This window comes from Amylibacter marinus (genome assembly GCF_030160015.1).
Taxonomy (GTDB): domain Bacteria; phylum Pseudomonadota; class Alphaproteobacteria; order Rhodobacterales; family Rhodobacteraceae; genus Amylibacter; species Amylibacter marinus.
In genome coordinates, this window is record NZ_BSNN01000002.1 from 458,109 (window position 1) to 688,794 (window position 230,686).

Consider the following 230,686-nt stretch of genomic DNA (forward strand, 5'->3'; position numbering starts at 1 on the left):
TCGGATATCTTTCTCGTCATCAACAATTAAAATATCGCCCATTTTCTGCTCCTTTAGGCCACTTCTGCGGCTCTTGTTTCGGGTTTCATTTGGATTATTTTTGGCAAATAGATGCGCGCCATAGCGCCCTGCGTGCCGGTCTTGGTGAATTTGGGGGCATCGCTCAGGTCAAGCGTGCCACCATGCTCTTCAATAATCTTCTTTACAATGGACAGCCCTAGCCCCGTCCCATCCTTGCGATGGGTCACATAGGGTTCGAACAGGCGTGATCGCCGCTCGCTCGGTAGGCCAATACCATTGTCTTGGATCAAAATTTCGACCCCCTCGCCAATCACGCTGGCGATAACTCGTAGCTGTGGTCGATAGGATTTAGGGGGATTGCTTGCGCGCTTCGCCTCAATAGCCTCTAGGGCATTTTTCATCAAGTTGTTCAACGCCTGCGAAATCATCGTCTCATCTATCTCGGCGCTGATATCCCCCATGGTGTTTTCCAGCTTTACGATAACATTCGGCGCGGCAGTGCGTTGTAACAGGACCGCGTCGCTGATTAATTTGCTGAGATTAGCAGGCGATTTTTGCGGCTCGGGCATGCGGGCAAATTTTGAAAACTCATCAACAATGCGCCGCAAGTCATTGGTTTGACGAATAATTACATCGGAGTATTGAACCAAAGACTGTTTTTGCTCGCCCACCAGCGGGCCAAACTTACGTTGTAGTCGCTCAGCGGACAGCTGAATTGGCGTCAGAGGGTTTTTGATTTCATGAGCGATACGCCGCGCCACATCGCCCCATGCGGCCATGCGCTGAGCAGAAACTAGATCAGTGACATCGTCAAAGGTAATTACATAGCCCTCATTTTCACCCAGCTCGTTCTGGCGCGTTGATATCCGCACCAGCAACACCTCAGCATTGCCTGCGCGCGTCAGGCTGATTTCCTGCTGAGCAGTGGCGCTATCTTCGGTATCAAGCTTTGCCAGCAGAGGAGCGAATTCCGGAACAGCCAAGGCCAGCTCAGTGCCTTCGCAGCTCTCGTCAAGATTCAAAAGCTTGATCGCCGCGGAATTAACGATGGTGATGCGCCCATCACTTGAAAGACCCAGAACACCCGCGGTCACCCCAGTCAGCACGCTATCAAACAAGCGGCGGCGGCGCTCTGTATAGGCATGGGCATCGCGCAGGTCAGTGTGCTGGCGTTTTACCTGCTTGGTCATCCGGTTGAAGGCCCGCCCCAACATGGCAATTTCGTCATCGCCAGAAATATCAGACACCTGCACATTGAAATCCCCTGCCCCAACGCGCTGTGCAGCACCAGCCAGCTGACCAACGGGGCGCGAAAGGCGCTCTGCGAACAACATGCCCAGCCAAATAGCGGACAGGATCACAAAGCTGGCAAATCCCAGATATAACAACCCATAATAAGACAGGATTTGACCGCGTTGAGTTTCCATCTGGGTGTATGTTTTGGCTGTGGCGGTGGTTTCATCTAGAAGGTTAAGGATATTCCCATCAACACTGCGAGAAATATACAAATAGCGATCGGCAAATCCCCGCAGTCGGATCAGAGCGCGAAACTCATTATTTTCCCAATCCTCGAGGATCACCATTTTGCCATTTGTCGCGCGTTCTAGATCAAGGGGGCTGGGCTGTTCAAAATCAAACAGATAACTGAATTCTCCGCGCGATTGAATTTTACCTGCACCATCAATCAAGTAGGCCTCTTTTAGTCCACGCTGAACTGAGGATTGCAGGCGCGACAGCTGTGCACGGATATCGCCATCGGTTACAAATGTGTTTTGGCGCTTGTACTGTTCTAGATTAAAGGCGATGAAGCTTAGGTCTTCTTCTAGATCGCCACGCTGTTCTTCTTTGTAGGCCGTTGCCGCATTCAAAGATGAACCAACAACCGAACGCACATTTTCGGAAAACCACCCCTCTACCCCAAGGTTCAGTGTAAGAACCGCGAAAACAGCCACCAAAACCGTGGGGATCAGCGCCACAATGGCAAAAACCCCACTTAGGCGCATATGTAACCGCGACCCAGCGGATTTTGCACGTCGCGCCGCCATTATCCGCATCACAGACCACCCGACAAGGGAAACCACGGTCAGCAAATACACGATATCAATAAGCAAGATTCCGCGCAAGATTCCGCCAGAGCGGCCACCAAAGCCGCCAGAGGCCACATAAACCGTGGCCATAACCAGCAAAGGGCCAAGCGCGATCAACAACCACGCAACAGACATCTGTACGCGGCGCGAGCGGCGCCAACGGCTTAGTTTATTGGTAAATTCCAGTATCGGAACCTGTTTCACATTGATGACTGTTCTGTTTCTGCCTCAGTATTGTGACAAGTTTACATCATCTTCTTACTGCGTGTCACCTGAATATCCAGTTCCTTGATCTTTTTGCGCAAAGTATTGCGATTAATTCCAAGGAGTTCCGCGGTTTTTATCTGATTTCCACGCGTTGCCGATAGCGATAATGCAATCAGCGGCAACTCCACTTCTCGTAGGATGCGATTGTACAAACCAGGTGGTGGCAAAACCTCGCCATGCAAATCGAAATAACGCTTGATATGGCTTTCGACAGCGCTGGACAGCTTTCCATTTGCCGCCACCCCGACCTCTGATCGCACCTGTGGGATTTGTTTCAGGTTCTGTGCCACATAGCTTTCGGAGATATCTTCGTCTGGGGACAGTACCACCAATCGATTGATAAAGTTTTCCAACTCGCGCACATTTCCATTCCATGGAACCGCGCGCATCAATTCAATCGCCTTGCTTGAGAGGGTTTTCAGGGGCTGACCATTTGAGGCGGCCATCTGTAGAAAATGTTGCGAGAGCTCCGTAATATCCCCAAGCCGATCGCGCAGAGGGGGCAATGCAATGGGCACAACATTCAATCGATAAAACAGGTCTTCGCGAAACACACCTTCGTTCACGAGACTATCAAGGGTTTGACGGGTTGAAGAGATAAACCGCAGGTTTTTCGATTGAATACCATCAGAACGCAGTAGATCCAGTAAATGCAGCTGTGCATCCGCGCTCATCTCTGCGATCTCATCCAGATAAATGGTGGAGCCGGCTTTCACCGGCTCATATCCACGATTTTCATATCCACCTAACAGCAGGCCTTCGATTTTATCAACACTGGCTGTCGATGCATTGATGGTTACAAAATCATTGGCAGAACGATGGCCCAATTGATGCAAAGTGTTGGCCAGCAGGTTTTTCCCTGTGCCGCTTTCGCCAGTGATCATAACGCTCAGATCGGTATTTAACACGCGGGCCAACAGACGATAGACCTCTTGCATCAAGGGTGCGGAGCCGATCAAGGGCAGATCACTGCGCCCATCCGCATCGGATGACTTGGCAGCGGATACGCCGCCCTGTAGGGATAAGGCCTTGCTGACTTTGGATAATAAATCCTTTAGATCAAATGGTTTAGGCAGGTAATCATAGGCGCCTAGTTCTGATGCGCGAATTGCAGTCATCACTGTATTTTGTGCTGAAATAATCACCACAGGCAATTCGCTGCGCTTGCGTTTGATGGCAGGCAGCAATTCCAACCCATCTCCATCAGGGAAGTTCACATCTGAGACAACCACATCTCCTTCGCCCTCTTCTATCCAGCGCCACAGAGTATTTACGCTACCGGTTGATCGTACCTTACACCCCGCGCGCGTTAGCGCTTGTGTTAGAACCGTTCTGATGGTGCGGTCGTCATCTGCGACCAATATTGTTCCGTCCATGGTATACCTCTAACTACGCTTTGAAATCGGCAGGCGAATAACGAAGCTGGTGCCGTGAGAATTGCTGTTCACTTCGACTAACCCGCCGTGGCTGGTGACAATTTTAGACACCAAAGACAGGCCGAGACCTGATCCGTTTGCTTTACTGGAAACGAAGGGTTCAAATACTTCGGCGATCATGTTTTCGGGAATGCCACGCCCGTTATCGGAAATTTCTACCTGTAAGGGCAGTGTTTCCACCTTGTCGCCGGTGACCGAGAATTTCACGCCTGATTTGTAGGATGATTTAATGCGAATGCTTCCGCGCGATTTATCCACCGCCTCGCAGGCGTTTTTTATCAAGTTCTGAAAAACCTGTAACAATTGATCAGCATCTCCAGATGCGTCTGGTAACGATGGGTCGTACTCTTTTGTAAATTTAACATTTTCTCCGTAGCCGGCCTGAGCAGATCGGATGGCGCGATCAAGAATATCGTGAATATTAAAGGCCAAGCGTCGCGCTGGGCGGCTGTCGGAAAAATGCTCGAAGCGATCGACCAATGTCCCAATGCGTTTACTTTCTTGAGCAATCATATCGGCCAGTTTTTCATCCTCGGCATCCGCATTCATGGCCAATAGCTGAGCCGCACCAGAAATACCCGCCAACGGATTTCGAATTTCATGGGCCAGCATCGAGGCCATTGCCGTAACCGAACGCGCGGCGGTGCGATGGGTGATCGAGCGGCTCATTTTCTGGGCAACGCCCGTTGGTTGGATTATCAGCAGGATAATATTCTGGTCGAAATCAAGGAAATTCACCATCAAATCACAGGTCAGGGTCGCGCGCTCTGCGGTGCTGAGCTCTACCCCATATCGGGTGATGCTGCTGCGGTGTTTTTGCGCCTGATTGATGGTTTCCAGAACCACCGAGTTCTTGCCGTAATACTTGCCCAGCTCTTGACCCATCATTTGCTTTTCTGAGGTCTGGATAATCTGTTCAGCAGCAGAATTTCCGCGCAGCACAGTTGCGTCTTCGGCGATGATGAAAACAGGGAATGGCAGCGTACCCCAGACCGCTTCGAAATTGATATCAACCATCATGCAACCTGTTCTTCGGTGGGAAGGTCCGCGATCATCTTCAAAACAGTGGCAGATGATTTTTCGGTTTGTAGCGCCCGACGCCGCCCCGCATCAGTGTTTAAAACATCCATATACCAACCAAGGTGTTTACGCGCCACACGATTGCCCAGATGATCGCCGTAGAAATCCAACAATGCAATGTAATGGCCTGTTATCATTTGAATAAATTCATTTCCAGTTGGAACCTTTGGCATCTCTGTACCGTATAGGTCAGCAGCAATTTGCGCCAGCAACCATGGACGCCCTTGTGCTCCGCGTCCCACCATTACTCCATCGGCGCCTGATTGCTCCAAGGCCCGTCGTGCGCTGGCGGCATCAACGATATCTCCATTCGCAATTACGGGAATATTCACCGCCTCTTTTACGGCGCGAATAGCCCGCCAATCAGCCGACCCTTTGTAAAATTGACAGCGTGTGCGCCCATGTATGGTCACCATCTGTACACCAGCGCTCTCTGCCGACTTTGCGATATCTGGCGCATTCAACGCCGCATCATCCCACCCAAGACGGGTTTTCAAGGTCACGGGCACATCCACCGCATTCACCACCGCCTCTATCAACTCTAGCGCGAGATCAGGTGTTTTCATCAAAGCACTGCCAGAGGCACCGCTGGTTACACTTTTGGCTGGGCATCCCATGTTGATATCGATGATTTTTGCGCCATTGCCGGCACAGACCTTGGCCGCCTCGGACATCCAATAGGCCTCGCGCCCGGCGATCTGAACAACAGTATTCTCCGCATCAAATCCCAGCTCTGCGCGTGCTTGATACGAGGGGCGCTCTTGTACCATCTCTTGGCTAGCCACCATCTCTGAAACAACCAACCCTGCGCCAAAGGATGACACCAGATTGCGAAACGGCAAATCCGTGATTCCCGCAAGCGGTGAAAGCAAGACGGGCGGCGATATTGCCCTATTTCCAACCATTAATTCGACCATGCCTATTTAGTAGGCAGACAAGCCCATCGATGCAAGCGCATTTTCTAAATCGAGGTGGCAAAAATTAATATTTCCGCGTTGCTCTGCCTACCGAACACCGTATAACCGCCCCATGACACAGATAACTGCCTTGATTGTTGCAGCTGGCCGCGGAACCCGGGCCGGTGGAGCGACCCCAAAACAATACCGCCACCTTGCAGGGCAGAGCATCATTTCACGCAGCATTAATTGCCTTTTGGCGCATCCAGAAATCAGCAAGGTGAAATGCGTGATCAACCCGCTGGATCGTGATTTATACGACAAAGCAACGGAAAACATTACAGATACACGCCTTGGTGCACCTATTGACGGGGGGGCAACGCGCTCTGAAACCGTGCGCCTTGGCCTCTCACATGTGGATACAGAGGTGGTTTTAATTCACGACGGCGCACGCCCATTACTGCCCCTTGACGCGCTAGAGCGCCTGATCACAGCCCAAAATCATCACCGCGCGGCATTTCTGGCCCTGCCGGTAACGGATGCGCTTTGGCGCGTCAAAGACCAGGCAGCTGATGCTGCGATCACGCGCGACAATCTGTGGCGCGCCCAAACGCCACAGGCCTTCAGAACCGCAGATCTACGCAGCGCCTATCACCAAAACAACAGCGCAGCAGATGATGATGTGGCGATCATTCAGCGCGCAGGCCACAGCGCAGTGCCTATTTTAGGGGCAGAGCGGAATATCAAAATCACCCATCCAGAAGATTTTAGCCGCGCAGCAGCATTTATCGGAGACCGAATGGATATTAGAACCGGAATTGGGTATGATGTGCATGCCCTTGGGGAGGGAGATCACGTGATCCTAAATGGCATCTCAATCCCCCATTCACAGGCAATGATCGGGCATTCAGATGCGGATGTGGCCATGCATGCGCTGACGGATGCGCTATTTGGTGCCTTGGCCGAGGGGGATATTGGCCAATGGTTCCCCCCAGCTGACCCACAGTGGAAGGGCGCCTCTTCTGATATTTTCCTACGCAAAGCCATAGAGCGCGTGCATGCGCGCGGATTCCACATTTCAAATATGGATTGCACGATCATCTGCGAGATGCCCAAAATCGGCCCCCATGCCACTGCTATGCGCGAGAACCTTGCAAAAATCACAGGGGTCGATCTTGAACGCATAAGCGTGAAGGCCACCACCAGTGAGAAACTAGGATTTACAGGCCGAGGCGAAGGGATCGCCGCACAGGCCACAACAACATTGGTGAAGATATGACAAAACTAATAGCAACATGGTTTTATGCAGGCCTCATTCGTCCCGCCCCGGGCACGTGGGGTTCGCTTGCCGCCCTGCCCTTTGCGTGGGCAATGCTGTGGTTTGGGTTTGGGGTCTGGTGTTTGCTCTTGGCGAGCGCGCTGATCTTCTTATTAGGATGGTGGGCCACCTATGAGGAAACCAAGGGCAAGGCGGATCATGACCCCAGCGAGATCGTAATAGACGAGGTTGTCGGGCAATGGCTGGCCCTAATCCCCGTATTTGCGGGTGTGCACCTAGGAATGTCACTTTGGTTCAGCTTTGCACTGGGTTTCGGGCTGTTTCGTCTGTTTGACATTACCAAACCCTTTCCCGTTAGCTGGGCCGATCGAATGGATACTGCCCTTGGGGTGATGTTGGATGATGTGATTGCGGGCATTATGGCGGCCCTGTGCCTGTGGGGTGCGGGATTGGTTCTGGTCGGCATCCTAGGTTCTTGACTGGCCATCGATCTCTGCCATATTCACCATCATAATTAAGTGAGGTTGGGTATGACGAAATTTATTGCAACGTGGTTTTACATAGGGTTGCTGCCAAAAATGCCGGGGACGTGGGGGGCAATTGCAGCCCTGCCCTTTGCCTTTGTTATGTTGTGGCTTGGTTTTGGCTGGATTGATCTGTTAATCGTTACGGCCTTGGTGTTTGGCGCTGGTGTCTGGGCCATTGGGCGTGAAACCGTTGGGGTAAAGGATCCTGATCGCCCGATCTATGTGATTGACGAGGTTGCGGGCATGTGGATCGCCCTTTTGCCGATATTCTGGTTGAATTCCTCTGGAATGAGTTTCGCCACCACCCTTGAATCCGGATCGCAATGGGCAGGCATTTACCCATTACAAATATCCGTCGCATTGGGCCTGTTTCGGTTTTTTGATGTATTCAAACCATGGCCTTTGACACTGATCCAGCAACGTCCAACGGCCCTTGGGGTGATGATCGATGATTTCTTGGCAGGGGTTGTTACCGCGGCAACTCTTTTTGCGATGAATTTTGCGCTGTTTTATCTAGGTTTGAGCATTAGCTGATGATGGATTTAACGCCCGAAGAGCTGTTAGAAGCTGCGCGCGGCGCGGGCATACGCATTGCCACCGCCGAGAGCTGTACCGGAGGTATGATCAGCGCCGCGCTGACAGATATTGCTGGCTCATCCGATGTATTTGACGCGGGTTTTGTTACCTATTCAAATGACGCTAAGCACAGAATGCTGGGCGTATCTACCAAGACCCTTGGCCACTATGGCGCGGTATCCGAACAGGTTGCACAGCAAATGGCGATGGGCGCATTAACAAAATCCAATGCCACTATCGCTGTATCCGTCACAGGGATCGCAGGCCCTGGCGGATCTGAGCACAAGCCCGAAGGCCGCGTCTGTTTTGGGCTGGCCCAGATCAGCAAGCCCGTAATCAGCGAGACCGTAGAATTCGGTGCTTTGGGGCGCGCAGGCGTGCGCAGAGCAACGATGACCCATGCTCTAGGGCTGTTGGCATCCGCGATTTCAGCGGAATGAAAATTTGCAGACCGCATAGTAATTAGTCAAAAAAGCGATATTCGCCTATTTTTTCACCAAAAGATTACATCTGCTCATAAAATACACAGCAATTTTCAGGTATGCCCTTTTCCTACTCAATAAATATCGCGCATTTTGTCGAAAAAAAGAGGGATTTCCTATGAATGGTGCAGATACAGCATGGATCATCGTCGCGACGGCGCTGGTTCTCTTTATGACTTTGCCAGGTTTGGCATTATTTTACGGCGGCTTGGTACGTGCGCGCAATGTGCTTAGCGTCTTCATGCAATGTTTCGGCATTGCCTGCTTGATGTCGGTATTATGGTTGGCCTTTGGCTATTCCATCGCTTTTGGTGACGGTGGTCTATATTGGGGCGGCTTGGGCAAGATGTTCTTGTCTGGTGTCACCGCAGATACGCTAAGCGGCACAATCCCCGAGGTTCTGTTCTTTGCCTTCCAGATGACATTTGCGATAATTACGCCCGCCTTGATTGTTGGCGCCTATGTAGAGCGCATCAGCTTTGGCTTCGTTATGGCGTTTTCGGCGCTTTGGATGCTGTTGGTTTATGCACCTGTTACCCATTGGATTTGGGGCGGTGGTATGCTGTCGGGTGCCGAGGGTGCACTGTTTGAAAACGGCGTAAAAGATTTTGCTGGCGGAATCGTTGTGCATGAAACCGCTGGCTTGGCGGCCTTGGTTGTGGCCTGTGTACTTGGCCCGCGCATGAAGAAAAATGTACCCCCTCACAATCCTGGCTATGTGATGCTAGGTGCCGCGATGCTTTGGGTCGGTTGGTTTGGTTTTAATGGCGGATCGCAATTGGCTGCAGATGGTGGCGCGGCTATGGCCCTGACGGTCACCCATATTTCGGCGGCGACGGCATCGCTGACTTGGGCGCTATACGAGCGGATTAAATACGGCAAGGCATCACTGGTGGGTATGGTCACAGGCACGATCGCTGGTTTGGCCTCTATCACGCCAGCCTCTGGCTGGGTTAGCCCAGTAGAGGCGATGATGATCGGTGCCATCGCTGGCATTCTATGTCAGATCCTGTGTGGTGTGGTGAAAAACACCTTTAATATCGACGATACTTTGGATGTTTTCGCCGTGCACGGTGTAGGCGGTATTTTCGGTATCATCATGCTATCTGTATTTGGTTATGCAGGCTGGACAGAACAACTGGGAGCATTGGCTGTTGTTGGCATCTTTACTGTGGTTGTTTCTTATATCTTGGTCAAATTGGTGGCACTGGTCTTCCCAATCCGGGTATCCGAAGAAGACGAAATCAATGGTTTGGATCGCACATCCCACGGCGAACGTGCCTATGATATGGCATCCTAGGCCAAAAGATCATCCGCTTGGGTGATCAAATCTTCAAACACCTTGGTGACAGAGCGCGTTTCTGTCACCAAGCCCACCCCCTGGCCGGCCCATAGGGAAACAGCATCCCCACGCCCCTGATTTGCAGAGACCGCGCGCAGTGGCCCCGTAACAGGGTTCATTAATGGAAACGCCGCCATATCATCTACATCCGCCATATCCCGCGCGAATTGATTGACAATAGTGCGTGCACGGCGCCCAGAAAAGCCTTTGGAATACACGGTGTCATCGCCGCTGGCCGTTAAAATACTTTGCTTGTGTACATCGGGGCTGGCGCATTCTGAACAGGGTAGAAAGGCTGTACCGATCTGAACCCCCGAGGCCCCTAGCATCATCGCCGCTGCAATGCCGCGCCCATCGGCAATACCACCCGCCGCAATAATCGGCACATCCACCGCATCCACCATACGCGGAACCAAGGCCATGGTGCCCGCCACCTCTGCGATACCACGTTCGATGAACCACCCGCTATGGCCGCCGGCCTCGGCGCCTTGGGCGATGATGGCATCCGCGCCGCGCTGCTCTAACCACTGTGCCTCTTTTACTGATGTGGCCGAGGACAAGATGATGATACCCGCGGCCTTCAGGCGTTCGACCAAGTGGCTCTCCGGCAATCCGAAATGAAAACTGACGACATGCGGACGTAATTCAACCAGCATATCACAAGTCTGATCATCAAAGGATGGCTTGGCGATATGGGGTTTTATCTCGGGCCCCGCATCTAGGTTTTGGTACCAGCGCGTGATCACAGCCTGTGCTTCTGGCCCCATATCAAAGGGTTCGATAGGATTCTGATGCACAAAGAAATTGGCATTAAAGGGGCCCGCACCCGCATCAACCATCTGCGCGATATCTCTGCGTGCCGCATCCACCCCTTGTAGTGCAGTGCCCAGCGAACCAAGCCCCCCAGCGCGGGTCGCGGCCAATGCCATTGCAGGTGTGCTGGCGCCTGCCATAGGGGCCTGAATGATCGGGTATTCAATATTCAACAACTGGCTTAGGCGGGTGGTATTCCAAGGCATGGTTATCTCCGTGTGGTTTAGGAGGAATTTAGGACTTACCTTCACCATAGAGCTCTGCGGCACGGGTTTCAAATGCGCTGACAATACGCTGCATCGCCTCATTAAAGACAACACCTATCAAACCCTGTAGGATCTTTGACTTGAACTCAAAATCCACATGAAAATCGACTTCGCACCCGCCGTCAATATCGCTAAATTTCCAGTGATTGTTCAAATAGCGAAACGGCCCATCCAAGTATTCCACATCAATGGTTTGATCCATGGGGTGCAGGGTGACGCGTGATCCAAAACGCTCGCGGAAAACCTTGAATGCGATGACCAAATCCGCATCAAGGATTGTGCTATCGCCCTGATGGCGCTGCCCGCGCATCCGCGCCGCAGCACACCATGGCAAAAAATCAGGATATGAGCGAACATCAGCAATCAGATCAAACATCTGTTGCGCGCTATAGGGCATGTTTCTAATTTCGCTATGTGTCGGCATGTGGGCCTATCTATCAAATCCTACCCAAAGGTCACGCCCCATCTTGCCGCATCTGGATATTTTGTTAGGGTATGCCCATGGATCACAATAGTTATATCGTAGAGCCGATGATTTCGGCCAAATCAATTGCCGCCAGATGCGAAAGTTTGGCCGCGGAGATTTCGGAGTATTTTAAAGATAGTGAACAGCTGATTGTTGTGGGGTTGTTGCGCGGCTCATTTGTCTTTATTGCCGATTTGGCCCGCGAACTTGATCTGCCTGTCGAGGTCGATTTCCTAGAAACCTCGTCTTATGGCGATGGTATGGAAAGCACACGCGAGGTTCGCATCCTAAAAGACCTGCGCGGTGAAATCGCAGGGCGTGATGTTTTGGTGATCGAGGATATCGTCGATACTGGCCATACCCTGCATCACGTGATGAACCTGCTGAAATCCCGAGAGCCCGCGCGCCTAAAGGTCTGTGCATTACTGGATAAACCTTCGCGACGCGAGGTGGATATCTGTGCCGATTGGACGGGCTTTGAAATTCCTGATGAATTTGTAGTGGGATATGGCATTGATTACGGCCAGCGCAACCGCAACCTAGATCATATTGGCAAGGTTGTTTTCACATGAATCTGATGTGGTTGATGCGGATGAAACGCTGGGTGCAAAATCCGCCTTCCAAATCCAAAAAACGCCTAATAATCGGTGTAGTCCTGATCTGCGCCATACTTGTGGCAATAGAGAAAATACTCGGATGGCCCGAGATATTAACCCTCGATTCAAACGGATTTCGCAGAATACCCCGATTATAGCGGGTATTTTTGCCTTTTTTCCCAGTTAGCCCTTGATCAAAGGCCCTGAATGCTAGATGGGGCATGTTTCATAGACCTAGCGCTGATTAGCTTGACCCTTGGGCCACTGCACTAAAACGCGCACAACCCCACAGAAAGCTCTACATCATGCTAACAGGCACAGTAATTTGGTATAATCCCGTCAAAGGCATTGGGTTCATCAACCCAGACCAAGGCGGCGATGATGCCTTTATCCACATGAAATACCTAAAAGAGACCGGCCTTAAACAGGTAAAGGAAGGCGATCGCCTAACCTATGAAATGCGCGAGGATCCTAAAACTGGGAAAAGCGCTGCCGCAAATATGACCGTGTTGAAGGCCGGCGATGCGGCCCTATTAACCGGTGGCAAGCCCAAGATTAAATCCAAAGCTGAAAAACCTGCCAAACGCCCAGAAAAACCAAAGTCTGATGCTTCTGCGTTTGGCAAACTGGGATTAGACCCAGAGATCGTTAAGGCGCTGGGCTTTATGGGCTATAGTGACCCGACCCCTATTCAACAGCAAGCGATCCCGCATGTTCTGAATGGCAAGGATCTGGTTGGCCTTGCTCAAACCGGCACAGGGAAAACCGCGGCCTTTACCCTGCCGCTTATCCAGCAATTGTTGCTAAAGCCAGAAGCGCTGAAAAAACGCTCTGCGCGGGCCTTGATCCTATCACCGACCCGCGAGTTGGCCATGCAAATCCATGACGCCCTGCGCGATTACGGCAAGCGTCTACCATTGAATTTCACCCATGCCATCGGTGGCGCCCCCATTCGCCGCCAAATGCGCGACCTTGAAAAGGGTGTTGATATTCTCGTAGCTACACCTGGTCGTTTGGAGGATTTGGTTGCCCAAAAGGGTTTGCGCCTTGATGAAACCAAGTTCTTGGTGTTGGACGAAGCGGATCAGATGCTGGACATCGGGTTCCTGCCCGCCGTGAAACGCATCATCACCCAGATCAGCAAGGAACGCCAAACATTGCTGTTCTCGGCCACCATGTCCAAGGAAATTCACAAGCTGACAGAGCAATACCTGACCGATCCGGCTCAGGTCTCGGTGACCCCTGAAAACTCTACGGTGGATAAAATCGAGCAAAGCTTGATGCATTTGACCAAACAGAACAAAGGTCTGGCCCTTGAGCGCATTGTAAAGGCCAACCCCAAAAAGCGCATTATCGTCTTTTCACGTACAAAACATGGATCCGACAAAATGGTGAAATGGTTGGGCACCCAGGACATCAAGGCCGATGCTATCCACGGCAATAAATCCCAAGGTCAGCGGCAACGTGCATTGGACGATTTTAAAAAAGGTAAAACCTATGTTCTGATTGCCACGGATATTGCTGCGCGCGGCATCGACATTCCGGGAATCGAGCTGGTTATCAACTATGACCTGCCCAATGTACCAGAAGCCTATGTTCACCGTATCGGCCGTACCGCACGCGCCGGTGCCGAGGGGCGCGCAATTGCATTTTGTGCACCAGATGAACACAAGCAACTGTGGGATATCGAAAAATTGATTGATGGCGATATCCCGATTGCACATATGGATGGATTGACCGAAGAGATGATCCCCACATTTGAAAAACCAGCACCACGGCGCCGTGGTGGGCGCAGCAACCCCAAGCGCGGCTCTGGCCCGCGCATGGGTGGCCCAAAGGGTGGCGCTAAGAAAAAAGGTGGCAACCGCCCCCCAAGACGCAAGTAACGGGCTGTACAGCATCGCAAGTATTGATAGGGTCTCTGTGTAATACACGGGGACCCTATGGCGTTTAAGATCACGAATTCGCAGGCGCGCGCACTTTGGCTATCGACCAATGGATTGGGGGCTGCTCCAACTGGGCCATTAGATGTGGCAAAGATGATCCGTAATTTAGGCTTTGTTCAGCTGGACACCATTCAGGTAGTTTCGCGTGCCCATCACCATATATTGTGGAGCCGTAATCAGAACTACCGAGAGGCGATGTTTGATCCCCTGTATCGTGAACAGCGCGCGATTTTCGAGCATTTCACCCATGATGCCTCGGTTATCCCTATGGATTTCCTGCCAATGTGGCAACGACAGTTCAACCGCAAGCGCATCCAAATAGAGGGCTACAGCAGTTTTAAAAAACGCCCCGATACCGAAGGACGCGCAGACATAAAAGCACGCATTGCTGCCGAGGGCGCTCTCTCCACGCATGCCTTTAGCAGCAAGATTGAGGGCGAGAAAAAGATGTGGGCGCGCCCTCCACACAAACAGGCGTTGGATTACATGTGGTATGCGGGCGAGCTGGCCACCTGCTATCGCGAAAACTTCACCAAATATTATAATCTGGCCGAGCGGGTCTTCCCAAAACATCTGCGCGAGATCGAATTGTCGGATTCGGAACAAATTGATTGGCTGTGTAGGGCCGCATTGGATCGCCTGAGCTTTGCCAACACCGGTGAAATCCAAAGGTTCTGGGACGCGATGAGCGCAATTGAGGCCCGAGCTTGGGCCAAGACCGCATCCTTTACGCCTGTACAGGTACAAGGGGCTGATGGGACTTGGCTGGATGCACTTGGCACGCCTGATATAGAGGCGCGAATTGCCGCCCTGCCCGCGCCCAGCACGCGTCTGCGCATCATCAATCCCTTTGATCCCGCCACGCGTGATCGCAAAAGACTAGAGCGCTTATTTGGGTTTGAATATCGGATTGAGATGTTTGTTCCGGCGGCCAAGCGGCGCTGGGGATATTACGTCTACCCCCTGCTCGAGGGCAATCGTTTCGTTGGGCGGATCGAGGTTAAGGCCGAGCGTGCCAAGGATCATATGATCGTTCTGAACCTTTGGCGTGAGGCAGGAATCAAATGGTCCACCCCCCGCGCAAATAGATTAGAGGCAGAACTGGCCCGCTTTGCGCGCTTGGCAGGGGTATCAAAAATTAAATGGGCCTGTGACAGTACCCCCAAGGTCTAGGAGCCTAGCTTTTCCAATCGTGCAGCGCGAAGCCGCGCGAAATCATCGCCCGCATGATAGCTAGAGCGTGTCAAAGGCGTGGCAGAAACCATCAAGAACCCCTTGTTATAGGCGGTTTTTTCATAGGCTGCGAATTCATCCGGTGTGACAAACCGGTCAACCGCATGGTGTTTTGGGGTGGGTTGCAAATATTGCCCGATGGTCAGAAAATCGATATCAGCAGCACGCATATCTTCCATCACCTGAACCACCGATTGCTTGTTCTCTCCAAGGCCGACCATGATGCCCGATTTGGTAAACATGCTGGGGTCGATCTCTTTGACCCGCTGCAACAGGCGCAACGAGTGGAAATAGCGCGCGCCGGGGCGTACCTCTGGGTATAGGCCGGGTACGGTCTCTAGGTTATGGTTAAACACATCGGGCTTGGCCTCTACCACCATCTCTAGGGCGCTGTCGTCACAGCGGATGAAATCTGGGGTAAGAATTTCAATTGTGGTCTGCGGGCTTTGCTTGCGTACGGCACGAATGGTTTGGGCAAAATGCTCTGCCCCGCCATCGGCGATATCATCGCGATCAACAGAGGTGATCACCACATGATTTAGCCCCAGTTTCTTTACCGCCGCCGCGACGCGGCCCGGCTCAAAAATATCCAAATCTTCGGGTGGCTTTCCCGTCGCAATGTTACAAAAGGTACAGGCACGGGTACAGACCCCCCCCATAATCATCATGGTGGCATGACCCTGCGACCAACACTCGCCCACATTAGGGCACCCAGCCTCTTCACAAACTGTGACCAGATTATTGTCGCGCATGATGTTACGGGTTTTGTTATAGCCCTCGGACACTGGCGCCTTAACACGAATCCAATCTGGCTTCTTGGGCTGTGGATTATCTGGCTTATGCGCCTTTTCGGGGTGGCGTTCTGCCGGAATAGTAATATCGCGCATATTCTGTCCTTACTGCTGGGCTACGGGTCGCGCCTTTGCTGGTTTTATAGCAAGTTCGAAGGCCTGTTTAAAGCCCTGTTCCAAGACTGTGAACCAAGGCGCCTTTATCCCGATTGATCGACGTACCAGACCAATTTTTCGGCTTGGTTGCCGCCCTGAAAAACGCATCACCTGTAAATCAGCTGTTGCCCGCAGCTCGTTTGCCACGGCGATTTCTGGCACCAAGGTAAACCCAAACCCCGCAGAAGCCAACCCACACAGGGTCGTCAGTGAAGAAGCGCGCAAATCGATCGGTGTACTGGGGGCAATACCACAAGCCGCCAAGGCCTGATCGGCCAAGCAATGGCCGTCATCCAGCAACAGCAATTGATCTGGGCGAATTTCCGAGGGCCTCAAGCGGGTTTGGGGCAATTCGGCCAAGGCCTGTGGTCGCCCTGCTAGGAAAAAATGATCGGTAATCAGCGGTGTTTCGATCACGCCATCTACCAGACTGGGCAAGGCGATTACTACCGCATCCAGCTTGCCACGTTCTAACTCTGATAACAAAATATCTGTCTGGGCCTCTCTAATACCCAACTCCATCCCGATATTTTGCGCCCGGATAAGTGGTAGAAAATGCGGCAATACATAGGGCGCAATGGTGGGAATAAGACCGATGCGCAGCTCTGCTGGCATGGTCATGGACAGGCGCGCCACCTGTTCTATATCACGCACCTCTGCCAATACGTTTTTCGCACGCGCTAGAACGTCTCGCCCCGTGGCCGTCAGGGTAATACCACGAGGATTACGTTCTACCAATGTGGCACCTAGCGTGCGTTCAAGCTCTTTGATTTGTTGTGACAGGGCAGATTGCGTTACATGCACAGATTCCGCCGCATGGGCAAAATGGCGGTGCTTTGCCAGTGCCGATAAATATGTCAATTGTCTTAGGGTAATAGCCATAAGTTTTTCTAATTGAAATTCACAATAAATACAATTTCCAATAATCAAAAATTTGCGGATAATCGCCCTAGAAATCTTAACCTGAGGAGACACCCATGTCCGATTCTACCCCTGCAGGCAAATGCCCTGTAATGCACGCCGCTGGTGGCGGCAGATCCAACCGCGATTGGTGGCCAGAGGCGCTAAATTTGAATATTTTGCATCAGAACACCGCCCAAGCAAACCCGATGAGCGACGATTTTGACTATGCAGCAGAATTTGCCAAGTTGGATTTGGATGCCCTTAAAAAAGACCTGACTGATTTGATGACTGACAGCCAGGATTGGTGGCCTGCGGATTATGGCCATTATGGTGGTCTGTTTATACGTTTAGCATGGCATTCAGCCGGTACATATCGTACCGCCGATGGCCGCGGTGGCGCGCGCTCTGGTACCCAGCGCTTCGCCCCCTTGAACAGCTGGCCTGACAATGTGAATTTGGACAAAGGTCGCCGTCTGCTTTGGCCATTAAAACAAAAATACGGCAACAGCATTTCATGGGCTGATTTGATGATCTTGGCCGGGAATGTGGCCCTTGAAAGCATGGGCTTCAAGACATTTGGTTTCGCAGGTGGGCGTGCGGATGTCTACGAACCAGAGCAAGATATTTACTGGGGCACCGAAGAGGGCTGGCTGGAAGACAATCGCTATTCAGGCGAGCGCGATTTGGAAAACCCATTGGCCGCCGTGCAGATGGGCTTGATCTATGTGAACCCAGAGGGGCCGAACGGCAATCCTGATCCGAAACTCTCTGGTCTGGATATCCGCGATACCTTTGGTCGCATGGCAATGAACGACGAGGAAACAGTTGCCTTGGTGGCCGGTGGTCACACATTTGGCAAGGCCCACGGCGCTGGTGATCCATCACTGGTTGGTGCCGATCCAGAGGCGGCCCCTATCGAACAACAGGGCTTTGGTTGGAAAAATGGTCATGGCACCGGCAAAGGTGTGGATACCATCGGCAGCGGCATCGAAGGCGCATGGACAGCCAACCCAACCCAGTGGGATATGGGATATTTTGATGTCTTGTTCGGATACGAATGGGCCCTAACCAAAAGCCCAGCCGGCGCGCAAATCTGGCATGCGGTTGATCTAAAGGACGAAGATCACGCACCAGAGGTGGATGGCTCTGGCAAGAAGGTTCCATTGATGATGACAACGGCTGATATGGCCCTGCGTATGGATCCAGCATACGAGGCGATCGCACGTCGTTTTCATCAAAACCCAGATGAATTTGCCGATGCCTTTGCGCGCGCATGGTTCAAGCTGACCCACCGTGATATGGGGCCAAAAGCTCTGTACCTTGGGTCAGAAGTACCAGCCGAGGACCTGATCTGGCAGGACATTATTCCGCCCTGCGACCATGCGTTGATTGATGAAACCGATGCACAGGCGCTAAAGGCAGAGATTATGGCATCTGATCTGACCGTGTCAGAATTGGTCTCTGCGGCATGGGCCTCGGCCTCTACCTACCGTGGTTCTGATCTACGCGGTGGCGCCAATGGTGCGCGCGTACGTTTGGCGCCACAAAAAGATTGGGCGGCGAATAACCCTGCACAATTGGCCAAGGTTTTGGATGTGCTTGGCGCTATCCAAGCGAGCTTTGCCAAAACCGTGTCTCTGGCCGATTTGATCGTGCTGGCAGGGAATGCCGCAGTTGAGAAGGCCGCCAAGGATGGGGGCCATGAAATCACCCTGCCCTTCACCGCTGGTCGTATGGATGCCACGGCCGAGCAAACCGATGTAGAGAGCTTTGCGGTTATGGAACCACTTAGTGATGGGTTCCGCAACTATGCGGCGCGCTCATTTAACGTAGCCCCCGAGCACCTGTTGGTAGACCGTGCGCAACTGTTGACCCTGAACGCACCTGAAATGTCTGTGTTAGTTGCGGGTCTGCGGGTCTTGGGTGCCAATACGGATGGGTCAGACAACGGTGTATTCACCACACGCAAAGGCACGCTGAGCAATGATTTCTTCGTTAACCTGTTGGATATGGCAACAGAATGGAAACCTGCCAGCAAGACCACATTCGACGGCTTTGATCGCGACAGCGGTCAGAAAAAATGGTCTGCGACGCGCACCGATTTGGTCTTTGGATCGAATTCCCAATTGCGCGCCATTGCAGAGACCTATGCCCAGTCTGATGGCGAGGCCCGCTTTGTGGCTGATTTCGCCAAAGCTTGGGTAAAGGTGATGGAGCTGGATCGCGTCGATATCGCCTAATTCACATAAACATGGGGGCCATCTCTGCAAGGGGTGGCCCTTTTTCTATGCGCTTGCTAGGGTTTTAACACGACAAATAACAACCCTACCCCACAGCCCATCCATTTGCGGAGCGCAGAATGATAACCCCAGTGGCAGATATGGTCGCCGCGGCAAATGCCGAGATCACAACAATCAGCACCACTCAGGCGCAGACATATCTGGCTCAGCCGGATTACCTTTTTATTGATATTCGCGACCCGCGCGAATTGGCCCGCAGCGGCAAGATACCCAACGCCTTTTCCTGCCCTCGCGGGATGCTGGAATTTTGGATCGACCCCGCCAGCCCTTATCACAAAGAGATTTTCGCCCGCGATGCAACCTTTGTTTTCTATTGCGCCAGCGCTTGGCGGTCAGCCCTTGCAACCAAGGCGGCCCAAGATATGGGGTTAAAAAACGTATGCCATATTAAAGGCGGGTTTTCGGCATGGGCCAAAGCAGGCATGCCCATTGCTTCACCATCTTGATCTATCAAAGTAGCCGTGACTACAGTATAAGGGGCTAAAGATACTCTAAATGACTACGCCAAAAGAAAGAAATACAATGAAATTCCTGCCCTCTGCCCTTGTTTGTACCGCATTGCTAAGCGGCTGTGTAACCGTACAATTTGAAACGGAATTTGAAGATGCCGACAATGATGTCACCGCGCAATCCGCAAGTGGTGGTGCCGCGACCTTGGCACAGTTGATCAACAAAAATCGCGCCGCCGCCGGCCTGAATACCCTGTCTCAGATCAAAACGTTGAACAATGCCTCCTTGGCTCATGCAACCGATATGAATAACAACGGGTTTTTCTCACATACCGGCAGTGATGGCTCTAACAGCACAAGCCGTATCGAGGCCTATGGGTTTGATGGCTGTTTCTATGCTGAAAACATCGCCAAAGGCCAAGGCTCGGCAGCACGGGTGATGTCCGATTGGATGGAATCAGCCGGCCACAGGCGCAATGTTCTAGCACCCGAGGCCCGTTATATGGGCACCAGTCTGGTTAACGGCCATTGGGTCGCCACTTTTTCAGCACCCTGTTAGGTGCTGAAAGCTTCTACATATGAATGACCTTGCCATAGGCATCTAGCACGCTTTCATGCATCATTTCAGAGAGGGTCGGATGTGGGAACACTGTGTTCATCAGATCCTCTTCTGTGGTTTCCAGCTGACGCCCAACCACATAGCCTTGAATCAGCTCGGTGACCTCTGCCCCCACCATATGCGCACCCAGCAATTCACCGGTTTTCGCGTCAAAGATGGTTTTGATCATTCCCTCGGCCTCGCCTAATGCAATTGCCTTGCCGTTACCAATAAACGGGAAACGCCCCACCTTAATATCAAAGCCTTTTTCCTTGGCTGCGGCCTCGGTATAGCCCACAGATGCGACCTGAGGATGGCAATAGGTACACCCGGCAATGCTTTCTGGTTTAACGGCATGTGGCTTTTTACCGGCGATCAATTCGGCCACCATGACGCCCTCGTGCGAGGCCTTGTGCGCTAGCCAAGGCGGGGCCGCCAAATCGCCAATGGCAAAAATGCCCTCGACATTGGTGCGACAGTAGGGGTCAGTAACCACATGACTGCGATCCTCTTTGATTTTCAGCGCCTCTAGTCCAAGATTTTCGACATTGCCAACAATCCCAACCGCAGAAATCACAGTGTCGAATTCTTGCTTTTCAATCTTCCCATTGGCCTCGATATGGGCGACTACCTTGTCTGCTTGGCGATCCAGCTTCTTGACCATGGTTTTTTCCATGATATTCATACCTTGCTTTACGAATTGCTTACGCGCAAAGGCGGAAATTTCAGCATCCTCTACAGGCAGAACCCGCTCCATCACCTCGACCACGGTGGTATCCGCCCCAAGCGTGTTATAAAAGCTGGCGAATTCAATACCAATCGCACCTGATCCAATCACCAACAGCTTTTTAGGCATATGCGGCGGATTCAAGGCCTGTTTATAGGTCCATACCCTTTTGCCATCGGCCTCTAGGCCTGGTAATTCGCGCGCGCGCGCACCTGTGGCCAGAACAATATTCTTGCCGCTAAGCTCTTCGCTGCCTTTCTCAGTTTTCACCGAGACCTTATTTTTAGCGATTAATGTTGCCTCACCCATGATCGTGGTGATCTTGTTTTTCTTCAACAGATGCGTCACACCAGAGCTGAGCTGTTTGGCCACCCCACGAGAGCGGTTAACAACCGCATCCAGATCGTAATCGATCCCATCTGCTTTTAGGCCAAATTCTTTGGCGCGCTGCATCAAATGAAACACCTCAGAAGAGCGCAACAGCGCCTTGGTTGGAATGCATCCCCAATTCAAACAGATGCCGCCTACGTGCTCGCGCTCAATCACCGCGACCTTTAGGCCCAATTGCGCGCCACGAATAGCGGCAACATAGCCCCCAGGGCCTGCGCCAATGACGATCATATCATAGTTAGTTGCCATAGCATCCTCGAATTAGTTTAGTATTGAACTATTTCTAATATGCCTGATATTCACAGCTTTGACAAGCACCCTAGCCGGCAGTTTCTGATTGCACCTGTTTGACAATTTGGCCGTAGCCGCCCTCATCCAGAAATTGCTGTTCTTCTGGGGTTGTTTCGCGCCCCATCGCCGCATTTCGAAACGGAAAACGACCAAATTTTGCAATAATCGCGCGGTGCGCACGCGCATGTAGCGCATTGTCCATTGGCTTTGCGCGTTCTAGCGTAAGGGCAATTCCGCGATCTTGGTCATCCAAATCTTCTGAATGCATAAATGGCAGATAGTAAAAGTTCTGGGCATTTTTTGCACAAAGCAGATCATGATCATCTCTAATTGCTGCATTGGCGATATCGCGCGCCAATGCATCGGTGGCGAATGATTTGGCATCTCCGCGGTACATATTTCGCGAGAATTGATCCAGCAATATCAGCAAGGCCAAAGATCCATCCGCCGTATCCGCCCATGTGGAGAGCTCTGCATTTGCCGCACGCTTATGTAGCCCAGCAAAGCGCTCGATAATCTGCGCATCCACCGCATCGCTTTGCACGAACCAATCCTTTTGATCGACCTCTTCAAACCAATAGTCGAGAACCGAGGCGATCTCTTGATCTTGTAATTCCAATGCTGCCTCCTCTTCCAGGGCCATTTCAATAGCATATTCCTGTGCCACCTCTACGGCCACCGGCGAGGCCGTAGGCAAAACCGGCGCATAGGCCGAGGTTTCCTCGATTGGCACCGAAGCACGCTGCGATATCCGATAGGTTGCATAGCCGCCCATCAATATCATATTCGCACCAATAAACCAAAAGAAACTGTTCGCCCCAAGATTCGTCAACATCCACCCAACAATCGTTGGGCCAGAAATCGACCCCAGACCCGTGATAAAGATTAGCCCACCCGAAGCAGAGGCCATGTCATCGTGATCCAGAAAATCATTGGTATAGGCAATAAACAGAGAATACAGCGGGTTAGAAACACCCCCTGTGACGAATGCCACAGCCAACAACCAGAAAAAGTGGTTCGATACACCAATAGACAGCGTAAACATCGCTCCAACCGCGCAAATCAATATGATCAACAACCGCCGATCCATACGATCCGATAGCCAACCAATGGGAAATTGCAACACGATCCCACCGATATATATCGCAGCCACAAACAGCGAGATATCACCAACTGACAGCCCCCTCTCTGTGCCGAAGACTGATGCCATCCCAAACATCGCCGAAAACACCGCCCCAATCAGGAAATGCCCAACCACCCCCAGCGGCGACACCTTCCACAAATGCGCAAAACTCATCCTTTTGGATGTTTGGAATGCTGGCGCGGGGGAAACCGACAACAAAATGGGGGCAAAGGACAGAGAGACAACCACAGAAATCAGAATAAACAGCGTATAACCAGAAGGATCAGCAAAATTCAGCAGAGCCTGCGCCAGAACAATCCCCAGCATCTGTACCACCACATAGATCGACAGGGTCTGACCACGGTTTTCATTGGTTGCCGCATCGTTTAGCCAACTTTCGGCCACAACATAGATCCCGGAAAAGCAAAACCCGACCACAAGGCGCAAGAAGAACCAGAAGAATTCATTTGGCCATGCTGCAAAAAGAATTAAACAGGCCGAAACCAACGATGCAAGGGCTGCAAACACCCGCACATGCCCCACGCGCCGGATCAATTTTGGCGTCATGGTCGAGCCCCCAAGAAACCCAACAAAATACCCCGTCATCACCCAAGACATAGTTTGGGGTGACATGCCCTCAATGGCGCCGCGGATCCCCAGCAACGTCCCCTGCAGGCCATTTCCCAACATCAACAACATCATGCCAAACAGGAGGGCCCAAGAATTTTTTATTACCGAAAACATGTGATTATCCGATCTAAGTTAATACGTGCTTGTAGGATATTGTGGCAAAACCGTTGGCCAATTGACGACACTATAGGGGTCGTTTTTATTCTATGGAATTAACAAAGAGCTATCCCCATACGAAAAGAACCGATAGCCGCGATTGATCGCACTTTGATAGTTTGATCTTAGCTGATCTGTTCCAATCAGCGCCGCAACCAGCATCAACAACGTTGATTTGGGAAGATGGAAATTGGTGATCAATCCAGAAGTGATCTGAAACTCAAATCCTGGGGTGATGAAAATATCCGTATCTCCAACCCAAGGCTTAATCCCCCCCCCTTGGGCGGCGGTTTCGATCAGACGCAGTGCGGTGGTGCCCACCGGAATTATGCGGCCGCCATCTGCCTTGGTCTGGGCGATCTCTGCGGCAGCACTGGCGCTGACCTCGCCCCATTCGGCGTGCATTTTGTGATCCTGAATATCATCAACCTTAACCGGTAGGAACGTCCCTGCCCCCACGTGCAATGTTACCTTGGTCTGTTGAACCCCCATGGCCGCTAAATTATCCAGCAACGGTTGATCAAAATGCAGCGAGGCCGTGGGAGCCGCCACGGCACCTGTGCGGCGCGCAAATACCGTTTGATAATCTTGGGCATCCTGTTGATCCACGGCGCGTTGTGCCGCGATATAAGGCGGCAGGGGCATATTCCCACAGGCCAAAAGGGCCGCATCAAAATCTGCGCCCTGTTGGTTAAATTCCAGAACCAGCCCTTGGGGCGATTTTTCCAGAACCTGCGCGCGTAAATCAGCGCTAAATTCGATGGTCTCGCCCACGTTCACCCGCTTGGCTGGTTTGGCCAATGCTAGCCAATTCCCCTGAGCATTCAGCGACAACAGGTTCACCCCAATTTGCGCACGCGTTTCGCCCATATCAGATTGGCGTATACGCTGACCCGAAAGATGCGAGGGGATCACCTTGGTATCATTTAGCACCAGCCGATCTCCTGGGCGTAGATAATGGGCGATATTGTCAAATTGGTCATGGCTACGCTGCCCAGATTGGCTGACCAATAGGCGCGCGGCCGTGCGCGGCACCGCAGGGCGCAATGCGATCAATTCGTTTGGCAATTCAAAATCAAAATCAGACAGTTTCATACCGGCGCTCATGGGCTTATTGACAGGTAAAATCAAGTAGTCATTCTTTGGCTGGAGCAGGTATTTTTTGTCGGAAAATTTCTCGAAAACCACCAGGCGTTAGGATGGACAATGGATTTACCCGAATTTTCGGATCCGCCACCGGCCCCTTCATGCGATAAACGAAACTAAACAAGCCCTCGCCGCGGTCTCGCCCAAACAACTTGCCCGCGGTGCGCTCGAATATCCCGTTTACCCCATAAATCGGGGTAATAACCCCTTCAAAATTCACCGAGTGGGTTTTGAAGGTATACCACCCCCCAAGGGTCAGACCCATCGAAGGCCCTACAAGGGATACATCGATCAGCTGAACGCCCTCGGGGCGCAGGCGCGCCTGCCCACGCGCAGAGCTAAAGGCGATGCCCTCACCATCTAGTTTTTGCATCAACCCGACCAAGCTGACGGCATCTAACAGCCCCGTAACACCGCTGCTATGTACCATCCGAAAGGTTTTGACCGCGAAATGTATCGCATAGACATCTTTCTCGGTAGTTGGATCAATCGCCAGCGTCATCTGGCCGTTGCGAATATTTTCCAACAGGCCGGCCGCGCGCAGAATTGACCCAGCATCCCCTGCATTAATTTCAATCCGCGTTAGGCCGGTTTTCGCGCGCCTAAATACTTTGCCTGAAATTTTGGAACGCCCGTTAACCTGAGCAGTAAATGTGCCCCTGGGCGAGCCACTGCGGTCTATATCCGCCCGAAATGAAGTAAGTGATAGCGTATCCGTTAGGCGCAGGCGATTTAGCTCGATACGCAATGGCCCTGCGCGCGTGCCCGACGCCCCGCCCAGATCCAGCTGGCGGAAATCGATGCTGCCGCCCGAAATCGTCGTTTTTGCACTTGGGCCTTTGCCTTGGATCTTCACCGAGGTATCGAACCAACGGCCTATTTTCAGCTTGGAAAACTTGGCCGCTTTAAAGGAGCCATCCCTGCCCAATTCTAAGGCGCCCTGCGCACGCAGATCGTTGCCCTCTAGGGCAATGTTATCAATTGTAATTGGTGTGCTTAATGCCCCTGAAACCAGCAGGTTTCCTTTGGATTTTTGTGGCTTTACCCATCCAAGTGATGGAATGCGAAGCCGGGCACCCCGCAAGACGGATGATAATTTGAAGCGCGCAACCTGATTAGGGGTAAGGCTCACCTCTACCATAGCGGGCGTTTCGCCTGAGAAGCTCCCCTTTGGCAGGTCAATATCAAAGGTATCAAGCGCGTGCTGGTCGATATTTAGATCGGCCGTAAGATAGCTTTGGCGGCTGGGATTATCTGTAAATGCCTGAGACCAATCAAAGCGCGCAACCAGCCCATCCAAGGCAGCATCCCCCGATAAGGTCATGCCATTTTGAGTGGCAACCAACGCCACACGCTCTGCATTTAGCTGGCGGTCAACAATCAGCTCCTCACTGTACAAATCTGTGATGTCGCCTTGAATATCGAATTCAACACTGCCCTTTTCGGGTTTGCGCACCAAGGGCAACCGGAACCACCCCGCCACATCTACTTGACCTACTGCTACATCGGGGCTTTTACCGATCTTGTTGATGAACTGGAATTTTTCGGAATCTAAAATTTCCAGCGAAGATTGCAAGCTGCCTTTTGCCATGATGTTGATGGCACCAATTGCTGGGCGGTCTTGAATATTCGGTATATGAAACTGTGTACCATCCAGATCCACGGTTTCACCGCTGGCAGTTTCGATATGGCCTTGATCCAGATCCAGCGTCAGGGTTGATGTCGTTAAATGCCCGCGACCCTGTGCATTAATCAAAGGGGCAACGGTTTGCACCACACTCACCTCGCCATCCTGAATGGCAAATTTGAAATCCAGCTCTGGCTGCCCCCACAGGCGCTGAAAGCGGCCATGAAAATCCACCATCGATCCGCTGTGCAGGTTTTTGTCCAGCCAATTGCGGGTTTTGGGAATGGCCTTTTTCGGCCAGAGGTTTAACAGCTGGCGATGGCTTAGCTGATCAACGCGAATATTCAGTGCGGAATTCCAAGCACCGTCCTTGGCCCACACATCGCCAGAAAACGCCAATGTGCTATTATCTAAATTGGCCACCGCCTGGGTCAGCGACACCCTCAATGGATCGAATTTAACTTCAAGATCCACAGAATTATCCATTAACATCAATGGGTTTTCAAAGGTTTCGGTATCCGAGATGGTGATTTGGTCTAAATCCGCACGCAACCTCATGCCCAGAACCCCGCCAGAGGGCGCACGGCGCAAATCTGCAACGGCCTCGCCCGAAACCTGCCCAAGGCTGGTATCCAAACTTAGCCCCGTAAGCGCCAACTTATCCTCCTTTTGATCATAAGAGAAATAGGTCTTGGCATTTTTGAAACTGGCACCGACATTTTCTGAGGTTTCGCGCAGCTGACCCGCCCCCAAATCCAGCACACCTGACAGAGATGTTAACGCCGTGTCCTCGCCCAGCTCTACCACGATTGATGCCGAGACATCCGCCTGTAGATTGCGCAGCCAATCCAGCGCCGGAATTTGATTGGCCAAGTCGATCGGGTTGGCATCTTCGAATTTAAAGGTCAGATTTGTTAGAGGATCGCCGGTGGTACGCCGCGCAGATACCCGCACCAAGGTTGTTTTATCTTCGTTGGATTTCATTTCGAACCCAGCGCCTACATTCAACTCATGCCCCTCGATTCGGGCCTCTAATGTGCCATTTTCTAGGATATAGTCATTATCCGTTATATCATCGCGATATAACAATCGGGCATCCGTTACGGCGATATTCGTGGCATTTCGGGCAATGGGCAACGCCAATACCTGATCCATTACAACATCAATGGATTGATCAAATCCGCCCCCCTGACCGGCGGAAAACTCTTCGAAGTTAAACTGACCATTAGCATCGCGGTGTAGATAAATCGTTGCACCATCCAGACGTAGTGCACCCTTTTCGCCAATACGCCCCAAGCCCAACAAGAGCGCAAGGTCGCTTCGGATTTCCCCAAGGCGCAACACCGCCTGCCCAGATAGATCCCGCAGCACCACATCCTGTGCCACAAGCTCGGGATTCAGAAATCCGCGCCCCTTGCTAAGACCATGCTGGCCGATTTCAATCTGATGATTGGGCAAATACTCTTGCATTTTTGTCTGTGCAAATTCGAGACTAACAGGCACAGAAAAAACCCGCTTCTCTGGGCCAAAGTGTAAAACAGACGCCAGTAACACAGGTATGGCCAGCACAACCATCACAGACTTCATGAAAAAGGAGATCAACACCTTTGACTTGAGGTTGCCCTTGGGGCGTGGCGCTTTGGGTTCTGCGGACATCTAATCCCTTTTGATTTCGTTTGGCCTGCGTCAATTCTATATTGAGCGCGCCGCCAAAACTCTATAGCCAAAGGATAAATTAAAACGAGGGATTTGGGAAATCATGATCAAAGTTGGTGAAAAAGCGCCCATTTTCAGCCTGCCAGATGCCTCTGGTCAGACGATACAGCCATCGGAAACCGGGCGCGGGTATATATTATTCTTCTATCCGCGTGATAATACAAGCGGCTGTACCAAAGAGGCCATCGGGTTTTCAGAACAGCTACAGACCTTTGCTGATCTTGGCTTTGACATCTATGGAATTTCCAAAGACAGTATCAAAAGCCATGCGCGTTTCGTAGAAAAGCAGGATCTGAGTGTGTCCCTTTTATCCGACGAGCATGACACGCTGTGTGAAACCTTTGGCGTGTGGAAGGAAAAATCTATGTATGGCAAAACATTCATGGGTATCGAGCGCTCTACGTTTTTAATCATGGCCAATGGCACAATTGCAAACATCTGGCGCAAGGTTCGCGTGAAAGACCATGTAGAGGCCGTGCTAGACGCCGCCAAGGCAGTGTAATGGCGACCCTTTGCGAATTGGCCATGGGGGTTTTAACCACCGCAGATGGGCGCGAGAAGGCCGCCAAGTCCCATGCCGCCGCCAAGATGTGGTTTGCATCTATCGAGGCAGGACAGCCCCTAGAAATCGGGGAGGCCAAGCCCCCCTTGCGCCCCGCGCGCCCCGCACAGCCAGAATTGCTAAGCCCACGCGATATGCCAAAGCGCAAGCCAGGGTCACCCAAGGGGCGCAGCGCCCTGTTGCACGCGATCGCCCATATCGAGCTGAACGCCATTGACCTACACTGGGATATCATCCCGCGCTTTGCTCATGTGCCCTTGCCAAGGGGATTTTATGATGATTGGGTCAAGGCCGCAGACGAAGAGTCAAAACATTTCAATTTGCTCTGTGATCGCCTGGAAGCTATGGGAAGTCACTATGGCGCCCTGCCCGCACACGAGGGTCTGTGGCAGGCCGCCATTGATACCGCCAACGATTTTATGGGCCGGCTGGCAATTGTACCAATGGTTCTAGAAGCCCGCGGATTGGATGTAACACCCGCAATGATTGATTTGTTTAAATCAGTTGGCGACGAGGAAACCGTTTCAACCCTAGAGATAATTTATGCAGAAGAAGTGGGCCATGTTGCCTATGGTTCAAAATGGTTCCATTTCATGTGTGGGCGTGAAAATATCGACCCCAAAGAAAATTTTCATGCGCTGGTTGATAAATACTTTACATCCAAACTGCGCCCACCCTTTAATGATGAGAAACGTGCCGAGGCCGGCCTACCGTTGGATTTCTATTGGCCGATTGCCGTAACCTAGCGCCAGAACCCCAGATGAGCGGCAAGGTTTCGCTGGTTTCGGGGATTTTTGGCACACTCACGGGAATATCACAAAAATATGTTGATCGAACTGGAATGCCTGCTTAAAACCTTGCGTAATCGTTAACACGCAATTGCGATTGGGGTTTTACTATATGATTGCATCTCTAAACAGGATGCTGGAACGCCATGTTCCAGAACAACGGATATACATCCGCTCGGAAAAAACCACCCGATACCTTCGGTTTTCACCGTTGGCCCAAACCTTGGTTGGCACCACAGTTGCGGCATCGTTTTCATGGATGGTAGTAGCCTCTGTTTCACTTGCAATCCAATCTATTTCTGAAAATTCCAAAAAAGAACAAGCCGAAGTTTTGCAAAGCGCCTATGAGAGTCGCCTTGCGCAATTGGCCAGTGAACGAGACCAAAGATCCTTAGAGGCCCAAACATCCTTAGAGCGATTTTACATTGCCCTGGATCAGGTTTCGCTTCAGCAATCAGAAATGCTAAAGCTAGAAGAAGAGCGCCGCGAACTGGGGCGTGGGTTAAAAATCATGCAGCGTAAACTGCAAGATGCGATCAAATCGCGCGACGAGGCCCAAGAACGCTCCGATGCCCTGCTAGCTGATCTACAGTCTGTAACCGGCAATCTGAATTCGCAGCTGGGCAGCGCCAACGATACCGAAGAGACGCTGGCCTTTGTCACCAATGCGCTAGAAGATATTGTGATAGAGCGCGATGCCCTAAGCAAGACCAGCACGCGCATGAAAGAACATGTGGCAACGCTGGAACTGGACGCGGCTCTTTTGCAAGAACGAGGCAATCAAATATTTGACCGCCTAGAGGATGCCGTTGATATTGCCCTATCACCAATGTCCAAAGCATTGGATCGAAAGGGCATTAACTCTAACGCATTGATTTCAGAGGTGAAACGGGGCTATTCAGGCACCGGTGGCCCCCTTACTCCATTGGAAATTTCCACCGAGAGTCTGTTGGCTGACGAGATGTCTGCACGCGCCAGTGGGTTGCTGCGCGATCTAGACCGCGTGAATTTGATGAAGCTGGCGATGCGCAAGGTGCCCTTGGGGCATCCCGTTGCTGGCAGCTACCGTTATACCAGCGGATTTGGCTATCGCCGCGACCCCAAAACCGGTGGTCGGCGTCTGCATAAGGGTACGGATATGGCCGGCCCGCTGAATACAAAGATCGTATCTGCCGGCGATGGCGTCGTGACCTTTGCGGGAACCCAGAGCGGTTATGGACGTTTGGTCAAGATCAAACACAGCCAAGGCTTTGAAACATTTTACGCGCATTTGAACAAGATAATGGTCAAGTCTGGACAAAAAGTCTCGCTTGGCGACCAGATAGGTGCTATGGGGAACTCTGGAAGGAGTACTGGGGTGCATCTTCACTATGAGATCCGCTTAGGCGGTCAATCGATCAACGCAAAAAACTACATGGAAGCTGCAAAAAATGTTTTCTAACAAAAAAAACGAAACTCCTCCGGCCACACCAAAGCCAGCAGCGGCTACGCCTGCAAAGCCTGCGCCAACAACAACGCCCTCGTCTTCTACATCCCCTGCCCCAGTGGCCCCAAAGGCAAAGCCACCGGCATCTGCGCTGTCTTCTGATTTGCACATCAAGGGCAACCTAAAGACCACCGGTGATATTCAAGTTCAGGGCACGGTGGATGGTGACATTCGCGCCCACCTGCTAACCGTTGGCGAGGGTTCAACAGTTAAGGGCGAAGTGATCGCCGACGATGTGGTTGTACATGGCCGTGTTATGGGCTGTGTACGTGGATTGAAGGTACGCCTGACATCTACTGCGCGTGTTGAAGGCGATATCATTCACAAGACAATCGCCATTGAAAGCGGGGCGCATTTTGAAGGTTCTGTAACCCGCCAAGATGATCCGCTGAATAAGGTTGGGACCAAGGCTGCAAAAGCCGCCGAGTAAAATCGGCTATAGTATTGCATAAATTGTAAACACTTGTTGAATTAGCCCGCAAAACGCGGGCTTTTTTGCATTTCAAATGCAATTTTTTCTGGCGGGTTTTTTAAAGTTAACGCATACTGCCTCTGGTAGAGTTGTTAACATTCATTATAGCGAGTTTGATATGCCCAAATCTTTTGCAAAATCTCTGTTCTATACTGTTGGTTGTATTGCGGCACTGGCTCAATCGCCTGCCCTTGCCCAAAGCAAGGATAATCAATTAGGGATCGTCACCGGCAGCCAAACTGGCACCTATATCAAATTCGGGAAAGACCTGCGCAAGCTGCTGATCATAAAACGGAAAAAAATCAATCTAAAGGTGCATACTTCGGTTGGCTCTTTGGAAAACGTCTACGATGTTTATAAATCCCCCAAGGCACAGCTGGGGATTGTGCAATCAGATGTTCTGGCCTTTATCGAAACCCGAGATGATGCGGATATGCAGAAAATCGCCAAGAAGGTCCGTTTGGTTCACCCACTATACAATGAAGAAGTTCATATTCTGGCCAATAGTTCTGTTGAGAGCTTTGATGATCTAGATGGGCGGCGCGTGGCCATCGGGCTAGGTGGATCGGGTACCAATCTGACCGCGACCACGCTATTGTCACTGGGCGGCGTTGGGGTAGAGCCTGTGCACACAGGGGGCCAAGATGCATTGGATGCCCTGAAGGCGGGTAAAATTGACGCCATGTTCTATGTGGCCGGTTTGCCAGTGAAATTATTTAGCGATCAGGTCAGCAAGGCCGACGGGTTAAAGTTTCTAAGCATCGAAAACGAAGGTGTAACCAGCGTCTACAACGTGAACTCTACCATTACCAAAGATACCTATGATTTTGTAACTGATGATGTGAATACCGTGGCGGTAAAGGCCGTGTTGGTGACCTATGATTACCAAAAAGGCAATTGCGGATTGGTGGGAGATGTGGGCAATGCAGTGATCGATGAAATCGACTGGTTGCGCAACAATGGCCACCCCAAATGGAAAGAGGTAGATCTGTCCTACCAATTGGCAGGCTGGACTCAATATGAATGCGTGAAAAAGGCCGCCAAGAAAAAGAAGCCCGAGTCTAAAGAATTCGACAAGTTTCTAGAGAAAGTCAAAAAGCAATAAATCTTTTGGCATTTCCGCATTGCACGTATTCGCGCCTATTCCACGGCTGTCGTTGCGGGCTATATCAATCCCCGGCCTGCGCCTCTGCGCGGGTTTTACCCGATACATCCAAGGCCAATGTGGCGGCCATGAAGGCATCTAGATCCCCGTTTAGCACGCCTTGGGTATCTGATGTTTCAACGCTGGTACGCAGATCTTTGACCATCTGATAGGGATGCAGAACATAGGATCTGATCTGGTTGCCCCAGCCGGCATCGCCCTTGTTATCATGGGCTTCTTGGATACCCTCAGTGCGTTTGCGCATTTCAATTTCATAGAGACGCGATTTCAATGCGGCCATACAGGTGGCGCGGTTTTGGTGCTGTGATTTGGCGCTGGCCTGCACAACAATCCCTGTGGGAATATGGGTCATGCGCACGGCAGAATCCGTCTTATTCACGTGCTGACCACCTGCCCCTGATGCACGGAATGTATCCACGCGTAAATCAGATGGGTTGATATCAATCTCGATATTCTCATCAACCACGGGGTATACCCAGACCGAGCTAAACGAGGTGTGTCTCTTGGCATTAGAATCAAAGGGTGAGATGCGCACCAAGCGGTGCACACCGCTTTCTGATTTTAACCATCCATAGGCATTCAGCCCCTTGATCTGGTAGGTCGCAGATTTAATCCCCGCCTCATCGCCTGCGCTTTCGGCCATCAGCTCTACCTTATATCCATGTTGCTCGGCCCAGCGAACATACATGCGCGCCAGCATATTGGCCCAGTCACAGCTCTCGGTTCCCCCTGCACCAGCATTCACCTCTAGGAAGGTGTCATTGGCATCAGCTTCGCCGCTTAGCAGGGCCTCGATCTCTTGCTTGGCGGCCTCTTTCTGAATCTTGCGTAGGGCGTCTTCGGCCTCTGTGATAACCTCTTGGTCATCTTCCATCTCACCCAATTCGATCAGATCAACATTGTCCTGTAGCCCGCCAGACAGCTCCTTGAACCCTGCAATCGCATCGGCCAGCATCTGGCGCTCGCGCATCAGTTTTTGGGCCTTCTCTGGTTCATTCCACAGGTCTGGATTTTCAGACAGCGCGTCGAATTCCTCCATCCGGTATTCGGCGGTTTCCCAATCCATGCGCTGTTTCAACAGCTCTAGGGATTTATTAATTTCGACAACGATGTTTTCTATTTCTGCACGCATTTTCGTCCCAAGGGTCCTGTTTCCCTTGTTCTACAAAGACACCGGCGCAGGGTAAAGGGCTAGTATAGCCCACCGCTGGAAAGGCTCCCAAAACTGGCCTTGCCGATGGCCTTTTTCTCGCCTGTTGCCGTTTCAACCACGACCTCTTCTTGGCCAATGCCTGATCTGTTCAGGAATTCTTGGAAAATTTCGATATCGGCACTGGCGGAAAATCCACCGTCAATAACCGTAAGCAAACCATCCAATAGCGGGTCTTCGCCAATGCGAAATAGCTCGGATACCACATGCGCGCCCTGCTCATCATCAGGCAGCTGCGCACCCGAATAGCGGTCAAACTTGGCAAAATAGGTATTCTCGGGCACCGTGAATTTGCCCGCACCATATTTTTTTACGGCCGCTTGCATAAATTGCTTGAACACTGGCCCGCACATGCCGCCCCCCGAGGCGTTACGCCCCAGAGGTGTGGGCGTATCATAGCCAATATAACACCCCGCCACGATATTGTTGGTAAAGCCTATAAACCACACATCTTTGGCCTCGTTGGTGGTGCCGGTCTTACCGGCGATCGCCACATTGGGCATGCGCACGCGGCGCGCGGTGCCGCGCTCGACCACGCCCTGCATCATTGATGTCAGGCGGTACGCGGTAACAGGATCCATCACCCGCTCGCGGTTGGTCACAATGCGCGGGGAATGCCCAGCCGCTATTTCGGGCACCGAACAATCAAGGCATTGGCGTTGATCATGGCGATAGACGGTCTGCCCAAAACGATCTTGAACACGATCTACCAAGGTAGGTTCGACGCGTTCGCCGCCATTGGCAAACATTGCATAGGAAGACACCATTTTAAACAGAGTCGATTCCTGTGCGCCCAGTGAGGCAGACAGGTTGCGTGTCATATACTCATAAACCCCGAAACGTTCGGCATAGCCGCCCACAACGCTCATCCCCACATCTTGGGCCAAGCGAATGGTCATCAGGTTGCGCGATTGCTCGATTCCGACGCGCAATGGTGCAGGCCCATAAAACTTATTCGATGCGTTTTTCGGGCGCCACAGCCCCTGTGGTGTGTCAATTTCAATCGGGGCATCTACAATGATTGAGGCGGGCGAGTAGCCGCTGTCGAGCGCCGCGGCATAGACAAAGGGCTTAAACGATGAGCCTGGTTGGCGTTTGGCCTGTGTTGCGCGATTGAACACGCTGTGCTGATATGAAAATCCGCCCTGCATAGACAAAACGCGCCCTGTATGCACATCCATGGCCATAAATCCGCCCTGTACCTCTGGAATTTGGCGTAGTGTCCAATTGCTGATGCTGCCGTCATCAGCGCGGGTCGGTTTTACATAGATCACATCGCCCACAGACCACATATCAGTCGCCGCCTTCATCCGCAGGCGCTTGCCATCCTCAAGTGCACGGTTCTTGGCCCATTTGCTCTCGACAGCAAAGGACAGGGTGCTTGTTTCGTTGACAGCAAAACCTTGAATACCGATTTGGGCGGTTTTGGCATCAACCCCCAGAACAACAGCGGGGTGCCAATCATCTATATCCCGTGGGATTGTTAAATCAGACAAGGCGGCGCGCCACACAGACTCTTCATCCAGACGATCTAACTCAATCCGCGCCACCGGCCCGCGCCAGGGGCTGTTCGCGCGGTCATATTTTTCCAGACCATCGCGCAGTGCGTTTTCGGCCTCGATCTGCAATTCTGGATCCATAGTTGCACGCACGGACAACCCGCCCGAGAAAAACTCTTCTTCACCAAAGGATACAGAAAGCTGTCGGCGGATTTCATCGGTGAAATAATTGCGTGGCGGACGTAACGAGCGGGCAGAAGCGATATCGCCTCCCTGCACGGTTACCAATTCCGAACTGCGCGCCCCGCGCGATTGATCCAAGGAAATATAGTCATTCGCATACAGCTGTCCCAGAACGTAGTTTCGCCGGTTTAGCGCACGGGCCCGTTGCTTGATCGGGTGATAATCGCTGGGGGCCTTGGGCAGGCCAGCCAAGTAGGCCACCTCTTGCAGGTTCAAGTCTTCTAGGGGTTTACTGAAATAGGTTTCAGCGGCAGCGGTTACACCATATGAGTTCTGCCCCAGAAAAATCTCGTTTAGATATAGCTCTAGGATTTTATCCTTGCCCAGTGTGCTTTCGATACGAGTGGCAAGAATAATCTCTTTGACCTTGCGCTCTAGCTTACGTGATCCATCCAGCAAGAAGTTCTTGGCAACCTGTTGGGTAATGGTGGAGGCGCCGCGCAGTTCTGCACGTTGCCCCTTAACCTTGGCCAAACCAAATTCAGCCAGCGCCTTGGCAATGCCCACCGGATCATAGCCGGCATGATCATAGAAATTCTTATCTTCGGCCGAAATAAACGCCTGTTTGACCAGATCGGGGATGTCGGGTGCTGGTGTGAACATACGCCGCTCTTGGGCGAACTCATCCATCACACTACCATCAATAGAATAAACGCGGCTGATGGTGGCGGGTTCATAGCTGGCCAACTGTTCGTGATCAGGCAGATCCTTGCCATAAACAAGGAACAGCGCGGCCAACATGGCCACCCCCAGCACAGAACCAAGAGTTCCTAGGGCAAATAGCCCACCCAACATTCGCAATACAAAACGAAGCACAGCAATTCCTTTGATCTTTGGACGAGTATAGGCCCTGCGCGCATCTGCGTCAAAGCCCCGCCCTACCCTATCGGAGGTTTGCCCCTTATTTAGGGGGTTAGACCATAGATTTAAACCTATCTTTTAGGATTGTCCTATTTCCGTAGTAAATCTGCCTGTGCGGCATCCGCTAGCGCCCATTTGTCAAGACTGGCGATAATGCCATTTACCACCTGTTCGCGCCACGCCTCGTTCAGCAAGTTACGCAGATCGCGCTTGCTGGTTATAAAGCCCAGCTCGATTAGAACCGAAGGGATATCCGGAGCCTTTAGCACCGTAAATGCAGCCGAAAGCTTTGGGCGCTTGCGTGATCTATTAACCGATGCTGCGATGCCCTCTACCAATTCCGACGCCAATGCATTGCTCCGCGCCTCGGTTTCTACCCGCACGATATCCATCAACACGGTGGCAATAGTCTCGTCCGTGCCCTCTAGATCCACACCAGCAAGCAAATCAGCGCGATCAAGATGTGCCGCCAATTGCGCCGCAGCCTCAGAAGAGGCCTTGGCAGATAGGGTGTAAACCGTGATCCCACTGGCTGATCCCCGCGCCAAGGCATCCGCATGAAGCGATAAGAACACATCAGCCCCCATGTGGCGCGCTCTCTCGATGCGACCAGTTAACGAAACAAAATCGTCCCCTCCTCGGGTCAGCTCTGCTGAATAGCGACCCGTGCGGATTAACGCTTCTTTCAGTTCCCGCGCAAAGCGTAGAACCAAGTCCTTTTCTTTATAGCCCTGTACGACCGCGCCTGGGTCAACCCCACCATGGCCGGGATCAATTGCCACCATCAACGGGCCGCTTGCGATCGGTGCTGCATCACCTGACTCCGCAAAACTTGTATGAATCTCGGACTGGCTGCTGCTGACCTGAGCGTGAAAGCTTGCCTCGCTAACGCTTCTAAGCTCTACCAATAATTCCGCATTACCGTTGGATTTATCCACACTCATTTGCGCAGTTTCGATCCCCATTGGCGCCAAAAGCGGTAAAACCAAACGTGACCATTCCGGCAAAGCCACACCAAAGCGTGCCGCACCGATTTTTTCTGATGTGGTAATCGCCTGCGCACCCGCGCTGTTCCACTCTAGAGTTTTGAAATCAAGGATCAGTCGCTTTGGCTGATCCGCGATAAATATTCGATAGGGCACGCCTTGGCTTAGGGATAACCTCACGCGCACACCACCAAACAGGCGATCGGTGATAGACGAATTATCGGGATTAATTCGCGCAATTGCCCGCAGCTCTTGCGCATCCGCCCAGTGAATCCCCATAGGCGCAAGGGCGATCACCACACCACAGATCAGGGTTTTAAACAGTCGTTTCATCACGCATATCTTTGTCGTTGTTCAAGCGTCATTCATAACGCAAGAAAAACAGATTGTAATTATGTGATTAGCAAATTATCAATAAGTCACGCGTTGAATATAAAACGCAGTCAGTTTCGTTGGTTGCGCTGCATGCGACAGGCCTAGGGTACACCCCGCCAAAGTCCGCCTCTGCACCATCAACAGGCCATGAGGGCCGCAAAAGAACAGCCTACGTGCGCATCGCGCATGGACAGCCTTAAAGGGTGATCGATAAGATCACCGGAGAAAACCGCGATGAAACGCGTGTGCAGAATCGAAAATACGATACAAGGGGCCATTGCCCTTTGCGAAAACGTGCCTGCCGCGACTGTCGCCCCTACCAATCACTCACAAACAGATTTTCCCCCATGTTCTAGGGGGTGTCGTTTTGCGTGACGAAAGAAAAACATGTCTAAAAAAATGCTTATCGATGCGACACACGCAGAAGAAACTCGCGTTGTTGTTGTAGATGGAAACAAAGTTGACGAATTTGATTTTGAGAGCCTGAATAAACGCCAGCTTGCTGGTAATATCTACCTTGCCAAGGTCACCCGAGTCGAGCCCTCTCTGCAGGCCGCGTTCATTGATTATGGTGGTAATCGTCATGGTTTCTTGGCCTTTGCAGAAATTCATCCAGATTATTACCAAATTCCTGTAGCCGATCGCGAGAAGCTGTTGGAAGAGGAAGAGGCCTATGCCAAGGCTATAGCCGAAGAGGCCGAGAAAGCCGCCAAGGCCAAACCACGTAAATCTCGCAGCCGTCGCCGGAAATCAAATACCGCCGCAGCAGCCGCCGCCGAAGATGCGATTGTTACCTCCGAGGTGATCGAGGTTGCAGAGAGCGATTCTGGTCTGGTGGATGTCCCAGAAGCCAGCGATGTCGATGCCCCTGTTGAAAGTGCCGTATCCAGCGAGGAGCAAAGTGCCCCAGCGGAGGCCGACGCGCCAATCGAGGCAGAAGCAAAGGCGGATACACCCATAGAAGAGAGTGCCCCTGCCGAGGTATCAGAACCAGCCACAACCCAAGAGGTGATTGAGGCTGAAGAGAGCGAAGACGAGGATGATTCTGACGAGGATGCGCAGATCGATGATGGCATCGAATCTGTAGCGGACGAAGACGTCGAAGAAGAAGTCCGCCCGCGCAAACCGCGCCCACGCCGCTATAAAATCCAAGAAGTCATCAAAGTACGCCAAATTCTACTGGTTCAGGTGGTCAAAGAAGAGCGCGGCAACAAAGGTGCCGCACTTACCACATATCTATCGCTTGCGGGCCGCTACTGTGTCTTGATGCCAAACACTGCGCGCGGTGGTGGAATATCGCGTAAAATCACAAATGCCCAAGACCGCAAGAAAATTAAAGATATCACCAGCAAGCTAGAGGTCGCCAAAGGCGCTGGCCTGATCGTACGTACCGCCGGTGCCAAGCGATCCAAAGACGACATCATCCGTGATTATGAGTATCTAACCCGGCAGTGGGAGCAGATCCGCGATCTAACACTAGAAAGCATCGCCCCTGCACAAATCTATGCTGAAGGCGATCTGATTAAACGATCGATTCGCGACCTGTACAATAGCGACATCGACGAAATCATCGTCGAGGGCGAGCGCGGCTTCGAGGCCGCACAAGCCTATATGACCATGCTGATGCCTACGCATCTAAACCGCGTAAAACAATACACAGATCGCATGCCTCTCTATGCGCGTTTTCAGGTTGAAAACTATCTAGGTGGTATGTTCAACCCAACGGTTCAGCTGAAATCTGGTGGCTATATCGTGATCGGCGTTACGGAAGCCTTGGTTGCAATAGACGTGAACTCTGGCAAAGCAACCAAAGAAAGTTCAATTGAGAAAACGGCTCTGAAAACCAATCTTGAGGCAGCGGAAGAAGTGGCCCGCCAATTGCGCCTGCGCGATCTGGCTGGACTGATCGTGATTGATTTCATCGATATGGAAGAGCGCCGTAACAACACCGCCGTTGAAAAACGTATGAAAGACAAGCTCAAGAACGATCGCGCCCGCATTCAAGTTGGCCGCATCTCTGGCTTTGGTCTGATGGAAATGTCACGGCAACGCCTGCGCCCCGGTATGCTAGAGGCCACAACCAAGGAATGCCCGCATTGCTTGGGCACAGGGTTGGTGCGCTCTGACGACAGCCAAGCCCTATCCATCTTGCGCGAAATCGAAGAAGAAGCCGTGCGCAAGCGCACCAAAGAGGTGGCCGTTACGGTGCCCGTGGCGATTGCCAATTATCTACTAAACCACAAGCGCGATAATATCGGCCTGATTGAAACCCAATATGGCCTGTCTATTGTCATCGAGGCCTCGCCAGCAATGATAGGCACCGAATATCAGCTGGAAAAACGCAAAACATCCTCGCGCATTGTGGCCGATCCGATCGAAATCCCCACTGCATTTGTGGTCGAGAGCGATGTCGCGTCTGAACCAAATCCAACACCGACCAACGAGTCAGATGAAGACAAGCCCAAAAAGCGCCGCCGCCGTCGTCGTCGTCGTGGCCGCAAGGATGATGCAAACACCCAGAACCCAGAACAAAGCACGGAACAGGTAGATCAGGCAGATACCCCCCCTGCACCAGAGCAATCAGACACGCCAAACGCAGCAGAAGATACTGTAGTCGAGCCTGTAAAGCCCGCAGATGAAACACCTGAACCCGAGGTGAAGACACCGCGCAAACGCGGCCGCCCCCGCAAGAAGGCCGTAGCCGCTGTCGAAACGGCCACAGATGCAGAGACCCCTCCTGCAGAGGCCAGCACAGAAGAGCCGGCGGCGGTTGAACCAGTGGCAGAGGTTGCGGAAAAACCTGCACCAAAAAAACGTGCCCCGCGCAAGCGCAAGCCAAAGGCAAGTGAAGAGGCCACCGTAGCAGAAGACAACGCGGCGACTGCCACAACTGCCGAGGACCAAGCCCCTGAAGCGGAAGAAAAGCCCAAGCGCAAACGCGGACGTCCGCGCAAGGTGGTGGCCGAAGACGCAGCGGAACCCGCAAGTGAAGAAGCCGCAGCGAAACCTGCAAGTGAAGAAGCCGCAGCGAAACCTGCACCAAAAAAACGCGCCCCACGCAAAAAGGCCGCCGCAAAACCAAAAGTTGAAAAAACAGTCGCCGAGAAACCAACCCCCGAGGTTGCACCAGCAGCAGAGATCACCCCAGAGCCAGTTCCTGAGCCTGTGGTCCCTGCTCCGGCCCAGGCGGAAACGGCGGTTTTGGAACAACCTGCCCCCGAAGAACCTAAGGCCAAGCCCAAGCGGCGTGGCTGGTGGTCTCGCTCCTAATTTTTCAAAGGCCCGCAAATTGCGGGCCTTTTCACATTTAAGCACATTTTTGCGGGTTCAAGATTTGGGGCTGGACGTTGCGCGCCTAAATTAGCACAGTCGCCCCATGAAACATGTTCTTAAATTCGCCGTGCTTACGTGCGCCCTTGCCTTCAATGGGCTGACAGCCCAAGCACAGAGCCTAATCCGCGATGCGGAAATCGAAAGCTCTCTTCGCAAAATTGCCGCCCCTCTGTTAAGCGCCGCCGGGCTTTCACAGAATTCAGTGAATATTTATGTGGTTAACAACAGATCAATGAACGCCTTCGTTGCCGGTGGGCGTAACATTTTCATCCATCACGGGTTGGTCACACGCCTGAAAACAGTCGAGCAATTGCAGGCGGTTCTGGCTCATGAAATTGCCCATATTACCGGTGGTCATTTGGCTCAGAGATCCTCTGATCTGGCCCGCGCGCGCACCGCAGCTGGACTGGGCTTGTTGCTAAGTGGGGCCGCCGCCGCTGCAGGTGCTGGTGAGGCTGCAATCGGATTGGCTGCCGGTAGTCAGAGCGCGGCCACACGTAGTTTTCTAAGTCATACAAGAGCACAAGAGGCCAGTGCAGATCAGGCTGGCGTACGCTATTTATCGGCGGCTGGTATTCCGCCCAAGGCAGCACTAGAGGTTTTAGAGATTTTCCAAGGTCAAGATCTGCTGACCGCCAATCGCCGCGATCCCTATACGCTTACACATCCTTTGAATTCTGCGCGGATTTCTGGCCTACGGGGCTTTGTCGCGGGTAGTACTGTTAAGGCGAAAAAATCGGACAGCGCCTATTGGTACCAACGAATGCGCGCCAAATTCATTGGCTTTACAGGCAGTCCGCGAACCGTTCTACGCAGAGTTTCCAAATCTGATAAATCTGAAATCGCAACCTATACACGCGCCATTGCGTATCACCAAAAACCCGATAAAAAGCGCGCCGCCCAGGAAATTAATCGGCTGATCAGCCAGTACCCCAATGATCCCTATTACCACGAGTTAAACGGGCAGTTCCATTTAGAGAATGGCAATGCCAAATCCGCTGTTACGGCCTATCGCAAGGCGGTATCCCTATCTAAAAACCAGCCCCTGATCCGCGCAGGCCTTGGGCGCGCATTACTGGCCGCCAAAAGCCCCGAGGCATTGGGTGTCTTAAAAAAGGCCTATTCAGCTGATCCGCGCGACAGCAGAATGCTACGCGATCTTGCGTTGGCCTATGCGCAAAACAAACAACCTGGTCTGGCCTCGGCAATCACCGCAGAACGCTATGCGTTGAACGGGAATTTTAAGGTGGCCGCCACCCATGCAAAGCGCGCACAGGGACTATTACCACGGGGGTCTTCTGGCTGGATTAAGGCCGAGGATATTTTGATCCTGTCAAAGCGTACTTCCACAAAAAGCAAGCGGTAAATCCGCCAGTGACCCCTGCAAAGATGCTTTTAACCCACCGTAAAATGGCGTATACGCGAACAAGGCTCTAGGCCTTTGGCATACCACGAGGGAAGCATGAACGAAAAAGATCAAAACTCTGACGTAAAATTCATCGAAGCATTGGCTGCTGTTCTTGAACAGAGCGATTTGGCAGAGGTCCGCGTAAAGCGCGACTATGGCGATGACAAAACACTTGATGTACGCGTAACACGCTCTTTTGCGCCCACAGGAAGCGTGGTCGCAGCACCTGCACCTGTTGCCGCGGCACCGGCGCCAATCGCCGCCGTAGCCAGCGCACCCGAGGCACCAGCGGCCGCATCTGATGACCCGGCTGGCCACCCTGGCGCGGTAACATCGCCAATGGTTGGCACCGCCTATTTACAACCAGAGCCCAGTGCCCCTGCATTTGTTAAGGTTGGTGATTCCATCGAAGAGGGTCAAACAATCCTGATCGTTGAAGCGATGAAAACCATGAACCAAATCCCAGCCCCTAAATCAGGCAAGGTTGCGCGGATCTTGGTGGATGACGGAACGCCAGTAGAATTCGGCACACCACTGATTATTTTAGAATAATCGCGGGGCAACGGGATGTTTTCAAAAGTATTAATCGCGAACCGTGGTGAAATTGCCCTACGGGTTATTCGTGCCTGTAAAGAGCTGGGCATCGCCTCGGTTGCGGTTCATTCGACCGCGGATTCAGATGCCATGCATGTGCGCATGGCCGACGAAAGTGTCTGTATTGGGCCGCCTTCGGGCACCGACAGCTATCTTTCTGTGGCTGCAATTATTGCCGCATGTGAAATCACCGGAGCCGAAGCCGTGCACCCGGGCTATGGGTTTCTATCAGAAAATGCCGCTTTTGTGCAGGTGTTAGAAGATCACGACATCACATTCATTGGGCCAAGTGCAGAGCACATTCGCTTGATGGGTGATAAAATCACAGCCAAGGATACCATGAAAAAACTGGGCGTGCCCTGTGTTCCTGGATCTGCTGGTGGGGTTCCGACAATCGAAGAGGCACATAAGGTCGCCGATGAGATGGGCTTCCCTGTGATTGTAAAGGCCACCGCAGGTGGTGGCGGGCGCGGCATGAAGCTGGCCCAGACCAAGGCAGATTTGGACGAGGCGTTTTCCACGGCCCGCGCCGAGGGCAAAGCCGCCTTTGGCAATGACGAGGTCTATATCGAGAAATACCTGACCCTGCCCCGTCATATTGAGGTACAGGTTTTTGGGGATGGCAAAGGCCGTGCGGTGCATTTGGGCGAGCGTGATTGTTCGCTACAGCGTCGCCACCAGAAGGTTTTTGAAGAGGCCCCCGGCCCCACAATCACCGAAGAATTGCGTACACAGATCGGTGAAACATGTGCCAAGGCTGTAGCTGATATTGGGTATTCCGGTGCTGGTACCATCGAGTTTTTGTATGAGAACGGCGAGTTTTATTTCATTGAAATGAATACCCGCCTTCAGGTGGAACACCCTGTAACGGAAACCATTTACCGAGTTGATCTGGTAAAAGAGCAGCTGCGTGTCGCCGCAGGTGAAGATATGACCTTCGTACAGGATGACCTTGAAATTAAGGGCCATTCGATCGAGGTACGTATCAATGCAGAGAAGTTGCCAAATTTTGCACCCTGCCCTGGCAAGGTAACACAGTTTCACGCCCCGGGTGGGCTGGGGGTTCGTATGGATTCCGCTCTTTATGCCGGATATTCAATCCCACCCTATTACGACAGCTTGATCGGCAAGTTGATCGTATCTGGTACCAACCGCCCAGCAGCACTGGCACGCCTAAAGAGGGCCTTGGGCGAACTGGTGATCGATGGTATCGATACGACCCTACCCCTGTTTGATGCGCTGTTAAACGAAGAGGCCATTCAAACCGGCGATTACGATATTCACTGGTTGGAAAAATGGCTGGACGCACAAGACGTTTTGTAAGGGGGCTGGGGTGAGCGAAGAAATCACCCCACTTCTGTTACTTCAGGCCTATGCCTCTGGCATCTTTCCGATGTCAGAGAGCGCCTCTGACCCAGAAATTTTCTGGGTAAACCCCGAGAATCGCGGGGTATTTGAAATTGGTAAATTTCACATCTCGCGCTCGCTACGTCGTCAAATCCGCCAAGGTAATTTTGAAGTGCGTTTCAACAGCTGTTTTGCGGATGTTGTCCGGGCCTGTGCAGATCGCCCAGAAACATGGATCAATGCTGAAATATTTAACCTATATTGCAAGCTTCACGAGATGGGTTATGCGCACTCGCAAGAAATATTCGTTAACAATCAATTGGTTGGAGGGGTATACGGGGTAACACTGGGCACTGCTTTCTTTGGCGAGAGCATGTTTTCCCGCGCCCCGAATGGATCTAAATTGGCACTCGCCTATTTGATGCAACGCCTAGAGTATGGCGGCTATACCTTGTTTGATACACAATTCATCACTGATCATTTGGCAAGCCTTGGGGCCATAGAAATTCCCCGAGCGGATTACCAAGCGCGTCTGAAACATGCCCTGAAATCCAAGGCCGATATTACAGCGATTGATCCCGGTTTTTCAAAACCCTAGACAGGATACCATTGCGCGCCTTTGTCCCAACGATAAAATGCTTTTTGACCATCTTACGATATTTGTGCACCAATAGAATTTTCTGCCCATTTTGACGTCTGAAACTGAGGTCTAGCATATCCATCTTATGATCTTTAACAAAATTAGATACAGAAACAATCGCGGCATTATCTCCGTTGGGGATCGTTTCCAAGACTTTGCGAACCAAGACCTGCATCTGGCTGATAATTTCTAGAGCGCGTTTATGGGAAATCTTGCCATTTTCAAACCGAATCAATGTTTTGCATTTGAATTGTACACAGGTTCTTGGGCGCTCTTTATCGTATATTTCACACTTGGTTGAGAAATTTTTACACGGCAGCCGAAAACGGGCTTCGCCATTTTTATCGTCTGTCACTTCGATCAAATCTGTATTGTCGGTATCATACAGCTTTGCCGTTTTGAATAATGAGCCATTGCAACATAATCCACACATTAAGCACGGATGACTCTGCGCATTCGTTTCCAATGTTCCTACTCCACAGATGGCGCAGCGATACAGCGCAGAACCCATACATCATAGCGCGGATGTTCCATCGCAGACAATGCAGGGCTAGAGGCAATCATCCAGCCCTCGAACAAGGTTGCCTCGCTAAGGTTTGAAGAAATCAACAGATGCACAAATGCATCCGAATTCAGCGCATTGCTGGGATAGCGGCATTCATTCACCGTCAGGGTGATTTTGGCGTGTTCGATGCTGGAACCGACCGCTACGTCATAGTCCTGAACCTGACCATTTATCCGATCAAGCGTACGCAAAATCGCACCGACACCATCAACTGTCGGCTGATCAATTTGCGCCGGCGCTGCCGTTCCCAACAAAACCAAGACAAGAGAGAGCCACTGCTTCATTTGTTGCCAGACACAAATTTTAACAGCAGTGAAACCAAGCTCACTGATCCCTGTGTATCCAAGAACTCGCCGCCCCGTTCCATCGCGAAATCTGATCCGCCAGGCAGAATTTCTACGAATGACCCACCCAGCAGACCTTCTTGGCTGACGGCCACACCGCTGTCATCTGGAATTTTTAAATCCTGGTACAGCTCTAACACGACCTCAGCGCGGAAGCTTTCCGGATCAAGTGCCAAATCGGTAACGGTACCGATTTTCACCCCGGCCATGCGCACATCGGTCCCAGCACCGATCCCATCAGCAGAGCGAAACGACGCCTTTAGCTCGAACCCTTCGCTACTGGCAACAACGCCAGAACTGTTGACCAAATAGCTGAGAAAGCCGATTGCTGCGATAAGAACCACGGCGCCAACGCCGGTTTCCATTTTTGAATTAGACATGTTTTTGGCCTCTATTCTGGTTGCCAAGCTTCGTAATCATCGCGCGAAACTGGATGTGTTTGGCGCAGGCTGCCCGCCGGCGTATAGGCCGTGGCGGTGCCGGTGCGATTTTCGCTGTGCGAAATTTCCCATGGCTTATGTTTCAGGGGCTTCTTTGAGGGTTTTTCGTCAAAGGTGTGATGCAACCACCCATGCCAATCCGCCGAAACACGCGATGCCTCGGCCTCGCCATTAAAGATAACCCAGCGGCGCTTACCATCACGGGATTCATAATAGGCATTCCCCTGCTCGTCTTCACCCACAGCCACTCCGTGGCGCCACGTATAGAACCGTGTATTCAATGTTTGTGAGTTCCACCACGTGACAAAGCTGAGAATAAATTTCATTAGAGCACCTTCGAGCATATTTCTATTGTTATGCAGGAAACGCAAAGCAAGGTCTAGGGGGATGATTTTGTTTCGGCAAAAGCGAAAACGGCCTCTATGCGAGGCCGTTTCAAATTATTAGGATTTAGCTGGCCGAGGCCGTTTCCTCCACCTGATCCGCATAAACGATCAGCGGCTCACCCTCGCGCGTTACCGCATCTTCGTTGACCACAACCTCTTGTACATTCTCAAGGCTTGGCAATTCAAACATCGTGTCCAGTAGAATATCCTCTAGGATAGAGCGTAATCCACGCGCACCTGTCTTACGCTCGATTGCGCGGCGTGCAATGGCCCGCAAAGCTTCGTCTGTAAAGGTCAGCTGGGCATCTTCTAGCGAGAACAACGTCTGGTACTGTTTAACCAAGGCATTTTTTGGCTCAGACAAAATGGTTACAAGAGCGTCTTCGTCCAGATCAGTCAGTGTGGCCAATACGGGCAAACGACCTACAAATTCAGGAATCAGCCCGAATTTCAATAAATCTTCTGGCTCCATGTCAGTGAATATCTCACCAATACCGCGGGCATCTTCGTCTTTGACATCTGCGCCAAAACCGATGCCAGATCCCTTGCCTCTCTGAGCAATAATACGATCAAGGCCGGCAAATGCACCGCCACAAATAAACAGGATGTTTGTGGTATCAACCTGTAGGAACTCTTGCTGAGGGTGCTTGCGACCGCCCTGTGGTGGCACAGAGGCAACAGTGCCCTCCATGATTTTCAACAGTGCTTGTTGTACCCCCTCGCCCGACACATCGCGGGTGATAGAGGGGTTATCTGACTTGCGAGTAATTTTATCGACTTCGTCGATATACACGATGCCACGTTGCGCGCGTTCTACGTTGTATTCAGAGGCCTGTAGCAATTTCAGGATGATGTTTTCTACATCCTCTCCCACATAACCGGCCTCGGTCAATGTGGTCGCATCCGCCATGGTAAAGGGGACATCCAGAATGCGCGCTAACGTTTGCGCCAGCAATGTTTTACCACAACCAGTTGGGCCAACCAGCATGATATTGGATTTTGACAGTTCGATTTCGCTATCTTTGTCAGCATGATCCAAGCGCTTGTAATGGTTGTGTACAGCAACCGACAGCACCCGTTTTGCCACATCTTGGCCGATCACGTAATCATCTAATACCTGACAGATTTCCGCAGGCGTTGGCATTCCCTCGCCAGATTTTACAACCCCGGCTTTCGCCTCTTCGCGGATGATATCCATACACAATTCAACGCATTCATCACAGATGAAGACTGTTGGGCCCGCAATCAGCTTGCGCACCTCGTGTTGGCTCTTGCCACAGAACGAACAATATAGGGTATTTTTTGCGTCACCATCGCCAGAATTCGCCATTCACTACTCCACTTTGGCCCAAGGCCGAATTTTCTTCCCCGAGATTATGCTAGAAACCATCCGAGGACAATGATTATAAACACCCTGCTATTTGGGTGCTAAAAACACTAGCATTCTACATATGAATAAACCCTTCAATTGGGGGGCTTACTCTTCTTCTACCGCACGCTTTTGTACGATCTCATCAACCAGACCCCAATCCTTGGCCTCTTCTGCGGTCATGAAATTATCGCGATCAAGCGCGGCTTCTACATCTTTCAACTTCTGCCCACAATGGTGAACATAAATCTTGTTCAGGCGATCTTTCAGTTCCAATATCTCTTTGGCGTGCAGTGCGATATCTGACGCCTGCCCCTGGAAACCACCCGAGGGTTGATGCACCATCACGCGCGAATTTGGCAGGGTAAAGCGCATATCTTTCTCGCCTGCGGCCAGTAGCAACGACCCCATTGAGGCCGCCTGACCGATACACAGGGTCGAAACCTTGGGGCGGATATATTGCATGGTGTCATAGATCGATAGACCGGATGAAACCACGCCGCCTGGGCTGTTGATATACATTGCTATGTCTTTGTTGGGGTTTTCTGCCTCTAGGAACAACAGCTGAGCAACGATTAGTGTTGCCATACCGTCGTGTACAGGGCCGGATACGAAAATAATTCGTTCTTTGAGCATCCGAGAAAAGATATCGTAGGAACGTTCCCCGCGAGAGGTTTGTTCCACCACCATCGGGACCAGAGTGCTGTTATATACTTCTAATGGATCGCGCATTTTAACCTGCCTGTTTGAATTCGTTCTAATCACTGTAGTCATTGCCAATGCTGGCTTCAAGTCGTGTTTATACCGATCGAGATTATTAAGCAGTTAATCAGCAACTGGTAAAAGCCCTTGATATCTTTTAACAAGTTATCATTCCGTTACGTCAACGTCACTTAAATAGATTGACCGATCAAAGACCCCTACGCTAGCGTTGGACTAATTCAGGGAGAGAATTTAGGGAGACACCATGAACAAACTTACACTTTCTGCGGCAACCGTCGCATTGGCGACAACCGCCACCGGCGCATTAGCTGGGGGGCTAGATCGCGCAACCTTTAGTTCGGCAATCCTATTTGAGGAAGGAACCCATGCCGAAATTTCTTTTGCAACCACTAGCCCCAAGGTATCACCGCAAACCGATACCGCTTTTGGTGGTGCGGCATTAAATTCCGCATGGCAAGTAACCGAAAGGTTTAATACCGGCATCGTTCGTTTTAAGACCGATCTAAGCGACAAAGTTGCGATCGCCTTTGAGGTGAACAATAACCCCTATGGCGTCGATATCAATTACGGTGCATTTGCCGCGTCTGCCTTTTCTGCAGTTTCAGACCTAGCATCCCTAAGCGCAAATCTCAGTTCATCAGCAATGACCCTAAGTGGGAAATACAAAGTAACCGACCGTTTCTCGGTGATTGGTGCACTAAAGTTGGTGGAAATCGGTGGTAGCGCCAATGTTTCTGTACCTTTGGCTGCGGGCATTGGCGCAGGCGCGGTTACCAGCATTGGCCTAGCGGATATTGGAGCGGGTGCTGGCATTGTTACGCTTGAAGGTGATAGCGCAATTGCCCCTATCATCGGCGTTTCATATGAAATACCTGACATTGCGCTGCGTGTTGCGGCATCCTATGAATTGGGTGTTGAAACCAACCCGATCGTGAACTCGATCAACCCAACCTATTCTGGTGGTGCTGGCTCAATCAAAACACCAGATGTTATGCTGTTGGAATTCCAATCTGGCGTGGCCAAAGATACATTGGTATTTGGCGCAATTCGCCGTGCCAATTGGTCCGATGCACAGGTAACAATGTCTGCCGTCTATGACAATCTTCAGCTGTCTGATTTCGACGACAGCACCACCTATACTATTGGTGTAGGGCGTCGTTTCTCCGACAAGTTTTCTGGCTCTCTAACCCTGACCCACGCGCCATCTGATTGTGATAGTGTCAGCCTATTAGCGCCAACATGTGAAAACAACACATTGTCCATTGGCGGTAAATATAGCGTTGGCAATGGCACCGCCATATCCGCTGGCGTTAGCTTCCGTAAATACAAAACGGCGACCTCAAGTTCGATAAGCCCTGAGAGTGGTTCGATCGTCTTTGATGGTGATACGCTACGAACCGTTGGCGTAAAAGTTTCGCGCAAGTTCTAAAACAGCGATCAATTTAATACTTTAAAGCGCCCTGTTTGGGGCGCTTTTTTATGTGGGTATCATTACGTAAACGAAAAAAGCCGCCCACAAAGGGGCGGCTTTTCCAATTCTAAAAGGCTTGGATTTAGTCTTCCAGAGCTTCTACAGCTTTTTGCAGATCTTCTTTGCTGATCTCTTTATCTGTGATCGCGGCGTTCTCTACGATGTAATCCACAACTTTCTCTTCGAACAAAGGTGCGCGAATTTGTTGCTGTGCTTCTGGGTTTTTCTGAATAAATTCAAAGAACTGCTGAGCATTTGGGCCGTACTGTTGGGCCTGTTGAATGATCGCTTGCTGCATTTCAGCATCTGTTACAGTGATCTCTTGAATTTGACCAACCTCCGCCAACAACAATCCCAATCGCACGCGGCGAGTTGCCAATTTTGTGTGCTCGTCAGTTGTTTCGATTTCCGGGTGATCGTGGCCTTCTACTTCTGGGTTTTCTTCGTGCCACAGCTGATGCGCGATTTGGTTCGCCTCAGCAGTTACCAAACCTTCTGGCAATTCAAAATCAACCAGCTTGTCCAACGCATCCATAAGATCACGTTTCATGATCAAACGTGCCGCACCTTTATACTCTTCTTCTAGGCGCGCCGTGATTTGCTTCTCTAGATCCGCCAGATCTTCTGCGCCAAATTTCTTGGCCAACTCGTCATTCAGTTCTGCGGCAACTGGGCCCTTAACGGCATTTACTGTACATTCAAATACAGCGTCTTTGCCAGCTAGGTTTTCTGCACCATACTCTTCAGGGAAGGTCACCTTAACTTCTACATCGTCGCCAGCCTTTGCGCCAACCAACTGTGCTTCGAACCCAGGGATGAAGCTGTTTGAACCCAAAACCAGCGGATAATCGTCGGCTTGACCACCATCAAAAGCTTCGCCGTCTACCTTGCCCAAGAAGTTGATCACAACCTGATCACCATCTTTGGCTTTGCTGCCTTTTTTCTTATCTTCGAACTCTTGTGCGGTTTCAGCCAAGTTCGCCATCGCCTCTTTCACATCCTCATCAGATGCCTTTACGGTGTTGCGCTCTAGCTTGATCGCAGAGAAATCAGTTTCTGGAACTGTTGGAAGACATTCATAGGCCAAGGATACGTTTACATCGTCCCCTTCTTTCCAGTCTTCGTTGGTCATTTTCACGTCAGGCTGTTGCGCAGGGCGATCGCCAGATGTTTCAAAATGCGCATTCATCGCACCATCAACAGATTCTTGCATCGCTTCGCCCAGAACTTGCTGACCGAATTGCTTCTTCAGCATAGCCAAAGGAACCTTACCCTTGCGGAAACCTTTGATCTCTACGTTTGGCTGAGCCTCTTTCAATTTGGCATCAACGGTTTCAGCCAATTCCTTGGCTGTAATTAGAATATCGTAGCCGCGTTTAAGGCCTTCGTTCAAGGTTTCGGTAACCGACATTTATACGTCCTTTATTTGTGGTGTTTAGGCACAGCTAAACCCCATATCCATGGTAAAACTGACGCCCTTCTAAGGGGCGAACTCTGTTGGTGCAAGGGGATTCCGATACCTAACATCCCGACGCCCAGCCCCTCCGTAGCTGGCAATTTTATCAACGTATAAAATATTTCGACAATCACAGAATGAGAATTCGTTGATCTTTGCATTCTATTAATCAAAACTGTCCAGAACTAGGGTACCAATGAGGATGTGGCGATGGATTCTAAATTATGGATGAATTTAGGTAGCTTGGGATGCATTGTCACTCTGTCAGCCTGTTCTGGGGGCTCTTCTTCGGATTCAGGTGGTGTGGTGCGCCCCGACCCAACTCCAAACAGCTGGGTCAGCACATCGGAGTTTACACGAAATTATGGCCTCGGCCTGATCAATGCTGATGCATACTATACTGATGGCGGCACAGGTGCCGGCATTACTGTAGGCATCATCGATACTGGAATCGATACCACCCATAGCGAATTCAACGGTCGGATCAGCGGCGCCTCAATTGATATTGTAAATATGAGCGCTGTTTCTGATCAAGACGGGCATGGCACCTGGGTTGCAGGTGTTATCGGTGCCGATTACGGATCAGGTAATGTTCAGGGTGTGGCCTACGAGGCAACACTCTTGGCTGTTGATGCCTATACCGAATCTATTGATGGGTTTTACGATATAGATACGGCCGCAGGTATTCGCCATGCGGTAGACAATGGTGCTGATGTCATAAATCTTAGCCTCGGCGGATTTGGCAGCAGCTCAACCATAAACTCGGCCCTTGAATATGCTGCAGAGAATGGCGTGGCTGTGGCCATCGCTACCGGCAACGATTCTGAACGCTCGTTTGGCAATATTGCCGATATCAGCAACCCCGCATATGAGGCCGGGCGTGGAATTTATGATGGGCATATAATCGCTGTTGGCGCCGTAAACAGCGCTGGTGATGTGACCGATTTTTCCAACGCCTGTAATTCTGTCGATATCCGCTATTGCCTAGTGGCACCCGGTCAATCGATCTATACCACGCGCTCTGGTGGCGGCTATAATTACGTCAGCGGCACTTCTTTCGCGGCGCCACATGTGGCAGGTGCCATTGCCGTCTTGCTTAGCGCCTACCCTAACCTTACGGCCAAACAAGCGATTCAGATCCTTTTGGAATCCGCATATGACCGGGGCAGCTCTTCACCTGACTTCCAAGACTACGATACAGAATACGGCAACGGGTTACTGGACCTAGAGGCCGCTATGGCGCCCTCCGGATTTCTGAGCACCGTCGCTGGTGAAGAACTGACCAGCATGGAGAATGCAGACTTCACTGTATCCTCGGCATTTGGCAATGCATTTTCCCAACAAAATACGTTTAGCAATTTGGTGCTCTATGATGCCTATGCACGAGCCTACCAAGCAGACCTTTCGGATCGTATTGCCGATAAGCAATCCAATAGTAATTTGGAATTCTTCACCGATTTTACCTCCACCACAAAGTCCCAAAACGCCAACATTGGTGCGGTGTCAACCAGCTTCACCCTTAGGGATCGGATGGATGAAAACACAGGCGATACAACGCCCACACTTACCCAATTTTACGCAAACGCAGAGATATCTCCCCACAGCACCCTGCACATCGCCCATGGCGATACGGCGCTCGGAGCGTCTACATTAAACTTTATTGATCAGGCGGTTCAAACCCACAGCATCACCGATGCCTCGCTCACCCCGCTATCCTACCTAACCCAAGAAGGCCAAAGTATTGCATTGGGCCGCAAGGTTCAGAACTGGGATGTGAGTTACGGCCTACGCGGCGGCACCTATAATGTGTCGCAAAATATCGCCGCAGATATCCGCGTAGAGCGCAATTGGGCCCAAGGCTTTTATCTTGGTATCTCCGGCTCGTATATTTACGAGGACAACAGCTTTCTGGGCACCACTGGCACGGGCGGCTTTGATGGTGGTTATAGCGCTAAAACCACCTTAGGGACAGTTGGCGTCGGTTATGAAAAACGAAACCTGCGCCTATTTGCTCAGCTTAGCACCAGCTCAACAAAGGTAGATCATGCCAGCACCGCCCTCCTGGCAGATTTCACCACCATAAACGCGCAATCCGCGATGATTGGCGCAACCTATCAAAACTTGTTCAGCGGGGCAGATAGCCTCTCGCTTACGCTCTCTAAACCCTTGTATGTAAAGAGCGGCGCCGCGTCCCTACGCACAAACATTGAAACCACCCAGCCCGTAGCCACACGCATAGGTCTACGCCCAACTGGCTCTCAAACCAATCTCGAACTAGGCTACCTGTCCCAGATTGATCACACCACCAGTTGGGGCTGGGGATTGGCCTATATCCATAACCCAAATCACGATGCACAGGCCAAAGCAGAGATTTCCGCAGGCATTACACTAAAGCGGCGCTTCTAAACAGCAATGTTAACTCTACCCCTTTGGATTGATCTTAGGAGGTAGAGTTGATTGTGTAACGCCCGAAAACAGCATGCCCTAGTACAGCGCATACATCGATGACCGCTGCAAACTCGATATATCAGAAGAAAAGTGGTACGGGTGAAGGGACTTGAACCCCCACGCCTCGCGGCGCCAGAACCTAAATCTGGTGCGTCTACCAATTCCGCCACACCCGCACTCTTATTCAGGTGGTAAACTCCTGAATTCTGCGCCGTTGTAACGCGGTTGAATTGGAGATGCGAGCGGAAAATGAGTATTTTTAAATTTTTTTTACACCCCTAAAAATCACATGGATTTCAGATGCCTTATCCAATCCAAATCCCTATTTCATTGATGAAAACCAAAGCACCAGCTTACAGTCGCGCGAACGCACCAAACGCGAACAGCCCAAAATTTAATCCGTTTGCCCATTTTTTAATCAAAACCTAAGAAATCATTAAAAAGGTATGACCGCAACCTTAGCTCTAATTGCACTTATCGGTTAAAAATGGTGCAGATACCATGCAATGTAATTTGTGTTCTGGAGGACAATTATGAAAAAGATCGAGGCTATTATTAAGCCCTTCAAACTCGACGAAGTAAAAGAAGCACTTCAAGAAGTTGGTGTACAGGGGTTGTCCGTTATCGAAGCCAAAGGTTTTGGCCGTCAAAAAGGACATACCGAGCTGTATCGCGGTGCAGAATACGTGGTTGATTTTCTACCAAAGGTAAAGATCGAGGTCGTCTTAGCTGATGACCAGCTAGATGGCGCTATCGAGGCCATCATCGGTGCCGCCCGCACAGAAAAGATCGGCGACGGCAAAATATTCGTTTCCACCATCGAACAAGCAATTCGCATCCGTACCGGTGAAGCCGGCGCAGAGGCGTTATAATACTCCCCTTAAACTGAGAAGGAACTCAAAAATGAGTGCAAAAGATCTAGTTAAACGGATCAAGGACGAAGACATCCAATACGTCGACATCCGTTTCACCGACCCACGCGGCAAATTGCAACACGTAACCGTTATTAACGATGAGGTCGACGAAGACTTCCTTGATGGCGGCTTTATGTTTGATGGGTCATCCATCGCAGGTTGGAAATCAATCGAAGAATCAGACATGAAACTGATTCCAGATACGAACTCTGCTTATATCGACCCTTTCTATGCTGAAAAAACAATCGCCGTGCATTGTCACGTGGTTGAGCCAGACACAGGTGAAACATACGAGCGTTGCCCACGTTCAACAGCCATGCGTGCCGAAGAGCACCTGATCGCATCAGGCATTGGCGACACCTCTTTCTGGGGCCCAGAGGCAGAATTCTTCTTGTTTGACGATGTTCGTTATTCAAACACCATCAACAAAGTATCCTACGAAGTTGATGCCGCCGATGCGTCTTGGAACACAGATGCCGAGTATGAGATGGGCAACATGGGCCACCGCCCAGGTGTTAAGGGTGGGTATTTCCCTGTGAATCCTACAGATTCTGCACAAGACCTGCGCGGCGAAATGCTGTCTACAATGAAAAACATCGGCATGAAGGTCGACAAGCACCACCACGAGGTTGCCTCTTGTCAACACGAGCTGGGTTTGGTTTTCGGTACATTGACACACCAAGCGGATGAGTTGCAAAAATACAAATACATCATCCACAACGTAGCACACGCCTACGGCAAATCAGCAACCTTTATGCCAAAGCCAATCGCTGGTGATAACGGTACTGGGATGCACGTGAACATGTCTATCTGGAAAGATGGCAAACCATTGTTCGCTGGCGACAAATACGCTGATCTATCAGACGAAGCTTTGTTCTTCATCGGTGGCATCCTGAAGCACGCCAAATCACTGAATGCTTTCACAAACCCATCTACAAACTCATACAAGCGTTTGATCCCGGGTTTCGAAGCACCGGTACTGCGCGCATACTCTGCACGTAATCGTTCTGGTTGTGTACGTATTCCATGGGCTGAATCCCCCAAGGCAAAACGCGTAGAGGCTCGTTTCCCTGATCCCGCTGCAAACCCATACTTGTGCTTCTCTGCACTGTTGATGGCTGGCCTTGACGGTATCAAAAACAAAATCGACCCCGGCGCACCTTCTGACAAAGATCTATACGATCTGCCAGCAGAAGAATTGGCTGGTATCCCGACTGTTTGTGGTTCTTTGCGTGAAGCATTGGAAGAGCTGGAAGCAGATCACGACTACCTACTTGACGGTGGCGTATTCACCAAGTCTCAAATCCAAGGCTATATCGAGCTGAAGGAAGAAGAGAATATTGCATATGAACACACACCTCACCCTGTTGAATTCCAGCTATACTACAGCTGCTAATTTCACAGAATTTGGTTCTAAGGCCTCCGATTTTCGGGGGCCTTTTTTATGCCATCCCCCGGACAACAAAGGTATGGATGCCAAAAACAACCGCGCCGGTGACGGGTAGTTTCATCAAAACCTGGCGTTCACTTCGAATGAAATCGCCACAGTGATCCAAATCGCGCGGCGCATCCTCGCGGCATGGATGAAACAGATCTGGCGCGCGATACAACAGCCGGTTCATACGCCAGACCGGGCGGTCCACTTGGATATTATCCAATATCCGCTGAACGCGCCGCGCCAGATCATTGCTGTACTCTGTAACCGGTAGGTGAATGCGCCGCATTGGCCTGCCAATTTTATCCGCCAAGCACCAACTGGCAGGAAAGCACAGCGCAGCCCCCACCAGCACATGTTCGTCATGGGGCTTTTGCAGGATGCACAGGTCTTGCTGGACCAAGCGGCGCGCCGCAATCAGGGGGTGGCAACCACATATCTCAACCGCCACGCCATCAGGGCGCTGCACCCAACCACTTGGCAATTTTTGGTACCCCTCGGTTCGCAGAACCGATGCGACCACGAGGTCACGCAATTCAGTACAGGCCTCGTTACTTGATGCGAGCGTTTGAAAAACCTCAGCAGTGCGATGGCTCAGCAGATGATCCGCATAGCGCATCTGTGCGGCAAATGCCTCGTCGCGCAATATCCATTTACTGGGTTCCAAGGCAAGTAGCCCCGGCAGACGCGAACGGTTTTGCCCATCCCTCAGCTCTGGGGGCAATTGGGACTGCAAGATAGGCGGGAAATCAGTCATGCCCCACCCTAATCAGAACCACCCACAGGCCGCAATCAGATCCTTAGTGCCCCATAGACAGATCGCCCTGTCCCAGTTCCGGGCTAGGCCCATCAATCACCAGCCCGTTACCCTTGAAACAAGTATATTCAAACCCGCTATCGATACTTTTAACATAGCAATTGGTGAAAGACAGCACAGGTGTACCTGTGATTATGATCGGCTCCCGCCCTGATCTCAGCGCCAGACTATCGGTGGTATTTTGCGCCGAAATACGCAGGTTTCGGCCATATTCCCACTGGATATTCACCACAAAATGACTAAACCCATTGTCCACATCCTGAACACAATTTTCCTGTGCCACCATCTGAGGCTCATGTTTGTCAGTAATTTCCGTGGGGATTGTTTGATGAGCAATGAGACAGACCCCATATTCGTGCCAGCGATCCGCAAAAATAGGCGCGCCCCAAACCACAAATAGCCAAACAGCTAAAAAATACCGCATCACATTCCCCGATAACCCGCCCCTTTGCTAGCATCCGCGCCTTAAAAAACACTCAAGGATACCGCTAAAATCTTACAAAACCCTGCTAATCTGTGCGATATATCACCAATTGTGTTAAATTTTCTGAACAAAACTTGAATTCACAAAATGCCCCCATAGATCCTAGCCAAGGGACAAAGCTATGGGGATTGTTATGAAGCTACACATTTTATGCGCATTAATCATCGGCACAGCCGCACAGGCCAATATCTGGCAAAGCGAAACTCAAGACGGTGTTCTAGCCGCCACCGTGCAATCAGAAAAGGGTGAGATTTCGGTATTTTGTGATGTAGGGATCAACGCACCAATCACATCAATTAACTTCCTAATTCAGGACAGCGCACCAGCGCCTTTGTCCAATGTTGCATTGTTCTTTGACAAAGAGCCGCCCATTTTTGTGCAAACCGATATTGAGGGCGCATTGGGCTCAACCTCGGAAACCGAGGCCCAAAATTTCTCGATGTTGCTGGAACGTATGCGCGGAGCAAATGCGCTAAAGGTGCGCCTGTTCAATGGGATCAGCGAGAAATTCACGCTCAAAGGATCAACCAGTGCGATCTCGAATTGCACCCCAGATTATCAGCGCTTGAGCATGGGGTTAAACTAGCGGCCTAGAAAATGGGGCGATAGTTACTGCTTGTAAAATATTGGCTGATATCTATTTTGAATATTAACCAATACGAGAGCCCAACCGTGCCCCTAGAAAAAATCGATGCAAACGAAGCCTATATGCGCGCATTGCGCAATAAATTTCGCCAATACCCCTCGCGCAAAAAGGGTGTAGAGCGCCTGTTGCCCGTGCCGCGCATCAATGTATCGCCCAGCTTCACCTTCGGGCCGGATTCTCGGGTCTTCACCTCTGGCTCTTGCTTTGCACGCTATATCGAAAAATCATTGGAATTTTCAGGGTTTCCCATCCTTTCATTGCTTACTGACCTGCCGGAACTGCCTGATAACTCGGGATTTTCCCCAAATAAATATTCGATCTTCTCGGTTCTTAATGAATTGCGTTGGGCCGCAAATAAGGACGATGTAGATGTGGACGAGCTGTTACTAGAAAACAAAGATGGCACCTATTTGGATCTTCAGATCAATGCAACCCTCAGCGCCGATCTGGACACCATGCGCACATTGCGCCGTATCTATATGGACTCTTACGCCAAGGCCTTTGAGGCGGATGTGGTGATTATCACCCTTGGATTTAGCCAGGCGTGGTTTGACAAAAAACTGGGCTGTTACCTAAATATCGCCCCCAGCCGCCAAACCCTAAAACAATACCCAGATCGGTTTGAATACCATTCCCTTAGCTATGAGGATATTTACTCGGCCCTAAAAGAAATCCAAAAACTGCTCGCCGAGAATTCAAAAACACCCCCAAGGCTGTTGCTAACCGTATCCCCAGTACCATTGGTTGCTACATTTGATGAAAAGGATGTGCTGGTTGCAAATACCTATTCCAAGGCCGTGCAACGCGCCGCCCTAGAACAGTTCTGTACCGAGTATGATGCGGATTACTTCCCCAGCTACGAAATCGTCACCCTAAGTGATATGAAATACGCATGGATCGACAGCGATTTTCGCCATGTACGACCCGAAACCGTGGATCGAATTATGGCACAGGTTCTTAATGCCTATACCGAAGGCCACTCTTCTGCCAAATTGCTAGAGGCGCGCGGCTGGGTTGAAACCTATTTCGCCGCAGGCCGTTATAAAAAGGTGATCCAACTGGTAGAGGATCTGGAAGAGGATGGCACCCAGGCCCCCGAGGCCCTGAAGCTGCGCCAAGCCCTGTCCTATCGTCGTATGGGCCGCCCGGATCTGGCGCAAATCGCCTTCGCTGCGGTAGCAGAAATGGACGGCAAACATGCAGAAGATGCTGCCAAATCCGCCCAACTGGCCCCGCGCGCGCCCATTGATGCCGATGCCCAATCGCCCGAGGACTATAAACAAGAGGCGCTACAGCGCTTGGATGACCTTGATATCTCTATCGGCCAGAACGCCGATTTGGATTGGCTGCGCAGCTATGTTGAAAACAGCCGCCCTCCAGAATCCGAGGTCACCAGCGACAGCGCCAAGGAGGTGAAATCCATCGTTTCATCGCTTAAGCGTCTGTTAGATATGAAAAAATACCGCAGCGTGGTTGAACAGCTGGATACCTCAATCGAGGAGTGGCCCAACGAACCAGAGCTGCATTGGCACCGTGGCGCCGCCCATCGCAAGCTGAAAAATTTCAGCCATGCCATCGACGATATGATCGTGGTCGCCAATTCCAGCTTCAAGGCGGCAGACAAGGCCCGCATGCTGGCCATCAGCGATTGCGAAAAATATGACATGAGCGAGAAATTGAAACATTTGCAGGGTATGGATGCGTAATTTCTAATTACATCGGTCTTTTTTTGGTTCCAACTATACCCAAATGCCGCGTTCTGCTTTATCTTGGGTAAAACGAGCAAATCAAGGAATCAAGAGCCCCCAATGGCCGAAACCAATCTATTCAATGACGACGCCCCACAGGGCAAATCCTATGACGCCTCTTCTATCCAAGTGTTGGAGGATATGGAGCACGTGCGTTTGCGCCCTGGCATGTATATCGGCGGAACAGACGACCGCGCCCTGCATCACATGGTGGCCGAAATCATCGATAACTCGATGGACGAGGCGGTTGCGGGACATGCCAATTGGATCGAAGTCGAGCTACACGAGAATTTTCATATCACCGTGCGCGATAATGGCCGTGGCATCCCTGTGGACGCGCATCCCAAAGACCCCAGCAAATCTGCGCTAGAGATCATTTTCTGTACACTAAACGCTGGCGGCAAGTTTTCAGGCGAAAACTATGAAACATCTGGCGGTCTACATGGTGTAGGCTCTTCTGTTGTAAACGCCTTGTCGGATCATGTTCGGGTCGAGGTTGCGCGCAACCGCGAGCTGTTCGCCATGGAATTTTCACGAGGCGTTGTCCAAGGCCCGCTACAAAATCTGGGCGCGATCGCCAATAGGCGCGGCACGACGGTTACCTTTCACCCTGACCCTGAAATTTTCGGCGAGACCGCCCGCTTTAAGCCCAAGCGCCTGTATGATATGGCAAAATCCAAGGCATATCTGTTTTCCGGGGTAGAAATCCGTTGGAAATGTGCGGCCTCTTGTCTAAAATCTGGTGACGAAACACCGCTAAAAGATACATTCAAATTTCCAAATGGCTTGGCCGATTATCTGACCGAGCGCCTAGAAGGCTCTAGCACCTATGCGCAAACCCCCTTTGCTGGCAAGGTTAGCTTTGCAGAAAAATTCGGCAATGGCGAGATCGGCAATGTGGAATGGGCCATCAATTGGACGCCCGTGCGCGACAGCTTTATGCAGAGCTATTGTAACACCGTACCAACCCCCGAGGGCGGCACCCACGAGAGCGGATTTTGGTCTGCGGTGCTAAAGGCGATCAAAGCGTACGGTGAATTGGTTGGCAACAAAAAGGCCAGTGCGATCACCCGCGATGATGTGATGGGCGGCGGTTGTGCCTTGGTCTCTGTCTTTATCCAAGAACCCAAATTTGTAGGGCAAACCAAGGATCGCCTTGCCACCGTAGAGGCCCAGAAGTGGGTGGAAAATTCTGTGCGCGATCACTTTGACAACTGGTTGGCATCTAATAATAAATCTGCGGGTGCGATCCTAGATTACATGGTGCTAAAGGCCGAAGAACGCCTGAAGCGCAAGCAAGAAAAGGAAACAGCCCGTAAATCCGCCACCAAAAAGCTACGCCTACCAGGGAAGCTGACCGATTGTTCGCAATCTGTGCGTGAAGGCACTGAATTGTTCATCGTAGAGGGGGATTCTGCGGGTGGTTCGGCTAAGATGGCACGGGATCGCAAAACACAGGCACTGTTGCCTCTGCGTGGTAAAATCCTGAATGTATTGGGCGCTGCCAGCAATAAAATCAGCACCAACAACGAGATTAACGACCTGTGCCAAGCGCTGGGGGTTGGCATGGGCACGAAATTTAATATCGATGACCTGCGCTATGATAAAATTATCATCATGACCGATGCGGATGTGGACGGCGCGCATATCGCCAGTCTGTTGATGACATTTTTCTTCACCCAAATGCGCCCGTTGATCGACAATGGGCATCTGTACATGGCCTGCCCGCCACTGTTCCGCCTGACCCAAGGTGCTAAGCGCGTGTATTGCATGGATGATATCGAGAAAGATCGTCTGCTGGAAAAAGGTATCGGTGGGCGTGGAAAGATCGATATCTCGCGGTTTAAGGGTCTGGGTGAAATGGATGCCAAGGATCTAAAAGAGACCACGATGAACAAGGAAACCCGCCAATTAATCCGGATTTCGATTGATGAGGACGAGCTGGGGGAAACCGACGAATTGGTTGATCGGTTGATGGGGAAAAAACCGGAATTGCGGTTTGAATATATTCAGCAGAACGCGAGATTTGTTGAAGAGTTAGATGTATGATTTTTTGCGCGCAAGCGCAAAAATATCAAGCCGGTAGCCGATTGCGAAGCAATTGGCGATAGGTACCCGTTAGTACAACATGCAGCGATGGAAGTTAGTTACGGGTATACCCATAAATATCTTGCTCGCTTTCTCGCAACCAATCAGGAACCGTAGTATCTAGTCCCGATTCATCAAAACATTCGACGCCCAAATAAATGGTGTGGAGAAGCCAATTGGCGCTTGGGGCCGGCCCTATAATTCTCCAAGATCGATCTGCAGACTTTTCACTCGAGTTCAGGTCATCTCGATTTGCACTGATATGTTCAAATATTTTTCGAATTTTATCAATCACACCCGAAACATAATCACGATTAAAACAATTTGAGGCTAAACCGTCGTTGAATGCATTTACCTCTGCGTGTCCAATTCTCTTGTCTCGATGAAATTTTAACTTTTTCCAGGCTTTTTTCTTGGTCCAAGGAACTTTCTGCGCAAACTCATTGTGTTCTTCCAGCAACTGGGTCTGTAGCAGAGCTAAATTCATAGCCCTGTTTTGTTTAGAATTAGATGTTTCCAGAAGCCTACTTAGCTGCATAACAATATCGTCTTGAAATAGTCTCTGAATTCGCAAAACGGTATTGCCCCCCGCTTTGCGCAGTAATTCATTACGCTTAGGATTATTCTCAAAGAGAATACAGTAATCACGCCATGTAATTTGTAGTTCGACTACGGCCCTTTCTACGTGAAATATTACTTCTCCGAGCTCGGGGCCATATCTATCTTGATAGTCTTTTAAAGTCATATATAATTCCATAAAAAATTTCTAAACCTACAAAATTGTCACGATAGAACGTTTCGAACAGTATCACAAGAACCAGCTATTAGTAGGAGAAGCCGTTTGTGAATGTTGCCAAAAAACCTACGACACAATCACACTCCCTACCCCAATCGCCGCTCTAACATCCCAAACAAATCCCTCGGATCATCGGGGTCGGCCAGCATATCCAGATCATCGAAAAACGCCGTGCCTCGAATATTTTTCAGCACATAGCGCAGGGCCGAGAAATCCTCGATGGCAAAGCCAACGCTGTCAAACAGGGTGATTTGACTGTCGGATTTACGCCCAACCACATCCCCCGTCATCACCTGCCACAGCTCGGTCACCGGATGATCATCGGCCAACTGTTGTATCTCGCCCTCTACCCGCGTTTGTGGTGGGAATTCGACGAAAATATCAGACCGCTTCAGGATATCGCCATGCAATTCGGTTTTACCCGGGCAATCACCACCGATCGCATTGATATGCACCCCTGCGCCAACCATGTTATCCGTTAGAATTGTGGCGCATTGCTTGTCCGCGGTGCAGGTGGTGATGATCTCGGCACCGTTAATGGCCTCTTGGGCTGTGGAACAGGGCACAACGGTTAGACCCTTGTTTGCTAGGTTACGGGCGGCTTTCTTGGTGGCCTCTGCATCAATGTCATACAGGCGCACAGTGTCGATGCCGCAGACCGCCTTAAACGCCAAACATTGGAATTCGGACTGCGCGCCATTGCCGATCATTGCCATGGTCTTGGCACCTTTGGGGGCCAAATATTTCCCCACCAACGCCGAGGTCGCCGCCGTGCGCAGGGCCGTCAACAAAGTCATTTCCGACAGCAACACAGGATAGCCCGATTGTACATCCGCCAATAGGCCAAAGGCCGTAACCGTTTGCAGCCCCTCTTTGGTGTTTTTGGGATGGCCATTTACATATTTGAACCCATACATTTCGCCATCAGATGTGGGCATCAATTCAATCACCCCTACATCCGAATGCGACGCCACGCGCGGGGTTTTATCAAACAAGGGCCAGCGCTTGAAATCAGCCTCGATATCTGCGGCCAAATCCACCAAGACCTTCTCGATACCGATATGGTGAACCAATCCCATCATATTGTCTACGGAAACGAAGGGCACCAAAGCTTTGTCAGAGGGGGTCAGCATTATTTTTCTCCTGCACGGGGGCGCGCGGTTAAGTGAATAGAGGCAATCATACAGCGTGCAGAGCCGCCCGCATGTTCGATGGTGGGCACATCAACCGGTACCAGTGTCGCATGGCGTTCGATGCGCGCCTTTTGATCCGCATTTAGGCTATTCAGCGCGGTGGTTGATAAAACCAAAATATGCCCGTTCGAGCCAGTAAGCTCGATCGCGTTCCCCGCGAAACTGGCGATCTGATCAAAGCTTAGCTCAATCACGTCGCGCCCCGTTTCTTCTAGGCGGCGCACCACCGTGGCGCGGCGATCAGGATCAGAAATCAGCGACAGGCCGATCAGGGCAAAGTTGGTGGCAACACACATCAAAACATTGGTGTGATATATCGCGCGCCCCTCAGGGTCTACTGCATCGAACATTATCGGCTCGTATGAGAAATGCGTCGCAAAGCGTTCCAAAATCAGCGGATCAGCTCGATTGGATTTTGCGGTATAGGCAATGCGCCCAATGTGGTCCAGCACCATAGCACCCGTGCCCTCTAGGAACAGGTCATCCTGTTCCAGACCGGAATAATCTATTATGTTTTCAACACGATAACGCACCTTTAGCATATCCAGAACATCTGCGCGCCGCTCGCGTCGGCGGCTGGGCGCATACATCGGGTAGAGTGCGACCTGCCCGCCAGAGTGGGTGGAAATCCAATTATTAGGAAAGACACTATCCGGCGTCTGCGCGCCGGTATCATCAAAGACATGCACCCGTACACCATGCGCGCGCAAACGTGCAACCGCGCCATCAAATTCCGCCAAGGCGTGCGCGGATGTATTGCCTCGTTTTGGATCTGTTTGAAAGGCATTGTCTGCCGCCGTTTCGGCATTGGGGGTAAATTGGTGCGGGCGCACCATCAATACCGCCCTGGGGGCCTGAAGGCTGTTCAACATTTGGTTCATTCTATCCTCACATAAAAGGGCGTGTATTGCGATCAAAGACACGCCGCCCGAGACCAGATGCCAAAAGATCTACCATCAATTGTGCGGTTCGGCCGCGCTCGTCCAAAAATGGATTCAGCTCCACCAGATCAATCGAGGTCATCAAACCGCTGTCTGACAACAACTCCATCACCAAATGCGCCTCGCGCGTGGTCGCGCCACCCGGCACGGTGGTACCAACCGCGGGAGCGATACTGGGATCCAGAAAATCAACATCCAATGACACATGTAGTAGGCCATTGGCGGCGCCTACACGCTCGAGAAAACGAACCAAGGGGGTTTTGATTCCAAATTCATCGATCAAACGCATATCAGCGATAGAAATTGACAGCGCCTGCAATGCTTGTTTTTCCGCAGGATCTACCGAGCGCAAGCCAATCATCCCGACCTGTTCTGGGGGAACAACTGCACGAAGCGGCGGGTAATCCTCGAAGCCAGCCTGCCCTGTGATATAGGCTACAGGTGTGCCGTGCAGATTGCCACTGCTGCTGGTTTTGGGGGTGTGAAAATCGGAATGCGCATCCAACCACAAAACGAACAACGGGCGATTTTGCGATACCGCATAGCGTGCCACCCCAGATACAGACCCTGCAGAAAGCGCGTGATCCCCCCCCATAAAAATTGGAAACCCCTGCCCCATTTGCTGCTCGGCCACCTCACATAGCCGCCTTGTCCAACCGATGTTTTCACGCAGCATATGGATGCCATCACGCGCTGTGGGGTCAGTGTCATAGATATCTGGGGTCATATTGCCCAGATCAACCACGCTGTGGCCCATCTCACGGATCATCTGCGTAATCCCAGCAGTTCGCAACGCATCAGGGCCCATCAAGCAACCCTTGATATCCTTGCCACTATCCTGTGGCGCGCCGATTAATATGCAATGTTTTGGTTTCATATAGGCAGTTTGCAGTACAAAACGATAAATGATACACCCATCAAATCGATCAAAATAGTCAACAATTAAACAGAATGGATATCAGTTTTGGACACTACGGATATATCTCTGATGAATGCACTAAAGAAAAACGCCCGTGCCAGCCTGTCTGATTTGGCGCTGGATTTACAGATCACCCGTGCCACCGTACGCACCCGCATGAATGCTTTGATGGCCTCGGGTGAAATTGCGGGTTTCACGATCCTGACTAAATCCGACGTTACCCCCCATCCGGTGCGCGGCCACATGATGTTGCAAATCGAGGGAACAGGTGCGCAGAGCATCCGCCAAAGGCTATTGCTGATGCCACAGGTCAGCGCCGTGCACACCACCAACGGCAAGTGGGATATGATCGTAGAGCTGGCAACCCAAACTCTGGAACAATTAGATCAGTGCCTATTTAAAATACGCAAAATCAAAGGGGTAGCAGGATCAGAGACAAATCTTCTGCTCTCGACAAAACATTCCTAATCGCGCTATCCCTGTTCGGCCAACTCTTCTAGGGCCATCCACTCTTCCTCGGCATCGGCCAATGCGCCGTGGCGCTCTACCAATGCATCAGATGCCTTCTGGAACTTGGCTGGATGATCTGTGAACAGGTTCGGATCAGCAAGGAATTCCTCTAGCTTTGCGATTTCCGCCGCGAGGCGCTCCATCACCGCAGGGAGTTCCGCCAACCGATGGGTCTGGGCAAAGGTCAACTTTTCTTGGGGCATAGAAGCAGGCGTGGCCACATCCTTGCTCTTGGGCTTTTTGCCCGTTTTCTTCGCAATCTTCTCGGGCATATCCCGACGCTGGGACTGATAATCAGACCAGCCCCCCGCATAGGCCGTGACCCGCCCGTTGCCTTCGAAGGCCAAGGTGGTGGTGGCCACACGATCTAGAAAATCACGGTCGTGACTAACCAGCAAAACCGTGCCGTCATAGCCATCTAGAATTTCCTGTAAAAGATCCAGCGTTTCCACATCCAAATCATTGGTCGGCTCGTCCATCACCAGCACATTGCTGGCCTTGGCCATGATACGCGACAACAACAGGCGAGCCTTTTCACCACCTGACAACACTGATACCGGCCCACGGGCCTGTGTTTCATCAAACAGAAACTCTTTCAAATAGCCGACCACATGGCGCGGCATTCCGCGTACCATGATCTGATCGTTTTTCCCTGAAACGCCCAACTCCTTGTCTTCGGTCAAGCTTTCCCAAAGGGTGGCGTCATTGTTCAGCTCTGATCGATTTTGATCAAAGATCGCTGTGACCAGACCATGCCCCGTGCGCACAACACCCTGATCTGGGGCCAATTTACCGGTTAGAATATTCAACAGCGTGGTTTTCCCCACCCCATTCGGCCCCACCAATGCAATGCGTTCGCCGCGTGTGACCTTTAGATTAAAATCCGCGACAATTGCCTTGTCCCCAAATCCATGGGTGATATCCGTGGCCTCCACCACCAGCTTTCCAGACTTTGGGCCGCTGGCCAGTTCCATTGCCGCCGTCCCTTGGCGCTTGATCTGGCTAGAGCGCTCGTCCTTTAGCGCATGTAGGCGCCGCACACGACCCTGATTACGCTTGCGCCGTGCTGATATTCCCTCGACAGCCCAACGGGCCTCTGCCTTGATTAGGCGGTTTAATTTGTGGCGCTGTTGATCTTCCTCATCAAAAACCTTATCGCGCCAATCTTCAAAAGCCTCGAATCCTTTTGGGTTATTGCGCACCTTGCCGCGATCCACCCAGAGGGTGCCGCGGGTTAGGCTGCGCAGGAATGCGCGGTCGTGCGAGATAAGAACGAAGGCTGTGTTGGTGCTTTTCAATTCTTGCTCCAACCATTCAATGGCCTCGATATCCAAATGGTTGGTCGGCTCGTCCAACAGCATCAATTCTGGCTCTTCGGCCATAATTTTCACCAATGCCGCGCGCCGCCGCTCGCCGCCCGATGCCATATCACAGGCGGTGTCTAAATTCAGCTTAAGCCCTTCGGCGATGATATCCACCTTATAGGCCAACATTTCATCCAGATTAGACAGGGTGTAATCGCGCAGGGTATCAAAGGCACCTAATTCAGGGTGTTGATCCATATAGCCCACCGCGCAGCCACTGCGCAAAAATCGCGTCCCCTCATCGGGCTCGGTTAAACCTGCGATCACCTTCATAAGAGTGGATTTACCCGATCCGTTACGCCCTACGAGGCACAGGCGCTCTCCCTCTAGGATTGAAACGGAAAGTTTATCGAACAGCGGATTCCCCCCGAAAGACAGGGTTACATCGCTGAGAGTTAAGATCGGTGGTTTAGCCATGGCCGCTTAATGTGGGATTGTCGCGCAATGGTCAAGCGTTTCACCTTGCTTGTGGCAAAGCTTCTGCCTAAAACGTTTTTCAGGAATTTAATGAGGTGACTTATGCTTTCGTCCATGCGTGGTAACAAGAAAAATCAGGTATTTATGTATGGGCTAATGGCCCTGTTAGGATTGGGCTTAATTGGCTTTGGTACTGGTGGGCCCGATGGGGCACGATTGAATTCAATTGGATCGGTGGGGGATGAGCCGGTTTCTGTCGATTCTTATGTAGCAACATTGAATTCCACGCTTAACGCCGCCAACCAGCAATTCGGCCGCGCGCTATCCCAAAATGAAGTTGCCGCGCTACGCCTACAGGAAACCGCATTGCGTAATGTGGTCAGCCTATCCGCCCTAAGTAACGAGGCCGCGCGCCTAGGCATCAGCGTCGGCGACGAGAAAGTTGCCCAAGAAATTCTATCCACCCCATCCTTTACCGGATTAGACGGCAGTTTCGATCGCGAAGCTTATGAATTCTCCCTATCAAGAGCAGGTCTTTCTGTGGATGATTATGAGGAGCAAACCCGCAAATCAGTGGCACGTGATCTGATTGAAAGCTCGGTTGCCTCTGGCCTGCGGTTGAACCCGCGTCAGGCGCTTATTCTATTGGAATACGCCCGTGAACAGCGCAGCTTTGAATGGGCGACATTGGGTGATGATTTACTGCCAGCCCCTGTTGAAATCCCGACGGATGCTCAAGTTCAGGCGCAATACAAGGCCACCCCAGAGGCCTATACTGCGCCGCGTATTCGCGAAATCACCTATGTTAGCCTGACTCCAGAAATGCTAGAGGATCAGGTAGAGGTTTCCGACGAAGACCTAAGGGCCGCTTATGATGCCCAATTTTCGCGGTTTAACCGCCCCGCACGCCGTTCTGTTGACCGGGTGATTTTTGCAGATACCGCCGCCGCCACCGATGCAAAAGCGCGCATTGATGTCAGCATCGTGACCTTTGATGACGTGATCGCAGAACGCGGTCTAGAACCTCTGGATGCTGATTTGGGCGAGGTCGAGCAAGGCAGCCTGAGCGCGGAAATCGATGCGGCCCTATTTGCGAATGGAAATTTAGGCATTGTTGGCCCCGTTGAAACAGACCTTGGGCCTGCGCTCTTTCGCATCAATGCCGTTATGGATGCGCAGATTTTAGAATTTGAAAATGCGAAACCAGAGTTGCGCGCCGAGTTTGTTGGCGAGGAAAGCCGTGCATTGATTTCCGAACGTCTGAACGATCTCGATGATCTGCTGGCCAGCGGTGCCACTTTGGCCGAAATAGCCGAAGAAACCGATATGGAGCTGGGCAAGATTTCGATGGAACCCTCCAGCACCGAAGGATTCGCCGCCTATCTAGAATTCCGCCAAGCGGCCTTTGCTGCACGAGTCGGGGATTTTCCAGAGCTGACCGATCTATCTGATGGCGGCGTTTTTGCATTGCAAGTGGACAAAATAATCGATCCAACCCTGCGCCCCCTAGATGAAGTGCGCAGTACTGTGATTGCCGATTGGCAGGCCAACGAGACCCTAACCCGCCTAGAGGCACTGGTGCCAGATCTAAGTGAAAAGCTTGCAAAAGGGGCTGATTTTGCGGAATTAAACCTTGAGAAAAGCACATCTAAAAACGTAACACGCGGCGAATTCATCGAAGGCTTGGGCGCGGAGCTAACATTAGAAATCTTCGAATCCGAGGCCGGATCCATCCTGTCCGCTCGCGAGGACGGCGCGGTATATATCGCCCGCATCAATGACGTAACCCCGTTTGATGCCGATACCGAGGGCAATCAATCTATGCTATCAGAGGTCACACAACAGCTGTCTAATCAAACCGCAAATGATTTGCTAACCGCCTTTATGGCCGCAATCGAAACACGTGATGGCGTACGCTTGAATCAATCAGCGATCGAGCAATTGAACCTGCAAATCATTGGTGGACAACCAGCCCCAAGCGGACATTTCTAAGAATGAAGATTATACCCTCTGCCAGTGCCTTCGAAACCCAGTACAAGGCCGGGAAAAACGCTCTGGTCTATACCCGCCTGTCAGCGGATCTAGATACGGCTGTTTCTTTGATGTTAAAGCTGACCCAAGCACGCAAGAACAGCTTTATGCTAGAAAGCGTAACGGGGGGGGATGTGCGCGGGCGCTATACCATCATCGGTATGAACCCAGATTTGATCTGGAAGTGTGATGGAACACGCGCAGAGATTAATGCACAGGCTCTGCTGGATGATGATACATTTGCAGTGCAACCGGACGAACCGCTGACCTCTTTGCGCGGATTGATCGAACAGAGCAAAATCGACCTACCAGAGGAGCTGCCGCCCATGGCGGCGGGGCTGTTTGGTTATCTGGGCTATGATATGATCCGCCATGTGGAATATTTGCCGGATGTTAATCCCGATACGATCGGCTTGCCGGATGCGATTATGATGCGCCCCTCGGTTGTTGTGATTGTCGACGGGGTAAAGGATGAGATCACCATTGTCTCGCCCGCATGGTACAACAGCGATCTGTCAGCGAAGGCCGCCTATGCGCAGGCAGGCGAGCGCATCACCGCCGCCCTGCGTGATCTGGATCGCCCTGTGCACCACGCCACCCCCACTGCCCCGCAACCGAAAGTCGGAACACCGGTTTCAAACACCAGCAAAGAGGCCTATTTCGAGCGGGTGAACAAGGCCAAGGATTATATCAAATCTGGCGATATCTTTCAGGTGGTGCCCAGTCAGCGCTGGACGGTTGATTTCCCCTTGGCGCCCTTTTCGCTGTATCGCGCATTGCGCCGCACCAACCCCTCGCCCTATATGTTCTACTTTAATTTCGGGGCCTTTCAGGTGGTGGGGGCAAGCCCCGAAATTCTGGTGCGGGTCAAAGGCAACGAAGTGGCCATTCGCCCCATTGCAGGCACCCGCCCTCGTGGGAAAACCCCAGAAGAAGATCTGGCCCTAGAGCAAGATCTGCTGGCCGATCAGAAAGAGCTGGCCGAGCATCTGATGTTGCTGGATCTAGGGCGCAATGATGTGGGGCGTGTGGCGAAAATAGGTACGGTTAATCCCAACGAACAATTCATCATCGAGCGCTATAGCCATGTGATGCATATTGTGTCCAACGTGCTGGGTGAACTGTCCGACGACCAAGATGCCCTATCCGCCCTTTTGGCCGGCCTGCCTGCGGGTACTGTTTCGGGCGCACCCAAGGTCCGCGCCATGGAAATTATAGATGAATTGGAAACCGAGAAGCGCGGCGTTTACGGCGGCGGTGTTGGGTATTTCTCATCCGGTGGCGATATGGATATCTGCATTGCCCTGCGCACCGCTGTGGTCAAGGACCAAAAGCTCTATATCCAAGCAGGTGGCGGCGTGGTCTATGATAGCGATCCAGAGGCCGAATTCCAAGAAACCGTGAATAAATCCAAGGCATTACAAACCGCAGCCCTTCAGGCGGATCAGTTCACCAATAGCACTGGAAACGGTTAGCCCCCGCTCAAAACACGCATAGAGGCCGAAACCGGCGCTAGGGTTACGCTTAGTGCGCGTGGCGATTGCATCCATTGTTCGATCACCTGAAGCGTGCTGTCGGTGGCGCGCGCAAATAGGATCACAGCGCCGTTTTGATTGGCCTGTAGCGTAGCACGATCAAGCGTGCGTTCTATACTGGCGAAATCTTCGTTGTTTGCGTCCAGCACTCGATCTATCAGCCCAGCAGGCACATTAAGTTTCTGTGCTGATGGTATAGTGGTGTTAATCCCCTGATCATAGGTGATGATCCCATGCCCCGACGCCACCAAACCCGTTAGTGCGGGTAACAAAAGCGCGCGCTCGGTTTGAAGCTTTGCATCCAGATTATCCAATATTGCAATGCTGTGGGGCACCTGTTCAAAATAGTTCTGAAATTGTTGGGCCGCATTATCGGGATCGGCGCGCAACTCTTCGATGCCGGTGACTGGCATCAGGGCTACCACCTCGAAACCCGCATCAAAATATTGTTTTGATACCGCTGGAGCATTGGCATTAAGACCCGTTAGGGCAAAGGCAAAATTGTTATGAAGCTTTAGCAAACGTTCACGTGCCGCACCCCGGCCCCCAAGGTCTTCTAAGATGATAGAAATCAAAGGGTTCCCATCAGAGACAAAAGGCACGCTGTTATCCTCAAACGCATTCTTGGCTGATACCGGCGTTGGGGGCGCAACTGAGGTCTGTTCTTCCGATGCCAGCTTCAAACGAGAGGACTGTCCGGTCGATTTTGAATTGGGCAGACGCGGAGTGAACTCTGATGTGGCGCGCTCTGGCACCTCTGGTTTTATGTCGATCGACGGTACACTGGCCAATTTTGGTGTTCCCTGCGGTGTTTTGGGCAATATTGGAAGGGCCGTCGCAGCTGGCGCTTGCGGTAGGTTTGGTAATTCTAGAGGGGGCGCAAGGGTATTGGTCTCGGGTGTCTCATCAGCTGCTATGATCAAGTTTTCAGGCAGTGTTACGCCGTTTTCTAAACTGTTTGTTTTGGCCTCTTTATCAGGCTCAAGCGTCGCGGCCGCTGCGTTTTCGTTCCGAGGGAATTTGATCTCGGCTTCCGCTAAAGGCGCAGCATCAGCTTCGATTACGTCTTGGGGGGTGGTCTCAGTAACGGTATTAATGGTTTGTTCAGACTTATCGTTCAAATTTTCCACAAGCTCTGGCTCTGGCTCTGGCTCTGGCTCTGGCTCTGGCTCTGGCTCTGGCTCTGGCTCTGGCTCTGGCTCTGGAAACGGTAAAAACACCGTGCCGGGATTTTCCACCGAAATTGACGTCTCTGTGGAATTCTCAACAATGTTGCCATTTTGTTCTTTACTTTTTCGACCAGCGCTGGCAATAGTAACCCTAGAGTTTTCGGCTCCCTTTGCACTAGATTCGAGGATCGGCATTCGAATAGATAAGAGGCTAAACAGGATCGCACAGGCCAAAAAACCAACAATAAAACCTAAAACCATTTTCAAACTAGACATATTCGCGGATCCCTAACCAATTTATTCGAACAGCACTTGACCATTCCACCCGAGTTTGCGCATTTATAGCGTGAAATCAATAGGGATACACCCCTAATAGTCACCCAAGGATGGATCACATGCTGCTTTTGATCGATAACTACGACAGCTTTACCTATAATTTGGTGCATTATCTGGGCGAGTTAGGAACAGATGTTGTGGTCAAACGCAACGATGAGTTGGATGTGCAACAGGCCATGGGCCTTAATCCCAGCGCAATCATGCTGTCCCCTGGCCCCTGTGATCCAGCACAGGCAGGCATTTGCCTAGCTATTACCCAAGCCGCGGCCGAAACCAAAACCCCTTTGATAGGCGTTTGTCTTGGGCATCAAACCATCGGTCAGGCCTTTGGTGGCAAGGTCATCCGCTGTCATGAGATCGTGCATGGTAAAATGGGTTCCATGCACCACACGGGAAAAAGCCTCTTTAAGGGGCTGCCAACCCCCTTTGAGGCCACGCGCTATCATTCCTTGGTTGTTGAACGCGACAGCCTACCTGACTGTTTGGAAATCACCGCAGAACTAGAGGATGGCACCATTATGGGCCTCCAACACAAAGAGCTGCCCATTCATGGCTGTCAGTTTCACCCCGAAAGCATTGCTTCGGAACATGGGCATAAAATGCTGCAAAATTTCCTTGATACAGTAAAGGTTCCCGTATGAGCGACGCGCTAAAACCCTTCATCAATCAGGCGGCCAATGGGCCCCTAACCCGTACCGAGGCCGAGGCCGCGTTTGAAATTATAATGACGGGCGCGGCAACCGCGGCCCAAACTGGTGGTTTTTTGATGGCCCTGCGCACCCGCGGTGAAACCATCGATGAATATGCCGCCGCCGCCGCCGTTATGCGCGCCAAATGTAACCCTGTATCAGCACCCGCTGGAGCCATGGATATCGTTGGTACTGGCGGGGATGGAAAATCAACGCTGAATATTTCTACCGCTACGGCCATTGTAACCGCCGGTGCCGGTGTTGTGGTGGCCAAGCATGGCAATCGCAACCTATCGTCAAAATCTGGCACTGCAGATGCATTAGGGGTTAGTGGCGTGAACGTCATGGTAGGCCCCGAGGTAGTCGAGCGCGCAATCAACGAGGCCGGCATTGGCTTTATGATGGCCCCAATGCATCATCCCGCCGTCAAACACGTGATGCCCGCCCGCACCGAGCTGGGCACACGCACCATTTTTAACATCCTTGGCCCGCTGACAAATCCGGCGGGTGTAAAACGCCAGCTCACGGGTGCATTTTCACGCGATATGATCCTGCCAATGGCGCAAGTTCTTCAGGAACTGGGTTCAGAAAAGGCATGGCTGGTACATGGATCGGATGGGACAGATGAAATTTCCATCGCCGGTATTTCATGGGTTGCAGCCCTAGAAGACGATCAAATCACCCAGCGCGAAATTTCACCCGAAGAAGCGGGCCTGCCGGTCCATCCCTTTGCTGATATCGTTGGTGGTACGCCCGAATACAATGCCGCCGCAATGGCCGCCTTGCTAGAGGGCGAGCGCTCGGCCTATCGCGATGCGGTATTGCTGAACACGGCCGCCGCATTGGTGGTGGCCGATCATGCCGACACTCTTACGGCGGGTGTAGAAATCGCCCGCGACAGCATCGATTCAGGCAAGGCCAAGGCAAAATTGGCCGCACTGGTCGCCTATACATCAGGGGCAAAATAATGGCCGACATTCTAGAAAAAATCAAAAATTACAAACTGTTAGAGATTGAAGCACAGAAAGAGGATCTGCCACTTTCTGATCTAGAGGATCTGGCAAAGACCACCGATGCCCCGCGCGGGTTTGCGCAGGCCCTGCTAGGGGCCTCTGAAAACGGCTATGGGTTGATTGCCGAGATTAAAAAGGCCAGCCCATCCAAAGGCCTGATCCGGCCCGATTTCCACCCATCAGACCTGGCCCGCGCCTATGCCCAGGGTGGGGCCACCTGCCTGTCGGTGCTGACCGATACGCCCAGCTTCCAAGGGGCGCCAGAATTCCTATCTGATGCACGCGCCGCCTGTGACCTGCCGGCTCTGCGTAAGGATTTCATGTATGATACCTATCAGGTTGCACAGGCCCGCGCATGGGGGGCGGATTGTATTTTGATCATTCTGGCATCCGTCAGCGATCAACAGGCGCAAGAGCTAGAGGCATGCGCCTTTGAATGGGGCATGGATGTTCTGCTAGAGGTACATGACCGCGCAGAGCTAGACCGCGCCCTAGACTGCAAATCCCCGCTATTGGGGATCAATAACCGCAATCTAAAAACGTTCGATGTAACCCTTGATACCACGCGTGACCTATCCACCAATGTGCCAGCAGACCGCCACATGGTCACAGAGAGCGGCATTTTCACCCCCCAAGATATGGCCGAGATGGCCGCGGTTGGTGCGCGCAGTTTCCTGATTGGCGAAAGTTTGATGCGCCAAAGCGATGTCGCCAGCGCAACCAAAACCCTGCTGGCCAATCCGGTCGTGGCGACCTGATGGCCGATCTTACGCATTTTAACGCCCAAGGTCAGGCCCATATGGTGGATGTATCCACCAAGGCAGTGACTGCGCGCATCGCCACCGCACGCGGCCGAATTGTTATGCTGCCCGCAACCCTAGATTTGGTACTGCAAGGTACCGCCCAAAAAGGCGATGTTTTGGGTATTGCCCGCATTGCAGGCATCACAGGTGCAAAAAAAACGGCGGATCTAATTCCCCTGTGCCACCCCCTGCCCATTACCAAGGTGTCCATTGATCTAACCCCAATTCCAGAGGATCACGCGATTGAAATCGAGGCAACGGTCAAAACCACTGGCCAAACCGGTGTCGAGATGGAGGCCCTAACGGCTGTTAATATTGCCGCCCTCACCGTCTATGACATGCTAAAGGCTGCGGATAAAACCATGCGTATCACCGATCTGCGCGTCACCCTAAAGGATGGCGGCAAGTCTGGGCGGATCGAGGCCGAATGATCAGCGTTGATCAAGCCCTCGACCAAATATTGAACCTATTAGAGCCGCTAGAGGTGGAAGAGGTGCCCCTTGCACAGGCCAGCGGGCGCATATTGGCGCGCGATGTTTTCGCCCAGCGTGACCAGCCGCCTTTTTCTGCATCTGCAATGGATGGCTATGCGGTGCGCCTTGGGGATATCGACACGGGTAAGCCGCTAGAGGTCATCGGGGAATCCGCCGCTGGCGGGCGTTTTGACGGAACTCTTGGCCCCTACCAAGCGGTACGTATTTTCACAGGTGCACCAGTTCCAGAGGGCGCTGATCATATCCTGATCCAAGAGGATTGTACGCGCGATGGCGCGCAGATTACCCCCCATGACAACCGCGACCATTCTAGCTATATCCGCCCACGAGGCGGGGATTTTAGCCAAGGCACCCCCCTAAAGGCCCCTGTACGTCTTGGCCCTGCCGAGATTTCCTTGCTGGCGTCTATGAATATCGCCACCCTGCCCGTGCGGCGCAGACCTATTGTTGCGCTGATTGCCACAGGGGACGAGCTGGTGGCCGTTGGTGAAACCCCTGATGCAAATCAGATTATTTCGTCAAACAACTACGGCCTAAAGGCGCTGATTGAAGGACTGGGTGCTGTCGCGAGAATTCTGCCCATTGCCCATGACAATGCCGATGATTTAACTGCCGTCTTGAATATGTCCCAACCCTCGGACTTGATCGTAACCTTGGGCGGGGCCTCTGTGGGTGATTATGACCTCGTGCAATCAACAGCTCAAGAAATGGGCCTAGAAACCGCATTTTACAAAGTGGCCATGCGTCCGGGAAAACCCCTGATGGCGGGACGCCTGCGCTCCACACCTATGATCGGCTTGCCCGGCAATCCTGTAAGCGCGATGGTCTGCGGGCATGTGTTTATACGCCCCGCACTCAACGCCCTACTGGGTCTGGGCCGCTCTGCCCTGCCCAGCCAACCCGCAAGCCTAAGCAGAGACATTCCCCCAAATGGCCCCCGCCGGCATTACATGCGCGCAACGCTTGAAAACATCGATGGCAAACTATCCGTACAGCCCCTTTCACGCCAAGACAGCAGCCTGCTATCGGTGCTTCAGCAAGCCAATGCCCTATTGATCAGAGAAGCCAACGCGCCCGCCGCCAAACAGGGGGATTTGATCGAGGTCATTCCCCTATGATGGATCTCCCGCTCAGCTTCTTTGCGGTGGCGGCGATTATGGTCTTCTTAACTGGGGTATCTAAATCAGGACTAGCGGCAGGCTTTGGCGCGCTAAGTGTGCCGATGCTTTCGCTGTTTATTCATCCAGCCATGGCCGCGGGTATCCTGCTGCCGTTATTGGTGGGCATCGATTCAACCAATCTATGGAATTACCGCCACCACGCTCAACGGCGGATTTTGATCATGCTGATCCCTGGGGCGATGGTAGGCATCGCTTTGGGGGCTTTGACCTTTGGGAAAATTGATCCGTCATGGGTGCGTTTATTGGTTGGCTGTATAGCGCTGTGGTTTGCAGGCGCCTATTATCTATCACCGATCCTGCCAAAAATTGGCGGTATTATCCCGTTAAAATACGGGGTGCTTTTTGCCATTGTCTCGGGGTTCACCAGCCACTTGGCCCATGCGGGTGCGCCCCCTGTGCGGGCATTTCTGCTAAATCAAAGGCTACAGAAATCTGAATATGTTGGAACCATGGGGTTCCTGTTTGCATGGATAAACCTGATGAAACTGCCCCCCTACCTCTACTTTGGTCAAATCACATGGCAGACTGGCTATGTTAGCATGCTGTTGGCCCCCATGATCCCTCTGGGGGTATTTATCGGGTTGAAGGTGCATAAATCGCTCCCCCAAGAGCTTTTTATAAAAATTGCATATTTTTTGTTAACCTTCGCTGGTCTAAAGTTGATCTATGATGGGATTACACAGGTGATGTAGCCCATGCTTGTGGATAACATTTGACACAAAGCAAGAACACCTATAGAACCAATGAGAACATAAGGTATACAGACAGGGGTAATTTGATATGCTGACGCGGAAACAACTCGATTTGCTTGAATTCATTCATAAGCGGATGCAGAAGGATGGCGTGCCCCCCAGCTTTGATGAGATGAAGGTCGCTTTGGATCTGCGCTCTAAATCTGGCATTCACCGCCTAATCACCGCGTTAGAAGAACGCGGATTTATCCGCCGCCTAGCGCACCGCGCACGCGCCATAGAAATCCTGCGCCTACCAGAGAGCTTCGAGGGCGGTGGTTTTCAGCCCCGCGTCATCGAAGGATCGCTAACCCCGCCCCCCGCAGAGGCCCTGCCCATCGAGGCCGCCAATGCCATCAACCTGCCCGTTATGGGGCGGATCGCCGCCGGCACACCCATTGAGGCCATACAGCAAGTGGCCAATAATGTCTCGGTTCCCGGTGAAATGCTAAAAAACAATGGTCGCCATTATGCCCTAGAGGTCAAAGGCGATTCCATGATTGATGCGGGTATTAACAATGGCGATATTGTTGTTATCAACGAACAAAACGATGCCGATAATGGCGATATAGTAGTAGCCTTGGTAGAGGATCAAGAGGCGACGCTAAAACGTCTGCGCAAGCGCGGATCAGTCATTGCGCTAGAGGCCGCAAACCCCGCCTACGAAACCCGCGTTTACCGCGATGATCAGGTCAAGGTTCAGGGTAAGCTGGTCGGTCTTATTCGCACCTATTAGTCAAACAACGTATTTTTACGTTGCCGATAGGAATTCCAGAGCCGCGTGCCATTTTCTTGGCGCGCGGTTTCTATTTTCAAGCCCTCAGCCCCATCGATAAACGCAAGCGATCCATCCTGTTTCAGACGTTTTGCGCCCCAAATCTCGCATGTGCCATTAATCCAATCTGTGTATTTAGGCGCGATTACCACCGCATGATCGCGACAATAGCTATGCAGCGTTTGTTCGGAGACATCCTTCTGCCATAGATACAGAATGCTTTGGCCAGAAACCTTTACATCGAAAAAATCATCATCCCCCACAAAGGCCGCCGCAAGGGCTGGTTGGTCAAAAACCCTCCCGTCATTTTCCAGCCATGTGCGCGCAGAGAATCCATTGCCGCGCTTGCGATTCAACACCCGTTGATCATCCTGCATTATTCCAACGATCCGCCCATTTCCTGAAACCAAAACATCAGGACGATCCGCCCCAACCCAAATAGACATTCCAACCAAAACCAGCGCCAACCCCAGCATCTTTTGCCAGCGGTCCAGCAGGATCGCCAACATCCCCCCCACCACCATCACCGCCAGAGCATTGGGGCCGGCTTGCGGGATCATGCTGACCACACCGTCCAGCCCAGACACCCATTGTGCCACCGCAAGTATCCAGCTGATCCCCAGTCCCATCACCCACAGAGGCAGGGCCTGCAGGCCAATGAGCGATAACAGCAATGCCAGCACCGCCGCAGGCATCACCACCATCCCCATAATCGGCAGGCTCATAGCATTGGCCAGCATACCATAGTGTGAAACCTGATTGAAATGATAGGCCGAGAACGGCGCTGTCGCCATCCCCGCCACAAAAGAAGAAGCCAGCAACCCGATCAATGGGTAAACAATGCGCAAGCTCCCCCTCTGCAATGCACGCCACGGCGGGTATTTCCCCAACCATCGAAACACCACCACCAAGGCCGTCGTCGCGGCAAAGGACATCTGAAACCCAGCCGATAACAGGTTTTCGGGCCAGAACGTTAGGATGATCAGCGCAGCAATCGCAACCGCCCGCAATGAAATCGCCGGCCGATCCACGATAATCGCCCCCAGCATCACCGCCACCATGATAAAGGCCCGCTCTGTGGCTACGGCTGCTCCCGATATAATCAGATAACTAAATCCCGCAACCAAGGCCAAGGCCGCCGCCACTTTTTTACCCGAAACCCGCAGTCCCACCCGAGGCCATAGAGCGAGACCAGCACGCAAGAACACAAATACAACGCCCGTTAGTAGCCCCATATGCAGGCCAGAAATCGCCAGCAAATGCGCCAAATTTGATCGCCGCAGATGATCCAGCGAGCCTTGATCCACATGGGCGCGATCCCCCGTTAAGATAGCCGCAGCAAATCCCCCCTCTTTCTCGGGCAAATAGTGACGCAAACTCTGGGATAGGCGCAGGCGCAAATCAAAGACCCGCAATCGCCAGTTTTCCAATTCGGCCTGACGCACCACCTCTACGGGTTTGCGCGTATAGCCCACCGCCCCCAGCGCGCGAAACCACGCATAGCGCTGAAAATCAAACCCATGCGGCTCGGATGGGCCGCTGGGGGGGGAAACGCTGGCAGTGACACGCACCCTCTGCCCGGGCTCTGGCAAAACGCTCTCGTCCATCAGGCTAACACGGATGATTTGCGGCGTTCTAGCCTGCGAAATGGGGGGCATGCTGGGGTTGGCCAATGTGATGCGCGTACGCCCCGTGCTGGATCGATCCATCGCCACCATCTGGCCCTCAATATCACCGTAATAACGCCACCCCAGAACAGGTTGAGCGACGGAATGTGCTCGCACCATTGACAGACAAAACCCCAGCGCCACCAACCCCACACAGGCAAAGGCTACGCCCCAAATCTCGGGTAATATAAAGAAAGCCACAGCACAAATCACACAGCAGGCAATTGCGGCATAAAACAGCGAAGCACTTGGTTCTGTATTGAGCTTAAAGTAGCCCCATATGCCAATCCCAAGCAACATCGGCGCCCATAACAGGCCCCGTTGCCGCTGATCTAATATGCTCAGCTTTACTGCTGTTAAAACAGCGTCTCTTGCCATGGGAACCTCGATTGCCTAAAGCAAGGTCTATGCTATTCAATTCTAGGTTTACACGAGGTTAATTTTCCATGTCATCTCCTCAGGTCGTCACCCGTTTCGCACCCTCTCCCACCGGATATCTACACATCGGTGGCGCACGTACTGCTTTGTTCAATTGGCTCTATGCCCGCGCAAATGGTGGTAAATTTCTATTGCGTATCGAGGATACGGATCGGGCGCGCTCTACCCCAGAGGCCACCGCGGCGCTGATCCAAGGGCTAGAGTGGCTGGGCCTGGACTATGATGGCGAAATCCACAGCCAATTTGCCCGCGCTGATCGCCACCGCGCGGTGGCCAATGACATGCTAAGCACGGGCCATGCCTATAAATGCTTTTCAACCTCTGAAGAGATCGAGGCCTACCGCGCGCAGGCCCGCCAAGACAATAATCCCCTGCCCTTTCAAAGCCCTTGGCGCGATGCAGACGTGGATACGCACCCCGATGCGCCCTTCGTTATTCGCCTTAAATCCCCGCGCGAGGGCGGCGTGGCGATCAAAGACCGCGTACAAAAAAAGGTCAGCTGGGCGGCGACCACATTTGATGATTTGATCATGTTGCGATCCGATGGAACCCCCACCTATATGCTGGCGGTGGTGGTTGACGATCACGACATGGGGGTCACCCATATTATCCGCGGCGATGACCATTTGATTAATGCCGGGCGCCAGTCGCTGATTTACCGCGCTATGGGATGGGATATCCCCGAATTTGCCCATATCCCCCTGATCCACGGCGAAGATGGCAAAAAGCTATCAAAACGCCACGGTGCTACCGGCGTGCATGAATATGCGGCCCTTGGTTATATGCCAGAGGCCATGCGCAACTATCTGGCGCGCTTGGGCTGGAGCCACGGCAATGATGAATTGTTCACAACCCAACAGGCCATCGAATGGTTTGATTTTAAGGGCATGGGCAAATCGCCTTCGCGGCTGGATTTTAAAAAGCTGGATAATGTATCGGCACATCATATCAAAACCGTGGATGATTCTACGCTGTTGCGCGATCTTCAGGCCTATGCCAGCGAAATCAATGCGCCCCTATCCGCCCAACAAATGGATGATCTGGGCCGCGCCCTCTCTATTTGCAAAGAAAAATCTAGAAAACTGGGGGATATTTTGGATAAGGCCCAGTTTATTTTATCGGGCTACCCCTTAGAAATAGACGAAAAATCGGCGGATATGCTCAATTCGGTATCCATTAGTATACTATCGGAATTGACCGCCCGCCTAAATAATGTTACGTGGACGGCAGATGCCATTTTTGAGACGGCAAAAGATCTTGCAGCGGATCAAGGGATCAAGCTGGGAGCAATCGGAATGCCGCTCAAGGCTGCCCTATCTGGGCGGGCAAACAGCCCATCAGGTTTTGGAATGATGGAGGTTTTGGGCCGAGACGAAAGTCTTAAGCGCATCGGTAAGGCAGTGAAAAGCAACGAGGCTTAAAGCTGTTACATTTCTACTCTAGTATCAACTAGAACGTGTTTTGCCGCGCTCTTGCGGCATTGAATATATCGAAGGGACGAGGATGACTGATACAAAGAACGCAACACTGACGATTGATGGTGAAAACTATGATCTGCCAATTCATAGCCCATCTGCTGGGCCAGATGTTTTGGACATTACGAAACTATATGCGCAAGCGGGCGTATTTACGTTTGACCCTGGCTTCACTTCAACTGCATCTTGTGAATCTTCGATCACATTCATCGCCGGCGGCAAAGGTGAATTGCTGTATCGCGGTTACCCTATTGACCAGCTGGCAGAAAAATCCAGCTACCTAGAGGTTTGTTATCTATTGCTGAACGGTGAGCTGCCCACCACCGCTCAACTGGAAGAATTTACACATACCGTTACAAATCACACAATGTTGCACGACCAGATGAATAATCTGTTCCGTGGGTTCCGTCGCGATGCGCACCCAATGGCTATTATGTGCGGTGTGGTTGGTGCGCTCTCTGCATTTTATCACGACAGCGCTGATATTACGGATGAAAAGCAACGTGAAATCGCCTCGATCCGCATGATTGCCAAAATTCCAACAATCGCGGCCTATGCGTTTAAATATTCTGTTGGTCAGCCTTTTGTATATCCGGATAACAATCTTGATTATGCATCCAACTTCTTGCGCATGTGCTTTGCCGTACCTGCAGAGGATTACGTTGTGAACCCGATCCTTTCAAAGGCAATGGATCGCATTTTCACACTGCACGCCGATCACGAGCAAAACGCATCTACCTCGACAGTGCGCTTGGCTGGTTCCTCTGGTGCCAACCCATTTGCCTGTATCGCCGCGGGCATCGCTTGCTTGTGGGGCCCCGCACATGGTGGCGCCAACGAGGCCTGCCTGAACATGTTGCGTGAAATTGGGACTGTGGATCGCATTCCCGAGTACATCGCCCGCGCCAAGGATAAATCTGATCCGTTCCGCCTGATGGGCTTTGGACACCGCGTCTACAAAAACTTTGATCCGCGCGCCACAGTGATGAAAGAAAGCGCCGACGAGGTATTGGATCTGTTAGGTATCGAAGATAACGAAACGCTGAAGGTTGCCAAGGCGCTGGAAAAAATCGCGCTGGAAGACCCCTATTTCGTAGAGAAGAAACTGTATCCAAACGTTGATTTCTATTCTGGTATCATTTTGGATGCCATGGGATTCCCAACATCCATGTTCACACCGATCTTTGCTCTATCGCGTACGGTAGGCTGGATTGCACAGTGGAAGGAAATGATCGGCGATCCGAAATTGAAAATCGGCCGCCCGCGTCAGCTATACACAGGCGCCACAAACCGCGACTACGTGGATATGGCAGAACGCTAATACATACCCAAAAGGCCACCATAATCGGTGGCCTTTTTTAATCGCGCATCAAATCTTTTAGGCGCTGTTGTTCTTCTGGGGTCAGGTCTTGGGCCGGCGCATCCCCACCCGTTTTGATAGTGCGCAGTCCAATATAGCCCCCAAACAACAGCATCAATGGGCCCGCCAACCACAGCAATAGGTTCCCCCAAGAGCGCCGCGGCTGTAGCAAAACATACTCACCATACCGATCCACCACAAAATCGATCACCTGTTCATTGCTGTCGCCGGCCACAATGCGCTCGCGCACCAGTATCCTTAGATCCTTGGCAATACCCGCATTCGAACTATCGATATTCTCATTGCGACAAATCAAACAGCGTAGGTTTTTGGAAATCTCTCGTGCCCGTGCCTCTTGGGCTACATCGCTCAATATCTCGTCTGGTTCGACGGCTTGAACAGGCAAAGCCATCAGCGCGATCAGGATTATGCAAACACGGATCATGCCGCCACCTCGCGACGTCCAGCACGCCGCTTGGCCGCCCCGACACGAAACCGCCGATCACTAAGACTAAGCCCGCCGCCCAATGCCATGACAATAGATCCAATCCAAATCCACACCGCAAAGGGCTTTACATAGCTGCGCAGAACCCAACCATCGCCCTGTTGATCGCCCAAGGCTACATAGAGATCTCGGTGAAGCGCACTGCTGATCCCTGCCTCGGTGGTTGGCATGCGCTGAACTGGGTAGAACCGTTTTTCTGGGTGCAAAACGGCCACAATACGCTCATCTACCCGCACGCTAACTGTGCCAATCGTTGCGGAATAGTTCTTGCCATTGCTGTCTTCGACCTTGTCAAAACTGAACTCGTAGCCACTAAGGGTAAAGCGCTCGCCAATTTGCGCCACCCGAATATCCTCGACCTCCCATGCCGTAATCGCCGAAATGCCAAAGATCGTCAGCCCCAACCCCGCATGGGCCACCGCTTTGCCCCAATCAGCCCTCGGTAGATTTCTAAGCCGGCGCAAAGATGCCCCAAGGTCTATTCTTCCAATTTGGCCGCGCTGTGCCACATCAAACACCGCGCCCAAAACCACCCATGCCGCAAGACCCAGACCAATAGGTGCCAGCATTCGCCCACCTGTTTGCAGGCTCCAAATCAATAGCATCAGCGCCACCGCTAAAACCGCCGCCCCCCATAAGGGGCGTGCTGTTTTAGCCAGCTTGCCCCGCTTCCATGGCAAAAGGGCCGCAACGGGTAAAACCAGCGCAATCCCCACCATAAAGGGCGTAAATGCCAGATTGAAAAACGGCGCTCCTACAGACAGTTTGCGCCCCGTAGTTAGCTCTGCCACCAAGGGCCAGATGGTACCGACAAAGACCACAATCGCCGCCACAACCAGCAGTAGATTGTTAACCACCAGCCCGCTTTCTCGGCTGACCATAGAAAACACCGCCGTTGATTTTAGCGATGCAGCGCGCAGGGCAAATAACGTCAGTGATCCCCCAATAGCCACAACCAGAATCGCCAGAATGAACACCCCCCGCTCTGGATCATTGGCGAATGCATGCACCGATGTAATCACACCAGAACGTACAATAAAGGTGCCGATCAGGGAAAACGAAAACCCAAGGATTGCCAACAGAACCGTCCAAGTCTTTAGGCTTTCGCGCTTTTCCACAACAATTGCGGAATGCAGCAAGGCCACTGCAATCAGCCACGGCATAAAGCTGGCGTTTTCAACCGGATCCCAGAACCACCAGCCCCCCCAACCCAGCTCGTAATAGGCCCACCAAGAGCCCAAGGCGATACCAATGGTCAAGGTAACCCATGCCAGTAACGCCCATGGCCGCACCCAGCGTGCCCATGCCGCATCAACTGATCCCTGCAACAGGGCCGCCACAGCAAAGCTGAATGTCATCGATAGCCCCACATAGCCAAAATACAAAAATGGCGGATGAAAGGCCAAGCCAGGATCTTGAAGCAATGGGTTCAAATCATTGCCATCAACGGGGGGGAGTTCCAGACGCTCGAAGGGATTTGAGGTGAATAGCAAAAAGGCCAAAAACGCCAAAGAAATCATCGATTGAACCGAAAGCACCCGCGCTTTTAACAAGAGCGGCAAGCCCCGCCCAAACACCGCAACCAAGGCCCCATAAAAAACCAAGATCAATATCCACAACAGCATAGAGCCCTCGTGATTCCCCCAAACCCCCGAAAATTTATAGAGCATCGGCTTTAGCGAATGGGAATTGCTGGCAACCAGCTTCACTGAAAAATCCGAGGTCACAAAGGCAATGGTCAGCATCACAAAGGCAAAGCCCACCGCCCCAAACTGTACCAATGCCGCAGGCCCGGCCGTATGCATTAGCCGCGCATCACCTGTCATTCCTCCCCACATCGGCAAAATCGCCTGTACAAATGCCACCACAAAGGCCAGAATAACGGCCATATGACCCAGTTCTGCAATCATCGAATTGTCTCCGTATTTGTGGTGACTATAAACTCTTAGCGTGCAGGCTCAATCCACATTCACGTTAGCGCGACAAACATGCCGCGCTATTTGTCTGGGGCGGATTTACTGGCCAGCCAGTCAGCAATGGCCGCATTATCACTTTGCGGCACAGATGACACCAATGAATGCACCCGTGGTGCACTGCCCCGCGCGCGCGGCACCTGTGTGCGATAATGATGCATCTCGCGCGCACCAAAATAAAACGACACCACCGCCCCCAAAAGCCACCATAGCGGTTCTGGAACTTCAGCTAGCCCCTGCATGCGTTTTGAAAACGCCAATGGATCCGCCATTGAAAAAACAAACAACCCCACCGTTCCCAGCGCCATAACTGGGCGTGGCAGGCGATTCAACCCATCAATAAACTGATCAAACGCACCGCGACGCTGGTGTTGAAACTCTGCGGCGAATTGCCCCTGGGCACCCAACTTTTGCAGATGAGCCTGTTGTGCTGCGGCAGTTTTATTCGGAACAAAAACCTCAACCACGCGTTCAACGACAGGCGCTAGTCCAAATATTTCGCGTATTAACCCCATGCGCTTACCCTTTGCTGATGCTGTTCATTCGTAAAATGGTATTTCGCCGAGATAAATTCCTCGGCACGTTTGATCCAACCACCCTTGCCGCCAGAACGGCTGCGCGCATATTTACGACTGGCACTGCGCCGATCCGCAAGAGCGTAATAATAATTGCGCCGTGCAATGCCGTAGGCATCAACAAAATGTGCAGGTGCAGCGCGAAAGGCGCGGTGACTGGCGCGAATACTGTGGGGTCCCAAAGCACCATCAACAGCCACCTCTTGACCAAATTCACATAGAACCCTCTGGAGAATTTTAATCGCGTTTCCGCCCGCATTTACATACATGTCGAAAACAGATGCTTGCAGGGCGCGCGGCAAGCTGTCGATTTTTGGGGCCTTGAAATAGTGCTGGATAAAAATATCTTCGGCATGGCGGCGGGTTAGCAATTTAACATCGCGTGCATCCAAACTACCATCAGAATTCAAATCCAGCCCTAATCGGCGCAATGTGTGAATAGTAACACCATATTTCGTGGCCCCACCTGGATCATCGGGATCATTCACATAGCCCCCCTCGCGGGCGACAATTTCTTTGGCGATTTCGTTAACTGTTAGCATGTGGAACCTATCTAAGAACCACATCATCCAATCACAGGGAGGTTAGTTTTTCGTAGGAGCAGCGTCCTGTTGAAAGACCCCCTGCTCTTTCAACGCATCAGCCACCTCCTTGGGCAGATAATTCTCGTCGTGCTTGGCAAGAATTTCATTGGCTTCGAAGGTGCCATTTACCAAACGCCCTGTGGCGATCATGCCCGTGCCCTCGGAAAACAAATCAGGCAGTATTCCAGAAAAGGTTACCGGTACGTCATGGGCGCGGTCGGTCACCACAAATCGGGTAATCTCGCCGCTTTGCGACACAGTTTCTTCCTTCACCAATCCCCCAATGCGGAAAACCTCAGTTGGCGCGATTTGCTCAGCAAGCACCTGTGACGGGCTGCGGAAAAATTCTATGCCATCCTTAAAGGCAAAGCCGATCAATGCCGTGGCGATAGTAATCAGAACAAAGCCGATGACGATCAGCTGAATGCGCCGCCGTTTTTTCAGACCGACCGCCATTAAGGAAATACAGGCGCTGACAACAGCCCCATGTCCTCGGGCAACCCCAGCATCAGATTGGCATTTTGCAAAGCCTGACCAGACGAACCCTTGGTTAGGTTATCCAAGGCCACAACAATCATCGCACGCCCAGATAGACGATCCGCTGTCACCCCGATATGGCAATAGTTCGACCCGCGTACATGGCGCGTCGAGGGCGCTTGCCCATAGGGCAAAATTTCTATGAAGGGTTCATCCGCGTAGGCCTTCTGAAAGGCCTTGAATATCGCCTCGGCATCCCCTTTTACATAGACATTTGCAATGATCCCGCGATTAGCCGGTAATAAAGTTGGGGTAAATTGTACCTTAACAGGTCGCCCAGCAATCGCCGAAAACTCTTGGTCAAACTCGGCCAAATGCCGATGCGTGCCACCAATCGCATAGGGGAATGCGCCCTCGGATAATTCCGCATGTAGAAATGGCTCTTTCAGGGCCCGTCCAGCGCCGCTAACTCCGGTTTTCAAATCTATGATGATATCATCTAGGTCAATCAATTCTGCCGCGATCAACGGGCGCAGGGCATATTGCCCCGTGGCAGCATTACACCCTGTTCCCGCAACCAAACGTGCAGCTTTAATCTGCGAGCGGTAAAACTCTGTCAGCCCATAAACCGCCTCTGCCTGGCATTCTAATGCATCATGTTGCCCCCCGTACCATTTTGCATATTCTTCTGGATCACGCAGACGAAAATCCGCAGAAAGATCCACAATTTTCAAGGCTTTAGGCAGCGAGGCAATAACTTTTTGACTGGTGGCATGAGGCAATGCACAAAAACACAGATCCACATCACTAAAATCAATCTGATCAATTTTCGCCAATGTCGGCAAATCTAAATGGCGTAGATGCGGGAAGACTTCGGCCATCTCTTGGCCGGCCTTACGCTCAGCACTCATCGCCACGATATTCATCATCGGGTGTGTTGCAATAAGGCGCACCAGTTCCGCCCCTGTGTATCCAGAAGCTCCTAATATTGCGATGTTTTTTGGCGTAGCCATGATGATTACCTCATTTATTTCGGCTGATCTACGATATTTTCTGTGCTATTACAATCAGGCGGCACAAAATCGCATTGGCTTGGACAAAAAACGCGTAGCAGCATCGCTAACCAAGACCGGATCCCCAGTTGTTAACAGACGTTGGGCAGTCTGCGCACCGCGCATATGTGGATGGCGCATTAGATAATCTTCAAGCGATGCTGCCACTAGATTTGCCTGGCTAAACACCCGCACATCGGGCCCCAGAGCCGCCTGAAAAATATCCTCTAGAATTGGATAATGAGTACAACCCAATATGGCAGATTGCGGGTTCGGCATCCGCCGTTTTAGGGCTGTGACGTGGCTGCGCACCATGGCCTCTGCCAATTCTAGATCATTATCCTCTAACGCATCAACCAACCCTGCACAGGGCTGTGCCTCTACATCCACGCCAATCGCACGAAAGGCCAATTCGCGCTGAAATGCACGGCTCGCAACTGTTGCAGGCGTTGCAAACAGAGCCACCTGCGTCACCGCAACCTCGCGCGGGGGGGAATTGTCGCCCCAATCCCGTTCAGTCAAGGCTTCGATCAAGGGGACAAACACCCCCAATACCCGTTTGTCCCTAGGCACCCATTCTTCTTGCATGCGCTTACACGCCACTGCTGTTGCTGTGTTGCAGGCAAGGATCACCAGATCACAGCCCTCGTCCCACAGGCGCTCGACGCTCGCACAGGTTAGGTTATAAATATCATCGGCATCACGCACGCCGTAGGGCGCATGGGCATTATCCCCCAAATACGACAAGGCCAAATCAGGCATGCGCTTTTGAATACCACGATAAACGGTTAGCCCACCCAAGCCACTATCAAAAACTCCTACCGGCATCTTATATTCCACTCATCATTTTATATGTTGATAGGCTGAACCAAAACCAAACGAAACCCAAAAGACAAAAACACGACAAGTTTACGCAGGCCCACGACGCGTATAGGTGCTGTCAAAATCATATCCATAATCCAAGTCCGCTTGCCCAGCCCCGCCCAATCGATAGGTTTCGCCTCGCAGATAGTCCATCAACTCGGCCGGTTTCTGGGCATACCCCGTCAGATTTTCGGGGGTGATGGGCTGACCAATCGCTATGCGCACAGGCCTGCGAATGCTGCGTTTGAACTCGCGGATCAACAAGGCAACTCGCAGATGTTGATGCAAATGGCTGGCCATCTGAAACAGGCGACTGTTCGATCCATCAAAATACACCGGCAATACCGTTGCTTGGCTCTCGGATATGATCTTGGCGGTAAAGTTGCGCCACTGCGGATCGCGCGCGGCACCCATGGGGCGGCTGGCCGTAGATACCGTCCCCCCTGGGAAAACAGCAACAGCTCCCCCCGCCCGCAGATTACGCACGGCGATACGGCGGGTTTCCAAATTAACCTTGGCCCCTTGTCGAGTGCTCTCAAAACTGATGGGCAGAATAAAGCGATCGATTTCAGAGGCACGCTGAAAAACATTGTTGGCAATAATTTGAAAATCATCGCGCCTCTCTGCCAGAAGGTTGCCCATGGCCAGCCCGTCAAGAATACCAAAAGGATGGTTGGCGACCACAACCAAAGGCCCCTCAGTTGGGATATTCTGGGGGCTGCCCTTGATAAAATCATACTCGATGGCATACCGCTGGGCGATCACCTGCCAGAAATTACCCCCCCGCTCGATATCCACATCATAGCCATCGGCGCGGCGGATCAATGCCGGGCGGCCCGTCAGATTCTCGATCCCACGGATCATCCTGCGCGCCATCCGCCCATCGGCACTATTCGCATAACTGATATCGCTGGCAACAGAGCGATTGAAATTCATGGGAAACCTCAGAACATTTTTGCCCCCTACAGGGGCCTATCGAGCTGATTAGAACATGTGCACTGGATGCAAAACAAAAAAGGCGAGCCAAAGCCCGCCTTCTTGAAATAGATAGAGTAAGCTATTAGCGCTTTGAGAACTGGAAGCTCTTACGCGCTTTGGCCTTACCGTATTTCTTACGCTCCACAACACGCGCATCACGTGTCAAGAAACCAGCAGCCTTCAACGCACCACGCAATGTTGGTTCGTACAATTGCAATGCTTTGGAAATACCGTGCTTAACCGCACCAGCTTGGCCAGACAATCCGCCGCCCTTCACTGTTGCCATTACGTCGAATTCACCTTCAACACCGGCAACGCTAAACGGCTGACGCAGAACCATTTGCAACACAGGGCGTGCAAAATATGTGTCCATATCCTTGCCGTTTACGATCACTTTACCTGAACCAGGCTTGATCCAAACGCGTGCAACCGCATCTTTACGTTTACCAGTGGCATAAGAACGGCCCAATTCGTCGCGCACAGGCTCGCGGGTAACCGCGGCTTGGATTGCGGCGGCATCACCACCTACGGCGTCTTTCAAGTCATCCAATGATTTGATTTCTTCGCTCATGACTGGCTCCGAGTATTTTTAGCGTTCATGGCTTTAACGTCCAGAACTTCTGGGTTTTGCGCTTCATGCGGGTGATCAGCACCGGCATAAACGCGCAGGTTTTTCAATTGTGCGCGTGACAATGGGCCACCGGGCAACATACGTTGAACAGCTTTTTCCAATAGGCGCTCTGGGAATTTACCTTCCAAGATTTGACCAGCGGTGCGTTGCTTGATCCCACCTGGGTGGCCCGTGTGCCAGTAATGGATTTTATCTGTACGTTTTTTACCAGTCATCTGTACCTTGTCGGCATTGATCACGATAACGTTGTCGCCCATATCCATAGAAGGCGTGAATGTTGGCTTGTGTTTGCCGCGCAAACGCATTGCAATAATTGATGCCAAACGACCCAATACCACGCCTTCAGCGTCGATAATCAGCCATTTTTTGTCAATATCAGCAGGTGTTGCTGAGAATGTTTTCATGGTTTCGTTCCAATTTTAAGAGCGCAGATGCGCCAGAATTCGATTTCTGTGGTTCTAAGGGTTTTACACACCACGTCAAGCATCAATACATGCAAAATACTTCGCAAAATCAATAACTTATAAATACGGTATCATTTTACCCCAAGCAAACACATTGACCACAACCAAAATCAGACCTATCCAACCACAGCATCAAGGGGCAGGCTCATTGAAATTCATCAAGATCATCACCCAGATTTTTCGCACCACAGCTTGTGATTGGCGGATGACCAATAATACATCAGGCAGGTTTCAGGGGTTTCAGTGCAAAACCTGCAAGGCAGAGGCCCTTGGCTATAAAGGCAAAGAGCCACAGATGTGTAAAAGGCAGATCCGCCACAAGCCGCTATAAAGAGCGCGCCTGTGGTGGTATTGAATAGGTCAGACTGGCGCGCGCTACCGGCTTGTCTACGCCTTCGGAATACAACAAAACATCCCCCACCGCCAAAGAACGCCCGAGTTTATGCAAGCGCACATCCGCGATCATATCATTGGCCGAGGGGCGGCGCATAAAATCAATAGAGCAGTTGGTCGTCACACACAGCGCCTCTGGGCCTACATGGGCCAATACCGCCATGTAAAACGCACAATCTGCCAGCATAAACATACTGGGCCCCGAGACCGTACCACCGGGGCGCAGATGCGCATCTCTGACCATCAGGCGCACCCGAATATCGCCCTCGACAAGGCTATCGATGTGTACATCATCACCTAATTGCGGGAAGACATCCGCCAAAAACGCAACCATTTCAGGAATATCCATCTTTAACATCTAGGCACCTCTAATTTTTTGGTCTTGTGGATACAGCGCACCAAAGCGCGCCCTTAGGATCATAACCATCACAAACACCGCGCCCAGCTGATGCAAAATCGCGATATGCCACGGGGCTGCATACATCACCGTGAAAATTCCTAATACCATCTGCAAGGTCACCAGCGCCAACACAGCCGTACAGATACCGCGCAGCGCCACATGCGCCGATTTTCTGGCCCTGAACCATAAAAAGATCGTAAACCCAAAAACCAAGTACCCCAGCATACGATGATTAAATTGTACTAAGGCAGGGTTCTCGAAAAAATTACTCCAGAACGGCTCGTAATCAAAGCTCTCGGATGGTAAAAACTCGCCCCCCATTAGCGGCCAATCAATATACCCGCGCCCCGCATCAATACCAGCAACCAAGGCCCCCAGCAAAATCTGTGCAAAAACCAGCCCAAGTAACAGGCTGCTTAGGCGCGCAATTCCCCTGTCCGCCGAACGCTGTGCCTGAAACAGCTGCATTTCTGGGCGGCGTAACAACATAATATACCAGCCAATCACCGCCAAAATAGCAAAGGCCAATCCTAAATGCACTGCCAAACGATAAGAGGCCACATCCACCATGCGCCCTGTAAGACCCGAGGATACCATCCACCAACCAATAGCCCCCTGTAATCCGCCCATCAATCCGATAACCACCATACGAGTTTTCCACATTGCTGGGATGTTCTGGGTGATGAAAAAATAAACCAGCCCCACGAACCAAACCAAACCAACCCAGCGCCCGAGCTGACGATGGCCCCATTCCCACCAATAGATCGATTTGAACCCCGCCAAATCCATTCCCTTATTCTGAAGTTGAAACTCGGGAATTTCTTTGTATTTATTAAACGCTTCGGCCCAATCGGCCGCATTTAGCGGCGGCACCGCCCCCTTTATCAGGTTCCATTCAGTGATCGACAATCCACTGTCCGTTAGCCGCGTTAGCCCGCCAACCACCACCATCAAGGCCACCATACCAAACAGCGCCATCATCCAGATGGCCACCGGGGCGCGCCACGCACTACGCCCCGCATCAATACTGCCCCCTTGGGGTTTCTCTTTTGGGCGCTCTTGCTCGGTTACATCTTCAAAAATACTGCGCTTCTTGCTCATATCTGCCTCATATCGTCTTTGGCGCAATTTACGCCAAAGCACACACCGCGTCCAACGCTTTGCGAATATGTCGCAATCTATATTTCTGCACGCAATAATAGTGTGATAACGCACATATTTACCCGAATTATCCGCTATTCTACCATTGCGGAGGCACCCATGAATTTCGAAAACTTCAAATTTCTAAAGGATAAAAAACGTGTGGCAGATCGCCTGCTACAGCTGGGCGATAAACTAAACGAAGAGGTGCCACAGAAAAATCCGCGCAAAACCCTGATCGCCACATGGAATATCCGCGCCTTCGATAGCAAGGCCTACGGCCACCGCTCGCACGAGGCGATCTATTACATCGCCGCCATCATCGAACGCTTTGATATCATCGCGGTGCAAGAGGTGAAAGAGGACTTGAATGCGCTAGAGCGCCTGATCACGCGATTAGGACGCGATCACTGGGCCTATATCGTATCCGATGTTACCGATGGCACACCGGGTAACCGCGAGCGTATGGCCTATGTCTATGACCGCCGTTCGGTGCGCTTTGACTCCATCGCTGGCGAGATTGTCATCCCCCCCACCGCCATCAAAGAGGGCAATAAATTGGTCGAATACGCGCCGGCAAAACAGCTGTATCGCACCCCGTTTCTGTGCGCCTTTGAAATTGGTTGGACCAAACTGATGTTGTGCACGGTGCATATTCTCTACGGTAAAAACAAGGCCAACAACCAAAAACGCGCCAAGGAAATTTCGATGATTGCCGAGTTCCTGGCCGATCGCTCGCGCGAACGAAACGATTATTCAAACCTTGTGCTTTTGGGGGATTTTAACATCTATAAACCCGAAGACATCACCATGGATGCAATTACCGATGCAGGATTTATAGTGGACAATAGCTTGCAAAAGCTGCCGCCCACCAACGTGGGGAAAAAGGCGCGACACTACGACCAAATAGCCTTTCGCCCCAAGGATAGAACGCTCAAGGCTACAGGCCTTGCGGGCGTATTCAACTTTTTCGATGTGGTCTACCGCGATGACGATGAACAAACCTATGTCTCTGCCATGGGGAAATCATATTCCACCACCGCCAAGGGCGGCGTGCGCAAGAACAAATCCAGCTATTATCGCACCCACTGGCGCACCCATCAAATGTCGGATCACCTCCCCATGTGGGTGCAAATCCACACAGATTTTTCAGAAATGTTCCTGCACGATGTGATCACCGCCGATGATTAATTACCTGCGCGGCTTTTCCATGGTTTTGATAATTCCGTGGAACACGCGAATGTCGGCCTGTGTCATGTTCAGACGCGAGAGCATGTTGCGCAGAGTCAAAATCATGCTTTCTGCCTTGTCCTCGGGCCAGAAAAATCCCCGCGCCCCCAGCGCCTCTTCCATGCGTTCGCCTAGCTTTTGAACCTCTAGCCCGCTGGCAAAATCCGTACCGGCCATTTCCATAAACGAGGGCGCATCCGTGCCTGCCAATCGACGCCACTCATAGGCCAATAACAAAACACACTGTGCCAAATTTAGCGATGCAAAGGCCGGATTAACAGGCACAGAAATCAACGCATTGGCCTGCACGATATCTTCATTCGCCAGCCCGGAACGCTCTGGCCCAAACATCACACCGACCTTTTGCCCCTCTGCGATCATGCTGTGGGTCATTTCCATGGCACGCTCAGGTGTTACTACCAGTTTGGTCAAATCTCGACTACGAGCGGTGGTGGCAAAGGTGAAATTCAAATCCTCTAGCGCTGTTTCTGTGCGCTCGTGCACCTGTACCGCATCCATCACACGCCCTGCCCCACTGGCCATCGCCTGTGCCTTGGGGTTTGGCCAACCATCGCGGGGGTTAATAATACGCATCCTATCCAAACCAAAATTCCACATGGCCCGCGCCGCCGCTCCAATGTTTTCACCCATCTGGGGCTCGACCAGAATAACCGTGGGTGTTGGCCCCGCCCAATCCGCGGCCTTGGCGTGATCTGTACCTGACATCTGCATTCCTTTTGGCTTTGTGCTCTGTTACCCTTCCTGAAATTCAAGTTCAAGGAGTGCAATATGGCCTATGACACCGGACATGCCCAAATCCTAGAAGACGACCTGAATGATCTGGCAGGTATAGAACAGAAGCGCTTGTTCGGGGGGCTGTGCTTTATGCTACATGGCAATATGCTGTGCGGAGTGCACAAGGACGGTGCTATGTTTCGCGTAGGCAAGGAAAACGAGGCGGCGGCACTGGAAATAGAAGGCACATCACCTCTATCCTTTACCAAGCGTAAAATGGGCGGAATGCTGGATGTAGACGGCGATTTATTGGCTGACGATCACCGCCGCGCACAGCTGATGAAACTGGCGCTTGGTTTTGTGGGCGCCCTGCCAGCCAAATAGCTGTATACCAAAGTATACAAGACTTCCATTCCCCCCCCATATCCGCTAAGAAGCACCCAGTTCTGATTCCAACCAACCCAAGCGAGGTAAAAATGTCCAAAATTAAAGTCGAGAATCCCGTCGTCGAGTTAGACGGTGATGAGATGACCCGCATCATCTGGCAGTTCATCAAAGATAAATTGATCCTGCCCTATCTAGACATCGACCTAAAATATTATGACTTGGGCATGGAAGCACGCGACGACACAGATGATCAGATCACTGTGGATGCCGCCGAAGCGATCAAAAAATATGGCGTTGGTGTAAAATGCGCAACCATTACCCCTGATGAGGCCCGCGTAGAGGAATTCGGCCTAAAGCGTATGTACCGCTCACCAAACGGCACCATCCGCAACATCCTAGGCGGCGTTATCTTCCGTCAGCCAATCATCTGTAACAACGTACCCCGCTTGGTTCCAGGTTGGACAAAACCAATCGTTGTTGGCCGTCATGCGTTTGGTGATCAATACCGCGCGACAGACTTCTTGTTCCCAGGCGAAGGCAAATTAACCCTGAAGTTCGAAGGCAAAGACGGCACAGTAATCGAAAAAGACATGTTCGATGCGCCATCTGCGGGTATCACAATGGGCATGTATAACTTGGATGCCTCTATCTACGATTTCGCGCGTGCCTCGATGAACTACGGCCTAAACCTTGGCTGGCCTGTATATCTGTCTACTAAAAACACAATCCTAAAAGCCTATGATGGTCGTTTCAAAGACATCTTCCAAAAGGTATATGAGGAAGAGTTCGAAGCAGAGTTCAAGAAAAAAGGTATCCACTACGAGCACCGCTTGATCGATGATATGGTTGCGGCCGCCATGAAATGGTCTGGTGGATATGTTTGGGCCTGTAAAAACTATGACGGTGACGTTCAATCGGATACTGTTGCACAGGGCTATGGCTCTTTGGGCTTGATGACTTCTCAGCTGATGACACCAGATGGGAAAATCGTAGAGGCAGAGGCCGCTCACGGCACAGTGACACGCCACTACCGCCAGCACCAAAAAGGCGAGGCAACCTCTACAAACTCTATCGCATCTATCTATGCTTGGACAGGTGGCCTAAAGCACCGCGCTAAACTAGACCAAAACGAGCAACTCATGAACTTTGCCAACACATTGGAAAAAGTGATTGTAGATACCGTTGAAAACGGCTTCATGACCAAAGATTTGGCATTGCTGGTTGGCCCAGATCAAAGCTGGCTAACAACAGAAGGGTTCCTAGAAAAAATAGACGAGAACCTGAACAAAGCAATGTAATCTATTGCTGATACAGATCAAAGGGCGGTGCAACAGCGCCGCCCTTTTTACATCATGGGCTTATCCTCCACCCGCCCTCCAGGAAACTGATGCGGCTTTGTTAAATCCACGCAGCACCAGCCTCGTCTCGCGACCCGCAGTCTAGCACCCAATCACCAGCGCTAGATTGCCGATAATGCAGACAGGATGCCCTGTTATCCGAGACGTTGCGGATAATGATTAGGGAGCAACATTTCTACCTTGTTGCGAAAATGCTCCAGCCCACTACCCTGCCCGTTATGCATAAAATTCCACTCTTCCACCGCAAGGGAATGGCAATCGTTGAGGCTGGTTGCCGATCCGGTCAAAGCAAGCACATAAACCAAAAAATGCCCTAACTGTTCATCAGTATTCGCGCAAATTCTTCACAGTACCAACAATTCGCTTGTCTTATATCTGGTTTTAACCTCATATTTCACCTCACCCCGCCAAACTGGCGATCAAACAAAGGCGCACATAATGCAAGCACATACGCTCTATCTTTGCGTGGCAATCATCGCCGAAACCATTGCCACTACATTGCTGAAATCATCCAATGGTTTCACCAAACTGTGGCCCTCGATCGGTGCGTTGGTGGGATTTGCCATCACCCTTTACCTGCTAGCCCTAACCCTGCGCTACATGCCCGTGGGCGTGGTCTATGCGATATGGTCTGGGGCAGGCATTGTGTTGATCACCATCGCAGGTATCATATTCTTTAAACAGCATCTGGATTTCGCAGGCTACCTTGGCATCGCCCTGATTGTGACAGGGGTGGTGGTGTTACAGGCCTTTTCAAAAATCAGCCTGCACTAACGTAGCTAAAGGGCTAAACGCCCTCTACAATCACCAATTCACGCTGAGAATGCGCGAGCGCGATGGGCAATATCGCCTGATACTCCGGCGCATTGTAAAAAGCTTTGGCCGAGGCCACGTCTGGAAACTCAACAATCACATTGCGCGCACGCCCCGCACCTTCGATTTGCTCGGCTGGACCACCCTTAGCCAGAAACTTGCCGCCAAACTGGGCGGCGATTTCTACGGTTTTAGAGGAGTAGGCTACATAGGCCTCTGGATCGGTCACATCTACCTGCGCAATGACATAGGCGGCCATTACAGCCCCTCTACAATGGTGTAGTTGCGTGTTGAAACACCCTCAGCTAAGGCAAAAGACAGCGCCTCTTGATATTCAGGCCCGTCATAAAACTTTACCGCAGTGTCGAAATCGGGGAATTCCAAAACCACATTGCGGTTCTGCTCTGGCCCTTCTTTGGTCACACAGCGCCCGCCGCGCGCCAAAAACACGCCATTATATTTGGCCACCGCCGGCCCAGCCAAGGCCACATATTTCGCGTATTCCTCGGCGTTGTGCACATTAATCTGCACGATACAAAAAGCCTTCATCCTATGCTCCTACCACTTTCTCTGCTGCCAAAATGGCCGCATCCGCATTCTCGATACTGGTACCACCAGCCTGCGCCATATCAGGGCGGCCACCGCCACCCTTGCCCCCCAGCGCAGCTGCTGCGGCCTTGACCACATCAACAGCGCTGATTTCACCAGTTAGATCATCAGTTACACCAACAGCAGCAGCGGCCTTGCCACCTGCCCCCGAGATCAACAAAATCACCGCAGAGCCCAGCCGGTTTTTATGCTCGTCAATCAACCCGCGCAGATCCTTACCCGGCACATCCTCTAGAACCTGTGCAAAAAACGCGACCCCGCCAATATCTTTGGCATCGGCCGCAGTGCCAGCACCGCCCATGGCCACGGCCTTGCGCAGATCCGATACTTCGCCCTGAAGCGCACGACGTTCATCCATTAACCCCTGAATACGCACAGATATCTCTTCGGGCTTAGCCTTCAGCAACCCTGCCACATCGGCCAATACCGTGGCCTGCTCTGCCTGATGCGCCTGTGCTGCGCGCCCTGTCAGCGCCTCGATCCGGCGCACACCAGAGGCAGATGCCCCCTCTGTGGTTAGGATAAAGCTACCAATCTCACCCGTTTGCGCCACATGGGTACCACCACATAGCTCTAGCGAATAGGTATTCTTATCCAACCCCTTATTCGATCCATCCTGAACCCCCATGGAAACCACACGCACCTCGTCGCCATACTTCTCGCCAAACAGCGCCTGCGCACCCAATGCACGCGCATCATCTGGTGTCATAATGCGGGTTTCCACCTTAGAGTTCTGGCGAATATAATCGTTCACCTCGCGCTCTACTTCTGCAATCTCTGCGGTGCTCATCGCCTTGGAATGGCTGAAATCAAAGCGCAGGCGATCCGCCGCGTTCAATGAGCCACGCTGTGCCACATGGGTGCCCAAGACATTGCGCAGGGCCTCGTTCAGCAGGTGCGTTGCGGAATGGCTATTTCGAATTCCTGTGCGATTGGAATGATCCACCGCCAGCTCGGCCACGTCTTGGGTCGATATTACCCCCTCACGCACAGTGCCAATATGTACAAAAATACCCGCCTTCTTTTTCACATCGGAAACTGAAACCGCCGCCCCATCAAAGCTGATGGTGCCCATATCGCCAATCTGGCCACCGCTTTCGCCATAAAACGGGGTCTGGTTGAACACCAACATCACCTTGTCGCCCTTGGTGGCGGTGGGGCTTAATGCGCCATCTTTAACAATCGCGATTAACTGCGCCTCGGCACTTTCAGTGTCATAGCCCAAGAAATCTGTGGTGCCATGCTCTTCGGCCACATCAAACCAGATGCTTTCGTCCGCTGCATCCCCAGATCCGGCCCATGCGGCGCGCGCCTTGGCCTTTTGCTCGGCCATTGCCGCATCAAACCCATCCGTATCAACGCTCACACCCTTTTCACGTACGGCATCCTGTGTCAGATCCAGCGGAAACCCATAGGTGTCATACAGTTTAAATGCCGCGCTACCAGACAGAGCCTGTCCCTCGGACAAGCCGGCCAATTCATCATCTAATAGGCGCAGGCCACGGTCTAACGTGGTTTTGAATCGCGTCTCTTCTAATAGCAAGCTTTCCTCGATCATCGCCTGTGCTTGGGTCAATTCGGGATAGGCCTGGCCCATCTGTTTCACCAGCGCAGGCACCAATTGATGCATCACCGGATCTTTGGCCCCCAGCAGATGCGCATGGCGCATGGCGCGACGCATGATGCGACGCAATACGTAGCCCCGCCCCTCGCTGGACGGTAAAACACCATCAGCAATCAAAAAAGAGGTTGAACGCAGATGGTCCGCGATCACGCGGTGATGTACATTTTGATCGCCATATGGGTCAACACCCGTTGCATGGGCCGATGCCTCAATCAAATCTTTCATTAGATCGGTATCATAATTGTCATGGCTGCCCTGTAACAAGGCCGCGATACGCTCCAACCCCATGCCAGTATCGATCGATTGCATTTCCAATGGTTTCAACGACCCATCTGCAAACTGTTCGTTCTGCATGAAAACCACGTTCCAGATTTCGATGAAGCGATCCCCATCTTCCTCGGGTGATCCAGGAGGGCCACCCCAAATATGCTCGCCGTGATCATAGAAAATCTCGGTGCAAGGCCCACAAGGCCCGGTAGGCCCCATGCGCCAAAAATTGTCGTCCGTGGCAATGCGGATGATGCGATCATCTGGCAGACCAGCATATTTCTTCCAAATATTCGCGGCCTCGTCATCGGTGTGATACACGGTGACATATAGGCGATCCTTATCAATCCCAAAGTCCTTGGTGATCAAATCCCACGCAAATGATATGGCCTCTTCCTTGAAATAATTGCCAAAGGAAAAATTGCCCAACATCTCGAAAAATGTATGATGGCGCGCGGTATAGCCAACATTGTCCAAATCATTGTGTTTGCCACCGGCGCGCACACATTTCTGGGCTGTGGTGGCACGCTGATAGTCACGGGTTTCTTGGCCCAAGAATAGGTTCTTAAACTGTACCATCCCGGAATTCACAAACATCAATGTGGGATCATTGCGCGGGATCAGCGGCGAACTCTCTACAATTTCATGCCCATTTTTTCCGAAAAAGTCCAAAAACGTGGACCGAATATCATTAACGCTAGCCATTTTTCTGCCTTGAAACCTGTTGTTTTCACAGGTTTACCCCCGCGCCAGCGTACTGTCCACAGGCAAAGAAAAAGCACGGATAATTTTCCGTGCTCTTGTCAAATCTATTGGGTAACTTAGCCTAGTCGACCACAGCGTCGCTGTCATCCATGGCATCAGCGACGGGTTCGGGCATATCAAACTCCAAACCATGGGCCGCGCGGATCTTATCCTCAATCTCATAAGCAATTTGCGGATTATCCTTTAGGAAGGTTTTGGCATTCTCTCGCCCCTGCCCAACACGCTCGTCACCATAAGAGAACCACGAACCCGACTTATCGATAATCCCAGCCTTCACACCCAGATCGATCAATTCACCACGCTTGGAAATACCCTCGCCATACATGATATCAAATTCCACTTGCTTGAACGGTGGCGAGACCTTGTTCTTTACAACCTTCACCCGCGTGGCATTGCCCACGATCTCATCGCGATCCTTGATCGCGCCAATGCGGCGAATATCCAGACGAACGGACGAGTAAAATTTCAGTGCATTACCGCCAGAGGTCGTCTCTGGTGAGCCGAACATGACGCCAATTTTCATCCGAATTTGGTTGATGAAAATAACCATACAGCCGGATTTTGCGATCGATCCCGTTAGTTTGCGCATGGCCTGAGACATCAAACGCGCCTGCGCGCCAACCTGATGATCCCCCATGTCACCCTCTAATTCCGCCTTGGGCGTTAGGGCCGCAACAGAATCGACCACCACCATAGATACAGCACCAGAACGCACCAATGTATCCGTGATTTCCAATGCCTGTTCACCAGCATCTGGCTGTGAAATCAACAACTCGTCAATGTTCACTCCCAATTTACGGGCATAGGCCGGGTCAAGGGCATGCTCGGCATCCACAAAGGCACAAATGCCACCCTTTTTCTGCTCTTCTGCAATGGCATGTAGGGTCAATGTCGTCTTACCAGAGCTTTCAGGGCCGTAGATTTCAATAATCCGTCCCTTAGGCAGACCACCAATTCCAAGGGCAATGTCCAAACCGATAGATCCGGTCGAGGTCGCCTCGACATCCATGCGCGCACTATCGTCGCCCAATTTCATAATGGAACCTTTACCAAACTGGCGTTCAATCTGGCCCAATGCCGATTCCAATGCTTTATCTTTGTCCATATTGCGCTTTCCGCCAAAATCCAAAAGAGTCGATGCCATGGTTTATCTCCTTATTTCACATCTTCCGCAATCGTTAAGGTGCGGATGTTCGCCTGTTGTTCTATTTTTCTTATGAGACCAAAAAGAGAACATATCAAGAAAAAATTTACTTTCTTTACTCTGCAAGAAGACCCTTTCGAAAAGGTAAAACTTTATATAAAATCGAAGCAAAACAGGTGACACCAATCTATCATGTTGATTTTTCTACAAAAAAAGCTTGTTCTTTTCGCCACACCCAAGACCGGCTCAACCGCATTACACACCGCTCTTGCTGGCAAAAGTGATATTTTATTTAAAAATGCGCCCGCCGCTAAACATATATCCCCCCAACGCTACAGCAAAACCATGCAACCCTTGGTCGAAGATTTGGCCAAAGGTACCTGCGAAACGCTGGCTGTTATTCGTGAACCACTAGACTGGCTGGGCAGCTGGTATCGCTATCGCAGCCGCGCTGCCCTATCAGGGCACCAAAACAGCACCGCCGATATCAGCTATGATCAGTTTGTAGCAGATTACCTATCGGATAAACGTCCACCGCACGCCGCAGTTGGTTCTCAAGCCAATTTCCTGTCATGTACGCCAGATTACCTATGGCGCTATGATTGTATGAATAGCCTCAGCATTTTCCTGTCACTGCGCCTCGAGCACCGCTTTGATCTGCAACAAATGAATGTATCACCAATAAAAACTCTGCGTCTAAGCCCGAACAACACCGCCGCGCTACGGGATTACTTTAAACCGGATCTAGACCTTTATGAAACAGCAATCAGTGACAGTTAACGCGGTCGCTCATCGCTTTGCGCCGCCTCGCCCACCGTTTGAATAAGCGCCTTAAGCGAATAGGGCTTGGGTAAGAAGGTCACATCCTTCATCTTTTCCCATTGATCCGATAGCGCCTCCTCGGCGTAACCAGATACAAAAATCACCTTGGCGGTCATATTCTCTTCTTGGGCCTGTTGCACCCAGGTGGGGCCATCCATATCTGGCATGATCACATCAGAAACAACCACATCAAAATTGCCGTCATATTGCGCGATCCGCTCTAGGGCCTCTTTGCCACTGGCAGCGGTAGATAAAACCACCCCCTGCGCCTGAAGAGCACGCGTAGATACCGCCCGAACCGAATCCTCATCTTCGACCAACAGAACTCGCAAACCAGCCAAGCTGGTGATTTGCTCGCGCTTTTCATGTACCTGTTGCGAGGCCTGAACCACGGCAGGATCCGCAATAGGTAAATACAGCGTGAATGTCGTGCCTACATTTACAGCGCTATCCACAAAGATATAGCCCCCCGTTTGCTTCATGATACCATAGGCCATCGACAGCCCAAGCCCCGTGCCCTTGCCCACTTCTTTGGTGCTGAAGAACGGCTCAAACACTTTGTGTAATTCACTGTTGGGTATTCCAATGCCCTGATCCTCGACTTGGATCACCACATAGTTTCCGGCTAAAATACGCACATTGCCCCGTATCTCATCATGGCTCAGCTCTACCTTAGAGCTACGTAGATGTATTTCACCGCCCTCAGGCATGGCATCGCGCGAGTTTACGATCAGATTCATAATCACCTGTTCCAGCTGACGCCCATCCACAAATGCCAAGGGCAAATTCTTCTGTTGGTCAAAGTTCAGGGTGATTTTCTCGCCAACCAAGCGATTTAACAAATGCGTTAGATCAGACAGTGTCTCGTTCACCTGAATAACACTGGGGCGCAGGGTTTGCTTACGCGAATAAGCCAGCAGTTGCCCCACCAAGGCCGCCGCACGATTGGCGTTAGAGCTGATCTGCATCAAATCCCCATAATCGCTATCACCCTTTTCATGGCGCAACATTAAAAAATCGCAGTAGCCCGAAATCGCTGTGAGCAGATTGTTAAAATCATGGGCAACCCCCCCCGCCAGCTGACCAATGGCCTGCATCTTTTGGCTTTGTACAAACTGCGCCTCCATGGATTTCAGCTCTGTCGCATCGGTGATCACCGCGGTTGTTTCAGGGCCACTTTCCCCCATCACATTCAAAATTTGAATTTGTAAATACACATCCCCGCATCGCCGCTTTGCCAATGCAAATTCCGATTTTTGAACGTTTTTGTTTTGGCGAATATTCTGCACCCACTGATTAACAGATCGCCCCATCCCTTCGACCAGATCGCTCAAATATGGGTCTTCACCCTCTTCAATCTTTAACAGCTCGCGCGCGGATCGATTGGGGCCATACACACGCCCATTGACGGAAATGCGTAACAGGGCGATGGGTAATTCATCTAGCGCAGACTCGTTGACGGGCTTACGTAGCCTGAAAATATCCTGAAACACTCTCGGGCTGAATAATTTTCGATCAATACGCAGGCCCTGCGCAATTAGGCCCACCGCATAGAACACCCCAAATGTTACCAGCGCTATGTGAATTTCATGCGGTACGACACCATAGGAGAATATCGCAAGTGCGCAAAACGACAGCCCCAGAACAAACTGTGGCGTCACATAATCGAACAAGCGTCCTGAAAAAGATCTGTTAAAACTCATACGCCTACCAAACGCAACTCCCCTAACAAAAGGTTAACAGATATCAAGTTCAATTCAAGGTTGCGAAACTTTTCCTAGGATTGCGACGAAAAAACCATCACTTTGCGCGCCCAATTTCATCCGCTCTTGGCGTATTACCTGCCACTGAGGGTTTTCCGCCAAAAACTGTACAATCTGCGCTTCGTTTTCTTGGTCAAACAACGAACATGTCGCATAGGCCAGTGTCCCACCCGCGGCAACCAATCCGCTGGCTTCTGCAAGGATTTGGCTCTGAATACCCGTTAGTTCACTCAGCTTTTCAGGGCTCAGCTTCCATCTTGCATCCGGTGTGCGCCGCCAACTGCCACTGCCCGAACAGGGCACATCGAGCAAAACCAGATCAAAGACATCCCCCCCGCCAACAGGGGATTTTTTCAGCACTTTTATCTCGGCCTTGGCGCGTTTTGCCCGCAATGCTAGATCATCCATTCTTTGCGGTGCAATATCATAGGCGAAAATCTTCCTATCTGTACCAAGTGACGCGATCGCCAGCGACTTACCTCCACCGCCCGCGCATAAATCCAGAACTTTTGCACCAGATTCGATGGGTAACATATCTACCAACAGCTGCGAACCGGCGTCCTGTAGCTCGATCCCCCCGCGCAGATAAATCTCTGTTTGAGGGATTTTACGCGTTTGCCCAATAACCCTTAAACCCGCAGAGGTATAATCTAAAATCTCGGTCTCGATCCCCTCGGATAACAGCTCTGCCTGCGCATCCAGACGGGAAATCTGCGATAGATTAACCCGCAGATCAATTGGCGCGCGCTTGGCAAAAACCGCACGGCTTTCAATCGTGCCCTCTGGCACCATGGGCACAATCCAATCAGGCAGATTCATCTCTTCACCTGCGCTGATTTCTGGCCTGTCACGGCCCAAAATCGCCCGCTCTACCGCATCAATTTGCACGGGCGCATAACCCTCACCGCTAAACACCGCCCCCAAATCGCCGCCCTGTTGCAAGACATAGCCCATCAAAATACCGCGTGGCGTATCCAATCCACTGGTATGGGCATAGCTGCGCAGATTGCGCAAACAGTCAAAGGTGATGTCGCGTACCGCCGCACGATCCTTGGATCCCGCAAAGCGGTTGGCGCGCCCCCATGCCGTCAGCTCTTTCTCTGCGGGCGCACCAGCTGTGATACGCCCCAAAATATCAATCGCAGCGGCAACTCTGGCATTTGGTGTCATTATCCAACCCTGTAATTTGGGCTCTCGCGGGTGATGCGAACATCATGTACATGGCTTTCTTTCAAACCAGCCCCCGAAATTTTCACAAACTTACAGCGGCTGCGCATTTCTGGCACGGTCAAGTTCCCAGTATACCCCATAGAGGCACGCAACCCGCCCACCATCTGGTGCAATACATTGGCCGCTGGCCCTTTATAGGGCACCTGACCTTCAATCCCTTCGGGTACCAGCTTGTCGCTGCTGGCCTCTTTCTGGAAATAACGATCCGCGGACCCTTGCGCCATTGCGGCTACAGACCCCATACCACGGTATGATTTAAAAGAACGCCCCTGATACAGGATCACCTCGCCGGGCGCCTCGTCGGTACCAGCCAACATAGATCCCACCATGGCACAGCTGGCGCCACCAGCGATGGCCTTGGCAAAATCACCAGAGAATTTAATACCGCCATCGGCAATGATCGGAATGCCCTGCTTGGCACCTTCTTCGGCACTGTCAGAAATAGCCGTGAGCTGAGGAACCCCAACACCGGCCACAATTCGCGTGGTGCAGATAGAGCCTGGCCCGATGCCAACCTTTACCGCATCGGCCCCTGCCCCGATCAAGGCCTTGGTGGCCTCGGCGGTGGCCACATTGCCCGCCACCACTTGTATGGCTGAATTCAATTTTTTGATCCGCTCGACAACGGCGCCTACGGATGCGGAATGCCCATGGGCGGTATCCACAACCAACAAATCAACCCCCGCATCAATCAGGGCCTCTGCACGGGCAAAACCTTTGTCCCCCACGGTGGTAGCCGCAGCAACACGCAGGCGCCCTAATTCATCTTTACAGGCAATGGGGTTAAGAACCGCTTGCTCCAAATCCTTGATGGTCAATAGGCCTGTCAGCCTGTTGTCGCCATCAACCACCAATAGCTTTTCTATGCGGCGCGCATGCATCATAGATTTAGCATCTTCTAACATTACAGGCTCGCGTACCACGGCCAGATTATCCGATGTCATCATCACCGCAACCGGCGTATCGGGATCAGATACAAAGCGCATATCGCGGTTGGTCAAAATACCCTGAACAACCCCAGCCGCGTTTACAACTGGGAATCCTGTGATGCGGTATTGCTGGGCCAAAGCCTGTGCCTCGCGCAATGTTTGATCCGGGCGCAGCGTCACTGGCTTATAAACCGTACCAGAGACAAAGCGTTTGACACGGCGCACATGCTCGGCCTGCTCATCATCTGTTAGGTTGCGATGGATAACCCCCATGCCGCCGGATTGGGCCATGGCAATTGCCATACGCGCCTCGGTCACCGTATCCATAGCCGAGCTAAGGATGGGAATATTCAGGCTGATTGATTTGGTCACATTAGTGGCCAGTTGCGCATCAGAGGGCAGTACCTCGGACGCACCGGGTACAAGCAAAACATCATCGAAGGTAAGGGCCTCACGAATCTCCATTGGAATCTCCTTAGAGTGATCGGTATTGACGCCGCTCTATCTCATGAGATGAGGCAAATTGAAAGGGTTATTTTGACCATCAGCAGATAGTTTAGAGGATCGATCCCCCACCAAGAACAACCTCCACAAGCATCACGCCCGCTACTCTCGGATTTTATGCGAGAATTCCTCCGCCCCCGTCACCGCATCCGCACGCGCATTGATCCGCGCCCGCGCGCGCACATCCCCCAGCGGCGCGTCCCAATCCAACATGTCGCGTTTCTCAAACATCTCAGGCAGATCACCAGAGACAAGAATGCTCTTGTCAAAGCGCACATCAGGGCGAAATTGTTTCACCAGCGCATAAACCACCGTAGTGCAATTCGCCGTAATCGTGTGATAAAATTCTGGCGTACCCGCCAGCTGATTGGCGCGTTCCACATAGGCCTTAAACAAGTCAATGCGATCCTCTAGCGTGGTCTTTATCGGGTACAGATATACCTCCTCGCGCGGGTCGCGCACGCTGGTGCGTAGGCGCACAATATCGCGCTCGGTAGCCGCAACAAAGGCCAGCTCGTACTCTTTGAAAAATCCACCAATTGTCGAAAACTCTTGGCCAACCTGCTTGCGAATTTCCACAGAGAACGTAACATATCGCCCATCCTGAAACCCAAAGGATACCAAAGTATGCGCAATACGCGGACTGTCCCAATAAGACAGGATAACATCCACCGAGGCGATCTCGCTCAGGCGAAAATCATCGTCATACCAGCGCGCATTGACCGTACCATCCGCCTGCCAGTCAAAATCACGGATGTTGTGCAACCGCACGATATCGCCCTCTATCTGCCCCGTAACCGTATGGCGAAGCGCCTCTTGCCAGTTCAGATCAAGGCGCGGCTCTATGCGGATCCACCAAATGCATAGCACCACACTGGCCAGAGCAAATCCAATCCAAAACCGAAAATCAGCGCTGTAAACACCCCAAATGGCCGCTAACGCCAAGATCCCATAGAGCACCCCCAGCACAGGTAGGCCGCGGAACCAAATCGCCCCAAAGCCCCAAAATGCAAGCACCGCTATTCCCAGCGCAATCAGCAATCCCATCGCAATCCGCAAACCTTAGCTTCAGCCCCTAAACCCAGTTGCAACAACAAATTTCTCAGAACTGTCCGCGCGCGAGGCCGGGGGCTTTATGTTCACCACCTTGGTGAATTTCTGCTTTAGAATTTTTTGCAATTCCCCCTCGGCACCACCGGCCAAGACCTTGGCCACAAATGTGCCGCCCTCTTCTAATACATCAAATGAAAAATAGGCCGCCGCTTCGCACAAAGCCATGATTTTTAGATGATCCGTTTGCTTATGCCCCGTAGAGGATGCCGCCATATCTGACATCACCACATCCGCATTGCCACCCAACCAATCCTTCACCTTTTGATCTGCGCCATAATCCAGAAAATCCAGCACATGCAATTCGCAGCCTTCAATCGGGTCGACCTCTTGCAAATCAACGCCCAATATTGTGCCGACCTTCTTGCCTTGGCGGGCACCATCTGCATTTACCCGCTGAACGGCAACCTGACACCAACCACCAGGTGCACAGCCCAAATCCACCACCCGTGCACCAGGCACGAGAAACCGGAATTTGTCATCCAGCTCTAGGATTTTATAGGCGGCGCGCCCGCGATAACCATCCTTTTGGGCCCGCACCACATAGGGGTCATTCAACTGGCGCTTTAGCCATAATGTAGACGACAACTTGCGCCCCTTGGCCGATTTCACCCGTACCTGTAAATCGCGCTGGCCGCGGCCAGATGTGTTTTTCTTTTTCTGCACCATGATGTGCCCCTATCTTAGATGGCCGTCGGCAACCATCAAGGAATATAAAATGCCCTCGCGCAAACCGCGATCTGCTACCGTTAGTAGATCGGTTGGCCAGACCCGCAAAACCGCCTGTAAAATCGCGGCCCCAGACATGATCAGCTCTATGCGCCCTGCCCCAATGGCAGTATTCGCAGCCCGCCACTTCGGCCCCCCCACCAAATAGCGCTCGATCTCGGCCTCAACTTGCTCGGATGTCATCTCGTAACCATCCACTTTGCCCCGATCATAGCGCCGCAATTTCATATAGGAAGCGGCAATGGTTGTCACGGTACCAGATGTGCCAATAATCTGAAATTTTGGCAAAATCTTATCGCGATCTTCTTCGCCATAGGGGCCAAACTGTGCGATATACTCTTCGAAATACCACGACATCATCGCATAGCGCGCCTTGTCGCCGTCAACATCGCTGAATTGCTCGCGCAATGTCGTTACCCCAAGGGGCACCGAGATCCAATCAACCACACGCATACCGCTCATCTGATCCGGTTGTTTCTTAGCCTTGTGAATATCGCGTTGAAGGCGCATCAAGGCCCCGCGCCGCGCCTCGGGGCGCACCCCAGAAATATCCAGCCAGACCAGTTCAGTAGACCCGCCACCAATATCCAAAACCAAAACCTGCTCGGTACAGGGTTTCACATGGGATGCACTGCCGATAACTGCAAGGCGGGCCTCTTCATGTGGCTTGATCACCTCTAACTTCAGACCGGTTTCTTGCTTTACACGCCGGATAAAGTCGCGCCCGTTTTGGGCTTGGCGACAGGCGGCGGTGGCCACCAGACGCATCTTTTTCACGTTGTGCTTGCGCAATTTCGCCGCACAGATATTCAACGCGCCGATGGTGCGCAAAATTGCCGGTTCGCTCAATCGCCCAGACCGATCTAGTCCTTTTCCCAGATAAACGGTTTTTGAAAACGCATCCACCACCTTAAAATCATCGCGGTGCGGGCGCGCAATTAGCATCCGGCAACTGTTTGTGCCCAAATCCAAAGCAGCAAACAAATCGCCTTGATTCCGTTTGTTTTTTCCATTTGGAAAATCCAAGACCTTGTTCTGTTCTGCAATTGACTTCATACGCCCAGAGTAAGGCCTGCGCCGCGCTGGCGCAATGGCTCATCCTTCTTGACGAGGGTCTATTTTCATTTAAACCTTCCCAACGGCCCAAAACCACGGCCAAGACAGACAAAGGAACTCCCATGCATAATCTCGTGATCGTTTATTGGCGTGATATCCCCGCTCAGGTCATCGTTGGCAAGGGGCGCCGCGCCGCCAAGGTGCAATTGCCCGAACGCTTCGAGCAAGCCATTGATCGATGCGCAATGAAGGTGGGGGCCTCAGATGATGAGGCCTATCTGGCAGATTGGCGCAAATCTGCCCCCCTAAGCGTCGATGGCGACGCCCAAGAAGTCGCAAAAAGCGAAGCAGAGCGCCTGGATCAAGAATACCACCAAGAGAAGATCAAATCCCTGATCGCAACAGATGGCTGGGCTAAATAACCCCCATCACAGGAGGTTACATGGCTGTTTTAAATTTCGCCCCCCCGACACAGGAGAATACCGTGCTGGCTGATTTTTTACAGGATTACTCGATCGAGGTCATGCCCCGCACCGCCGAAAAAATCGCCGATTTTCGCGATCTACTACCACAGGGTACACGGGTTTATATCGCCCATATTGATGGCACACCCATCGAAGATATGGTCAATACTGCCAGACGCCTGGCCAATGATGGGTTTGCTGTCATGCCGCATTTCCCTGCGCGTATTATCAAAGATCGCGCCACCCTCGCCGATTGGATCACACGCTATAAAAACGAGGCCGGTGTGACGGAGGCACTTTTGCTAGCAGGGGGTGTAGATCATCCACAAGGTGACTTTAGCGATTCTATGCAACTGCTGGACAGCGGCCTGTTTGATAGCGCGGGCTTTACCCGCCTACATGTGGCCGGCCATCCAGAAGGCAACAAAGATATCGACCCAGATGGATCACGCAAAAATGTAGATCTAGCCCTGCGCTGGAAACAAGAGTTTTCAAACCGCACAGATGCCAAAATGGCCATTGCCACCCAGTTCTGCTTTGAATCCGCTCCCGTAATAGAATGGGCCGAAAATCTAGCCGAAAATGGATTTGATATCCCGATCCACATTGGCGTCGCTGGCCCCGCAAAATTGCAAACCATGATTAAATTTGCCCTCACCTGTGGTGTTGGCCCCAGTTTACGTGTTTTGCAAAAGCGCGCCAAGGATGTGTCGAAACTGCTCTTGCCCTTCAAACCTGATAAATTTCTAACAGATCTGGCCGAACACCGCGCCGCTAATCAAAATTTCCTCATAACAAATGTGCATTTTTTTCCATTGGGCGGAATTAAAACCAATGCTAAATGGGCACAAGAAAACGCAGGTGCCAACGGCATCCCCGCGAACCAATCCTAAGGACAGGCCATGACCAGAACAATAATCGAGAGCAAAACCAAAACCGCAATTATTGGTTTTGACCAACCCTTCTGCGTGATTGGCGAGCGAATTAACCCAACTGGACGCAAAAAGTTGGCCGCAGAGCTAGAGCTGGGCGACTTTTCGACCGTAGAGGCCGATGCGCTGGCACAGGTTGCCGCAGGCGCCACAGTGCTGGATATCAATTCAGGCGCGGTTTTTGCCAATAAAATGGCCCAAGACCCCCGCTATGCCGATAATAACTTTGTCGAGCCACCCCTGATGAAGGAATTGATCGAGCGCGTTCAGGCCATCACAGATGTACCGCTGTGTATCGACAGCTCTGTGCCCGGCGCCCTAGAGGCCGGCCTTGCCGCGGCCGAGGGCCGCCCGCTGCTGAACTCGGTAACAGGTGAAGAAGAACGCCTAGAGCTGGTTTTGCCGTTGGTGAAAAAATACAATGTGCCTGTGGTGGCCATTTCCAATGACGACACCGGCATTTCCGAAGACCCAGAGGTGCGCTTTGCCGTGGCCAAAAAAATCGTAGAGCGCGCGGCGGATTTCGGCATACCGGCCCATGATATCGTGGTAGACCCCTTGGTCATGCCGATTGGGGCCATGGCAACCGCAGGCCTGCAAGTATTTGAATTGGTGCGCAAATTGCGCAATGAGTTGGGTGTAAATACCACCTGTGGCGCCTCCAATATCTCCTTTGGCCTGCCAAACCGCCACGGCATCAATAACGCCTTCCTGCCCATGGCCATGGCCGCGGGCATGACCTCGGCTATTATGAACCCAGTAGCCCTGCCCGTTGGGCCCAAAAAGCTGGATGAAAAGCGCGCAGAACTGGCCGCCGCAGGCATCATCATCCCCGATGATATCGATCCAGAGCTGCTGGCAACCATCACGGGTATGGGCTCTACCAAGTCCCGCGCAGGCAAAGAAATGGAAGCCATTCGCGCCGCTAATTTCCTAACCAACAATGACCCCAATGGCGCCGAATGGATCCGCACCAATAAGGTCGCGAGCGCCGCAGGTACTGGCGCGCGCGCTGGGCGGGGCGGACGCGCAGGTGGCCGCCGCCGCCGCGGCTAACCTCCCCCCCGCCACACCTCAATCAAAGGGTTGAAACATGAGCAAAGATCCACTGGTAATTTTCACCCCATCGGGCAAGCGCGGCACCTTCCCCCTGGGCACCCCAATTCTAACGGCTGCCCGCCAGCTGGGGGTGGATCTGGATTCTGTTTGTGGTGGGCGGGGTATCTGCTCGCGCTGTCAAATCACCCCCTCCTACGGTGAATTCCCAAAACACGGCGTGACAGTTGAAAAAGATGCCTTAAATGCATGGAATGCAGTAGAAGAGCGCTATAAATCGAAACGCGGCCTAATAGAGGGCCGCAGACTGGGATGTCAGGCCACGGTGCAGGGCGATATCGTCATCGACGTCCCCCCAGAAAGCCAGGTCCACAAACAAGTGGTGCGCAAACGCGCTGAAACCCGTGATATCACCCTGAACCCCTCTACCAAATTGTTCTACGTCTCGGTGCAAGAGCCCGATATGCATGATCCCTCGGGCGATATGGAGCGCCTGATCGCCGCCCTACGCGCAGACTGGGATCTGCCAGAATTAGAGTTCGATTTCTCGGTGCTCCCCCTTTTGCAACCTGCCCTGCGCAAAGGCCAGTGGAAGGTCACCGTCGCGGTGCACCTAGGCGACGATGTGGTAGCGCCGCGCATTGTGCACATCTGGCCAGAATTTTACGAGGGCACGATTTACGGCATGGCTGTTGATCTAGGGTCAACCACAATCGCGGCCCACCTATGTGATCTACAAACCGGCGCGGTGGTGGCATCCAGCGGGGTTATGAATCCGCAAATCCGCTACGGCGAAGACCTGATGAGCCGCGTCAGCTATTCTATGATGAACGACAATGGCGCACAGGAAATGACCAATGCCGTGCGCGCGGGCATGGATACGCTGTTTGCCCAAATCGCCACCGAGGCAGGCATAGAGCCTGCACTGATCATGGATGCGGTATTTGTTTGTAATCCCGTAATGCATCATTTGTTCTTGGGAATAGACCCGTTCGAATTGGGCCAAGCGCCCTTTGCGCTGGCCACATCTGATGCGATTTCCACGCGTGCCCAGAATATCGACCTAAGCAATATCCACCCTGCGGCGCGCATCTATTTGTTGCCCTGTATCGCGGGCCATGTGGGGGCCGATGCGGCGGCGGTGGCCCTATCAGAAGCACCCCACCTCTCGGATGATCTGGTGCTGGTGGTGGATGTGGGCACCAATGCCGAGATTTTGCTGGGCAATCGCCAGCGTGTCTTGGCCTGTTCGTCGCCCACCGGCCCTGCCTTTGAGGGTGCGCAGATATCATCCGGTCAACGCGCCGCCCCCGGCGCGATTGAACGCGTAGAGATAGACCCCATAACCAAGGCCCCGCGCTTTCGGGTGATTGGGTCTGATCTGTGGTCTGATGATCCAGAATTTGCCACAGAGACCCTCAGCAGTGGCATCACCGGCATTTGCGGCTCTGGCATTATCGAGATGGTCGCAGAAATGCGCATCGCAGGTATTGTCGATGGGCCTGGCCTGATCGGATCCCCAGAACAAACCGGCACTGATCGCTGTTTCTTGGATGGGCGCACCTATTCTTATCTGGTCTATGATGGATCGGCTGATGGCGGCCCCAAAATCACCGTGACCAACCGCGATATCCGCGAAATCCAAATGGCCAAGGCGGCACTATATTCAGGCGCGCGTCTATTGATGGATAAATTTGGTGTCGATACGATGGATCGCATTGTGCTAGCGGGGGCCTTTGGGGCGCATATCAGCCCAAAGCACGCAATGGTACTGGGCATGATCCCCGACTGTCAGCTAAGCCGCGTCACCTCTGCAGGGAATGCCGCAGGCACGGGCGCGCGCATAGCATTGTTAAATACGCAGGCGCGCAGTGAAATCGAACAGGTGGTACAAAACATCGATAAAATCGAAACCGCAATCGAGCCGCGGTTCCAAGAGCATTTCGTCAATGCGTCCGCAATTCCCAACGCGGTGGAAAAATTCCCGATCCTCGCGGGCCACGTGACCCTACCCACCGCTACGTTTAACACAGGCGATGCGGCGGGCCCCACAACGCGCAGGCGGCGCAGACGTGGCTAGGGTGCAAAAAACACCTGTGTTTTTGGATCCGCCAGCACCACACGAATGGGCGCAACCATAACATCGCGCACCTTTTGCGCTTGCTCTAGCGCCTGTAATTTTTCTGGCCCAGCAATCAGCACATACTTATGCACCGCCGCCGATAACACCCTGCCCGTTAGGGTCAGGCGGGCCTCAGGCTGGCTCGCAGGACGCACCACATGAACGGGGGCATCGCTGGCCAAGGCATCGGCCAATTCGGCACTGTCCGGGAAAAGACTGGCAGTGTGCATATCCGCCCCCATCCCCAACACGCAAATATCCAAAGGTAGTGCCGCATCAATGCCAGCCGATATCTCTGTGAACACATCCTCTGGCCGCTCGGCGGCCTGATAAAACGGTACAACCCGCGCAGAGCTCGCCGCGTTGGTGATCAGACGCGCGTTAATCAGCGCCGTGTTAGAACGCGCATGCGTTGGCGGCACAAACCGCTCATCGGTCAGCATCACATCAACGCGCTCCCACGCCAAATCCTCGTGGCACAGGATATCAAAAAACGGCGCAGGTGTAGTGCCGCCGGGCACGGCGATACTTACGCGCTCTTTTTGCACTAAGGCGGCGCGCAGGTCTTTGGCCACTTGGGCCGCCAAGCCAACCATCAGGGCCGCCCTATCTTCGAATTTATTTAACATTAAACGATATCCCGCCATTTTCTACCATCTCTGTGCAATAGCATCAGCGCATCCTCTGGCCCAGAGCCAAATGAATCATATTGCTGTGGCTGGTCGCCCCGCGTCTCCCAGCCCTTTAGGATCGGGTCAACCCAATCCCACGCGGCCTCGACCTCGTCGCCGCGCATAAATAGGGTCTGATTGCCGCGGATCACATCCATGATCAACCGCTCATAGGCATCCGGGGTCTCTTCTTGCTGGTTCAGCGCCTCTGCAAATGTCATGTCCAGCGGCACCTCTGTTAAACGCATGCCCCCAGGGCCTGGTTCTTTGATGGTGACACGCAGGGTCATGCCCTCGTCAGGTTGTAATCGAATGGCTAACAGATTGCCCTTGCGATCCTCTTGAACATCAAAAATCGAGTGCGGCGGATCTTTGAATACAATTGCAATCTCGCTTAGCCGATTGCGCAGGCGCTTACCCGTGCGCAGATAAATCGGCACACCAGACCATCGCCAATTGGCAATTTCTACCTTCATTGCCAGAAAGCTCTCGGTGGTACTGCTGGGGTTATCCACATGTTCTAGATAACTGGGTTTATCCCCGCGCGCGCGGTACTGGCCACGCACAACATCCCCTTTAAGTACAGGCTTTAGAGCATTGATTACTTTCAATTTTTCGTCACGAACAGAATCTGCATCATAATGGCTTGGTGGCTCCATAGCCGTTAGGCACAACAATTGCATAATGTGGTTTTGCACCATATCGCGCATGGCCCCGGACTTGTCATAATACTCCCCACGCCCGTCGACCCCCAGATCCTCGGCTGCCGTAATCTGTATGTGATCGATATGCTGGGCATTCCACAATGGTTCAAATAGCGCATTGCCAAAACGCACCGCCATTAGGTTCTGCACGGTTTCCTTGCCCAGATAATGATCAATGCGATAAATCTGATCCTCGGCAAAACAGGCACGCAGCTCTGCGTTTAAGGCCCGTGCGGTTTCTAGATCCCGCCCAAAGGGTTTTTCGACGACAATGCGGCTGTCTGCGGTGGTCATTTTATGTTGGGTGAGCCTGCGGGCAATTTCCCCAAACAGCGATGGCCCAACCGAAAAGTAAAACGCGCGCACCACATCATCGCGTTGAAGGTTTGACAAAACCGTCCAGCCATCATCTGTAAAAATGTCCAATGGTACATAATGAAGGCAGGATAAAAACTGCGCGACGTCATCCTCATCCCAAACCGCAGGATCCAAATGCGCCCGCAGACTTTCCTTGATGTCATCACGGAATCCCTCGGTATCATACCCAGTGCGAGATGCGCCTATGATGCGGCTGGATGTATCAAACTGTCCCGCCCTTAGGCGTCGATAAAGGCCTGGTAAAATCTTGCGCCGTGCCAGATCACCGGTGGCGCCAAAAATCGTTAGATCAAACCTATCGACAGGAATTGTTTGTGCAACCATTTGGGGCTCCTTTTTGAAATCAAAATGCCCCCATTCGCCCCGAATAACAAGCGCACAAACACGCTCACGCATATGTGGGGTTACAAAAGTCTCACCATTGCGTAAATTGCGCACAGATAAACAAACAGGTGGGCAAATGAAAGATTTCGAAACACAACTAGCAGCTGAAAAATTTCAGAGCACCCTGCGCACAGCCAAAGGCGAAGCTCGTGCATATGTACCGCTATCTGGCGCTACAACCCTGTGGTTTAATACCGGCACCCTGTGCAATATTGAATGCCTGAATTGCTATATCGAAAGCTCGCCAAGCAATGACGCGCTGGTCTATATCACAGCAGCCGAGGTGGCGGATTACCTAGATCAAATCAGCGCACGAAACTGGCCCACCACCGAGATCGGCTTTACCGGTGGCGAGCCCTTTATGAACCCAGAAATGCTGGAGATGACCCGTCTGTGTCTATCACGCGGGTATCAAGTGTTAATCCTGACCAATGCTATGCGCCCGATGATGCGCAAATCTATCCAAGCAGGCCTGCTAGATCTGCAAAATCAATTTCCAGATCAACTAACGCTGCGGGTATCACTCGATCATTACAGCGCTGAACATCACGACACCGAGCGCGGCAAGGGCAGCTATGCCATCACCCTAAAGGGTATGGATTGGTTGCGCGACAATGGATTTAAGATGGATGTGGCGGGACGCAGTATTTTTGGCGATAGCGATCAAGATAGCCGCCAAGGTTATGGCGCATTGTTCGAGGCCCGCGACTATCAGATAGATGCCCATAATCCCGCCCAGACGGTGTTGTTTCCAGAAATGGACGAACGCGTAGATGTACCTGAAATTACCACCGCCTGTTGGGATATCTTGGACAAATCGCCAGATGCGGTTATGTGTGCATCCTCGCGCATGGTGGTCAAACGCAAAGGTGCAGAAAAACCCGCCGTGCTGGCCTGTACTTTGTTGCCCTATACGGATGAGTTCGAATTGGGCGAAACACTGGAACAAGCCGAGGCGGATGTCTACTTGAACCATCCCCATTGCGCCAAATTTTGTGTTCTGGGCGGGGCCAGCTGTTCGGCCTAGCTTGCCCTAACGGCGTTGTGCCAAGGCATCGGTTAAAACCGCGTGCACCACACCCAAATCCACATCCCGCGTCACAAAGGCATCGCCAATATCACGCGCCATAATAAAGGCGATCTGCCCGTCCACCACCTTTTTATCCTGCCCCATCAAGGTGATTAGTTGATCAGCATCGGGTAATTCCCCCGCAATATCTGCCAAATCCACCTTGGTGCCCATGGCCCGCAAATGCGCCCTCACGCGGCTTGGGGCCTCTTGTGAGCACAATCCAAGGCGCATGGAGACCTCATATGCCAAGGCACAGCCAATCGATACGCCCTCGCCATGCAACAAGCGATCCGAAAATCCCGTTGCGGCCTCTAGCGCATGGCAAAAAGTATGCCCAAGGTTCAGTAAAGCCCGGTCACCCTTTTCTTTTTCGTCGCGCGCCACGATATCGGCCTTCATTTGACAGGATCGCTTTACCGCATAAATGCGCTTAGCCACATCACCTTCGGCCATGGCAGGGGCATTTTCCTCAAGCCAATCAAAAAAAGTGCTGTCCCCCAGCAGACCATATTTCATCACCTCGCCGTAGCCCGCCAAGAAATCGCGCGCCTTTAGCGTATCCAGCATATCCGTATCGGCCAATACCATCTGTGGCTGATAGAACGCCCCCACCAAGTTTTTCCCATGGGGTGAATTGATACCTGTTTTCCCTCCGACCGAGCTGTCTACCTGTGCTAACAGGCTGGTTGGGATCTGTACAAAGCGGATGCCACGGCGCAGGATTGCCGCCGCAAACCCCGCCAGATCACCGATCACACCACCACCAAAGGCGATCAAAACATCGTCGCGCTCGATCTTTTCGGCCAGCAACCATTCGACCACCTGCTGGATCGAGGCCCAAGATTTGGTCGCCTCGCCCGCAGGCATCGTTAGGGCGACCATCTCGATATTAGCCGCCAGCAGCCCCGCGCGCAGGCTATCTAGGTGCAGTGCCGCCACATTTTCATCTGTGACAACAGCTACCTTTTTGCGCCGTAACAAGGGTGCGATCAGCGCACCAGAATCCGACAAAAGCCCAGTGCCAATATGGATCGGATAGGATCTATCACCCAGCTCTACTGTTACTTGATCACGCATATCACTTGTCCTTTGTTACGCCGCTGGCGTCATTTTCCAGCAAGGCCTTGATCACCCGCTCCACCATCACGCCTTTGCTTTGATTGCGCTGAGATTCCACATGTACCAGCGCCTTAGCATATTCAGGGTTGCGGGTTTCATAGAGCCCCGCCAGCACCTGCTTGGCATCCTTGCCCATCAGCAACGGGCGGGTTGTTTTCCCCTTAACGCGCTCCCACAGGATTTCCAGATCCGCGTTTAGCCAGACCGCCACGCCACGCTCTGCGATCATCTGCTGGTTACGCGCCTGCATGAATGCTCCGCCCCCCGTGGATAGAACCATCGGGCGACCGGTCAAAAGCCGTTCAATAACAAGGGTTTCTTTTTCACGGAAAAATGCCTCGCCATCGCGTTCGAATATCTCTGCAATACTCATATTGGCAGCCTTAACAATCTCGTCATCCGAATCGACGAAGGGCACGCCCAGCTCTTGGGCTAATATGGTGCCAATGGCCGTCTTACCTGCACCCATCAATCCAACCAGCACCAATGTCTTTTGCAAATGAAATCCCATTTGGTACTCCTTTTCGGCCTTCATTTGCCCATAACATGTTGCTATGTGGAAAACCCATATTCAAACCACTCTGCGCGTGATAACATCACAGACAGGCAAAGCAAGAGCAAGCAAAGAATAAAGAATACCATGGGCAGACTGATCAAATATCTTTTCATCCTTATCGTGCTGTTGGCAATATTTTTGCTTGGCTATTCTTTTGTGGGTGATTTATCAGCCCCGACAGAAACCATCAGCAAAACCATACCCCTGCCAAATGCGGGTTAGGGCTCTTTGGGCGGCGGCATTTATGGCACTGCCATTTTGCGCATTTGCACAGGGTGCCAGCAAAGGCATACCGCAAGAGATCATCGTAACCCCCCTATCACAAATTTCCGCCGATGCGGTGGGGCTGATATCTGCCCAATCTGCGGGCCTACCAAGTGATTTTTGGGGCACGTTGGATGCCGACCAAATTAAAGGGCTGATCACCATACAAAGGCCGCGCCTGCCAGAGGCGCGCGCTCTGCTACAGCGCATTATGATCGCCGAACTCTCCCCAACATTAGGGGCAAGTGACGGGGCACAGGTTCTGATTGCGCGCCTTGATTACCTGATGTCCATCGGTGCGCTTGATGCGGTAGAAGCACTGCTCAACAAGGCCCAACCCAATACCGCCGCCCTCTTTGCCCATTGGTTTGATGCCAAACTTTTGCTGACACGCCCGCTAGAGGCCTGTGCGCCCCTGCTCGGGTCCTCGTCTATCGCCCATGATCTGGCCACGCGCATTTATTGTTTGGCTCAGAACCAAGACTGGTTCACCGCCTATCTCACACTAGAGACAGGGCGCGAACTGGGCTTGATAACCCCCGAAATAGCGGAGCTTCTAGCGCTGTTTTTAGACCCAGAAAGGCTGGATAGCCAAGCGCCGCCTGCGGCGGGCAGCTTTGCCTCGCCTTTGGAATTCACCCTGCGCGAGGCGCTGGCCCTTGCACGCCCATCCAAGGGTGCCACATTAGCACAGCTTCACCTTGATCTTGATGACAGTGCCGGCTGGTTACAGCAATTGCGCGCCGCAGAACGTCTGGCGCGCACCGGCGCCTTGCCCATGCGGTATCTGGCGGATGTTTATCAAAACGGCCGCGCATCGGCTTCTGGTGGTGTTTGGGAACGGGTTCGCGCCCTTGCGTCATTGCGCAGATCACTCACCCAAAATAACCCTGCCCAGACCTGCCAGGACCTTGACCACGCATGGGAAACGCTTGCGGCCGTTGATCTTGAAACCTTTCTTGCGGATACTTACGGCGAACGGCTGGCAACGATGAATTTGCCCGAATGTACTGATTTACAGATCAACATCATCCTGTTGCATCAGAACTTCCGTGCTTTGCTGTTTGATTTGATCCAAACCCTGCCCCAATCGGATATCCGCCATGCGCTTGTGGCCCATGAATTTAGCTCGATCACCGGCCAAACACCTCTTCAACGCGCGGTTTTGCGGGCCTTTGACGCAGAGCGCAGTAATATTGTATCCCCCGCAGAGGCACTGTTGCGCGCACTTGCGGCCGTGAACGAGGGGGTTGGCTCTGATCCATTGGCCGTTCAGCGCTTGCTCGAAATTTTGCTGGATCTAGGCTATCAAGAAGAAGCCTATCGCTTTGCTTTAGAATTTGTAATTCTGGAGCGCACATAATGCCTAGCCCCCAACACCTAGTCCAAAGCTTTCTGGAGACAATTCACGCAGAGCGGAATGCCTCGGAAAACACGTTAATGGCTTATCAGCGGGATTTGCAAAAATATCTGGACTACCTAGGTTTCAAGAAAATTCCCCTGCTGGCGGCCAGTCGCCAGAATATCGAGGCGTTTCTCATTTCTCTTGAGGCGCAGGGGCTGGCCCAATCCACACGCGCGCGCCAACTGTCGGCGATCAAACAGCTGTACCGCTATGCATTTGAAGAAGGACATATTTCTGATGATCCCTCATTGCAAATTCGCGGAGCCAAGCGCCAGAAAAAACTGCCCAACACCCTATCGCAACAGGATGTGGAGGTCATGCTGTTGGCGGCAAGCCAACTGGGGCGCAACCCCCTAGAACGCCTGCGCAACAGCTGTTTGATGCAGTTGCTCTATGCCACCGGCATGCGGGTCAGCGAATTGGTTTCCCTGCCGGTGGCAGCGGTGCGCGGCGATCCCGATATGATCTTGATCAAGGGCAAGGGCGGCAAAGAGCGGCTGGTTCCGCTGTCCGCCCCTGCCAAAATCGCCATCGCGGCCTATCTGACCCAATGGGATCAGATACAGGATCAAAACAGCGCAGATGGCAAGGCGCTCAGTAAATTCCTATTCCCCTCACGTGGGAAATTGGGCCATCTGACGCGGGTGCGCTTTTTCACCCTAATCAAAGAAATCGCCATATTTGCTGGGCTGAATCCCGAAGGTATTTCACCCCATACCCTACGACATGCCTTTGCAACCCATCTATTGGCCAATGGCGCTGATTTGCGAGTGATCCAAATGTTATTGGGGCATGCAGATGTGGCCACAACCGAGATCTACACCCATGTGATGGATGACAAACTGAAAGAGTTGGTATTGGAGCATCATCCCCTTTCTGATTGATATTATTATTTTTTTCCGCTTCGCATCACAGAGGGCAAGACCTCTTCACTCGGCCAGTATCCAGATTGCAAACACCGATCATAGCCCTGTGTTAGACCAACGTCTCGCATCGCCTGAGCCGCCCCTTGATGATCATAACTCAGGGTGTGTAGTGTAAACTCTCCCTCACTTAGCATAGCAAAATGTGTCTCCGAGCGCCCATCATTGGCGGGCATACCAATAGCCCCTGCATTTAACCACCCCGCTGGCTCTCTCGTTGCGTCCATGGCGATACCCGTGTGCCCGGCGATCACCCGATCAAATCGCCCCACCTGATCGCGCAACAGCGCGCATTCCTGCGCAATGTCGCCAGGCGGTGTTACAGGCCAAATAAATTTGGAAATATCGCTGGCTGCACCATGAACCACCCCATAACGCAGCCCCCCATGATCAAAGGTGATGCGATACGGCAATTCTCGCATCCATCTACGATCATCATCCCCAATTTGATCCTGACAATGGGCGTACCAGCCGCGTGATAAGATCGAACAGGTAGACCCGGTATCAAAGCCACAGCCACAGTCATCGCCTCCCTGCGCCAATTGCTCCTCGCAATTCCCCATAAGCACAGAACAGCCAAGCTCGCGTATCCTCTTAACACAGGCCGCAGGATCAGCGCAGTAGGCCACCACATCACCAGTGCATATCATATTTTGCGGTGCCACCCCCATGGCCTCGGCCCGCGCTATTAGCGCCGTCAGCGCCTGTAAATTGGAGTAAACACCGCCAAAGACCAGAACCGGCCCCGTCATTTCTCCTAGGTGCTTGATTTTCAACTCTGACCTCCCAAGTCTTGTAGCATCGCCCACAAAGCCCCATAAGGGGTGTAATCAATGTGAAAGGTTTATCTGTAAATGGAAAGTGTTCTTGGCGCGATTGTGAACATGGATACGGCATTTTGGCTGACGGTTCTGGCAATTTTTGTACTGTTGTTCTTGTCCGCGTTTTTTTCGGGCTCTGAAACGGCGCTCACCGCTGCCAGTCGCGGCAAATTACATGCGCTGGCGGATAAGGGGTCACGCGGGGCGCAACGTGCGTTGATGCTAACCGAAGATTCCGAGCGCCTGATCGGTGCAGTTTTGTTGGGGAATAATTTGGTGAATATTTTGGCCACATCGCTGGCCACCAGCCTGTTCACCCGCCTGTTTGGAGACAGCGGCGTTGCGTTTGCCACATTGGTGATGACGGTTTTGGTGCTGATATTCGCCGAGGTTCTGCCAAAAACCTATGCCATAACCAACTCAGAGGGTGCGGCCACCATGGTTTCCGCTCCTATCCGCATATTGGTTCTGGTGCTGGCCCCAATTGTCGGTGCAGTACAATGGCTGGTGCGGGGCATTTTGACCATGGCAGGGGTGAAAATCACCGACGAGGACATGGCCGAGGCCGCCCAAGAAGAAATAGCGGGGGCCATAGCGCTAAACCATTCCGAGGGCAATTTTGAAAAGGCCGAGCGCGATCGTCTGCTGGGGGCACTGGATCTAAAAGACCGCGAAGTCGAAGAGATCATGCGCCACAGATCCGATATTGAGATGATCGACGCCGATTGCGCGCCAGCGGATATTTTGACCCAATGCTTAAGCTCGCGTTACACGCGCATCCCTGTGTTTAAGGAACAGGCGGAAAACATCGTAGGTATTTTACATGCCAAGGATTTGTTGCGCTCTGTTGAAAAGCTGATGCGCGAAGCCGAGGGTGACCGCACCGCATTGGCAGAGTTGGATATCATGCGCGTGGTAAACGAGCCCTACTTTGTGCCCGAGACCACCCCTCTGGATGATCAGATGCGCGAATTCTTGAGGCTGAAATCACATTTCGCATTGGTTGTTGATGAGTATGGCGATTTGCAGGGCCTGATCACCTTAGAGGATATCTTGGAAGAAATCGTGGGCGAAATCACGGATGAGTTTGACGAGGAAGAAGAGACCTTGGTCGAGCGAGACAGCGAGGGCAACTTTGAAATCGATGGCGGCGCCACCATTCGCGATGTGAACCGCACCCATGAATGGTCGCTTCCAGATGACGAGGCCAACACGCTAGCAGGGTTGGTCATTCACGAGGCGCAGATGATCCCTGCCCTTGGGCAGGTGTTCAATTTCTACGGCTTTCGGTTTGAAATTGCGGGCAAAGAGCAGAACCGCTTGACCAAGATCAAGGTGCGCCGCGTATAGGCAAACCTTCCCCGCGGGGAAGGTTTTTGGCCTAAAATTCCTGTTTGTAAAAATGAAACCTTCCCCGCGGGGAAGGTTTCGTTGTTTTGGGGTTTAATTTATTAGGGTTTTATTAACCTTTGAACAGGCCTCCCAGTATGCCGCGCACCATTTTCTGGCCGGCCCGGGTGCCTAGATATTTGATGCCAGTTTTGCCCATTGTGGTCAGCAAACTGTCGCTGTTCGAGCGCGACCTTCGGGTGGTTTTCTTTTGATAACCATCATATTTGCGCGCTTGTTTAAAGATGCGCTCGCGCTCCTCAAGCGCCTCTTCCTCGGCCTCTGCCTTGGCCGCCACCTCGGCGGCCTGCTTGGCGCGCTTGGACAGGACCTCATAGGCAGACTCGCGATCAACCTCAGCCTCGTACAGGCCCGCCACAGGCGATGCGGCGATAACCGCTGCACGCTCGCCCGGCGTAATCGGGCCCAATTGCGAGCTGGGCGGACGGATCAACGTGCGTTCTACAATCGTGGGCATGCCCTTCTTTTCTAGGGTGGACACCAGCGCCTCGCCGATCCCCAATTCGATGATCGCCTCGGCGGTATCAAAGGCATCATTGGGGCGAAAAGTTTGCGCCGCAAGTCTTAACGCCTTTTGATCGCGGGGGGTAAATGCGCGCAACGCATGCTGGATACGGTTGCCCAATTGGCCCAAAATATCATCGGGCACATCTGCGGGGTTTTGGGTGACGAAATAGACCCCAACACCCTTGGATCGGATCAGGCGCGCCACCTGTTCGACCTTGTCTATCAGGGCCTTGGGGGCATCGTCAAACAGCAGATGCGCCTCGTCAAAGAAGAACACCAGCTTAGGCTTGTCAGGATCGCCGACCTCGGGCAGATTTTCGAACAATTCAGATAACATCCACAACAAAAAGGTAGCATAGAGGCGCGGGCTCTGCATCAGCTTGTCTGCCGCTAGGATATTGATCCGCCCTTGCCCCCCTGGTGTTGTGGACATCAGATCATTCAGATCCAGCGCTGGTTCCCCGAAAAACGCATCCGCCCCTTGGTTTTCCAGCACCAATAGGCTGCGCATGATTGCCCCGATCGAAGATGTGGAAACATTGCCATACTGTAGCGAGACCTCTGCCGCATTCTCGCCCAACCAGATCAGCATCGCGCGCAAATCTTTTAGATCCAATAGCGCCATATCCTGCTCGTCCGCAACACGAAAGGCGATGTTCATCGCACCCTCTTGGGCCTCGGTTAGCTCCATCAATCGCGACAACAACAAGGGCCCCATTTCGGATACGGTGGTGCGCACGGGGTGGCCCTGTTTGCCGAACATATCCCAAAAGGTAACGGGGAAATCCTCGTAGCCGTAATCGTCGAATTTGATCTGCTCGGCACGTTTCATAAAGGCATCGTGTAGTTTGAAATCAGGGTTACCGGATTTGGCCAGCCCCGACAGATCGCCCTTAACATCCGATAAGAACACCGGTACCCCCTGTTTGGAAAAACTTTCTGCCAAAATTTGCAGTGTCACGGTTTTACCGGTGCCTGTGGCCCCCGCAATCAGCCCGTGGCGATTGGCATATTTCAGGATTAGGTTTTGAGGCTCTGCATAGTTTTCACCGCCGCCTCCAATGAATAGTGTTTCAGACATTTACACCCCCGGATTGAATTTTTCCAACCATAGCGGATCTGACGCATCTTTCCAGCCTGATATAATCAATTTAAAAACAGTAAGATACCAGTTGACGTAGCGAAATATCCCTTTTACCGTTGCGGTACATGTCGGCCAGTTCGACAGGGAGAAAAATGCGAAAAATCGCAATCTAGGGTTCATTGGTCTGTGTGATTCACATGTTGATCAATGGGCCCTTATTTTTGTGCTGATGTCCTATGCTCTGATCGGCAGGGGATTGCCCATTGCACGTCAAATTGGTCTGTATTTGTTTTTTAACTGACATTCTCTGTTTTACGCGTTAAAAATCGGCCAAACTAATTCATGGATGATAAGAATGACCCTAAAACAGCTTCCCCTTGTGATCACCAGTTTGGCGCTTGCTACTGGAGCTTTTGCTCAATCAGAAACCGAAGAGACTAAACCAACGGCACAGGCACCTGTGGTGCAGGCCCCTGCCGCTAGCGATCCCTTGGCCGAGGGCGAGGACTCTTTCCCTGTTGCCCCAGAGGGCGGGGTCTATATCCGTGAACAGCACGGTGAATGGGAAGTACGCTGCGTTAAAGAGGCCGTCGAGCATTGCAATCTGACGCAATTGCTGCGCGGTAGCGAGGGCAATTCTGTTGCTGAGTTCAATATGGAAATTCTGCCGAATGGCGAGCAAGCGGCAGCGGGTGTAACATTGGTATCGCCCCTTGGCACATTGCTGACCGCACAGGCCACCATGCGCATTGATGGCGGTAAGGCCAAGCGCTATCCCTTTGCTTGGTGTGAGAATGCCGGCTGTGTTGCCCGTTTTGGTCTCACAAAGGCGGATGTGGATGCCATGAAAAAGGGCGCCAAGGGATCGATTGTAATTGTATCAGTGGTTGATCCACAAAAGCCGCTGGATTTGGCGCTGTCTCTGGATGGGTTTACCGCGGCCTATAATTCGGTCGCTGGTCAATAGCCTATATGGCCCTGAGCGCGATCACCGCGTTCAGGCCCCCAAAAGCGAAGGCGTTGCTGATGGCGGCGCCTATTTTTTTGTCTCGCGCGGTGTTTGGCACATAGTCCAGATCACATGCGGGATCGGGAGTGGTGAAGCCGATGGTTGGCGCAATCATACCCGTGGTTAGCGCCGCAATACAGGCCAGCAGTTCCACAGCCCCCGTGCCCCCGATTAGATGCCCGTGCATGGATTTTGTCGAAGAGATCATCAACTGATGCGCATGATCTCCAAAGACGCGTTTTATCGCCGTGGTTTCAACGCTGTCGTTCAAGGTCGTCCCGGTGCCATGGGCATTGACATAGCCAACATCATCTGGGTTTAGTTTCGCATTTTTCAGAGCTTGGCGCATGGCGCGTTGGGCGCCATCCGCATTGGGGGTAACGATATCACCCGCATCAGATGTCATGGCGAACCCACTGATTTCACATAATATTTCTGCGCCACGTGCGCGGGCATGTTCGTATTCTTCGAACACGAATACCGCAGCACCTTCGCCTTGGACCATGCCATTACGTGTGGCGCAAAACGGGCGACAACCATCGCCCGACATCACTCGCAATCCCTCCCATGCCTTGATCCCACCAAAGCACAGCATGCTTTCTGATCCGCCAGCGATCATCACCGGGGATGCGCCTGCGCGCACCAAATTCACCGCCTGCCCCATGGCATGGTTCGAGGAAGCACAGGCCGTGGCCACAGCAAAGCTGGGGCCCATCAGGTTATGCACCATCGAAATATGCGATGCGGCGGCGTTGTTCATCAGGCGCGGCACCACAAAGGGATGCACCCGGTTTTTGCCCTGTTCGTAAACGGCACGGTAGTTCTCGTCCTGAGTTTGCAGCCCGCCGCCAGCGGTGCCCATCACCACGCCTGTGCGCTCGGCCAGCTCGCCCTCGAACACCAACCCAGATTGCGCAATGGCCTGATCCGCGGCCAAGAGCCCAAATTCGGTAAAGCGGTCATAGAGCCCGCGTTTCTGGCGTGTGAAATGCGCATCGGGATCAAAGCCATGGATTTGGCCGCCGATTTTGATGTTTAGACGATCGACATTCTCGAAATCCAAGTTGCTGATTCCAGAGGTACCTGCGGCCATGGCGTTCAGCGTGCTGGCGACATCCATACCCAGCGCATTAACCGTGCCCTGCCCCGTTATGACAACGCGCTTCATGGCTTAGGCCGATTGCTGTTTGATCAGCGCCTCTACGGCCTTAGTTAAGCTGGCAACCGAGGTGAAATCGATCTCGGAATCCTCGGGATTATTGGCATTAAATGGCACTGTTATGCCAAAGCCCTCTTCGATAGCGAAGATGGTCTCTACCAGAGCCAGACTATCAAGGGCCAAATCCTCCAGCGTGCTGTCTGGGGCGATATCCGCAGGGGTCAGCATGGCCTGCTCGGCGATAATTTCGATAATACGAGATTGAACATCAGACATTTTGTGAACTCTTGCTTCAATTTAAGGAAGGGTTACTGCTTTTTTGCGAGATTCGATACTGTTTTCTGTAGCTCGCTAATTTTACCAAGCAACCGTGGCAATCGGCGTAGGGCTTTATAGCTCTCTACATTTAAGTCCATGCGCATGGCAGGGCTACCCATCATCACACGACCACTGGGAACATTAGAAGATATCCCCGACTTACCCGCCGCAATCACATCCGATCCGATGCTGATATGGTCCGCCACACCAACCTGACCGCCTAGAACAACGCGGTCGCCCACAATCGTACTGCCTGCGATGCCGACCTGTCCGCAAATCAGGCAGGTGCGGCCAATTTTCACGTTATGGCCGATATGCACGTTGTTATCCAACTTCGTACCATCGCCGATGGTGGTATTTTCAATGGTGCCACGATCAATCGAGGTATTGGCGCCTATTTCCACACGATCGCCTAGGATCACACTGCCCAGCGAATTAATCCGCGCAAAACCTTCGGTGCGCGAGCTTGCGGTGATCTGGCCGGTTTTCTTGGCCTCTTCGACCGCGCCTGGCTGAGGGGTGACATAGGAAAACCCGTCAACACCGATCACGGTATTGGGCTGACAGATGAACCCCTGCCCGATCCGTACCCGCGCACCGATGCGCACGCCAGAATAGAGCAACGCATCATCGCCGATTTGTGCGCCTTCGGCAATCGAGCAATGGGACAGGATGCGCGCATTATCCCCCAGCACCACGTCATCACCAATAACAACAAAGGGACCGATAGCAGCGTTTTTGCCAATTACGGCGCTGGGTGAAATCACCGCTGTTTCGTGGATGCCCGCATCAATTATAGGCTTCTTTTCAAAGACATGGGTGACGACAGATAGAATATAGCGCGAGCGCGGCGCAAAGATCGCCGCCTCTAGGCCAAAGGCGGCCCAATCAGCATCTTCCCACAAAATAGCCGCCAAGGCGCCCGTGGATTTCACGGCCTCTGAATAGAGCTTTTCGTCCATCGCAAGCGCCAAATCGCCCTTGTGTGCCTGTGCTGGTGATTGCACGCCAGTGACCCGCAGATCCCCATTTCCGTGATACTCTGCCCCTAGGGCTTTGGCGATTTCTGCGATGCTGTAATCTGTCATTTTTATTCCCAAAAAAAAACGCCCCAAAATGGGGCGCTCTGCCCATGTTGGGCTTTGTTTATCCTGCTTGGTGCTAGATGGCTACCCCAGCACGCCGTAGTGCCGCGGCGATTTTTGCATCGCGCCCATAGATATCGCCGCGATATGAGGCGCGGCCCTTGTCATCAAAAACCACCGTTTGATAGGTGATGATCACGGGGACAGATTGCTTTAGGTTCACATAGCTTTCCTTGCCGGTTTTTAGATGGGTCTGGAACATGTTTTTGGGGTTAGAGGATTGTTTTTTCAGCAATGCATAGGCGAATTCAAAGGGCTTATGCACTCGCACACATCCGTGGCTATAGGCGCGTGTTTCACGGTTAAACAGGCTCTTGGATGGGGTATCGTGCAAGTAGATATTGTATTTATTGGGGAACATAAATTTCACCAAGCCCAATGCATTGCCCGGATCGGGGCGCTGTTTGATGTGGTATGGAAAATTGTTTTCGCTATAGCTGGCCATATCGATGGTTGCAGGGTTCACGGAATTGCCCGCCCGATCCAGCATGGTCATGTTTTTCTTACGTAAAAACCCAGGGTCCTTGCGGATGATCGGCAGGTATTCCTTGCCCGCAATCGATGCTGGTACATGCCATGTGGGATTGATTACCATATGGGTCATACTGTCGATAAATTCAGGCGTGCGGGTATCATCCGTATTCTTGCCCACCACGGTGCGCGATGTGAATGATTTTTTGCCATTGTCGATGATTGCCACCGAATAATCGGGGATATTCACATAGATATACCGTTTGGCACGCGGGAAATTAATCCAGCGCTGGCGTTCCATATTCACCGCAACCATGCGTTTTTGGTCTGCTGGTTTCAGGTTCATGGCGCGCAGGGTCGCCGGGCCAACCACGCCATCGGCCCCAAGACCGCGCGTTGACTGGAATTCCTTCACCACCTTTTGCAATTTTGCATCATAGGTGTTTGAACCACCAAGGTTGCCATAGCCCAGATCGCGCAGTTTGGCGCGCATCAACGCCACATTGGGGTGGGTCATATTAGGTTTGATCGTGGCAATTGGCACATCCGCAGAGGGCTTGCCAGATAGTTTTGACAGGCGTTGAGATTCCTTGATCAGGTTTTGGTAATCTGCTGATTTTGGCGCTAGATTGGCCAGAAATGCCTTGGGGTTGCCCTTGGAAATGCCAGAGAGTAGCGCTGTTGCCGATATCTTTTTGGGGCGCAGGGCAATTTCTTTGTCTATGCTGCTGGGGCGTAGCAGGCCTGAATTAACATCTTGGGCATAACGGGTGAAAATCTGAGAGACGAAGATTTCGTTTTTGCCAAAGTCAGCCTTGCGGCGTGATTTAAGTGCCTTGGAAACCGCATTGATCTGATAGCGCGCCTTTGGCAGGCCGTGATCATCGGCAGATTTCAGCGCCGCAAGCAAGGCGCGTGCGCGTGCGGTATTTTTGCGCCCGGTCCATAGCTGGCTATAGCCTACCGAGGCATAGAAAGCTGCGATTTGCTTATCACTGCCTGTCAATGTTGCGGCACTGGCCTCAATCTGGCTTTGCTGTGCTAGGGCTGGTTGAACAAGCCCAATGGACAAGAATAGCGCGATGGTTACGCCCGCCAAATGCGATGCAAATTTCATTCTGATCACCCTTTTTCCCCAAAAATTCGATTAGATTTCTATGTGGGGGTTTATGAATTGTTTACAAGACCTTTTTGCCACAATTCCGTTAGTTCGCGTATGAAGGCAAGAACAAATTCCCGTGAACGTGCGTGAACAAAAAATGAACAAAGCATGTTTCAATTGTGTTCGCCGAGTCGAAAACCCCACAAAACATGCTAAACCTCGATAAAATAAGCAGAAAATTGCCTGATTCGAAAATAAAACTTGGTGAAAGAATCACCCTATGTCATACAGTTCTTGCCTGATGGTTTGGGAAGCTATTTTGGCATCAAAGGCTCTGGAAAAGGGCTAATAAAATGGGACAGGTTGAAATGACCACGAAAACTGAAGTTTTGACGAATCGCCGCAATCTTTTAGGGGCCTTCGCAGGGATTGCAACGATCAGCGCCGCACCTACCTATGCTGGCGTATTTGGCTATGTAAAGGGTGCCGGGAACATTCGCCGCATTCATATGCGCAATTCCAGAAATGGCGAAACCATAGACACGATTTATTGGGTAGATGGGCAATATATCCGCCCCGCCCTGAAAGAAATTAATTGGTTCATGCGTGATTGGCGCGAGAACAAAGCGACCACCATGGATCGCAACACCATCGACGTTATCGCAGCAACCCATGCGCGCCTACGTACCAAGGATCCGGTTTACATGCTATCTGGTTATCGCTCTGCGCGCACCAATGCGATGTTGCGCAGCAAGAGCCGCCGCGTAGCAAAAGACAGCTATCACGTTAAGGGGCAGGCGACGGATATTCGTATCAAATCTCGCTCGGTCAGCGATATCGCTCGCGCGGCAATGGCGGCGCGCATTGGCGGAGTAGGAAAGTACTACCGCTCCAATTTTGTCCATGTAGACAGCGGCCCCGTTCGCACATGGGTCAGTTAATCGCTTGAGACCCTGATGTTTTAATTCATCCAATTCAAACCCGCCGCTAATGAGGCGGGTTTTTTTATGTCTTATGCCCGTGTTGTTCCATCGCCCGTTACAATATATTTAAAGCTGGTCAGCTGTTCGGTGCCAACAGGCCCGCGCGCGTGCATTTTACCGGTGGCGATGCCGATTTCCGCGCCCATGCCAAATTCTCCGCCATCGGCAAACTGGGTCGAGGCATTGTGCATCAGGATGGCACTATCGACCTTTTGGAAAAACTCTGCCGCAACATCAGCGTTTTCGGTCATAATGCAATCGGTGTGATTAGAGGAATATTCTTGCAGGTGGGCAATGGCATCCCCCAGCCCATCCACGATCTTTGCGGCGATAATCATGTCCAAATATTCACAGCCAAAATCATCTGGCCCCGCGGCGACAACGCCCTCAATCTCCTGTAGGGTTTGATCACCGCGTACCTCAACACCTGCATTTATCAGATCTGTGATAAAGGGGGCGCCATGTTCCGCGTAAAATGCGCGATCAATCAGCAGACATTCCGCAGAACCACAGATACCTGTGCGCCGTGTTTTGGCATTTAAAACAACCGCGCGGGTTTTTTCCACATCAGCCGCTGCGTCCACATAAACATGGCAAATGCCCTCTAGATGGGCAAATACGGGGACGCGAGCGTCAGACTGCACCCGCCCGACCAGACCCTTGCCACCGCGTGGTACGATCACATCTACGTATTCAACCATTGTCAATAACTCGCCCACCGCGGCACGATCCCGTGTGGGCACCAGTTGCACCGCATCCGTAGGCAGATTTGCGGCGCGCAACCCCGCCTGTAGGCAGGCATGAATTGCCCCCGAAGAATGGAAACTCTCGGAGCCGCCACGCAGGATCACTGCATTGCCCGCCTTAAGACATAGTGCACCTGCATCTGCGGTAACGTTGGGGCGGCTTTCATAGATCACGCCAATCACGCCCAGGGGCGTGCGCACGCGTTTAATATTCAGCCCCGTTGGGCGATCCCAATCGGCCAGCACCGCCCCCACAGGGTCATCCTGTGCGGCTACGGCGCGCAGAGCCTCCGCAATGCCCCTAATGCGATCCTGATCCAGCATCAGGCGATCCATCATCGCATCAGATAGCCCTTTGGCGCGGCCAAAATCCATGTCTAGGGCATTGGCGTCGATGATCCTATCGCGCTGATCCCAAATCGCATCTGCCGCCAAATTCAATGCCTGTTGTTTTTGATCCGGTGTAGCATAGGCCAGAATGGCGCTGGCGGCCTTGGCGCGCACGCCAATGTCGGTCATCATTGCTTTGATATCTGTGTTTTTCGTCATGTTGCTATCCTATAGTACCAAATCATCGCGGTGCACCACTGCACCATGTCCTGCGTATCCTAATATTTCTTTGATCTCACCGGTCTGACGTCCGATGATTTTCGCCGCCTCGCTCGCTTTGTAGTTTGACAATCCTTTGGCCAATTCGCGGCCTTCTGAATCGCAAATTGACACCAGTTCACCGCGTGTAAACGCACCTGTTATTTTGCGCACCCCCACAGGCAGAAGCGATTTTCCAGATTGAAGCGCGCTAATCGCCCCCGCATCGACCACCAGCGTGCCTTTGGGCTTCATGCCAGAAATCCAGTTTTTGCGGGCATCGCGCGGATTAGAACGCGGGGTGAACCAAGAATGCGTTGCGCCATTTTTCAGCGCCGTGATCGGGCGCGGGCAATCGCCCTCGATGATCACCATTGCACAGCCCGCCGACATGGCAGATTTTGCGGCCATCAGCTTGGTCTTCATGCCGCCCTTTGAGGCAGAGGTACCCGCATCGCCTGCAGCGGCCTCTAGTGCGGGGGTAATTTCATCAATAACGGGAATGTGGCGCGCATCGGGATCGATGCGTGGGTTGCCTGTGTAAAGCCCATCGATATCAGACAGTAATACCAACAGATCCGCCCCGATCATTGTGGCCACCTGTGCCGCAAGACGATCATTGTCGCCATAGCGGATTTCATCCGTGGCCACCGTATCGTTTTCATTTACTATGGGCACCACCCCCAAATCCAACAAGGCCGCCATGGTGCGACGCGAATTCAAATAGCGGCGGCGATCCGCGCTGTCTTCTAGGGTGAGCAATATCTGGGCAGTTGTGTGCCCATCTGGGGACAATACGTTTTCGTAGGCCTGCGCCAGCTTGATCTGGCCCACAGCGGCGGCGGCTTGGCTTTGCTCTAGGCTTAATTCACCTGCCCCCAGCTTCAGCACCCGCCGCCCCAATGCAATAGAGCCCGAGGAGACCAACACGACATCCCCCCCCGCATCGCGTAGTGCGGTGATATCCGCGGCTAACCCCTGAAGCCATTCTAGGCGCAATCGACCTGATTGTGCATCGACCAGCAAGGCCGATCCGATCTTTATGACAATGCGCTTGGCGTTTTCTATGGCCGCCATGTGCCGACCTCGATGTTTGTTTCCTCGGCTATCTCTTGGGCCTCGGCGGCATTGCGGGTTTCCACCTGCTGGGCCACCGCGCGCAGAACCTCGGTGGTGCCTTGGCGTGCCACACCCGACAGATGCAATACCGGCCCACCGGAGGCCAGTTCTAGCTCGTGAGCTTTGACTGCGATTTCTGTTTCATCCAGCGCGTCGATTTTGTTTAGCGCCGTGACCCGTGGTCTATTGGCCAGATCGCCGCCGTATTTTTCCAGCTCGGTGATGATGGTTTGGTAATCCTCGGCCACGGTTTCTGACGTGCCATCCACCAGATGCAACAGCACCGCACAGCGCTCTACGTGTCCCAAGAAGCGATCGCCAAGGCCCACACCTTCGGATGCGCCGGCAATCAAACCTGGGATATCGGCGATCACGAATTCCTTGTTATCCACCCCTACAACGCCCAAATTCGGGTGCAATGTGGTAAAGGGATAATCGGCAATTTTCGGGCGCGCGTTAGATGTGGCGGCCAAAAATGTTGATTTCCCTGCATTGGGCAGGCCCAACAGCCCGGCATCAGCGATCAATTTCAGACGCAACCAGATGGTGCGCTCGACCACGGGCTGGCCGGGGTTCGCGCGCCGCGGGGCTTGGTTGGTAGAGGTTTTAAAATGCAGGTTACCAAAGCCACCGTTGCCGCCCTGCGCCAAAATAAATGTCTGACCCTCTTCGATCAGATCACAAATCACTGTCTCTTGGTCTTCTTCCAGAATTTCTGTGCCCACCGGCACCTGCAGGATGATATCATCGCCATCCGCACCAGAGCGCTGCCGCCCCATGCCAGAGCGCCCGTTCTGTGCGAAGAAGTGCTGTTGATAGCGAAAATCAATCAGCGTGTTCATATTATCCACGGCCGTTACGATCACATCGCCGCCACGCCCGCCATTGCCGCCATCGGGGCCGCCGTATTCGGTATGAGCCTCTCGACGAAACGAAATACAGCCGTTGCCGCCGGCACCGGATTTTACATATACTTTGGCCAGATCAAGGAATTTCATGACGCGCTTTCGAATTTTGTTCGCGTTAAGCGATATAGATTAACGGGTGCAGGCTCAAGGCGCGCAAGGGATGTTCCTGTGCCTTGGCCGGTTTTTTCAAAGCCAAGATTGCCCAGAACCCGCATTGAGGCGGGATTATCAGTGAAACTGTCTGCCTGAACCGCATCCAGCCCATAACGAGCGAAAGCAAAGCCCAAGAGCGCGCGTGCGGATTCTGTGGCAAAGCCCCTGCCCCAGAATTGTTCGGATATGAAATAGAAAAGCGAAGGATAGGCACCGGGGCCAAGGCCGATTGCGCCGATCAGGCGCCCGCCTTGCAGGCATACCCCAAGGCGAAATCCGGGTTTGCCTGTGGGTTGGCCCTGTTTGATCCATGTGCGCACGGCCGATTTGGGCCACGGAATGCTGACGGACATCAGGTATGGGGCCACCTGTGCATTGGCGGCAATGAATTGCAATTCTGCGATATCGTCTTCGGCCAAGGGGCGTAGAAACAAATTCTGTGTATAGATCGGGAACCCATACCCCGCCCGCCAGTGTTCGGGGGTTAGGATCATATCGCGCTGAAGCGCAATTTGCCCGTTTGGGCGGGTCACATCGTGGCTACCGCAGGGCTGAAACCCGAGGTTTTCGAGCATAGCTTGGCTAGGTTGGTTACCATCGAGGTAGCCAGAGTGCACCGACGCATCACCGCGGCGCGCAAAATGGGCGGCGATAAAGGCATGGGCCGCCTCGCTGGCAAACCCTTGTTTGCGGTGGCTTTCGATCAACCAAATGCCGAAATGGCCATCCAGCGACAAAACCCCAATCATGGTGTTTTGCAGGAAAATCCCCAACACAGGGCCGCTGGCATGGTGGCTGTTGCGGATAAAGGATTGAGCGTCATCCAGCGTATAGGGGTATGGAATATGAGGAATCCAACGCGACAGCTCTGGGTCATTGGCCGCATGTGCCAAGGCCGTGGCATCACGATTATCCAAGGAGCGCAACAACAGCCTGTCGGTTCTAATTTCGATCATCATCCAAATTTCCCAAAAAAAAGGGGCCGACAAACTGCCGACCCCTGTCTAAACATATGTTTGCACACGTCAGCTTATTCGGCGGCCTCGGCTGCCGGAAGAACTGAGATGAATGTGCGGCCTTTGAAGCCTTTGTGGAACTTGACGTTCCCCCCTTCTAGGGCGAACAATGTGTGGTCTTTGCCTTGGCCAACGTTTTCACCAGGCCACCATTTGTTACCGCGCTGACGCACGATGATGTTGCCAGGGATTACGACTTCGCCGCCGTATTTTTTTACGCCAAGGCGACGTCCTGCGGAGTCGCGACCATTGCGGGACGAGCCGCCTGCTTTTTTATGTGCCATTTCGCTTTCTCCTACTTGTCTTCAGCTTTTTTAGCCGCTGCTTTTTTGGCAGGTGCTTTTTTAGCTGCTGGTTTCTTGGCTGCTTCTGCTTTAGGAGCGGCCTCTTTCTTGGGGGCTGCTTTTTTAGCCGCTGGCTTTTTAGCCGCTGGTGCTGCTACTTCGGCACCCGGTACGAAACCTTTGCCATTTTCTGCAGCCGCTACACCTGATTTATCAGCGCCTTTGGCCAAGATGTCAGTTACACGCAAAACAGTGATTTGCTGACGGTGGCCCTTTTTACGTTGGCTAGAGTGCTTACGACGACGCTTAACATAGTTAATTGTCTTAACACCTTTGCCCTGCTCTAGGATTTCCGCTTGTACAGCAGCGCCTGCAACAGTGGGTACACCGATCACTGGCTTGTCGCCACCAACCATCAGAATCTCGTTAAATTGAACAGTTTCACCAGCGTTGCCAGTTACTTTTTCAACACGCAGGATATCCCCGCTGGCAACTTTATACTGCTTACCACCAGTTTTTAGAACCGCAAACATATGCGCTTTCCTTTTATAACCGCGTCCTACGGCCCCTGAATTCACGAATAAAATCAGGTGTTTAGCGGTTACCCGCGCCTCGCACAGCGTGTACGATGTCGTACAAATTGAACAAATACCCCCCAACACGAGTCGGGGTCGTGGGCGGCTTATCAAGAAAAAACTACGTAAAGTCAAGCACATTGGCGGCGGGATCGCTAGGAGCGGCCATCGCGGTTTGTGGCAAAATCACCCCCAAACAACAGCACCCGGTTCCCCATGGTGAATAACCTGTCCGCCCATTCCCCCTACACCTAAGAAACCACAACGCAGTATCAACCAGCGCCACCGTCATAGTCGAACACTAGAGGCACATGGTCAGACAGCTTGTTCCCCACCCAATTTTCAAAATTACCAATCTCAAAGGCCCGCTGGTTTTGAATCATTTGCATGGTCGCGAAAATATAATCGATGTGATAGGTCGGGCCATCCTTCGTGCGATCCCGCCAAAAATGGGTGGGGATGCTCTCGGCGCCATGATCCTCGCTGTAGCTGTGGTGATAGGTACTGAACAAACCCATCTCGCGGGCGATATTTACCATTGTCATGTGATTGCTGCGCCAACCCCGCTTGTCCCAAAAGGTGTTGTTGTTAAAATCCCCAGCCAATAGTGCCGCTTGGCCCGAAAACGCCGTATGGTATCGGCGCAGGGCACAGCGCAGAGGCCCCCATTGACGTTTACGGGTGATACCTGCGCTGGCATTTTGTGCCCAAACGCCCATCACATTTATCCCCCGTCCCTGTGGTGTGGTGATGTGAGCCGGCAGGATATAGTGTAAATTCGCGCCAAAGTTTTCAAACGGGGCCAGCGTGTATCCATTAAAAGAGAAGATCCCCAGCCCCTTGTGGCGATTTTTACCCATCCACAGCACCGTCTGAGGGGTCAAGGGGATATCGGATTTTTGGGCAAGGATTTCTGGCGCCGCGCATTCGCTGATCACTGCCACATCGGGCGCAAGCGCGCACAAAGCATCCCATTTGCGATGCAAGGCCATGTTGCAATTCCATGCAACCAGCCGCATCACAAACCCTTAGAAGGATTTGTAATTGTGGCGCCCCTTATAGGCTGTGCACATCATACAGCGCGCCGCCTGTTCCGCATCGGATGCATTGTCTTGGAACGTGGTCATAACATTGGTGGCAAACATCGCATAAAACATTACCAGAGGCAGTGTGATAACACCCACAATCAGTACTTTGTTCATTTTGCCCTCAAATAATTTATATGCGCTATGAGGATATATTTAAAACTCTATCCGTTTTTGTCAACTGTGGGGAACCTCTTCCAGCTCAATCAGGCTACCTTGAAAATCCTTGGGGTGAAGGAACACAACCGGATTACCATGTGCGCCAATCTTGGGCATGCCCCCGCCCAGCACCCGCGCGCCACTGTCCACCAGCTGTGCCACCGCATCTTTGATACTGTGCACTTCGTAACAAATATGATGAATACCCCCGCTTGGGTTTTTCTCTAGGAAACCCGCGATAGGGCTATCTGCGCCCAAGGGAAACAACAGCTCTATTTTGGTGTTTGGCAGCTCGATAAACACCACTGTCACGCCATGCTCTGGCAGATCCTCTGGGGCACCGACCGATGCGCCCAGAGCATTTTCGTATTGCGCCATAGCTTGTGCAAGATCTGGCACGGCAATGGCCACGTGATTTAGACGACCGATCATTTTGTGTTCCTACGCAATCCCTGGACATGGCCCAGAACCGAGCTGGCGGCTTCGATCACATTTGACCCTGGGCCGAACACCTGTGCAACCCCCGCCTCTAGCAAGAAATCATAGTCTTGTTCGGGTATTACCCCGCCAGCGATTACGATAATTTCAGGGTGACCTGCCCCACGCAGGGCCTCGATGACCTCGGGGATCAGCGTTTTATGCCCGGCCGCCAGCGACGAAACCCCAACCACATCAACACCCAGCTTGATCGCCTTGGTGGCGATTTCGGTTGGCGTTTCAAACATATCAGATAGATCAACCGTAAAGCCCAGATCAGCGAAGGCTGTGGCAATCACCTTGGCGCCGCGATCATGGCCGTCTTGGCCGACCTTGGCCACCAAGACATGGGGCGTGGTCTGCATTTCTGACACGCGTGATTGCAGGGTTTTGTATTCAGGATCGCCAGCATAGGCGTTTTCGTACACGCCGCTGATCACCCGTGTGACAGCTGCGTGGCGGCTAAAGGCCAGCTCCATCGCATCGGAAATTTCGCCCAAGGTGGCCCGGTGGCGTGCGGCCTCGACCGCCAATTCCAGCAGGTTGCCGGTTTTATCAGTTGCGGCCTGTGTTAGGGCATTCAGCGCCTCTTGGCATTTTGCACTGTTGCGGGATTTTTTCATGGCGTTGATGCGCTTGATCTGTGCGGCGCGCACCGCAGTATTGTCGATTTCGCGGATATCAAGTTCATCCTCTTCTTCAAGACGGTATTTATTCACCCCCACAATCACATCTTCGCCCTTATCGATGCGGGCTTGGCGGTGGGCCGCGGCCTCTTCGATGCGCATTTTGGGCAGGCCGGCCTCTACAGCGGCGGTCATGCCACCCATTTCTTCGACCTCGGCGATCAGCTCCCATGCTTTCTCAGCCAAATCAGCCGTCAGCGCCTCGATATAATACGAGCCCCCAAGCGGGTCGACCACATCGGTGATACCGCTTTCGTGTTGTAGGATAAGCTGGGTATTACGCGCAATGCGCGCGCTGGTTTCGGTGGGTAGAGCAATGGCCTCGTCAAAGGAATTGGTGTGCAGGGACTGTGTCCCCCCCAAGGTGGCGGCCATGGCCTCGATTGTGGTGCGCACAACGTTATTATAGGGATCCTGTTCCGTCAGAGACACGCCGGATGTTTGGCAATGGGTGCGTAGCATTTTGGATTTTTCGGATTTGGCACCAAAATCTGTCATGATTTTTGCCCACATTTGACGCGCCGCGCGCAACTTGGCCGCCTCCATGAACATATTCATCCCAATACAGAAGAAAAACGACAGGCGCGGTGCAAAGGCATCGATATCCAGCCCCTTGTTCATGGCGGCGCGCACATACTCCATACCATCAGCCAGCGTATAGGCGAGTTCTTGGGCCAATGTGGAGCCGGCCTCTTGCATGTGGTAGCCGCTGATTGAAATCGAGTTGAATTTCGGCATCTCGGCGGCGGTATATTCGATGATATCGGATATGATACGCATGCTGGGCTCTGGCGGATAGATATAGGTATTGCGCACCATGAATTCCTTTAGGATATCATTTTGCACCGTGCCAGACAGTTTTGATTTATCCACGCCCTGCTCTTGGCCGGCGACAATATACATAGCCAATACGGGAATAACCGCACCATTCATTGTCATGCTAACGGACATTTTGTCCAATGGAATACCATCAAAGAGTATTTTCATATCTTCGACACTGTCGATGGCCACACCGGCCTTGCCCACATCGCCCGCAACGCGGGGGTGGTCACTGTCGTAGCCTCGGTGTGTGGCTAGATCAAAGGCAACGGACAGTCCCTTTTGCCCTGCGGCCAAATTTTTGCGATAGAATGCATTACTTTCTTCGGCGGTAGAGAAGCCTGCGTATTGGCGGATCGTCCATGGGCGACCTGTGTACATCGTGGCGCGCACCCCGCGGGTAAAGGGCGCGATACCGGGCACGGCATCTGATGCCGCCTCTGGTAGATCAGCGGCGAAATAGACTGGATCTACACCAATGCCTTCGGGGGTTTTCTTGGGGCGTGGCGCGCGACCTTTGGCCTCGGAGGTGGCAAGATCTGCCCATTGTTTCTTATGCTGTGCCATGTGCCTGTTCCCTTGTGTGTTGAAAGATTAGGAATTTAAGGTTATATAAGGAGCGTAACTTGCTGAGAGGACGACCTGATATGGCCGTAACAAAGAAAAAACCGATCGAAGGTCGCACAGGGCCACGCCCTGGGTATTGATCCCCGTTTTGATCAGTGCCTATAGCGCCCCTTGACGCAAAATTTTCAATCCAGCCTTGCATCAGGTGTTTTCCATCATGCGCAGGGCTGAATTTCCCATATTCAGCGCCTCTTTTTTCATTTCGATATAGTCTTGATACATGGCAATCTGTCTTGATTTCGCCAGCGTATCAAAGGTGTCGCTGCGCAGATCGCTGATCAACAGCTCAATCGCGCGCAATTGTGAATAGTATAATACAATCGAATCCAGACATTGGCGCGGCAGGATATGGATATCCTTCACCAAGGATTGGAATACGGTGTCGTTGCTTTCTAGCGGGATGAACGGGATGAAATCCGCATCTGCGTGCATATTGGCCACTGAGGCGGCGCCGTATTCATCAAGGCTATCATGGCTAAGAGCCGCGACATAGGCGCGAATCTCTGCATAGAGTGTCTCTTGATAATCGCGGGTTTTCTCGCGGCGCAGGCGCCGGCGGTATTCCCGCTCGCGCCATGTATTGAAAAACCAGCCCAAAATCACAACACAGGCGCCAATCACAGCGCCTATGGGGATTTGGGCCAGCATGTTCTGCATGGTTATTCAAACTCCATGATGATGTCATCCACGGCCAAGCTGTCGCCCTCGGCCACGGGAATTTTCGTCACGGTGCCGTTTTTCTCGGCCTTTAGGACATTTTCCATTTTCATGGCCTCGATAATGGCAAGGGATTGGCCCTCTTCTACGTGATCGCCCTCGGCCACCAGTAATGAGACCACCAAGCCGGGCATTGGGCACAGCAGCAGTTTTGATGTATCGGGGGGCAGTTTTTCCAGCATCAATGCCGCCAGCTCTGCCACACGCGGCGAGAGCACCTGCACCACGATATCGGCCCCGCGCATACGCAGGCGATACCCACCGATGGCGCGCTCGACCTTTACGCAATGCGTGCGTTCATCGATGGTTATACGCATCAATGTCTCGCCCAGACGGTACGCCACATCACAGTGCAGATCTTTTCCATTCAGGCCAACGACAAAGCCGCCCTCGCCCTGTGCAATGGTGGCGGGGGTGTTTTGGCGATCAATGCGCAAAACCTTGTCTTGTTGCACCGGGATATGCACATCAAATGTGCTGTCACGTTCGGAAATACGCTGTTCTTTCATACGGTTAAGAACCAAAGCGGAGGCCATCAGCACATCCAACGCATCCCCAGATGGGGTGACGCCCATGAAACCATCGGGATATTCTTCCTCGATAAAGGCGGTGGTGATATTACCAGAGCGAAAGCGATCATGGGCCATAACAGCCGACAGGAATGGCAGGTTATGCCCAATGCCTTCGATCTCGAAACTATCCAGCGCAGTTTCCATCTGATCAATAGCCTGTTCGCGATCCGGGGCCCATGTGCACAGCTTGGCGATCATCGGGTCGTAGAACATCGATATCTCGCCGCCTTCGTACACGCCGGTGTCATTGCGCACCGCATGGGTTGCACTGCTTTCTTCGGCTGGAGGGCGATAGCGCGTTAGGCGGCCAATAGAAGGTAGGAAACCACGATAGGGATCCTCGGCATAAAGGCGGCTCTCAATTGACCAGCCATTGCGCTGCACATCTTGCTGTTTCAGCGCCAGTTTTTCGCCCGAGGCGACGCGGATCATTTGTTCGACCAGATCAACGCCTGTGATCAATTCCGTAACCGGGTGTTCCACCTGTAGGCGGGTGTTCATTTCTAGGAAATAGAAATTGCGATCCTTATCAACGATAAACTCTACGGTGCCCGCGCTGGTATATCCCACAGCCTTCGCCAAGGCGCAGGATTGCTCGCCCATAGCCTTGCGGGTTTTTTCGTCCAGGAAGGGGCTTGGGGCCTCTTCAATCACCTTTTGGTTGCGGCGCTGAATTGAACATTCACGCTCATTTAGGTAAATGCAGTTGCCGTGCCCGTCGGCCAAGACTTGGATCTCGATATGGCGCGGCTCGACCACGAATTTTTCGATGAATATCCGATCATCACCAAAAGAGCTGGCGGCCTCGGATTTAGAACGCGCGAATCCCTCGCGTGCCTCGGCATCATCCCATGCGATACGCATGCCTTTGCCCCCGCCCCCGGCGGATGCCTTGATCATTACCGGATAGCCGATTTCGCTTGCGATTTTTACCGCATGTTCGGCATCATCAATCAGCCCCATGTGACCGGGCACAGTAGATACGCCCGCGTCCTGAGCGATTTTCTTAGAGGTGATTTTATCGCCCATAGCCTCGATTGCGGGCACAGGTGGGCCAACAAAGGTGATATTCTCTTTGGCTAATGCCTCGCAAAATTCGGCGCGTTCTGACAGGAACCCATAGCCCGGGTGCACGGCGTCTGCGCCGGTTTCCTTACAGGCGGCGATGATTTTATCGATCACCAAATAGCTCTCTGCGGCGGGAGATGCGCCGATGTAGATGGCCTCGTCAGCCATCGAAACATGCAGCGCCTCTTTGTCTGCATCGGAATAAACGGCTACGGTTTTGATGCCCATAGATTTGGCTGTTTTAAAGACCCGACAGGCGATTTCACCACGGTTAGCAACAAGTATTTTCTTTATCATATCAGATACCTACAGTGGAATGTTGTCGTGTTTTTTGAAGGGCTGGTGAACTTCTTTGTTCTTCAGCAGCTCAAAGGCGCGTGCAATGCGCCGCCGTGTTGAGCGCGGGTTTATCACCTCGTCAACAAAGCCACGCTGCGCCGCGATGAACGGGTTGGCGAACCGATCTTCGTAATCGGCGGTGTGCTGTGCGATTTTATCCGGATCATCCAGATCGGCGCGGTGCAGAATTTCGGTGGCACCCTTAGCCCCCATCACCGCGATTTGTGCACTGGGCCATGCATAATTCACATCTGCGCCCAGATGCTTTGGCGCCATAACACAATATGCACCACCATAGGCCTTGCGGGTAATAACAGTCACCAGTGGCACGGTGGCCTGCGCATAGGCAAACAATAGTTTTGCGCCGTGTTTAATAATACCGCCATATTCCTGTGAGGTACCAGGCAAAAATCCGGGCACATCTTCTAGGGTCAAAATCGGAATGCTAAAGGCATTACAGAATCGCACGAAACGCGCGCCCTTGCGGCTGGCGGCGATATCCAAACAGCCCGCCAGCACCATAGGTTGATTGGCAACGACACCAATGGTTTCCCCATTGATGCGGATAAAGCCCACCAAGAGATTGCCTGCGAATTCTTTCTGAATTTCGAAAAAATCACCCTCGTCGGCCAGTTTTTGCACCACTTCACGCATATCATAGGGCTGATTTGGATTTTCTGGAATCAAGGTATCCAGCGAGGTATCCTCGCGGTCCCATTCATCGGTTGTGGCCTGCCGCGGGGGTTTAACGCCCGCATTCAGCGGCAAGAAGCTATAAAAGCGGCGTAATTCCAACAAGGCATCGACATCATTGTCATATGCACCATCAGCAACGGATGATTTTTTGGTGTGGGTGAGCGCCCCGCCCAACTCTTCCGAGGTCACCACCTCGTTGGTGACGGTTTTCACCACATCAGGGCCGGTAACAAACATATAGGAGGTGTCTTTGACCATGAAGATGAAATCAGTCATAGCAGGGGAATAGACCGCCCCGCCCGCGGAGGGGCCCATGATCATTGAAATCTGGGGGATTGCACCAGAGGCTTGTGCATTGCGGTAAAAGACCTCGGAGTAGCCCGCCAAAGAGGCAACACCCTCTTGGATGCGCGCGCCACCACTGTCGGAAATGCCAATCAAGGGCACACCGTTTTGCATGGCCAGATCCATGACCTTGCAGATTTTTTCTGCGTGGGATTCAGATAGAGATCCACCAAAAACAGTGAAATCCTGAGAATACAAATACACTGGGCGACCATTGATAGTGCCCCAGCCCGTAACAACACCATCGCCTGGAATTTGCTGTTTATCCATGCCAAAATCCGCACAGCGGTGGATTTTATACATATCGTATTCTTCAAATGATCCAGCATCCAAAAGAACATCTATGCGTTCACGCGCTGTCAGTTTACCTTTGGCATGTTGGGAATCGATACGTTTCTGGCCGCCGCCCAAGCGCGCTTGGTCTCGTCTATCAAGTAGTTCTTGTGCAATAGTGTTGGTCATGGTTCCTCCTGTATTCTCTATTAAGCACGCGCAATGCGCGGCAACAAGGCGTGGTTCGAATTATTAAATGAACACCAAGAGAGGTTTTTGCCGCATTTTAGGCAATTTCTCCGCCTATTTCGACCCACATGCCCGTCCTTTGACCGTAAATTATGACACAGATATCACACAGAGCCAAACGGGTAATTAAGAAGCGATTTGTTCATGGCGGGGGGAAATGGCGCGGTTGACGGGGCTCGAACCCGCGACCTCCGGCGTGACAGGCCGGCACTCTAACCAGCTGAGCTACAACCGCGCAAAGAGTAGGCGTGTATTAGGGTTCGTGGCGCTAGGCGTCAAGGCGCGATTGTGGCCAAGCCGAAAAAAAATGCATTTTATCTATCGCGGGAATGCTCCCTTCCCTGATGGAATCGCGGCGTTGGTGAATTAGCCGCATTATGCGCCTCTGGGGTTCTTCTTTGGGTTGGGAACCAAGGCGCGCACCTCTTTAGAGGCCCGCACAAGGTAGTCATTTTCAAAATCCGTTTGGTTTTCGCGTATATTACCAAGGTTATAGTGATAGTTAACCATAGCCCCGCCCGAGCGCGACTTGGCTGTTTCAGAACTATCAGCCGCGCCGTGGATGGCCAAAATCTCGGCACCGTTGCCCAGATGGAAGCGCGCCACCGGATCCAAAGGTTTGCCGTTTTCTGCCTTGGCCGTTAGCAGATATTGCGCCGCAAGTGCCTGTAAGGTTTCGGGGTCTCGTTCCTTGGGCATATGGCCCGCTGATTTCGCCCATTTCATCAGCCCCGGTATGGGAGACAGTGTTACGAATGTGGTGAGATGCGGTACATCAACAATCAGCTCGCGCACCACCTGTTTGATTAAAGAGTTTCCAAACGAAACCCCAGCCAATCCAGATTGGCAGTTTGAAATAGAATAGAATACGGCCGTGTCGGCCTCGGATTCATCCAAGGCCTTGCGCGAATCCGATAGAATGTCATCGATGGAATTGGCCACCCCTTTGGACAGGGCGACCTCGACAAAAATCAGCGGCTCGTCCGGCATGGCCGGATGGAAGAACGAAAAACAACGGCGATCCTGAGGTTGCAGGCGGCGGCGCAATTCTTCCCATTGGCGGATTTCATGCACGGCCTCATAGGCGATTATTTTTTCAAGAATGGTTGCGGGGCTATTCCATGTAATCTCGCGCATCACGAGGAACCCGCGGTTAAACCAGCTGCGAAACAATTCGACAAAATCCATATCAGTCTTGGCAAGGGCCGGATTTTCGCGCTTGAATCGCAGCAGATCGGTGCGCATGCGTACCAATTGTTCTGTGCCGTCAGTTACCTGATTCAGACGGCGGAACAACTTGTGGCGCTTGGGCTCGGCCAGCGCACGCAACCTCTGGTATTCCTCGGGGGATGCGCCTTTTACATAGGATTGTGCGGCCTTGTGAACCGCATCGGCATCTACATCCAGCGCCTCGTTGAGATGCAGGAAGAATGCCAGCTTCTCGGCATCATCAAAGGCGTTGTAGCGTTCAAAAATTGTCGAGGCGAGCTGAAACAGCGATGCCTCTACGCGTTCGGTTAGAAGAGCTGTGCACAACTCGGTGATATCTCGTTGATCCTGCGCAGCGGCGCCGCGTGATCTGCGCTCGAACAAGGAGGACATGATATCGGTAAAGAAACTTCCACGCGGGTTTGGCATCAATCTATCGGGGAACACAATGTGGCCTTTCTTAACTCAAATCAATATTCAATACTGCATGTGCAAAACATCGCAATTTAATGGGCGATCAGACAACCGCAGACGGTTTCCACCCAACTAGGGACTATATTCATGAAACCGATGACGTATCCAGCCCCAGATTAAAAGACGCCACGGCAAACATCACAAGCCACCGGCATCCATTCTATGGGCTAAGGTACCGGTTCCGGATGAAGATACGCCGAGAGCCTGCGACAGATTACGGCTGCATCTTTGTGAAACGGGTAGGTATTTGTCGAACCTGCTCACGACCCTCGATCTATGGGCTATGATTACACCCAAACCTTGGCTAATGCCCGCGGCGCGGGGCATGCGAAATTGATGCTGCCCTATTTCGGCGGGTTTAGCCCAGCAGGGCCTATAGGACGGAGATTTTGCACAACGCAACGCATCTCATGAAATCAATAATGGTGGGTATATGGTGGGTGATAAGAGACTCGAACTCCTGACATCTTCGGTGTAAACGAAGCGCTCTACCAACTGAGCTAATCACCCTTCGAGGTGCGGTGTAACGTTGAAACTGATGAGCATCAAGAGGCTTTTTGCTCTTCTTTGCATTATTTTACATTTTTTTTACATCGTGCGTTTGGCCACCGACAGAAAGGTTCACATTGTACAATTTTTGCAAACCTTTGTTGGTTTTGCGCTTGATTATTTTGATCCTACCAAGGGGGGGGCAATTCACATCTTGCCCTGCCGCCAGCGTTTCCGCGATAAACCCAAAGGCGCTATCAAGGATTTCGCGGACATACCTTTTATTTGCCTCAGTTTCCAAAACCACATGTTCCAGAATGTCACGCTTGGTAAGGGCGTTACTGCGCCCAGCCTGTGCATCTGGATTTCGCGATGGGGACGGATCCGAGTGTAGTGTGGTGGGGTTTTCGGTCATTGGTCACTCCCTTTTCTGACAGATGCCATGGACATTTTTATGTTCAAGGATCAGGTGGGAAGATTAACAAAACCTAAAGTGGAAACAAAATAGGCCGCCCCAGAGGGCGGCCCAAATGCAAACAAGGGATAGTCTTAATGTGGACGCGCGGCGCCTTCTTTGCCACTTTGAGCAAGGGCGGCTGCTGCGGCTTCTTCCTCGGCTTCGTCCCAGTTGATCGCCTCGGGGGCTGAGACCAGCGCATGTTTGATCACCTCTGATACGTGGGTTACAGGAATGATCGTCAGCCCCTCTTTCACGTTATCAGGAATATCAGGCAGATCTTTTTCATTATCCGCAGGGATCAGAACGGTTTTTACGCCACCCCTTAGGGCCGCCAGCAGCTTTTCCTTTAGGCCGCCAATGGGTAGAACATTCCCACGTAGGGTCACCTCGCCTGTCATGGCGATATCTTTCTTTACGGCAATACCCGTTAGGACAGACACGATCGATGTCACCATGCCAACACCCGCAGAGGGGCCATCTTTGGGGGTGGCACCCTCGGGCACGTGCACGTGGATATCGATTTTTTCAAACTGCGGTGGTTTTACGCCGATTTCGGGTGAGATAGAGCGCACATAGGATGAGGCGGCATCGATGCTTTCTTTCATCACATCGCCCAATTTCCCAGTGGTTTTCATCCGCCCCTTACCGGGTAGTTTCAATGCCTCGATCGACAGTAATTCGCCCCCAACAGAGGTATAGGCCAGCCCGGTAACAACACCGACCTGATCAGATTCTTCGGCCAATCCGTATTTGAATTTCTTCACGCCAAGGAAATCCTCGATCCCCTCTTTGGTCACGGTGACCGTCTTCTCGGCCCCCTTAACAATAGAGGTCAGCGCCTTACGGCACAGCTTGGCCAGCTCGCGTTCCAAGTTCCGCACGCCAGCCTCGCGGGTATAGCGGCGGATCACCTCTTTCAGCGCACCATCCGTTACCGAAAATTCGGAATCCTTCAGGCCGTGGTTTTTGATCTGCTTGGACAGCAAGTGTTGTTTGGCGATCTCTTGTTTTTCGTCCTCGGTATAGCCCGACAGCGAAATGATCTCCATGCGATCCAACAATGGCCCCGGCATATTATAGCTATTGGCCGTGGTCAGGAACATCACGTTCGAGAGGTCATATTCAACCTCTAGATAGTGATCGACGAAAGACCCGTTTTGCTCTGGGTCCAGAACCTCGAGCATGGCGGATGCGGGGTCGCCGCGGAAATCTTGGCCCATTTTGTCTATTTCATCGAGCAAAATCAGCGGGTTATTGGTCTTGGCCTTTTTCATCGCCTGAACAATCTTACCGGGCATAGAGCCAATATAGGTACGCCGATGGCCGCGAATTTCACTCTCGTCGCGCACACCACCCAATGAGATGCGAATAAACTCGCGCCCTGTTGCCTTGGCCACAGATTTACCCAGCGAGGTTTTACCAACACCTGGAGGGCCGACAAGGCACAGGATCGGGCCCTTTAGCTTGGTTGAACGTTGTTGAACGGCCAGATATTCGACGATGCGCTCTTTGACTTTGTCCAGACCATAATGATCTTTGTCCAGCACGGCTTGGGCCTTGTTCAGGTCTTTCTTCACGCGGGATTTTTTACCCCATGGAATCGCTGTCATCCAATCTAGGTAATTGCGCACGACGGTGGCTTCGGCAGACATAGGCGACATGTTGCGCAGTTTTTTCAGCTCGGTTTCGGCCTTTTCTCGGGCCTCTTTGCTAAACTTGGTATCTGCGATTTTGGCTTCCAGCTCTGAAACCTCGTCATCGCCGCCCTCGCCTTCGCCCAGCTCTTTCTGAATGGCCTTCATTTGCTCATTCAGGTAATATTCACGCTGGGTGCGCTCCATCTGGTTTTTGACGCGGCTTTTGATCTTTTTCTCGACCTTCAAAACCGACATCTCGCCCTGCATCAAAGCAAAGATCGCCTCTAGGCGGGCACCGATATCTAGGATTTCCAACAGCTCTTGTTTTTGATCCACACGAATTGACAAATGCCCAGCCACGGTATCGGCCAATTGAGCGGCATCATCTGTTTCCAGTGCAGAGGCCAAGGCCTCTTCTGGGATCGATTTATTCAGCTTGCTATAGCGTTCGAACTCGCTGGAAACGGTGCGCGTTAGGGCCTCGATCGCTTCTTCATCTGCACGAGTCTCTTGCAGAACAGTGACATGGGCCTCGAAATAATCCTCAGTATCCAAATATTCATCGATGCGCACACGTTCGCGCCCCTCGACCAGCACCTTCACAGTGCCATCGGGCAGCTTCAGCAATTGCATCACGGTGGCCAGCACGCCGTACTGATAGATGCTATCGGTGCTTGGTTCATCCTCGGAGGGATCGATTTGAGATGAAAGGAGTATTTCTTTGTTACTGTCCATCACCGCCTCTAGGGCGCGCACGGATTTTTCACGTCCGACGAACAAGGGTACGATCATATGTGGGAAAACCACAATATCACGCAAGGGGAGTACAGGATAGGTTGCGCTGTTAGCGTCTGTCATTTTTTGTCCTTTGAGTTAGCAAGAAATTCGTGGCGTCCCGCACCTGCAGCAACGCTAAATTTCTCCTATGGAGGTTGTACCCAGTAATTTGGGGATTGTTCGCCCGAGAGTCAAGCAAGGGACAGAGGCAAGGCACGGATATGTTATCGAAATGTTCAATTTAGACCTGTGGTGATATTGGGCTGTTTATTCATTCCTAAGCGATTGTCTCTAAAGATGAATTTAACACGCTGGCAAAAAACACCAGAGTTGTGTAAGCCAATTTAAAGCAATGAGACAGAAAATGGGGCCACGAAATGGAAATTTTTTGCTACGGAGATTCGCATACCAAATATTTTGGCCAATCTACCATGATCCGGTGGTCAGGTTATGTGGATGTGGCCGAACCCAAGGTCAGCGAGCGATCCATGATTGCTGCATCCGCAAAGGGATTTGCCAATGGGGCCGCATCCCGTTTCGCCTTTCGCAAGTTTCAGCGCCTGATCGCCGAGGATGATCCTATTTTCATTTGTATGAATTTTGGCTTGGTAGACGCAGATGCGGGCCTGTATTTTCGCAAATATGTCAAAGACACCAAACAGTCTGTAGAAGCCGATTTGGCCCCCACCTATCGCGCCTATGTTGCGCGGGTAAAAGAGACGATGTCAGACCCCGACCAGCATGTGGTGTTCAAGGGGCTAAACCCCACCACAATCACCGCTCAGGATTATTTTAACAGCTACGTGTTTCGCAATATTACCAAACGCATCAGCCAAGAAGATCAGCGCCTAGGGGTGGCGGATCGCATGCGCGATATCCCCACCACCATTGCTGAACATGCCGCTAACAATTGTGAGGCGGCAGAGATATTGCGTGATGCGGTAGAATCGGCGGGCTATGAATACTTTGATCTACGCGCAGAGCTCAGTGACCCAGAGTTTCCAGGGCTGGCGGCGCGCCAGTTTCTGCCCGCGCAACATGACAATCATGTCGTCGACAGCCTAGATGTGCGCGTGCATCACCGTCGCGCTGTGATTGCGGCGATGAAGCGGGCAACCGAGGGTTAAGTGCTAAAGCGGCTCTATGTCCCCGACGGCGCGGATGGCGTGGAAATTGGCCACAAACGCGTCCAATTGTTCGGCAGCAATCGCGTCGCGTAGCCCCTGCATCAACTCTTGGTAATAGTGCAGATTATGCCATGTTAACAGCATGCTAGAGATAATCTCGCCAGCACGGTGCACATGGTGTAGATAGGCACGCGAATAGTTTTGGCATGTCGGACATGTGCAATTCTCATCCAAGGGGCGTGGGTCGTCGCGGTGGCGTGCATTGCGCAGGTTAATCGCCCCCATGCGGGTTTGCGCCTGACCTGTACGGCCCGATCTGCTGGGCAAAACGCAATCAAACATATCAATGCCACGCTGAACAGCGCCTACAATATCGTCAGGCTTGCCAACCCCCATCAGATAGCGCGGCTTATCCTTGGGCAATTGTTCTGGGGCATAATCTAGCACCTCGAACATCAGTTCTTGGCCCTCGCCCACAGCCAAGCCACCCACCGCATAGCCATCAAAGCCGATGTTCATCAGCTTGTCCGCACTTTCGGCGCGCATTTCTTTGAACGTCGATCCCTGTTGGATCCCAAACAGCGCATAGCCCGGGCGATCGCCAAAGGCATCGCGCGAACGCTGTGCCCACCGCATAGACAGATCCATGCTGTCTTTGGCCTGTTTCTCGGTTGCGGGAAACGGGGTACATTCATCAAACGACATCACGATATCGGACCCCAACAAGCGCTGGATTTCCATCGAGCGTTCCGGCGTTAGGTTATATTCAGCACCGTCGATATGGCTTTTGAATTTCACGCCTTCTTCGGTCAATTTGCGCAGATCAGTCAGACTCATCACCTGATAGCCGCCTGAATCCGTTAAAATCGGGCGATCCCAATTCATAAACCGGTGCAGGCCACCAAGGTTATGAATACGCTCAGCCCCGGGGCGCAGCATCAAATGATACGTATTGCCCAACAGGATATCAGCCCCCGTCGCACGCACGTTCTCGGGCATCATCGCCTTAACCGTGGCGGCGGTGCCTACGGGCATAAACGCCGGTGTGCGAATATCACCTTTGGGTGTTTTCAGAACACCGGTGCGCGCACGGCCATCGGTTTTTGCGATATCGAAAGAAATTTTTTGATCCATGGGTGCTGAGTAATAGCATGTGGACAAAATTCAAGTGAATTCGCGCAGTAAAAACCAACAATAACAGTTTTGAGAGCCATATGGACACCGCTCTGTATAATCCATATGATAAGACTCAAGAATACAGGAATACTGATATGACCCAAGACGTACAAATGGAGGGCACACCGATGATTGCGCCCTCTAGCACCGATCATCCGCTTTATGACGCGATTTGCGAGGCCTGCCGTACGGTGCATGACCCCGAAATTCCGGTCAATATTTTTGATCTAGGGCTGATTTATACAATTGAAATCGCTGACAGCGGTGATGTGAATGTATTGATGTCGCTGACCGCACCTGGCTGCCCTGTGGCCGGTGAAATGCCCGTCTGGGTGCAAGAGGCGATTGAGCCTGTGCCCGGTGTGCAATCTGTGAATGTCGCCTTGGTGTGGGAGCCTCAATGGGGCATGGATATGATGAGTGATGAGGCCCGCCTAGAGTTAGGATTCATGTAATGTTTGCCATCCCAGGAAAATCTGCGGTTTCGCTGACGGATGCCGCGATCTCTCAAATCCGCCGATTGATGGAACAGGGCGGGAAAAAGGGCTTGCGTCTTGGCATCAAAAAGGGCGGCTGTGCGGGTATGGAATATACCATGGATTACGTCGATGAAATTGATCCCAATGACGAGGTGGTCACCCAAGATGGTGCCACCGTTATGATCGCGCCTATGGCGCAGATGTTTCTATTTGGCACCGAGATCGATTACGAGGTATCGCTGTTGGAGGCCGGGTTCAAATTCAACAACCCCAATGTCTCCGAGGCCTGTGGCTGTGGTGAATCCATCAAGTTTAACGAGATTTAAGCAACAGCCTATCCGATTGCCCTGAATTGTTGCTGTTTTGGCGACCCTTGTGTTGCACCCGTTGGATCAGTTGCGTAACAATACGGGTAAATCAACTAAGGGATTATATAATGCGTAGGAAACTTGCAGCTGGTAATTGGAAAATGAATGGGTTGCAGGCCAACCTAAGCGAGGTTCGCACCTTGAACGAATTGGCAAAGGATGCGCAGTGCGATGTGCTGTTATGCCCCCCTGCCCCATTGATCGGGGCAATTGCCGCCGAGGGTGGCGTGGTTAAGGCCGGTGCCCAAGATTGCCATACCGCAGTTTCGGGTGCCCACACGGGTGAAATATCCGCCGAGATGCTGGCTGACGCAGGTGCCAAATATGTCATTCTGGGCCATTCTGAACGCCGCGCAGATATGGGCGAAACCGATACAATTGTGCGTGATAAAACACAAGCCGCTTGGACTGCGGGGCTAGTGGCGATTGTCTGTGTAGGTGAAACATTGGATCAACGCGAGGCGGCAAATACACTGGATATCATCGGCGGTCAGCTGGCGGGGTCGATCCCCGATGGTGCATCCGGATTGAATTTGGTGGTCGCATACGAGCCGGTTTGGGCCATTGGCACTGGCTTAACCCCGACCACTGATCAAATCGGCGAGGTGCATGATTTCATCCGCACACGCCTAGAACGCCGCTTTGGTACCGGGGTTGGGCGTTCAACGCGCATCCTATACGGCGGTTCGATGAACCCCAAGAATGTCACCGAGATTGCGGCGGTATCAAATGTAGATGGTGGGCTGGTTGGCGGCGCATCCCTAAAAGCGGCAGATTTCAATGTGATTGTTCAGGCGCTTAGCACCTGATGTGTAGCGCTCACCCGCAAGGGTGAGCGCAGATTTCATCCAATATAGTCGCCATTCATCTGCCCCAAGTCATCATAGTACAGGCGCAGACGTTGCAGGGCGATACGCAGCACGATCTTGCCGGATCTTGCCGACCAGCCCATGCGTTTTTCGGCTGATTCCAACCCCTCTAGGAAACAACAACAGCGCAGTGCGATATCCCCAAGACCTGCGCCCAACGCACCCAATGCACCCTGCAAGCGCTTTTGTGCGGCGGAATTCCCACTTTCACCTTGGCCAGAGAACGACCCACGATCACCGCCATTGATGAAACGATCCCAGTTCTGGGTTACGCGCGGGCCCAATTGCGCCAGCTCAAAATCTTCGCGCAGGCGCTCGCCCGCATCCAGCAAATCCTTGCTGAGGAAGGTATTGCCCTCGGCATCTTTTTTGCGGGCCAATGTCGTAAGCGGGCTTTCGCGCAGGTTCACCCGCATCTTTCGAGGCTTGGCATCGTAGCTATCGCTTATGTCCCGCGTGCCCCATTCGCGATGTTGTTCTCCAAAACCAGTTCCAGACACATCTGCGCCATCGATAGAGCGCCGCAGCGCCTGAATACCAACCTCGGTCACATGATAAACGCTGACGGAGGCGTTCTTGGTCAACTTGATCCAATCGCGCATTACCATCGCCTTGGCGATTTCCACGGTAACAACGGCGATGCGAGATGGTTTTTCGCCATTTTTAGCGCGTAGAACCGCGCCTTTGTCTAACCCCTGCCCGATCACGAGAAAGGCACCGTTCTCGCATAGGCGGCGCAGGATGCGCAGCTCTTCTTTGCTGGGGGTGTTTGAAGAGTTTTTTGAAGTGCTCAGATTTGTCATGAGTGATCTTTCCTTGTTGGGCTTGGAAAGGTCATGTTTTTCGGGATTGGCATTGGAAATTATCGCGTCAATCAATGGATCATCTCTGCTGTCCTCTACCTTGCGGATGCGGCGCAGAACCGTAGAGGGGTTCAGACCGGTTTCCCGAGCAAGAGAGCGAAAGCTACGCCCATGGTGGACATGCGCCAGATATAAATCCAGCGTATTGAATGATGTGGCAGCCGTAGGTCTATCAACAGTGATACCCGACGGTTCAAGATGCTGACCAGGGCAGATTGGCACGAGCATTTTCCTCCGTTTTATACACAACCTTAAATTGAAGTCTAAATTTTGTGTTAATTTCTTAACAACTCGACTATCCCCCAAACCCCTTAAACAACAAGATAATAGCCCGTTCTGCGAATCGCGGATTCACGCAACAGTTGTTAAGATCGGGTTATGGTTGCTCAAAATATAGGAGCAAACCACATGACACAGACAACACTTAGAAACATTCACCGCCCACGCATTTTGATAAAAGCCGCTCAAATCGGGGCGTTACAGTACAAAAGGGAAACAAACCTGCGCCAAATATTACGTTGCGTAACTTTGCCAAAACACACGACAGCAGTGGAAAGATTGGCCGCCCAGGAGAATGCATTGGAAGAAGCACGAAAAACGGGCGAGGCCTCTTACAGCATCACCCGTCACATTTCTATTCTTGCGGCGCTGTTGGCAGAAATCAGGTTTCTGCCAGACCACGTGCGTTAACCAAATGCATCTGGTTCGCTGTCTTTGCGCGCCTGTACATAGGCCCGCAATTTTTCATCAATCTCTGGATCAATTGGTGGTTGAACGTAATCGGACAGCATCTTTTTAACCTTGGCGTTGGCCAATTCTACGGTGTCTTTGGATCCATCATCTGCCCATGTTTCAAAGGGCTTGTAATCCAGTACATCGCTGCGCCAGAAGCTGTTCTTGAAATTGGCCTGCGTATGCGCACAGCCAAGGTAATGCCCACCAGGCCCGACCTCACGGATTGCATCCAGCGCTTGTGCATTTTCCGAGACATCCACACCTTTGGCCATCGAATGCAGCACACCCAGCTGGTCTGCATCCATCACCAGCTTTTCTAGGCTGGATACCAGCCCACCTTCTAGCCAGCCTGCCGCGTGCAAGCAAAAGTTCACACCACCAAGCAGCGCCGCATTCAGCGTATTAGCGGTTTCATATGCCGCCTGTGCATCTGGTAGTTTAGAGCCGCAAAGCGACCCTCCCGAACGAAATGGCAGATTCAGGCGGCGCGCCAATTGTCCTGCACCATAGAGGATTTTAGAGGCCTCGGGCGTGCCAAATGTTGGCGCACCAGAATTCATATCGATTGATGCCACGAAGGCCCCCATGATCACTGGGGCGCCTGGGCGTACCAGCTGATTATAGGCGATGCCAGCTAGGGCCTCGGCCAATACTTGGGTCAGCGTCCCTGCCACAGATACCGGTGCCATGGCACCACCCACAATAAAGGGCGAGATGATGCAGGCCTGATTGTTTTTGGCATAGACCTCCATCGCGCCCATCATGATATCATCAAATACCATGGGCGAATTGATGTTGATCAGGCTAGTCATCACCGTATTTTCCTGCACGAAATCCTCGCCAAACAGGATGTTGCACATATTCACCGAATCCTGCGCCCGCTCTGGTGCGGTCACCGACCCCATGAAGGGTTTGTCCGTCAGGGTCATATGGGCATAGAGCATATCCAAATGCCGTTTGTTCACCGCAACATCCGTCGGTTCGCAGACCGTACCGCCGGAATGGTGGAGGTATTTTGACATATAGGTCAATTTAACGATTTTGTTAAAATCATCCATCGTCGCATAGCGCCGCCCACCATCCAGGTCACGTACAAAGGGCGGGCCGTAGACCGGCGCCAACACCATGGAATTGCCACCTATCTCTACATTCTTTTCAGGATTACGGGCGTGTTGGGTAAATTTTGACGGTGCAGTTTTGATCAATTCACGTGCAAGCCCACGTGGGATACGCACCCGATCACCATCGATATCTGCACCCGCCGCGCGCCAAAGGTCCAGCGCACGTGGATTATCGGGAAAGTTAACCCCGATTTCCTCGAGCACTGTTTCGGCGTTATGCTCGATGATCTGCAGGGCCTCTTCTGTCAGGACCTCAAAATTGGGAATGTTGCGCTCGATATATTTTTCAGTTTCGATCACTACGGCGGTACGTGCGGCACGCCGCGCTGCGCCGCCGCCACCGCGTGCGCGGCGTGTGGGAGTGAGTGTTTCTAAATCAGCCATGAGAAATCCTTACGTGTTCCCCAATAGATTACGTTTAGATCGCAAATCATATTTTGCCAAATTCGCCGCGCCTATGCGCATTGGCGACATTTCTGCGTCTGCACTTGATCTCTGTAGGCCCGCGCAGAATCGGGGTTGAAATGCGCCCCTAGGCGCAATAAACCCCGCCCATGACAGATATCTCCCATGACCGCCTCTTAATTATCGATTTCGGTAGCCAAGTAACCCAGTTGATCGCGCGCCGCCTGCGCGAGCTAAATGTCTATTGCGAAATCCATCCCTACAACTCTGTTGACGAGGCCTTTATCTCTGGCTTTGCACCGCGTGCCGTTATCCTATCCGGCGGGCCAGATTCTGTGACCCGCGATGGATCCCCACGCGCGCCGCAAAAGCTGTTTGAGATGGGTATTCCCCTGTTGGGAATTTGTTATGGTCAGCAGGTGATGATGCACCAATTGGGCGGCACAGTAGACAGCGGCCATGGCACCGCTGAATTTGGGCGAGCCTTTGTAACACCCCAGAATTCGCTGAATATTCTTGAGGGATGGTTTAACGATGGCGATGAACAAGTTTGGATGAGCCACGGCGATCACGTATCGAAAATCGCCGATGGATTCGAGGTATATGGCACCTCGCCCAATGCTCCTTACGCAATCACCGCAGATGTGGCGCGCAATTTCTATGCGGTACAATTCCACCCAGAGGTGCACCACACGCCAAATGGCTCAAAGTTGTATGAGAATTTTGTAAAGTTGGCGGGTTTTACAGGGGATTGGACTATGGGCGCCTACCGCGAGCAGGCCATCGCGGCGATCCGCGAACAGGTGGGCGATGAGCAGGTTATTTGCGGCCTGTCGGGTGGCGTTGACAGCTCGGTCGCCGCTGTATTGTTGCACGAAGCCATTGGCGATCAGCTGACCTGTGTCTTTGTGGATCACGGGTTGCTACGCATGGGCGAAGCCGAAGAGGTGGTGACCATGTTCCGTGATCACTACAACATGAAATTGATCCATGCGAATGAACAAGAATTGTTCTTGGGTGAATTAGATGGGCAATCGGATCCGGAAACCAAGCGCAAGATCATTGGTAAATTGTTCATAGATGTATTCGACAAATATGCCCGCCCTATTGGTGCCAAGTTTTTGGCACAGGGCACGCTGTACCCTGATGTGATCGAGAGTGTATCCTTTAGTGGCGGCCCATCGGTGACAATTAAGAGCCACCACAACGTGGGCGGATTGCCCGAGAAAATGGATATGGCCTTGGTTGAACCCTTACGCGAATTATTCAAAGACGAGGTGCGGGATCTGGGACGTGAGCTGGGATTACCAGACAGCTTTGTTGGTCGCCATCCCTTCCCTGGGCCCGGGCTGGCGATTCGCTGCCCCGGAGAAATAACCCGCCCAAAATTGGAAATCCTGCGCAAAGCCGATGCAGTTTATATCGATCAAATCCGCAAACACGGATTATACGATGATATTTGGCAGGCCTTTGTGGCAATTTTACCAGTTCGCACCGTAGGTGTTATGGGTGATGGGCGTACCTATGATTATGCCTGCGCCTTGCGTGCTGTGACATCTGTCGATGGGATGACGGCGGATTATTTCCCGTTTAGTCATGAATTTCTGGGCGAAACCGCCACACGTATTATCAATGAGGTCGAGGGGATCAACCGAGTGACCTATGATATTACATCAAAACCCCCAGGCACAATTGAATGGGAATAGCCCTCATTCAGATCGGGGCAAATCAAGGCTTGCGCCCATTGGGCAAAGCTACTCTACTTGGGGAAAATTGGGTGAACAAATGAGTGTAATTCGCGTAACAGGGCACATCGATGTGCCGTCTGATCGCCTGTCTGCGGTACAAGAGGCCATGGCAGAGCATATCAGCCTGACCCACGAGGAAGAGGGCTGTTTATTTTTTTCAATCACACCGTGCCCTGATGTAGCAGGGCGTTTTCTGGTCAGCGAGGCGTTTAAATCCCAAGAGGATTTCGACCAACATCAAATCCGCACCCATAAATCCCATTGGGGAAAGGTGACCTCTGGAATTGCGCGTAATTTCACCATCCAAGAGGATGGTAAGGGCGGCGATAATTAAGCGTTGCAGGTTCTGTATCAGACGCTACTGTCTGGTGAATAACCAACAGAGTATTACCAAATGACCCCGACCCTAAAAGCCGGCCTGTGGATGATTGCCGCTGTGTGCTCGTTTAGTGCCATGGCAGTAGCAGGGCGCGAGATATCGGCCCAGTTGGATACCTTTGAAATCATGATGTATCGCTCGATGATCGGGGTTATCTTGGTGCTATTGGGGGCCAGTGCTTTTGGGACTTTGCGCGAAATTTCGACCACGTCTTTCCCACTGCATATCTATCGCAATGTCGCCCATTTCGCAGGCCAGAACCTGTGGTTTTACTGCATGACATTGATGCCCTTGGCACAGTTGTTTGCCTTTGAGTTCTCTGTGCCTATTTGGGTGATGTTGGCGGCACCTTTGATGTTGGGCGAGCGGTTAAATACCCTGCGTGTCCTATCGATTCTATTCGGGTTTATTGGCATTCTGATCGTGACCCAGCCCTGGAGCACCAATTTCGGAGTAGGCGTAATTCCTGCTTTGTTATGCACCGTTGGTTTTGCCGGTAGCGCCCTGTTCACCAAACAGTTGACCAACCGCGTGACAATCACCTGTATCATGTTTTGGATGACGGTGATGCAATTGTTATTTGGTATTATCTGTGCAGGCTATGATGGAGATATCGCCCCCCTTAGCGGCCCAGCATGGGGGTGGATATTTGTGGTGGGCCTTGGGGGGTTATCGGCACATTTTTGCCTGACATCAGCGCTGTCTTTGGCCCCGGCGACAGTGGTGACGCCTATTGATTTCACGCGCCTGCCGGTTATCGCCTTGGTGGGATATGTGCTTTATAATGAACCCGTTGAATTGGCCGTGATCATTGGGGCTGTGGTGATTTTTACATCAAACTACATCATCATCTGGAAGAGTAAAAATGTGTGATACTGCCAGCTGTTTTTTTGGTTATGGCTCGTTGGTTAATCTGCGCACCCATAACTATCAAAACCCGCAGACAGGTCGGATTTCAGGCTGGCGGCGGGTGTGGAGGTCTGCACGCAATGGGGATATCTCTTTTCTCAGTATCGAGCCATATGATGGTGAGATTTCGGGGATGTTTGCCAGCACCGCTGGCATCGGTTGGGATGCACTAGATCTGCGCGAGCGCGGCTATGCGCGCCAGAGCTTGCCCAAGGGGTGCATTATTGGCACCCAGCCAGATAGCCCCGCGATGATCTATGTTGGCGCCCCCAATGCCATAGACCCAAGCGTGCAAAAACCGATATTACTTAGCTATTTAGATGTGGTTGTTCAGGGGTTTCATGTTCATTTTGGCCGCCAAGGGGTTGCAGATTTTTTCAACTCGACCGCGCAATGGGCCCGCCCAGTACTGGATGATCGCGCCGCGCCAATTTATCCACGCGCCCAAGAATTAACCCTAGAGCAACAGCAATTAGTGGATGAAAACCTAGAGAGACTGCCGCAGGCCCACCTTGTGCGCGACCTATCTGTTTCGTTTTAATTCTGCAAAGCGTTTGAATTATCCGCCGTTATTTGATTTAGGTGGTGGCAGATAATTTCGAGGATGCCATGCTGTATAAATCTGCTGATGATTGGGATAATGCACCGCACAAGCGGGTTATGCTCTTTGGCATGTCTGGCTTGGGGAAAACCTATCTGTCTGAAATTTTACGCGCCAATGGCAATTGGTTTCATTACAGCGTCGATTATCGCATCGGGACACGTTATATGGGCGAGCATATCGCCGACAATTTCAAGCGCGAGGCAATGAAGGTTCCGTTTCTAGCGGAATTGTTACGCTCGGATGCCATTTATATTGGCGCAAATCTGCGATTTTCAGATCTATCGGCGCTGTCTACCTATCTGGGAAAACCCGGAGATATCAGCAAGGGCGGGATTGAGTTTCCCGAGTTTTTGCGTCGTCAGCGCCTGCACCGCGCTGCGGAAATCAGCGCCATGAAGGATACCGTATATTTCCAAGAGCGTGCCCAGCAAATCTATAACTATCAAAATTTTATCTGTGATACCTCTGGATCGGTTGTCGAGGTGGTAGATGCCGCAGATGATAACGACCCCGTACTATCCTATGTCAGCCAGCATGTTCTGCCAGTGTGGATCGAGGGTGGTGCCGGGCACAATGATGAATTGGTGCGCCGTTTTCAGGCCAACCCCAAGCCGATATATTACCCCGAAAATTTCCTGATAGAATGCTGGGAGCGCTATCTAGACACCCACGCCCTTCGCCCCGAACAGGTGGATCCAGATGCCTTTATTGTATGGGGATATCGTCAGTTAATGGAGCACCGCCTGCCCCGTTATCGCAAGATTGCCCAGAACTGGGGCGTAACGATCCAATCCGAGGATGTATCAAACATTCGCACCGAACAAGAGTTTAACGCGCTCGTTTCCCGCGCACTGAGAGCCTAGTATGCCTATTAAAATCCCTTCAAAGTTGCCCGCCTTCAATGTTTTGCAAAGCGAAGGCGTCAGTATCATGTCGCACGGGCAAGCGGCACGCCAAGATATCCGGCCCTTGCGCATTGGTTTGCTGAACCTAATGCCTTTGAAAATACAAACTGAAACGCAGTTTGCCCGTTTGATCGCAGCAACCCCGCTCCAGATCGAGCTGACCTTGATCCGGATGACCGAGCATTCCAGCAAGAACACCAGCGCCGAGCACATGGAGGCCTTTTATCGCAGCTTTGATCAGGTGCGGGATGAGAAATTCGACGGGTTGATTATTACTGGTGCCCCCATCGAGCATCTGCCCTTTGAAGATGTAACCTATTGGGACGAGCTGAAGGAGATTATGGATTGGACACAAGACAATGTGCATTCCACCTTTGGGGTGTGTTGGGGTGCTATGGCGATGATCTACCATCTACATGGTGTTAAAAAATATGCGCTAGCCGACAAGGCATTTGGATGTTTTCGCCACCAAGTGCTGAATTTATCCTCGCCCTACTTACAGGGGTTTTCGGACGATATCGTAGTGCCTGTTAGTCGCTGGACAGAAAACAAGGCCGAAGAGATCGAGGCCGCAGGACTAGAAATACTGGTGAATTCCGAGCAATCTGGCCCCTGTTTGGTAGAGGATCCCGCGCATCGCGCGCTCTATATCTTTAACCATCTGGAATATGATAATCATACCCTAAAACAGGAATATGACCGCGATATTGCCAATGGAACCGCGATCAATGTACCGGCTAATTACTACCCAAATGATGATCCCAGCCTGCCGCCCGAGAATCGCTGGCGCAGTCATGCGCATCTACTCTACGGCAATTGGATCAACCAGATCTATCAGACAACCCATTACGACATATCTAAAATCGGCACATAACATATGGGACTAATTCTGTGCCTTGTTTTAGGGTTAGCCATGGTGGTTTCGCTATTATCGCGACACAAACGACAAAAAATAGAGGCACAGTATCCACCTATCGGTGATTTTATCGCCCTAAACGACAAGCGCATTCACTACCTGCGGCGGGGCTCTGGGCCTGTGGTGGTTTTGATACATGGGGCTGGTGGTAATCTACGAGATTTCAATTTTGCCCTGATCGAGATTTTAGCAAAGCATTTCACTGTGATCGCATTAGATCGCCCAGGCCATGGTTATTCTGATCGTTTTCAATTGGATGGTGAAACATTGGGCCAGCAGGGCGATATTTTGGTGGATGCTTTGCGCGCCATTGGCGTCAAACAGGCCCATGTTCTGGGCTATTCCATGGGCGGTGCTGTGGCCACGCACATGGCCCTTAATCACCCCAAGTTCACCCAAGGCCTATTATTGCTGTCTGCGCCATTGCACCTGTGGCCGGATATGCAGGTATCGCTGACTTATCGGCTGGTTGCCCTACCGGTAATCGGGCCATTATTAATGCATTTAGCCTTTGTGTTGTTGGGGGATCGCTACTTTCGCAATAGTTATGCATCCGTGTTTAACCCGCAATCCCCACCACAAGGTTTTTTGGATTATGTGGGGGTTGGCCTAACGGTACGCCCGAAATCATTCGTGGCCAACGCCCGTCAATTGCGAAACCTTGCACCAGATACGGTCTCTGCCCTGTTACGATACCCAAATCTCAACTTACCCATCGATATCATCCACGGCATAGAAGACACCAGTGTTGCCCATATCTACCACTGTCAAGAGTTCGCAGCGGCGGCCAAACATGCAGAGATAAACATCCAGCTGTTACAGGGTTTAGGCCATGGAACACACCAATTAGCGCTACGTGAAATAGAGGCTGCGTTGAAAAAAAATTGTAATCAGTCGGATACACTCCATATTAAAAACAGTATAGGAGAGACCAATGACCAAACCCTTTGATGGTGCCATAAGCACCTATTTCACCCAACACGCCCCAGACGATGTGCGTAATGCCATTCGCACCGCCGAGAAAAACCAGATTTTGGATCAAAATTTCCCCTATAGTGATCGTATGAAACGGCGCGAATACGAAAGCACCCTTGCCGACCTACAGGTAGAATTGGTCAAGGTGCAATCATGGGCGGCGGAGACCGGTGCGCGGGTCGTGGTTGTTTTCGAGGGGCGTGATGCGGCGGGCAAAGGCGGCACTATCAAGAGATTCCGAGAGAACCTAAATCCGCGGGTTGCGAAGGTGGTCGCCCTGTCAAAACCATCTGATACCGAGCGTAGCGAGTGGTATTTTCAACGCTACATCCGCCATTTACCCAGTGCTGGAGAGATCGTCATGTTTGACCGGTCATGGTATAATCGCGGTGTGGTCGAGAAGGTATTCGGGTTTTGCACCGAGAAGCAGCGAACTGTATTTTTCAGCCAAGTGAATGATTTTGAACGCATGCTGGTGAATGATGGAATCACAGTTGTTAAACTATGGTTGAATGTGGGGCGTGCGGAACAATTGCGCCGTTTTCTGGATCGCGAGGGCGATCGCTTAAAGCAATGGAAGCTGTCGGGTATTGACGTGAAGGGCCTGTCAAAATGGGATGACTATACCGCTGCCATTTCCGAGACATTGGATAAATCATCCAGCGATCATGCGCCGTGGCATGTGATACGTACAGATGACAAGCGGCGCGCGCGCATTGCCGCGATCCGCACCGTATTATCCAAGTTGCCCTATCCACAAAAATCATCCAATATTGCCACCCTACCCGATCCGGAAATCACCGGTGGGCCAGAATTACTATCGGCGGACAATGGCTAAAAAATCCTATCACCATGGCAACTTGCGCCAAGCATTGGTTGATGCGACAACGACTCTGCTAGAAACAAAGGGCCCCACCGGATTTACCATGGCCGAGGCTGCGAAATCCGCCGGTGTGTCCGCCGCCGCTCCGTATCGGCATTTCGTGGGGCGAGAAGAGATGATTGGCGAGGTTGCCCTGCAGGGGTTTGGTATTTTTGCCGAGCTGATGGATTTTGCCAGCGCCAAGGCCGCGACACCTCTTGCCGCTTTCGAGAGTGTTGGGCGTGCCTATTTGGCCTTTGCCCGCAAACATCCAGGCCACTATATTGCAATGTTTGAAAGCGGTCTGAAGATCAATGCAAATGCAGATCTGGCCAATGCCGCCAACCGGGCTATGGATGTGTTAAACAGCGCTGCAAACGAGCTGAGCAAAGGCCTACCGGCCCATAGGCGCCCGCCTGCGATGATGATCAGCCAACATATTTGGGCTATGAGCCATGGGATTGTTGAGCTATTCGCCCGCGGCGAACCTGGATCAAATTCGCCCTTTTCGCCCGAAGAGCTGTTGGAAACGGGCACCGGAATTTATTTGCGCGGATTGGGAATAATCCCAGAGGATCACTAGTTATCCCAGAGGATCACTAGTTATCCCAGAAAATCAATGATCGGGCAGTTTGGGCGCTCATCACCATGACAGGCATTCACCAGATGGGCCAGCTCATCATGCAGGTGCTGTAGTTCCAGCTGCTTCTTCTGGATCATCTCCAAATGCGCAGAGGCCAGCTTTTTTACGTCTGCGGCGCTGCGTTGGTGATTGGTGTAAAGGGCCAGCAACTCACGGCATTGATCGATTGAAAAATCAAAACTGCGAGCGCGGCGTATGAAGATCAGTTGTTTCAACGCCTCTAAATCATACAGGCGATACCCCGCATCCGAGCGCCCACTGGGCGTAACCAAGCCAATATCGGCATAGTAGCGCACGGTTTTTATCGGCAGGTCGGATTTTTTTGCAATTTCGCCAATTTTCATTTTACCCTCCAGTTACTGGAGAGGTTATAAAAGAGCCAAGCAAGGGAATCAATATGACAAGTATCGCGCAAAATCTTCAGATAAATTGGTATTGCCGCCATACATGGCCGCGGGCCGCCAAGAACACCGCATGGTGCTTGCTGGGCTGTTCAATTGGCGATTTGGGAACCATTGCCTATTTTCAATACACGGGCATTGGCTGGCCTGTTCTGGCAATTATGACCCTGGCGATTATTAATGGGCTGTTGACCTCCATTGCGCTAGAAACCTTCATTCTGGCTCGCCAGATGGCGTTTCGTATTGCGTTCAAGACTGCGATTGGAATGTCTCTGATTTCCATGATCGCGATGGAGGCGGCAATGAATATCGTGGATGTGGTCCTAACTGGGGGCGCTAAATTAACATGGTGGGTGATCCCTATTATGTTGCTGGCGGGGTTTCTTGCGCCGCTACCCTACAATTACTGGCGACTAAAGGCTCTTGGTAAGGCCTGTCACTAAGCTATCTGCAGTTTTTCGCCCGATTTAAAATATTTTTGCACTGATGCTTGAAACTGACTGAGAACTGTCTAGATATGTTAATGTGAATAACATTTACATTACTTCTCACCTCGAAAGGACACCTAATGACTTCGACAATCTCATGGTACAACGCCCCAATCCAGTGGCTGGATGAACGCGGTAAGGGCGCTTGGCTCGTGGCCATGATCCTTGGATTCATTTTTATATGGCCTCTGGGATTGGCCATTCTCTTCTATATGATCTGGAGCAAACGCATGCAAAACACCTTCTTTAAATGTCGCTCATCCGCACATCACAAGGGCAGCACAGGCAACAGCGCCTTTGATGCCTATAAAGAAGACACAATCAATCGTCTAAACGAAGAACAGGCCGCATTTAACGCCTTCCTTCAGCGTCTGCGCAGTGCCAAGGACAAATCCGAGTTTGATGATTTTTTGGATGAACGCGCCAAAGAAAAGACCAACGTATCAGATGATGCAGAATTGGTAGAACCGGCCAAGTAAAATCCGCCACTATTCCCCCTTGTGGCAGGATCGCGCCGCCCCTAATCTGGGGCGGTGCATTTAGTTTAGGAATTTATATGCAAGATCACCATAGTGGTTTACCTGACCCCATACTTGACGCCCAATTCTATGCGGGCGTGCCATTCAAACGATTGATTGCCTGGGGTGTTGATCTGGTTATCATCCTGCTGATCTCGCTCGTGTTGGTCGTTGTTACCCTAGGAATTCTGTTGTTTCTGTTTCCATTGCTGTTTTTATCGGTGGGGGTTGGGTATCGAATATTTATGATCAACAGGCGATCGGCAACACTGGGGATGATCTTTACCGGCATTGAATTTAGAAACAATCAAGGAAATCGATTTACGCTAGAGCAATCCATTTGGCATACCTTGGCCTTTAGCTGTATGAGCATATCTGTTCTGTTGCAATTGGCCAGCATGGCGATGATGCTGTTTGGTGCGCGGGGTCAAGGATTGCATGATTTGATCATGGGCACTACGGCCATCAACCGCCCCGTTGAACATTGAATTAGAACTTGTTAGCCTATTGTAATGAAACACACCCTTCCGCTTGCGCCGCAATTCTATGTTACCGCCCCCCAGCCCTGCCCCTATCTAGAGGGCAAGATTGAGCGAAAGCTTTTTACTGGGCTACAAGATGCCCATGGCAAAGCTCTAAATGACATACTGTCGACCCAAGGGTTTCGCCGATCGCAAAATGTATTGTATCGCCCTGCCTGCGCAGATTGTAATGCTTGTATTTCGGCGCGGATCCGGGTGGCGGATTTCACGTTTTCCAAATCACAACGCCGAATATTACGCCGCAACACAGATCTAGAGCGCGGATCCCACACCGCCTGGGCCACCGAAGAGCAGTATGATCTGTTCAAAACATACCTGCAAACCCGCCATGCAAATGGCGGTATGGCGGATATGGATATGTTCGAATTTGCCGCCATGATCGAAGAAACCCCCGTACGCACACGGATCGTTGAGTATCAATCCAAGGGCGATAATGGCCGCCTCGAGCTCCGTGCGGCCTGTTTGACCGATGTTGTCGCAGATGGCTTATCCATGGTCTATTCCTTCTTTGATCCAGAGATCAGCCGCAATAGTCCCGGTCGGTTTATGATTTTGGATCACATTAACATCGCCAAAGAGTCGGGCCTAGAATACGTCTACCTCGGCTATTGGGTCGCAGGCAGTGCCAAGATGGATTACAAGGCAGAGTTCTCGGCGCTGGAGCTATACTATAACAACCAATGGAACAAAGTTGTCGACCCAGAGGTGGTACAGGCCGAGGTGAAGGCAAGCCCCAAGCGATCTATCCAGGAACAGGTTGCTGCAATATTGTTACCGGATCTTACACTCGGATAATGTAATTTGTGAAATTTTAGGCACATTTATCGCCCATGATAGCAATTTAATTACCAAAATTGGCTGTCTTTGTAATTAAATTACAATTTTACCACCAAATTCTCAATTTTTCGCTTGACGAACCTTGTTCAGCCATTAGACCTGCCTTTATGAGAAACGTAAGAGCAAAAATTGTGGTCAGCTAGATCAGCGCAGCATGCAAAAAGCCAATGCTTTTGTAGGTAATGCGCACCCCAGTTTGGGGTTTTTTTATGCCAGAAAGACAAGGATAGTGGGATTATGGCACAACAGATGACGGGCGCAAAAATGGTGATCCAAGCATTGCTGGATCAGGGCGTGGATACCGTTTTTGGATACCCTGGTGGTGCGGTATTGCCCATCTATGACGAGATTTTCAAAGAGAAGAAAATCCGCCACATTCTGGTGCGCCACGAACAGGGCGCAACCCATGCCGCCGAGGGTTACGCGCGCTCAACCGGTAAGCCAGGTGTTGTTCTGGTAACCTCTGGGCCCGGTGCCACCAATGCGGTAACCGGCATGACAGATGCGCTGTTAGACAGTGTTCCCTTGGTGGTTCTAACGGGTCAAGTGCCGACCTTTATGATTGGCTCTGATGCCTTTCAAGAGGCCGATACCGTTGGGATCACCCGCCCCTGTACCAAACACAACTGGTTGGTAAAAGACACCAACGAGCTATCGGATATTTTACATCAGGCCTTTCACATCGCCACAAATGGTCGCCCCGGCCCTGTATTGATAGACATCCCCAAGGACGTTCAATTTGCATCAGGTGATTATACCAAAAAGGACGATGCGCGCCTGCATCATTACGCCCCAGCAAAGGTTGGCGATGAAGCCGCAATTACCGCGCTCGTTGAATTAATGGAAACCGCCCAGAAGCCCGTATTTTATACCGGAGGCGGCGTGATTAATTCTGGGGTTGAGGCCTGTGAGACACTGCGCGCTCTGGTGCGCGAGACCAATTTCCCGATCACTTCGACACTTATGGGATTGGGCAGCTATCCGGCCTCTGGTGAGCATTGGATCGGCATGCTGGGCATGCATGGCACCTATGAAGCAAATCTAACCATGCATGATTGCGATCTGATGATCAATATTGGCGCACGCTTTGATGATCGCATCACTGGTGTGATCGATAAATTCAGCCCAAATTCAGAAAAAGTTCACATCGATATTGATCCGTCCTCTATTAACAAGGTTATCCATGTGGATGTACCGATTTTGGGCGATGTTGGTACAGTACTGGAACAGGCGATCACCATTTGGCGCGCGCGTGGATCGCGCACCAACGCCACCGCTGTGAAGACGTGGTGGGATCAGATCAACAAATGGCGCGCCGTCAAGTGCCTATCCTACGAACAATCAGACAAGATCATCAAGCCGCAATATGCCCTAGAGCGCCTAGAGGCCCTAACCAAGGACCACCCGAACCGCTTTATCACCACCGAAGTGGGCCAGCACCAGATGTGGGCCGCACAGTATTTGGGATTTGAAGACCCGAAACGCTGGATGACATCGGGGGGCTTGGGCACAATGGGCTATGGTTTGCCTGCCTCTGTTGGCGTACAGGTGGCCCATCCTGATGGCTTGGTTATCAATGTGGCTGGCGAGGCCTCTTGGCTGATGAATATGCAGGAAATGGGCACATGCACCCAGTATAACCTGCCTACCAAACAGTTTATCTTGAACAACGAGCGCCTTGGTATGGTACGCCAATGGCAGGAATTGCTGCACGGCGAACGATACTCGCAATCTTGGTCAGAGGCCCTGCCTGATTTTGTGAAATTGGCTGAAGCCTTTGGCGGCAAAGGAATTCAGGTATCGGATCCTGCCGATCTGGACGAGGCGATCATGGAAATGATAACCTATGACGGCCCCGTGATTTTTGACTGCTTGGTTGAAAAGCACGAGAACTGTTTGCCCATGATCCCATCGGGCAAGGCGCATAACCAGATGATCCTCAGCAGCTCGTCAACCAAAGATGCAATCGATGCCGACGGCGCGGTTATGGTATAATCTAGGGGCCTTGGCCCCTTCGTTATCCCTGATCCAAGCATTTTAAAGAAAATTTTACTATTTAGCGCCACGGTTTTTCCATGACGCTTAATACATCTTTGCCCCCGACACACCCCATGGGTCCGAAAATCGTTTTCTCCTACGGGATGACCAAATGTGGCTCGACGCTGGCCTTTGAATTAGCCCGCAGCGGTCTGGAATTGGCTGGCTATGCACAACCAAAATTAAAGGCCGATGGGATATCCGAGAAATCGAGGATCAATTTCGCCCATCATCTGGACCACGATCAATTGGATCAGATTTGGCAGGAGATTCAGGAAATCGGCCACCCGGTGGTGATAAAAACCCATTGCCGCCCTGACCCCAGCATCATCAAGGCAATGGAGCAAGGCATCGCCATCGCTCAGGCCACCTATCGCGATCCCCGCGATATGGCGCTGTCGATGCTGGATCATGGCAACCGCAGCCGGTCAGAGGGGCGTATGGCTTTTTCGGAGATCACAGATATGCAATCCGCGCTGTTGGATATCACATCACAGGTCGACAGCCTGACACAGTGGCTAGTACGCCCTAATTGCCTGCCGTTGTACTACGAGGATCTGGCATTTGATATGAATATCACCACCCGTCATATCCTAGCACAGCTACTGCTAGAAATCCCTGCGGCGCAAGTGGCCCGTTTCGTGCGCAAGAGCCGCTTTACACAAATGAACAAAGGTATTCAAAAAAGGTTTGTTTCTGAAATGCCTGCATCAGAAATTCGTACATTTCGCAAAACATTCGCACCCTTCTTAAAAACGCTAATCCGGCGACGACAGCGTTTGGTCTATACAGGGGCGCCAATTTTACCCGACGGCACTATTTTGATTGCAAACTGAGGCTGACAAGCCTTCCTAAACCTCTTAAACTAGCCCAAACACTAAGAGGAAAAATCGATGAATGCTCTGCACCTGAAGAAAGGTTCTTCGCGCAAAAGTGCCTACAATCTTCGCAGCACCCTAGGGGATGCGATAGAAACCCATACCCTGGCCATTTTGGTTGATAACGAGGTAGGTGTACTAGCACGCGTTATCGGATTGTTTTCCGGCCGTGGCTATAACATCGAGAGTTTGACCGTGGCCGAGACCAACCACACTGAGGGGCTATCACGCATCACTGTTGTTACCACAGGTACGCCCTCGATCATCGAACAAATCAAATCGCAATTGGGTCGTTTGGTCCCTGTGCACGACGTGCATGATTTGACTGTCGAGGGCCCCTCAGTAGAGCGCGAATTGGCGATGATCAAGGTGGTAGGCAAAGGTGATAACAGGGTTGAGGCCCTGCGCACATCCGAGGTTTTCCGCGCCAATGTCGTGGACAGCACACTTGAAAGCTTTGTGTTCGAACTAACTGGCACCCCGGAGAAAATCGACGCATTCGTAGAGCTGATGCGGCCCTTGGGGCTGATTGATGTCGCGCGTACCGGTGTTGCCGCTATTTCTCGTGGCGGGTAATGGATTGGGATTGCGCATATGACGTACGCGCCGCGATCAAAGATGCCGAGCTAATTCTAAGCAACTGGTCGGCGCGGGCCAAACGGTTCCGCGCACAACTACCTGACGCACAATTCGGATTAGACTACGGCGCGCATCCCCGTGAAAAATACGACTTCCTACCCTGCTCGGCCGCGCCTGCCGCCGCTGTGATTTTTATTCATGGTGGGTACTGGCGCAGCCTTGATCGCAGTGTTTTCACACATCTGATGGCTGGTTTCTTGGATCATGATGTGGATGTGTTTATGCCCAGCTATCCCTTGACCCCAGAGGTGCGCATAGAACAGATCGTGGACTCCATTGGACGCGCCTTAGAAGCCATCGCCGCGCGCACCAAACAGCCGATTTATTTGGTGGGTCATTCCGCGGGTGGGCATTTGGCCATGCGGATGATTTGCGATACGGCCCCCCTTTCGCGTGACACCCAAGCACGCATAGTGCGCGCCACCAGCGTCAGCGGCCTACATGATCTTCGCCCCCTATTGAAAACCAAAATGAACGAAGGCTTTCGCCTAACCATGGCCGAGGCAGAGCAGCAAAGCCCCGCTTTGGCACAAAATCTTGTCAAAGATGTACAAATCTGGGTTGGGACAAACGAGGTCCCCAGCTTCTTTCAGCAATCTACAACACTGAATGAAGCATGGGATAGCGCACGTATAAACACCGAACCCGATGCCGATCATTTTACGATTCTAGAGCCCCTCGCAGATGCGCAATCTAGGTTAGTGCGCTCTATTCTTGATCGCTAATATTGCTCCAAACCGAGGCCAAGGCCACCGAAGCCAAGCGCGCATCGGCACTATCTGCGCGTGATGTCAGCAACATCGGAACCTTGCCCCCAACCACGAGGCCAGCGGCACAAGCCCCCCCCAGATAGACCATTGATTTGAACAGGGTATTGCCAGAGGTAATATCCGGCACAATAATCGCATCCGCATTTCCAGCCACAGGATCATCCTGCAAACCTTTAATATCGCGTGATTTTTCCGAGAAAATTAGATCCAGCGCAAGAGGCCCAGAGAACTGAGCATTGGGCACCTGTGCTGTGGCCCAATCACGCAATTCTCGCGCCTCTATACTATTTGGCACCGAGGGAATTGGACTCTCGGTTGCAGATAAATAGGCGACCTTGGGGGTTCTTATCCCATGCGCATGTAGCAGGCGCACCACTGCGCGGGTGGCATCCTTGCGGGTGTCTAGATCGGGGCTGACATTTACCGCCGCATCTGAAACCACCACCGGTGTCTCTGCCCCGCCGGAATAGAGCGCGAAGAGATGCACAAAGCGTGCACCAAGGCGCAGACCTGCATCCCTTGACAGTGCATTTTTCATGAATACGTCCGTATGCAGCTGTCCCTTCATCAGCACATCCGCATCCCCCGCGCCGCACAATTCGGCAGCGGTTTTCGCAGCCTCGGCCTCGCCATTGGTATCAATGATTTCAAATTCAGAGATATCCCAATTCAAGGTCTTGGCTTCTGACAGAATATCAGCCTGTTCACCCACAAAGATTGGGCGCATGATGCCTGCATTTACGCCCTCTTGGGCGGCCTGCATAGGCAGAGGCGCACCCGCACGCGCGATAGCCACACGTGGGGTATTCCCCGCCCGCGCCAGATCCAGCAAAGATGCAGGACAGGGCGTGGTGGTTTTTGACAGATAGTCAGATGTTCCGGACATTAGGTACCTTCTTGGGCTCGCATATCAGCGGGATCAATACCAGCAACGCTCACCGGTGCTTTCATCGCATCCCGACGGAATGGTTCACCGAGTTCCTTATTTAGAAGGATTTCGATAAAGGTGGTCTTGTTTTCCGTCATTTGCGCCTTAATTGCAGTGTCCAACTTTTCTGTCAAGTCATCCATGCTGGTTGCCTGCACGCCAACCAAACCACAGGCCTGCGCGATTGCAGCGTAGGAGACATCCTCGTCTAACTCTGTGCCTACAAAATTGTCTGAATACCACAGGGTTGTGTTACGCTTCTCGGCGCCCCATTGATAATTGCGGAAGATGACCATGGTAATCGCGGGCCACTCGCCGCGGCCTACAGCCGTCATTTCATTCATGGAAATCCCAAAGGCGCCATCGCCCGCAAACCCGACCACGGGGGTCTTGGGTTGGGCAATTTTGGCACCAGCAATCGCTGGGAAACCATAACCGCAAGGGCCAAACAGGCCGGGGGCCAAATACTTACGCCCTTGCTCAAAGCTGGGGTAGGCATTGCCGATGGCACAGTTGTTTCCGATATCCGAGGAGATGATCGCCTCGGTCGGAAGGGCCTTCTGGATTGCGCGCCATGCCATACGCGGGCTCATGTGGTCGGGTTTATCCGCCCGTGCGCGTTCGTTCCATGTGGTGCCTGGATCATCATCTTCGTGATCCATAGAGGTAAGCTCTTGGGCCCAAGCAGATTTGGTTTGGGCAATGGTTGCGCGACGTGCATCTCGCCCGATGTCACCTGCACTATCGGCCAGTTCCGCCAGCAGTTGTTCTGCAACCTTTTTCGCATCACCCACAATCCCAACGCTGACGGGCTTGGTTAGGCCAATGCGATCTGGGTTAAGGTCTACTTGGATTATTTTGGCGTTGGTTGGCCAGTAATCGATGCCATACCCAGGCAGGGTAGAAAATGGATTAAGCCGCGTGCCAAGTGCCAGGACTACATCCGCTTGCGCGATCAATTCCATCCCTGCCTTGGATCCATTATAGCCCAATGGCCCTGCGAATAACGGATGAGTACCTGGGAATGCATCATTGTGCTGATAGCCACAGCACACGGGTGCATCCAAACGCTCGGCAAGGGCCGCAGAGGCAGGAATACCACCCGCCAGCACCACACCTGCGCCATTTAAAATAACGGGAAATTTGGCGTTTGATAGCAGCTCAGCCGCTTTTCCGATGGCCTCTTGGCCGCCTGCTGGGCGTTCGAATTCCACAACCTGAGGCAAATCAATATCGATCACTTGGGTCCAGAAATCACGCGGGATATTGATCTGTGCTGGGGCTGAGGCGCGTTTGGCCTGTAGAATCACGCGATTCAAAACCTCGGCCATGCGCGATGGGTCGCGGACCTCTTCTTGATAGGCGACCATATCCTCGAACAATTTCATTTGTTCGATCTCTTGGAAGCCGCCCTGCCCGATGGTTTTATTGGCGGCCTGTGGCGTTACCAACAACAGGGGCGTGTGATTCCAATAGGCTGTTTTAACCGGTGTTACGAAATTGGTGATCCCTGGGCCGTTTTGTGCCACCATCATTGACATTTTGCCAGAGGCACGCGTGTAGCCATCAGCCATCATGCCCCCATTACATTCATGGGCAACATCCCAAAAGGTAATGCCGGCTTTGGGGAACAAATCGGAAATGGGCATCATGGCCGAACCAATAATGCCAAAGGCATTATCAATACCATGCATTTGCAGGACTTTTACGAAGGCCTCTTCGGTGGTCATTTTCATGGGATGGATCCTTTTAAACAGTGATAATTGTGCCCTGTGGCATTGCGAAAAACTCTAGTTGGTTCCCACCCATTATCCAATGCCTATAGGACTGTTTTATCGTCAATTTACGACAGAACCCGCCCTGTCAGCAGATTCCCCCGTGCGCAGGAATATTAAGCCAAAATAATGTTGCCGCCCTATTCTATACTATGACAGATTGAACGGGGGCTTTTCCGCTGGCCTACAAAAATGACCCTTACGTCACTTTGTAGGACGTGGCGTCATCACCGCCCCAAAACATTGCGCATTTTCGCAGATGTTTTACCTTAACGTCAGAAAAGATATTTTTGGGAGGCCATAATGCCAACATATACTGCACCGAACGCGGACTTTGATTTTGTCCTGCACAATGTTCTCAACATTCAAGAGCAAGATATTCCAGGATATGAAGATCTGACACAGGATTTCACATCAGCTGTGCTTGAAGAGGCCGGAAAACTGGCGCGTGATGTTTTTCAGCCCATCAACGCCTCTGGCGATCAACAGGGCTGTGTCTTGGAAAACGGTGTGATTACAACACCGGATGGATTCAAAGAAGCCTTTGATGCCTACCGCGAGGGCGGCTGGAACACGCTGGATGTTGATACAGACTATGGAGGTCAGGGCTTGGGCTATGTTTTGGCATCCTGTGTCGGCGAGATCTTTTCTTCGGCCAATATGGCGCTGACCATGTATCCCGGCCTGACACATGGTGCGATTTCAGCAATCCATGCCCACGGTACAGATCAACAAAAACAAACCTTCCTGCCCAAGATGGTCGATTTGGCGTGGTCAGGGACTATGAACCTAACCGAGCCTCACTGCGGCACGGATTTGGGGCTGATGCGAACCAAGGCCGAACCACAAGACGATGGTAGCTATAAAATATCTGGCCAGAAGATTTTCATCTCGGCGGGGGATAATGACATGACAGAGAATGTCGTGCATCTGGTTCTGGCCAAAATCCCCGGCGGCCCAGAGGGTGTGAAGGGGATTTCTTTGTTCATCGTGCCAAAATTCTTGGTGAACGACGATGGATCATTAGGTGCACGCAATGGTGTAGCCGTGGGCAATATTGAAGAGAAAATGGGCATTCATGGCAATGCCACCTGTGTCATGAATTATGACGAGGCGACAGGATATTTGCTGGGCGATGCACATAAGGGTATGCGCGCTATGTTCACCATGATGAATGAGGCCCGCTTGGGCGTGGCTATGCAGGGTGTATCACAGGCCGAGGCCGCCTATCAAAACGCGCTGGCCTATGCCAAGGACCGCCTACAGGGGCGCGATGTAACCGGCGTGAAGAACCCAGAGGGCCCTGCAGATCCATTGATTGTGCATCCCGATATTCGCCGCATGTTGATGAACCAGAAATCATTCGTTGAGGGGGCGCGCGCCTTTGCCCTATGGGGAGCGGTGATGATTGATCGCGCGCACAAGAACGAAGATGCGGCGGCGGATGGGCTGGTTTCATTGCTCACACCAGTCCTAAAGGGGTTTTTAACAGATGTTGGGTTTGACATGACCGTACAGGCGCAGCAGATCTTTGGCGGCCATGGATACATCGAGGAATGGGGCATGTCGCAGTTCACCCGCGATGCCCGCATTGCCATGATCTACGAGGGCGCCAATGGGGTTCAGGCACTTGATCTGGTTGGGCGCAAGATGCCCAAAGATGGCGGCAAACATGTGATGGCGTTTTTCGATATGGTCAAAACATTCCTAACCGAGAACAAGGACAACGCAGCACTGGCAGATTTTGTGGGGCCCTTAAAAGAGGCATCAAAAGATCTACAGGCGGTTTTAATGCATTTCATGCAGGCTGGGATGAAAAACCCCAATGATGCCTTGGCGGGGTCGACGGATGCGCTGCATATGTTTGGGCACGTGTGCCTAGGCCTGATGTGGGCGAAAATGGCCAAGGCCGCGCAGGAAGCTTTGGATGCGGGTACCGATAATCCAGAATTCTACAACACCAAGATCACCACAGGTCGTTATTACATGGCACGCTGGCTGCCAACCAACAAAACCCATATGGCCCGCGCCATGTCCAGCAGCGATGTTGTTATGGATCTGCCGGCCGAGGCGTTTTAAAAAATAAAGTCGTCGGCAGAGAAATCCTCTGCCGACAGGCTCTGCCCATCGTCGGTTTCGATGCGGATTTTCTCGTTGCGAATGGTAATTATCGCCCCGTATTCGCGAGATTTTATCTCGAAATCATTCACTGATTCAATCAATGCATAGGCGGATAGATCGATCAAATCTATACCCTGTTCGTAATCCAGAATAACATCTGTACGTTTGTCTGGGATAAACACAAATATATCCGCCCCCGCACCACCGGTTAGGTAATCTTTGCCCTGCCCGCCATCCAAAATATCATCCCCTGCCCCGCCAAATAGTTGATCTCCTTGGCGAAACCCATACAGATGGTCATCTTCTGCCCCACCTGTCAGGATATCTTTCGCGTTCGTTCCGATCAGCTGCAGCCCGATCTCATCGGGGGTGAATGTGAACTGGGTAAACCCGTCCTCGACAGCGCTGGCAACAAACACGTGTATTTCCCCCTCGATCTCTGTGATCTCGATCGCACTGATATTGGTCAACGCCACCTCAAAATCATCCTCGTAATCCACCACCCAACGCAGAGTTCCATTGGGCATCAGCTCGAATACCGATAACCCATCATCGCTGCCAGCGGCAAAAACAAACGCCCGCCCCGCGGTTTCCACCACCGTCAGCTCGCTAACCCCTTCAAAGCGGGTATGTAGACTATCGATGATATGATCCACCTCGACCAAGCGGCCCTTTTCACCAATACGAAAAACCGTGAGGCTGTCGCTGCCCGCGGCCCCCATAACCAGATATGTAATATCTCCGATCTGTGCAGTGACCAATTTCTGCGCATAGGAAAACCCAGATTGGGTTTCTGGCTCAATCGAAAAGCGCTGATGCAGATTGCCATGGCGCCCCATGCGAAACAGATCCAGACCCCCATCAAATGCTGAAATAACTGCAACGAAAACTTTATCGTCCACAACCGTTGATGTGATGTCCGTAATATCCCCCAAGTGGTTATTTCCACCATCCGTCACGATCTGCTTTTCGTTAAACTCCAGATCCTCTCCTACATGAAAGCTGAGCAAGGCCGCATCATTGCGCTTGGTGGCTAAAACATAGACTTGATCCTCGATATAAACAGTGTGGGTGGTTTCGAAATAGGCATAATCACTGGCGTCCCCGGTAACGGATGTCGGCGAATTTAGAGAGGTGCTATTTCTGCCACTGATTTTTATCAATCCAGCGCTGTCATCATAGCGTCCAGACGTAATGAAATAGGAAACACCAGCGATGCTCAGGGGCTCTAGATCATTTAGGGCCACTGTGCCGGTATCTTCGCCAAGCTTTAAATTATGCCGTAGCGTTGTGCCGCCATTTGCATAAATATAGTATAGCTTTAAATCACTGGTACCCTCATTCCCAAGGATCAGAAATGTCTGCCCATCCTTGGTATAAAACTCAAAATCCGAAATCCCACTGAATCGATTGCCAGGGCCCGTATACACGGACTCGACAACAGTTAAGTTGCTCATAGGAACCCACTCCTAACCCATATTACCCGAGGCTGAAGATGGGTCAGAGGGGTTTAACAGGGGGTCAATTCACGCCCATTGCTTACGCTGAATTGGTCTCTAATTTTGCAATAATTTAACGCAATAGGGCATGAAAAAGGCAGGCGAAACGCCTGCCCTCATTTTCAGCATGATCCTGTACTAGGTGTTGAACAGGAAATGTACAACATCGCCGTCAGCCATGACATAGGCCTTGCCCTCGGCGCGCATCTTGCCTTTTTCCTTGGCACCTTGTTCGCCATTGCAGGCGACGTAATCATCATATGCAATGGTTTCTGCGCGGATAAAGCCGCGTTCAAAATCCGTGTGAATAACGCCCGCCGCTTGGGGGGCGGTGGCGCCTGCGTGTACTGTCCATGCGCGGGCCTCTTTCGGGCCACAGGTAAAATAGGTTTGCAACCCAAGCAGATCATATCCCGCAGCAATCAGGCGATCCAACCCCGCCTGTTCTAACCCAAGTTCGGAGAGGAACATCTCGGCCTCTTCGGGTTCCAGCTGGCTGATCTCTTCTTCAATCGCGGCAGAAATCACGACACTGGCGGCACCCTGCTCTGCGGCCATCTTTGCAACGGCCTCGGAGTGTTGATTGCCCTCGCCAGCATTATCTTCCTCAACATTGCACACATATAAAACTGGCTTGGCCGACAACAGTGTTAACTGAGCCCATGCTTTCTCTTCATCTTCGCTGATCTCTACGGTGCGGGCAGGTTTTCCGGATTCGATCGCTGCCTTGGCGCGGTTCAGCAGATCATTTTGCTCTGCCGCCTCTTTGTCGCCGCCCTTCATCTTGCGGACCAAATTTTGTTGGCGTTTCTCGATGCTTTCTAGATCGGCCAACATCAACTCGGTTTCGATGGTATCAGCATCTTCGATCGGATTAACGCGCCCATCAACGTGGGTCACATCATCGTCCTCGAAACACCGCAGAACATGGGCGATGGCGTCACATTCGCGAATATTGGCCAAAAACTGGTTGCCCAGCCCCTCACCTTGGGATGCCCCCTTCACAAGGCCCGCGATATCCACAAATGTCATCCGCGCAGGAATGATGGATTTAGAGCCCGCGATCTCGGCCAATGTATCAAGACGTTTGTCCGGTACAGATACTTCGCCGACATTTGGCTCGATGGTACAAAACGGAAAATTTGCGGCCTGTGCGGCGGCGGTACGCGTAAGCGCATTAAACAATGTAGATTTGCCCACATTGGGCAATCCAACGATACCGGTTTTAAATCCCATAACACGACCTTTTTTAAGCTGTTTCGCGCATCTATCTGGCCAAAGGGGCAAAGGTCAAGCAATACGCCATTGATTTTCTGTGCAGATTGCCCCAAACCCGAGATTGAATTCAAAAAGGTTACCAAAAATGACTCGTATCGCCGCCAAATTTGAAGAACTGAAATCCAAGGGCCAATCGGCATTTGTCTCTTATATCATGGCAGGTGATCCCGATTATGACACAACCCTAGAGGTGCTAAAGGGTCTGCCGGCCGCGGGCGTAGATATTATCGAGCTTGGTGCGCCTTTTACTGATCCTATGGCCGATGGCTCAACAATCCAGCTGGCAGGTCAACGCGCGCTGGATGGCGGGATGACGTTGAATAGAACCTTGGAAATGGTTGTAGAATTCCGCAAAAACGACCAATCCACACCCATTGTTTTGATGGGATACTATAACCCCATCTATAATCATGGTGTCGCGCAATTCTTGGCAGATGCCAAGGCAGCGGGTGTTGACGGTTTGATTGTAGTGGATCTGCCGCCCGAAGAAGACGAAGAGCTGTGCATCCCCGCCGGTGCGGCAGGGATCGATTTCATCCGCCTTGCCACCCCCACGACCGATGCACGGCGCTTGCCAAAGCTCTTGCCCAATACCAGCGGGTTTATTTATTACGTTGCCGTAACGGGTGTTACAGGCACGGGATCAGCCAATGTGGATACAGTAGGCACAGAAATTGCCCGCATCAAGCAAAGCACTGACCTGCCACTGGTCGTTGGTTTTGGGATTAAGACCCCCCAAGATGCCAAAGAGATGGCGGCCGTGGCGGACGGCGCGGTGGTGGGATCTGCTATCGTATCCAAAATCGCCGATGGTGCGCCAGTTGCGGATGTTTTGGCCTTTGTTAAATCCTTGGCCGATGGCGCGCATAGCGCCTAATATGCCTGCGTAGTCCTACGGATTGACGCCTGTCTGAGATTGAAATACCTTTGGTAAAATTATTTTACCAAAGGGCACCACATGAGTATTGTCACCACAATCGATGATCTAAAACCCATCTACAGACGGCGGGTGCCGAAGATGTTTTATGACTATGCCGAAAGTGGGTCGTGGTCTGAGCAAACCTTCCGCGAAAACGAGAGTGATTTTAACCAGCTTTACTTTCGCCAGCGGGTTGCCGTGGATATTTCCGATCGCTCAACCACCAGCGAAATGATCGGCCAGAAAGTCTCTATGCCCGTAGCGCTTGCCCCAGTTGGGCTTACCGGTCTTCAGCACGCCAATGGCGAGATTCTGGCCGCGCGCGCCGCGCAAAAACAGGGTGTGCCCTATACCCTGTCGACCATGTCCATTTGTTCAATCGAAGATGTTGCCGAGGCCACAGACAAACCCTTTTGGTTTCAGCTGTATTGTATGAATGATCGTGATTTCATCGCCAATTTGGTGGATCGGGCCAAGGCCGCCAATTGTAGTGCCTTGGTTATTACCCTTGATCTGCAAATTTTGGGCCAGCGCCACAAGGATATCAAAAACAACCTAAGCGCCCCGCCGAAGTTAACGTTAAAAAACGCCTTGAACATTGCAACCAAACCCAGATGGGCGCTGGGGATGAAAGATGCCAAGAGGCGGGATTTTGGGAATATCATCGGCCATGCAACGGGGGTAGAGGATTTGAACAACCTGCACGAGTGGTCAGAGAATAATCTAATGCGCACGCTGGATTGGAAGGAGCTGGATTGGATCATCAAACGCTGGGGTGGCAAAGTAATCCTAAAGGGTATCCAAGATGTAGAGGATGCTAAAATGGCCGCCAAGACCGGTGCCCATGCGATTGTTGTATCCAATCACGGGGGACGACAACTAGACGGCGCACTTTCCTCTATCCGCGCCCTGCCCGAGATTATCGAGGCCGTTGGCGATAAAATCGAGATTTGGATGGATGGCGGTATCCGCTGTGGTCAGGATGTAGCCAAGGCGATCTGTTTTGGTGCCCAAGGCGTGATGATCGGGCGGCCCTATATATATGGCCTTGGGGCATTTGGTCAGCGCGGTGTCGAGATGGCTTTGACGATCATTCAAAAAGAGCTGGAAACCACCATGGCACTATGTGGCGAAGGAAGCTGTGCAAATATGACCCGCGAGAACTTGCTGGTACCGCGTGGGTTTAGCGGCGATTGGGAATGATAATACCCCGAATTTGGATGCGAAACTAGGACTTCACATTTATCAAAAACTGTCCTATAGGACGCGTTCACTGGCCTTACACCCCTGGAGGAAGGCCCACATTTATGGAGAATTATCATGGCAGGAAAAATTCCTGATCTAGAATTAACGCCACGCGCGGGGACAGGCAAGGGAGCCGCCCGCCAAGCACGTCGCGACGGTTTGGTACCTGGTGTTGTATATGGTGGTGGCCAAGAGCCCCAATCCATTACGATCCCATTCAATATCTTGTTTAAACAGCTGAAAGCGGGCGGTTTCATGTCCACGCTGTTTAACCTAAAGATCGAAGGTTCCGACGATGTCCGTGCCGTATGTCGTGGCGTTCAACGCGATGTAGTTAAAGATTTGCCAACGCATATCGATTTCTTGCGCCTAAAACGCGACAGCCGTATTAACATGAACATCCCTGTTGTCTTCTTGAACGAAGAATCATCAGCTGGTCTGAAAAAAGGTGGTACATTGACCATCGTTCGTCCAGACGTGGAATTGATGGTGACTGCGGGCAATATCCCGGATGCAATCGAAGTGGATCTGGAAAATCTGGATATTGGTGAGACTGTAAACATCTCAGACATCACCCTACCTGAAGGCGCACGCCCAGTTATTACGGATCGTGATTTCGTGATCGCCAATATCGCAGCACCAGGTGGCGCCGCAGATGAGGACGAAGACGAAGATGGCGCAGAGGCAGAAGATGCCCCAGCAGCCGCAGAGGGTGAAGCTGAAGAATAATTCAGCCCCTCTTATGAATTTTGAAAGCCCGTGAACCCTGTTTGCGGGCTTTTTCTTTTCGGCACGCTACACGAGGTGGCAATTGCAATGCGCGCACGCACCTCGTAAAACAAGCCCAAAGAATAGGGTATCAGCTATGAAATTATTCGTGGGCCTTGGTAATCCGGGTGCCAAATACGCTGGCAATCGCCACAACATCGGCTTTATGGCGCTGGATCAAATTGCCAGCGATCATCATTTTGCTCCCTGGCGTAAAAAGTTCCAAGGACAGATCAGTGATGGCCGCTTGGGTCTCGAAAAAATAGTCCTGCTGAAGCCAGAGACATTCATGAACCTATCGGGTCAATCGGTAGGCGAGGCGATGCGATTTTATAAGCTGACGCCCGATGATATCTATGTGTTCCACGACGAGCTGGATCTGGCCCCTGCCAAGGTGCGGGTCAAATCCGGTGGCGGGCATGCCGGACACAATGGGTTGCGATCGATGCATCAACATATCGGCGCCGAGTATCACCGCGTGCGGTTGGGCATTGGTCATCCGGGTCACAAAAACAAGGTGGCCTCTTATGTGTTGAATGATTTTGCAAAGGCCGAGCAGGGATGGCTGGATGATGTGATCCGTGGGATCGGCGATGGGGCACCTGATCTGGCCAATGGCGATAATAGTAAATTCATGAATGCCATTGCGCGGCGCACTGTGGTACAGCGCCCCAAGCCAAAACCAGTGCAAAAACCCACAAGCACGCCCGTGTCAAAGGCCGCCCCAACGCCAGCAGACACCAGAAGCCCAATGCAAAAACTGATGGATAAATTCGGAAAGTAATTCTATGGATCTTGTGCAACTGACCGATACATTTACCGCCGTATTTGGCCGCCTATTGCGCGCAGATTTTAAGGGGATAAATCGGTTGATAAAAATCAACAACCTCTTTGACCGCGATAAAATCATCTGGAATTTTTCCAATATGGATCAGCTGGCAGAAACCGCTACCCTAGGCTGTGCTGCTAAAACTCCAAGCCCTCTGCCCCATGACCCCAAGCCTCTGATCACACAGTATATATTTCAAGGCAAAACAACGACACTTGCCGATTATAAACGCGAGAAAAACCTGACCGCCCTATTGGTGCTCAAGGACAATAAAATCGCCCATGAGGAATATCTGCAAGGCACCGGCCCCGATGATCTTCGCATTTCATGGTCCATGGCCAAGAGCGTGATCTCGCTGTTATTAGGCGCATTGATAGACAAAGGGGAAATCCCGCGGGATGCCTTGGATTATCAAATCGCGGACCATGTGCCGTTATTGCGCGGCTCTGGGTATGATGGGGCCAGCCTGCGTAATATCCTGCAAATGTCCAGTGGGGTGGATTTTAACGAGGACTATTTAGACTATCACTCCGATATCAACAAAATGGGGCGGGTTCTGGCCATGGGCGGCTCGATGGATGCTTTTGCCGCACAGCTGAAAAATGCCACGCCTCCTGGGAAATACATGAACTATGTCTCTGTTGACACACATGTGATTGGAATGATGATCCGCGCGTTAACGGGCGAGGATATCTCTCGCCTGACAATCGAGCATATTTTCACCCCTCTTGGGTTGGAAAAAGATCCGGTTTTCATCACCGATAGCCTAGGTGAGCCGTTTATTCTGGGTGGGTTAAACATGACCACCCGCGATTATGCCCGCATCGCGCTGATGGTTTTGAACGGAGGGAATTGGAATGGTCAACAGATTGTCTCGCCAGAGTGGCTAGCACTATCCACCTGCCAATCAGCCCCGCCGGTTACACCAGAAAAACGTGATATTCCAGAGGGTTGGTTGGGTTACGGGATGCAATGGTGGTTACCCCAAGACCCAGTTGGCGGTGAAATTTATGGCATCGGTATTTATGGCCAATACCTGTATATCAATCCCATGTACAATGTTGTGATCGCCCAAAACGCCGGTGATATAGATTTCAAACACGGCCAAGGGATTGTAGAACATGAAACCCTAGCGATGATGCGCCAGATGGCTGAAAGCCTATAAGCTGTACGCTTTTAGAACCATTCTAATTCTTGACTTTCCCCCTGCGCAAGATCATATTCTAACCCGAGCAACAAGGAACAGGCCTGATGTTTATCCAAACAGAATCAACACCAAACCCCGCAACGCTGAAATTCTTGCCCGGTCAGACCGTTATGGCCATGGGCACCGCTGATTTTCCATCATCAGATGCCGCGAGCGCATCCCCCCTAGCCATGCGGATCTTTGCGGTCGAGGGTGCAACTGCTGTGTTTCTTGGGCCTGATTTTGTAACTGTAACCAAATCCGATGATGCTGAATGGGATCACATAAAGCCCGCATTGCTGGGCGCGATTATGGAACATTTTCAGTCTGGTCAGGCAGTTATTGATGGCGAAGACAATTCCGGTGGTCATGCGGAACACAATGGCGAAGACGGCGAAATTGTTGAACAAATCAAAGAACTACTGGATACTCGAGTGCGCCCTGCCGTGGCCCAAGATGGCGGCGATATCACCTTCCATGGCTTCGAGCGTGGGGTGGTCTATTTGCATATGCAAGGCGCCTGTGCTGGATGCCCATCCTCGACCATCACACTGAAAATGGGTATTGAGAACCTGTTGCGCCATTATATCCCCGAGGTCACCGAGGTTCGCCCTGTTGGTGTCTAAACCAATGATCTTATCGATTGATACATCGGCCGCGCATTGCGCGGTCGCAGTTCATAGGGGCACCGATTTACGCGCCTATCAGCTTGAAGAAATGCGCAAAGGTCAGGCGGAACGTCTATTCCCCCTGTGCGAAGAACAATTGGAAAGCGCAGAAACCAAATGGGCAGAGCTATCGGCCATTGCGGTGTGTGTCGGCCCTGGCAATTTCACGGGCGTGCGGATTGGGGTTTCTGCCGCGCGCGGCTTGGCGCTCAGCCTTGGCATTCCGGCGATCGGTGTAACACGCCTAGAGGCCATGAGTTATGGTAGCAATGGCGCCCAACGCGTCATTCTGGATGCCCGCCGTAATCGTGCTTTCCATCAGGATTTCAACGATTCCCGCGCCCTTGCCCCCGCCACGATCGGCCCGCTGATCCAACATAACGCGACCACTTATATTACCGAACCCACGGATCAGCATTTGATTACCATCGGTAAGGTTGCGCCGCCGCAATATCCCGTGGCACAAGCCTGTGGGTTGATCGCACTAGGCAAATTGGATCAGGAAAACCCACGACCGGCACCGCTATACCTAATGGCTGCTGATGCGGCCCCGTCCTCGATACCAGCGCCTAAGATCATCCCATGACGCCCACAGAAATGGCCGCCCTACACGCGGTATGTTTTACAAATACTCGCCCTTGGGGCCGCGCGGAATTTGAATCTCTATGTGCACAAAAACACACCAAGACCTTCTGTCTCCCCAGCGGTTTTGCCTTGATTCAAGTTATTGCAGACGAAGCCGAAATCCTGACCATTGCGATCGCACCACAGGCACAGAGGCGCGGAATTGGCACACTGCTGTGCAAGAAAATTTCAGAGGATTGTGGAAAAAATGGCGTTACTAAAATTTTTCTAGAGGTCGCCGCTGACAATCATAAGGCACGAGGATTATATCAAAAACTAGGATATCGCGAGATTGCCCGCAGGGCGGGCTATTACACCAGCGGCCGCGAGGTTGCTCAGGATGCTATAATACTGGCACAAAACCTAACCAGTGTCGCAAAAATCATCTAAATTGGCACAGTTGCTATTTTCTAATGATTTAAAAAAGGTTATGCGAGCGATACCCACGCCCCAAAAAATTGAATCGCTTTAGGGCTGCTTATCCAATGCATTGAGGAACCGTTATGCAATCCATTACTCTTACACTCGAAATGATCGTGGTATTGTGTTTGCTTGGTTTTACGGTGGTACTCTTCGTCTCCGAAGTTTTGCGCGTCGATTTGGCCGCGATCCTGATTATGGTTCTCATCGGCGCACTTAGCTATATCCCCGCATTGCATGGGTTGGCGGATGTCAAACATCTGTTCGATGGCTTTGCTTCAAATGCGGTGATTTCTATTATCGCCGTTATGATTATTGGGGCAGGTCTGGATAAAACCGGCCTTATGAATACTGTCGCCGCTAAAATATTACGGGTTGGTGGCACAACTGAAAGGCGCATTATCCCCGTTGTATCCGGCACTGTTGGATTGATTTCTAGTTTCTTGCAAAATGTGGGGGCGGCGGCGCTGTTTTTGCCCGTGGTCAGCCGAATTTCTGCCAGTACTGAAATCCCCATGGCACGTTTGTTAATGCCCATGGGGTTTTGTGCAATTCTTGGCGGGACAATGACCATGGTTGGGTCTTCGCCCTTGATTTTGCTGAATGATTTGATCGATACCTCTAATGCTGATTTACCACCCGAGATGCAAATGGAACCCTTTGGATTGTTCTCTGTTACACCAATTGGGATTTCGCTGGTGATCACGGGCATTTTGTACTTCATCCTGTTCGGGCGCTGGGTATTACCCGGCAACACAGACAAAGAGAATGCCTCGTCGGGGCAGTCGATGAAGGATTACCTAAAGAGAATCTATGGTCTAAAGGCGGACATCGTAGAGGTTATGGTTCCCGAGGGATCTATTCTACTGGGGGAAACATTGGGCGATGTTATGGATGCCCACCACGTCTACATTATCGGCACCTACCACAATGGGCGCCGCTGGGTTGGGCCAACATTAGATACCGAAATCACCCCCCCTTGTCGTTTAGCTATTCTAGGGCGCAAAAAGGTGATCCTAGAAATGTGCCAAGATTATGGGCTAGAGGTTTTACCTGATCTTGAGGTTTTTGCCGAAGAATTTGTCCCGAGCAAGGCTGGTGTTGCCGAAATCGTTGTCCCACCGGATTCGGCCTTGATTGGAAAATCAGCGCGCGATTTGCAATTTCGCAAAGCCTACGGTCTGGCAATGCTGGCGGTGCACCGAGCAGACGAGACCTTTAGCCATGTGGAAACAGAAGATCATGCCGCGACCCGCATTGGGGTTATCCCTTTGCGTGCGGGGGATACGTTGGTGGTGCAGACACAGTGGCAGGCATTGGCCCGTTTGCGAGGTGACAAAAATTTCGTCATCGTAACAACAGACTACCCCCAAGAAGAGCTGCGCCCGCAAAAGGTGGGCTTTGCGCTGGTCTTTTTTCTGATAGCATTAGGTTTGATCCTATTTTCACCCATCAGGTTATCACTGTGTCTATTGATCGGTGCCATTGGTATGATCGTAACGCGTGTTCTAAGCATCGACGAGGCCTATGAGTCCGTCGGATGGAATACGGTATTTATGCTGGCTAGTTTGATCCCCTTGGGACAGGCTGTGCAAAGCACAGGCACGGCTGAATGGATTGCCCAAGGCGTGCTAACGGTCTTGGATGGCTGGCCGATTTGGGCCTTACAAACGGGCGTGGCAGTTCTGGCCACCATGTTCACCTTGGTAATGTCAAACGTTGGGGCAACGGTTCTGTTGGTGCCTCTGGCGGTATCTATCGCCGTCGCTGCGGGCGGAGATCCTGCGCTATTTGCCCTGACGGTTGCGATTTCCACATCAAATTCATTTCTGATCCCAACCCATCAGGTCAATGCGCTGATTATGGGGCCTGGGGGGTACCGCGTCGCCGATTTCATTCGTACCGGCGGTATTATGACGCTTCTGTTCTTGGTCGTATCGATGGGGGTTATGGCACTATTTTATTGACGCCTATTCCGCCATGGGCTCCAGCGTTAGTTCGTGTTTGATTTCGCTCCGCAGATCATCGGTATTCAGAGGATCACTTGGCAATCCCAAACGGTAGTTTTGCACCCAAAACAAGCGATCCACCGCGCGCGTTATTGCCACATAAGCTAGACGTTTCCACAGGGGTATCCCCGCCTCTATTCGCCCCATACGCGCCGCCACCTCTAGATCGGGGGCAAAAACCTGCACATTAGACCACTGTGACCCTTGGGCCTTGTGAATGGTACAAGCCGCCCCATGCACGAAGGCAGCCCCCATACGCGCAGCAAAGGGGATAAAGGGTTCTTCCTGATCTGGGGCTTCGATTTTAATGATGCTGGCGGCAGAAACCTGTGGATCCTCGGCACCGATCACATGCAACCGCGAGAATCCAGGCTTGCGCCCATCACCCAAGAACACCACCTGCGCACCTTTGATCAACCCGCGGGCCTCTAGGTCGATGCGTTTCTTTCGATGCTTTTGGGGTAGCTCTATCCCATCACAAATCAACGGTTCACCCGACAACAAACGATCCGATGGGGCATTATAGGCACGGCGAAAGGCTTGGATCAGGCGCACCCGAGTGGCATTTCGCCAGACCAAAACAGGCGAGCGCGCCATGAGATTTGATTGCACCGAAGGCGCCATCACCACGCGTTCATCTCGAGCAGATATCTCGGTGATCATTCTTTGAAATTGATGAAAATTCAGATCAGGTTCTGCAAGCGCATGGGCCAAATCCAGAATAGGGCTATCCCCCGTTTGGCGATGAACACGGGTCAGATGTTTCTGACGCTCCTTGGGCACATTCTCGAATGCCATAGAACCGGATTGCCCAACTGGGGCCAACTGTGCCGGATCTCCAAATAGAATAAGAGTTGTAAAAATTTCCTGAAGGTCTTCGAATTGCTTATCATCCAGCATCGAACTTTCATCAACGAAGCCAATATCCAAGGGCTCTTCGCGGCGTTTCCAGCCGGTTATGAAATCCGATCCACGTAACCCCGCCACCGCTAATGCGCCGGGAATTGATTTATTCGCCCCATAAAACTCTTTCGCGCGATCCAGTGCCGCATCCGTGATTCCCTCGACCTCGGGGCGATCGCCACCGTTTACCAACCATTCGGCAATCTTTTCATATTCTGGATCATACATGGGGGTGTAGAGGATACGATGAATTGTGGTTGCCTGAACCCCGCGGTTGCGCAACACGCTGGCGGCTTTGTTCGTAGGGGCCAAGATCGCCAAGCTTCGGCGGTCCTTGCGCGACTTCCCCTCGTAATCCCCCGAAATGATATCTACGCCCAGATCGCTGATTGCATCGGCCAGTTTCGCCAGCAGCAGAGTTTTACCCGACCCCGCCTTACCCAAAATTGCCAAAACCTGACTCTTGCCCTCAGATTGAGGCAGGATCATCTCAGACTGTAGATCCACACCTGCACTGCGCAAGGCCTGTGCAACGCTATCGTGGGCTTCTGCTTGGTCTGGGGAATATTGCATGGTGTTCTTTGCCTATATTTCCCCGAAACATAGGCAAAACCAATACGGAAAACCAGCGCAACTAGGCTGCGGCATCAGATTTATTGTCAAATGCACGCCGTATCCAGAGGCGGGATAACTCGGGCGAAACACCTGCGCGTTTGGCCATATTGCGCCGCGTGGTTTCAGAAAATTGCCATGTGCCTGCACAAATACGATCACGCCCAGTGCCAATCGAGCCTAGAACCTGCGGTGGCCATCCTAGCGTGCGATAAATGCGCACCATGCGCGGATCAAATATCGCCACCGCCTTTTCTAGGTTAAACTGTAGGCCAATTTCACAGCCCGCCAACATAATTGCCGCGGATATGCGAAAAGCTCTATCCCGAAGATCAGGTGCGAGACAAAATCGGGTGCTTTCCCAGATGTTTGGCGCGGAAATCTCATGCCCAATCACCTCTTTGAAATGATCGTTCACCATTACTGGCCCCGTGGTCGGCAGCGTGCGCATCGAACCGCCGTGGCGTCCATCGGGCAAAACCCAAATGGCGTAGAGCGGATTTAGCTGATCATAGTCGTCTTGCTCGTATCCCTGTTCATCAACCTGCACCGCCCACTGTAGGCGGCGTTTGAATTGATCCGCGCGGTCCTTGAACATAGATTCATAAAGCTTGGGATAGGCGTGAAGTTCAGTGTGGTATAGGTAATGCAACATCGCAGGTCCTCCTGAGATGTTGCTAACTGAAAAGTATTTAACCTTGCCTAGAGCGGCGAACGCTGTCGTTAACTATAGGGTAATCAAGCCTTGCATCATGGCCTTTGCCACTGCGTGGGTGGTGTTGGCCGCTTGTAATTTTGAGCGCGACGATTCAATATACACACGCAAAGTATGTTCAGAAATCTTCAGCTTTTCAGCCACGCGGGCGCGATTTTCCCCCAATCCCAGCAGGGTGAGGCTGTCTATTTCACGCGGTGATAGCACCGAATATTTTTCATCCACGGAGCGTTCTGTCAATCGGCGCGCTGCTGCATGGATATAGTGCCCAACCAACAATAAATGATGCATTTCACGGGCAATAAAATTCTGCCACTCTTCATCGCTGGCGGTGGTATTTACCGAATATAGCGCCAATTCCCCGTGGGGGCCACGCATCGGAATCGAGACCCCTTGATTTCCCACCCCGCCATCGGTTGCATCCAACATCAAGCGTCGTGCGGGGCGCGATGACCAATCAAGGGTTTTCCATTCATAAGGTTCAAATTTTTGGAAAGAGGCTAAAACCACCGGATCGGCCAAAAACATTTTTTCTGACTCGTAGTAGTTGGCCCACTCGGCAGAATAGCTGGCTAATGCAAAGGCAGATTGGCTCTGTTGGATGGAATGATAAATCGTATGTTCTACTTCGAACGTTTCTCTGGTTGAGAGCACAAGCTCGTGCAATTTCTCGATGGAGTTAGCGTTGGTAAATTGTTCCAGTAGTTCTACGATCTGATATTTCATCTGCTCCCTGAGCGCTCCCTTGCCGCTGGGCAGCAAGTTCCGAAGCCGCAACCAACAGCGTATCTTCTATATGTTCAGCAAGGCGGTCTAAATCATGTTGCTTTGCGAAATTCTGAAGATCCGAAAGTACATCAATCATCCACTCATGTTTCATAGCAAGCCTCATTCAAAATAGTTAACAATAACTTAATAAAAAGTTATCAACTCTATGAAAGCACATGCTGGGAAACTGGTCACCTAACCAAAAATGGGGGGTGAATTTACTGTAAGCCGTTGAATTCATTAGCACAGGATAGCAGAGGCTGCGATCAAGATAGCCGCAACCCCTGATTTTTATTGGCTATACCTTAAGGTTGGGGATGATTTGTTTTTTCCGAGACATCACCCCAGGCAATACGACGCTGTCGCCTGTTGGCGTTTGGCCAAATGATTTTTCAGCAACGCTTGCCACCATTTCATTAGCAACCAACAGCGTCGCCTCTTCGTTTAAAATATCAACGATGAACAACAACACCTGATCAACGCCGTCTTCCTGTGCCACGGCAGGCATTGAATTGATCAGGCTGGTTTTACGCGCGATCAAGGCCGCAGGACTGGTAGTCTCTAAGACCGATACGCGGAAATTGGTGCCGCCGACCTCGTATTTTTTGCTGTCTAGGCGCAAAAGTTCTGCATCAGTCATATGAGATACGTCAGACTTGGCCGCGAACATTTCACTTGCATAGCTGTTGATGTCTACCCCTAGATCCTTGGCCAAGCGCGCGGCCAGCTCTTGATCATAGGCCGTGGTGGTTGGACTGCGGAATTCCAAGGTATCGGACAGAACACAAGACAGTATCAGTCCTTTGATACCTTCGGGCGCGCTATCCAAACGGCCTTCTGAATCTAGCATTTGCGCCATAATGGTAGCGGTAGAGGCCAGCGGTTTGATGGTGATTTCAATAGGCTCGCGTGTTGTGATGCCGCCAACCAGCAGGTGGTGGTCGATGATCTGGCGGATATGCGCATTGCTTACGTTATCAGGCAATTCGGCAGGATTATTGGTATCCACAATGACAACTTCGTCCGTATCAGTCACGGTTTCCAACAGATCAGGCGTTTCAAATCCCCAACGTTGCAAGACGAAGGCGGCCTCGGTATTGGGGGTGCCAAGAACAAAGGGCTGCGCCTCTTGACCTTGGTCGGATAAGGCCCAAGCCCAGATAATTGCGGAACCCGTGGCATCGGTATCCGGTGCTTTATGGCCGAAGATTTTTAACATAGCTGACTCTCTTATTGAAATTTCGCCGCCTTATACCGCCCTGTATCCTCTGTGTAAACTAGGCCAAATGCGCAATGGATTGTGCATAATAAGAGATAATATCGCTGTGCTGAGGGTTCAGCTGATATTTATCATCCTCATGGCGAATGGCATGACGTAAAACCAACATGCGCAAACCGACCTCAACGGCATATTCAAAATCAGCTCGCGGCACATGCATATATGCCCCCGCCTCTAACAGCCTATCCAGCTCGCGCTTGGCCTTGGAATGCACCTGCGCGATGCTTAGCTGTGCCTTGGTATTGGTTAGGAACACCCGCGCAATTAGGGAAACGGGCAGCACCGGCACCGCCTCGCCCACCCGTGCCATCAAAACCTTACCCAAGGCCTTGGTACTGGCCTCATGGCTGCTTTTGGGGCGGCCGGCTATAAACTCTTTTAGGGAGATGGGTGCGCCAAAACTGACCGATGCATATCCAAAACGATACATGCGCCCACGTAGGCGCAACCATAGATATTTGCCAACAAATCTGAAAAACTCTCGGATCTTCACCACTGTTTTAGTGCGCTCGCCCCGATGCGAGGCTATTAAAATACGATCCTCTATGACCCGATCATAATTCAGCCCAACAGGCACAAAATGCACATCTCGCGTGCCATTGGGGTCAAATCCGCTAATAATGTAATTTAACAAGCCCAATTTCGCGGGTTGCAAACGCCCATCCCGCGTGAGCTGGCCCTCGGGAAATACCGCCTGCGCCACCCCCGCCTCGGTGGCCATTTGCACATAACGCGCCAGAACCTGCCGATACAACTTGCTATGCGATCGGCGGCGGATAAAATATCCCCCCATAGATTTTATCAGCGGTTTTAGAGGCCAAACCCGCGCCCATTCCCCCACCGCATAGGCAAGCGCAGAACGGCGCGCCGCTAAATAAGTGACCAAAACATAGTCCATATTGCTACGATGGTTCATCACAAAAATAACTGTCGCGTCTTTGTCCAGCGCTTGTAGCGCCTTGCGATCTACATAGCCTAGGCGCACGCGGTACAGCGCGGTAGAAATCCAGCGCGCCAAACGGATAGCGACCTTGAAATATATCGCCGCACTAAAGGCGGGGACAATCTCGCGCGCATACCTCTCGGCCAGATGCTGCGATACCGCAAAGGGGGTGTTCTCTTCGGCGCTGTGGTTCAAAATGGCCTGAACCACCGTTGGGTCATTGGTCAGGCGATCGATTAGCACCCGTCGCTTGGTTAATTTGAAGGGCTGGATTTTCAAATCCAGCTTATTGTTCAAAACCTCTACCGCACGATCAAGGCGTCGCTTTAGGTACCAGCGCACCGTTGGCATCAGGATACGATCCAATAGGCCAATACAGGCCAAAATACCTGCTAACCAAACGCACCAAACGGGGATTTCTATTACGTCAAACATCAGAGGATTAATCTGCATGGCCTAGGCCATAACGTCAAGCAATCCTGCATTGATCCCCCAAGATTTATCGCTACCTTGTCAGAAAACAGAGGTAACCACATGCAGTATAGAACACTGGGCGCAAATGGCCCACAGGTTAGCGCCATCGGGTTTGGCGCTATGAGTATCATCGGCTTCTTTGGACCAACTGATGACAAGACCACCCATGCCTGTCTGTCGGCGGCACGCGATGGTGGGATCACATTCATTGACACCGCAGAGCTATACGGTGGCGGGCGATCCGAGGAGCTGATTGGGCAGTTTTTAAAAACCAGCCCCCATGCCTTTCATATCGCAAGCAAGGCAGGAATTCGCGTAAAACCCCAGCGCAGGTTTGATAACTCTAAACGCTATTTAACCGAGGCCCTAGAGGGATCCCTTCGCAGGCTTGGGGTGGACCACATCGATCTATATTATATCCATAGGCGCGATCCCGATACCGCGATCGAAGATATGGTAGAGACCCTGCAAGGTTTCATCCAGCAGGGCAAGATCGGCGGCTATGGCCTATCTGAGGTATCGCCCACAACATTGCGGCGCGCCCACGCCATCCATCCCTGTCGGGCCGTACAAAATGAATACTCGCTTTGGACGCGCCTGCCTGATCTGGGGCTGATACGAACCTGCAGCGAACTTGGTGTGAGCTTTGTGCCGTTTTCACCACTTGGGCGTGGGATGCTGACGGATGCACCGGCAAAACGCGCGGCAATGGTTGAACCAGACTTGCGCATTAGCAACCCCCGCTTCCAAGAACCAAACCTTAGCGACAACCTAGCGGTAATTTCAAAATTCCAAAACTGGGCACGGGACAATGGTATGAATACGCCAACCGCTGCCCTGGCGTGGGTGCTACAACGCGGCGATCATGTCATACCCATTCCAGGGACGCGCACCGCAGCCCACCTGAACCAGTGGATTGGCGCAAGTGAGGTGCATCTAAGTGATACACAAATCCAAGAAATAGAAACCCTATTGCCCATCGGTTGGGCCTACGGCGATCGCTATTCACCAGCGCAAAACATTGGCCCTGAAACCTATAGCTAATGGGTTTCGGGGAGGCTTAGTACCAGTAGGTTGGTTAATTTGTCTGGGGTAACATATAGGTTGCCACAGCTGTCTACCTGATCTGATCTGCGCATTCGGCAATAATTATAGGCCCCCATATCAAGGTTAAGGGCCATATACGGGTTCAGATCCTCTTGGATTTGAACCGCGGCCTCATATAGGGTCATGGGTTTTTCTGTCTCAAAGATCCCCCAACCATGCGCATCTTGGAATGCCATACGCCGAATAAATCTGCGCGCTGGTTCTACCTGTTGTAGATCCAATGCACCATCAGATATCAATAAATGTGATTGAATAACCGATGCCCCCGTGGTCTGTGCCAATGCCGTAAAATCACGCCGATCTGGTTGTGTCTTTAGATTATACACCCGTCCTTCGAAATGCACGCTATTGGTATTGTGAATTTCTGGAACCCCTTGGGCATCGACGATTAATATACCATCCCACCCCTGAAACCGACGGCTAATCATTTGGCCCTTGTTCATGGCTAGGCCCTCAACTCCATAGCGGTCTCCACTTGAATATGCACCGGTAACGGCCAAGAAATCCCGGCTTTTCAACTCCATATCCAGAGGCATAAAGCGCAACGTCATCTGTGCAGGAAAAGCACAACTGTGATACAATGATACTGCCTCGCGCGCGGGACAACCCTCGGCTGATGCAGATATCGGTGCCAAGGGGAGCGCCACACCAATAATTCCCAAAGTATAGATCAGTAATTTTTTCATCCTTCCAAAGTATTGTAAATCTCTCCCCTGTCAATTCATGCGTTGCTACAATTATACCACCCTGCGCAGATCCGCTTGACACAGGCGGCTCACTGCCGATGATACGCACAAGCTTTGAGCAGATTTTAAGGAAATTAATATGGAATTGGGTATTCTAGCGATTGTTTTGTCTGGTATCGCACTGTTAAAGATGCGCAATCTAAAAAAACATGTGCATAGCCTGCAAGAACAAGTCGACCTATTAAACACTGCGCGCACAGATTTGACCATAGCGCCCGAAGAGCACTCTCGGGCATCCGCCGCCGTGCATAAGTCACCAAGTGTTGACAAAAAACCCGACCAATCAGCTGTGGAAGAGTTGGGAACACCAAGACAACCCGATGCCGATGATAAAGAGGGCACAGACACACGCCCCGAAACCACCGGCCCGCAAATTGTTTTGAATAAAAGTGCATCCACAACACCACCTGCACCGCCCACGCCCCAAGGCCCAACCTGGTTTGACAGGTTCTGGGATAGCCTTACCCAGAACTGGATCATCTGGATGGCCGCCACTTCACTGGCCTTTGGTGGTTTGTTCATGGTGCAATACGGCCTAGAACGCGGTTTTTTAGGCCCTGTAGCGCGGGTGCTATCGGCGCTGGCCTTTGGTGCGGCGTTGTTGGGGGTCGCGCAATACCTACAGCGCAAGCGTAGGCAGGATCTTTCGGGGTGGTTCTCAGTACCTGTTGCCTTAGCGGCGGGGGGGGTGGCCTCGCTTTATGCTGGGGTGGTTTCCGCACATACTCTTTATGGGCTGACATCTGCACTGGTTGGGCTTGCATCCATGGTTGCGGTCTCGTTTATCGCCATGGGCGCGGCCTTGATCTATGGGCCAGTGATGGCGGTGATCGGAATTTTGGGCGCATTTTTCTCGCCTTTGTTGGTTACGGGGGGCGAAACTGGCCCCTTGATGTACCTCTATTTTCTAACCGTTCTTGTGGCAGCGCTAATGGTAGAGCGGGTTCAACGCTGGATCTGGCTGTCAGCCTTAGCGGTGGGGCTTAGCCTATTGTGGGGTATGCTTCTGTCAATGGACATGCCGGGCGAGGTTTACTTTGCCTTTTACACCGCGGCGATCATATTGATTGCCACGACGATCCCTGCCTTTGGCCTGCGCCCACAATGGCACAGCGCGGTGATGGTTGATCAAACAGCGCTGCGCGAAATTTCACACCACTATCCGACGATACTAGCCCTAGCTACAGCATTTGCTGGTACGATTTTGATTGGCCTAGCTGCGGATATGCAGAATTTCCTCTATTGGCAGAGCAGCATGGTGATCCTGCTCGCCCTGTTGGCCTGGTCTATCCTGTGGAATGACAGGGCAGAAAACCTAGACCAAATGGCGGCTATTTTCGGCTTTGGTGCCGTGGCAGGATCCGCAATTGGTATCTACGGCATGGCGGTGCGCAGCTTTGGTACAGGATTCGACCATAGCCAACTTCCCTTTGGGTTTGCCATTGGTGTTGCGCTTTGCGGTATTGGAGCGTTTTTATTCGCGGCATTTTGGCGGGCGCAAAAATCTGTACGTCCTCTCTATTGGATCGCACTTGGCGCCATCGCTCCGGTGCTGTTTTTTGGTGTACTATATGGAAATTGGCAACATTTCGGCACCCTTAACAGCCAACAATGGGGGGGCCTTGCGGCTGGCCTTGCGGCTATAATGCTGGGCTGTGCCTATCTGATGAGCAAGCGTGAATTCGCTGCCAGCAAGCAATCCGCAGATCTCTTTTTTGTTTCGGGTCTGTTGCTTGCGGGTGGGGTTAACTATTTGTGGTTCACAGATATGCAATACGGGTTTGCGGTTCTGTCTCTTGGGGCATTGGCGCTGACGTTGCGCTTTGGGTACTATTGGACGGACAAGTTGATCTGGTTGTTTGTGACACTTGCTGGCTTGGTTCAAACCAAATCAATTCTGAATTTCGCCTTCATCTTTTTTGGGGATATGCCCAGCCAGATTTATATCTCTAGCGCGATCATTGTGGCGCTTTTTTACGCCGGCTATCACCTTGCCACCCGCGCAGAGGTGTTCCGCCGCAGTGTACTATTTGAAACGGCGGGGCTCTTGGTGGCGGCAATTTTGGTCTGCTGTGTGCTGGAACAGATTGTTGCAGGGCAGAATTCAGAGGATTACATGTACCCTGCCCTATTCTCTAGTGTTTGGTTGATGATGGCGGGTGTTCAATTTCGCCGTATGCAAATCCCAGATCGCTTGAACAAGATCCGCAATATTCTAGGGTGGGGCTATCTTGGTATCAGTGCGCTGTTGATGTTGTTGGCCTTGATCATTTCGCCATTGGCACAGGGTGATGTGAACGGGATATTCCCCGTTGATACCATCATGGTGGCCTATTGTTTGCCCCTGTTAATCGGGTTAATACTTTATTATTTCAATGCACTAGCGCCACAGATCCCCAGCAAGATCTACAAGGTTCTAGCCATTGCATCAGGGGTTTTCATCGCGATACTAGAGGTGCGTCATTTTTGGCATGGCAGCAACATTCGCCTTTATAAGGGCGTGGAAACGGGCGAGCTATACACCTATACAGTGGTTCTGCTTGCGATCACGATAACAATGGTGGTCCTGGCGCTACAACGCCGTGATAGCCGCCTGCGCAAGCTGGGCTTGGGCTTTGCGGCACTAACCGCGGCCAAGGTATTCTTGTGGGATATGAGCGGCATGGCCGGCCTGCCCCGCGCCACGGCTTTTATCATATTAGGGCTGACGCTGGCAGGAATTGGATGGCTGTTGCAAGGGTCTCGTTTTGATACAGCCCCAGAAGATGCAGACAAAATCCCCGATCAAGACGCATAAAAAAGGGCCCCTCGGGGCCCTTAATTCTAAAACTTGGTGGCGGTTTACAATGTCCGCTCGACCATCTTTTTCTTGATCTCCGCAATTGCCTTGGCGGGGTTCAGACCCTTTGGACAAGTCTTGGCACAGTTCATAATTGTATGACAGCGGTACAGCTTGAACGGATCTTGCAGCTCATCTAGGCGTTCGCCAGTGGCTTCGTCTCTGGAATCGATAATCCAGCGATAGGCGTGCAACAATGCTGCTGGCCCTAGATAGCGATCGCCATTCCACCAATAGGATGGGCAAGAGGTAGAACAACAGGCACACATCACACACTCGTACAGGCCATCTAGCTTTTTACGATCTTCTATAGATTGTAACCATTCCTTAGCGGGGCGGTTCGTTTTTGTTTCCAACCACGGCATGATGCTGGCGTGCTGCGCATAGAAATGCGTTAGATCGGGGATCAAATCTTTGACCACTGGCATATGCGGCAACGGATAGATTTTCACATCGCCCTTGATCTCATCCAAGCCATATATACAGGCCAGCGTGTTAATCCCGTCAACATTCATAGCACAGGAACCACAGATACCCTCGCGACAAGAGCGACGGAACGTTAGCGTCGGGTCAATCTCGTTTTTGATTTTGATAATCGCGTCCAAAACCATGGGGCCGCATTTATCCATATCTAGAAAATAGGTATCAACCCGAGGATTTTCACCGATATCGGGGTCATAGCGATAGATTTTAAACTTGCGGACGTTGGTCGCCCCTTCTGGTTTGGGCCATGTTTTACCCACTGTTGTTTTTGAATTTTTCGGAAGGGTTAGTTCAACCATGGCGTCACCTAGATAGATATCATTCAGTTGGCGCCATTCTAAACGAATACTGAGGTAAGTTACATCGAAAAATACCCTTATTTTATTAAAAAAAGGGTATTACAGCGCTGAATAGCTATCTGTTGGGTCCAATCCGGCGTTCTGCTGAACACAGCGAACATAGCGTTTGTCTTTTTGCTTGGGACTGCTGATATCAACGGTCAGCGACAGATCGCTGCGCGGACGCACATGTCCGTTTGACCCCACCTCTACACCCAGACCAAATTCGGTCTTTGGCTTGCTCGCCGATTCAATTTGCGCGCGGCACATCTGCATAGCATCCGTCAAAGACATGGTGGGGATAGACTGGATCTGGTCTTTGGGGGCACAGGCGGCTAGCGCGAGAATACCAGAGCTAATAATTTTCACATATTGCATTTCAAAGGCTTTCGTTAGGTCAAAGTATAACGTACAGGGCCAGAAATGAAAAAGGCGCGAAATAAATCGCGCCTTTCGTAGAATTCAAAGAAAGCTTATAGCTTTCCTTCCATTGCTGGTTCTTCCATCACTTTTTCCATCACTGGCTCTTCTTTTGCACATGCAGTCAGCGCCAATGTTGCAACAGCAACAACAGTCATTGTCAAAGCTTTCATTTTATCTCTCCTAAATTTCGTTTCGAATCTACCTTCGGTAGTGAAGGCTTGTTCAGGCAAGAGGGTATCATATCCCCCCCCTATAGGAAGCAAATATTTAACCAACCGGCAGGATTTGGCCCGAAATAACAAAATCGTGTTCTCAGTATCGGATACAAAAAAGGGCCCGAAGGCCCGTTTTTAATATACGCGTTCTTTGGGTGCGATCTTTGCCAGATCAATCCCGCCGTCTTCTTGCTTGGTCAGCGGATCCAGATGTACATCTCGATAGGTCAATTCGACCTTGTTGTCATCAACCCGCATCAGCGAGTGTTTGCGCCAATTCACGTCATCACGATCAGGATAATCCTCATGTGCATGTGCACCACGACTTTCTTTGCGCGCCTCGGCACCAACGATTGTGGCCAATGCGTTAGGCATCAGGTTGGTCAGCTCTAGGGTTTCCATCAGGTCAGAATTCCAGATCAGGCTGCGGTCAGTGATTTTCAGGTCATGCACCTTGGCGGCAACTGCGGTCATCTTTTCGCACCCCTCGGCCAGCGTCTTATCTGTGCGGAAAACGGCCGCGTCTGATTGCATGGTTTTTTGCATCTCTAGGCGCAACTCTGCGGTGCTAATACCGCCATCAGCATGGCGTAGCCCATCAAAACGTGCCATTGATTTCTCAACAGACTTCTCGTTGAGCGGCTCGTTTGGCGCCTTGGCGTCCACAACCTCGGCCGCGCGAATAGCCGCCGCCCGCCCAAAGACCACCAGATCAATCAGGCTGTTTGATCCCAAACGATTGGCGCCGTGCACAGATGCACATCCCGCCTCGCCAACGGCCATCAGACCAGGCAATACCCGATCATGATCGTCGGCCGTTGGGTCTAGCACTTCTCCCCAATAATTGGTGGGGATACCGCCCATGTTATAATGCACCGTTGGCAAAACAGGGATCGGCTCTTTATTCACATCAACACCAGCGAATATTTTCGCACTTTCGGAAATGCCGGGCAGACGTTCTGCCAAGGTCTCAGGTGGCAGGTGGTTCAGGTGCAGATGGATATGATCGCCATCTGCCCCAATGCCGCGACCTTCGCGGATTTCAATGGTCATACAGCGCGATACCACATCACGGCTGGCCAGATCCTTGTAAGTGGGCGCATAGCGTTCCATAAAGCGTTCGCCCTCAGAGTTGGTCAAATACCCCCCCTCACCGCGCGCACCTTCGGTGATCAAACAACCCGAACCATAGATACCCGTTGGGTGAAATTGAACAAATTCCATATCTTGCAATGCAAGACCTTGGCGAGCAACCATACCGCCACCATCACCCGTACAGGTATGAGCAGAGGTCGCACTAAAGTAGGCACGCCCGTAGCCTCCGGTGGCCAGAACAACCATTTTGGCGTTAAAGCGGTGTATCGTTCCGTCGTCCAATTTCCATGCAATTACACCCTGACAACGACCATCTTCGGTCATGATCAGATCAGTGACGAAATATTCAATGTAAAACTCTGCATCGTTTTTCAATGATTGCCCATACAGCGTATGTAGAATGGCATGACCAGTACGGTCAGCCGCGGCACATGTGCGCTGAACCGACGGACCCTCGCCAAACTTCGTGGTATGACCTCCAAAGGGGCGTTGGTAAATTTTACCCTCTTGGGTACGTGAGAATGGCACACCGTAGTGTTCCAGCTCGTAAACCGCCTTGGGGGCTTCGCGTACCAGATACTCCATCGCATCTGTGTCGCCCAACCAATCCGAACCCTTAACCGTGTCATACAAATGCCACTGCCAGTGATCGTTGGGTGTGGTGCCCACATCCATGTTTGCCAACGAGGCGGCGATACCACCCTGTGCGGCCACCGTGTGACTACGCGTTGGGAATACCTTGGATACGCAGGCTGTTTTCAGACCTTGCTCTGCCATGCCCAACGTGGCACGCAACCCTGCACCACCGGCCCCAACCACAACAACATCATATTCATGATCAATATATTCGTAAGCAGTCATCATAGTCTCCGAGTTAGGCAGAAAATGCAATTTTTGCTATTGCAAATATCGCGGCCAGCCCGAAGGACCAGCAAAAGAGTTTCGTCAAAACGATCAGGGTCAGCGCAGCACCCTTACCATGCACATAGTCCTCGATCACAACCTGCAGGCCCTCTTCTAGGTGCTTGAAGGTTACCGCGAAGAACAGGATCAGGGCTATGGCCTTGACCGGGTTCTGCAGGGTCGCAACGACCTGTTCATAAGGCGCGCCGATCATCGGGGCCATGATACAGAAAAACGCCAACGTAAGTGGGATTAGGGCAAATGCCTTTATGCGCTCGCCCAGCCAATGCTCGGCACCGGTTTTGGCACTGCCAAGGCCGATCACGCGGCCCTTGTCGGTTTTATAACTCATCACAACACTCCCAAGCAAATCAGCGACAGCGCTGTTAGGACAAAGCTGCCAGCGATCACGCCATAACCCATGCGATCAGCTGTCTTCACATCAAACCCATAACCCAAGTCCCAAATCAAATGGCGAATGCCTCCAAGACTGTGGTACCACAGCGCCCAAATAGACAGCACCCAAATGATCACGGCAAACCATCCGGTCAATAGGCCATTCACCGTGGCGAAATATTCAGGGCCGGTTGCGGCGGCCAATAACCACCATATAACCATAACAAAACCCAAGGTCAGGGATATCCCTGTCAGGCGAACGAATATCGATGTCATGGAACTCATTTGCGGGCGGTAAATGCCCAAGTGTGGTGATAAAGGGCGGTTGCCTCTATTTACATCTGCCATGTGTCTCCCCATGGGTTTGGCTTGTTAGCTGACTGCGGTCTAAAACATTTCCCTGCAAAGGCACAGAGCCATATCCGATTTATGGGCGGATTTTTTCAATTTTTGTAAAGATTGTAAAGAGAGCTTGTCAGAGTCTTGTAAATTTCACGGTGTTTAGTGATCACAAATTCGATTTGTGATCACTAATTGATAATTCACATGTGAAACCAGCACCCACATTGATTCGACTCCATAGGCTATAGCTGACCCAGCTTTAACTCTCGCGAATAGGTCGTATTGGTTGTTTTGGTTACTGCCTGTGCACAGCGCATAACCCCACGGCTGGCATCAAAGGCGTATTGCGGATCCCCCTGCAAGGCCCAGCCCTTGGCCAAGGCCTCGGTCACTCGGTGGCAAAACTCGGATGTGTCATCCTCGGTAATTAGTCGATAAGCAATCATCACGCATATGTTCCTAGAAATGGGTTGTAGCCAAGGGCCGTATGAATGGCCGTAATCACCCCAAACACCACAATGGTGATCACAATCAAAATGATGTCTTTCTTCAGGGGGCCAGCGGTTGGGCGGGTCCAGGCACCTTCGGCGCGATTAATCACCAAAATTTCCAGCAAGGCCCAAACACCAAGACCCCCAAATAGGACCAGCGATGCAAGATCCCCATTCACGAGCAAATGTGCAATAGACCAAACAACAACAGCCAAGAGCATAGGATGGCGCAACAGCGTACCAATGCGTCCCGTTGAATGGCTCATGCCGATCAACATCACAGCCAGAAGCATCAACAAATTGTTCAAATGCCCAATACCTGCAAACGGCGTGTATATCGCTATGTGCGGGGCGCTTCGATATCCAATGATCATCAGCATTAGCCCAACGGCGATTTCTGCGGCAATCAATCCGCGTAGGACACCCGCCCCCATTTTCTGTTCCAGTTGTGTATAATTCTGCGGCACCAGCCGTTTAAACAAATGGGCCGTAGTCCACAAAATGAACCCGATAATCAACAAAACCATTGCAATGCCTTTCTGTTTGGGGATGCCAGCCATATGCTGGTGAGCCTACATAGGCCGCATAGTTAACGATATTTTTGACATTTAACAGCATGTTTTATCCATACCAAAGACATCTGTTCCAGATGCTCTTGTTGTGATGAAAGGACATCTAATGACCCACAAATTCCTTGCACTATCCCTTGGTTTCGCACTGTGTGTTATGGCCAGCAATGCCAAAGCTCAGCAGGTGCGCTGCGCAGAGCGGGGCGAAGTGATTGCCAATCTTGCGAAGAAATACGGCGAAACTCGGCAAAATATCGGTCTTGGTCGCAATAATGGTATTATCGAAACCTACGCCTCTGAAGAGACCGGAACATGGACGATCCTGATCACCGCGCCCAATGGCCAATCGTGCCTGATTGCAGCGGGGGACCATTATGAAAACCTGAACGAGCCCGCCATCACCAGAGGTGATGATACCTAGTTGATCGGCGGTAAATTCCGCGCTAAACCGTATCCAATTCAATTAGAATGGATATTTAAATGCGCACATTACTCTTGGCCGTTGCGGCTATTTCTACCCTAAGCTTTTCCCACTCATCTCCTGCCCAAGCACAGACAGGAGATGGATCATTGGCAGCCCAGCTGTTTATCGAGGGCTGCCTACCCAATCCTGGTGATGGGCAACTATCTATCTTAAATTTTACCCGCAATCGTGATTTAACCAAAGACTCCACCCATTCCAAAGGATCGCTGTTGGGGAGCGGCTCTTCCACAAACCAATTCTGGCACTATAATGGGCGGGTATTTGGGTTTGTTTATGATGCATCCTTTGGCAAGGCGGCCTGCTCTGGCGTGGTGTCAAAACCCGCAAATCTAGAGCAAACCATGCAAGAGGCGTTTGACCATCTGGTGCGCGCTGGTGTCTTTAGCCCCAGCCAAGCCCGCAAGAAAGTGCGCAATAAAAAAACCAGATATATCATAAAGATGCACGGTTATACGATCCAGATCGGGCGCAATCTAACCGGTAAAAACATGTCTATATCACTGGTCCCCTAGGGCCCGTGCGACAACTGCGCCCCTATAACCCCCTTGCTCTCAGGGGTCAGGTGTTTTAGCTATGCGCGAAATTTAACCACTTGTGGAGAGTAAACATGGCACGTGCAAAGATTGCTTTAATCGGCTCTGGAATGATCGGCGGAACACTGGCGCATCTGGCGGCATTGAAAGAACTAGGCGACATCGTTTTGTTCGATATCGCAGACGGCATTCCCCAGGGTAAGGCATTGGATATCTCTGAGGCTGGCCCGGTAGATAAATACGATTCAACAATCTCTGGTACAACCGACTATGCGGATATTGCAGGCGCAGATGTGTGTATCGTTACCGCTGGTGTTGCCCGCAAGCCCGGCATGAGCCGCGATGACCTTTTGGGCATCAATCTAAAGGTTATGAAGTCCGTTGGCGAGGGCATCAAAGAACATGCGCCAAACGCATTCGTTATTTGTATTACGAACCCTCTGGATGCCATGGTTTGGGCACTGCAAAAATTCTCTGGCCTACCTTCTGAGAAAGTTTGCGGCATGGCCGGTGTCTTGGATAGCGCCCGCTTCCGCCACTTTTTGGCAGAAGAATTCAACGTATCCGTGAAAGACGTAACCGCATTTGTTTTGGGCGGTCACGGCGATACTATGGTGCCCTTGACGCGTTATTCAACCGTTGCGGGTATTCCTTTGCCTGATCTGGTAGACATGGGTTGGACAACACAGGATAAACTGGACGCGATCGTCCAACGTACCCGCGACGGTGGTGCGGAAATCGTCGGGTTGTTGAAAACCGGCTCTGCCTATTATGCGCCAGCAGCATCAGCGATTGAAATGGCTGAAGCCTATCTAAAAGATCAAAAACGCCTGTTGCCTGCTGCCGCCGCTCTATCGGGCGAGTTCGGTCAGAAGGACATGTACGTTGGTGTACCAACTGTGATCGGTGCTGGTGGTATCGAGCGCATTGCAAACATCAAACTGTCCAAAGAAGAGCAAGCTGGCTTCGACAAATCAGTGGATGCCGTAAAAGGCCTGATGGAAGCCTGTATCGCAATTGATGGTTCACTGGCTTAAAAAACCGACCTAAAGAACATTCTAAAACGCGTCCTGTAAAGGGCGCGTTTTTTTTACCATCCCCGATGCATGCTTGCGCAAGATCGAACAACTGACATGGCATCATATCCCCAAGAATACGTGCAAATCCCTTGATATTTCGCTGAAAACTCTGTTTTCCACTTTTTGTGATCACAGCAAAGTTTATTGTGATCACAAAAGGTGGAAAATCGTCACAATTCTGTTTCTTAGGTCAAAATCATCTTTTTCCCTTGGTCACTTTGTGATCTACATTTAGGCAACGCCAGTTTTCTATCGGCGCCACCCCATCGCCCTTGAATGGAAAAGGAACACCAATGCCAAGCACCAATGACACGATGCATGCCTCGTCATTTTTACAAGGCCACAATTCTGAATATATTGAACAGCTTTATGCCCGGTATATGGCTGATCCCTCTTCTGTTGATCCTACGTGGATTGATTTTTTCAAATCCTTGGACGATGCGCCCGAAGATGTGGCCGCAGGTGCTGCCGGTGCCCCCTGGAGCCGCAGCGATTGGCCCCCACAAAAGGCCGATGAATTAACCGCGGCCCTTGATGGGCAATGGGCTGAAGCCCCCGCAAAAATAGGTGAGAAAATCGCCAGCGCCGCCAAGGCGGATGGCCAAAACCTATCTAGCGACGATATTCAGAACGCAGCCATTGATTCCATGCGCGCCCTGATGATCATCCGCGCCTACCGTATTCGCGGCCATTTGATTGCAGACCTAGATCCACTAGATATGCGTGCCAAGGATCCGCACCCAGAGCTAGACCCCGAGTTCTACGGCTTCAAAGAAATCGATATGGACCGCCCGATCTTCCTAGACAATGTTCTGGGAATGAAATCTGCCTCCATGCGCCAGATTATTGAAAAGCTGCGCAAAACCTACTGTGGCACATTTGCTTTGCAATACATGCATCTGTCCAACCCAGAAGAGGCCGGATGGCTGAAAGAGCGGATCGAAAATTACGACAAAGAGGGTTTTTTCACGACCCAAGGCCGCAAGGCGATCCTGAACAAGATGGTCGAGGCCGAAGGGTTCGAAAAATTCTGCCATGTGAAATACTCTGGCACCAAGCGTTTTGGTCTGGATGGCGGCGAGGCCCTAATCCCGGCAATGGAACAAATCATCAAACGTGGTGGCGCCTTGGGGGTCAAAGATATCATCATCGGCATGCCCCACCGCGGCCGCTTGAATGTTTTGGTCAACGTGATGTCCAAACCCTACCGCGCGATTTTCAACGAATTCTTGGGCGGATCTTACAAACCTGATGATGTCGAGGGGTCTGGCGATGTAAAATACCACCTTGGCGCCTCTTCTGATCGCGAATTTGATGGCAACAGCGTGCACCTGTCACTGACGGCCAACCCCTCACATCTAGAGGCCGTAAACCCTGTGGTTCTAGGCAAGGCCCGCGCCAAGGGCGACCAAATGGGCCGCAACCGCAATGCGGTTATGCCAATACTGTTACACGGTGATGCCGCCTTTGCAGGCCAAGGTGTGATCGCGGAATGCTTTGGCCTATCAGGGCTAAAGGGCCATAAAACCGGCGGTACAATCCACATCGTTGTGAACAATCAGATCGGCTTCACAACCAGCCCGCATAAATCTCGCTCCAGCCCCTACCCTACAGATATCTCATTTATGGTAGAGGCCCCAATTTTCCACGTAAACGGCGACGACCCAGAGGCGGTGGTTCATGCAGCCAAGGTCGCAACAGAATTCCGCCAAAAATTCGAAAAAGACGTGGTGATCGATATCTTCTGTTACCGTCGCTTTGGCCATAACGAAGGCGACGAGCCTATGTTTACACAGCCAACAATGTACAAGAAGATCAAGTCGCACCCCACCTCATTGACGCTCTACACCCAGCGCTTGGTGCGCGACGGCCTAATTCCAGAGGGCGAGATCGAGGATATGAAAACGGCGTTTCAGATGCGCCTGAACGAAGAGTTCGAGGCGGGCAAGGCCTTCAAGCCCAACAAGGCCGATTGGCTGGACGGGCGCTGGTCGCATCTGCAATCCAAGGATCCAGAATATCAACGCGGTAAAACCCACATCACAGAGAAGCGGTTCAAGGAGGTCGGTGCCGCACTGACCAAATTGCCCGAAGGCTGGGCACCGCACCGCACTATTCAGCGCATTCTAAATGCCAAAGAAGACATGATATCTTCGGGCACGGGCATCGATTGGGCCACGGCCGAGGCTCTGGCCTTTGGCACACTTCAGGTCGAGGGTTTCCCTGTGCGCCTGTCTGGCCAAGACTGTACCCGCGGCACCTTTAGCCATCGGCATTCGGGGATTTTGGATCAAAACACCGGCCTAAAGCACTACCCGCTAAACAACATTCGCCCCGACCAAGAAGGCCACTACGAGGTCATCGACAGTATGCTGTCTGAATACGCGGTACTAGGCTATGAATATGGCTACTCGCTGGCAGAGCCAAACGCCCTAACCCTTTGGGAGGCACAGTTTGGCGATTTCGCTAATGGTGCGCAGATCATGATCGACCAGTTCATCTCGTCTGGCGAGAGCAAATGGTTACGCATGTCGGGATTGGTAATGCTACTGCCCCACGGGTTCGAGGGCCAAGGCCCAGAGCATTCCTCTGCCCGCCCAGAGCGGTTCTTGCAGATGTGCGCCGAGGACAACTGGGTCATTGCGAATTGCACAACACCCGCCAACTATTTCCATATTCTGCGCCGGCAGATGCACCGCCCCTACCGCAAGCCGCTGGTGATCATGACGCCAAAATCGCTGCTTCGCCACAAAGGTGCAGTCAGCACAATGGATGAATTCACAGGCAAATCCAGCTTCCACCGTATCCTATGGGATGATGCAGAACGCGGCAACTCAGACACAAAACTGGTTAGCGACAGCAAAATAAAGCGCGTAGTCGTTTGTTCAGGCAAGGTCTACTATGACCTGTTAGAAGAGCGCGACAAGCGCGGCATCACAGATATCTATCTGATGCGCCTTGAACAGCTCTACCCCTATGCCAAGGACGCCATGCGCGAAGAATTCACACGTTTTAAAAACGCTGAATTCGTCTGGTGCCAAGAAGAGCCCAAAAACCAAGGTGCTTGGCTCTATATCAACCCGCATATCGAAAATGCGCTGATCGAAGCTAAATGTAAAAAAACCCGCCCAACCTTTGCAGGTCGTGCACCAGCATCCGCACCGGCCACCGGTCTGGCGGCAAAACACAAAATTGAACAAGCAGCGCTCGTAAACGACGCCTTGACCTTGAAAGGATAACCCATGACCAACGTAAAAGTCCCAACACTGGGTGAAAGTGTAACAGAAGCCACCGTCGCTACATGGTTCAAGGCCGTCGGCGACAGCGTTGCCGCCGATGAAATGCTGTGCGAGCTGGAGACAGACAAAGTGACCGTAGAGGTCGCGGCCCCCGTTGCCGGCACTCTGGCAGAAATCGTTGCCCCAGAGGGCACCACTGTGGGTGTTGACGCATTGCTTGCCAATATCACCGAAGCTGCCGCAGGTGCAGTCCCCCCCACCGCAGAGCCATCCACCACCAGCACCGCAAAAACCGTGGACATCATGGTGCCCACATTGGGCGAAAGCGTAACCGAGGCCACCGTGGCAGGCCTGACCAAGGCCGTGGGCGATAGCGTGGCCCAAGACGAGGTGATCATGGAGCTGGAAACAGACAAGGTCACCGTAGAGGTCACCGCCACCGCATCTGGTACATTGGCCGCCTTGGATGTAGCCGAGGGCGATACCGTATCTGCAGGCGCAAAATTAGGCGCCTTGTCCGCAGGTACGCCACCAACCTCCGCACCAACCCCCGCCGCTGCAGCCGCCCCTGCCCCAACGGCGGCCGTTAAAAACGCCCCCTCGGCCGAAAAACTGATGGCAGAAAACAACATCACCAATGTCGCCGGCACAGGACGCGATGGCCGCGTGATGAAGGGCGATGTATTGGCCGCCATAGCAAACCCAGCACCAGCCCCCGCTGTGGCTCAGCCCCCGCGCTCCGGTGGCCCCCGCGCCGAGGATCCGCGCGAAGAGCGCATCAAAATGACCCGCCTACGCCAAACCATTGCGCGTCGCCTGAAAGAAAGCCAAAACACCGCCGCGATGCTGACCACCTATAACGAGGTCGACATGACCGAGGTGATGGCCCTGCGCACCGAATACAAAGACCTGTTCCTGAAAAAACATGGCGTAAAGCTGGGCTTTATGTCCTTCTTCACCAAGGCATGTTGTCACGCATTGAAAGAAATCCCAGAGGTCAACGCCGAGATTGATGGCGACGAGGTGGTTTACAAAAACTTCGTCAATATGGGCGTGGCTGCGGGTACACCCACCGGTCTGGTTGTGCCTGTGATCAACGATGCGGATCAGATGTCTTTTGCCGATATTGAAAAGGCCATCGCTGAAAAAGGCGCACGCGCACGCGATGGCAAACTGGGCATGGCAGAAATGCAGGGCGGCACTTTCACCATATCCAACGGGGGGGTCTACGGATCATTGATGTCCTCGCCCATCCTAAACCCGCCGCAATCAGGCATCTTGGGCATGCATGCGATCCAGAAACGCGCCATGGTCGTGAACGACGAGATCGTGATCCGCCCGATGATGTATCTGGCCCTGTCCTATGACCACCGTATCGTCGATGGCAAAGGTGCGGTGACCTTCTTGGTACGGGTCAAAGAGGCCCTAGAAGATCCGCGCCGCTTGTTGATGGATCTGTAATTCGGTGGCCTATCTGAAACCCGCCTCTCTAACATGCCCGCAGTGTGGGCTGTCGGGGGATGTGCAGTTTGTGGTTCATTTAGGCCCCCATTCAAAACCCGATGATGGGCCCGCGCGCCGTTCTATTCGCCGCGCGGGCCCCTATCAAAAACGTGGGCAGACGCTGATCTGCCCGGTTGATCAAACTCAAATCTGGCCTAAATCAAACGGCGGAGACATCTAATGACACCAGAAATTTTCACTCTTGCGCTAGCGGGTCTTTTGCATGTGGCCTTGATGCTGTTGTATGTTGCGATGGTGGGTTTAACGGTGCCGCTGCGCGATTCCGTTGGGAACCGGGACCAGCCGCTGAACATCACGGGCAAATCTGCACGGGTTAAGCGTACCATGAACAATAGCTTCGAGGCGCTTATCCTCTTTGCTGTTGCCGCCATTTGCGTGATGGGGTTGGCCAAATCCACCCCCCAGACCGAAACCTATGCGCTGGTGTTTTTACTCGCCCGCATCGCCTATATTCCCTGCTATATCTTTGCTCTGGGCCCCTTTCGTACCATTATGTGGGCGATAGGTCTGGGGGCGACCACTTTGATGCTTATTGCTGCCGTGATTTAGGCGGCTGATCCCCATTGGCGCCCCGCGCCGGAACTGAAAGGTTAAACCATGTCAAACTATGATGTTATTGTTATCGGCGGCGGCCCGGGCGGCTATGTTTGCGCCATTCGTTGCGCGCAATTGGGCCTTAAAACCGCGGTGGTCGAGGGTCGCGAGGCACTGGGCGGGACTTGCTTGAATATTGGCTGTATTCCGTCCAAGGCCCTGTTGCATGCCTCGCATTCCTATCACGAGGCCACCCATAATTTCACCCAAATGGGCCTAATGGGCAAGGCGCCTTCGGTCGATTTTTCTAAGATGAAAGAGTATAAAGACAACGTCGTTGCCCAAAACACCTCCGGCGTTGAATTCCTGATGAAGAAGAACAAAATCGATTGGATCAAAGGCTGGGCCACGATCAGCGATAAAAACACCGTAAGCGTGGGTGCGGACAGCTATACCACCAACAACATCGTGATTGCCACCGGATCAGAGCCCGCTTCCCTACCCAATATCGAGATCGACGAAAAGATCGTGGTATCATCCACAGGCGCACTTGAGTTCTCTAAAATCCCCAAGAAAATGGTGGTTATTGGCGCCGGTGTCATCGGCCTCGAGCTGGGCAGTGTTTATGCCCGCCTTGGCACAGAGGTCACCGTGATCGAGTATCTAAAGAACATCACCCCCGGCATGGACGGCGAAGTTTCAAAAACCCTTCAACGCCTGTTGAAACGTCAGGGGCTGAAATTCATCATGGGTGCGGCGGTACAATCCACAAAAGTGAACCGCAACAAAGCCAAAGTCACCTATAAAAAAGGCGACGAAGAGGCAGTGCTGGATGCGGATGCAGTTTTGGTTGCTACCGGGCGCAAACCTTTTATGGATGGTTTGGGTTTTACCGATCTGGGCGGAAATCTAACCGAGCGCGGCCAAATCGCCACTGATAACCACTGGCGCACCAACATCGAGGGCATCTATGCCATTGGCGATGTGATCGAAGGCCCGATGCTGGCCCACAAGGCCGAAGACGAAGGCATGGCCGTCGCGGATGTGATCAAAGGCAACCATGGGCATGTGAACTATGATGTGATCCCAGGCGTGATCTACACAACCCCCGAGGTCGCAAGTGTCGGCAAAACCGAAGAAGAGCTGAAAGCCGCAGGCGTTGATTACAAGGTTGGCAAATTCAGCTTCAAGGGCAATGGCCGCGCCAAGGCGATCTTCCAAGCGGATGGTTTTGTGAAAATGATCGTTGATGCGAAAACCGATCGCATCTTGGGATGCCACCTGATCGGCCCCGCCGCAGGTGATATGATCCATGAAATCTGTGTGGCCATGGAATTTGGCGCATCTGCACAGGATATCGCCCTAACCTGCCATGCGCACCCCACCTATTCCGAGGCCATGCGCGAAGCGGCGCTGGCCTGTGGTGACGGCGCAATTCACGCTTAAAAAAATCCCCCTGACAGGTGTGGCTGTCAGGGGGTAACGATCCTCTTGGGAAAGAGGCTAAAGGTCAGGGGCAACCTTTATAAAAGTAATACGCAGGCCCCCGCACGCTCCGTCGCATTTTTTTAAAAATTCAACCACCGCTTAGCATGCGCAATCCTTGGGTCACATCCAATCTAATAGCCAGCTTTAACCCCGGCTCGTCACCAGCCTTTAGCGCGGCGATGATGGTGTGATGGTTACGCGCAGCCTCGCGCCGCTGTAGCCGCGCATACAGCGCACGCATGGTCGGGCCCAGCTGCAACCATACCGTTTCCACCAAGGCCAGCATCGCAGGCGCCTGCGCACGCAAATACAGCGTGCGGTGGAAATCCAGATTGCTGCGCACATAGGCTACAGAATCGTTTTTCACGATGGCCTGCTCGATCAATGTGTTGATACGGCTCAGACGTTCTATCAAATTGATATGCGCACGCGGCAAAGCCCGCGCCGCCAACTCTGGCTCTAGCAATGCACGAATAGACGCCAGCTCCTCAATACGCTCTGCGCGCAACTCTGGCGTGCTCAGCCGCCCTGTGGCAGAAATGCTGATCGCCTTATCCGCCGTTAACCTGCGCACGGCTTCGCGCGCGGGGGTCATGCTGGTCTCGAACTGTTGGGCAACGCCACGAATGGTTATGGCTTGTCCCGGCGTCATCTCGCCATGCATTATCGAATTGCGCAAGGCTCGATAAATGGTCTCATGGGTCGACAGTGTGTTATCATTTTCAATCATATCACATGTGATCACAAATAGAGCTGTGTTTAAAGTAGATATTGGTGCAATCGCGCACCATTTTTCCGCAACCAGTCGCGCTGTGGTTGATAATTGGGGTATATCTGCTCAACCAAGGCCCAATAGGCCTGTGAATGATTCATTTCAATCAAATGACAGGCCTCATGGGCGGCCACATAATCCTGCACAGATGGTGGTGCCATCATCAAACGCCACGAGTACATCAAATTCCCCGCAGAGGTACATGAGCCCCAGCGCGACCGTGTGTCTCGCAGCGTAACGCGGCCCATTTTCACCCCCAGCGCATCGGCATAGCGCTCAGAGGCAATCACCAGACGTTCGCGCGCCAGTGTTTTGTAAAATCCGCGCAACTTGCCCCCCAACTGCGCCGAAGTTGCAGAAACATTCAAAACATCCCCTGCCAAAACAACACGCCGTCCCGTTGCTTTCGCGATGGTAACCAAACGTCCATCCAAGAGAATCTGCTCGCCAAATGCGGGTAGGATCTCGGGTAGCTGACGTGCCAGATGTTTGCGCATCCAGCCCTCTTGGGCCTTGGCGAATTCACAGGCCTCTTGCATCTTCGCGCCGCGCGGCAGGGTCAGGCTGATTTTTCCATCCTTATTCGATATGCGTAATGTATAACGCTTGGCACGTATATTGGGGCGCAAATGCACCGTGATTGGGGGCGTTCCAATGTGAATGGTTTCCGTCATGTTGCCATATTACGCCCGCTTAGGGGCAAGGCAACGCCAATAACCACCTGATTTCTTCTTTTCACCTTTGACAAGTGCCATTTGATGTGGCACTTGGCCAACAGAATTTCGAAAATCTGATGTGAAAGGGATAACACATGCCCAAGGAAGAATGGGGCGTAAAGCGCCTGTGCCCAGAAAGCGGCAAACGTTTCTACGATTTAAACAAAGACCCGATCGTTAGCCCATACACCGGCACAGAATACCCCCTGTCATTCTTCAGCAATGACAAATCCAAGGCCTCTATGGCGGACAAAGCCGATAAAAACTCTGTAGCGACTGCAACAGAGGATGATCTGGCGGATGACGTAGATGTGTTGGATGACGAGGATGTATCTGACGTGGATCTGGGCGATGATGTTCTGGACGACGAAGACGATGCAGATACCGTTCCATTGGAAGAGGTCGCCGGCGTCGCCGCGAATGACGACGACGGATAAAAATCCGAAAAATATGAATTTCGCGCTTGCACTATCAGGCGCGGTTTTCTAAACAGCGCGAGTGTTCGCAATCGCGCACATGGGGCCTTAGCTCAGCTGGGAGAGCGCTTCGCTGGCAGCGAAGAGGTCAGGAGTTCGATCCTCCTAGGCTCCACCAAATTCCCCCCTATATTCCCTAACGTTTAGGCTCTTTAAACTGACGTGAATTCAGTAGTTTTTTAGCTCCGTTATGATTTGCGACAGAAATCAGATCTATCCAAATAGATCCACAAGAGGGATCTATCGTGGAAAATACCCAAGTCCTTACCTTTAACATCCCCGGCCACAGCGGCCTCAGCGCCGTTTTAACCTCGGTTGAAAACCCCGCAGCGATTTTCGTAATGGGGCATGGCTCAGGAGGACGACTGGATACCCCATTGATGCAGGCCATCGCCACGGCATGCGCCAAGGTTGACATCGCCTGCCTGCGGTTCAATTACCCCTATTCGGCGCAAGACGAATACCAACCGTTTACAGACATGCCAGTTGATCCGGATGCAATTCTGTTGGAAACCATCGATGCGGCACTGGACTTAGGACGATCGATAATGCCAAGAGCCAAGATCATTCTCGGTGGGCACTCTATGAGCGGGCTCTATGCCACCTATCTCGATACCACAACCTCACTGGGCATTGATGGTCTGGTCTGCCTCGGTTATCCCCGCAAAGACCTACCAGAGCGCTCTGAGCACCTCTCTCAGCTCGCCTCCCCTCTGCTAGTGATCCAAGGTTCAAAAGACAGGCTAGGCACAGAACAGGAAATCACTGAAATGCTGTGGGCAATCGATCCCCCCGCCCAATTAGATTGGATCAAGGGCGCATCCCATGCTTTCACACAGGATAATTTATCACGTGAACAGACCTCTGCGCAGATCGCAGATAATATCCAACGCTTCGTTCTAAAATTGGACGAGCGTTATGACTTGTAATCTATACACAAAAACCCCCGATTGGGGGTTTTAGAATCGCTATATTGATAAATTAGGCGGCGCGGGAAATCAAAATTCCGGTGACCTTTTCAGAGGCTTCACCCTCTTCGGTACCATCTACCGCTGCCACTTCGCGGGTCAGGCGTTCTAGGGCCGCTTCGTACAGCTGACGCTCAGAATAGGATTGCTCGCGCTCTTCATCATTGCGATGCAAATCCCGCACAACCTCTGCAATAGAGATCAAATCGCCTGAATTGATCTTTTGCTCATACTCCTGTGCACGGCGCGACCACATGGCGCGCTTAACACGGGCGCGCCCCTTTAGGGTTTTCATAGCTTTTTCCACCAATTCGGCGCTGGCCAAATTGCGCATGCCAACGGCGGTTGCCTTGGCGGTGGGAACACGCAATGTCATCTTGTCCTTAGCAAAGGAAATGACGAATAATTCCATTTCGGTCCCTGCAATTTCAGTGGTCTCTACCGATAGGATTTGACCCACACCATGAGCAGGATAAACAACAAATTCATTTAGACGAAAATCGCCAATCTTCTTACCTTTAGCCATTCAAAGCTGATCCTTTATTTTGAAAATACACAACCAAGTAAACGCAAGTGGGTGTTCGCGCGTTTTGGGGATTTCATGCGGGTGTCTAGATCGCCGCCAATGCCAGTACTCTCCTTGGTTTAGAGATTAACATAGCACAAAAAACGCCCCTATACCAGTGGGGGCGTTTCAATAGATTTGGCCGCTGATGCGCGCGGGGATCCGCGCCTATTGCCCAGCCGTTCCAGGGTTCTCGGAGAAATATTTCTCCAACTTACCAGACTCGCCATCGCGTGCCTCTGCATCTGGCAATTGATCTACCTTGGTGATGATAACCGGCCAAATTTCCGCGTACTTGCGGTTAAACTCTACCCATTTTTCGGCATCAGGTTCCGTGTCAGGCAGAATCGCCTCGGCGGGGCACTCCGGCTCACATACACCACAATCGATGCACTCATCCGGGTGGATCACCAGCATGTTCTCACCCTCATAGAAACAATCCACTGGGCACACTTCTACGCAATCCGTGTATTTACAGGCGATACAGGCGTCATTCACAATATAGGTCATAGTCTTATCCGCGATTACTCTGCATGCCTATTATGGGTTCGCGTCGGATCAATCAAGACCACGTGTTGAAAAAGAGGACATGGCCTGCCGCTCTTTGCGGCTGGGGCGACCTTTTCCCTCGAATCTGGGGTTTTTCAGGTATTTATTCCGCTCGGGGGGCGGTTCAGATCGATCCTCGTACAGCGCCTGAGCCTCAGGCGCAGGGCCACGGCGGCTGCCGATCGCGCAAATGTGAATGATGCGCGCCCAATCGCCGGTTTCGAATTTCAACTCATCGCCGATTTTTATCTGAACCGAAGGCTTGGAAATACGCGTATCATTCACGCGTATTTTCCCCGCAGACACCTGTCTGGCACTTAGCGTGCGGGTTTTGAAAAACCGCGCATGCCACAGCCATTTATCGATGCGTTGCGCGCTCAGGATTTATCCTTTAGCGCCATAAGCGCGGCAAAGGGATTGTCGGGATCAAGAGGCTTGTCCTTCTTGGGCGCGCTGGACGCCTTGCGCGGCGCTTTGCGCGCAGGCTTTGCCCCGCCTTTGGGTTTGCGGAACTTTTGATCTGGGCGTTGTTGGCGGGCCTTTGCAACCCACTTAAAGGTGTAGAACACCTCGATCATATCCTCAGCCTCAGCAGGCGTTTCTGGCGCTGCATCCGCTGGGGCCTCCTCTGCCACGGCGTCTTCTGTGCTTTCGGATACAGGCTTTACCTTCTCGCGCTCGCCCCGTTGGACATCAAAGCCCAGTCCGCCCATCAGATCGGCGAATTGCTCCAGAGACGTACCAGAAATAGACAACATGTCAGGATTGGCCTCAAAGCCCTCTTTTACATTCTGCGCCCGCGTCAGATCCGCAAGCCGCTCTAGCATATCAATACGGATCGCCCGTGCACCGGCCAAACGATACCCCGCACGTGGATAATATCCCTTGGGCGCGCCCTTGACCTCGGCAATGGTTACCAAACCAGCGGGCGGGGCCTCAGGGAATTCACCAAAATCTTCGAACAAGGACCACAACACCAAACGCAGGCGCGTTGGCGCTGGTTTCAACATCTGATGTTGAAACAGGGTATACTGACCAAAACGCACGCCATGTTTGCGCAACAGGCCTCGGGCATCTTGATCCAATTCCTTCACATCACGCGCCACAACAGAGCGTGGAATCACGCCAAGGCTTTCCACCAAACGGAATGCCAAACCACGGGCCATGCCAGTGATGGCAGGATCATCACGCAATGCAATCAAGGCTTCAAACCCAGTGCTGACCTTGCGATCCATAAAATGGCTTAGGCGCTTTTGCACCTTATCGGCCACATCGCTACCAGCCTCGTCATCAACAAAAACCTCTATTCTGGGGGTCAGAATATCATCGCCCTTGACCAATTTGCCAACACCGTATTCGCCCCACATCAATCCACCCTGCTCGGTGAATTCAAATTCCGTATCGGGGGCGTTGTAAATGCGATCTGCGCGCAATTTAAACTCGGGTTGCAGCGCCTGAATCGCCGCCGCTCGTAGGGTTTTTGCCTCTTCGCCGCTGGCATTTTTATCCAGCTGGAAACGGAACCCATTTAATTTTCCGACAAATTCGCCTTCGACGGAAACTTCACCCATTGTATCAACCTCAGCCACAAGGCTCTCCTTTTGTTTCAAACGCCGCATTAAAATAGAGGTGCGCCGATCGATAAATCGTTGTGTTAATGCACCGTGTAGCGCATCTGATAGGCGATCTTCTACTGCACGGGTTTCCTCTCGCCAATAGTTTTCATTGGATACCCAACCTTTTCTTTGGCAGATGTAGGTCCATGTGCGGATATACGCCAATCTTTTCGATAATGCGTCGATATCACCATGCGGTTTATCGATATTGGCTACTTTTTGAGCAATCCAATTTTCGGGCACCGCCCCGTGTTCATGCAAAAAATTGAATACCCGCGCAACCAAGGTGGTATGATCCACAAAAGATACCTGCCTAAAATCAGGTATCCCACAAGTTTCCCACAATAGTTTCACAGATTTTGCATCACTGGCCCGCGCGGCAATTTCGCCTGTCTCGACCAACGTGTGCAAGGTCTTTAGATCGGTACTGGGGCGCGTTTTCACCAAAATTGGATTATTCGATGGCTGATCCAAGCTGGCCAATAGGCTAGAGGTGGTGCCAAATTGCAGACGCGAATTACGCCACTGTAGGCGGCGCAGGGGCATGAAATGATTGTTCTCTATCGCTTCGACCATATCCGCATCCAGCGGCTCGGCCTCGCCCGTTACCCCAAAGGTACCCGCATTCAAATGCCGCCCCGCGCGCCCCGCGATCTGTGCCAATTCATTCGGCCACAAGTAGCGCATTCGTTGCCCGTCAAACTTCATCAAATTGCTAAAGGCCACGTGATTGATATCTAGGTTCAACCCCATGCCGATAGCATCAGTTGCCACCAAATGATCGACATCACCGTTTTGATACAGCTCTACCTGCGCATTGCGTGTGCGCGGGCTAAGCGCGCCCATCACAACCGCCGCCCCGCCCTTCTGGCGGCGCAACAACTCTGCGATGGCATAAACGCTGTCCGCCGAAAACCCTACGGTAGCGCTGCGCGCGGGCATGCGGCTTAGCTTGCGCACCCCTGTATATTCCAACGTAGAAAACCGCTCTCGATGAATAAATTCTACATTTGGAATCAGCTGGCCAATGACCTTGCGCATCGTGAATGCGCCCATAAACAGGGTCTCGAACCGGCCGCGCATGTTCAACAACCGATCGGTAAACACATGCCCTCGCTCTGGGTCGGCGCATAGCTGAATCTCATCAATAGCCACAAAATCAGCGCCAATGTCCAATGGCATAGATTCGACCGTACAGACCCAATACTTGGCCCGCGCCGGCACAATGCGCTCCTCACCCGTTAGCAAGGCCACCGCCCCCGCCCCTCGCAAGGCAACGATTTTATCATAAACCTCGCGCGCCAATAGACGCAGCGGCAGACCAATCACCCCCGTAGGGCGCGCCAACATCCGTTCGATAGCATAGTGGGTTTTACCCGTGTTGGTTGGGCCCAATATGGCCGCAACACGTGGGGAAAGGATATTCATTATTCGCTATTCCTAAAGTGGGGTGCCCTGTAATTCCAGCGTGATGCGCGCAATGCCATCATTGGCTACCGCTGACTTGGGATGCAGCTTCACCACATCCTTATAAACAGCCAATGCCTCCTCTGGGCGGAAACTTTCCTCTAGAATCAGGCCAAGCCCCCCCATGGCGCCAAAATGGCGCGGGTTTAACCTCAGGGTATGTTCAATATCCGCCACCGACAAACCAAATTCACCCATTAAATAAAAGGCAGTCGCGCGCATATTCCAGCCTTCGGCGAATTCGGGCGCGTGATCGATCACAGCGGTAAAATGCTCTACCGCCTCGCCCAAGCGACCCAAATCCATCGCCGCCATGCCCCGCTCTAGCAAAAAATCCACGCTATCAGACCCAGACTTGCGCCATTCCGTCCAGATTTTTTCCTCAACACGCGCGGCATCTTGCTCATTCCCCTCAAGCAATTGAGCGAACAACGACTCGAGCGTATCCGTTTGCGCGTAAGCGTGATTTTTGTCACCTATTTGGCACAAAAACAAAACTAACGTGACGATACCTGCTTTGAGTGCGGTTGATATTGGACATTCTTTTCTCATGTTGTGACAAGGATAGCACGAAGCCCACCAAAGGGAAGGGCAATAACTGTGGAGAGCATCATGAGTGACGTGATTGAAATGGCCGTTAAGGCGATAAACGAAAAATTGGGTGCAGATGGCTTTGATGGATCGATCAAAATCGACATCGAGGACGAGGGTAGCCTGATCATCGATGAAAATGGCGCCAGCGCCAGCGATGACGAGATGGAATGTACCATGTCTGCAGATGCAGAAACATTCCAAGGCATTCTAAGCGGTGATGTAAACGCGACCAGCGCCTTTATGTCGGGCAAATTGGCTGTCGAGGGCGACATGTCTCAGGCCATGAAGCTTGGCGCTGTTCTGAGTTAACGGTGAGAGCCATGGAAAACGCCCCCTTCTATTCTGACATCGCGCGTGCACCTTTGGGTGAAATATGCGAGTACCGCACCGCAAGCGATGGCGTGCGACTGCGCGTTGTGGGATGGAAGGGTGGCACCAAGGGCACAGTCTTAATTTTCCATGGCCGAACTGAATATTGCGAAAAATACGGGCCAACGGTCGAGCATTTCTGCACGCGCGGTTATTCTGTGGCAATGGTCGATTGGCGGGGCCAGGGCCTATCACAGCGCATCCACAAACGCCCGACTATAGGGCACGTCGAAAATTTCACCGATTACCAATTGGATGTGGCGGTGCTACTAGAGTTTCTTATGGATCACGGCTTCCCAGCGCCCAGGGTGATGCTGGCGCATTCTATGGGCGGTGCCATTGGCCTTCGGGCGCTCTTTGAAGGGCTCAACATCGAGCGTGTGCTGTTTTCTGCGCCCATGTGGGATATCGCGGTTAATGGCTGGCTAAACCAAATCATCAAGGTCTACATTCAAAGCTTCGGGCGCATCATTTCTCCCAAAAGTTTGGTGTCTTCGACTAATATCAGAAACCCCTCTTTTGTGCAGGATTTGGATACAAATAACCTAACCAACAACGCCGAGGAATACGAATTTCGCATCAAACAACTAAGCACACATCCAGATTTAGAAATCGGTGGCCCCTCTATACAATGGGTTTATGAGGCCCTGCGGGAAACCAAGCTGTTGCGCGCGAAACCCACCCCCAAAGTGCCTGTGATGTGTTTCCTCGGAACAGATGAGAGAATCGTCAGCCAAGCAGCCGTTTACAAGATGATGGATCGCATGGAAAATGGCACCCTAAGGGTCTATCCAGATGCCAAGCACGAACTATTGATCGAACAGCCCCATGTCACCTCGGCCATTTGGAACGAAATTGACCAGTTCATCGCCTAGTTCGGCCTATTGATTTAACAATGCTATCGCCTGCGCATAAATGTCCGAATTTGCGGCGGCCACGACTGTGCCACCCGCGTGGGCGGGCCCGCCCTTCCAATTGGTCACAATGCCACCTGCGGCCTCGACCACAGCAATCGGGGCCTGTATATCATAGGCATTTAACCCCGCCTCAATCACCAAATCCACCTGCCCTGCCGCCAACAGCCCATAGGCATAGCAATCCATGCCATATCTGGTCAGCTTGGCCACGGAACTAACGCGCTGAAATGCAGCGCGCTCATTTGCGGTGCCGACCTCTGGGAAGGTTGTGAACAAAATTGCATCCGCAAGTGTCGTGGTCTGCCGTGTCGCCAAAGGCGTCGTCTGGCCAGCACGGCGCAATTCGGCACGCCCCAATCCCCCCATAAAGGTTTCGCCTGTATAGGGTTGATCAATCGCCCCCCAAATCGGCCCCTGCGCATCGCTTAGGGCGATCAGCATGCCCCAAGTCGGGGTGCCAGAAATAAACCCGCGCGTGCCATCAATTGGATCTAGTACCCATGTATAGCCAGATTGACTGGCCACCGGCGGGAATTCCTCGCCCAGAATACCGTCCATCGGCCGCTCGGCCTTCAGAATTTCGCGAAACGCCAGCTCGATTTCCTTATCCGCCTGTGTCACCGGATCAAATCCATCAGACAGTTTATTCGCCAATCCCTGATCCGGCTGGCGAAAATAAGCCAAGGCGATATCACGACCTGCGGAAATCATCCGACCCACGGTTTGTTCAATCTGCTTTTGGTCACTGGATTTCAGGCCCATAAAAAAATCTCCAAATTCACAGCACTGTTAATGTGCTGCGCGTTTGGAGATTTCATATCAAACCCTCAAGATTTAGAAAACCTTGAAATCTGATCCTATGCTGCGTCACTAAGCACGCGGGCCAGATCAAATAGTTTTTTGCGTTGGTTCTCCGGAATGGAATAATAGGATCGCACCAATTCCAGCGCCTCTTTGTCGGCCAGCAAGTCTCCCGCTTTGCTGTTTGCTGGGGCGGTTTGCGAGGCATTTTCCACTTCGCCTTCTTCGTATCCTTCGAAGAAGAAGCTAACCACAACATCCATCGCATTTCCGATATCCCACAAGCGCGATGCGCTAACGCGGTTCATACCGGTTTCGTATTTTTGGATCTGCTGGAATTTAATTCCTACAGCCTCGGCCAATTGTTGTTGAGTCATGCCAACCATCCAGCGGCGATGACGAATTCGTTTACCTACATGCACGTCTACAGGGTGTTTCATTTTTTCCTCAAACTCAATTTCTGGCAATTAGTATAGCGGAAAAGGTGAAGAAAATTCACCGAAATGACGTAGGGTCACGAAAATTATATATTAGCGCATAAGCAATTGTAATAATTATGTAAAAGAAAAAACCTATACTAAAGGACAGGTACCTTAGAACAGGTCCTAAAAGGTTAGTTTTTTGCAACTCGTTTAGTGGATTGAAAAAACCGAACGCTATTCGCGTCCGGTTTTCATGAGATTCGAAATTGCAACTTATAGGGGTTGTTAACCTTGTTGCGATTTGGCGTGACGCTTACGTTCATGTGGGTCCAAATAGCGCTTACGCAGGCGGATCGCGTTTGGTGTGACCTCTACCAACTCATCATTATCAATATAGGCAATCGCCTCTTCCAATGACAATTTAATCGGTGTGGTCAGACGCACCGCCTCATCCGTACCAGAGGCGCGAACATTGGTCAGCTTCTTACCCTTCAACGGATTAACCTCTAGGTCGTTCTCGCGGCTGTGCTCGCCTAGGATCATCCCTTGGTACACATCCTCTTGCGCACCAATAAAGAATTTACCACGATCCTCTAGGTTAAAGATCGCATAGGAAACCGACACGCCGTTTTCCATGGAAATCAGCACACCAGCACGACGTCCAGGGATTGCGCCCTTGAACGGTGCCCAGTCATGGAACACACGGTTCAACACGCCCGTGCCGCGCGTATCGGTTAGAAACTCGCCGTGATAGCCAATCAGGCCACGAGCCGGCACATGGGCCACGATGCGGGTCTTACCAGCACCTGCTTGCTTCATCTCAACCAGCTCGCCTTTGCGATGGCCGGTTAGCTTTTCGATTACAACGCCTGAATATTCGTCATCCACATCAATGGTGGCCTCTTCAATAGGCTCCATACGTTGGCCATCAACCTCTTGGAACAGAACCTGTGGACGCGAAATCGACAATTCGAACCCTTCGCGGCGCATGTTCTCGATCAACACACCCATTTGTAATTCACCACGACCCGCAACCTCAAAGGCCTCGCCACCTGGGGTGTCGTTGACCTTGATCGCCACGTTTGATTCCGCCTCTTTCATCAACCGATCGCGAATAACACGAGATTGCACCTTCTTACCATCGCGCCCAGCCAAGGGGCTGTCGTTGATACCAAAGGTTACGGTGATGGTAGGAGGATCGATCGGCTGTGCAGGAATAGCATCCACAACCGCAGGATCCGCCAAGGTATCCGCAACGGTCGCCTTGGCCATTCCAGCAATCGATACAATATCACCAGCCTCAGCCACATCAATTGCGGTTTGTTCCAGCCCGCGGAATGCCAAAATTTTGGTCACACGGAAATTCTCGATCAATGCGCCCTCGCGGGTCATTGACTTGATGGTTTGACCAGCCTTCAACGTCCCTGTTTCCACACGCCCTGTTAGCAAACGGCCCAAGAACGGGTCGCCGCCCAAAGTTGTGGCCAGCATTGTAAAGGGCTGTTCGCGATTTGCGATTTGTGCAGGCGCTGGCACGTGATCGATGATCAAATCAAACAGCGCACTCAAATCCTTGCGCGGGCCATCCAGTTCCATATCGGCCCAACCAGAACGGCCAGAGGCGTACATGGATGGGAAATCCAACTGCTCGTCTGTAGCATCCAAGCTGGCGAACAAATCAAAACATTCATCAAGCGCGCGATCGGGTTCGCCGTCAGGCTTGTCCACTTTGTTCACCACCACAATCGGGCGTAGACCCAATTTCAATGCCTTTTGTGTTACGAATTTGGTCTGAGGCATCGGGCCTTCGGCCGCATCCACCAACAAAACCACACCATCAACCATAGACAGGATACGCTCTACCTCGCCGCCGAAATCGGCGTGGCCCGGGGTATCTACAATATTGATACGTGTGCCCTTCCACTCGACGGATGTGGGCTTGGCAAAAATGGTAATGCCACGCTCGCGCTCTAGGTCATTACTGTCCATTGCGCGTTCGGTTGTTGCTTCGTTGTCGCGGTAAATACCGGATTGTTTAAGCAGCTCATCAACCAAGGTTGTTTTGCCGTGGTCAACGTGCGCAATGATTGCGATATTTCTGAGTTCCATAATACTGGGCCTTTAGAGGATTGGCGGTTGATCGGCCCTTAGACCAGCCTAGGGCGAAACACCAGTAAAAAGCGCATTTTTCTAAATTCAGCGATAGGCGGCGCGGATCATTTCGGCCAAATGTGCGGCCAAATTCGATTGGCGCTCTGGGCAGACGTAAAGATTTACGTCGAAAACGGGCAAGTCGGGCAGAGCATTATCATGGGCGATCTCTTCCATATCCATAGGCACCCGCGTGGCCAAACGCGCCTCGACTGCCAGATCCGCACTCAGGCTGGCCTCTACGGTTTCGGTATTTTCCGTGGTCACGGCCATTTCCCACGATATTCCCGCATTATCCAATGCCTCGGCACTAATGGGACGAAAGGCGCAGGCCTGGGCCGATGCCAGCCGCAGAGGCCGCTGTTTCCAAGCGCGCCCCCCCTGTGCGCCCACCCAGACCAGCGGATGCTGAGCCAATTGTTCGGCCTTGGCGCTGCCCTCTAATTCTGTGGTCATGATCACATCGATCTCGCCGGCGTTAAATTGCTTTAGTAGGCTGGCGGTAAAAGAAGAGATCAGGTTCAGCTTTACCTTCGGGTATTCCGCAGCAAAGCGGCGCAACACATTTGGCACATGCGGGTGTAGGATATCATGAGGCACCCCAAAGGTAATGCTGCCTTCATAGCTGTCGCTGGAGAGCCGCCCCCAGGCCTCGTCGTTCAGCGCCAACAACCTACGCGCATAGGACAGCAGTAATTCGCCCTCGGGCGTCAGGCCGATCTGTCTCGCAGATCGATCCAACAGCTCCATCCCCATAGATTCTTCTAGTCGTTTTAATTGCATAGAAACCGCAGATTGGGTCAGATGCAACTGGCCCGCGGCCTTGGTCACCCCCCCGACGTCAGCGACGGTTAGAAAAGAGCGCAACGCGGTTAAATCTAAGTTTCTGGGCATATCACAATCCTTGATATCTAAACTAACAACCATTCATTTTACTTATTTAGCAGCAGAATGCATAAACATCAAGAAAGTTGATGAAACAACACCAACTCATAAGCAACCGAAAGGAACGAAGATGACATATTATTCAGATACCCGCGCCGCACCTCGCACCAATCTCTGGGGTGGCCTTTTCCTGACGTTGCGCAGCATGCAGGCCCGCTCGAAACAACACCGCGCCCTTAGAAAATTGGATGCGGCGGCCCTGCGTGATATCGGCCTTACAGCCCAAGATGTGCAAACAGAGCTGGCAACCCCGCTGTGGAAGTCCACCCCCCACCACACCGCGTAATCAACACCTACAGAAGGTCAGAACCATGGCAGCAACTCTTAAATCTTTCGCCGTTTTCGCAACACCCGCTCGTTTGGTGGCGATCCCCGCATCCCTGTTGGTGATCGCACAGATCCAAAAACAACGCCGCGCACTAGCTAGGCTGTCTCCTGCGCAACTGAGCGATATCGGCCTAACCGCATCACAGGCCAAAACCGAGGCCGCGCGCTTCGGTCTGTAATCCAAATTTTCTTTTTCCCCAGCCTTGGCGCGTTACAGATTTCTGTACGCGCCATTTTTTTATCAATATTAGGTATTTGATCGGTCACATTCTGGTGATTTTTCTTGTATTTTCCAGCCCAAAGGCCATATTTAGCACAAAGGCGCAATACCGCGCATTTAGCTAAGGAGAATTCGATGGCTAATCCACAAACAATTCGTCGCGCCGGCACCGCAGCTGCCCATATCGACGAGGGCCTTCGCGCCCATATGAACCGTGTCTATGGCATTATGGGCCTTGGTATGGCGATTACCGGTGCCGTTGCCTATTACGTTGGCAACAACGATGCGCTTATCGCCAGCCTGTTTACCGGCGCATCGCGCTATGTGATCATGTTTGCACCCTTGGTGTTTGTGTTTTTCTTGGGCGGTATGATTAACCGCGTATCAGAAAACACAGCGCGCCTCTTGTTCATGGCGTTCTCGGCACTTATGGGCCTATCAATCGCTTGGATCTTTGCGGTTTATACCGGCATTTCAATCACGCAGACCTTCTTTACCACTGCAATCGCATTCGCCGGTCTATCTCTATATGGCTACACCACCAAGAAAGACATTTCTGGCTGGGGTACATTCCTGATCATGGGTGTGATTGGTCTGATCGTAGCCGCAATTATCAACATCTTTATTGAATCCTCTGCCCTATCCTTTGCGATTTCGGCAATTGGCTTGCTGATTTTTGCTGGTCTAACCGCCTATGATACACAAAACATCAAGAACACCTACCTTGCCATGGCCAATGCCGGCCAGGATGAATGGTTGAACAAGGCAGCAATCATGGGTGCATTGAACCTCTACCTGAATTTCCTGAATATGTTCATGTTCTTGCTACACTTTATGGGCGGCCAAGAGTAATTTAGCCCTCAACGCAATTCTTTAGCCGAGGCATTTGCCTCGGCTTTTTTATAGGAAAATTTATGTCAGATCTTACCCTACCCGTCACCGTAATTACTGCCACAGCATTGGCTGCTCTCTATCTTGCGCAAACCATAAGTGTGATCATCCAGCGACGCCGACAGCGGATTGCGCATGGCGATGCGGGTGACAAAACAATGATGAAACGCATTCGCGGCCACGCAAACACCAGCGAACAGGTGCCGCTGTTTTTGATTCTATTGGGATTGTTAGAACTACAATCTCCCCCCTACAAAGGCCTCTTATGCCTTGTTGCCAGCCTGATGGTGCTGGGGCGCATTTTACACGGGGTCTATTTTTTAGATATAGGCGCGCATTTTCGCTACCGCCAGTTTGGCATGCTGATGACGCTGTTGGCATATTTGGCCGCAATCCTTGCCCTTGCTTGTGCTATCCTGACATAAAAAAACCGCGCTCTAGGGCGCGGTTTTGAATTCAGTACCAAGAGGGCAGTCTACTTGATCTTGCCTTCTTTGTATTCAACGTGCTTGCGTACAACTGGGTCATATTTCTTTACGACCATTTTTTCTGTCATCGTACGTGAATTTTTCTTGGTCACATAAAAGTGGCCAGTGTCCGCAGTTGAATTAAGGCGGATTTTGATTGTTGTTGGCTTCGCCATAGGAACTCTCCATTCGGGGCACGGACCACCCGCGCGTAAACTTGAAACTGCCTTCTAAACGTTGCACGCACCAAGTCAAGCCAGAAACAAATGAATTCCCTGAAATTACGCACCCCTTT

The 230,686-nt window shown here is 52.0% G+C and carries 221 protein-coding genes, 4 tRNA genes and 1 pseudogene (2 of these 226 only partly in view); 107 read left to right on the forward strand and 119 right to left on the reverse strand.

Going from position 1 to position 230,686, the window contains the following annotated elements; translation table 11 throughout:
* The 5 genes from ntrX to dusB form a co-directional block, all read right to left on the reverse strand.
* Positions 1–42, reverse strand: the 5' portion of a protein-coding gene (gene ntrX, locus QQL62_RS03080; protein WP_284376072.1) for a nitrogen assimilation response regulator NtrX. 1,365 nt of this gene lie to the left of the window's left edge; 42 of the gene's 1,407 nt are visible here — the first part of the coding sequence; the start codon lies at positions 40–42; the stop codon falls past the left edge of the window.
* Between the two features lie 11 nt (positions 43–53).
* Complete coding sequence (locus QQL62_RS03085) at positions 54–2,243, reverse strand: sensor histidine kinase NtrY-like (RefSeq protein WP_431355748.1); 2,190 nt, start codon at positions 2,241–2,243, stop codon at positions 54–56.
* Positions 2,244–2,353: 110 nt separating this feature from the next.
* Positions 2,354–3,751 (reverse strand): sigma 54-interacting transcriptional regulator, encoded by a 1,398-nt coding sequence (locus tag QQL62_RS03090; protein WP_284376074.1) that lies wholly within the window; start codon positions 3,749–3,751, stop codon positions 2,354–2,356.
* Between the two features lie 9 nt (positions 3,752–3,760).
* Entirely contained in the window at positions 3,761–4,831 is a 1,071-nt protein-coding gene (locus QQL62_RS03095) for a two-component system sensor histidine kinase NtrB (protein WP_284376075.1), read from the reverse strand.
* On the reverse strand, positions 4,828–5,796 hold the full coding sequence (gene dusB, locus QQL62_RS03100) for a tRNA dihydrouridine synthase DusB (RefSeq protein WP_284376076.1): 969 nt from the start codon (positions 5,794–5,796) through the stop codon (positions 4,828–4,830). Before dusB ends, QQL62_RS03095 begins: the two co-directional genes overlap by 4 nt.
* A 124-nt stretch (positions 5,797–5,920) precedes the next feature.
* Between dusB and QQL62_RS03105 the strand changes: the two genes are divergently transcribed.
* The 5 genes from QQL62_RS03105 to QQL62_RS03125 all read left to right on the forward strand — a co-directional run bounded on the left by QQL62_RS03105 (position 5,921) and on the right by QQL62_RS03125 (position 9,951).
* Positions 5,921–7,066: a bifunctional 2-C-methyl-D-erythritol 4-phosphate cytidylyltransferase/2-C-methyl-D-erythritol 2,4-cyclodiphosphate synthase gene (locus tag QQL62_RS03105; protein WP_284376077.1), complete on the forward strand. Its 1,146-nt coding sequence runs from the start codon at positions 5,921–5,923 to the stop codon at positions 7,064–7,066.
* Complete coding sequence (locus QQL62_RS03110; RefSeq protein ID WP_284376078.1) at positions 7,063–7,545, forward strand: phosphatidylglycerophosphatase A family protein; 483 nt, start codon at positions 7,063–7,065, stop codon at positions 7,543–7,545. Before QQL62_RS03105 ends, QQL62_RS03110 begins: the two co-directional genes overlap by 4 nt.
* A 51-nt stretch (positions 7,546–7,596) precedes the next feature.
* A complete protein-coding gene (locus QQL62_RS03115) occupies positions 7,597–8,127 on the forward strand; it encodes a phosphatidylglycerophosphatase A family protein (protein ID WP_284376079.1) in 531 nt (176 codons plus the stop codon).
* The gene (locus QQL62_RS03120; protein ID WP_284376080.1) at positions 8,127–8,609 is read left to right on the forward strand and encodes a CinA family protein; all 483 of its coding nucleotides are present in this window, start codon (positions 8,127–8,129) and stop codon (positions 8,607–8,609) included. Before QQL62_RS03115 ends, QQL62_RS03120 begins: the two co-directional genes overlap by 1 nt.
* A gap of 160 nt (positions 8,610–8,769) precedes the next feature.
* Positions 8,770–9,951 carry an ammonium transporter gene (locus QQL62_RS03125; protein WP_284376082.1) on the forward strand — a complete coding sequence of 394 codons (1,182 nt, stop codon included), beginning with the start codon at positions 8,770–8,772 and terminating at the stop codon, positions 9,949–9,951.
* Here QQL62_RS03125 and QQL62_RS03130 read toward each other — a convergent pair.
* Together QQL62_RS03130 and QQL62_RS03135 are read right to left on the reverse strand one after the other, a co-directional pair.
* The gene (locus QQL62_RS03130) at positions 9,948–11,012 is read right to left on the reverse strand and encodes an NAD(P)H-dependent flavin oxidoreductase (RefSeq protein ID WP_284376083.1); all 1,065 of its coding nucleotides are present in this window, start codon (positions 11,010–11,012) and stop codon (positions 9,948–9,950) included. The two genes, QQL62_RS03125 and QQL62_RS03130, sit on opposite strands and share 4 nt — an antisense overlap.
* Positions 11,013–11,040: 28 nt before the next feature.
* Complete coding sequence (locus tag QQL62_RS03135; RefSeq protein WP_284376084.1) at positions 11,041–11,496, reverse strand: type II toxin-antitoxin system RatA family toxin; 456 nt, start codon at positions 11,494–11,496, stop codon at positions 11,041–11,043.
* A gap of 77 nt (positions 11,497–11,573) precedes the next feature.
* Here QQL62_RS03135 and hpt point away from each other — a divergent pair, with 77 nt between their 5' ends.
* From hpt to QQL62_RS03150, 3 genes are all read left to right on the forward strand, one after another.
* Positions 11,574–12,110: a hypoxanthine phosphoribosyltransferase gene (gene hpt / locus QQL62_RS03140; RefSeq protein WP_284376085.1), complete on the forward strand. Its 537-nt coding sequence runs from the start codon at positions 11,574–11,576 to the stop codon at positions 12,108–12,110.
* Between the two features lie 329 nt (positions 12,111–12,439).
* Positions 12,440–14,020, forward strand: a complete 1,581-nt coding sequence (locus tag QQL62_RS03145) for a DEAD/DEAH box helicase (protein WP_284376086.1) — start codon at positions 12,440–12,442, stop codon at positions 14,018–14,020.
* 57 nt (positions 14,021–14,077) lie between these two features.
* Positions 14,078–15,253 (forward strand): winged helix-turn-helix domain-containing protein, encoded by a 1,176-nt coding sequence (locus tag QQL62_RS03150; protein ID WP_284376087.1) that lies wholly within the window; start codon positions 14,078–14,080, stop codon positions 15,251–15,253.
* Here QQL62_RS03150 and lipA read toward each other — a convergent pair.
* Positions 15,250–16,200, reverse strand: coding sequence for a lipoyl synthase (lipA, locus tag QQL62_RS03155; RefSeq protein WP_284376088.1), 951 nt, complete (start codon positions 16,198–16,200; stop codon positions 15,250–15,252). The genes QQL62_RS03150 and lipA overlap by 4 nt on opposite strands.
* Before the next feature lie 9 nt (positions 16,201–16,209).
* Positions 16,210–17,142 (reverse strand): LysR substrate-binding domain-containing protein, encoded by a 933-nt coding sequence (locus QQL62_RS03160; RefSeq protein WP_284376089.1) that lies wholly within the window; start codon positions 17,140–17,142, stop codon positions 16,210–16,212.
* A gap of 95 nt (positions 17,143–17,237) precedes the next feature.
* Between QQL62_RS03160 and katG the strand changes: the two genes are divergently transcribed.
* The 3 genes from katG to QQL62_RS03175 all read left to right on the forward strand — a co-directional run bounded on the left by katG (position 17,238) and on the right by QQL62_RS03175 (position 20,471).
* Entirely contained in the window at positions 17,238–19,403 is a 2,166-nt protein-coding gene (katG, locus tag QQL62_RS03165) for a catalase/peroxidase HPI (protein WP_284376090.1), read from the forward strand.
* Between the two features lie 119 nt (positions 19,404–19,522).
* Complete coding sequence (locus tag QQL62_RS03170) at positions 19,523–19,909, forward strand: rhodanese-like domain-containing protein (protein ID WP_284376091.1); 387 nt, start codon at positions 19,523–19,525, stop codon at positions 19,907–19,909.
* 49 nt (positions 19,910–19,958) lie between these two features.
* The gene (locus QQL62_RS03175; RefSeq protein ID WP_284376092.1) at positions 19,959–20,471 is read left to right on the forward strand and encodes a CAP domain-containing protein; all 513 of its coding nucleotides are present in this window, start codon (positions 19,959–19,961) and stop codon (positions 20,469–20,471) included.
* 13 nt (positions 20,472–20,484) lie between these two features.
* Here the strand turns inward: QQL62_RS03175 and lpdA (QQL62_RS03180) are convergent, their stop codons facing one another.
* The 4 genes from lpdA (QQL62_RS03180) to QQL62_RS03200 all read right to left on the reverse strand — a co-directional run bounded on the left by lpdA (QQL62_RS03180) (position 20,485) and on the right by QQL62_RS03200 (position 28,256).
* The gene (gene lpdA / locus QQL62_RS03180) at positions 20,485–21,876 is read right to left on the reverse strand and encodes a dihydrolipoyl dehydrogenase (RefSeq protein WP_284376093.1); all 1,392 of its coding nucleotides are present in this window, start codon (positions 21,874–21,876) and stop codon (positions 20,485–20,487) included.
* A 70-nt stretch (positions 21,877–21,946) separates the two neighbouring features.
* Complete coding sequence (locus QQL62_RS03190; RefSeq protein WP_348520652.1) at positions 21,947–23,785, reverse strand: DUF924 family protein; 1,839 nt, start codon at positions 23,783–23,785, stop codon at positions 21,947–21,949.
* A 90-nt stretch (positions 23,786–23,875) separates the two neighbouring features.
* Positions 23,876–24,922, reverse strand: coding sequence for a tRNA preQ1(34) S-adenosylmethionine ribosyltransferase-isomerase QueA (gene queA, locus QQL62_RS03195; RefSeq protein WP_284376094.1), 1,047 nt, complete (start codon positions 24,920–24,922; stop codon positions 23,876–23,878).
* Between the two features lie 40 nt (positions 24,923–24,962).
* Positions 24,963–28,256: a YhdP family protein gene (locus QQL62_RS03200; protein ID WP_284376095.1), complete on the reverse strand. Its 3,294-nt coding sequence runs from the start codon at positions 28,254–28,256 to the stop codon at positions 24,963–24,965.
* A 103-nt stretch (positions 28,257–28,359) separates the two neighbouring features.
* Here QQL62_RS03200 and QQL62_RS03205 point away from each other — a divergent pair, with 103 nt between their 5' ends.
* From QQL62_RS03205 to QQL62_RS03225, 5 genes are all read left to right on the forward strand, one after another.
* Positions 28,360–28,818: a peroxiredoxin gene (locus QQL62_RS03205; RefSeq protein WP_284376096.1), complete on the forward strand. Its 459-nt coding sequence runs from the start codon at positions 28,360–28,362 to the stop codon at positions 28,816–28,818.
* Positions 28,818–29,624: a ferritin-like domain-containing protein gene (locus QQL62_RS03210; RefSeq protein ID WP_284376097.1), complete on the forward strand. Its 807-nt coding sequence runs from the start codon at positions 28,818–28,820 to the stop codon at positions 29,622–29,624. Before QQL62_RS03205 ends, QQL62_RS03210 begins: the two co-directional genes overlap by 1 nt.
* 154 nt (positions 29,625–29,778) lie before the next feature.
* Positions 29,779–31,107 (forward strand): DUF5930 domain-containing protein, encoded by a 1,329-nt coding sequence (locus tag QQL62_RS03215; RefSeq protein WP_284376098.1) that lies wholly within the window; start codon positions 29,779–29,781, stop codon positions 31,105–31,107.
* Positions 31,097–31,582, forward strand: coding sequence for a bactofilin family protein (locus tag QQL62_RS03220; RefSeq protein WP_284376099.1), 486 nt, complete (start codon positions 31,097–31,099; stop codon positions 31,580–31,582). The genes QQL62_RS03215 and QQL62_RS03220 overlap by 11 nt, the downstream gene beginning before the upstream one ends.
* A gap of 160 nt (positions 31,583–31,742) precedes the next feature.
* Positions 31,743–32,729: a TAXI family TRAP transporter solute-binding subunit gene (locus tag QQL62_RS03225; protein WP_284376100.1), complete on the forward strand. Its 987-nt coding sequence runs from the start codon at positions 31,743–31,745 to the stop codon at positions 32,727–32,729.
* Between the two features lie 64 nt (positions 32,730–32,793).
* Here QQL62_RS03225 and prfB read toward each other — a convergent pair whose 3' ends face one another.
* From prfB to QQL62_RS03240, 3 genes are all read right to left on the reverse strand, one after another.
* Positions 32,794–33,921: a peptide chain release factor 2 gene (prfB, locus tag QQL62_RS03230; RefSeq protein ID WP_284376101.1), complete on the reverse strand. Its 1,128-nt coding sequence runs from the start codon at positions 33,919–33,921 to the stop codon at positions 32,794–32,796.
* 59 nt (positions 33,922–33,980) lie between these two features.
* A complete protein-coding gene (locus QQL62_RS03235; RefSeq protein WP_284376102.1) occupies positions 33,981–36,557 on the reverse strand; it encodes a penicillin-binding protein 1A in 2,577 nt (858 codons plus the stop codon).
* Between the two features lie 134 nt (positions 36,558–36,691).
* Positions 36,692–37,921, reverse strand: coding sequence for an N-acetylmuramoyl-L-alanine amidase (locus QQL62_RS03240; RefSeq protein WP_284376103.1), 1,230 nt, complete (start codon positions 37,919–37,921; stop codon positions 36,692–36,694).
* Between the two features lie 429 nt (positions 37,922–38,350).
* Between QQL62_RS03240 and QQL62_RS03245 the strand changes: the two genes are divergently transcribed.
* The 5 genes from QQL62_RS03245 to aat all read left to right on the forward strand — a co-directional run bounded on the left by QQL62_RS03245 (position 38,351) and on the right by aat (position 45,243).
* The gene (locus QQL62_RS03245; RefSeq protein ID WP_284376104.1) at positions 38,351–41,233 is read left to right on the forward strand and encodes an Rne/Rng family ribonuclease; all 2,883 of its coding nucleotides are present in this window, start codon (positions 38,351–38,353) and stop codon (positions 41,231–41,233) included.
* A 106-nt stretch (positions 41,234–41,339) separates the two neighbouring features.
* The gene (locus QQL62_RS03250) at positions 41,340–42,662 is read left to right on the forward strand and encodes a M48 family metalloprotease (RefSeq protein ID WP_284376105.1); all 1,323 of its coding nucleotides are present in this window, start codon (positions 41,340–41,342) and stop codon (positions 42,660–42,662) included.
* Between the two features lie 96 nt (positions 42,663–42,758).
* Entirely contained in the window at positions 42,759–43,256 is a 498-nt protein-coding gene (accB, locus tag QQL62_RS03255; RefSeq protein ID WP_284376108.1) for an acetyl-CoA carboxylase biotin carboxyl carrier protein, read from the forward strand.
* A 15-nt stretch (positions 43,257–43,271) separates the two neighbouring features.
* On the forward strand, positions 43,272–44,621 hold the full coding sequence (accC, locus tag QQL62_RS03260; RefSeq protein ID WP_284376109.1) for an acetyl-CoA carboxylase biotin carboxylase subunit: 1,350 nt from the start codon (positions 43,272–43,274) through the stop codon (positions 44,619–44,621).
* A 10-nt stretch (positions 44,622–44,631) separates the two neighbouring features.
* Entirely contained in the window at positions 44,632–45,243 is a 612-nt protein-coding gene (gene aat / locus QQL62_RS03265) for a leucyl/phenylalanyl-tRNA--protein transferase (protein WP_284376110.1), read from the forward strand.
* Here aat and QQL62_RS03270 read toward each other — a convergent pair.
* The 6 genes from QQL62_RS03270 to clpP all read right to left on the reverse strand — a co-directional run bounded on the left by QQL62_RS03270 (position 45,209) and on the right by clpP (position 49,121).
* Positions 45,209–45,751, reverse strand: coding sequence for a YkgJ family cysteine cluster protein (locus QQL62_RS03270; RefSeq protein ID WP_284376111.1), 543 nt, complete (start codon positions 45,749–45,751; stop codon positions 45,209–45,211). The genes aat and QQL62_RS03270 overlap by 35 nt on opposite strands.
* 5 nt (positions 45,752–45,756) lie before the next feature.
* Positions 45,757–46,134, reverse strand: coding sequence for a DUF2155 domain-containing protein (locus tag QQL62_RS03275; RefSeq protein WP_284376112.1), 378 nt, complete (start codon positions 46,132–46,134; stop codon positions 45,757–45,759).
* Entirely contained in the window at positions 46,131–46,574 is a 444-nt protein-coding gene (gene mlaD / locus QQL62_RS03280) for an outer membrane lipid asymmetry maintenance protein MlaD (protein WP_284376113.1), read from the reverse strand. The genes QQL62_RS03275 and mlaD overlap by 4 nt, the downstream gene beginning before the upstream one ends.
* 11 nt (positions 46,575–46,585) lie before the next feature.
* Positions 46,586–46,960, reverse strand: coding sequence for an NADH:ubiquinone oxidoreductase subunit NDUFA12 (locus QQL62_RS03285; protein ID WP_284376114.1), 375 nt, complete (start codon positions 46,958–46,960; stop codon positions 46,586–46,588).
* Between the two features lie 124 nt (positions 46,961–47,084).
* Positions 47,085–48,350, reverse strand: coding sequence for an ATP-dependent Clp protease ATP-binding subunit ClpX (gene clpX, locus QQL62_RS03290; RefSeq protein ID WP_284376115.1), 1,266 nt, complete (start codon positions 48,348–48,350; stop codon positions 47,085–47,087).
* A 147-nt stretch (positions 48,351–48,497) separates the two neighbouring features.
* Entirely contained in the window at positions 48,498–49,121 is a 624-nt protein-coding gene (gene clpP / locus QQL62_RS03295; protein WP_284376116.1) for an ATP-dependent Clp endopeptidase proteolytic subunit ClpP, read from the reverse strand.
* 235 nt (positions 49,122–49,356) lie between these two features.
* Between clpP and QQL62_RS03300 the strand changes: the two genes are divergently transcribed.
* Complete coding sequence (locus tag QQL62_RS03300; RefSeq protein ID WP_284376117.1) at positions 49,357–50,541, forward strand: hypothetical protein; 1,185 nt, start codon at positions 49,357–49,359, stop codon at positions 50,539–50,541.
* A 124-nt stretch (positions 50,542–50,665) separates the two neighbouring features.
* Here the strand turns inward: QQL62_RS03300 and tig are convergent, their stop codons facing one another.
* Positions 50,666–51,994: a trigger factor gene (gene tig, locus QQL62_RS03305; protein ID WP_284376118.1), complete on the reverse strand. Its 1,329-nt coding sequence runs from the start codon at positions 51,992–51,994 to the stop codon at positions 50,666–50,668.
* Between the two features lie 255 nt (positions 51,995–52,249).
* On the opposite strand from tig, the gene QQL62_RS03310 reads away from it, so the two are divergent.
* Positions 52,250–54,445 (forward strand): S8 family peptidase, encoded by a 2,196-nt coding sequence (locus tag QQL62_RS03310; protein ID WP_284376119.1) that lies wholly within the window; start codon positions 52,250–52,252, stop codon positions 54,443–54,445.
* A 133-nt stretch (positions 54,446–54,578) separates the two neighbouring features.
* On the opposite strand, the gene QQL62_RS03315 is transcribed toward QQL62_RS03310, so the two are convergent.
* Positions 54,579–54,663 (reverse strand) — tRNA-Leu (locus tag QQL62_RS03315).
* Positions 54,664–55,020: 357 nt separating this feature from the next.
* Here QQL62_RS03315 and QQL62_RS03320 point away from each other — a divergent pair.
* Both QQL62_RS03320 and glnA read left to right on the forward strand, forming a co-directional pair.
* Complete coding sequence (locus QQL62_RS03320) at positions 55,021–55,359, forward strand: P-II family nitrogen regulator (RefSeq protein ID WP_284376120.1); 339 nt, start codon at positions 55,021–55,023, stop codon at positions 55,357–55,359.
* Positions 55,360–55,390: 31 nt separating this feature from the next.
* Positions 55,391–56,797, forward strand: a complete 1,407-nt coding sequence (gene glnA / locus QQL62_RS03325) for a type I glutamate--ammonia ligase (RefSeq protein ID WP_284376121.1) — start codon at positions 55,391–55,393, stop codon at positions 56,795–56,797.
* Between the two features lie 46 nt (positions 56,798–56,843).
* Here glnA and QQL62_RS03330 read toward each other — a convergent pair whose 3' ends face one another.
* Positions 56,844–57,593 (reverse strand): heme-dependent oxidative N-demethylase family protein, encoded by a 750-nt coding sequence (locus tag QQL62_RS03330; RefSeq protein ID WP_284376122.1) that lies wholly within the window; start codon positions 57,591–57,593, stop codon positions 56,844–56,846.
* A gap of 43 nt (positions 57,594–57,636) precedes the next feature.
* Positions 57,637–58,077 carry a hypothetical protein gene (locus tag QQL62_RS03335; protein WP_284376123.1) on the reverse strand — a complete coding sequence of 147 codons (441 nt, stop codon included), beginning with the start codon at positions 58,075–58,077 and terminating at the stop codon, positions 57,637–57,639.
* A gap of 193 nt (positions 58,078–58,270) precedes the next feature.
* Between QQL62_RS03335 and QQL62_RS03340 the strand changes: the two genes are divergently transcribed.
* The 3 genes from QQL62_RS03340 (at position 58,271) to parE (ending at position 62,580) form a co-directional block, all read left to right on the forward strand.
* The gene (locus QQL62_RS03340) at positions 58,271–58,723 is read left to right on the forward strand and encodes a hypothetical protein (RefSeq protein WP_284376124.1); all 453 of its coding nucleotides are present in this window, start codon (positions 58,271–58,273) and stop codon (positions 58,721–58,723) included.
* 86 nt (positions 58,724–58,809) lie between these two features.
* Positions 58,810–60,489 carry a GSCFA domain-containing protein gene (locus QQL62_RS03345; protein WP_284376125.1) on the forward strand — a complete coding sequence of 560 codons (1,680 nt, stop codon included), beginning with the start codon at positions 58,810–58,812 and terminating at the stop codon, positions 60,487–60,489.
* Between the two features lie 102 nt (positions 60,490–60,591).
* Positions 60,592–62,580 (forward strand): DNA topoisomerase IV subunit B, encoded by a 1,989-nt coding sequence (gene parE / locus QQL62_RS03350; RefSeq protein ID WP_284376126.1) that lies wholly within the window; start codon positions 60,592–60,594, stop codon positions 62,578–62,580.
* A gap of 94 nt (positions 62,581–62,674) precedes the next feature.
* Here parE and QQL62_RS03355 read toward each other — a convergent pair whose 3' ends face one another.
* The 4 genes from QQL62_RS03355 to rocF form a co-directional block, all read right to left on the reverse strand.
* Positions 62,675–63,364, reverse strand: coding sequence for an AbiU2 domain-containing protein (locus QQL62_RS03355; protein WP_284376127.1), 690 nt, complete (start codon positions 63,362–63,364; stop codon positions 62,675–62,677).
* A gap of 137 nt (positions 63,365–63,501) precedes the next feature.
* Complete coding sequence (ocd, locus tag QQL62_RS03360) at positions 63,502–64,548, reverse strand: ornithine cyclodeaminase (RefSeq protein WP_284376128.1); 1,047 nt, start codon at positions 64,546–64,548, stop codon at positions 63,502–63,504.
* A complete protein-coding gene (ctlX, locus tag QQL62_RS03365; protein ID WP_284377183.1) occupies positions 64,548–65,477 on the reverse strand; it encodes a citrulline utilization hydrolase CtlX in 930 nt (309 codons plus the stop codon). Before ctlX ends, ocd begins: the two co-directional genes overlap by 1 nt.
* A 19-nt stretch (positions 65,478–65,496) precedes the next feature.
* A complete protein-coding gene (gene rocF, locus QQL62_RS03370; RefSeq protein ID WP_284376129.1) occupies positions 65,497–66,426 on the reverse strand; it encodes an arginase in 930 nt (309 codons plus the stop codon).
* Positions 66,427–66,513: 87 nt separating this feature from the next.
* Here rocF and QQL62_RS03375 point away from each other — a divergent pair, with 87 nt between their 5' ends.
* Positions 66,514–66,936, forward strand: coding sequence for an Lrp/AsnC family transcriptional regulator (locus QQL62_RS03375; RefSeq protein ID WP_284376130.1), 423 nt, complete (start codon positions 66,514–66,516; stop codon positions 66,934–66,936).
* A 5-nt stretch (positions 66,937–66,941) separates the two neighbouring features.
* Here QQL62_RS03375 and QQL62_RS03380 read toward each other — a convergent pair whose 3' ends face one another.
* Complete coding sequence (locus QQL62_RS03380) at positions 66,942–68,759, reverse strand: ABC-F family ATP-binding cassette domain-containing protein (protein ID WP_284376131.1); 1,818 nt, start codon at positions 68,757–68,759, stop codon at positions 66,942–66,944.
* Positions 68,760–68,861: 102 nt separating this feature from the next.
* Here QQL62_RS03380 and QQL62_RS03385 point away from each other — a divergent pair, with 102 nt between their 5' ends.
* Both QQL62_RS03385 and trpE read left to right on the forward strand, forming a co-directional pair.
* Positions 68,862–70,751, forward strand: a complete 1,890-nt coding sequence (locus tag QQL62_RS03385) for a SurA N-terminal domain-containing protein (protein ID WP_284376132.1) — start codon at positions 68,862–68,864, stop codon at positions 70,749–70,751.
* A gap of 2 nt (positions 70,752–70,753) precedes the next feature.
* A complete protein-coding gene (gene trpE, locus QQL62_RS03390) occupies positions 70,754–72,265 on the forward strand; it encodes an anthranilate synthase component I (RefSeq protein WP_284376133.1) in 1,512 nt (503 codons plus the stop codon).
* On the opposite strand, the gene QQL62_RS03395 is transcribed toward trpE, so the two are convergent.
* A complete protein-coding gene (locus tag QQL62_RS03395; protein WP_284376134.1) occupies positions 72,262–73,770 on the reverse strand; it encodes a divergent polysaccharide deacetylase family protein in 1,509 nt (502 codons plus the stop codon). The genes trpE and QQL62_RS03395 overlap by 4 nt on opposite strands.
* 119 nt (positions 73,771–73,889) lie before the next feature.
* Here QQL62_RS03395 and QQL62_RS03400 point away from each other — a divergent pair, with 119 nt between their 5' ends.
* The 7 genes from QQL62_RS03400 (at position 73,890) to lexA (ending at position 79,477) form a co-directional block, all read left to right on the forward strand.
* A complete protein-coding gene (locus tag QQL62_RS03400) occupies positions 73,890–74,471 on the forward strand; it encodes an aminodeoxychorismate/anthranilate synthase component II (protein ID WP_284376135.1) in 582 nt (193 codons plus the stop codon).
* Positions 74,468–75,487: an anthranilate phosphoribosyltransferase gene (trpD, locus tag QQL62_RS03405; protein ID WP_284376136.1), complete on the forward strand. Its 1,020-nt coding sequence runs from the start codon at positions 74,468–74,470 to the stop codon at positions 75,485–75,487. Before QQL62_RS03400 ends, trpD begins: the two co-directional genes overlap by 4 nt.
* Entirely contained in the window at positions 75,487–76,290 is an 804-nt protein-coding gene (trpC, locus tag QQL62_RS03410; RefSeq protein ID WP_431355743.1) for an indole-3-glycerol phosphate synthase TrpC, read from the forward strand. The genes trpD and trpC overlap by 1 nt, the downstream gene beginning before the upstream one ends.
* Entirely contained in the window at positions 76,290–76,766 is a 477-nt protein-coding gene (gene moaC, locus QQL62_RS03415; protein WP_284376137.1) for a cyclic pyranopterin monophosphate synthase MoaC, read from the forward strand. Before trpC ends, moaC begins: the two co-directional genes overlap by 1 nt.
* Positions 76,763–77,947: a molybdopterin molybdotransferase MoeA gene (locus QQL62_RS03420; protein WP_284376138.1), complete on the forward strand. Its 1,185-nt coding sequence runs from the start codon at positions 76,763–76,765 to the stop codon at positions 77,945–77,947. The genes moaC and QQL62_RS03420 overlap by 4 nt, the downstream gene beginning before the upstream one ends.
* Positions 77,944–78,702 carry a sulfite exporter TauE/SafE family protein gene (locus QQL62_RS03425; RefSeq protein ID WP_284376139.1) on the forward strand — a complete coding sequence of 253 codons (759 nt, stop codon included), beginning with the start codon at positions 77,944–77,946 and terminating at the stop codon, positions 78,700–78,702. Before QQL62_RS03420 ends, QQL62_RS03425 begins: the two co-directional genes overlap by 4 nt.
* 88 nt (positions 78,703–78,790) lie before the next feature.
* Positions 78,791–79,477 (forward strand): transcriptional repressor LexA, encoded by a 687-nt coding sequence (lexA, locus tag QQL62_RS03430; protein ID WP_284376140.1) that lies wholly within the window; start codon positions 78,791–78,793, stop codon positions 79,475–79,477.
* Here the strand turns inward: lexA and QQL62_RS03435 are convergent.
* A complete protein-coding gene (locus QQL62_RS03435) occupies positions 79,474–81,561 on the reverse strand; it encodes a ComEC/Rec2 family competence protein (RefSeq protein WP_284376141.1) in 2,088 nt (695 codons plus the stop codon). The two genes, lexA and QQL62_RS03435, sit on opposite strands and share 4 nt — an antisense overlap.
* 68 nt (positions 81,562–81,629) lie before the next feature.
* Between QQL62_RS03435 and gltX the strand changes: the two genes are divergently transcribed.
* Positions 81,630–83,042: a glutamate--tRNA ligase gene (gltX, locus tag QQL62_RS03440; RefSeq protein WP_284376142.1), complete on the forward strand. Its 1,413-nt coding sequence runs from the start codon at positions 81,630–81,632 to the stop codon at positions 83,040–83,042.
* Positions 83,043–83,124: 82 nt separating this feature from the next.
* Positions 83,125–84,417, forward strand: coding sequence for a citrate synthase (gene gltA, locus QQL62_RS03445; RefSeq protein WP_284376143.1), 1,293 nt, complete (start codon positions 83,125–83,127; stop codon positions 84,415–84,417).
* Positions 84,418–84,454: 37 nt separating this feature from the next.
* Here gltA and QQL62_RS03450 read toward each other — a convergent pair whose 3' ends face one another.
* The 10 genes from QQL62_RS03450 to rplM form a co-directional block, all read right to left on the reverse strand.
* Entirely contained in the window at positions 84,455–84,901 is a 447-nt protein-coding gene (locus QQL62_RS03450) for a cytochrome c-type biogenesis protein (RefSeq protein ID WP_284376144.1), read from the reverse strand.
* On the reverse strand, positions 84,898–86,871 hold the full coding sequence (locus QQL62_RS03455; RefSeq protein ID WP_284376145.1) for a heme lyase CcmF/NrfE family subunit: 1,974 nt from the start codon (positions 86,869–86,871) through the stop codon (positions 84,898–84,900). The genes QQL62_RS03450 and QQL62_RS03455 overlap by 4 nt, the downstream gene beginning before the upstream one ends.
* A gap of 86 nt (positions 86,872–86,957) precedes the next feature.
* On the reverse strand, positions 86,958–87,449 hold the full coding sequence (locus QQL62_RS03460) for a holin family protein (protein ID WP_284376146.1): 492 nt from the start codon (positions 87,447–87,449) through the stop codon (positions 86,958–86,960).
* Positions 87,440–88,051, reverse strand: coding sequence for a holin-associated N-acetylmuramidase (locus QQL62_RS03465; RefSeq protein WP_284376147.1), 612 nt, complete (start codon positions 88,049–88,051; stop codon positions 87,440–87,442). The genes QQL62_RS03460 and QQL62_RS03465 overlap by 10 nt, the downstream gene beginning before the upstream one ends.
* Before the next feature lie 42 nt (positions 88,052–88,093).
* Positions 88,094–88,549 carry a cytochrome c maturation protein CcmE gene (gene ccmE / locus QQL62_RS03470; RefSeq protein ID WP_284376148.1) on the reverse strand — a complete coding sequence of 152 codons (456 nt, stop codon included), beginning with the start codon at positions 88,547–88,549 and terminating at the stop codon, positions 88,094–88,096.
* Positions 88,549–89,583, reverse strand: a complete 1,035-nt coding sequence (gene argC, locus QQL62_RS03475; RefSeq protein ID WP_284376149.1) for an N-acetyl-gamma-glutamyl-phosphate reductase — start codon at positions 89,581–89,583, stop codon at positions 88,549–88,551. Before argC ends, ccmE begins: the two co-directional genes overlap by 1 nt.
* 54 nt (positions 89,584–89,637) lie before the next feature.
* Complete coding sequence (locus tag QQL62_RS03480) at positions 89,638–90,450, reverse strand: glutamate racemase (protein WP_284376150.1); 813 nt, start codon at positions 90,448–90,450, stop codon at positions 89,638–89,640.
* Between the two features lie 81 nt (positions 90,451–90,531).
* Complete coding sequence (locus QQL62_RS03485) at positions 90,532–91,422, reverse strand: lysophospholipid acyltransferase family protein (RefSeq protein ID WP_284376152.1); 891 nt, start codon at positions 91,420–91,422, stop codon at positions 90,532–90,534.
* Positions 91,423–91,546: 124 nt separating this feature from the next.
* Positions 91,547–92,035, reverse strand: a complete 489-nt coding sequence (gene rpsI / locus QQL62_RS03490) for a 30S ribosomal protein S9 (RefSeq protein WP_284376153.1) — start codon at positions 92,033–92,035, stop codon at positions 91,547–91,549.
* On the reverse strand, positions 92,032–92,499 hold the full coding sequence (gene rplM / locus QQL62_RS03495) for a 50S ribosomal protein L13 (RefSeq protein WP_284376154.1): 468 nt from the start codon (positions 92,497–92,499) through the stop codon (positions 92,032–92,034). Before rplM ends, rpsI begins: the two co-directional genes overlap by 4 nt.
* A gap of 208 nt (positions 92,500–92,707) precedes the next feature.
* Here rplM and QQL62_RS03500 point away from each other — a divergent pair, with 208 nt between their 5' ends.
* Positions 92,708–92,890, forward strand: coding sequence for a hypothetical protein (locus QQL62_RS03500; protein WP_284376155.1), 183 nt, complete (start codon positions 92,708–92,710; stop codon positions 92,888–92,890).
* Here QQL62_RS03500 and QQL62_RS03505 read toward each other — a convergent pair.
* Both QQL62_RS03505 and ctaA read right to left on the reverse strand, forming a co-directional pair.
* Positions 92,885–93,310, reverse strand: coding sequence for a PaaI family thioesterase (locus QQL62_RS03505; protein WP_284376156.1), 426 nt, complete (start codon positions 93,308–93,310; stop codon positions 92,885–92,887). The genes QQL62_RS03500 and QQL62_RS03505 overlap by 6 nt on opposite strands.
* Positions 93,311–94,453 (reverse strand): heme A synthase, encoded by a 1,143-nt coding sequence (ctaA, locus tag QQL62_RS03510; RefSeq protein ID WP_284376157.1) that lies wholly within the window; start codon positions 94,451–94,453, stop codon positions 93,311–93,313. It lies immediately after the preceding gene.
* A gap of 159 nt (positions 94,454–94,612) precedes the next feature.
* On the opposite strand from ctaA, the gene QQL62_RS03515 reads away from it, so the two are divergent.
* Positions 94,613–95,683, forward strand: a complete 1,071-nt coding sequence (locus QQL62_RS03515; RefSeq protein ID WP_284376158.1) for an endonuclease/exonuclease/phosphatase family protein — start codon at positions 94,613–94,615, stop codon at positions 95,681–95,683.
* Here QQL62_RS03515 and QQL62_RS03520 read toward each other — a convergent pair whose 3' ends face one another.
* Positions 95,684–96,448 (reverse strand): RNA methyltransferase, encoded by a 765-nt coding sequence (locus QQL62_RS03520; protein ID WP_284376159.1) that lies wholly within the window; start codon positions 96,446–96,448, stop codon positions 95,684–95,686.
* Positions 96,449–96,511: 63 nt separating this feature from the next.
* Between QQL62_RS03520 and QQL62_RS03525 the strand changes: the two genes are divergently transcribed.
* From QQL62_RS03525 to QQL62_RS03535, 3 genes are all read left to right on the forward strand, one after another.
* Complete coding sequence (locus QQL62_RS03525) at positions 96,512–96,841, forward strand: TfoX/Sxy family protein (RefSeq protein ID WP_284376160.1); 330 nt, start codon at positions 96,512–96,514, stop codon at positions 96,839–96,841.
* Positions 96,842–96,933: 92 nt separating this feature from the next.
* Positions 96,934–98,142, forward strand: a complete 1,209-nt coding sequence (locus tag QQL62_RS03530; protein WP_284376161.1) for an NADP-dependent isocitrate dehydrogenase — start codon at positions 96,934–96,936, stop codon at positions 98,140–98,142.
* A gap of 498 nt (positions 98,143–98,640) precedes the next feature.
* Positions 98,641–98,976: a DMT family transporter gene (locus QQL62_RS03535; RefSeq protein ID WP_284376162.1), complete on the forward strand. Its 336-nt coding sequence runs from the start codon at positions 98,641–98,643 to the stop codon at positions 98,974–98,976.
* 13 nt (positions 98,977–98,989) lie between these two features.
* Here the strand turns inward: QQL62_RS03535 and QQL62_RS03540 are convergent, their stop codons facing one another.
* The 4 genes from QQL62_RS03540 to recA all read right to left on the reverse strand — a co-directional run bounded on the left by QQL62_RS03540 (position 98,990) and on the right by recA (position 103,424).
* On the reverse strand, positions 98,990–99,274 hold the full coding sequence (locus tag QQL62_RS03540) for a DUF1330 domain-containing protein (protein WP_284376163.1): 285 nt from the start codon (positions 99,272–99,274) through the stop codon (positions 98,990–98,992).
* Positions 99,274–99,564 (reverse strand): DUF1330 domain-containing protein, encoded by a 291-nt coding sequence (locus QQL62_RS03545; protein ID WP_284376164.1) that lies wholly within the window; start codon positions 99,562–99,564, stop codon positions 99,274–99,276. The genes QQL62_RS03540 and QQL62_RS03545 overlap by 1 nt, the downstream gene beginning before the upstream one ends.
* A gap of 1 nt (position 99,565) precedes the next feature.
* A complete protein-coding gene (gene alaS, locus QQL62_RS03550; protein ID WP_284376165.1) occupies positions 99,566–102,220 on the reverse strand; it encodes an alanine--tRNA ligase in 2,655 nt (884 codons plus the stop codon).
* Between the two features lie 121 nt (positions 102,221–102,341).
* Positions 102,342–103,424, reverse strand: a complete 1,083-nt coding sequence (gene recA / locus QQL62_RS03555; protein WP_284376166.1) for a recombinase RecA — start codon at positions 103,422–103,424, stop codon at positions 102,342–102,344.
* Between the two features lie 192 nt (positions 103,425–103,616).
* On the opposite strand from recA, the gene QQL62_RS03560 reads away from it, so the two are divergent.
* Positions 103,617–104,204, forward strand: a complete 588-nt coding sequence (locus QQL62_RS03560; RefSeq protein WP_284376167.1) for a gamma-glutamyl kinase — start codon at positions 103,617–103,619, stop codon at positions 104,202–104,204.
* On the opposite strand, the gene QQL62_RS03565 is transcribed toward QQL62_RS03560, so the two are convergent.
* The 6 genes from QQL62_RS03565 to QQL62_RS03590 all read right to left on the reverse strand — a co-directional run bounded on the left by QQL62_RS03565 (position 104,201) and on the right by QQL62_RS03590 (position 111,567).
* Positions 104,201–105,949 (reverse strand): ATP-binding protein, encoded by a 1,749-nt coding sequence (locus tag QQL62_RS03565; RefSeq protein ID WP_284376168.1) that lies wholly within the window; start codon positions 105,947–105,949, stop codon positions 104,201–104,203. The two genes, QQL62_RS03560 and QQL62_RS03565, sit on opposite strands and share 4 nt — an antisense overlap.
* Before the next feature lie 54 nt (positions 105,950–106,003).
* On the reverse strand, positions 106,004–107,179 hold the full coding sequence (locus QQL62_RS03570; protein ID WP_284376169.1) for an RsmB/NOP family class I SAM-dependent RNA methyltransferase: 1,176 nt from the start codon (positions 107,177–107,179) through the stop codon (positions 106,004–106,006).
* Positions 107,179–108,633 (reverse strand): IMP dehydrogenase, encoded by a 1,455-nt coding sequence (gene guaB / locus QQL62_RS03575; protein ID WP_284376170.1) that lies wholly within the window; start codon positions 108,631–108,633, stop codon positions 107,179–107,181. Before guaB ends, QQL62_RS03570 begins: the two co-directional genes overlap by 1 nt.
* Before the next feature lie 141 nt (positions 108,634–108,774).
* Entirely contained in the window at positions 108,775–109,719 is a 945-nt protein-coding gene (locus tag QQL62_RS03580; protein ID WP_284376171.1) for an Lnb N-terminal periplasmic domain-containing protein, read from the reverse strand.
* Positions 109,720–109,740: 21 nt separating this feature from the next.
* Positions 109,741–110,451, reverse strand: a complete 711-nt coding sequence (locus QQL62_RS03585) for an RlmE family RNA methyltransferase (protein ID WP_284376172.1) — start codon at positions 110,449–110,451, stop codon at positions 109,741–109,743.
* A gap of 9 nt (positions 110,452–110,460) precedes the next feature.
* A complete protein-coding gene (locus tag QQL62_RS03590) occupies positions 110,461–111,567 on the reverse strand; it encodes a Ppx/GppA phosphatase family protein (RefSeq protein ID WP_284376173.1) in 1,107 nt (368 codons plus the stop codon).
* A gap of 122 nt (positions 111,568–111,689) precedes the next feature.
* Here QQL62_RS03590 and QQL62_RS03595 point away from each other — a divergent pair, with 122 nt between their 5' ends.
* From QQL62_RS03595 to QQL62_RS03610, 4 genes are read left to right on the forward strand one after another with little or no spacing between them, the layout of a single operon-like run.
* Positions 111,690–111,989 carry a virulence factor gene (locus tag QQL62_RS03595; RefSeq protein WP_284376174.1) on the forward strand — a complete coding sequence of 100 codons (300 nt, stop codon included), beginning with the start codon at positions 111,690–111,692 and terminating at the stop codon, positions 111,987–111,989.
* 20 nt (positions 111,990–112,009) lie between these two features.
* Complete coding sequence (locus tag QQL62_RS03600) at positions 112,010–112,924, forward strand: methylenetetrahydrofolate reductase (RefSeq protein WP_284376175.1); 915 nt, start codon at positions 112,010–112,012, stop codon at positions 112,922–112,924.
* A 9-nt stretch (positions 112,925–112,933) separates the two neighbouring features.
* Entirely contained in the window at positions 112,934–114,019 is a 1,086-nt protein-coding gene (locus tag QQL62_RS03605) for a dihydropteroate synthase (protein WP_284376176.1), read from the forward strand.
* Between the two features lie 37 nt (positions 114,020–114,056).
* Entirely contained in the window at positions 114,057–116,099 is a 2,043-nt protein-coding gene (locus QQL62_RS03610; RefSeq protein ID WP_284376177.1) for an ASKHA domain-containing protein, read from the forward strand.
* Here QQL62_RS03610 and pgl read toward each other — a convergent pair.
* Positions 116,096–116,770, reverse strand: coding sequence for a 6-phosphogluconolactonase (pgl, locus tag QQL62_RS03615; protein WP_284376178.1), 675 nt, complete (start codon positions 116,768–116,770; stop codon positions 116,096–116,098). The two genes, QQL62_RS03610 and pgl, sit on opposite strands and share 4 nt — an antisense overlap.
* Positions 116,770–118,218, reverse strand: a complete 1,449-nt coding sequence (zwf, locus tag QQL62_RS03620; RefSeq protein WP_284376179.1) for a glucose-6-phosphate dehydrogenase — start codon at positions 118,216–118,218, stop codon at positions 116,770–116,772. Before zwf ends, pgl begins: the two co-directional genes overlap by 1 nt.
* 136 nt (positions 118,219–118,354) lie before the next feature.
* Here zwf and QQL62_RS03625 point away from each other — a divergent pair, with 136 nt between their 5' ends.
* Positions 118,355–119,305, forward strand: a complete 951-nt coding sequence (locus tag QQL62_RS03625; protein ID WP_284376180.1) for a radical SAM protein — start codon at positions 118,355–118,357, stop codon at positions 119,303–119,305.
* A 6-nt stretch (positions 119,306–119,311) separates the two neighbouring features.
* Here QQL62_RS03625 and aroB read toward each other — a convergent pair whose 3' ends face one another.
* Both aroB and QQL62_RS03635 read right to left on the reverse strand, forming a co-directional pair.
* A complete protein-coding gene (aroB, locus tag QQL62_RS03630; protein WP_284376181.1) occupies positions 119,312–120,427 on the reverse strand; it encodes a 3-dehydroquinate synthase in 1,116 nt (371 codons plus the stop codon).
* 1 nt (position 120,428) lies between these two features.
* Complete coding sequence (locus tag QQL62_RS03635) at positions 120,429–121,004, reverse strand: shikimate kinase (protein WP_284376182.1); 576 nt, start codon at positions 121,002–121,004, stop codon at positions 120,429–120,431.
* Positions 121,005–121,109: 105 nt separating this feature from the next.
* Between QQL62_RS03635 and QQL62_RS03640 the strand changes: the two genes are divergently transcribed.
* Genes QQL62_RS03640 through QQL62_RS03650 form a run of 3 tightly spaced genes read left to right on the forward strand, consistent with a single transcriptional unit; the run spans position 121,110 to position 123,578 of the window.
* Positions 121,110–121,247, forward strand: a complete 138-nt coding sequence (locus tag QQL62_RS03640; protein ID WP_284376183.1) for a hypothetical protein — start codon at positions 121,110–121,112, stop codon at positions 121,245–121,247.
* 22 nt (positions 121,248–121,269) lie between these two features.
* Positions 121,270–122,652, forward strand: coding sequence for a hypothetical protein (locus tag QQL62_RS03645; RefSeq protein WP_284376184.1), 1,383 nt, complete (start codon positions 121,270–121,272; stop codon positions 122,650–122,652).
* Entirely contained in the window at positions 122,652–123,578 is a 927-nt protein-coding gene (locus QQL62_RS03650; protein ID WP_284376185.1) for a site-specific tyrosine recombinase XerD, read from the forward strand. The genes QQL62_RS03645 and QQL62_RS03650 overlap by 1 nt, the downstream gene beginning before the upstream one ends.
* 5 nt (positions 123,579–123,583) lie before the next feature.
* Here the strand turns inward: QQL62_RS03650 and QQL62_RS03655 are convergent, their stop codons facing one another.
* Positions 123,584–124,393 carry a metallophosphoesterase family protein gene (locus tag QQL62_RS03655; RefSeq protein WP_284376188.1) on the reverse strand — a complete coding sequence of 270 codons (810 nt, stop codon included), beginning with the start codon at positions 124,391–124,393 and terminating at the stop codon, positions 123,584–123,586.
* Positions 124,394–124,471: 78 nt separating this feature from the next.
* Here QQL62_RS03655 and QQL62_RS03660 point away from each other — a divergent pair, with 78 nt between their 5' ends.
* Complete coding sequence (locus QQL62_RS03660; RefSeq protein WP_284376191.1) at positions 124,472–125,788, forward strand: HlyC/CorC family transporter; 1,317 nt, start codon at positions 124,472–124,474, stop codon at positions 125,786–125,788.
* A gap of 112 nt (positions 125,789–125,900) precedes the next feature.
* Here the strand turns inward: QQL62_RS03660 and QQL62_RS03665 are convergent, their stop codons facing one another.
* The gene (locus QQL62_RS03665) at positions 125,901–127,436 is read right to left on the reverse strand and encodes a helicase HerA-like C-terminal domain-containing protein (RefSeq protein WP_284376192.1); all 1,536 of its coding nucleotides are present in this window, start codon (positions 127,434–127,436) and stop codon (positions 125,901–125,903) included.
* A 358-nt stretch (positions 127,437–127,794) separates the two neighbouring features.
* On the opposite strand from QQL62_RS03665, the gene QQL62_RS03670 reads away from it, so the two are divergent.
* On the forward strand, positions 127,795–128,406 hold the full coding sequence (locus QQL62_RS03670; RefSeq protein ID WP_284376193.1) for an invasion associated locus B family protein: 612 nt from the start codon (positions 127,795–127,797) through the stop codon (positions 128,404–128,406).
* A gap of 1 nt (position 128,407) precedes the next feature.
* On the opposite strand, the gene QQL62_RS03675 is transcribed toward QQL62_RS03670, so the two are convergent.
* From QQL62_RS03675 to QQL62_RS03690, 4 genes are all read right to left on the reverse strand, one after another.
* Complete coding sequence (locus QQL62_RS03675; RefSeq protein WP_284376194.1) at positions 128,408–129,616, reverse strand: beta-ketoacyl-[acyl-carrier-protein] synthase family protein; 1,209 nt, start codon at positions 129,614–129,616, stop codon at positions 128,408–128,410.
* A 3-nt stretch (positions 129,617–129,619) separates the two neighbouring features.
* Positions 129,620–129,883 carry an acyl carrier protein gene (locus QQL62_RS03680; RefSeq protein WP_284376195.1) on the reverse strand — a complete coding sequence of 88 codons (264 nt, stop codon included), beginning with the start codon at positions 129,881–129,883 and terminating at the stop codon, positions 129,620–129,622.
* A 32-nt stretch (positions 129,884–129,915) separates the two neighbouring features.
* Complete coding sequence (gene lpxD / locus QQL62_RS03685; RefSeq protein WP_284376196.1) at positions 129,916–131,013, reverse strand: UDP-3-O-(3-hydroxymyristoyl)glucosamine N-acyltransferase; 1,098 nt, start codon at positions 131,011–131,013, stop codon at positions 129,916–129,918.
* A gap of 73 nt (positions 131,014–131,086) precedes the next feature.
* Positions 131,087–132,658 carry a L,D-transpeptidase family protein gene (locus QQL62_RS03690; RefSeq protein ID WP_284376197.1) on the reverse strand — a complete coding sequence of 524 codons (1,572 nt, stop codon included), beginning with the start codon at positions 132,656–132,658 and terminating at the stop codon, positions 131,087–131,089.
* 353 nt (positions 132,659–133,011) lie between these two features.
* Between QQL62_RS03690 and mepK the strand changes: the two genes are divergently transcribed.
* Positions 133,012–133,584: a peptidoglycan L,D-endopeptidase MepK gene (gene mepK, locus QQL62_RS03695; protein WP_284376199.1), complete on the forward strand. Its 573-nt coding sequence runs from the start codon at positions 133,012–133,014 to the stop codon at positions 133,582–133,584.
* Positions 133,585–133,655: 71 nt separating this feature from the next.
* Here mepK and QQL62_RS03700 read toward each other — a convergent pair whose 3' ends face one another.
* From QQL62_RS03700 to lon, 18 genes and pseudogenes are all read right to left on the reverse strand, one after another.
* A complete protein-coding gene (locus QQL62_RS03700; RefSeq protein ID WP_284376200.1) occupies positions 133,656–134,921 on the reverse strand; it encodes a glutamate-5-semialdehyde dehydrogenase in 1,266 nt (421 codons plus the stop codon).
* A 9-nt stretch (positions 134,922–134,930) separates the two neighbouring features.
* Complete coding sequence (gene proB, locus QQL62_RS03705) at positions 134,931–136,037, reverse strand: glutamate 5-kinase (RefSeq protein ID WP_284376202.1); 1,107 nt, start codon at positions 136,035–136,037, stop codon at positions 134,931–134,933.
* Complete coding sequence (obgE, locus tag QQL62_RS03710; protein WP_284376203.1) at positions 136,025–137,077, reverse strand: GTPase ObgE; 1,053 nt, start codon at positions 137,075–137,077, stop codon at positions 136,025–136,027. Before obgE ends, proB begins: the two co-directional genes overlap by 13 nt.
* The gene (locus tag QQL62_RS03715; protein WP_284376205.1) at positions 137,074–138,099 is read right to left on the reverse strand and encodes a GNAT family N-acetyltransferase; all 1,026 of its coding nucleotides are present in this window, start codon (positions 138,097–138,099) and stop codon (positions 137,074–137,076) included. Before QQL62_RS03715 ends, obgE begins: the two co-directional genes overlap by 4 nt.
* 71 nt (positions 138,100–138,170) lie before the next feature.
* Positions 138,171–138,440, reverse strand: a complete 270-nt coding sequence (rpmA, locus tag QQL62_RS03720; protein WP_284376207.1) for a 50S ribosomal protein L27 — start codon at positions 138,438–138,440, stop codon at positions 138,171–138,173.
* A gap of 23 nt (positions 138,441–138,463) precedes the next feature.
* Positions 138,464–138,973 (reverse strand): annotated as a pseudogene (rplU, locus tag QQL62_RS03725) (50S ribosomal protein L21); the annotation flags it as partial.
* A gap of 314 nt (positions 138,974–139,287) precedes the next feature.
* Positions 139,288–140,034: a hypothetical protein gene (locus tag QQL62_RS03730; RefSeq protein WP_284376208.1), complete on the reverse strand. Its 747-nt coding sequence runs from the start codon at positions 140,032–140,034 to the stop codon at positions 139,288–139,290.
* 9 nt (positions 140,035–140,043) lie between these two features.
* Positions 140,044–140,217: a hypothetical protein gene (locus QQL62_RS03735; protein WP_284376209.1), complete on the reverse strand. Its 174-nt coding sequence runs from the start codon at positions 140,215–140,217 to the stop codon at positions 140,044–140,046.
* 60 nt (positions 140,218–140,277) lie between these two features.
* Positions 140,278–140,691 (reverse strand): methylmalonyl-CoA epimerase, encoded by a 414-nt coding sequence (gene mce / locus QQL62_RS03740; RefSeq protein WP_284376210.1) that lies wholly within the window; start codon positions 140,689–140,691, stop codon positions 140,278–140,280.
* A complete protein-coding gene (gene scpA / locus QQL62_RS03745) occupies positions 140,688–142,808 on the reverse strand; it encodes a methylmalonyl-CoA mutase (protein ID WP_284376212.1) in 2,121 nt (706 codons plus the stop codon). The genes mce and scpA overlap by 4 nt, the downstream gene beginning before the upstream one ends.
* A gap of 201 nt (positions 142,809–143,009) precedes the next feature.
* Complete coding sequence (locus tag QQL62_RS03750; RefSeq protein WP_284376215.1) at positions 143,010–143,525, reverse strand: hypothetical protein; 516 nt, start codon at positions 143,523–143,525, stop codon at positions 143,010–143,012.
* 2 nt (positions 143,526–143,527) lie between these two features.
* Positions 143,528–145,522: an acetyl-CoA carboxylase biotin carboxylase subunit gene (locus tag QQL62_RS03755; RefSeq protein WP_284376216.1), complete on the reverse strand. Its 1,995-nt coding sequence runs from the start codon at positions 145,520–145,522 to the stop codon at positions 143,528–143,530.
* Between the two features lie 9 nt (positions 145,523–145,531).
* Positions 145,532–147,067 carry an acyl-CoA carboxylase subunit beta gene (locus QQL62_RS03760; protein WP_284376218.1) on the reverse strand — a complete coding sequence of 512 codons (1,536 nt, stop codon included), beginning with the start codon at positions 147,065–147,067 and terminating at the stop codon, positions 145,532–145,534.
* A 218-nt stretch (positions 147,068–147,285) separates the two neighbouring features.
* Positions 147,286–147,362: transfer RNA gene (locus tag QQL62_RS03765), tRNA-Asp, on the reverse strand.
* A 140-nt stretch (positions 147,363–147,502) separates the two neighbouring features.
* Positions 147,503–148,783, reverse strand: a complete 1,281-nt coding sequence (locus QQL62_RS03770; RefSeq protein ID WP_284376220.1) for a malonyl-CoA decarboxylase domain-containing protein — start codon at positions 148,781–148,783, stop codon at positions 147,503–147,505.
* Between the two features lie 461 nt (positions 148,784–149,244).
* A tRNA-Val gene (locus QQL62_RS03775) sits at positions 149,245–149,320 on the reverse strand.
* Positions 149,321–149,387: 67 nt separating this feature from the next.
* Positions 149,388–149,714, reverse strand: a complete 327-nt coding sequence (locus QQL62_RS03780) for an HU family DNA-binding protein (protein WP_284376221.1) — start codon at positions 149,712–149,714, stop codon at positions 149,388–149,390.
* Positions 149,715–149,848: 134 nt separating this feature from the next.
* Positions 149,849–152,254, reverse strand: a complete 2,406-nt coding sequence (lon, locus tag QQL62_RS03785; RefSeq protein ID WP_284376222.1) for an endopeptidase La — start codon at positions 152,252–152,254, stop codon at positions 149,849–149,851.
* A 296-nt stretch (positions 152,255–152,550) separates the two neighbouring features.
* On the opposite strand from lon, the gene QQL62_RS03790 reads away from it, so the two are divergent.
* Positions 152,551–153,300 carry a hypothetical protein gene (locus QQL62_RS03790; protein WP_284376226.1) on the forward strand — a complete coding sequence of 250 codons (750 nt, stop codon included), beginning with the start codon at positions 152,551–152,553 and terminating at the stop codon, positions 153,298–153,300.
* Between the two features lie 3 nt (positions 153,301–153,303).
* Here the strand turns inward: QQL62_RS03790 and tgt are convergent, their stop codons facing one another.
* Complete coding sequence (gene tgt, locus QQL62_RS03795) at positions 153,304–154,434, reverse strand: tRNA guanosine(34) transglycosylase Tgt (protein WP_284376227.1); 1,131 nt, start codon at positions 154,432–154,434, stop codon at positions 153,304–153,306.
* 137 nt (positions 154,435–154,571) lie between these two features.
* On the opposite strand from tgt, the gene QQL62_RS03800 reads away from it, so the two are divergent.
* From QQL62_RS03800 to tpiA, 3 genes are all read left to right on the forward strand, one after another.
* Positions 154,572–154,931, forward strand: coding sequence for a DUF59 domain-containing protein (locus QQL62_RS03800; RefSeq protein ID WP_284376228.1), 360 nt, complete (start codon positions 154,572–154,574; stop codon positions 154,929–154,931).
* On the forward strand, positions 154,931–155,281 hold the full coding sequence (locus QQL62_RS03805) for a HesB/IscA family protein (RefSeq protein ID WP_284376229.1): 351 nt from the start codon (positions 154,931–154,933) through the stop codon (positions 155,279–155,281). Before QQL62_RS03800 ends, QQL62_RS03805 begins: the two co-directional genes overlap by 1 nt.
* A 110-nt stretch (positions 155,282–155,391) precedes the next feature.
* Positions 155,392–156,132, forward strand: a complete 741-nt coding sequence (tpiA, locus tag QQL62_RS03810) for a triose-phosphate isomerase (protein WP_284376230.1) — start codon at positions 155,392–155,394, stop codon at positions 156,130–156,132.
* A 35-nt stretch (positions 156,133–156,167) separates the two neighbouring features.
* On the opposite strand, the gene QQL62_RS03815 is transcribed toward tpiA, so the two are convergent.
* Positions 156,168–157,283, reverse strand: a complete 1,116-nt coding sequence (locus tag QQL62_RS03815) for a DUF6456 domain-containing protein (RefSeq protein WP_284376231.1) — start codon at positions 157,281–157,283, stop codon at positions 156,168–156,170.
* A gap of 180 nt (positions 157,284–157,463) precedes the next feature.
* Between QQL62_RS03815 and QQL62_RS03820 the strand changes: the two genes are divergently transcribed.
* A complete protein-coding gene (locus QQL62_RS03820; RefSeq protein WP_284376234.1) occupies positions 157,464–157,745 on the forward strand; it encodes a DUF6477 family protein in 282 nt (93 codons plus the stop codon).
* Here QQL62_RS03820 and QQL62_RS03825 read toward each other — a convergent pair.
* Positions 157,742–159,295: a trimethylamine methyltransferase family protein gene (locus QQL62_RS03825; RefSeq protein WP_284376237.1), complete on the reverse strand. Its 1,554-nt coding sequence runs from the start codon at positions 159,293–159,295 to the stop codon at positions 157,742–157,744. The genes QQL62_RS03820 and QQL62_RS03825 overlap by 4 nt on opposite strands.
* A gap of 170 nt (positions 159,296–159,465) precedes the next feature.
* Here QQL62_RS03825 and guaA point away from each other — a divergent pair, with 170 nt between their 5' ends.
* The 9 genes from guaA to QQL62_RS03870 all read left to right on the forward strand — a co-directional run bounded on the left by guaA (position 159,466) and on the right by QQL62_RS03870 (position 167,197).
* Entirely contained in the window at positions 159,466–161,022 is a 1,557-nt protein-coding gene (gene guaA / locus QQL62_RS03830) for a glutamine-hydrolyzing GMP synthase (protein WP_284376239.1), read from the forward strand.
* A 79-nt stretch (positions 161,023–161,101) separates the two neighbouring features.
* Positions 161,102–161,398: a putative quinol monooxygenase gene (locus QQL62_RS03835; RefSeq protein ID WP_284376242.1), complete on the forward strand. Its 297-nt coding sequence runs from the start codon at positions 161,102–161,104 to the stop codon at positions 161,396–161,398.
* A 60-nt stretch (positions 161,399–161,458) separates the two neighbouring features.
* Entirely contained in the window at positions 161,459–162,316 is an 858-nt protein-coding gene (locus QQL62_RS03840) for a DMT family transporter (RefSeq protein ID WP_284376244.1), read from the forward strand.
* Positions 162,309–162,893 (forward strand): gamma-glutamylcyclotransferase family protein, encoded by a 585-nt coding sequence (locus QQL62_RS03845; protein ID WP_284376245.1) that lies wholly within the window; start codon positions 162,309–162,311, stop codon positions 162,891–162,893. Before QQL62_RS03840 ends, QQL62_RS03845 begins: the two co-directional genes overlap by 8 nt.
* A gap of 68 nt (positions 162,894–162,961) precedes the next feature.
* Positions 162,962–163,819: an ATPase gene (locus tag QQL62_RS03850; protein ID WP_284377185.1), complete on the forward strand. Its 858-nt coding sequence runs from the start codon at positions 162,962–162,964 to the stop codon at positions 163,817–163,819.
* A 1-nt stretch (position 163,820) separates the two neighbouring features.
* Positions 163,821–164,735, forward strand: a complete 915-nt coding sequence (gene metA / locus QQL62_RS03855; RefSeq protein WP_284376247.1) for a homoserine O-acetyltransferase MetA — start codon at positions 163,821–163,823, stop codon at positions 164,733–164,735.
* A gap of 39 nt (positions 164,736–164,774) precedes the next feature.
* Positions 164,775–165,728: an alpha/beta hydrolase gene (locus tag QQL62_RS03860; protein ID WP_284376249.1), complete on the forward strand. Its 954-nt coding sequence runs from the start codon at positions 164,775–164,777 to the stop codon at positions 165,726–165,728.
* A complete protein-coding gene (gene ppk2, locus QQL62_RS03865) occupies positions 165,712–166,590 on the forward strand; it encodes a polyphosphate kinase 2 (RefSeq protein ID WP_284376251.1) in 879 nt (292 codons plus the stop codon). The genes QQL62_RS03860 and ppk2 overlap by 17 nt, the downstream gene beginning before the upstream one ends.
* Positions 166,583–167,197, forward strand: a complete 615-nt coding sequence (locus QQL62_RS03870) for a TetR/AcrR family transcriptional regulator (RefSeq protein WP_284376252.1) — start codon at positions 166,583–166,585, stop codon at positions 167,195–167,197. The genes ppk2 and QQL62_RS03870 overlap by 8 nt, the downstream gene beginning before the upstream one ends.
* Before the next feature lie 20 nt (positions 167,198–167,217).
* Here QQL62_RS03870 and QQL62_RS03875 read toward each other — a convergent pair whose 3' ends face one another.
* Positions 167,218–167,601, reverse strand: a complete 384-nt coding sequence (locus QQL62_RS03875) for a MerR family DNA-binding protein (RefSeq protein WP_284376253.1) — start codon at positions 167,599–167,601, stop codon at positions 167,218–167,220.
* Positions 167,602–167,654: 53 nt separating this feature from the next.
* Here QQL62_RS03875 and QQL62_RS03880 point away from each other — a divergent pair, with 53 nt between their 5' ends.
* The 8 genes from QQL62_RS03880 to QQL62_RS03915 all read left to right on the forward strand — a co-directional run bounded on the left by QQL62_RS03880 (position 167,655) and on the right by QQL62_RS03915 (position 174,322).
* Entirely contained in the window at positions 167,655–168,101 is a 447-nt protein-coding gene (locus QQL62_RS03880) for a DUF4396 domain-containing protein (protein WP_284376255.1), read from the forward strand.
* A gap of 125 nt (positions 168,102–168,226) precedes the next feature.
* On the forward strand, positions 168,227–168,625 hold the full coding sequence (locus tag QQL62_RS03885; RefSeq protein WP_284376257.1) for a DUF2852 domain-containing protein: 399 nt from the start codon (positions 168,227–168,229) through the stop codon (positions 168,623–168,625).
* A gap of 77 nt (positions 168,626–168,702) precedes the next feature.
* On the forward strand, positions 168,703–169,152 hold the full coding sequence (locus tag QQL62_RS03890; RefSeq protein WP_284376259.1) for an RDD family protein: 450 nt from the start codon (positions 168,703–168,705) through the stop codon (positions 169,150–169,152).
* Between the two features lie 24 nt (positions 169,153–169,176).
* Positions 169,177–170,001, forward strand: a complete 825-nt coding sequence (locus QQL62_RS03895) for an arginyltransferase (RefSeq protein ID WP_284376260.1) — start codon at positions 169,177–169,179, stop codon at positions 169,999–170,001.
* 279 nt (positions 170,002–170,280) lie between these two features.
* A complete protein-coding gene (locus QQL62_RS03900) occupies positions 170,281–172,038 on the forward strand; it encodes an acetolactate synthase 3 large subunit (RefSeq protein WP_284376261.1) in 1,758 nt (585 codons plus the stop codon).
* 80 nt (positions 172,039–172,118) lie between these two features.
* Entirely contained in the window at positions 172,119–172,916 is a 798-nt protein-coding gene (locus QQL62_RS03905) for a sulfotransferase domain-containing protein (protein WP_284376262.1), read from the forward strand.
* A 57-nt stretch (positions 172,917–172,973) separates the two neighbouring features.
* Positions 172,974–173,534 carry an acetolactate synthase small subunit gene (ilvN, locus tag QQL62_RS03910; RefSeq protein ID WP_284376264.1) on the forward strand — a complete coding sequence of 187 codons (561 nt, stop codon included), beginning with the start codon at positions 172,974–172,976 and terminating at the stop codon, positions 173,532–173,534.
* On the forward strand, positions 173,534–174,322 hold the full coding sequence (locus QQL62_RS03915; protein WP_284376266.1) for an alpha/beta hydrolase: 789 nt from the start codon (positions 173,534–173,536) through the stop codon (positions 174,320–174,322). Before ilvN ends, QQL62_RS03915 begins: the two co-directional genes overlap by 1 nt.
* On the opposite strand, the gene QQL62_RS03920 is transcribed toward QQL62_RS03915, so the two are convergent.
* Positions 174,306–175,253 (reverse strand): phosphate acyltransferase, encoded by a 948-nt coding sequence (locus QQL62_RS03920; RefSeq protein ID WP_284376268.1) that lies wholly within the window; start codon positions 175,251–175,253, stop codon positions 174,306–174,308. The two genes, QQL62_RS03915 and QQL62_RS03920, sit on opposite strands and share 17 nt — an antisense overlap.
* Positions 175,253–177,031 carry a sulfoacetaldehyde acetyltransferase gene (gene xsc, locus QQL62_RS03925; RefSeq protein WP_284376270.1) on the reverse strand — a complete coding sequence of 593 codons (1,779 nt, stop codon included), beginning with the start codon at positions 177,029–177,031 and terminating at the stop codon, positions 175,253–175,255. The genes QQL62_RS03920 and xsc overlap by 1 nt, the downstream gene beginning before the upstream one ends.
* A gap of 342 nt (positions 177,032–177,373) precedes the next feature.
* On the opposite strand from xsc, the gene QQL62_RS03930 reads away from it, so the two are divergent.
* On the forward strand, positions 177,374–179,149 hold the full coding sequence (locus QQL62_RS03930; RefSeq protein WP_284376272.1) for an acyl-CoA dehydrogenase C-terminal domain-containing protein: 1,776 nt from the start codon (positions 177,374–177,376) through the stop codon (positions 179,147–179,149).
* Here the strand turns inward: QQL62_RS03930 and QQL62_RS03935 are convergent.
* The gene (locus QQL62_RS03935; protein ID WP_284376274.1) at positions 179,146–180,648 is read right to left on the reverse strand and encodes a calcium-binding protein; all 1,503 of its coding nucleotides are present in this window, start codon (positions 180,646–180,648) and stop codon (positions 179,146–179,148) included. The genes QQL62_RS03930 and QQL62_RS03935 overlap by 4 nt on opposite strands.
* A gap of 180 nt (positions 180,649–180,828) precedes the next feature.
* A complete protein-coding gene (ychF, locus tag QQL62_RS03940; RefSeq protein WP_284376277.1) occupies positions 180,829–181,926 on the reverse strand; it encodes a redox-regulated ATPase YchF in 1,098 nt (365 codons plus the stop codon).
* Positions 181,927–182,053: 127 nt separating this feature from the next.
* Between ychF and trpA the strand changes: the two genes are divergently transcribed.
* From trpA to QQL62_RS03985, 9 genes are all read left to right on the forward strand, one after another.
* On the forward strand, positions 182,054–182,845 hold the full coding sequence (gene trpA / locus QQL62_RS03945; RefSeq protein ID WP_284376279.1) for a tryptophan synthase subunit alpha: 792 nt from the start codon (positions 182,054–182,056) through the stop codon (positions 182,843–182,845).
* Between the two features lie 81 nt (positions 182,846–182,926).
* Positions 182,927–184,090, forward strand: coding sequence for an alpha-hydroxy acid oxidase (locus QQL62_RS03950; RefSeq protein WP_284376281.1), 1,164 nt, complete (start codon positions 182,927–182,929; stop codon positions 184,088–184,090).
* A gap of 117 nt (positions 184,091–184,207) precedes the next feature.
* On the forward strand, positions 184,208–184,861 hold the full coding sequence (locus tag QQL62_RS03955) for a 50S ribosomal protein L25/general stress protein Ctc (protein ID WP_284376282.1): 654 nt from the start codon (positions 184,208–184,210) through the stop codon (positions 184,859–184,861).
* A gap of 136 nt (positions 184,862–184,997) precedes the next feature.
* Positions 184,998–185,684, forward strand: a complete 687-nt coding sequence (gene pth / locus QQL62_RS03960; RefSeq protein ID WP_284376283.1) for an aminoacyl-tRNA hydrolase — start codon at positions 184,998–185,000, stop codon at positions 185,682–185,684.
* Positions 185,685–185,688: 4 nt separating this feature from the next.
* The gene (locus QQL62_RS03965) at positions 185,689–186,894 is read left to right on the forward strand and encodes a serine hydrolase domain-containing protein (RefSeq protein ID WP_284376285.1); all 1,206 of its coding nucleotides are present in this window, start codon (positions 185,689–185,691) and stop codon (positions 186,892–186,894) included.
* A gap of 86 nt (positions 186,895–186,980) precedes the next feature.
* Positions 186,981–187,541 (forward strand): NifU family protein, encoded by a 561-nt coding sequence (locus QQL62_RS03970; protein WP_284376286.1) that lies wholly within the window; start codon positions 186,981–186,983, stop codon positions 187,539–187,541.
* Between the two features lie 4 nt (positions 187,542–187,545).
* Positions 187,546–188,169, forward strand: a complete 624-nt coding sequence (tsaB, locus tag QQL62_RS03975) for a tRNA (adenosine(37)-N6)-threonylcarbamoyltransferase complex dimerization subunit type 1 TsaB (protein ID WP_284376288.1) — start codon at positions 187,546–187,548, stop codon at positions 188,167–188,169.
* Complete coding sequence (rimI, locus tag QQL62_RS03980; RefSeq protein ID WP_284376289.1) at positions 188,166–188,597, forward strand: ribosomal protein S18-alanine N-acetyltransferase; 432 nt, start codon at positions 188,166–188,168, stop codon at positions 188,595–188,597. Before tsaB ends, rimI begins: the two co-directional genes overlap by 4 nt.
* A gap of 113 nt (positions 188,598–188,710) precedes the next feature.
* Positions 188,711–190,594, forward strand: coding sequence for an SLC13 family permease (locus QQL62_RS03985; protein ID WP_284376290.1), 1,884 nt, complete (start codon positions 188,711–188,713; stop codon positions 190,592–190,594).
* Between the two features lie 3 nt (positions 190,595–190,597).
* Here the strand turns inward: QQL62_RS03985 and QQL62_RS03990 are convergent, their stop codons facing one another.
* The 6 genes from QQL62_RS03990 to QQL62_RS04015 all read right to left on the reverse strand — a co-directional run bounded on the left by QQL62_RS03990 (position 190,598) and on the right by QQL62_RS04015 (position 196,309).
* Entirely contained in the window at positions 190,598–192,112 is a 1,515-nt protein-coding gene (locus QQL62_RS03990; protein ID WP_284376292.1) for an ATP-dependent DNA helicase, read from the reverse strand.
* A 61-nt stretch (positions 192,113–192,173) separates the two neighbouring features.
* On the reverse strand, positions 192,174–192,806 hold the full coding sequence (locus tag QQL62_RS03995; RefSeq protein ID WP_284376294.1) for an acyl-homoserine-lactone synthase: 633 nt from the start codon (positions 192,804–192,806) through the stop codon (positions 192,174–192,176).
* Positions 192,807–192,878: 72 nt separating this feature from the next.
* Positions 192,879–193,592 (reverse strand): helix-turn-helix transcriptional regulator, encoded by a 714-nt coding sequence (locus QQL62_RS04000; RefSeq protein ID WP_284376296.1) that lies wholly within the window; start codon positions 193,590–193,592, stop codon positions 192,879–192,881.
* Positions 193,546–193,746 carry a hypothetical protein gene (locus QQL62_RS04005; protein ID WP_284376297.1) on the reverse strand — a complete coding sequence of 67 codons (201 nt, stop codon included), beginning with the start codon at positions 193,744–193,746 and terminating at the stop codon, positions 193,546–193,548. The genes QQL62_RS04000 and QQL62_RS04005 overlap by 47 nt, the downstream gene beginning before the upstream one ends.
* A 186-nt stretch (positions 193,747–193,932) precedes the next feature.
* Complete coding sequence (locus tag QQL62_RS04010) at positions 193,933–194,853, reverse strand: manganese-dependent inorganic pyrophosphatase (RefSeq protein ID WP_284376298.1); 921 nt, start codon at positions 194,851–194,853, stop codon at positions 193,933–193,935.
* 58 nt (positions 194,854–194,911) lie between these two features.
* Complete coding sequence (locus QQL62_RS04015) at positions 194,912–196,309, reverse strand: 1-acyl-sn-glycerol-3-phosphate acyltransferase (RefSeq protein ID WP_284376299.1); 1,398 nt, start codon at positions 196,307–196,309, stop codon at positions 194,912–194,914.
* 81 nt (positions 196,310–196,390) lie between these two features.
* Here QQL62_RS04015 and QQL62_RS04020 point away from each other — a divergent pair, with 81 nt between their 5' ends.
* Positions 196,391–197,374: an aldo/keto reductase gene (locus QQL62_RS04020; RefSeq protein WP_284376301.1), complete on the forward strand. Its 984-nt coding sequence runs from the start codon at positions 196,391–196,393 to the stop codon at positions 197,372–197,374.
* Here QQL62_RS04020 and QQL62_RS04025 read toward each other — a convergent pair.
* Complete coding sequence (locus QQL62_RS04025; RefSeq protein WP_284376303.1) at positions 197,371–198,123, reverse strand: succinate dehydrogenase; 753 nt, start codon at positions 198,121–198,123, stop codon at positions 197,371–197,373. The genes QQL62_RS04020 and QQL62_RS04025 overlap by 4 nt on opposite strands.
* A 139-nt stretch (positions 198,124–198,262) precedes the next feature.
* Between QQL62_RS04025 and QQL62_RS04030 the strand changes: the two genes are divergently transcribed.
* Positions 198,263–200,980, forward strand: a complete 2,718-nt coding sequence (locus QQL62_RS04030) for a DUF2339 domain-containing protein (protein WP_284376304.1) — start codon at positions 198,263–198,265, stop codon at positions 200,978–200,980.
* A 44-nt stretch (positions 200,981–201,024) separates the two neighbouring features.
* Here QQL62_RS04030 and QQL62_RS04035 read toward each other — a convergent pair whose 3' ends face one another.
* The 7 genes from QQL62_RS04035 to QQL62_RS04065 form a co-directional block, all read right to left on the reverse strand.
* Positions 201,025–201,804 carry a succinate dehydrogenase iron-sulfur subunit gene (locus QQL62_RS04035; protein WP_284376305.1) on the reverse strand — a complete coding sequence of 260 codons (780 nt, stop codon included), beginning with the start codon at positions 201,802–201,804 and terminating at the stop codon, positions 201,025–201,027.
* 99 nt (positions 201,805–201,903) lie between these two features.
* Positions 201,904–202,221, reverse strand: coding sequence for a hypothetical protein (locus QQL62_RS04040; protein ID WP_284376306.1), 318 nt, complete (start codon positions 202,219–202,221; stop codon positions 201,904–201,906).
* Between the two features lie 395 nt (positions 202,222–202,616).
* A complete protein-coding gene (gene sdhA, locus QQL62_RS04045) occupies positions 202,617–204,437 on the reverse strand; it encodes a succinate dehydrogenase flavoprotein subunit (protein ID WP_284376307.1) in 1,821 nt (606 codons plus the stop codon).
* A gap of 13 nt (positions 204,438–204,450) precedes the next feature.
* Positions 204,451–204,831, reverse strand: coding sequence for a succinate dehydrogenase, hydrophobic membrane anchor protein (gene sdhD / locus QQL62_RS04050; protein ID WP_284376308.1), 381 nt, complete (start codon positions 204,829–204,831; stop codon positions 204,451–204,453).
* Positions 204,831–205,223: a succinate dehydrogenase, cytochrome b556 subunit gene (sdhC, locus tag QQL62_RS04055; protein ID WP_284376309.1), complete on the reverse strand. Its 393-nt coding sequence runs from the start codon at positions 205,221–205,223 to the stop codon at positions 204,831–204,833. Before sdhC ends, sdhD begins: the two co-directional genes overlap by 1 nt.
* A gap of 236 nt (positions 205,224–205,459) precedes the next feature.
* Positions 205,460–205,663: a DUF1737 domain-containing protein gene (locus tag QQL62_RS04060; protein ID WP_284376310.1), complete on the reverse strand. Its 204-nt coding sequence runs from the start codon at positions 205,661–205,663 to the stop codon at positions 205,460–205,462.
* Positions 205,663–206,235 carry an NnrU family protein gene (locus tag QQL62_RS04065; protein ID WP_284376311.1) on the reverse strand — a complete coding sequence of 191 codons (573 nt, stop codon included), beginning with the start codon at positions 206,233–206,235 and terminating at the stop codon, positions 205,663–205,665. The genes QQL62_RS04060 and QQL62_RS04065 overlap by 1 nt, the downstream gene beginning before the upstream one ends.
* A gap of 151 nt (positions 206,236–206,386) precedes the next feature.
* On the opposite strand from QQL62_RS04065, the gene QQL62_RS04070 reads away from it, so the two are divergent.
* The 7 genes from QQL62_RS04070 to lpdA (QQL62_RS04100) all read left to right on the forward strand — a co-directional run bounded on the left by QQL62_RS04070 (position 206,387) and on the right by lpdA (QQL62_RS04100) (position 215,116).
* On the forward strand, positions 206,387–206,698 hold the full coding sequence (locus QQL62_RS04070; protein WP_284376313.1) for a type II toxin-antitoxin system Phd/YefM family antitoxin: 312 nt from the start codon (positions 206,387–206,389) through the stop codon (positions 206,696–206,698).
* A 59-nt stretch (positions 206,699–206,757) separates the two neighbouring features.
* Positions 206,758–207,273 carry a hypothetical protein gene (locus QQL62_RS04075; RefSeq protein WP_284376314.1) on the forward strand — a complete coding sequence of 172 codons (516 nt, stop codon included), beginning with the start codon at positions 206,758–206,760 and terminating at the stop codon, positions 207,271–207,273.
* A gap of 95 nt (positions 207,274–207,368) precedes the next feature.
* The gene (mdh, locus tag QQL62_RS04080; protein WP_284376315.1) at positions 207,369–208,331 is read left to right on the forward strand and encodes a malate dehydrogenase; all 963 of its coding nucleotides are present in this window, start codon (positions 207,369–207,371) and stop codon (positions 208,329–208,331) included.
* Positions 208,332–208,666: 335 nt separating this feature from the next.
* Complete coding sequence (locus tag QQL62_RS04085; protein ID WP_284376316.1) at positions 208,667–211,612, forward strand: 2-oxoglutarate dehydrogenase E1 component; 2,946 nt, start codon at positions 208,667–208,669, stop codon at positions 211,610–211,612.
* 3 nt (positions 211,613–211,615) lie between these two features.
* The gene (odhB, locus tag QQL62_RS04090; protein ID WP_284376317.1) at positions 211,616–213,073 is read left to right on the forward strand and encodes a 2-oxoglutarate dehydrogenase complex dihydrolipoyllysine-residue succinyltransferase; all 1,458 of its coding nucleotides are present in this window, start codon (positions 211,616–211,618) and stop codon (positions 213,071–213,073) included.
* Positions 213,074–213,295: 222 nt separating this feature from the next.
* Positions 213,296–213,685 (forward strand): MAPEG family protein, encoded by a 390-nt coding sequence (locus tag QQL62_RS04095; RefSeq protein WP_284376318.1) that lies wholly within the window; start codon positions 213,296–213,298, stop codon positions 213,683–213,685.
* A 48-nt stretch (positions 213,686–213,733) separates the two neighbouring features.
* Entirely contained in the window at positions 213,734–215,116 is a 1,383-nt protein-coding gene (gene lpdA, locus QQL62_RS04100) for a dihydrolipoyl dehydrogenase (RefSeq protein ID WP_284376321.1), read from the forward strand.
* A 130-nt stretch (positions 215,117–215,246) separates the two neighbouring features.
* On the opposite strand, the gene QQL62_RS04105 is transcribed toward lpdA (QQL62_RS04100), so the two are convergent.
* Both QQL62_RS04105 and QQL62_RS04110 read right to left on the reverse strand, forming a co-directional pair.
* Positions 215,247–215,888 carry a GntR family transcriptional regulator gene (locus QQL62_RS04105; protein WP_284376323.1) on the reverse strand — a complete coding sequence of 214 codons (642 nt, stop codon included), beginning with the start codon at positions 215,886–215,888 and terminating at the stop codon, positions 215,247–215,249.
* Positions 215,889–215,917: 29 nt separating this feature from the next.
* Positions 215,918–216,604, reverse strand: a complete 687-nt coding sequence (locus tag QQL62_RS04110; protein WP_284376328.1) for a M48 family metallopeptidase — start codon at positions 216,602–216,604, stop codon at positions 215,918–215,920.
* A 137-nt stretch (positions 216,605–216,741) separates the two neighbouring features.
* Here QQL62_RS04110 and QQL62_RS04115 point away from each other — a divergent pair, with 137 nt between their 5' ends.
* From QQL62_RS04115 to QQL62_RS04125, 3 genes are all read left to right on the forward strand, one after another.
* Positions 216,742–217,083: a TIGR02300 family protein gene (locus QQL62_RS04115; RefSeq protein ID WP_284376332.1), complete on the forward strand. Its 342-nt coding sequence runs from the start codon at positions 216,742–216,744 to the stop codon at positions 217,081–217,083.
* Between the two features lie 81 nt (positions 217,084–217,164).
* Positions 217,165–217,240 (forward strand) — tRNA-Ala (locus QQL62_RS04120).
* A 127-nt stretch (positions 217,241–217,367) separates the two neighbouring features.
* On the forward strand, positions 217,368–218,051 hold the full coding sequence (locus tag QQL62_RS04125; RefSeq protein WP_284376337.1) for an alpha/beta hydrolase family protein: 684 nt from the start codon (positions 217,368–217,370) through the stop codon (positions 218,049–218,051).
* A gap of 52 nt (positions 218,052–218,103) precedes the next feature.
* Here the strand turns inward: QQL62_RS04125 and QQL62_RS04130 are convergent, their stop codons facing one another.
* The 5 genes from QQL62_RS04130 to QQL62_RS04150 all read right to left on the reverse strand — a co-directional run bounded on the left by QQL62_RS04130 (position 218,104) and on the right by QQL62_RS04150 (position 222,719).
* A complete protein-coding gene (locus tag QQL62_RS04130; RefSeq protein WP_284376339.1) occupies positions 218,104–218,616 on the reverse strand; it encodes a CarD family transcriptional regulator in 513 nt (170 codons plus the stop codon).
* A 207-nt stretch (positions 218,617–218,823) separates the two neighbouring features.
* On the reverse strand, positions 218,824–219,165 hold the full coding sequence (gene fdxA / locus QQL62_RS04135; protein ID WP_284376342.1) for a ferredoxin FdxA: 342 nt from the start codon (positions 219,163–219,165) through the stop codon (positions 218,824–218,826).
* A 48-nt stretch (positions 219,166–219,213) separates the two neighbouring features.
* Positions 219,214–219,588, reverse strand: coding sequence for an RNA-binding S4 domain-containing protein (locus QQL62_RS04140; protein ID WP_284377186.1), 375 nt, complete (start codon positions 219,586–219,588; stop codon positions 219,214–219,216).
* Positions 219,582–222,248: a helicase-related protein gene (locus QQL62_RS04145; protein WP_284376343.1), complete on the reverse strand. Its 2,667-nt coding sequence runs from the start codon at positions 222,246–222,248 to the stop codon at positions 219,582–219,584. The genes QQL62_RS04140 and QQL62_RS04145 overlap by 7 nt, the downstream gene beginning before the upstream one ends.
* A gap of 12 nt (positions 222,249–222,260) precedes the next feature.
* The gene (locus QQL62_RS04150) at positions 222,261–222,719 is read right to left on the reverse strand and encodes a tetratricopeptide repeat protein (protein ID WP_284376345.1); all 459 of its coding nucleotides are present in this window, start codon (positions 222,717–222,719) and stop codon (positions 222,261–222,263) included.
* A gap of 180 nt (positions 222,720–222,899) precedes the next feature.
* Here QQL62_RS04150 and QQL62_RS04155 point away from each other — a divergent pair, with 180 nt between their 5' ends.
* Together QQL62_RS04155 and QQL62_RS04160 are read left to right on the forward strand one after the other, a co-directional pair.
* Positions 222,900–223,190 (forward strand): SCP2 sterol-binding domain-containing protein, encoded by a 291-nt coding sequence (locus QQL62_RS04155; RefSeq protein ID WP_284376346.1) that lies wholly within the window; start codon positions 222,900–222,902, stop codon positions 223,188–223,190.
* 11 nt (positions 223,191–223,201) lie between these two features.
* Positions 223,202–224,125, forward strand: coding sequence for an alpha/beta fold hydrolase (locus tag QQL62_RS04160; protein WP_284376348.1), 924 nt, complete (start codon positions 223,202–223,204; stop codon positions 224,123–224,125).
* A 6-nt stretch (positions 224,126–224,131) separates the two neighbouring features.
* Here QQL62_RS04160 and QQL62_RS04165 read toward each other — a convergent pair whose 3' ends face one another.
* The 4 genes from QQL62_RS04165 to QQL62_RS04180 all read right to left on the reverse strand — a co-directional run bounded on the left by QQL62_RS04165 (position 224,132) and on the right by QQL62_RS04180 (position 228,435).
* Positions 224,132–224,929, reverse strand: coding sequence for an inositol monophosphatase family protein (locus QQL62_RS04165; protein ID WP_284376350.1), 798 nt, complete (start codon positions 224,927–224,929; stop codon positions 224,132–224,134).
* Between the two features lie 95 nt (positions 224,930–225,024).
* Positions 225,025–225,408, reverse strand: a complete 384-nt coding sequence (locus QQL62_RS04170; RefSeq protein ID WP_284376351.1) for a helix-turn-helix domain-containing protein — start codon at positions 225,406–225,408, stop codon at positions 225,025–225,027.
* Positions 225,409–225,675: 267 nt separating this feature from the next.
* Complete coding sequence (gene typA, locus QQL62_RS04175; protein WP_284376353.1) at positions 225,676–227,499, reverse strand: translational GTPase TypA; 1,824 nt, start codon at positions 227,497–227,499, stop codon at positions 225,676–225,678.
* 87 nt (positions 227,500–227,586) lie between these two features.
* Complete coding sequence (locus tag QQL62_RS04180; protein WP_284376355.1) at positions 227,587–228,435, reverse strand: LysR family transcriptional regulator; 849 nt, start codon at positions 228,433–228,435, stop codon at positions 227,587–227,589.
* 121 nt (positions 228,436–228,556) lie between these two features.
* Here QQL62_RS04180 and QQL62_RS04185 point away from each other — a divergent pair, with 121 nt between their 5' ends.
* The 4 genes from QQL62_RS04185 to QQL62_RS04200 all read left to right on the forward strand — a co-directional run bounded on the left by QQL62_RS04185 (position 228,557) and on the right by QQL62_RS04200 (position 230,349).
* Entirely contained in the window at positions 228,557–228,772 is a 216-nt protein-coding gene (locus QQL62_RS04185) for a DUF1127 domain-containing protein (protein ID WP_284376357.1), read from the forward strand.
* Positions 228,773–228,797: 25 nt separating this feature from the next.
* A complete protein-coding gene (locus tag QQL62_RS04190) occupies positions 228,798–228,992 on the forward strand; it encodes a DUF1127 domain-containing protein (RefSeq protein WP_284376359.1) in 195 nt (64 codons plus the stop codon).
* A 176-nt stretch (positions 228,993–229,168) separates the two neighbouring features.
* Positions 229,169–229,885 carry a Bax inhibitor-1/YccA family protein gene (locus QQL62_RS04195; RefSeq protein WP_284376361.1) on the forward strand — a complete coding sequence of 239 codons (717 nt, stop codon included), beginning with the start codon at positions 229,169–229,171 and terminating at the stop codon, positions 229,883–229,885.
* Positions 229,886–229,947: 62 nt separating this feature from the next.
* Positions 229,948–230,349, forward strand: coding sequence for an MAPEG family protein (locus QQL62_RS04200; protein ID WP_284376362.1), 402 nt, complete (start codon positions 229,948–229,950; stop codon positions 230,347–230,349).
* A gap of 50 nt (positions 230,350–230,399) precedes the next feature.
* Here QQL62_RS04200 and rpmG read toward each other — a convergent pair whose 3' ends face one another.
* Both rpmG and QQL62_RS04210 read right to left on the reverse strand, forming a co-directional pair.
* Positions 230,400–230,567 carry a 50S ribosomal protein L33 gene (rpmG, locus tag QQL62_RS04205; RefSeq protein ID WP_284376363.1) on the reverse strand — a complete coding sequence of 56 codons (168 nt, stop codon included), beginning with the start codon at positions 230,565–230,567 and terminating at the stop codon, positions 230,400–230,402.
* 105 nt (positions 230,568–230,672) lie between these two features.
* Positions 230,673–230,686, reverse strand: partial view of an acyl-CoA thioesterase gene (locus QQL62_RS04210; RefSeq protein WP_284376365.1) — the 3' portion only. 436 nt of this gene lie beyond the right edge of the window; only the last 14 of its 450 coding nucleotides appear in the window; its start codon lies beyond the right edge, outside the window; it ends in the stop codon at positions 230,673–230,675.

What these genes read in the sequence shown, in the direction of transcription:
- QQL62_RS03460 (WP_284376146.1), bottom strand. Translation starts at nt 87,449, where the DNA reads ATGGGGTTAATACGCGAAATATTTGGACTAGCGCCTGTCGTTGAACGC.
- QQL62_RS03955 (WP_284376282.1), top strand. Translation starts at nt 184,208, where the DNA reads ATGGCAGGAAAAATTCCTGATCTAGAATTAACGCCACGCGCGGGGACA.
- tig (WP_284376118.1), bottom strand. Translation starts at nt 51,994, where the DNA reads ATGTCGGTTACCGAAACCTTGAACGAAGGCCTTAAACGCGGCTACGAT.
- alaS (WP_284376165.1), bottom strand. Translation starts at nt 102,220, where the DNA reads ATGGCTAGCGTTAATGATATTCGGTCCACGTTTTTGGACTTTTTCGGA.
- ychF (WP_284376277.1), bottom strand. Translation starts at nt 181,926, where the DNA reads ATGGGATTTAAAACCGGTATCGTTGGATTGCCCAATGTGGGCAAATCT.
- QQL62_RS03505 (WP_284376156.1), bottom strand. Translation starts at nt 93,310, where the DNA reads ATGTTAAAGATGGATATTCCTGAAATGGTTGCGTTTTTGGCGGATGTC.
- QQL62_RS03665 (WP_284376192.1), bottom strand. Translation starts at nt 127,436, where the DNA reads ATGTCTGAAACACTATTCATTGGAGGCGGCGGTGAAAACTATGCAGAG.
- clpX (WP_284376115.1), bottom strand. Translation starts at nt 48,350, where the DNA reads ATGGCGAATTCTGGCGATGGTGACGCAAAAAATACCCTATATTGTTCG.
- typA (WP_284376353.1), bottom strand. Translation starts at nt 227,499, where the DNA reads ATGGAACTCAGAAATATCGCAATCATTGCGCACGTTGACCACGGCAAA.
- metA (WP_284376247.1), top strand. Translation starts at nt 163,821, where the DNA reads ATGCCTATTAAAATCCCTTCAAAGTTGCCCGCCTTCAATGTTTTGCAA.
- QQL62_RS03800 (WP_284376228.1), top strand. Translation starts at nt 154,572, where the DNA reads ATGACCCAAGACGTACAAATGGAGGGCACACCGATGATTGCGCCCTCT.
- QQL62_RS03515 (WP_284376158.1), top strand. Translation starts at nt 94,613, where the DNA reads ATGAATTTCGAAAACTTCAAATTTCTAAAGGATAAAAAACGTGTGGCA.
- QQL62_RS04195 (WP_284376361.1), top strand. Translation starts at nt 229,169, where the DNA reads ATGGCTAATCCACAAACAATTCGTCGCGCCGGCACCGCAGCTGCCCAT.
- QQL62_RS03610 (WP_284376177.1), top strand. Translation starts at nt 114,057, where the DNA reads ATGAGCAAAGATCCACTGGTAATTTTCACCCCATCGGGCAAGCGCGGC.
- QQL62_RS03535 (WP_284376162.1), top strand. Translation starts at nt 98,641, where the DNA reads ATGCAAGCACATACGCTCTATCTTTGCGTGGCAATCATCGCCGAAACC.
- QQL62_RS03845 (WP_284376245.1), top strand. Translation starts at nt 162,309, where the DNA reads ATGTGTGATACTGCCAGCTGTTTTTTTGGTTATGGCTCGTTGGTTAAT.
- QQL62_RS03380 (WP_284376131.1), bottom strand. Translation starts at nt 68,759, where the DNA reads ATGGCTAAACCACCGATCTTAACTCTCAGCGATGTAACCCTGTCTTTC.
- QQL62_RS04155 (WP_284376346.1), top strand. Translation starts at nt 222,900, where the DNA reads ATGAGTGACGTGATTGAAATGGCCGTTAAGGCGATAAACGAAAAATTG.
- QQL62_RS03900 (WP_284376261.1), top strand. Translation starts at nt 170,281, where the DNA reads ATGGCACAACAGATGACGGGCGCAAAAATGGTGATCCAAGCATTGCTG.
- proB (WP_284376202.1), bottom strand. Translation starts at nt 136,037, where the DNA reads ATGGCGGCCATAGAAAACGCCAAGCGCATTGTCATAAAGATCGGATCG.
- guaB (WP_284376170.1), bottom strand. Translation starts at nt 108,633, where the DNA reads ATGGAGATTCGTGAGGCCCTTACCTTCGATGATGTTTTGCTTGTACCC.
- QQL62_RS03335 (WP_284376123.1), bottom strand. Translation starts at nt 58,077, where the DNA reads ATGCGGTATTTTTTAGCTGTTTGGCTATTTGTGGTTTGGGGCGCGCCT.
- QQL62_RS03560 (WP_284376167.1), top strand. Translation starts at nt 103,617, where the DNA reads ATGTTGATTTTTCTACAAAAAAAGCTTGTTCTTTTCGCCACACCCAAG.
- trpC (WP_431355743.1), top strand. Translation starts at nt 75,487, where the DNA reads ATGGCCGACATTCTAGAAAAAATCAAAAATTACAAACTGTTAGAGATT.
- QQL62_RS04180 (WP_284376355.1), bottom strand. Translation starts at nt 228,435, where the DNA reads ATGCCCAGAAACTTAGATTTAACCGCGTTGCGCTCTTTTCTAACCGTC.
- QQL62_RS03400 (WP_284376135.1), top strand. Translation starts at nt 73,890, where the DNA reads ATGCTGCTTTTGATCGATAACTACGACAGCTTTACCTATAATTTGGTG.
- QQL62_RS03860 (WP_284376249.1), top strand. Translation starts at nt 164,775, where the DNA reads ATGGTGGTTTCGCTATTATCGCGACACAAACGACAAAAAATAGAGGCA.
- QQL62_RS03385 (WP_284376132.1), top strand. Translation starts at nt 68,862, where the DNA reads ATGCTTTCGTCCATGCGTGGTAACAAGAAAAATCAGGTATTTATGTAT.
- QQL62_RS03920 (WP_284376268.1), bottom strand. Translation starts at nt 175,253, where the DNA reads ATGTCCGGAACATCTGACTATCTGTCAAAAACCACCACGCCCTGTCCT.
- dusB (WP_284376076.1), bottom strand. Translation starts at nt 5,796, where the DNA reads ATGGTTGGAAATAGGGCAATATCGCCGCCCGTCTTGCTTTCACCGCTT.
- QQL62_RS04035 (WP_284376305.1), bottom strand. Translation starts at nt 201,804, where the DNA reads ATGGTTGAACTAACCCTTCCGAAAAATTCAAAAACAACAGTGGGTAAA.
- rpmA (WP_284376207.1), bottom strand. Translation starts at nt 138,440, where the DNA reads ATGGCACATAAAAAAGCAGGCGGCTCGTCCCGCAATGGTCGCGACTCC.
- QQL62_RS03285 (WP_284376114.1), bottom strand. Translation starts at nt 46,960, where the DNA reads ATGAAATTTATTCTCAGCTTTGTCACGTGGTGGAACTCACAAACATTG.
- gltX (WP_284376142.1), top strand. Translation starts at nt 81,630, where the DNA reads ATGTCATCTCCTCAGGTCGTCACCCGTTTCGCACCCTCTCCCACCGGA.
- QQL62_RS03455 (WP_284376145.1), bottom strand. Translation starts at nt 86,871, where the DNA reads ATGATTGCAGAACTGGGTCATATGGCCGTTATTCTGGCCTTTGTGGTG.
- QQL62_RS03950 (WP_284376281.1), top strand. Translation starts at nt 182,927, where the DNA reads ATGAGTATTGTCACCACAATCGATGATCTAAAACCCATCTACAGACGG.
- QQL62_RS03990 (WP_284376292.1), bottom strand. Translation starts at nt 192,112, where the DNA reads ATGCAATATTCCCCAGACCAAGCAGAAGCCCACGATAGCGTTGCACAG.
- QQL62_RS04160 (WP_284376348.1), top strand. Translation starts at nt 223,202, where the DNA reads ATGGAAAACGCCCCCTTCTATTCTGACATCGCGCGTGCACCTTTGGGT.
- QQL62_RS03850 (WP_284377185.1), top strand. Translation starts at nt 162,962, where the DNA reads ATGCTGTATAAATCTGCTGATGATTGGGATAATGCACCGCACAAGCGG.
- QQL62_RS04200 (WP_284376362.1), top strand. Translation starts at nt 229,948, where the DNA reads ATGTCAGATCTTACCCTACCCGTCACCGTAATTACTGCCACAGCATTG.
- sdhC (WP_284376309.1), bottom strand. Translation starts at nt 205,223, where the DNA reads ATGGCAGATGTAAATAGAGGCAACCGCCCTTTATCACCACACTTGGGC.
- QQL62_RS03805 (WP_284376229.1), top strand. Translation starts at nt 154,931, where the DNA reads ATGTTTGCCATCCCAGGAAAATCTGCGGTTTCGCTGACGGATGCCGCG.
- QQL62_RS04190 (WP_284376359.1), top strand. Translation starts at nt 228,798, where the DNA reads ATGGCAGCAACTCTTAAATCTTTCGCCGTTTTCGCAACACCCGCTCGT.
- QQL62_RS03320 (WP_284376120.1), top strand. Translation starts at nt 55,021, where the DNA reads ATGAAAAAGATCGAGGCTATTATTAAGCCCTTCAAACTCGACGAAGTA.
- rpsI (WP_284376153.1), bottom strand. Translation starts at nt 92,035, where the DNA reads ATGAGCGAAGAAATCAAATCATTGGATGACTTGAAAGACGCCGTAGGT.
- QQL62_RS03820 (WP_284376234.1), top strand. Translation starts at nt 157,464, where the DNA reads ATGACACAGACAACACTTAGAAACATTCACCGCCCACGCATTTTGATA.
- QQL62_RS03890 (WP_284376259.1), top strand. Translation starts at nt 168,703, where the DNA reads ATGCAAGATCACCATAGTGGTTTACCTGACCCCATACTTGACGCCCAA.
- QQL62_RS03395 (WP_284376134.1), bottom strand. Translation starts at nt 73,770, where the DNA reads ATGTCTAGTTTGAAAATGGTTTTAGGTTTTATTGTTGGTTTTTTGGCC.
- QQL62_RS03225 (WP_284376100.1), top strand. Translation starts at nt 31,743, where the DNA reads ATGCCCAAATCTTTTGCAAAATCTCTGTTCTATACTGTTGGTTGTATT.
- QQL62_RS03465 (WP_284376147.1), bottom strand. Translation starts at nt 88,051, where the DNA reads ATGCTAACAGTTAACGAAATCGCCAAAGAAATTGTCGCCCGCGAGGGG.
- QQL62_RS03585 (WP_284376172.1), bottom strand. Translation starts at nt 110,451, where the DNA reads ATGGTGCAGAAAAAGAAAAACACATCTGGCCGCGGCCAGCGCGATTTA.
- QQL62_RS04010 (WP_284376298.1), bottom strand. Translation starts at nt 194,853, where the DNA reads ATGTTAAAAATCTTCGGCCATAAAGCACCGGATACCGATGCCACGGGT.
- QQL62_RS03595 (WP_284376174.1), top strand. Translation starts at nt 111,690, where the DNA reads ATGCATAATCTCGTGATCGTTTATTGGCGTGATATCCCCGCTCAGGTC.
- QQL62_RS03145 (WP_284376086.1), top strand. Translation starts at nt 12,440, where the DNA reads ATGCTAACAGGCACAGTAATTTGGTATAATCCCGTCAAAGGCATTGGG.
- QQL62_RS03175 (WP_284376092.1), top strand. Translation starts at nt 19,959, where the DNA reads ATGACTACGCCAAAAGAAAGAAATACAATGAAATTCCTGCCCTCTGCC.
- QQL62_RS03760 (WP_284376218.1), bottom strand. Translation starts at nt 147,067, where the DNA reads ATGACCAACACTATTGCACAAGAACTACTTGATAGACGAGACCAAGCG.
- moaC (WP_284376137.1), top strand. Translation starts at nt 76,290, where the DNA reads ATGGCCGATCTTACGCATTTTAACGCCCAAGGTCAGGCCCATATGGTG.
- QQL62_RS03750 (WP_284376215.1), bottom strand. Translation starts at nt 143,525, where the DNA reads ATGCAGAACATGCTGGCCCAAATCCCCATAGGCGCTGTGATTGGCGCC.
- lipA (WP_284376088.1), bottom strand. Translation starts at nt 16,200, where the DNA reads ATGCGCGATATTACTATTCCGGCAGAACGCCACCCCGAAAAGGCGCAT.
- QQL62_RS03675 (WP_284376194.1), bottom strand. Translation starts at nt 129,616, where the DNA reads ATGAAGCGCGTTGTCATAACGGGGCAGGGCACGGTTAATGCGCTGGGT.
- QQL62_RS03205 (WP_284376096.1), top strand. Translation starts at nt 28,360, where the DNA reads ATGATCAAAGTTGGTGAAAAAGCGCCCATTTTCAGCCTGCCAGATGCC.
- QQL62_RS04075 (WP_284376314.1), top strand. Translation starts at nt 206,758, where the DNA reads ATGCGCACATTACTCTTGGCCGTTGCGGCTATTTCTACCCTAAGCTTT.
- QQL62_RS04185 (WP_284376357.1), top strand. Translation starts at nt 228,557, where the DNA reads ATGACATATTATTCAGATACCCGCGCCGCACCTCGCACCAATCTCTGG.
- QQL62_RS03790 (WP_284376226.1), top strand. Translation starts at nt 152,551, where the DNA reads ATGGAAATTTTTTGCTACGGAGATTCGCATACCAAATATTTTGGCCAA.
- QQL62_RS04070 (WP_284376313.1), top strand. Translation starts at nt 206,387, where the DNA reads ATGACCCACAAATTCCTTGCACTATCCCTTGGTTTCGCACTGTGTGTT.
- QQL62_RS04145 (WP_284376343.1), bottom strand. Translation starts at nt 222,248, where the DNA reads ATGAATATCCTTTCCCCACGTGTTGCGGCCATATTGGGCCCAACCAAC.
- QQL62_RS03570 (WP_284376169.1), bottom strand. Translation starts at nt 107,179, where the DNA reads ATGACACCAAATGCCAGAGTTGCCGCTGCGATTGATATTTTGGGGCGT.
- mepK (WP_284376199.1), top strand. Translation starts at nt 133,012, where the DNA reads ATGACCACGAAAACTGAAGTTTTGACGAATCGCCGCAATCTTTTAGGG.
- QQL62_RS04005 (WP_284376297.1), bottom strand. Translation starts at nt 193,746, where the DNA reads ATGAAACATGAGTGGATGATTGATGTACTTTCGGATCTTCAGAATTTC.
- QQL62_RS03170 (WP_284376091.1), top strand. Translation starts at nt 19,523, where the DNA reads ATGATAACCCCAGTGGCAGATATGGTCGCCGCGGCAAATGCCGAGATC.
- prfB (WP_284376101.1), bottom strand. Translation starts at nt 33,921, where the DNA reads ATGCGTGCAGAAATAGAAAACATCGTTGTCGAAATTAATAAATCCCTA.
- gltA (WP_284376143.1), top strand. Translation starts at nt 83,125, where the DNA reads ATGACTGATACAAAGAACGCAACACTGACGATTGATGGTGAAAACTAT.
- accC (WP_284376109.1), top strand. Translation starts at nt 43,272, where the DNA reads ATGTTTTCAAAAGTATTAATCGCGAACCGTGGTGAAATTGCCCTACGG.
- mdh (WP_284376315.1), top strand. Translation starts at nt 207,369, where the DNA reads ATGGCACGTGCAAAGATTGCTTTAATCGGCTCTGGAATGATCGGCGGA.
- hpt (WP_284376085.1), top strand. Translation starts at nt 11,574, where the DNA reads ATGGATCACAATAGTTATATCGTAGAGCCGATGATTTCGGCCAAATCA.
- QQL62_RS03730 (WP_284376208.1), bottom strand. Translation starts at nt 140,034, where the DNA reads ATGCGGCTGGTTGCATGGAATTGCAACATGGCCTTGCATCGCAAATGG.
- QQL62_RS03835 (WP_284376242.1), top strand. Translation starts at nt 161,102, where the DNA reads ATGAGTGTAATTCGCGTAACAGGGCACATCGATGTGCCGTCTGATCGC.
- QQL62_RS03135 (WP_284376084.1), bottom strand. Translation starts at nt 11,496, where the DNA reads ATGCCGACACATAGCGAAATTAGAAACATGCCCTATAGCGCGCAACAG.
- QQL62_RS03215 (WP_284376098.1), top strand. Translation starts at nt 29,779, where the DNA reads ATGATTGCATCTCTAAACAGGATGCTGGAACGCCATGTTCCAGAACAA.
- QQL62_RS03895 (WP_284376260.1), top strand. Translation starts at nt 169,177, where the DNA reads ATGAAACACACCCTTCCGCTTGCGCCGCAATTCTATGTTACCGCCCCC.
- QQL62_RS03825 (WP_284376237.1), bottom strand. Translation starts at nt 159,295, where the DNA reads ATGGCTGATTTAGAAACACTCACTCCCACACGCCGCGCACGCGGTGGC.
- sdhD (WP_284376308.1), bottom strand. Translation starts at nt 204,831, where the DNA reads ATGAGTTATAAAACCGACAAGGGCCGCGTGATCGGCCTTGGCAGTGCC.
- QQL62_RS03700 (WP_284376200.1), bottom strand. Translation starts at nt 134,921, where the DNA reads ATGACGAAAAACACAGATATCAAAGCAATGATGACCGACATTGGCGTG.
- pth (WP_284376283.1), top strand. Translation starts at nt 184,998, where the DNA reads ATGAAATTATTCGTGGGCCTTGGTAATCCGGGTGCCAAATACGCTGGC.
- QQL62_RS04025 (WP_284376303.1), bottom strand. Translation starts at nt 198,123, where the DNA reads ATGAAAAAATTACTGATCTATACTTTGGGAATTATTGGTGTGGCGCTC.
- QQL62_RS03715 (WP_284376205.1), bottom strand. Translation starts at nt 138,099, where the DNA reads ATGATGATCGAAATTAGAACCGACAGGCTGTTGTTGCGCTCCTTGGAT.
- trpA (WP_284376279.1), top strand. Translation starts at nt 182,054, where the DNA reads ATGACTCGTATCGCCGCCAAATTTGAAGAACTGAAATCCAAGGGCCAA.
- QQL62_RS03125 (WP_284376082.1), top strand. Translation starts at nt 8,770, where the DNA reads ATGAATGGTGCAGATACAGCATGGATCATCGTCGCGACGGCGCTGGTT.
- QQL62_RS03915 (WP_284376266.1), top strand. Translation starts at nt 173,534, where the DNA reads ATGGATTGGGATTGCGCATATGACGTACGCGCCGCGATCAAAGATGCC.
- mlaD (WP_284376113.1), bottom strand. Translation starts at nt 46,574, where the DNA reads ATGTCTAATTCAAAAATGGAAACCGGCGTTGGCGCCGTGGTTCTTATC.
- QQL62_RS04040 (WP_284376306.1), bottom strand. Translation starts at nt 202,221, where the DNA reads ATGCAATATGTGAAAATTATTAGCTCTGGTATTCTCGCGCTAGCCGCC.
- QQL62_RS03310 (WP_284376119.1), top strand. Translation starts at nt 52,250, where the DNA reads ATGGATTCTAAATTATGGATGAATTTAGGTAGCTTGGGATGCATTGTC.
- QQL62_RS03160 (WP_284376089.1), bottom strand. Translation starts at nt 17,142, where the DNA reads ATGGCTATTACCCTAAGACAATTGACATATTTATCGGCACTGGCAAAG.
- QQL62_RS03250 (WP_284376105.1), top strand. Translation starts at nt 41,340, where the DNA reads ATGAAACATGTTCTTAAATTCGCCGTGCTTACGTGCGCCCTTGCCTTC.
- QQL62_RS03330 (WP_284376122.1), bottom strand. Translation starts at nt 57,593, where the DNA reads ATGACTGATTTCCCGCCTATCTTGCAGTCCCAATTGCCCCCAGAGCTG.
- QQL62_RS04095 (WP_284376318.1), top strand. Translation starts at nt 213,296, where the DNA reads ATGACACCAGAAATTTTCACTCTTGCGCTAGCGGGTCTTTTGCATGTG.
- lpdA (WP_284376321.1), top strand. Translation starts at nt 213,734, where the DNA reads ATGTCAAACTATGATGTTATTGTTATCGGCGGCGGCCCGGGCGGCTAT.
- QQL62_RS03625 (WP_284376180.1), top strand. Translation starts at nt 118,355, where the DNA reads ATGAAAGATTTCGAAACACAACTAGCAGCTGAAAAATTTCAGAGCACC.
- QQL62_RS03985 (WP_284376290.1), top strand. Translation starts at nt 188,711, where the DNA reads ATGCAATCCATTACTCTTACACTCGAAATGATCGTGGTATTGTGTTTG.
- ocd (WP_284376128.1), bottom strand. Translation starts at nt 64,548, where the DNA reads ATGCTGACCCCCTCTGACAAAGCTTTGGTGCCCTTCGTTTCCGTAGAC.
- pgl (WP_284376178.1), bottom strand. Translation starts at nt 116,770, where the DNA reads ATGTTAAATAAATTCGAAGATAGGGCGGCCCTGATGGTTGGCTTGGCG.
- QQL62_RS03930 (WP_284376272.1), top strand. Translation starts at nt 177,374, where the DNA reads ATGCCAACATATACTGCACCGAACGCGGACTTTGATTTTGTCCTGCAC.
- QQL62_RS04115 (WP_284376332.1), top strand. Translation starts at nt 216,742, where the DNA reads ATGCCCAAGGAAGAATGGGGCGTAAAGCGCCTGTGCCCAGAAAGCGGC.
- tpiA (WP_284376230.1), top strand. Translation starts at nt 155,392, where the DNA reads ATGCGTAGGAAACTTGCAGCTGGTAATTGGAAAATGAATGGGTTGCAG.
- QQL62_RS03905 (WP_284376262.1), top strand. Translation starts at nt 172,119, where the DNA reads ATGACGCTTAATACATCTTTGCCCCCGACACACCCCATGGGTCCGAAA.
- QQL62_RS03340 (WP_284376124.1), top strand. Translation starts at nt 58,271, where the DNA reads ATGAAGCTACACATTTTATGCGCATTAATCATCGGCACAGCCGCACAG.
- QQL62_RS03840 (WP_284376244.1), top strand. Translation starts at nt 161,459, where the DNA reads ATGACCCCGACCCTAAAAGCCGGCCTGTGGATGATTGCCGCTGTGTGC.
- QQL62_RS03540 (WP_284376163.1), bottom strand. Translation starts at nt 99,274, where the DNA reads ATGGCCGCCTATGTCATTGCGCAGGTAGATGTGACCGATCCAGAGGCC.
- QQL62_RS03240 (WP_284376103.1), bottom strand. Translation starts at nt 37,921, where the DNA reads ATGAAACGACTGTTTAAAACCCTGATCTGTGGTGTGGTGATCGCCCTT.
- QQL62_RS03480 (WP_284376150.1), bottom strand. Translation starts at nt 90,450, where the DNA reads ATGCCGGTAGGAGTTTTTGATAGTGGCTTGGGTGGGCTAACCGTTTAT.
- QQL62_RS03085 (WP_431355748.1), bottom strand. Translation starts at nt 2,243, where the DNA reads ATGTCTGTTGCGTGGTTGTTGATCGCGCTTGGCCCTTTGCTGGTTATG.
- sdhA (WP_284376307.1), bottom strand. Translation starts at nt 204,437, where the DNA reads ATGACTGCTTACGAATATATTGATCATGAATATGATGTTGTTGTGGTT.
- aroB (WP_284376181.1), bottom strand. Translation starts at nt 120,427, where the DNA reads ATGCGTGATCAAGTAACAGTAGAGCTGGGTGATAGATCCTATCCGATC.
- QQL62_RS03885 (WP_284376257.1), top strand. Translation starts at nt 168,227, where the DNA reads ATGACTTCGACAATCTCATGGTACAACGCCCCAATCCAGTGGCTGGAT.
- QQL62_RS04170 (WP_284376351.1), bottom strand. Translation starts at nt 225,408, where the DNA reads ATGAAACACCCTGTAGACGTGCATGTAGGTAAACGAATTCGTCATCGC.
- QQL62_RS03120 (WP_284376080.1), top strand. Translation starts at nt 8,127, where the DNA reads ATGATGGATTTAACGCCCGAAGAGCTGTTAGAAGCTGCGCGCGGCGCG.
- obgE (WP_284376203.1), bottom strand. Translation starts at nt 137,077, where the DNA reads ATGAAATTCCTTGATCTGGCCAAAGTATATGTAAAATCCGGTGCCGGC.
- QQL62_RS03110 (WP_284376078.1), top strand. Translation starts at nt 7,063, where the DNA reads ATGACAAAACTAATAGCAACATGGTTTTATGCAGGCCTCATTCGTCCC.
- QQL62_RS03300 (WP_284376117.1), top strand. Translation starts at nt 49,357, where the DNA reads ATGAACAAACTTACACTTTCTGCGGCAACCGTCGCATTGGCGACAACC.
- rimI (WP_284376289.1), top strand. Translation starts at nt 188,166, where the DNA reads ATGACGCCCACAGAAATGGCCGCCCTACACGCGGTATGTTTTACAAAT.
- QQL62_RS03450 (WP_284376144.1), bottom strand. Translation starts at nt 84,901, where the DNA reads ATGATCCGTGTTTGCATAATCCTGATCGCGCTGATGGCTTTGCCTGTT.
- QQL62_RS04085 (WP_284376316.1), top strand. Translation starts at nt 208,667, where the DNA reads ATGCCAAGCACCAATGACACGATGCATGCCTCGTCATTTTTACAAGGC.
- tgt (WP_284376227.1), bottom strand. Translation starts at nt 154,434, where the DNA reads ATGGATCAAAAAATTTCTTTCGATATCGCAAAAACCGATGGCCGTGCG.
- QQL62_RS03520 (WP_284376159.1), bottom strand. Translation starts at nt 96,448, where the DNA reads ATGTCAGGTACAGATCACGCCAAGGCCGCGGATTGGGCGGGGCCAACA.
- QQL62_RS03115 (WP_284376079.1), top strand. Translation starts at nt 7,597, where the DNA reads ATGACGAAATTTATTGCAACGTGGTTTTACATAGGGTTGCTGCCAAAA.
- QQL62_RS03590 (WP_284376173.1), bottom strand. Translation starts at nt 111,567, where the DNA reads ATGAAGTCAATTGCAGAACAGAACAAGGTCTTGGATTTTCCAAATGGA.
- QQL62_RS03640 (WP_284376183.1), top strand. Translation starts at nt 121,110, where the DNA reads ATGGGCAGACTGATCAAATATCTTTTCATCCTTATCGTGCTGTTGGCA.
- QQL62_RS03130 (WP_284376083.1), bottom strand. Translation starts at nt 11,012, where the DNA reads ATGCCTTGGAATACCACCCGCCTAAGCCAGTTGTTGAATATTGAATAC.
- QQL62_RS03090 (WP_284376074.1), bottom strand. Translation starts at nt 3,751, where the DNA reads ATGGACGGAACAATATTGGTCGCAGATGACGACCGCACCATCAGAACG.
- QQL62_RS03650 (WP_284376185.1), top strand. Translation starts at nt 122,652, where the DNA reads ATGCCTAGCCCCCAACACCTAGTCCAAAGCTTTCTGGAGACAATTCAC.
- QQL62_RS03200 (WP_284376095.1), bottom strand. Translation starts at nt 28,256, where the DNA reads ATGTCCGCAGAACCCAAAGCGCCACGCCCCAAGGGCAACCTCAAGTCA.
- QQL62_RS04015 (WP_284376299.1), bottom strand. Translation starts at nt 196,309, where the DNA reads ATGCAGATTAATCCTCTGATGTTTGACGTAATAGAAATCCCCGTTTGG.
- ccmE (WP_284376148.1), bottom strand. Translation starts at nt 88,549, where the DNA reads ATGGCGGTCGGTCTGAAAAAACGGCGGCGCATTCAGCTGATCGTCATC.
- glnA (WP_284376121.1), top strand. Translation starts at nt 55,391, where the DNA reads ATGAGTGCAAAAGATCTAGTTAAACGGATCAAGGACGAAGACATCCAA.
- QQL62_RS03530 (WP_284376161.1), top strand. Translation starts at nt 96,934, where the DNA reads ATGTCCAAAATTAAAGTCGAGAATCCCGTCGTCGAGTTAGACGGTGAT.
- xsc (WP_284376270.1), bottom strand. Translation starts at nt 177,031, where the DNA reads ATGAAAATGACCACCGAAGAGGCCTTCGTAAAAGTCCTGCAAATGCAT.
- QQL62_RS03210 (WP_284376097.1), top strand. Translation starts at nt 28,818, where the DNA reads ATGGCGACCCTTTGCGAATTGGCCATGGGGGTTTTAACCACCGCAGAT.
- QQL62_RS03965 (WP_284376285.1), top strand. Translation starts at nt 185,689, where the DNA reads ATGGATCTTGTGCAACTGACCGATACATTTACCGCCGTATTTGGCCGC.
- QQL62_RS03150 (WP_284376087.1), top strand. Translation starts at nt 14,078, where the DNA reads ATGGCGTTTAAGATCACGAATTCGCAGGCGCGCGCACTTTGGCTATCG.
- fdxA (WP_284376342.1), bottom strand. Translation starts at nt 219,165, where the DNA reads ATGACCTATATTGTGAATGACGCCTGTATCGCCTGTAAATACACGGAT.
- tsaB (WP_284376288.1), top strand. Translation starts at nt 187,546, where the DNA reads ATGATCTTATCGATTGATACATCGGCCGCGCATTGCGCGGTCGCAGTT.
- rplM (WP_284376154.1), bottom strand. Translation starts at nt 92,499, where the DNA reads ATGAAAACATTCTCAGCAACACCTGCTGATATTGACAAAAAATGGCTG.
- QQL62_RS04105 (WP_284376323.1), bottom strand. Translation starts at nt 215,888, where the DNA reads ATGATTGAAAATGATAACACACTGTCGACCCATGAGACCATTTATCGA.
- QQL62_RS03870 (WP_284376252.1), top strand. Translation starts at nt 166,583, where the DNA reads ATGGCTAAAAAATCCTATCACCATGGCAACTTGCGCCAAGCATTGGTT.
- accB (WP_284376108.1), top strand. Translation starts at nt 42,759, where the DNA reads ATGAACGAAAAAGATCAAAACTCTGACGTAAAATTCATCGAAGCATTG.
- zwf (WP_284376179.1), bottom strand. Translation starts at nt 118,218, where the DNA reads ATGGTTGCACAAACAATTCCTGTCGATAGGTTTGATCTAACGATTTTT.
- QQL62_RS03435 (WP_284376141.1), bottom strand. Translation starts at nt 81,561, where the DNA reads ATGGCAAGAGACGCTGTTTTAACAGCAGTAAAGCTGAGCATATTAGAT.
- trpD (WP_284376136.1), top strand. Translation starts at nt 74,468, where the DNA reads ATGAGCGACGCGCTAAAACCCTTCATCAATCAGGCGGCCAATGGGCCC.
- QQL62_RS04110 (WP_284376328.1), bottom strand. Translation starts at nt 216,604, where the DNA reads ATGACGGAAACCATTCACATTGGAACGCCCCCAATCACGGTGCATTTG.
- QQL62_RS03190 (WP_348520652.1), bottom strand. Translation starts at nt 23,785, where the DNA reads ATGTTTTCGGTAATAAAAAATTCTTGGGCCCTCCTGTTTGGCATGATG.
- rocF (WP_284376129.1), bottom strand. Translation starts at nt 66,426, where the DNA reads ATGAAACCAAAACATTGCATATTAATCGGCGCGCCACAGGATAGTGGC.
- clpP (WP_284376116.1), bottom strand. Translation starts at nt 49,121, where the DNA reads ATGCGCGATCCATTAGAAGTATATAACAGCACTCTGGTCCCGATGGTG.
- scpA (WP_284376212.1), bottom strand. Translation starts at nt 142,808, where the DNA reads ATGGCACAGCATAAGAAACAATGGGCAGATCTTGCCACCTCCGAGGCC.
- QQL62_RS03815 (WP_284376231.1), bottom strand. Translation starts at nt 157,283, where the DNA reads ATGCTCGTGCCAATCTGCCCTGGTCAGCATCTTGAACCGTCGGGTATC.
- QQL62_RS03605 (WP_284376176.1), top strand. Translation starts at nt 112,934, where the DNA reads ATGACCAGAACAATAATCGAGAGCAAAACCAAAACCGCAATTATTGGT.
- QQL62_RS03645 (WP_284376184.1), top strand. Translation starts at nt 121,270, where the DNA reads ATGGCACTGCCATTTTGCGCATTTGCACAGGGTGCCAGCAAAGGCATA.
- QQL62_RS03580 (WP_284376171.1), bottom strand. Translation starts at nt 109,719, where the DNA reads ATGGGATTGCTGATTGCGCTGGGAATAGCGGTGCTTGCATTTTGGGGC.
- QQL62_RS03875 (WP_284376253.1), bottom strand. Translation starts at nt 167,601, where the DNA reads ATGAAAATTGGCGAAATTGCAAAAAAATCCGACCTGCCGATAAAAACC.
- katG (WP_284376090.1), top strand. Translation starts at nt 17,238, where the DNA reads ATGTCCGATTCTACCCCTGCAGGCAAATGCCCTGTAATGCACGCCGCT.
- QQL62_RS04020 (WP_284376301.1), top strand. Translation starts at nt 196,391, where the DNA reads ATGCAGTATAGAACACTGGGCGCAAATGGCCCACAGGTTAGCGCCATC.
- lpdA (WP_284376093.1), bottom strand. Translation starts at nt 21,876, where the DNA reads ATGGCAACTAACTATGATATGATCGTCATTGGCGCAGGCCCTGGGGGC.
- QQL62_RS04130 (WP_284376339.1), bottom strand. Translation starts at nt 218,616, where the DNA reads ATGGCTAAAGGTAAGAAGATTGGCGATTTTCGTCTAAATGAATTTGTT.
- lexA (WP_284376140.1), top strand. Translation starts at nt 78,791, where the DNA reads ATGCTGACGCGGAAACAACTCGATTTGCTTGAATTCATTCATAAGCGG.
- QQL62_RS04065 (WP_284376311.1), bottom strand. Translation starts at nt 206,235, where the DNA reads ATGGTTTTGTTGATTATCGGGTTCATTTTGTGGACTACGGCCCATTTG.
- QQL62_RS03565 (WP_284376168.1), bottom strand. Translation starts at nt 105,949, where the DNA reads ATGAGTTTTAACAGATCTTTTTCAGGACGCTTGTTCGATTATGTGACG.
- rpmG (WP_284376363.1), bottom strand. Translation starts at nt 230,567, where the DNA reads ATGGCGAAGCCAACAACAATCAAAATCCGCCTTAATTCAACTGCGGAC.
- QQL62_RS03660 (WP_284376191.1), top strand. Translation starts at nt 124,472, where the DNA reads ATGGAAAGTGTTCTTGGCGCGATTGTGAACATGGATACGGCATTTTGG.
- ilvN (WP_284376264.1), top strand. Translation starts at nt 172,974, where the DNA reads ATGAATGCTCTGCACCTGAAGAAAGGTTCTTCGCGCAAAAGTGCCTAC.
- lon (WP_284376222.1), bottom strand. Translation starts at nt 152,254, where the DNA reads ATGACAGACGCTAACAGCGCAACCTATCCTGTACTCCCCTTGCGTGAT.
- QQL62_RS03275 (WP_284376112.1), bottom strand. Translation starts at nt 46,134, where the DNA reads ATGAAGCAGTGGCTCTCTCTTGTCTTGGTTTTGTTGGGAACGGCAGCG.
- recA (WP_284376166.1), bottom strand. Translation starts at nt 103,424, where the DNA reads ATGGCATCGACTCTTTTGGATTTTGGCGGAAAGCGCAATATGGACAAA.
- QQL62_RS03670 (WP_284376193.1), top strand. Translation starts at nt 127,795, where the DNA reads ATGACCCTAAAACAGCTTCCCCTTGTGATCACCAGTTTGGCGCTTGCT.
- QQL62_RS03600 (WP_284376175.1), top strand. Translation starts at nt 112,010, where the DNA reads ATGGCTGTTTTAAATTTCGCCCCCCCGACACAGGAGAATACCGTGCTG.
- QQL62_RS03735 (WP_284376209.1), bottom strand. Translation starts at nt 140,217, where the DNA reads ATGAACAAAGTACTGATTGTGGGTGTTATCACACTGCCTCTGGTAATG.
- lpxD (WP_284376196.1), bottom strand. Translation starts at nt 131,013, where the DNA reads ATGACAGATTACAGCATCGCAGAAATCGCCAAAGCCCTAGGGGCAGAG.
- QQL62_RS03245 (WP_284376104.1), top strand. Translation starts at nt 38,351, where the DNA reads ATGTCTAAAAAAATGCTTATCGATGCGACACACGCAGAAGAAACTCGC.
- QQL62_RS03780 (WP_284376221.1), bottom strand. Translation starts at nt 149,714, where the DNA reads ATGACCGAAAACCCCACCACACTACACTCGGATCCGTCCCCATCGCGA.
- parE (WP_284376126.1), top strand. Translation starts at nt 60,592, where the DNA reads ATGGCCGAAACCAATCTATTCAATGACGACGCCCCACAGGGCAAATCC.
- QQL62_RS03425 (WP_284376139.1), top strand. Translation starts at nt 77,944, where the DNA reads ATGATGGATCTCCCGCTCAGCTTCTTTGCGGTGGCGGCGATTATGGTC.
- QQL62_RS03105 (WP_284376077.1), top strand. Translation starts at nt 5,921, where the DNA reads ATGACACAGATAACTGCCTTGATTGTTGCAGCTGGCCGCGGAACCCGG.
- odhB (WP_284376317.1), top strand. Translation starts at nt 211,616, where the DNA reads ATGACCAACGTAAAAGTCCCAACACTGGGTGAAAGTGTAACAGAAGCC.
- guaA (WP_284376239.1), top strand. Translation starts at nt 159,466, where the DNA reads ATGACAGATATCTCCCATGACCGCCTCTTAATTATCGATTTCGGTAGC.
- QQL62_RS03690 (WP_284376197.1), bottom strand. Translation starts at nt 132,658, where the DNA reads ATGAAATTTGCATCGCATTTGGCGGGCGTAACCATCGCGCTATTCTTG.
- QQL62_RS03635 (WP_284376182.1), bottom strand. Translation starts at nt 121,004, where the DNA reads ATGAAGGCCGAAAAGGAGTACCAAATGGGATTTCATTTGCAAAAGACA.
- QQL62_RS03545 (WP_284376164.1), bottom strand. Translation starts at nt 99,564, where the DNA reads ATGAAGGCTTTTTGTATCGTGCAGATTAATGTGCACAACGCCGAGGAA.
- QQL62_RS04165 (WP_284376350.1), bottom strand. Translation starts at nt 224,929, where the DNA reads ATGGGCCTGAAATCCAGTGACCAAAAGCAGATTGAACAAACCGTGGGT.
- QQL62_RS03220 (WP_284376099.1), top strand. Translation starts at nt 31,097, where the DNA reads ATGTTTTCTAACAAAAAAAACGAAACTCCTCCGGCCACACCAAAGCCA.
- QQL62_RS03995 (WP_284376294.1), bottom strand. Translation starts at nt 192,806, where the DNA reads ATGTTGCATTACCTATACCACACTGAACTTCACGCCTATCCCAAGCTT.
- QQL62_RS03525 (WP_284376160.1), top strand. Translation starts at nt 96,512, where the DNA reads ATGGCCTATGACACCGGACATGCCCAAATCCTAGAAGACGACCTGAAT.
- QQL62_RS03755 (WP_284376216.1), bottom strand. Translation starts at nt 145,522, where the DNA reads ATGATAAAGAAAATACTTGTTGCTAACCGTGGTGAAATCGCCTGTCGG.
- QQL62_RS03970 (WP_284376286.1), top strand. Translation starts at nt 186,981, where the DNA reads ATGTTTATCCAAACAGAATCAACACCAAACCCCGCAACGCTGAAATTC.
- QQL62_RS03095 (WP_284376075.1), bottom strand. Translation starts at nt 4,831, where the DNA reads ATGATGGTTGATATCAATTTCGAAGCGGTCTGGGGTACGCTGCCATTC.
- argC (WP_284376149.1), bottom strand. Translation starts at nt 89,583, where the DNA reads ATGGCTACGCCAAAAAACATCGCAATATTAGGAGCTTCTGGATACACA.
- QQL62_RS03680 (WP_284376195.1), bottom strand. Translation starts at nt 129,883, where the DNA reads ATGTCTGATGTTCAATCTCGTATTATCGAAATTATCGCCGAGCAGGCC.
- QQL62_RS03935 (WP_284376274.1), bottom strand. Translation starts at nt 180,648, where the DNA reads ATGAGCAACTTAACTGTTGTCGAGTCCGTGTATACGGGCCCTGGCAAT.
- trpE (WP_284376133.1), top strand. Translation starts at nt 70,754, where the DNA reads ATGAAGATTATACCCTCTGCCAGTGCCTTCGAAACCCAGTACAAGGCC.
- QQL62_RS03485 (WP_284376152.1), bottom strand. Translation starts at nt 91,422, where the DNA reads ATGAATTTCAATCGCTCTGTTGCCAGCGATATCAGTTATGCGAATAGT.
- ppk2 (WP_284376251.1), top strand. Translation starts at nt 165,712, where the DNA reads ATGACCAAACCCTTTGATGGTGCCATAAGCACCTATTTCACCCAACAC.
- QQL62_RS03420 (WP_284376138.1), top strand. Translation starts at nt 76,763, where the DNA reads ATGATCAGCGTTGATCAAGCCCTCGACCAAATATTGAACCTATTAGAG.
- QQL62_RS04060 (WP_284376310.1), bottom strand. Translation starts at nt 205,663, where the DNA reads ATGATTGCTTATCGACTAATTACCGAGGATGACACATCCGAGTTTTGC.
- queA (WP_284376094.1), bottom strand. Translation starts at nt 24,922, where the DNA reads ATGAAACTGTCTGATTTTGATTTTGAATTGCCAAACGAATTGATCGCA.
- ctaA (WP_284376157.1), bottom strand. Translation starts at nt 94,453, where the DNA reads ATGAGCAAGAAGCGCAGTATTTTTGAAGATGTAACCGAGCAAGAGCGC.
- QQL62_RS04000 (WP_284376296.1), bottom strand. Translation starts at nt 193,592, where the DNA reads ATGAAATATCAGATCGTAGAACTACTGGAACAATTTACCAACGCTAAC.
- mce (WP_284376210.1), bottom strand. Translation starts at nt 140,691, where the DNA reads ATGATCGGTCGTCTAAATCACGTGGCCATTGCCGTGCCAGATCTTGCA.
- QQL62_RS03880 (WP_284376255.1), top strand. Translation starts at nt 167,655, where the DNA reads ATGACAAGTATCGCGCAAAATCTTCAGATAAATTGGTATTGCCGCCAT.
- QQL62_RS03355 (WP_284376127.1), bottom strand. Translation starts at nt 63,364, where the DNA reads ATGACTTTAAAAGACTATCAAGATAGATATGGCCCCGAGCTCGGAGAA.
- QQL62_RS04030 (WP_284376304.1), top strand. Translation starts at nt 198,263, where the DNA reads ATGGAATTGGGTATTCTAGCGATTGTTTTGTCTGGTATCGCACTGTTA.